Origin of the sequence: Haemophilus parainfluenzae, assembly GCF_003253005.1 — a bacterium.
Lineage (GTDB): Bacteria > Pseudomonadota > Gammaproteobacteria > Enterobacterales > Pasteurellaceae > Haemophilus_D > Haemophilus_D parainfluenzae_M.
In genome coordinates this window covers 173,014-378,611 of the sequence record NZ_QEPZ01000002.1, presented here as the reverse complement: position 1 = coordinate 378,611, position 205,598 = coordinate 173,014, and the positions used below count along the sequence as shown (strand labels likewise).

The following is a 205,598-nucleotide window of genomic DNA, read 5'->3' as shown; positions in this document are numbered from 1 at the left end:
TTATTCAAAGTATGTCGAGAAAAGGGAATTGCTTGGACAATACCGCAATGGAAAGTTTCTTTGGGCGATTAAAAACAGAATGTTTTTATGGTCGGGAATTTAACAGTAGAGAAGAGATAGTTGATGCTGTCAGGGATTATTTGGATTACTATAATCACCGACGGATTCAACTAAAATGAAAAGGACTGAGTCCGATACAATATCGAAAACAATCCTTTAAATAACAGTCTAACTTTTTGGGGTCAGATCAAAATCAACCGCACTTTTATTTTATACATGTCGTAAATCATGAGCTTGTTGTAATAACTGACGACTTTCCTGCAAGAATTGATCTGAATACTCCCCAAACCATTCCCTCACCTGATGGAAAGCATCAATAAACCCTTGGCGATCACCTTTTTCAAAAAATTGTAACGCTTCTTCATACGTTTGCTTTAAGCTTTCAATCACGTCTAAATTTTCTGGCTTATCCATAATAATATCGGCATAAAGTGCCGCATCCTGGGCAAATAGACGACCAATCATGGCTAATTCCAAACGATAAATCGGGGAAGATAATGCCAATAAATTACTTAAATTGACTGGTTGTTTGGAAAGATGCAGACCATTCGCGAAGGTGGAAAAGTGACGTAATGCTTGAATGTACGTCATATTGTGATCATGCTCCGCTGCATCAATTTGATAAATTTTTGCACCCCAGATTTGAATTTGCTCTAACAACCATTCATAACGCTCACTAAAACGCCCATCACAACGCACAACCACTTGTTTTGCCATGCTAGCAATATCGGGACCAAACATTGGATGCAACCCAACCACTGCCCCTTTATGCACGTCTAACATTTTAGCTAATGGAATACGTTTCACGGAGGTAAGATCCGCCAGTAGCATATTTTCGGTTAAGTGTGGCTTTAGACGTTCAATTGTTTCTAACGTGTGATCAATCGGCACTGAGACTATAACAACATCCGCATTCGTTAAAATGCGTTCTGCCACATCCCAATCATCTCGGTCTAAAATAGAAATAGGATAACCAGAGGCACGTAAATAGCGGGCAAATAATTGCCCCATTTTTCCGTAACCGCCAACAATAACAATTTTGTTAATGGCTGGATTCAGCGTTTTAAAACCAAATTGATTTTCATTGGAATAAGATTCACGCATGAAACGACGCAGCACATCTTCAATAAGTTGTGGAGAGATTCCTGCTTTAGCCGCTTCTTCTCTGCGTGCTTGTAGCATCGCTAATTCACGCTCTGGTGCATAAATCGGCAAACCTTTTTCGTGCTTTACTTCGCCTACTTGGCTCACCAGTTCGAGGCGTTTAGCAAAAATTTGAATCAGTTCACGATCGAGTGCATCAATTTCCTGACGTAAATGGTTAAGGGCATCCATAATTCACCTGTAATATCTTATTTACATAGATTGCAATTAAAAGGTTACAGGTGAGATTACTGGAATTAAAAAAGAAAGGCAAATAGTTAGAGAGATTGCGTAATCAAGCGTTGCGGACGAATCACATTGTTATCATCGATAAGTGCCACGCCTAAAAAGATATTCTTGTCAGAAAAAAACCGCACTTGACCACGCAATTTTGCTTCATTAGCAAATTTAACGCGCTGTCCAAAGCCAATACCTTTACTTTGTTCAGCATTTAACTGTAACGCAGGTAATTTGCTGACAGCTGTATCTATCGGTAAAAGATGTTGATCAAGTTGAGCAAGATCACCTTGCTCTGCAAGCGCCTGCAAAGCATCCCATGTCATCATCTTTTCTGTTGGATAATCCGCAACCGCAGTTCGACGTAACACTGTCACATGAGCACCACAACCTAATACTTCACCTAAATCATCCACTAATGTACGGATATAGGTTCCTTTCGAACAATGCACTTCTAAAGTTAGAAAAGGCGCTTGATACTCAATAAAGTTAAGCTCAAAAATCGTGATAGGACGGGCCTCACGTTCTACCGTAATGCCTGCGCGAGCATACTCATACAATGGTTTTCCATTGTGTTTTAATGCAGAAAACATGGTAGGCACTTGCAAAATATCACCGCGGAATTGTTCAAGTGCGGTCAAAATTTGTGATGTTTCCACGTTTACAGGGCGCGTTTCGACCACTTGTCCTTCTGCATCCGAGGTATCCGTACGTTCACCTAATTTTGCTGTGACCACATAGCGTTTATCTGCATCTAATAAAAACTGGGAAAACTTTGTCGCTTCGCCTAAGCAAATAGGCAGCATACCGGTTGCTAATGGATCGAGCGCACCGGTATGTCCAGCTTTATTCGCTTGGAATAAGCGTTTCACCTTTTGCATAATGTCATTAGATGACATACCTTGTGGCTTATCTAATAAAAATACGCCATCAATATCACGTCCACGCTTACGAGGTCTCGACATTAGTCATTTTCCTCAACGTGTTTTTTCTCGTCTTCACGAATCACGTTTGTCACTAAATTAGACATACGCATCCCTTCAACTAAGGACTGATCGTAGAAGAAACGAATTTCCGGCACAATGCGTAAGCGCATCGCTTTACCCACTAATGAACGGATATAAGGTGCTGCTTTTTCCAAACCTTTCATGCCCTGTGCAATAGCCACTTCATCATGATCAAACAAAAATGTGACAAACACTTTTGCATACGCTAAATCGCTTGATACTTCCACATCTGACACAGTTACCATGCCAATACGGGGATCTTTTACTTCACGCTGTAAAATGATGGCGATTTCTTTTTGCAATTCTTGTGCAACGCGATCGCTGCGTTTAAATTCTCTTGCCATAATATTTCTCTTACTAAGTAAGTTTTACCTACATTTATAGGTTACAAATTATTTCTCTGATTTGGTTTTATTTCGGCGAAGGATAAAACCGATCACTACGCCAATGAGACCTGCGATGACATTCACGATGACATCCATCACAACAACAACTAGACTCCAGTCTGCCCCACGTTCTTCATAGGATAACTGGGCATGATAAATGCTGGCTATCCAAAAACAAAGTTTTACAGCAATGGGGATAATTAGAAATTTCCATTTCTTCTGCCCAAACCCATAAGCAATTAAAATAGCATTGATCGCCGCCCAACCAAACATTGATTCCATTTTTAGCTCCAATGACAAAAGCGGTCAAAAATACGTTGAATTTTGACCGCTCTTTTTATCGATTAGATTGAACGTTTAACTTCAACGACTTCAAACACCTCGATTTGGTCGCCGACTTTCACGTCATTGTAGTTTTTAACGCCGATACCACATTCCATACCATTACGGACTTCAGAAACGTCATCTTTAAAGCGACGGAGAGATTCCAATTCACCTTCAAAAATTACCACGTTATCACGTAATACACGGATTGGGTTGTTGCGTTTTACTACACCTTCGGTCACCATACAACCGGCGATTGCACCAAATTTCGGATGTTTAAACACATCACGCACTTCAGCCAAGCCGATGATTTCTTGTTTGAATTCAGGTTGTAACATACCGCTCATCGCGGCTTTCACATCATTTAATAGTTCATAAATGATGGAGTAATAACGAAGGTCAATGTTTTCTGCTTCGATAATACGACGAGCAGAAGCATCCGCACGAACGTTAAAGCCGACCATAATCGCATTAGAGGCTGCCGCTAAGGTTGCATCAGTTTCAGAAATACCACCTACGCCTGAGCCCACTACTTTCACTTTCACTTCATCAGTAGAAAGATCTTGTAACGATTGAATAATCGCCTCCACAGAACCCTGTACGTCCGCTTTCACAATAACATTAAGCTCAGCCACATCACCTTCAGTCATATTGCTAAACATATTTTCAAGTTTCGCTTTTTGCTGACGAGCGAGTTTCACTTCACGGAACTTACCTTGACGGTGTAACGCCACTTCACGTGCTTTTTTCTCATCACGTACTACAGTTGCTTCATCACCCGCTGCTGGTACACCAGAAAGACCTAACACCTCAACAGGGATAGATGGGCCTGCTTCATCGATTTCTTTACCGTTTTCATCGCGCATTGCACGAACACGACCGTATTCAAAACCGCAAAGTACGATATCACCTTTACGTAAAGTACCAGATTGAACAAGAATTGTCGCAACCGGACCACGACCTTTATCAAGGTAAGATTCAATCACCACACCACTTGCCATGCCATCTTTTACAGCCGTTAATTCAAGTACTTCTGATTGAAGCAAGATGGCATCTAATAAGTCATCAACACCGGTACCTTTCTTCGCAGAAACAGGAACGAATTGTACATCACCACCGAATTTTTCAGAAATCACTTCGTGTTGAAGTAATTCTTGTTCTACGCGATCTGGATTTGCTTCTGGTTTATCAATTTTGTTCACCGCAACCACTAAAGGCGCACCTGCTGCTTTCGCGTGTTGAATCGCTTCAATGGTTTGAGGCATCACACCATCATCTGCAGCAACAACAAGAACGACGATATCCGTTGCTTTTGCACCACGTGCACGCATTGAGGTAAATGCAGCGTGTCCCGGTGTATCTAAGAAGGTGATCATTTTGCCATCATCCATTTCTACGTGGTACGCACCGATGTGCTGCGTAATACCACCCGCCTCACCGGCTGCAACTTTCGCTTTACGAATATAGTCAAGCAATGAAGTTTTACCATGGTCAACGTGACCCATGATCGTTACAACTGGTGCACGAGTCACTTTTTCTGCGTTAACATCACGATCGCCTAATACTTCTTCTTCAAGTTCATTTTCATTACGAAGAATCACTTTGTGACCTAATTCTTCAGCCACTAACTGTGCTGTTTCTTGGTCAAGCACTTGGTTAATGGTTACCATTTCGCCCATCTTCATCATCGCTTTGATGATTTCAGTCGCTTTGGTTGCCATTTTATTTGCTAATTCCGCAACGGTAATGGTTTCACCAATAACAACATCCTGTTTCACAACCTGAACAGGTTTTGTGAAGGCTTGTTGTAATGCTGCACCTTTCTTACCATTTTTACCTTTACCGAATTTACCGTCTTTTTGATTTTTACGGTTAGATTCGCGCTCATTTTTATTGCCGCCTTTCACGTCATCGCGTTCTTTTTTCGCCTTAGCGACTTTATTTTTACCGCGACCGCGATTTTCATTACGGCGTTCTTCTTCGTCTTCTGCTTCTAAAGCATAACGAGAGCTTAAATTGTAATCTGTATAATCTTCTGATGCGCTTTCATTGCTTGACGTATCCGCTTCAGCATAACGTTTAGCATCTTCAGCTGCTTTACGCGCTTGCTCTTCTGCTTTTTGGCGAGCTAGCTCTTCCGCTTTGCGACGAAGTTCTGCTTCTTCCGCTTTACGTTTTTCTTTTTCTGGATCAACAGATTTAGGTTTATTTTCAACCGCACTTTGTGCTAGTTTCGCTGCCTTTTCTGCTTCAACCTTAGCTTTTTCAGCTTTCGCTTTTTCTGCTGCAGCTTTTTCAGCAGCTAAACGTGCTTTTTCTTCTGCCACTTTTTTCTCTGCTTCTTGCTGTGCTTTTAATTTTTCTGCCTCAGCAGCTTTTCGGGCAGCATCTGTTGGCACAGTGCGTTTTTTACGAACTTCAACTTGTACCGCTTTTGCTTTACCGCCAGCTGTTGTACTGCTTACGGTTGTTTTTGTTCTGCGTTGAATACTTAGTTTTTTCGGTGCATTCGCATCCGCATTTTTTACATCTTCAGTCATTATTAAACTCCTTACTCTTCGCTAAACCAGCAAATATTACGCGCAGCCATAATAAAGTCAGCGGCTTGCTCTGCGGTTAATTCTTCGATATCAGCTAAATCATCTACACCTTGCTCAGCAAGTTCTTCAAGCGTAGTAATTTGTTTTTCAGCTAATTTAAAGGCAATGTGACGATTCATCCCTTCAAGATTTAATAAACGATCTTCAATATTCGCTTTTTTCAAGGCTTCTTCTTCAGCTGCTGCTGCTGCAGTAATGGCATCTTTTGCGCGACCTTGTAACTCTTCGATAAGATCTTCATCTTCTAAACCATCAATTGCAGTTAGCTCGCTTACTGGAACATAAGCCACTTCTTCTAATGAAGTAAAGCCTTCATCCACTAAGATTTGAGCAAACTCTTCATCAAGGCCTAATTTATCCATGAATAAATTTAATACTTTGGTATCTTCTGCTTGATGTTTTTCATTTAATTGTTCAGTAGTCATGACATTTAATGTCCAACCGGTTAATTGTGTCGCTAAACGTACATTTTGACCATTACGACCAATTGCTTGTGCTAAGTTGTCAGCATTAACCGCAATGTCCATTGAGTGATTATCTTCATCTACGATAATTGAAGTCACATCAGCTGGTGCCATTGCATTAATCACATATTGTGCCGGATTATCATCCCAAAGTACGATATCCACACGTTCACCACCTAATTCATTGGTAATCGCTTGAACGCGAGCACCGCGCATACCCACACACGCACCAACTGGGTCGATACGTTTGTCATTTGATTTCACCGCAATTTTCGCACGAGAACCTGGATCACGAGCTGCACCACGGATTTCAAGCATTTCTTCGCCGATTTCTGGTACTTCAATACGGAATAACTCGATTAACATTTCAGGTTTCGCACGAGTCACAAATAGTTGTGCAGTTTTGCTTTCTGGATTCACTTTATAAAGCACACCACGAACACGATCGCCAGGGCGGAAATTTTCACGTGGAAGCATATCTTCACGCATAATCACGGCTTCAGCTTTATTGCCTAAATCTAAAATGATGCTTTCACGATTTACTTTTTTCACCGTCCCCGTAACAATTTTGCCTTCTTCAGAACGGAATTGCTCAACTACTTTCGCACGCTCTGCTTCACGAATTTTTGTACTGATCACTTGGCGAGCAGTTTGCATCGCAATACGGTCAAATGCGATAGACTCAATTTGGTCTTCAACATAATCACCAAGTTGAACATTCGGATCTTCAAATTGTGCCGCTTCTAAAGTCATTTCTTTTGTTGGCACTTTAACTTCATCAACCACCAACCAACGACGGAATGTATCAAACTCACCCGTTTTAGGGTTGATAGATACGCGAATATCGGTTTCATAGTCATATTTTTTCTTTGTTGAAAGTGCAATCGCACTCTCTAACGCTTCAAAAATCTTTTCGCGTGGTAATAACTTCTCGTTAGATACTGCTTCAGCAGCTAACAAAATCTCTTTACTCATTTTCCTTTTTCTCCTTTAAAATTTTGCGATTACATTGGCTTTTTGAATGTTGCCAAAAATAAGAACTTGTTTCTGACCATCAACAATAAGTGTCAACATGTCATTTTCAATTTTTTCCAATTTACCTTGCCATTTACGACGATCTAAAACAGGAATACGTAAATGCACAGCGATATCCTCGCCCACATAACGTTGGAATTGTTCAAGCGTAAATAGTGGACGATCCAGACCTGGTGATGACACTTCGAGGTTATATTTATCCGCAATCGGATCTTCCACGTCTAAAATCGCGCTCACTTGACGACTTACATCAGCACAATCATCAACGCCTACGCCACCTTCTTTATCAATGAATAAACGGACGGTCATAAAACGCCCTGCACGTTGGCATTCAATCCCCCAAAGCTCGCAGCCTAAGTCTTCTACTGCACCTTGAAGCATCTCTTGCAATTTTTGTTCTAATGTTGCCAATTTTTGCTCCTAATCTTAAAATTCAGACATAAAAAAAGGGTTAGGTTCGTCAATGAACCTAAGCCCAGTTTCTAAATTTCTCGTACAAAAAAACCCCAAATTTGGGGTTCTTTTTACTGAACTTGTTATTGGTTGCGGGGGCCGGATTTGAACCGACGGCCTTCGGGTTATGAGCCCGACGAGCTACCAAGCTGCTCCACCCCGCGTCCGAAATATGCGATGTATTATAGTGATCTAAATCAAAAGATCAAGCGATTTCTGCTAATTTTCTTGAAAACTTAAGATTTTTTGACCGCCCTTTGCTTTATCTAAAGTGAGAGTTAGAATCCAAAGCCAGTGCCAAGACCTACTCCAACGCCCACACCATTACTGCCGCCGCCAGCACCTACACCAACAGAACAAGCACTCACTAAAGCACTTAATACAGCCACTAAAAATAATTTTTTCATAGATTTTCCTTTGTTAAATGTTCAAATAACCGATAAACGGCCAATAAGTCCGTTCGTGCAATCGGTTTGAACGGAAGTAAAAGATAATAAAGCCAACGAAATCTTCTCACATAAGACAACATATCAGTCCAATAAGTTGTCGGGCAATGAGATTTATAATAATCAAATAATTCATCAAGCTTTTCATCATCTAAGCTTTTCACACGACATAAACTGTCTAAAAATGCCAGCATATCACGTGTAATCAACCAGTGCTCATTATGGCTTTTTGAATGGGATTCAAAGTCCATAAAACTAATCTTGCCTTCTTTCCATGCGATATCTCGTATGGCTGGTCGACCATGAATAATGCCTTGTTGATGAAGACTAATCAATATCTCCATCGCTGAATGCAAAATATGTGATTTTTCTGCCCAAGACAATTTTTCATCATTCAGCCAGATGTTTAATGTTGGCCCCGCATCTTCCAATACTAAATAATCATCTCCGAAATCACATAATTTAGGTACTGGTGCACCAATATTATTCAGGTGCTGAAGAATCTCACATTCTTCTTTAAAATGTTGCTTTGGATGCGGTTTTAATAATAACCATATCCCTTTTAATTGCTCGGGTTGTTTTAACCAATAATGTTTCCCTAAATATTCAAATTGGAAAACACGTTCCCCACGGTGTTTTTCAAGAAGCTTCTGCACATGCTCTTTAAATGACGAAGTCATAATCTCTACTTAAATTTTTATTGTATAGTGAAAAGATAAGCGATACATTCTACAAAATTTTTATTCTTTTTCAATCAAGGAGAAAATATGCATTTTTTGAAAAAAGTACTCACCATACTGACATTAGGTTTCTTCACACTATCTGTACAAGCTTCCCCTTTTAGCATCAGCGAACAACAAATTAACCAGTATTTAAGTGAAAAAGGCACGATTAATGACAAACTCGGTATTCCAGGATTGTTTTCTGTGGATTATGCGCTGAAAGATTTAGTGACTCAAATCGGGCAAACTGAAAGTAATCGTGTTGAAATGAGTGGTTTGGCTGATACGCTTATTCGTTTATCTGGTAAAACCTACCCAGCTAAGTTGCATTTAACCTTTGATGCGATTCCTGAATATAACGCAGAAGAGGGGGCACTTTATTTAAAAAATCTGCGGATTTTACGCTGGTCTGGTGAACCTAATAGTGTGATGGATCAACTCCAAGATGTTATGCCGCTATTAAGCGATGGTGTGGCAGCACTATTAAGTCGGATGCCAGTTTATACCTTGGATGAAAGTGACATGAAACAAATGCTGATTAAGAAATTCGCCAAAGAAATTAAAGTTGAGAAAGGTCGATTAGAATTAATTGGTGGAATGTTTTAACAATAAGGGCGTATTAAACGCCCTTTTTTATAACGCAATGATAGCTCGCAAACCTTGAATTTGCCCGTTATCTTCAATATTTTCTAATCGGAAACGATAGTGATGCAATTCTGCTATTCTTGCCACAATAGACAATCCAAGCCCACTCCCTTTTTCATTTTGTCCTGCAGGACGATAAAAACGCTGCCCTAATTTTGCTAATTCTTCTGGCGCAACACCACCGCCATTATCTTCAATAAGAATTTTACGCGGCTGTAAAATCACACGAACCTGAGTGCCTTGCGGACAATATTTTATGGCATTATCCAATAAGTTTCGTAGCATTTGTGTAAGTAATAATGGCTGCCCTTGCTTAACGGCAGGATCTCCCTGATGCTCAAACTGTAATTCGATTTGGCGTTGTTGTGCACTAAAATATAAATCACCAATAAGCGAAGTGATAATTTCCGACCAATGAATATCAGCAAGGTTATCTAATTCTTTGAGATTCTCTAAGCGGGAAAGCGTAAGAAGCTGTTCTATTAATTGAGTTGCCCGATCGATACCTTGGGTTAAATGCGCTAAGGCCATTTCACGCGTTTGTGCATCATCGCCAGCTAACTGTGCGACTTCTGTTTGAATACGTAATGCCGCTAATGGACTACGTAATTCATGTGCTGCATCAGAAACAAAGCGGCGCTCCCGTTCCAACTGCTCACTAGTACGTGTGAAAAATTGATTTAAGTTTTGGACTAACGGTAGAATCTCTGTTGGCACATCATCAGTTTCTAATAACGATACATCACCTGGTCGGCGAGCTTGTACGTTTCGACTCAATCGATTAATTGGTTTTAATGCACGATAAATTACAATAAACGCGACCAATAAGAGTACTGGTAATCCGGCAAACCAAATTCCTGTTTGGCTGAAAACCATTTTATTGACTAACTCTTCACGATATTCTAACTCTTGACCTACGGCGATCACCAATTCACCATTGCCAACAGGTTGCCAATAAATCAGCCATTCATCGTCATCATCTAAAATATGCGCTTTACTAAATCCGGTTTTATTTTGGAAAATAAATTTGTCGCCATTATCACCATCGGTTAATAATCTTTCACCTTTGTTAGAAAATATGGCAAAGGCCAATGCATCATTATCATAATGACGTTTCTGTGGTTTAAATCCACCACGCGGAAAGTTAGCATTTTTATCCAATAAGACATTTTTCAAATCAGAGGTTGCCAAACGCTCGGCAAAAAGCACCTGCTGAGCATTAAACACATCTTTTACTTCTTTTTTGACGACCGTCCAGGCAACAGCCGTAGCAATACACCACACGCAAAGTGCGGTCACACTCAAACCGATTAAGAGACGAAAACTCAGTCGTTTATTTTTCATTAACTTGTCCTAAAGCATAGCCTACGCCATGTACCGTACGAATAAATTGCTTACCTAATTTTTGACGTAAATTATAAATGTGTACATCCAATGCACCGCTACTTAATTCTTCATCCCAATTTGACAGTTTTTCTTCAATGGTCGCACGTGAAAGCACTCGTTCTTTATTCAGCATAAAAAGCTCGAGTAATTTATATTCACGTCCGGTTAATGTAATTTCATCCTCATTCAACCAAGCCTTACGTTGAGCAGGATCGAGTTTTACATTGCCATGCTCAATTTGTGGTTGAACTTGTCCATAACGACGACGAATTAATGCTTGTAATCGCACCACCACTTCAGCCAAGGCAAAGGGTTTGCAAAGATAATCATCTGCACCTTGTTGAATGCCTTTAATGCGCTCATCCAACGTATCACGCGCAGTTAAGATCAACACTGGCACATCTTGATTATTTGAACGCCATTGTTTTAATACATCCAAACCATCCAGTTTAGGCAGCGTTAAATCCAATACCACCGCATCATAAGGCGCGCCGATTAAGGCATTTAATCCACTTTGCCCATCGGTAAACCAATCTACAATAAAACCAGATTTTGTTAAACCAATTTGCAGACCATTGCCGATGAGAGCATCGTCTTCTACTAATAAAACTCGCATAATATTGACCGCACTTTTATCTTTCTCAAAACGAAAAAATGGCGGGCTTTTGCCCACCACGTCAAATTATATGAATTATTGCGCTTTTTCAACGCTAATGACCTCAAGCTCTGGTTTTTCAAAAGGTTCATTATCCAATTTACCGTAAACACGGATTTTATCCTGAGGTCCCACATTTAAGCCATTCCAAACGCGTTTTTTAATTTCCAATTTGATTTGGTCTGTACCATCGGTAAAAAGATATTCATCACCATCAATTTGTTGAGTGATGTTACCGACTAAGGTAATCATAGAATTATCTTTCGCAGATAATGCTTGTTTAACAGTAAGTTGTTGACCTTGATCACCACCTTGGAAGCCACCTTGTGCAGTGTTGCCATTAAAACCAGCAAATGCCACTGAAGTAGATAAAGCTAAAAGAGTCGCTAAAGCAAATTTTTTCATCATGTTCTCCTAAATAGAATTAAGCATAAATTAATCATGTTTCAAAGCGAAGGATTATCCTCATTGCCGCCTTGTTGATGCTTATTAAATACAACAAATCTTAATGAAATCTTAAGCAACCTTAAGATTTTTAAATTTTTTTAAAATCACCAACAAAATCGTTCATTCACCAAGTTATCTTGGCGTTCTTTCTCCCATTTTGCTTTATTTTCAGGATTAGCAAAATAGCGGTCTTGCTCAACTAGGCGCGCATCAAGTTTTGCCTCTGCTTCTTTTAATGCCTGTTTTCTATCTGGATGTTTGCTTGGTAATTGAGGTAAAAATACAGTCTGATATGGGTGATTTTTCGCCCAGTCAATCGCATCTTGCGCTGCCTTGTGTTGCTTATTCAAATCACAGAACGCATAGGGATTAACATGCTGTCCCACTAATTGCCCAAATGCTGTATTATTCGATACTGTTAATTTATCTAAATCCAACACATATAACGCGGTAATTAAACGGTTTTGCCCACGATAAAACCATTTTACTGCTTCATCACGTAAACCAAAATCATAAGCACGAGCAGAAAGTACAAACATTGTCATCGGAGAAACAAAATCCACTTTTTTCTCAATAATATTGACCGCACTTTCAAAATCTTTTTGTGTATTTTTCAGTAGTAACGCATCAATATCTTTATTCACATTAATCTGTTCAAGTCGCCCATCTCTGGCATCGTAATAAGGCTTTACGTACATATCAATATGCTTAACCGGCTCTTTTGAAATGGTGCTACAAGCCGTTAATAAAAGTGCGGTTGAAATTAACGTTAATTTTAGAAAGGTTTGCATGTTCTTCCCTTATGATGAATATTAGCTCGCTATATTACAACAAAAGAGCCGTGAGTTTTACTTCTCTTTCTTCTATAATGAGCAAAATTTTGTTTTATTTTGTTTCATGAAAATCCACCTTATTCAGCGCCAAATCACCTTAGATTTCGATAACCAAACTTCTCTGCTTAACTTTTTAGAACAACATCAAATTCACCATGAATATCAATGTCGTTCAGGTTATTGTGGTTCTTGTCGCGTGAAGATAAAAAAAGGCAAGGTGTCTTACGCTGAAGCGCCCCTTGCCTTTATCCAACCCGATGAGATTTTACTGTGTTGCTGTCGGGTGGAAAGTGATTTAGAAATAGAACTATAAATTATTCAAATCCAACACGTCTGTCATATCAAACAATCCGTGAGATTGTTTTTCTAACCATTTACCTGCGCGCACTGCCCCATTGGCAAAGGTCATACGGCTTGATGCTTTGTGAGCAATTTCAACGCGCTCACCGATATCGGCAAACCAGACACTATGTTCCCCCACTACATCAGAAGCACGAATCGTAGAGAAACCAATTTCATCACGTTTACGTTCACCTGTAATACCTTCGCGACAAAATACGCCATGAGTTTTTAAATCACGACCAAGGGTTTTCGCAATGTGTTCACCCATTGAAAGTGCGGTACCAGAAGGTGCATCCACTTTGTGGCGGTGGTGTGCTTCAATGATTTCGATATCGCAATAATCGCCCATCACTTTGGCGGCTTTTTCTAATAGTTTAAACACCAAATTCACCCCCACACTGAAGTTGGATGCAAATACAATGGCAATTTTTTCCGATGCAGCTTGAATTGCGACTTTACCTGCATCATCAAACCCCGTGGTACCAATTACCATTTTTTTGTTGTGAGCAACACAAAATGCGATATGCTCAAGTGTACCTTCTGGACGGGTAAAATCAATCAGCAAATCAAAGTTATCTTTTTCTGCATTTAAATCATCTGATACTTTAATACCTAATGCACCAATACCCGCAAGCTCGCCCGCATCTGCACCAACTAAAGAGGATCCTTTACGCTCAAAAGCGGCGCCTAATTCTGCCCCTTCTGCATGATGTACGGCTTGAATTAATTGACGCCCCATTCTTCCGCCGGCACCGGCGATCGCAATTTTTAATGTCATGTTTTGTCCTTTTTTTATCAAATTAAAGCGTGTTGAATGCCACTATAAATTAAATAGATTCCGAAGAAAATAAAAATCAGCCCTGCTGCATTATCAATATAGCGACTATATTGGCTATAAAACTGTTTTGCAACAGAACGCGAGAAAAGCACTGAAATGATGTAGAAATATAAAAAGGTTTCTACGGTAATCACGGCAAGTGCGGTCAAAATTTGTGATGTTTCAGTAATATTCACTAACACTAATGACATCACACTGCTGAAATAAATCACCACTTTAGCATTAGATAAATTGACTAATAAGCCTTTCATAATGCTTTTTAAGGTTGATTGATTTGGCACATTTGCATTCTGCTTTTCATCAAAAACCGTATTGGTTTTCACTTTTGCCATTTTAATGCCGAGATAAACTAAATACGATCCGCCAAGCATCATCACAATGCCTTGAATAATTGGCATAGTGGCAAAAATAATGGCAAGTCCTAAAACGGCAGCCGTTGCCCAGATTAATACACCAATGGTAATTCCAATCACGCCACCTATAGCTTCTCGTCGAGAACTCATAGCAGAAATTCGGCTGACATAGAAAAAATCAGGGCCAGGAGAAAGTAAACCAACAAGATGAATAATCATCAAATTTAGCATGGCAAACCTACAATGCGCAATATCACGATCACGATAACAGCATAGATTGCTGCTAAAACATCATCCACCATAATCCCAAAACCACTTTCCAGTTTTTCGTCAAAATAACGAATAGGGTAAGGTTTTAAAATATCGAAGAAACGGAACAGTACAAAGGCAATGACAATCCAAGGCAAAGATAAAGTTGGAATTGCAGCTAGCACAATAAATACCCCAACAAATTCATCCCAAACAATGGAGCCGTGATCATGAACACCCATATCATCTGCGGTTTTTTGACATAGATAACAGCCAAGCGCAAAGCAAAGTACGGTCAAAATTAAGAAGATTTTTAGTCCAAGGCAAGCTAATAATGCTGAACCTAAAATTGTTCCGGCTAAACTTCCCCATGTACCCGGTGCTGGACGAATTAATCCAGAACCAAAACCTAATGCAAGTAAATGAACTGGATTTTTTAAGCTAACTCTATCAAGAGGTGAACTATTCATTATTTATCCTTAAAATGATCGAAACCAGACGGCGCTTGATAATTGATTGCACGTCCATCTTTTAAAAAAGTAATCTGATTGTTATTTTGCTGAACAATTTTTCCGATACAGGTACAAGGTACATTCAACGATTGAGATAACTTCTCAATCTCAGATTTTTTATTTGCGGGAATCGTAAAGCAAAGTTCATAATCTTCCCCGCCACTTAATGCAAACGCTTCTGCTTTTTCTAAGCTATATGTTTTTTTGAGTGATGTAGATAAAGGCAAGAAGGATAAATCAATCTCCGCAGAACATTGGCTTCTCGTTAAAATATGTCCTAAATCCGCGACAAGACCATCTGAAATATCAATGCATGAATGCGCTACATTCACTAATGCTTGGCCTAATTCAACGCGTGGTGTCGGGTGAAAATGGCGTTTGACTAAAAATTCAGTATCAAAATCGACCGCACTTTTACCCTGTAAGATCCAATTTAAACCCGCCGCGCTATCACCTAACGAGCCCGATACATAAATTAAATCTCCAACCTTTGCGTTATGTCGGAATAAAGCCTTTCCTTTTGGTACGACCCCTTGTGCCGTAATGGTTACAGAAAGTGGGCCTTTTGTTGTATCGCCACCAATTAACGTCACATCATATTGATTTAATGTATCAAACAGACTTTGACTAAATTGGCTTAGCCAGTTTTCATCAACTTTAGGTAATGTGAGTGCAAGAGAAATCCAAGCAGGTTTCGCTCCCATAGCAGCTAAATCACTTAGATTTGTCGCGATAGCTTTATACGCTAAATCTTTTGGAGAAATGGAAGATAAAAAATGCGTGCCCTCGACCATTGTATCGGTGGTAATGGCAAGCTGATATCCTTCTGGAATATGAGTGATCGCACAATCATCCCCAATACTGAAATCAACAAAGTGTTGATTGCCTTTTTGTATTGCGAAGTATCGCCCTATAAGATCAAATTCACCCGTACTCATTTTATCTGCACACCAAAAAACAAAGGGCAGACATTTGTCTACCCTACATTTGAATAATTATTTGCGACCTAATGCAGGAGCGACTTTATCCAATACACCGTTAATGTATTTATGGCTTTCATCTGCACCAAACACTTTCGCCACTTCAATTGCCTCATTAATCGCCACTTTATACGGCACATCTGGTTCAAATTGAAGTTCATAAACCGCTAAACGCAAAATCGCTTTTTCAATCGGATCTAATTCATCCAACGCGCGATCTAAATAATGGCTCATTGAAAAATCAACAGCGTCTACATTCGCAACGGTTTGACGGAAAAGGCGGCTAAAATAAGGTTTATCCACACCTTTTAAATCTTGATCCACAACGAACGTGAGTTCCACTTGTTCTGGTGCATTACCAGACAGCGCCCAAGAATATAATGCTTGAACCGCACATTCTCTCGCTCTACGACGTGGCGATACTTTTTTTACAGGTTCTTTTTTCTCTGTCATTTGAATTATGCCGCATTAATTTGTTGTAAAAGGTTCACCATTTCAAGTGCAGTTAATGCTGCTTCTGCACCTTTGTTACCTGCTTTGGTCCCTGCGCGCTCGATAGCTTGTTCAATGTTTTCAGTCGTTAAAACACCGAATGCGACTGGAATTTCAGCTTGCATTGCTACTTGACCTAAACCGCTGCTTGCTTCGCCAGCCACATATTCAAAGTGAGCTGTACCACCACGGATCACAGTACCTAATGCGACGATCGCATCAAATTTTTTGCTTTCAGCTAAACGACGTGCCACTAATGGAAGCTCATACGCACCTGGTGCACGAACGATTGTGATATTCTCATCTTTCACTTGGCCGATACGTTTTAATGCATCTACCGCACCTTCTAATAAACTTTCATTAATAAAACTGTTAAAACGAGCAATCACTACTGCGATTTTAGCATTTGGCGCCGCTACCGCACCTTCTAAAACTTTCATACTTTTTCCTAATCTGAATGAACAATAAATTTGACGGTGGATTCTAGCATAAAAAGAAACCCTGTGGAAATAATCCGACAGGGTTTTCTATGAGTGGAAAAGAACTTACTTCTCGAGTTTTAACGGTTCAATTTTCCAGATATTTTTCGCATATTCAAGAATCGTACGGTCAGATGAGAAGAAGCCCATATTCACGATATTTTGAATGGTGCTTTCAATCCATTGGTCGCGTTGTTTGTATTTTTCATCTACGGCTTTTTGAGTTTCTACATAACTACGGAAATCAGCAAAAGCTTGATAATAATCGTGGTATTGCAAGCCTTGTAATAATTGATGATAACGTTGAGGATCTTCTGGTGAGAATTTACCCTCAATAATTTGATCCACGACTGTGCGTAATTGAGCATCATTTTGATAGTATTCAAACGAGCGATACCCTTCTCGACGAAGTTGCTCAACTTGTTCCACTGTGTTGCCGAAAATAAAGGTGTTATCTTCACCCACGTTTTCCAAGATCTCCACGTTCGCACCATCAAGTGTACCGAGTGTCAATGCACCATTTAAGGCAAATTTCATATTACTGGTGCCAGAAGCCTCTGTGCCTGCGAGTGAAATTTGCTCTGAAATATCCGCTGCTGGAATAATTAGCTGAGCAAGGCTTACGCTGTAATTTGGAATAAATACAACTTTTAAACGGCCTTTCAAACGCTCATCATTATTGATGACATTAGCAACATCATTAATTAAATGGATCGTTTGTTTCGCTGCATAATAAGCCGAAGCTGCTTTACCCGCTAAAATAAATACACGCGGTTGCCAATCTTTTTCAGGATGAGCAAGCATTTCATTGTAGCGAGCAATAATATGCAATACGTTCAACATTTGACGTTTATATTCGTGAATACGTTTGACTTGAACATCAAATAACGCATGGGGATCAAGTTCAACACCTAATTCAGATTTCACGTATTCCGCCAATTTCACTTTGTTCGCAAATTTAATATCCGCAATCGCTTCTTTAAATGCTTTTTCTTGCGTAAATGGTTTAAGTTTTTCGATTTGACTTAAATCACAACGCCATTCTGAACCAATATATTTATCGAATAAGTCTGCCAATTGAGGATTCGCAACGGCTAACCAACGACGAGGGGTAATACCGTTTGTCACATTGGTAAAGCGTTCTGGGAAAATACGAGCAAAGTCTGCAAAGGTTGAAGTTACCATTAAATCAGAATGAATTTCTGCGACACCGTTGATTTTGTGTGAACCCACAACGGATAGCCATCCCATACGCACTTTGCGTTGGTAGCCTTCTTCGATAAGAGAAACACGGCGGATAAAATCGTTGTCAGTCGTTACATAAGTGCGGACATATTCTAAGAAGTAATCGTTAATTTCAAAAATCATTTGTAAATGACGTGGCAAGATTTTTGCCATCATTTCCACTGGCCAAGTTTCTAATGCTTCAGACATAAGAGTATGGCAAGTATAAGAGAAAATGTTACGCGTCATCTCCCAAGCTTTTTTCCATTCAAAACCTTCATCATCCACTAAAATTCGCATTAATTCAGGAATTGCTAATGCTGGGTGGGTATCGTTTAAGTGGATTGCCACTTTATCAACCAAGTTTTCAAGGCTATCGTGGGTGCGTTTGTGACGGCCTAAAATATCTTGAAGTGATGCAGAGACTAAGAAATACTCTTGACGTAAACGTAATTCGCGACCATTCCAAGTAGAATCATCAGGATAAAGTACGCGTGATAAGTTTTTATTTGCGGAGTGTTCTTCTAATGCTGCTAGGTGTTCACCGCGGTTAAAGTCTGCAAGATTAAATACTTCACCGGCATGAGCAGACCATAAGCGTAATGTTGCTGCAGAATTGTTTTGATAACCCGGGATCATTTGGTCGTAAGCAAGTGCGGTCACTTTTTCGGTATCTTGCCAAATACATTTTTTTCCTTCGAAATGAATGTTTCCACCAAATTCTACGGTAAAGCGTTTAGATGGACGAATGAACTCCCAAGGCGCACCTTTTTCAAGCCATGCATCTGGGCGCTCGACTTGCTGGCCATTTTCAATTTTTTGGCGGAACATACCATATTCATAACGAATACCGTAGCCCATACCTGGTAAACCAAGGGTCGCAATAGAATCCATAAAGCAAGCGGCTAAACGACCTAAACCGCCATTACCCAAGCCAGGATCAACTTCTTTTTCTAAAATTTCTTCTAAATCCACATTTAATTCAGATAAGGCTTCTTGTGCTAATCCATAAATACCTTCTGCAATCATGGCATTAGAAAGGGTACGGCCAATTAAGAATTCCATTGAAAGGTAGTAAACACGGCGAGAATCTTCCGCTCGAGTTTGGCGAGCTGTGGTAATCCAACCTTCTGTCACTAAATCTCGAACAGCATGCAAAGTCGCATTTAACCAGTCGCGTTGGCTCGCTTCACGCGGTGATCGACCAATTAAAAAAATAAGCTTATAAACAATTGATTTTTTGATTGCCTCAACAGTCATTTGTGGGCGATTGTATAGGAATGGAGAATCAAAATTATCCATTATCATAAGTAAAACCTCGGTTTGAATGTTAAAAAATTATCTATAATAAAAGAGATGTTGATTTAAAAATTCACGCACATTTCAAAAAATCAATCGAAATAGATCGCTCTTTGTATCCGAGAACCTTTATACCTCTAATAAATTCGTTCAAATTTTATGCTTATCTTGTCGAAAAACAAGCATAATCACAGAGCTTGCAACAATAATCTACAAACAGACTGTTGCTCTTAACGTTTATAAATAAAACTACAAACGTTCATAAAGTGCACGATATTGTTCTGCTGCTTTACGCCAGCTGAAATCTTGTGCCATCGCATTCGCTCGCAATGCTGACCAAACTCTCGGTTTTTGCCAAATATCAAACGCTTGTTGAATACTTCTGCGTAAATCTTCAGCGGTAGCTTGCTCAAACACAAAACCAGTTGCCGTGCGATCTTTAATATTTTTCGGTGTGCTATCCACCACCGTATCGGCTAAACCACCCGTTTTACGAACAAGAGGAAGTGTGCCATATTGCAAACCATAAAGTTGTGTTAAGCCACAAGGCTCAAAACGACTTGGCACTAAAATCACATCACCACCTGCCACTAATAAATGTGACAGTGTTTCATTGTAACCAATTTTGACTGCAACATTTTGTGGATAACGTTCAGCAAGCTCACGAATACCTTGTTCAAAGTGCGGTGCGCCAGAACCTAAAATCATCAACTGGCCACCTTGTTTTACAATTTCATCCGCACTTTCAATCAATAAATCCACGCCTTTTTGCTCGGTTAAGCGGGTTACCATCACAAATGCCAATGCATTTTCATCTTGCGGCAAATTAAAATAAGCTTGCAATTCAGCTTTATTCTGTTTTTTACCTGCCATATATTTCAATTTGTAATGATGCTGAATATATTGATCGGCATTTGGATGCCAAATATTTTCATCTACACCATTAAGAATCCCCACTAAACGCCCTTGAGATTTTAAACCAGAAAGTAAACCTTCTAAGCCATAGGCAAATTCAGGTGTTGTAATCTCTTTAGCATAAGTCGGGCTCACTGCCGTGCTGGCATCGGAGTAAAATAAGCCAGCTTTTAAATAGGAAATCTGTCCAAATAACTCTAAACCATCAACATTAAACATGCCTGCTGGTAAGCCAATTTCAAATAAATGCTGATAATGGAATTGCCCTTGATACGCTAAATTATGGATTGTAAATACCGATTTTGCTGGGCGACCTTTATTAAATAAGTAAGCGGCACATAAACCTGCATGCCAATCATGAGCATGAACGACGTCTGCACGCCACCAGCTATCTAAACCAGTAGATAATTCAGCGCCAACCCAACTAAGTAAGGCAAAACGTTTATAGTTATCACCATAATCATTATAGTAACAATCGTGATATGGATTCCCCTCACGCGCATATAAATGTGGCGCATCGATTAAATAAACGCCTACGCCATTATATTCGCCATAGCGCAACACCACATGTCCCGCAAAATTATCAAATTCAGCCACAACTTGTGTATTAGAAATACCTGCAGAAATCGCTGGATAAGCAGGCAATAAAATACGTGCATCAAGCCCTATTTGATTTTGAGCTTGCGGTAAAGCTCCTAAAACATCGGCTAAACCGCCTGTTTTGAGGAGCGGATAAAATTCTGAGCAAACGTGTAAAACTTTCATTTAATTTTTATTTTCCCTATAAAACATAAATAATGCTCGATCAACTCCCCTCTTTAGAAAAGAGGGGATTATAAAGTGCGGTCAAAATTTACCGCACTTTTTTCATCATTAATCTAAATGCTCTTCAGAGACGACTTCTTCCCCTTCTAATTTTTTCAGCATTTTCGGGGTAACTAGAATCACTTTACCAGTTGAACTGATACGGAAACGTTTTTTATCTTCTTCCATATTCACACCAATTTCCATGCCATCTGGAATAATACATTCACGGTCGAGAATACAGTTTTTCAATATACAATTCTTACCGATTTTAACTTGTGGCAATACCACGCAATGATCCACTTTTGAGAAAGCATCAATTTTAACGCGATCGAATAGCACGGAATTACTGATAGAGGCATCAGTAATCACACAACCACCGCCAATTAAAGAATTATCGACTGGATGAACGTTTGAATTTTTGTAGAAGAATTTTGACGGGTAAGCTTGAATTGGATTACCGCGGATTGGCCAACTTTGGTCATAAATATCAAGCTGTGGATTTTCAGATACTAAATCGATATTAGATTGCCAGAAGCTATCTAATGTACCCACATCACGCCAATAAATTTCACCTTCAGTATTACGTCCCATGCAAGAACGGCTGAAAGGATGCGCATAAAGGGTTTCTTCCGCTAAACATTTTGGTAATACATCTTTACCGAAATCGTGGCTAGTTTGTGGTGTATTGACCTCTCTCTCCAACATTTTGTAAAGATAATCCGCATCAAACACATAAATCCCCATTGATGCGAGTGAAACATCAGGTTTACCTACCATGGCTGGCGGATCTTTTGGTTTTTCAACAAAGGCTTTGACTTTTAAATTTTCGTTTACCGCCATTACACCAAATTCATGTGCTTCAGAGCGAGGTACTTCAATACAACCCACCGTACATTTTGCACCGCTGTTCACATGGTCCATCAACATGACGCTATAGTCTTGTTTATAAATATGGTCACCCGCCAAAATTAACACGTATTTAGGGCGATAGTGATCACGAATAATTGCCATATTTTGATAAACTGCATCTGCCGTACCACGATACCAAGTTGAATCATCAATTTGTTGACGAGCAGGAAGCATATCAACAAACTCCCCTTTTTCTTGTGGTAAGAAAGACCAACCAGTTTGCAAATGACGAAGTAAAGAGTGTGCCGCATATTGAGTCACTACCCCAATTCGGTTCAAACCAGAGTTAATACAATTAGAAAGTGCAAAGTCAATAATACGACGGTTACCACCAAAATAAAGGGCGGGTTTTGCACGTTTATCCGTAAGTTCATGCAAGCGTGAACCACGTCCACCCGCAAGAATAAGCACCAAAGTATTTTTAACTAAATCATATTTATTAAGGTCGCCAGCTTTCATAAGGATCTCCATAGTCTTATAGTTATTCGTCACTCAGCATACAAAAGCCCATTGAGCTAAGCTCTGCTTGTTGTGCATCGAGAGTTAAATTATGTGTGCCGATTTGAGGTGTCCATTTTCCGTCAGGTAAGTGAAAAACCTGTCCTTCGGCTTTGGCATTAATCAATAAAAGACAATGCTTATCTAAAACTACTTGTAATGCTTTGGTTTGTTGATTTTGCCAATCGTCAACTGTCATCTGGTTACCGTGAATGTTAAGCCATTGCACATTGTCACCTGACCACCATTGATTCCGATTTAAACTACCAATTTGCTTACGTGCTGCAATCGTTTGCTTGGTAAGTTCAAATAATTCCTTGTTAAAATTTGCCCATTTCAGCCAAGTAATTTCGTTATCTTGGCAATAGGCATTATTGTTACCATATTGAGTGTTGCCGAACTCATCGCCCGCCAAAAGCATAGGCGTGCCATTCGCCAGCAATAAACTCATTAATAATCCGCTTTGGGCAAAAGTGCGGTTCTTTTCCACCGCACTTTTTTGCTGTTCATAAAGGAATTCTGTAGAACCTTCTACCCCATGGTTATAACTGTAATTTTCATTGCGGCCATCACGATTTTCTTCGCCATTCGCTTCATTATGTTTTTGGTTATAACTCACCAAATCTTGCATGACAAAACCATCATGGGCGGTAATAAAATTAAGCGTTGTGTGTGGCAAGCGATCATTTTTCTTAAATAAATCGCTAGAACCTGCAAAGCGTTCTGCAAATGCGTCAATTTCACCACTTTTCCATAACCAAAAACGGCAAAGCTCATCACGAAAACGATCATTCCATTCCGCAAAATAATTTGGGAAATTCCCGACTTGATAGCCGTAATGTCCAATATCCCACGGCTCTGCAATCAATTTAATATTTTGTAAACTTGGCTCATTTTTTATGTCAGTAAAAAGCTGAGCTTGTGCATTAAAATCTGGTGTATCACGCCCAAGCACCGAAGCTAAATCAAATCGAAAACCATCAACATGACATTGTTCAGCCCAATAACGTAAACAATCTACGACCCATTTTCTCCCTACATCAGAGGATAAATTGAGCATATTGCCGCAGCCTGTCCAATTGATATAACGCCCTTGATCATTGCGCCAATAGTAAGTTTGATCATCAATGCCACGCTGGCAGAATGTTGGGTAGCTTTGCTCTGATTCTGCGGAATGGTTAAACACCACATCTAAAATAACTTCAATGCCCGCGTTGTGAAACGCCTTCACCATCACTTTAAATTCAGCTAATGGATTATTTGTTGCCGCATATTTAGGTTCCACCGCAAACATAGCTAAGGGATTGTATCCCCAATAATTTTGTAAACCTCGGGCTTGTAAGTGCGGCTCATTGATATGGAAATTTACAGGCAGCAATTCCACAGCAGTCACACCTAATTCTTTTAAATAAGCTAAATTAATAGGATGGCTTAAGCCCGCATAGGTGCCCCGTAATTCAGCGGGAATCTTGTCGTTAAGTTGGCTAAAACCTTTGACGTGCAATTCATACACAATGGTTTCAGCCCAAGGCGTATTGGGTGCGGTATCATTTTCCCAATCAAAATCTTCTGAAATAATCACCGCTCTTGGCGCAATATGAGCATTATCGCGATGATCATTCATTAAGAACCAAGAACGACTTTCTTCGATAGTTAAATCTGGTTTACCATTCACCACTTTTGCATAAGGATCGAGCATTAATTTATTTGGATTGGCATGTTCACCGTGAATGCGAAAACCATATTCCGTACCAGTTTTCACGCCAGTTACCGCCAAATGCCACACATTTTCAGTACGCACCATTGGCAAGCGTGTTTCTTGTTTTTTTTCGTCAAAAAGGCAAAGTTCTACGCCAGATGCCGCAGCGGAAAACAGGGCGAAATTGGTAATTTGCACATTGTTTTCGACCGCTTGTGAGTATCCCATTGGAATAGGATTGCCGTTGTTGTAGATTTTGAACATATTTTTTATCGCTTTTGTAAGGGCAAATTACATTTGCCCCAAAACATCGGTGATTTATCAGAGCGAATGTAATTCGCCCCTACAATTTATCTATTCGGATTATTTCGTCTTCAATCTCAAATAAACTGTTGCTAACGGCGGAATGGACACTGAAATCGAATTTTCTCGTCCGTGGCTTTCGATATTTTCACTTGCGACACAACCAAAATTACCCACGTTTGAGCCTTGATAGTACATTGAATCGGTATTCAAAATTTCTTCATATTCGCCCGCAATATTCACGCCGATACGGTAGTCGTGGCGAGGCACAGGGGTAAAGTTACTGACGACAATAATACGTTCTCCGTTTGAACTGCGACGTTCAAAGGCAAATACAGAATTTGCAGCATCATCAACGACAAGCCAATCAAAGCCTTCAGGTGAATAATCCAGTTCAAAGAGCGGTGAGTTTTCTCGGTAAATATGATTCAAATCTTTTACTAATTTCAAAACGCCTTTATGCCAGCCCTCACCGATATTTTCATCAAGCAAGAACCAGTCCAAACTTTCTTCGTAATTCCACTCACGACCTTGAGCAAATTCATTACCCATAAAGAGCAATTTTTTACCCGGGTGCCCCCACATATAACCGTAGTAAGCACGTAAGTTCGCAAACTTTTGCCATGCGTCTCCCGGCATTTTATCGAGGAGCGAATATTTGCCATGCACCACTTCATCATGCGAAAGCGGTAGCACAAAATTTTCACTGTATTGATACATCATCCCAAAAGTCATTTTATTATGATGATATTGGCGGTAAATTGGATCAAGCTGCATATAGGCGAGCGTATCGTTCATCCAGCCCATATTCCATTTAAAATTAAATCCCAATCCACCGTTTTCACTCGGGTGAGTCACACCAGCAAAAGAGGTCGATTCTTCCGCAATAGAAATCGCACCCGCCATTTCACTGTGAATTTTCCAGTTGGTATGTTTTAAAAATTCAATGGCTTCTAAGTTTTCACGACCGCCATATTGATTCGGAATCCATTCACCTTCTGCTCGGCTATAATCTCGATAAATCATTGATGCAACTGCATCCACACGAATACCGTCTAAACCAAAGCGTTCAAGCCAATACAGTGCATTGCTGGATAAGAAGTTTTTTACTTCATTACGACCATAGTTATAAATCAAGGTATTCCAGTCTTGGTGATAGCCCTCACGCGGGTCAGCATACTCATATAACGCCGTGCCATCGAATGCGACTAGACCATGTGTATCACTTGGGAAATGTCCCGGTACCCAGTCTAAAATCACATTTATGCCTGCTTTGTGGGCTTTTTCGACTAAACGTTTAAAGGCTTCTGGTTTACCGAAACGACTGGTCGGCGAATACAAGCCTATTGGTTGGTAGCCCCAGGAACCATCGAATGGAAATTCAGAGAGTGGTAAAAACTCAATATGGGTAAAGCCCATATGTTTGACATAAGGAATGAGTTCATCAGCAATTTGGTCATAATCAAGCCAGAAATTATTCTCTAAATTACGTCGCCATGATCCCAAATGCACTTCGTAAATCGAAATAGGTTGATTACGTTGGTTCGCTTTACGACGTTGCTCCGTCATTTCAACTACATCCGGTAACATGCTGATTTCTGATGCGGTATCAGGACGTAATTCCGATCTGAATGCATAAGGATCGGCTTTCAAACGAAGATTGCCATTGCAATCAATCAATTCAAATTTATAGCGTTGACCAAGGCTAGTTTTTGGTAAGAATAATTCCCAGACACAACTTGCGGGATGGAAACGCATTGGATGACGGCGACCGTCCCAATAGTTGAAATCACCTACCAATGAAACGCGTTTCGCATTTGGAGCCCATACACGGAAATTCACGCCTGGCACACCATCACATTCGGAGAAATGTGCACCTAATACGTCATAAGGACGTAATAATGAACCTTCTGCTAATAGCCATTGATCTAAATCATTAATCATCGGATGGAAACGATACGGATCTTCAATAATTTGGGCTTCTGCCCCCCAATACACTTTTAATTGGTAGACAAAGAAATGATGAATCTCTGGCACAATCGCAGTAAAAAATCCGCGATCATCCACTTTTTCAAGAACGACAACGATAGATTGACTTTCTTTATCAATCACTTCGACTTTATCTGCATCCGGTAATAAAGCGCGAACCTCAATACCATTATGAGTCTCATGCATGCCTAATACAGCAAAAGGATCGGCATGTTTGCCATCAAAAAATGAATTAATTACTGATTGCGCGACTAGTTTTGTCATGACATACTCCTTTATGCTTTGCGAGCTTGATTATTTACAATCGACAGTACTTTCTCGTTTGTTGGGCGATAAAAATCACCAAACGATAATAGCCAAAAGGAAGTGGAGGCAAGGAAAGTGCGGATAAATTTGAAAGTGTTTTTTCTAACAGAATGACATTAGATTCATCAATCAACTGATAACAATATTCATCGGCAGGGGGCAAATCTAGACGATTGAGTCGATAATTAATCGGTTCATTTTCAAATGCTGCCAGTACATCGTCAAACTGTCCTTTCGCTTTTGGCGGAGGCTGCAAAAGCTCAACAAAAGTTGAAACCGTCTTTTCATCTGCGAAAATAAGATGTCCATCAATATCATAATGAAAAAGTGCGATACCGCATTTTTCTGCTTTTTGTTTGAGAGAATCCGAGATTTGCATAGACACCACATGACAACTGCATAACTCTTGTTAGGTATTATAACCAAGCTGAAAGTGATGACAACCGGCTTTATTTAAAAGTGTGATCTTCGTCAATAATAAATTCAAACCAATCAATCACATCGCGTTCATGCACACCATTTTTGATTAAAACATCAGCATTTTTCAAGGAATCCGCATGGCCAGAAATGAGTGGATGCCATTCAGGGAGCGTTTTTCCTTCATAAAGCAAACGATAAGCGCAAGTGTCAGGCAACCAATGAAAATCAGGTAAATTCTTTTTGGTGAGCTTGGTGCAGTCGGTTTCAATTTTAAAACGCTCTGAATAATTACCGCACTTTCCAGTTTCCACATCTAATAGATTACAAGCAATGCGTGTGTAATAAAGTTTTTCACGCTTGCCTCGCCCTTGAATGTATTTTCGATAACAGCATTTTCCGCAGCCATCACATAAGGCTTCCCATTCGGATTCTGTCATTTCAAGCAGGGATTTTGTTTGCCAAAAATTAGGTTCAAGTTGCATAGTTGATACAAATAAAAAGTGCGGTCAAAATTTACATGATTTTTGACCGCACTTGGTTGATTAAAATTAGAAGCCTTCTTTTAAGCTTACTGTTAAATTAAATACCAAATGTTCAGGACGGCTATCTTTACTATCTGCACAGAAATAACCTTCACGTTCAAATTGATAACCTTTCTCTGCTTCTGCTTTAGCCAAGCTTTGTTCTACAAAACCGTGTTTTACCACTAAAGAGGTTGGATTTAGCACGCTTTCGATTTCTTCTGCTGCACCTGGGTTTGGTACGGTGAAAAGACGCTCGTATAAACGGAATTCAGCTGGATGGTTATGCACTGCAGAAACCCAGTGAATTACCCCTTTCACTTTACGACCATCTGCTGGATTTTTACCTAACGTTTCAGGATCGTAAGTACAGAAAATCGTGGTGATTTCACCATTTGCATCTTTTTCGACACGTTCAGCTTTAATCACATAAGCGTTACGTAAACGCACTTCTTTACCTAATACTAAACGTTTATATTGCTTGTTCGCTTCTTCACGGAAGTCTGCACGATCAATATAAAGCTCTTTCGTAAACGGTAATTGACGCTCACCTAATTCAGGGCGATTTGGGTGATTTGGTGCCGTTAAGATTTCTTCGCCTTCAAAGTTTTCAATCACTACGCGAACAGGATCAATCACCGCCATTGCGCGTGGTGCATTTTCGTTTAAATCTTCACGAATACACGCTTCAAGTGCAGAATATTCTACAACGTTATCTTGTTTAGTCACACCGATACGACGACAGAATTCACGTAACGAAGCCGGTGTATAACCACGACGACGTAAACCAGAAATCGTCGGCATACGCGGATCATTCCAACCATCCACTATGCCGTCGTTTACTAATTTCAATAATTTACGTTTAGAGGTTAACGTACCTTCTAAATTTAAACGAGAGAATTCATATTGATGCGGTAATGGACGTTCAATACTGATATTTTCCAACACCCAGTCATATAAACGACGGTTGTCTTGAAACTCTAATGTACATAGAGAATGTGTAATACGCTCAATGGCATCAGAAATACAGTGAGTGAAATCGTACATTGGGTAAATGCACCATTTATCACCGGTTTGGTGATGGCTTGCAAATTTAATACGATAAAGCACGGGATCACGCATGACCATAAATGGTGAAGCCATGTCGATTTTCGCACGAAGACTTAATGTCCCTTCGGCAAACTCTCCATTTTTCATTCTTTCAAATAGCGCTAAGTTTTCTTCGACACTACGATCACGATATGGGCTATTTTTACCTGGCTCAGTTAAGGTGCCGCGATACTCACGCATTTCATCTGGAGAAAGCTCATCTACATACGCTAAGCCTTTTTCTATTAATTCAATGGCATAGCCATAAAGTGCATCGAAATAATCGGAAGCATAACGTGGCTCACCTTCCCATTTAAAACCTAACCATTGCACATCTTCTTTGATGGAATCTACATATTCCACGTCTTCTTTCACAGGGTTGGTATCGTCAAAACGTAGGTTACATAAACCGTTATATTCTTTTGCCAAGCCGAAGTTTAAGCAAATCGATTTTGCGTGGCCGATATGTAAATAGCCGTTCGGCTCAGGTGGAAAACGAGTATGAACGCTTTTGTGTTTACCCGAAGCTAAATCTTCATCAATAATTTGAGTAATGAAATTGTGTGTGCGGGTATTTTCCGCATTTTCTAGAGTGTGTTCTGTATTGCTCATAAATTTCTCAATAAATTGAAAATAATTACTCCATTCTATACGAAAAGTCTGACGTTGTGAATTTGATCCCAAAACTAACCGCACTTTCATTAAATTAATACTGAATTTTTTAGGATTTTTAGGTCTAATTTGAAGATTTTTCGTGCAAACTGAAAAGTTTACCTTTAGAATACACTTTCACTGAACAAACGTTCATTTTTTTATTTGGAATGACAAAATCTCTATGAAAAAACGCTTTTTTATTTTACTCGGATTACTCATTGCTGCTGGTGCAGCTTATTATTTTTTCTCTAGCAATAGCAAACAAGAAACGACTTATCTTACTGAATCCGTTACCCGTGGCAATGTTGAAAAAACAGTTGTCGCTTCTGGTTCGATTGAAAGCGTGAATGAAGTCGATGTCGGCGCCCAAGCTTCGGGTAAAATCACCAAACTCTATGTCAAATTAGGGCAAGAAATCAAAAAAGGCGAAATGATCGCTGATATTGATTCCACAACCCAAATTAATACCTTAAATACCAAAAAGGCTGCATTGGTGAGCTATCAAGCACAATTGAAAGCGAAGAAAACCGCTTACGATGTTGCACTTTCAAGCTATAACCGCTTATCAAAACTTTATACGCAAAAAGCCACGTCTTTAGATAGTGTGAATACCGCAAAAAGCACCCTTGATAATGCAAAAGCCGAAATGGAAGCCATTGAAGCCAATATCAAACAAGCTGAAATTGAAGTGAATACCGCAGAAACCAATGTGGGCTACACCAAAATCACCGCACCAATGGATGGTACCGTTATTTCTGTGCCCGTTTCTGAAGGTCAAACCGTTAATGCCAACCAAACGACTCCAACGATTGTGACCATTGCTGATTTAAGCAAAATGAAAATTAAGCCTGAAATTTCAGAAGGCGACATTACCAAAGTGAAAGCAGGTCAAGAAGTGAGTTTTACTATTTTATCGGATAGCCAAACTGTATATCACTCGATCATTGATTCTGTTGATCCAGCCAATACCACGACAAGTGATAGTTCTTCAACATCATCTTCGACGATTTCAAGTAGCAGCTCAACGACCAGTGCGATCTACTATTACGCCAATGTTTTGATTGATAACCCAGATCGTACTTTACGCATCGGAATGACGACAGAAAACAACATCAAAATTGCCAACGCGAAAGATGTGTTATTGGTTTCCAATATGGCTATTCAAAAACGTGATGGCAAAAGCTTTGTAAATGTATTGAATGACAAAAATCAGCCAAAACCTCGCGAAGTTGAAACCGGTGTTCAAAATGATTTCAAAACTGAAATCAAATCGGGTTTAAATGAAGGTGAAAAAGTCATCGTGTCGCAAGTTGCGAATGGTGAACAAGTTGGCTCGATGCCTCGTGGTCCAAGAATGTTCTAAAAGTGCGGTAGAAAATTAATGAATATCATTGAAATTAAGGATCTCAACCGTTACTTCGGTGAAGGCGAAAATCGTGTTCATATTTTGAAGAATGTCTCTTTAAATATAGAAAAAGGCGATTTCGTCGCGATTATTGGGCAATCGGGTTCGGGTAAATCGACCTTGATGAACATCATCGGGGGTTTGGATACGGCAACCAGTGGTTCTTACAAAATCAATGGCAAAGAAACCATTGAATTAAGCAAAGATCAGCTTTCAGATTTACGTAGCCAAAAATTCGGCTTTATTTTCCAACGCTATAACTTATTGTCGAGCTTGACCGCTGCAGAAAACGTCGCCTTGCCTGCAATTTATGCGGGGATGTCGCAAGAAAAACGTCTTTCTCGTGCAAAACAACTTTTAGAAAAATTAGGTTTAGGCGATAAATGGCAAAATAAACCAAGCCAGCTTTCTGGTGGTCAGCAACAACGTGTGAGTATTGCGCGTGCGTTGATGAATGGCGGTGAAATTATTTTAGCCGATGAACCCACTGGTGCATTGGATTCACAAAGCGGTCAAAATGTGATGGAAATTCTGCGCCAATTACATGCAGAAGGCCACACTATTATTATGGTAACCCACGACCGAGAAATTGCCGCCAGTGCGAATCGCGTGATTGAAATTAAAGATGGCGAAATCATTGGCGATACGCAAAAAGAAGCAGTAAAAAGTGCGGTCGAAAATCCAACCAAATCTAAACCGCACTTTGGGTTCAGCAAAGATCAATTTGTTGAAGCCTTTCGTATGTCTGTGAGTGCCATTATTGCCCACAAAATGCGTTCTCTTTTAACCATGCTCGGGATTATTATCGGGATTACCTCCGTGGTTTCTGTCGTGGCATTGGGAAATGGTTCACAGCAAAAAATCTTGGAAAATATTCGAGGAATTGGGACGAGCACCATAACAATTTTTAATGGTACAGGCTTTGGTGATCGTCGTGCTGAACAAATGCAAAATCTGACGATTAATGATGCCACTGCCTTAAACCAACAAAGCTATGTACAAAGCGTCACGCCAAATAGCTCATCAAGTGGCACATTAATTTATGGTAACCAGACTTTCTCCTCGACCAGCTTAAAAGGTGTGGGCGAACAATATTTTGATGTAGATGGATTAAAACTAAAATCTGGTAATTTATTTTCAGCTCAAGATGTTGCTGATAACAATCAAGTGGCCTTAATCGATGAAAGTGCGAAAAAATCCATTTTCCCTGATGAAAATCCTATCGGCAAAATCTTAATGTTTAATAAACGTCCATTACGCATTATTGGCGTGGTATCTGATAAACAAATGGGCGGAGCAAGCAGTTCACTTAATCTCTATGCACCTTACACTACCGTGATGAATCGTATTTCGGGTAGCAAAAAAATTGCTTCAATTACCGTAAAAGTGGATGATTCCGTGAATACGACTGTCGCTGAAAAAGGAATTACTGAATTGCTCACCATACGTCATGGTAAAAAAGATTTCTTCATCATGAATAGCGATACCATTAAACAAACCATTGAAAGCACAACCGGCACGATGAAATTGCTCATTTCCTCTATCGCCTTTATTTCATTGATCGTTGGTGGTATTGGTGTAATGAATATTATGTTGGTTTCCGTAACAGAGCGAACTAAAGAGATTGGTGTGCGCATGGCTATTGGGGCAAGACAATTCAATATTCTACAACAATTTTTAATTGAAGCCGTGCTGATTTGTTTAATTGGCGGCATGACGGGTATTCTGCTTTCAGGTTTAATCGGTCTGCTATTTAACGTATTTATGACTGACTTTACGATGGCGTTCTCAACTGGCTCAATTGTTGCCGCAGTAGTCTTCTCTACCCTTATTGGTGTGATCTTCGGTTATATGCCGGCAAAACGCGCAGCACAATTAGATCCAATTACAGCACTTGCGAGAGAATAAAGAAATTTTGTAAAACTCAAAAGAGCGGTTAAAATTCTTACTAATTTTTGACCGCATTTTAATTAAAAGAAAGGAAAAAATCCATGTTAAAGATGAAAAAGTTAACCTTAGCAATCGCGATGGCAACTGCTCTGGCAGGTTGTGCTAACATCGGCTATTCTTATAAAGCGAGCCAGCAGGATTACCAAAATTATGCGGAAATCACCAAACAATTTAATGTAAAAGAAAACTGGTGGGCGCTTTACAATGATTCACAATTAAATCGAGTAGTAGAACAAGCATTAGTTAACAACAAAGATTTAGCCAAAGCGTCTGTCGCCGTAAACCGTGCTTTATACAATGCAAACCTTGCAGGCGCAAATTTAATTCCGGCATTTAGCGGTTCAACCCAATCTTCTGCAGGTAAAAATCTTAAAACTGGTGGTAACTCAACCATCAGTCATAAAGGTGCATTAAATGTGAGTTATACGTTAGATCTATGGCAACGTTTAGCAGATACTGCAGATGCCGCAGAATGGTCACATAAAGCAACAGCTGAAGATTTAGAAGCAACGAAACTTTCACTCATCAACTCTGTTGTGACAACCTATTATCAAATAGCCTACTTGAATGATGCGATCAGCACAACCGAAGAAACCATTAAATACTACAACGACATTAGCAGCATTATGCAACGCCGTTTATCACAAGGTGTGGCGGACAGTGCAAGTGTAGATCAAGCACAACAAGCGGTGTTAAACGCACGTAATAACTTGATCAACTACCAAACGCAGCGTAAAACAGCAGAACAAACTTTACGTAACTTACTGAACTTAAAACCGGAAGAAGCATTAAATATCAACTTCCCACACATTCTTAATGTAAAAAATGTGGGCGTAAATTTAAATGTGCCCGTTTCTGTGATTGCGAATCGCCCTGATGTAAAAGGCTATCAATATCGCTTAAGCAGTGCGTTCAAAAATGCCAAAGCAACTGAAAAAGGCTGGTTCCCTGAAGTCACTTTAGGCGGAAGCTTAACATCAAATGGTACTAAAGTCGGTAACGCATTGCACAATCCAGTTGGTACAGGTTTAATCGGCATTAGCCTACCATTCCTCAACTGGAATACGGTGAAATGGAACGTGAAAATCTCTGAAGCAGATTATGAAACCGCACGTTTAAACTATGAGCAAAGCATCACTAAAGCCTTGAATGATGTAGATACCAACTACTTTGCCTACACACAAGCACAAAGTGCCTTTGCCAACTTGCAAAAAACTCACAGTTATAACCAACGTATCACTAAATACTATCGAGATCGTTACAATGCAGGTGTATCTGAATTACGTGAATGGCTTGCTGCGGCAAATACAGAGAAAAGCTCTCAACTTTCTATCTTGAATGCGAAATACAACATCATTCAAGCAGAAAATGCCGTATATAGTTCAATGGCAGGTTATTACTCCCGTTAAAATCATGATTAAGGAAGTTTCGGCTTCCTTAATCTTTTTTATGGACATGAAAAATGAAAAAACAACTAACTTTTTATTTCATTCGCCACGGTAAAACCGTTTGGAATACGGATGGTTTAATGCAAGGTCATGGCGATTCCCCTTTAACCGAAGAAGGCATTAATGGTGCGAAAAAAACAGGCGTGGCACTTAATAACATTCCTTTCATTGCCGCTTATTCCAGCATATTGAAACGTACTATTGAGACCGCCTCTCACATTATCGGAGAACGTGATATTCCCCTTTTCCATCACCAAGGTTTAAACGAACAATATTTTGGTTCTTGGGAAGGCCTAGTTGTCGATACGTTAAGAGAACACCCTGAATTCAAGCAACTCATTAAAGATCCTGCTAATTACAAAGCTCAAGTAAATGGTGGCGAAACGTTTGAGCAATTAGGCGAACGTGCCATGAAAGCATTACAGGATATTATTAAGATCCACGATCAAGGTAATATTCTCATTGTATCGCATGGCCATACCTTGCGTTTATTGCTTGCCTTGTTAAACGGCGCAACGTGGCAAAATCACCGCGATGAAGATAAATCAGTATCACTCATCAACACCTCAATTAGTGTTGTTCATTATGATGATAAAAACGGTTTTTGCATTGAGAAAATGAATGATGCGGATCATTTAAAATAAGCAAATTTCGCTAAAAAATAACCGCACTTTGGATGACCTAAAGTGCGGTTAATTTTTATGATGTTTTTGTAATTATTTCACTTCGCGGAATAAAATCTCGCTTGGAATCACAGAACCTTGCCAGTAAAGCTCTGTTGACACTTTCTCTGCTAAATCTAAGAAAGATTTCGCAATTTCACTATCTGGTGCAGCAACCACAGTTGGTTTACCCGCATCCAAATCTTGACGAACTTGAATATTCAAAGGTAACTGGCCTAATACTTTCACATTGTATTTTTGTGCCATTTTTTCTGCACCACCAGTACCGAAAATCGGTTCGTGATGGCCGCAATTGCTACAAATATGCATAGACATATTTTCCACAATACCTAACACAGGTACAGACACACGTTCAAACATAGATACACCTTTCACCGCATCTAATAACGCGATGTCTTGTGGTGTTGTGACCACAACTGCCCCCGTTACAGGAATTTGCTGTGAAAGGGTCAATTGAATATCACCTGTACCAGGAGGCATATCAATCACTAAGTAATCTAAACTATCCCATAAGGTTTCATTTAAAAGCTGACTTAATGCACTACTTGCCATTGGACCACGCCAAATAGTCGCATTATCTTCATCCATTAAGAAACCGATCGAGTTTGCAGATAAACCATGTGCTTTAATCGGGGTGATATGTTGGTTATCTGGTGAGGTTGGGCGTTGATGTGGGGCGCCTAACATATGCGGAACAGATGGACCATAAATATCGGCATCTAAAATACCCACACGAGCACCTTGAGCTTGTAAAGCAAGCGCAAGATTCACCGAAACGGATGATTTCCCTACCCCTCCTTTACCTGAAGTCACCGCAATGATGTTCTTCACACCTTTTACAGCGGGTTGATTATTCGCACGTTTTAAAGTAGCAATTTGATAATTCACCACCCACTTGATTTCTTTGCTATCTGTTGCTTTTAATAATGCATCTGAAAGCTGTTGTTTCACTTGCTCCACGCCAGTGTTCCATGCAAAAGGCAATTGTAATTCAATACGTAATATGTCACCGCCTTTTTCAACTTTCTTCAAAGTCTTTAATTCGATTAAGTCTTTTTGTAACGTTGGGTGTTGAAATTGTTGGAAAAGTTGCAGAACCTGAGATTGTTGTTCTGCCGTTAAATTTTCAGAAAAAGCAGTTGCCATAGTATTCCTTTAATAGTAGTAGGTAGTAGAGTAAATTTGTCAGGGATATTCTACTCCTTTTACACCTCAAATGTTAAGCTAAAAGTATAACTAAACTAGAAAAAATCGCACTAATCGGGTAACATACTCGCAATTTTTGCAAAAAGAATAAGAGAAAAATAATGACAGCTCAACCTCGTAAAATTTTAGTCACTTGTGCATTACCTTATGCAAATGGCGCCATTCATTTAGGCCATATGTTAGAACATATTCAAGCGGATATTTGGGTACGTTTCCAACGTATGCGTGGCAATAAAATTCATTTTGTCTGTGCAGATGATGCACACGGTACACCAATTATGCTTAATGCCGATAAATTAGGCATTACACCAGAAGAACTAATCGCAAAAGCAAAAGCTGATCACATACGTGATTTTGCAGGTTTTAATATCAGTTTTGATAACTATCACTCTACTCACAGTGAAGAAAATAAACAACTCACCGCTGAGATTTACAATAAGTTAAAAGCGAAAGGCTTTATTAAAACCAAAATCATTTCTCAATTATTCGATCCTGAAAAGAATATGTTCTTACCGGATCGTTTCGTCAAAGGGACTTGCCCAAAATGTAAAGCCGAAGATCAATACGGTGATAACTGTGAAGTTTGTGCCTCTACTTATAGCCCAATGGATCTAATTAATCCACGTTCTGCAGTATCAGGTGCAACACCAATTGTTAAAGAGTCTGAACACTTTTTCTTTGATTTACCTGCTTTTGAAGGCATGTTAAAAGAATGGACTCGCTCTGGCTCACTTCAACCTGAAATTGCAAACAAAATGCAAGAATGGTTTGAAAGTGGCTTACAACAATGGGATATCTCTCGTGATGCACCTTATTTTGGTTTTGAAATTCCAGGTGCAAAAGATAAATTCTTCTATGTTTGGTTGGATGCGCCAATTGGCTACATGGCTTCTTTCAAAAATCTCTGCGATCGTGAAGGCATTGATTTTAATGAATTCTGGGGAGAAAACAGCGATGCAGAACTTTATCACTTTATCGGTAAAGATATCGTGTATTTCCACAGCCTATTCTGGCCAGCAATGTTAGAAGGGAGCGAATACCGCAAACCAACCAATGTGTTTGCTCATGGTTATGTCACCGTAGATGGCGCCAAAATGTCAAAATCACGCGGTACATTTATCCAAGCCAGCACCTATTTAAATCACATTGATCCGGAATGTTTACGTTATTACTACGCGGCAAAATTAAACGATCGTATCGAAGATCTTGATTTCAACTTGGAAGATTTCGTTCAACGTGTCAATACGGATATTGTTAATAAATTAGTCAATTTGGCTTCTCGTAATGCTGGATTTATTGCTAAACGTTTTGAAGGCAAATTAGCAGATAAATTAGAAGACGAAGCGCTTTTTGCAGAATTCACTGCACAAGCTGAACAAATCGCTGCTTATTATGAAAGCCGCGAATACAACAAAGCGATTCGTGAAATCATGACATTAACCGATAAGGCGAATAAATACATTGATGAAAAAGCCCCTTGGGTTATTGCTAAAGAAGCAGGCAAAGATGCCGAATTACAAGCGGTTTGCTCAATGGGTATCGAGCTTTTCCGTGTATTAATGTCTTACTTAAAACCGGTTCTTCCAAAACTGGCGGAACGCGCAGAAGCGTTCTTACAAACAGAACTAACATGGGATAATATTGCACAGCCACTATTAGGTCATCAACTTACTCCATTTAAAGCGCTTTTCTCGCGTTTAGAGAAAAAACAAATTGATGCTGTTGTAGAAGAAACTAAAGCACTTTTCGCTGAAGCAAATAAAGCGACAGAAAAAACAGCGGCAAAACTGGCCGCACTTTCAAGTGTTGAACCGATTGCTGACACCACTACCATTGACGATTTTACTAAAATTGATATGCGTGTGGCAAAAGTACTGAAGTGCGAAGCAGTACCAGAATCAAACAAACTCTTACGTTTTGAATTAGATTTAGGTGACCATACTCGCCAAGTGTTCTCTGGCATTAAAGCGGCTTACAACAAACCTGAAGAATTGGAAGGTCGTTTTGTTATAGTGGTTGCAAATCTTGCACCGCGTAAAATGAAATTCGGCGTATCGGAAGGGATGATTCTTTCTGCTGGTACTGGCGGAAGTGATTTATTCTTACTTTCAGCTGATAGAGGTGTCACTGCCGGTATGCAAGTAAAATAATTTAATATTTAGGCGACTTCGGTCGCCTTTTTCATTGCCAAATAGAATTAAATACCCTACCATATCAATCAGCTATTAATCATGCAATTAAAAGGAATTCATTATGACAAACGAACTTATCTGCTATAAACAAATGCCGGTTTGGACAAAAGATAAATTACCTAAAATGTTCCAAGAAAAACACAATACTAAAGTGGGAACTTGGGGCAAACTTACAGTGCTAAAAGGTAAACTTAAGTTTTATGAGCTAACTGAAAATGGCGATGTCATTGCTGAGCATATTTTCACGCCTGAAAGTGATATTCCATTTGTTGAGCCACAAGCCTGGCACCGAGTTGAAGCACTTTCTGATGACTTAGAATGTACGCTTGGTTTCTATTGCACAAAAGAAGATTACTTCAGCAAAAAATACAATATGACTGCAACGCATGGTGATGTGGTTGATGCAGCTAAAATTATCAAACCTTGTAAAGTGCTAGATTTAGGCTGCGGACAAGGTCGTAATTCACTTTATTTAAGTTTAAAAGGCTATGATGTAACCTCTTGGGATCACAACGAAAACAGCATAGCCTTCTTGAACGAAACTAAAGACAAAGAAAACTTGAATATTAAGACCGCTGTTTATGATATTAACACCGCCAATATTCAAGAAAACTACGACTTCATTTTATCTACCGTGGTATTTATGTTCTTAAACCGTGAGCGAATTCCAGCCATTATTAAGAATATGCAAGAACACACCAACCCAGGTGGTTATAATTTAATTGTAGCAGCCATGTCTACGCCTGAGGTGCCTTGCCCACTAGCCTTCTCATTTACGTTCTCGGAAGGTGAATTAAAAGAATATTACAAAGATTGGGAATTCTTAGAATACAACGAAAATATGGGCGAGTTACACAAAACCGATGAAAATGGCAATCGCATTAAATTAAAATTTGCGACAATGTTAGCAAGAAAAAAATAATTTGCTAATTTAGAAAAGAAAATGACCGCACTTTGTCAAATAAAGTGCGGTCATTTTTTATGGTATTTGAATTACTCTTCAATAGAGCGTAATAATTCGTTGATACCTACTTTACCTAAAGTTTTTGCATCAACTTTTTTCACGATCACTGCACAGTATAAGCTGTATTTACCACATTTTGATGGAAGACTACCTGAAACAACTACTGAGCCAGCTGGTACACGACCATAGAATACTTCACCTGTTTCACGATCGTAGATCTTCGTTGATTGACCGATGAATACGCCCATAGAAATCACACAACCATCTTCCACAATCACCCCTTCAACCACTTCAGAACGTGCACCGATAAAACAGTTATCGCCGATAATGGTTGGGTTTGCTTGTAATGGCTCTAATACACCACCGATGCCTACACCACCAGATAAGTGAACATTTTTACCAATTTGTGCACATGAACCTACAGTTGCCCATGTATCAACCATGGTACCTTCACCCACATATGCACCGATATTTACATAAGATGGCATTAATACACAGTTTTTAGAAATGTATGCCCCTTTACGTACTGTTGCAGAAGGTACGACACGGAAACCTTCTTGAGCAAAACGCTCTTCGGTATAGTCAGCAAACTTCAATGCCACTTTGTCATAGTATTTGGTTTCAGCGCCATCAATAATTTGGTTATCATTGATACGGAAAGATAATAATACTGCTTTTTTCAACCATTGGTGAGTAACCCATTCACCATCAATTTTTTCTGCAACACGGTATTTACCGCTATCTAATCCTTCGATCACTTCTTCGATTGCTGCACGAGTTTGTGCATCAACTGTTTTAGGGGTAATTTCTGCACGTTTTTCAAATGCAGCTTCAATAACTTGTTGTAAATTTGACATTTTGCTTCCTATTGTTGATGTGAAATAACGGTTGATAGTTTTATCATATTTTTGACTTTCAAGCAAAAAACAACCGCACTTTCTTTTGATTTAAAACATAAAAAAAGCGAACCTATCATGGCTCGCTTTTTCTATTTTAGTTCTAGTTAGTTGATAACAGAAACATTTAATGATGAACCGCCAACGATTCTTACGCGACGACCAGCTTTAAAGCTAGGATCTGCTTTTTGAACTACAACGATCTCTTCTCTATTATCTTTTCTGATAACAAGTTCTGCACCATTAACTTGACTCATTTTCTCTTCAATTTTGCTACCCGCGATGGCACCACCAATCGCACCAATAACACCTGCAATGGCTTGACCTGTACCGCCACCAATTGTACTACCAGCAATACCACCTAAAGCACCACCACCAACTGTACCAATTACACCATTATTATCAGCTTGGATTTTAACAGGACGAACTGATACGATTGTACCATAGCTAATTGAACGTGCTTCTTTTGCTTGACCAGCTGTATAAACATCACCGCTAAAAACATCAGTGTTCGCACAACCAGTCAAACCGATAGACATCATAAGTGCTAATGCAACTGTTACTTTTTTCATAAAACTAACCTTCTAAAAATAAATTAGATTGGGTTTCTTGGAGACCAAGTTGAAACGTTTTTCACGCCTTGACCGTTGTCAGATACTTTCACACAAGCACCAGTTACTAAAGTTGAATCGTATTTGTGAACGATCACTTCAGTTTCACCTTCTTGTTTGTATGAGCAGTCGTTTTTACGAACGGTTAATTTTACATTATCACCTTGTAATTCGGTGAAGATAACTTGGCCTTTATAAGCGCTTTCATCTTTCTGTGATTGAGATGAACAAGCTGATAAACCTAAACTTAATAAGACAGTTAATGCTAAGGTAATTTTTTTCATTACACTAAACCTCGAGTATTTTCTTTATTGTATAAGGATGAACCTTTATGCAAACATGATTTTCTGTTTTATCAACAAAACTCACTGCAATTGATGGATTCGGCAATTGCTCCCCTTCCACCTTAGGTTCGCTCACCTTCATGGTTAATTGAGTTAGTTCCTTCCATAAAAATGTATTGCAAATCCGATTAACCCAATCCTCAACAGATTCATGAGATAAAAACGGCATTACAATTTCAATATGTTCCCAAGTTTCTTGGGGATATTGTTTATTTTTAGGAAACGGTAATTCAATAACATCGACAGGCTGACCAATGAAATCAACTGGCTCATCTAATTCAACCAAATAGATAGAACGCCCATTAACGATATTATCGCTTAAAATTTTACCGCACTTTAATAATTCTGTCAGCCAATTTTTTGCTTTTTCTTCACTATTTGCTCTTAAAGCTAAATGATCGATTTGGTAATCACCCAAATTTACTTTCATGATGGAAGCTAATTGCTGAATTTTTTCCTGAAATAAAGGTAATTCTTGATAAAGTGCGGTCGATTTTTCCATTAAATTTGACATTTTCTCCTGCTCTTACTTTGAGAAATCTATAAACAACGGTATCATAGCCGATTATTTTCATTATTCAATTTCAAGATTAGGAAAAACCGTGAATATTCAATCTATTTTATCCGATAAAATTAAACAAGCGATGATTGCTGCTGGCGCAGATGAACAATGTGATGCGCTTATTCGTCAATCTGGTAAACCCCAATTTGGTGACTACCAAGCAAACGGCATCATGGCATCTGCTAAAAAGCTAGGTTTAAATCCACGTGAATTTGCACAAAAAGTATTAGAACATGCTGTCCTTTCTGATGTTGCGGAAAAAACTGAAATTGCCGGTCCAGGTTTTATCAATATTTTCTTAAATCCAACTTGGTTAGCGAATAATGTTTCTGCTGCATTAAAAGATCAAAATCTTGGTGTAAGCGCAAATGAAAAACAAACTATTGTGATTGATTATTCTTCACCAAACGTTGCGAAAGAAATGCACGTAGGTCACTTACGTTCTACCATTATCGGTGATGCCGTTGTTCGTACCCTTGAATTTTTAGGTCACAACGTTATTCGTGCGAACCACGTGGGGGACTGGGGAACGCAATTCGGTATGCTCATTGCTTATCTTGAAAAAATGGAAAATGAACATGCGAGCGAAATGGAACTTCAAGATCTGGAAGCGTTCTATCGCGAAGCGAAAAAACACTATGATGAAGATGAAGCCTTCGCTGAAAAAGCCCGTAACTATGTGGTGAAATTGCAAGGTGGAGATGAATATTGCCGCACGATGTGGAAAAAATTAGTCGATATCACCATGCAACAAAATCAACGCAACTATGATCGCTTAAATGTAACCTTAACCGAAAAAGATGTAATGGGTGAAAGTCTTTATAACCCAATGTTGCCTGCTATCGTTGAAGATCTGAAAAAACAAGGTTTAGCCGTTGAAGATGAAGGTGCATTAGTGGTTTATCTTGATGAATTCAAGAATAAAGAAGGCGAAGCAATGGGCGTTATCGTTCAGAAGAAAGATGGAGGTTTCCTTTATACTACTACTGATATCGCTGCAGCGAAATACCGTTATGAAACCTTAAAAGCGGATCGTGCATTAGTATTCTCTGATACACGCCAAAGTCAACACATGCAACAAGCGTGGTTAATTACGCGTAAAGCAGGTTATGTACCAGACAGCTTCTCACTTGAACATAAAAATTTTGGTATGATGTTGGGTAAAGATGGTAAACCATTCAAAACTCGTACTGGCGGCACCGTAAAATTAGCAGATTTATTAGATGAAGCGATTGAACGTGCAACTGTATTAATCAACGAAAAAAATACCAATTTATCTGATGATGAAAAAACAGCGGTTATTGAAGCGGTAGGTATTGGCTCGGTGAAATATGCAGATCTTTCTAAAAACCGCACGACTGACTATGTATTCGATTGGGACAATATGCTTAGCTTTGAAGGTAATACTGCGCCTTATATGCAATATGCTTACACGCGTATTCGTTCTATCTTCAATAAAGCAGATGTAAATCCAACCGCACTTGCAGAAGCTAAGATTCAGCTTTCTGATGAAAAAGAACGTGCATTAGCGATCAAATTGCTTCAATTTGAAGAAGCAGTTCAAACAGTGGGCAAAGAAGGCACACCTCATGTCCTCTGTGCTTATTTATATGAATTGGCTGGTGTGTTCTCCTCATTCTATGAACACTGTCCAATCTTAAATGCAGAAGATGAAAACGTAAAATTAAGCCGTTTAAAACTCGCTTCTCTTACAGAGAAAACCTTAAAACAAGGTCTAGAGTTATTAGGCATTAAGACAATAGAAAAAATGTAAAAAAGAGCGGTCAATTTGATCTGCCCCCAAAAAGTTAGACTGTTATTTAAAGGATTGTTTTCGATATTGTATCGGACTCAATCCTTTTAATTTTAGTTGAATCCGTCGGTGGTTATAGTAATCCAAATAATCCCTGACGGCATCAACTATCTCTTCTCTACTGTTAAATTCCCGGCCATAAAAACATTCTGTTTTTAATCACCCAAAGAAACTTTCCATCGCGGCATTGTCCAAGCAATTAGCGAGCTTAACAACCCTTGTTGGTGTAACGAGTGCTGCTGCTGACTATTTTTCAAAATTCTCTGTGCGTTTTTCTTACCCCTTCTGGGCCGCACTTTTTACCGCAATGACAATCACCGTTTCACAATATGGTTTAACGGATCTACTTCGCATTACGATCCCTGCTTTGTTATTAATTTATCCGGTAGCGATTGTACTTGTATTATTGCAATTCTTACGCAAAAAACTTCCATCAATAAAATTGACATACAACAGCACATTAATCGTAACTGTTTGTTTTAGTTTATGTGACAGCTTAAATAACGTTAAAATGTTACCAGAAAGCATTAATTCATTATTGGAACACTTCCCTCTTTCATCTGAAGGAATGGCCTGGTTGGTTCCGACTTTAGTGATGTTAGTTGCAAGCATTTTAATTGGAAAAGCATTGCCTAAAACAAGTCATTAATATTCAAAAAAATTAAAACTAATCTTCATCAGCCATCAAACATGGGACTATATAACCACTGTTTGATGGCTGATTTTTTATTCCAATCTAGAAACCTCACCCTAAAAAATACAAAATAAAAAGGACTGAATCCAATAAATATTGTCATCAGTCCTTAAAGCTAGTATTTATTTTGCTCTAAATTTCTACCGCACTTCTACCAAGTAAAGCCAACTTTTAATGAAGCAAATTTCTGTAGCGCAACATCAGAGCCCTTAAGCATTCCAATATTCGTGCTTATATTCCACTGTTTCATCTGAGCACTAAAACCAAGTTCATGAGTAAAATAACGTCCAAATTGTTGTTTTAATGCAACATCATTGACGCTTAATACCCCCTCAATGGCAAGTTTTCGTTGAGTGGCATCATAGTAATTGCTTGAGAAACTTGGGGTGAATTTTACACCATTGATATCAAACGTTTTATCTAACATTACACCAGCACGGTAAGTGGTTAAATGTAAGGTTTTACTGTTGATATTTGCACCGTCTAATTGGTAGTTTGTGCTAGATAGACGGTAGTAGCGCATACCAACTGAAGGTGTGACATTAATTCCCCAATCCAAAGAAGCCCCAATATTTCCACCGGCACTCAAAATATTACGGTGGAACGTTTTGTTTTCTTCGTCAAATTTTACATTGTTGCGGATACGCCCATAACCTAAGTCAAAACTTGCAAAGACTCCATTATTCCACTCGCCTTTAACAAAACCATTTATACCAGTTAGTCGGCTTGTACCTGATACATTTTCATCAAACTCATTATTCGCACGAGAATGAGAAAGCACCGCACCAATTTGCATGTTCGAATTTAATGCCTGAGCGACGCCAACTTGAGTCAATGTTAAATTTTGCTTATATGGACGGTTGTAGTCAGATCGATAAGTTCTCTGACTTGTTTCGGTATTCACCCAAACATTCGATTTATCTTGGCTTAATAAATGACGATCTAAATTCCGTCCAATTTGTAATACAGAATTAACACTTGCAGAAAGCTCTGATAAAGCCGTATTGGAATAACGGCTGATAAGCTGAGCCTGTACAGGAATTGCGACATCTTCAGGTATCACACCTAAGACATGATTGATATCACCTAAAGTTGTATAAGTATCTTTAAGCGCATTAACGAGAGATCGTATAGTTTGATCCAAATTTTCTTGCGCAAAATGAACCGCACTTTCATCACCAGATGCTTTAGCATGTTCTAATGCTTGTTGAGCAAATTCAACTTGATCAATATTTGCATCAAGCTCCGCTTCAAAAGCCGCTAGATCGCTATCATTTGCGACTTTAGCAACTTTTCGACATACATCAGATGAAATCCCTTGGGCTGTGCAAAGTTTTTGGGCTTGTGCAATTTTATTTGCATAACCCGCTTGTAAACGATTTAATTCTGCTTGCAAATTACCTTGTTGAGATGAAAGCGAATTCACTTCATTTTTTATCGAATTAACGCTACCGAGTACCGAAGACACTTGTTCCGCATAATAATTTGCTTGAGAATTAATATTACGATATTCATTACGTTGATTTTCTAACTTAGATTTATATTGCATGAATTGCTCATACAATTTACGGCGTTTAATAAAACGGATACGAGGCGTACGATTGTATTCATTAAAAGCATTATCAATTTGATTATTAGTTTGATTTATATCTGAAAGCAATCGTGCAACATGTGATTTATAAGTATTTTCTTTTGCTTTCACATCCTCATATTGAGAATTTAATCGATTTAGCTCTTGTTGCTTTTGATTAAGTGATTGATGCACTTTCTCAAATTCACGTTGACTATTTGCAATAAGTTGCTCACTACCTTGAAAAGACTGTTCGGCCTCACGCAACGGGTTATATAAGCGATAATCATTGTTGCGATTAGCTAAAATATAACGATATGCCCCTAAATCAACATAACCATTTTCAAGCACAAAACGAGCTTGCCCCATTCGCTGATTTGGATGATTTAATTTAACAAGGCTTAATGGATTTACTTCATTAGGTTCTTTACCCGTATTTTTTACAGAAAGGATGTAAGAACCTGAAGCAAGCCCATTTACTGTAATATGATCGCCTCTACGTTCCGCCACATTCGTTAAGAAACGGAAGTGACCATTCCCTGTCAATTTTCCATTAATTGTTAACTCATTAAATTGAACCCAGCCTCGATAATCTTTATTTAAGTCATCATAACCAGTATTTAATGTGATCTGGCTATTAGGTAAAAGATCTAAATTTCCTACCGCACTATTTCCATTTAATGTCCATTGACTATTAGGCTGTAAACGAATTTGTGTCATTGGCATCGCATTAATACGCCCAACTAAATGCGCTTTACCTAAATTAAGCTGGCTATTATCTTTTAAATCCACATTGCCACGCACAACAGTCACAGGCATACGATCAAAAGCCAAACGCCCTAAAGTCTTATTATCAGAACATGTGGTGTAACCTGTATAAGATGCACGAATACATTCACTGGATTTACCTTGAGTAAAACCTAGTTGAATTTGGGCTTGATGTCGAGCATTGAAATTCCCTTCTAACAAGCTTACATTACTACTACTTTCTAGTTTTGCATTGCCTGAAACATTAAATTCGCGCGCTTTGAATTGGCGATTAATCCAACTATTTTCATCTATAACTTCTTTTTTGTTTAAATGATCATAAGCATGAGGCGTAGGAATGCCAGAAAGCACTAGATGCCCCGCTGACACATTTAAATTACCATTTAAATTCGTACCGCCATTCAATACAAGTACGCTATTGTGATGGTTAGGATTGTAATTAAATGTTAATGCACCGTTATAACGTTGAGAATCATACTCGCCAAGGAAACCACTAAAGGTATCTAAACGTTTTTTCGCATTTTCTTTTGCGACTGCGTTTCCTACAACTTTTTGTTTGTCATTACCTAAAAATTCCCAATCATTGGTAGTTTCCATATCCAAAGGGAAATAAGCCCGTGGATTTTTTCCATCTTTTAAACGGAAATAATCGAATCGGTTATTTCTATGATTATTTTTATATTCATACAACGCAAACGAAGTGGTAGGCTCCTGCCCCCATTTTACCCATTCTATATTTTGAGCCGTTACATCATTACGACCAATTACATTAATTTCAGCGGCATAAGTGCGGTGATTATTAACAATTTTTGCACCGTCATCAGCATTTTGAATACGATGGAAAGTGAGCGAACTTCCATTAACATCTAATCGCCCACCTCTGAAACCAAAGTAAATGTTGTCTGGATTGACCTGCTTATTATTGGCAAGAATAACTGTTCCTCGGCCACTTGTTATCCCAACTTGATTAAAGGCTCGCTGCTGTCCATTAAACGACTTTTGATCAAGTACTACAGTTCCATCACCTACACTAATATCACCTAGGTTTTTGCCTTGGCCATCAACATAAAGTGTGCCCGTTCCTAATTTTGAAAGGCGATCATTAATAGGATTTTTTACGCGCCAATGAACCGTTTTATCACCGTTAACGACAATTCCCGCTCCTAGCCAAGTAGTATCATTATTTTCTGCGCGAACAATGGCATTTTGATTGAAGTATAAAGCCCCCGCACCTTGGTTAATACTATCTTTAAGAATGAGAGTTGATCCATCACCACCTTGGAAATGAATAGTCTTACCGTTATCTAAAGAAGGACGTTGCGTATTTTGATCTAATGATTTCTTAGATGAACTTTCTAATGCTACATGAATATTTTCAGCACCATTTTTTAATACACTATCGCCATTACCTAAATTCCGCCATTGGATCTCTTTAACACGAAGTGGAATCTGAATCTCATCGTTTTTAAAAGCTTGTGCTATGACATCAGGTTGAATAATCGTATAAATGTTCTCAGTCCGATCATAACCCGCAAAAGTAGATAGCACTGCGACTAATACCCAGCGTTTTTCCTTCGCATCATAAGCAAATAGCGGTGAGCCACTATCACCAGGCAAACCGTAAGTTACTAGCCCATCATAAATATCACCATTAAATGATATCCAATTGTCCATTGATCCTCGTGGTGTAAGCGGTATTCCACCAGTGAGATAATGATAGGCAGATGTTAAAGATGTTTTGTCTTTACCATCTTTACTTCTTAAATATTGACGTCCAGAGCCTACTCGTACAAAGTACGGATAACGATTTTTATCTAAAAAAGCGCCATTGCGTGGCCCTGTTTTTTTAGCATTATCAAATGCAATATTATTTAGTGGTATCGGAGCGACTTCGGTCACTAATTTATGTAACCGAGGGGCATGAAAATCCAACCGGCTATGATTATTTCGATCTGTAATAAGATAATTAAAAGAATGACTATCTGAATTATTATCACTATCGCCAAATTGTACAGAACCATAACCTAAGTTATGTTTTACACTGGCGATATACTGAGGATGAAACAAAGTTGCAATACCGCTTACCCTATTTGCCACATGTAAATCAGGCATCAGTAAATTGGGTAATACTGTTGCAATCTTCTGACCTTGTTTATTAAAAACGGGAATATTGCTAGATCCGACTGTAAATTGTCCTTTATTTTCAGCAAAATCACGGAAAAATTGGTAGTCCACATCATTACGGACCATTGAGGCTTGCGCGTAAGAATTCGCAAAAGCAAGACTTAATGTCAAAAGTGTTGGACGAAACAAATTGATTTGATGCATTATGGTTGCCTTATAACTTATAAATAGAAAAATATAAATTCGAGTAAAGTGCGGTAAAAATTACGCTAATCTTTAAAAATTAGAACCGTTAATAATACTCTATTTTAGTAAGTAATGCACGGCAACCTGATCATTTTTTCGTCCAAATAACACCTTATCCTTCAACCCTCTCAAAGGCTGCATATCGCTATTTTCTACAATGACACGACTTGAATCAGAACGTAGGCAAGTGCACCATAATGCCCTCCAACAATAAAAGTACAGATTTGCAAATATTGATCTTCCACTTGTGGTAAGCACCAAAGCTGTTGATAAATACTATCTTGCTGACCAAACTACCCATCGGTTGTGTCCAGCATGGAATTATTTTCACCAATCAATTTAACGTTATCACCTCGGCGACCTGCAATTGGTTTTTGTGCATAGCCATTCTGAATTAAGTTTGGTGTGAGATGAAAACTTGCCTCTAACAAATAACGATGATTAGGGAATAAAGACCAAAGCACAGGCAAAATCGCCTTATTGCTTGAAATTGCCATCCAAAATGGTTCATAAACCAACACTTCTGGGCGAAGTAGTATGTCAATTAACCGCACTTTATCTTCAGGATAACCTGTGCGAATAGGCGGAGCGACTTCCATTCCTGTTGCATCTTCACGAAGTTGTTCCAGCATGGTTTCCCATGCCCAAGTTTTCCAAACAGTTTGAACTTGATTATTTTCATCATCAATCAGGTGATCACGATTATCGGTGGCATTTTTGCATATTGGGGTTTCATCGGTGGTCGTCCTGATGGTTTACGGGGAATAAGTCCTTTTATGCCACTTTTTTCAAACCATTTCAACCATGTCCCGACTAAGGCGTTGGAAGGAATATTGTAAAAACGCGCAGCTTCTCTAATACTCATTTTTCCATCCAAAATAGGTTGAAGAACCTGTAATTTAAATTCAATTGTGTAGTGTTTACCCATAAAAAAATCTGCACCTCAATTGTTGGTTTGTTGAGTCCAACTTTTGGAATGCAGATCAATTTCGACCGCTCTTTTTCTTTATACATCCACTAAAATAAGTATCGCCGCTTCTCCGCCCCATTCTTTGGGAGCTTGGTGTAATGCACGTACTTTAGGGTGTTGAACTAACCAACGTGGAATTTGTTTTTTCAACGTAAAGGTGCCGTAGCCAGTCATAATGCTCGCACAATAAACATGCTCATCTTCACAAGCTAACAACAGTGCTGCCAATTCCATTTTGGCTTGCTCACGAGTTAAACCATGTAAATCCAAAAATAATTCGGGTGAAAAATCGCCACGACGAAGTTGTTTCAATAAATGGCTATCCTCCCCTTCGCGTAAATATTTGATGACACCATCATGTTCATTTAGCAATGGTTCATATTCATCGGAAAAATAGAAAAGCGTATCTTCTTTTTCTCGAATATCACGTAAATGGGATTTTTTTTGACCGCTCTTTTGACGCGGCGCCACAAAGGTATCTTGCTTGATGGGCTTGATCCCTTTTGTTTCCGCTCGAAAAAGATCAAAATCATCTGGTTCTGTCATTATTTTTCTCAATTTGTTATTTTGCTTAATGATAGCACATCTATTCTATGGTATAACTAGCCAAATTTTTTATTGAGGCACAAAATGGAAACCTTACACAATCAAGAACTTGTTGCGACAATTTTAGAAGATAATGTGGCAAGTGAATTAACAACCATTCAAGATTTTTTACGCTGGACATACAGCACATTCAATCGTTCTGATATTTACTACGGGCAAGGCCATGACAATGCGTGGGATGAAAGTCTTCAATTAGTGCTTGCAGGGCTTCAATTGCCACTCGACTTACCGCAAGATTTATTTAACAGTAAACTTACTCATTCAGAAAAAGAAACTTTAGTACAATTAGTTTTAAGTCGTATCAAACAACGTGTGCCAGTCGCTTATTTAACGAATAGTGCGTGGTTCTGCGGATTAGAGTTTTATGTAGATGAGCGTACGATTATTCCTCGCTCGCCAATTAGTGCATTAATCCAAGATAAATTTGCTCCGCTTTTAAAATCTGAACCAAAACGTATTTTAGATCTTTGTACTGGCAGTGGTTGTATCGCAATCGCGACGGCTGAAGCCTTTCCTGAAGCTGAAGTAGATGCGGTCGATCTTTCTGTGGATGCGTTAAATGTGGCAGAAATCAATATTGCTCGCCACCAATTAGAACATCGTGTTTTCCCGATTCAATCAGATTTATTCCAAAATCTCTTCGGTCAGCAATATGATTTAATCGTCACCAATCCGCCTTATGTGGATGAAGAAGATTTGGCTGATATGCCAGAAGAATTCCACTATGAACCTGAACTAGCTTTAGGTTCCGGTGTTGATGGTTTAGAGATTACAAAGCAAATTTTAAAACAAGCACCAGATTATTTAACACCAAATGGCATGCTCGTTTGTGAAGTGGGCAACAGCATGGTGAGCCTTATCGAGCAATATCCAGATGTACCATTTGAATGGGTTGAACTAAAAAATGGCGGTCTAGGCGTATTTGCCATTAGCCGCGAAGATTTAGTGAAATATCACGATTCTTTTTAATCACAAGTGCGGTTAAAAATCGTCGTGAATTTTGACCGCACTTACAAATTACTGGCGCGCGTTCTTAACGCGTGCTTTTCTTTTTTTAATAAAACAATGAATTTACAAAAACTTTTACTGACTCGTCGTTTCTTTTCTACCCTTGCATTCTTTTCCATGCAAACGGTATTTTTCATCTATTTACAAGGAAAAGGATTAAGCAACAGCGAAATTGCCTTTTCGCTCTCGTTGCTTTTTTTCTGCAACCAAGCATTGGCTATTTTAGCCGGTATCTGGGGTGACCGCTTTGGACTGGCAAAAATGATGTTGCTCGGATGCTTTTTAGATGTCATCGCCTATATTTTCTTTCTCTCTGCCGACAATTACATTCTACTTTTAATTGCTACTACCTGTTTTGGCTTAGGCAGCTGTTTGTTTGGTACCAATGCGAAAGCCTGTCTATTGGTGCTCGCGGGTGAAGAATACAAAGAAAAAAACCGATTACAGGGAAAATATTTGAAAGTCACTTCCATGTCGTCTATGTTTGCGCCTTTATTGGTGATTCCATTTATCAAATACAATCATATTGAATGGTTGATTTGGGTCTGCTTTGCAATGGAAGCGATTCTCTTTGCCTTAATGGTTAAACCGTTTTATCAAATCCAAACTTTGCAAACCTTAGTAAAATTTCGCTTTGCCCAAATTAAAGAAATCATCACCAAAGAATTTTTATTGGTGCATTTGATGTTGTTTATTCCACTTTCCATTGCAACCTCATTCTTTGTGATCTTCCCTTTCCTGTTTGACAACAAATTAGGCATGCCGGAACACTCACCCATTGCACTTTTTGTAAATGGTTTACTGACTGTTTCGCTGCAAAGTTATTTTTCTCGAAAAATCAATTTAACGATTAAACAAACCTTATGGGTGGCACCAATCTTGGCTATTGGCATTATCCTCCCTTGGTTTATTACGTTGAAATATATTTCTTTGGTTTCTGCTTATATTTACTTGGTCATTTTCACGGTGATTGAAGTCTATGCTTTAACCGCGATGGCAAATTTATTAGTAAAATTTGATAATGGTACCAATCGAGGTTTTATCTTTGGCTCATCACGATTATTGCTTTCTATCGCAACAGTTATCGTCATGAACTTAGTGCCACATTTGTTTTTATTGTAAAAAAGAAACGGTCAGAATTCACATTAAATTCTGACCGCGCTTTTATATTTTTCTATACTTATTTCACTTCTAATTCAACATTATCAAACAATTTCTTCACCGCGCTGTTATCACGCAATTTCTCAGCCTTTTCAACCATTGGTCGGGTTAAGTGTGGAGAGAAAAATTCAATAAAGTCATACATATAGTTGCGTAAGAAAGTGCTGTGTTTAAACGCAATTTGCGTCATACTCGCACGGAACAAATGCCCAGCATCAATCGCCACTAAATCCTTATCTGCTGGTGTATGAGCCATAGAGGCCATAATGCCCACACCTAATCCTAAACGCACATAAGTTTTAATCACGTCAGCATCCGTTGCGGTAAACACAATATTCGGCAGAATCCCCGCGCGGTTAAACGCATAATCCAAATCGGACACACCAGTAAAACCGAAGGTATAAGTGACTAACGGATATTTACCTAACTCCTCAACAGTAAGATTTTTCACTTTTGCTAAAGGATGGTCAGGTTTAACAATCACCGAACGATTCCACAAATAGCAAGGCAGTTGAATCAAATCATCAAAAAGATACGGCGCTTCTGTTGTGATCGCTAAATCTACTTCACCTGAAATCAATGCATCATGGATTTGCGTCGGTGAACCTTGATGAATATGTAAACTCACATCCGGATATTGTTTAGAGAAACGCTCCACCACAGCCGGCAACATATAACGCGCTTGTGTATTAGTTGTCGCAATACGTAACACACCATGATTCGGGCAAGTATATTCATTGGCCACTGATTTAATGCTTTGGGCTTTCACTAAAAGCTCACGAGCAATAGCGACGATCTTTTTACCCGCTGGCGTAATAGATTTAATGTGTTTACCATTACGCTCAAAAATCTCTAAACCTAATTCATCTTCTAACAAGCGAACCTGTTTACTGATACCAGGTTGAGAGGTATAAAGCGCATTCGCGGCTTCAGTCACATTTAAATTTTGGTTTACAATCTCAACAATGTAGCGGAGTTGCTGCATTTTCATCGCGAATACCACCTATTTTTTATAGCGTTTACTTAACTCAGTATAACGTTTTACTGCTTTACGAATTTGACCTGATTTTGGTCGACGACGAGGTTTCGTCACATCTAATTTAGTTTCTGTTTCAGGTGGCAAGCCCACTAATTCACGTAAATAGTTGACGTTTTCCAAATCCATTTCTTCCCAGCCACCTCGCGGTAAACCTTTCATCAGCTTAATGTTACCGTAACGAATACGAATCAAGCGGCTCACTTGAATGCCTTGTGATTCCCACAGACGGCGCACTTCACGGTTACGACCTTCCATTAAAGTCACATCGTACCATTGGTTAATCCCTACACCACCTGCAAATTTGATTTCTTTGAAATTGGCTGGGCCATCTTCCAACTGCACACCTTTACGTAAACGCGCTAACATGGCGTCGTCCACTTGACCAAATACACGCACAGAATACTCACGTTCAACTTCTCGGCTTGGGTGCATTAAACGATTCGCTAATTCGCCATCTGTCGTGAAAAGTAATAAGCCTGAAGTATTAATATCCAAACGGCCGACAGCAATCCATCTTGCACCATTTAAGCGTGGTAAACGATCGAATACAGTCGGGCGACCTTCAGGATCACTACGGGTACAAAGTTCGCCTTCTGGTTTGTAATACATTAATACACGGCATACTTCTTTTTGTGCTTGTTGAAGATTAATAATGCGACCATCAATACGCACTTTTACACCGGAATGTACATCGATACGATCGCCAAGGGTCGCCATTTTGCCATCGACACTCACACGATTTTCAGCAATCATTGCTTCAATTTCACGACGAGAGCCTTGTCCTGCACGCGCAAGCACTTTCTGTAATTTTTCACCTTCTACAGTAGATTGATGAGATGGCTTAGCTACCTTAGCTTTAGGAGTTGATTTGATGTCAGAATTGACCGCACTTTTACGATCTTTACGCTCAAAGTGCGGTTGTTTTCCCGCTTGTTTTTCACGTTCTTGTCTGACTGTTTTTTGAATAGGTTTCATTTGTTTTCCTTTGTCGCTTTCCCAAGCGTCTAAAATAAGTTAAATGAAAGGATCGGTACTACCACTTCCTTCACGTAAAATGACTGGCGATTCTTCCGTTAAATCTACCACCGTTGTTGGCTCTTGACCTAAATAGCCACCATGAATAATTAAATCCACTTGACGCTCTAAACATTCACGAATCTCTTCTGGATCGGAATAAGTCATATGCTCATTATCAGGCAACATCAGTGAGCAAGATAGAATCGGCTCACCTAATGCGTTCAATAAATCCAAAGCAATTTGGTTATCCGGCACACGCAATCCAATGGTCTTGCGTTTTGAGGTCATTAATCGACGTGGAAGTTCTTTCGTTGCCGTCAAAATAAAAGTATAACGCCCCGGTGTATTGTTTTTAATTAAACGATAAGCTGAATTGCTCACCGTTGCGTAGGTTGAAAGCTCAGATAAATCGCTACATACCAACGTAAAATTATGCCCTTCTGGCAATTTACGAATTGCAACAATACGATCCATCGCATGTTTATCGCCTATCATACAGCCTAAGGCATAGCCAGAATCTGTCGGGTACACAATGACACCACCTTGACGCAAGATTTCTACCGCGTGATTAATCAAACGCGCTTGCGGATTTTCAGGGTGGATATAGAAAAATTGGCTCATAATTTTGTCCTTAAAAAACTGACGAGATTATACACCGATTTAGATGTAGGTTATAAGAATTTGTTATAAAAAACGACCGCACTTTGAAAACTAATCCAAAGTGCGGTCCATTTTTTAAGTATTTTATTTCAATAATTCACGGAGGGCTGAACCGATTTCAGCAAGACTTCTCACCGTTTTCACGCCAGCTGCTTCAAGTGCAGCAATTTTATCTTCTGCCGTTCCTTTTCCACCACTGATAATCGCTCCAGCGTGTCCCATACGCTTACCTTTCGGTGCTGTCACACCTGCGATATAAGCCACCACAGGTTTTGTCACATAAGATTTAATGAATGCTGCCGCTTCTTCTTCCGCAGAGCCACCGATTTCACCAATCATCACGATAGCTTCAGTTTCAGGATCTTCTTGGAAACGTTTGAGAATATCAATGAAGTTAGATCCTGGAATAGGATCGCCGCCGATCCCTACGCAAGTAGATTGACCAAAACCTTCATCTGTTGTCTGTTGTACCGCCTCATAGGTTAAAGTACCTGAACGAGAAACAATCCCTACTCTGCCTTTTTTATGGATATTGCCTGGCATAATACCTATCTTACATTCATCCGGTGTAATCACGCCCGGGCAATTCGGCCCAATCATCACCACACCCTTTTCATTTAATTTTTGTTTTACCAACAGCATATCCAATGTTGGAATGCCTTCTGTAATACAGACTACCAACTGAATACCAGCATCAATAGCTTCTAAAATGGCATCTTTGCAAAATGGTGCGGGCACATAAATCATAGTTGCCGTAGCCCCTGTAGTTTGTACCGCTTCACGCACTGTATTAAATACCGGCAAACCTAAGTGAGTTGTTCCGCCTTTATTCGGTGAAACGCCACCCACTAACTTTGTGCCATAAGCCAATGCCTGTTCGCTGTGAAATGTCCCTTGCGCACCAGTGAAACCTTGGCAAATTACTTTTGTCTCTTTATTAATTAAAATCGCCATGATTATTCTCCTTTTGCCGCTTTCACTACTGCTTGTGCAGCTTCTTGTAAACTATGTGCTGCAATTAAACTCACACCACTTTCAGCTAAAATTGCTCTGCCTTGTGGGGCATTGGTTCCTTCTAATCGAACCACAACTGGCACTTTCACACCGACTTCTTGAATCGCCGCTACGACACCTTCAGCAATAAGATCACAACGTACGATTCCACCAAAAATATTCACTAAAACAGATTTCACATTTTTATCCGTGAGAATAATTTTGAAGGCTTCAGCTACACGCTCTTTCGTTGCACCGCCACCAACATCAAGGAAGTTTGCTGGATTACCGCCATATAATTTCACGATATCCATTGTACCCATAGCTAGTCCGGCGCCATTAACCATACAGCCGATATCCCCCTCTAAGGCGACATAATTAAGCTGATATTTTTCTGCTTCTGCTTCGCGTGAATCACTTTGACTTAAATCGCGTAAGGCTAACAAATCAGGATGACGATAAAGTGAATTATCATCAATGCCTACTTTCGCATCGAGACAAATTAAGTGACCTTCTTTCGTCACCACGAGTGGATTCACTTCAACTAAAGAGAAATCTTTTTCGACAAAAAGCTGCGACAATTTCACAAAAATAGCAGCAAATTGCTTATTTTGCTCGCCACTTAAACCTAGTTTAAAGGCTAATTCTCGACCTTGATATGGCATTCCACCAACCAAAGGATCAATAGCGACTTTATGGATTAGCTCAGGTGTTTCTCTTGCCACATCTTCAATATTCATGCCTCCAGCTGAAGACGCCATAAAAACAACTTTCTGTGAAGCACGATCAATCACCGCACCTAAATAAAGCTCCTTATCAATCTGACTGGTTTCTTCAATATAAATGCTATTAACGGGTTGGCCTTTTTTATCGGTTTGGAAGGTGACTAAATGTTGGCCAAGCCATTTATGTGCAAAAGCACGTGCTTCTTCTGCATTATGTACGAGCTTCACACCACCGGCTTTTCCGCGTCCCCCTGCGTGAACTTGACATTTCGCTATCCAAACATCGCCATTCAACTGAAAGAGTGCCATTTCAGCTTCATCTACCGTTTGGCACACGACACCTTCGCTCACAGGCAGATCATATTGCTTAAAAAGCTGCTTGGCTTGGTACTCATGTAAATTCATATTTCCTTCCTATTTTGATGTTGTTTAGCGAAATAAACAAAAATTTGACCGCACTTTGTTTTATTTTAAATTCTGGGCTTGCTCTTTACATATTGAGTTATATACTGAGCTAGAATAACCACAGTCCATGTTAAGGATAACAACATGCAAACAAAAAAATCAAGCAATCTTGCGATTGCACTCATTTGGTTTACTGCTGCTATTTCAATGGCAGAAATTCTCACTGGTACTTGGTTTGCTCCTCTAGGGTGGCAACAAGGTTTAATTGCTATCGTCGTTGGGCACTTTATTGGTGGTTCGATGTTTTTCTGTGCAGGTTACATCGGTGCGAAAACCCAAAAAAGTGCCATGCAAACGGTACAAATATCATTTGGTGAAAAAGGTTCTGCCCTTTTCTCTTTACTCAATGCCATGCAACTGATGGGATGGACTGCTGTCATGATTTATATGGGGGCTGAAGTCATTTCTATCTTAAATCAAACAGTTGATGATTCCATCTTTCCATTCCTTACACTTGGCTTAGGCATACTCATCATACTTTGGCTACTACTCGGCTTCACTAAATTAGGTATCTTCAAAAGCCTCTCACTTGTCACCATGTTTTTACTGATGCTGTGGCTAAGTATTCAAGTAGCTAATAAACCATTTATTGCCATGGACGTTGCACAAAATATTAAATTTGGTACTGCTGTAGAAATTGCTGCCGTCATGCCACTTTCTTGGTTACCAGTAGTATCTGACCACACGAAGAACAGCGAAACACCATTTAAAACGACCGCACTTTCAACGCTGACTTATACCGCGACCAGCTGCTGGATGTATGCTCTCGGCTTAGGTGCAGCATTAGTGACCGGTAAATCTGAAATCTCACAAATTCTTTCTCTTGCTGGTGTAAGTGTTATTGGTGTATTAATTGTCATCGCCTCTACCATGATTAACACTGCACTTCCCGCCTATTCCACCGGCATGAGTTTAAACAACATTTTCCCTCAATTAAAAGTCACGCCAATCTCCGTACTTACCGTGATTGTAGGCATTATATTAGCCTCAACCTTACCAGTGACAGAATACGAACATTTCTTGTTCTTTATTGGTTCAGTATTCGCGCCAATGATCGCTGTGCTTATCGCTGATTTCTTTGTGCTTAAACAGCATGATGTTAAAAAATCTGTTGATAGTATCGGACTCGGCGTTTGGTTTGTCGGCTTCGTACTCTATCGTTTCCTTATGACAAAAGGTTGGGAAACCGATTTAGGCCTGACTTTCCCTGTTATCATCATTACCTTTATCTTAGCAATCTTAGTACGCAAAATAGCTAAATAAAGATCGGATTTTAACTATAGAAAGGCGGGCATTGTTCCCGCCCTTTTATTCACATCAATGTAAAAAAGGCTTTTCCCCTTAAAAGAGAAAAGCCTATGTGATTAGATTTCTAATAATAAACGAGTTGGATCTTCTAATAAGTCTTTAATCGCCACTAAGAAACCGACTGATTCACGACCATCAATTAAGCGGTGGTCATAAGATAATGCCAAATACATCATCGGACGAATCACAACTTGGCCATCTACCGCAACCGGGCGCTCTTTGATGGCATGCATACCTAAAATTGCACTTTGTGGTGGATTGATAATTGGTGTGGACATTAAAGAACCAAATACGCCACCATTAGTAATGGTGAAGTTACCGCCTGTTAAATCTTCAACAGTTAATTTACCATCACGGCCTTTTTCTGCTAGTGATTTAATTTGTTTCTCAATATCCGCCATGCTGAGTTTGTCGCAGTTGCGTAATACAGGTGTTACCAAACCACGCGGCGTTGAAACGGCAATGCTAATATCAAAATAGTTGTGATACACAATGTCATCACCGTCAATTGAAGCATTCACCTCAGGATAACGTTTTAACGCTTCAACTACGGCTTTAATGTAGAAAGACATAAAGCCTAAACGCACACCATGTTGTTTCTCAAATTTCTCACCGTATGTTTTACGTAATTTCATAATCGGCTGCATATCCACTTCATTGAATGTAGTGAGCATTGCGGTGGTATTTTTTGCTTCTAATAAACGTTCTGCAATACGTTTACGTAAACGGGTCATCGGTACACGTTTTTCTGAACGAGAGCTATATGCCACAGTGCTAATAGTATTTTGCTCTGTCGCCACATCTTGTTTCGCTTTCTGTGCATCACGTTTTGCCACTTCACGCGCAATATCTTCACGGGTAATACGACCACCCACACCAGAGCCTTGAATTTTCTCTGCATCTAAATCGTGTTCAGCTAATAAACGACGAATAGCTGGACCTTGATCCGCTGAATTATTGTGACTATTTTCAATCGCGGATTTTTGACGATCGGCTGGTGTTGGCTCATTGCCTTTCACTGTTTCAGATGAAATATCCCCAGCCTGTTGGGTAGAAAGTTTACCTAAAAGCTGTTTACTTACTACGGTTGCACCTTCTTCTTGAAGAATTTCAGCTACTACGCCATCGCTTAAAGCTGGTACTTCAAGCACCACTTTATCTGTTTCGATTTCCACTAAAACTTCGTCACGTTTTACCGTCTCACCAACTTTTTTATGCCATGTTGCAACAGTTGCATCCGCAACGGATTCTGGTAAATCTGGAACAAGAATTTCGATTGTCATTTTATTTTCCTTTAAATTATTCTTTCTTTAAAAATTACTAAAATTTTGACCGCACTTTTACAGTGTCAGTGCATCTTCTACCAATTGTTTTTGCTGTTTGGTGTGTAAAGACATATAACCTACCGCTGGTGAAGCTGAGGCTGGACGTCCTGCGTATTTTAACTTCACATGCTCAGGAATTGAGCTGTCAAAGTTATGTTTACTGCAATACCAAGCCCCTTGGTTTAATGGCTCTTCTTGACACCATACATAATCCGTTACATGAGCATAAGGCTCTAACGCCTTCTTCACATCTTCGTGTGGATACGGATAAAGCTGCTCAATACGAATAATCGCCACATCTATTTGGTTATTTGCTCGACGTTGTTCCAAGAGATCGTAATACACTTTACCTGAGCATAGGACTACGCGTTTAACTTGTTTTGGATCGATATTATCAATTTCACCAATGACTGTTTGGAATGTACCATTTACTAATTCATCTAAACTTGACACGGCAAGTGGATGACGTAATAAAGATTTTGGTGAAATACCAATTAATGGACGACGCATTTTACGGATCGCTTGACGACGTAACATGTGGTAAACCTGTGCTGGTGTAGATGGGATACACACTTGCATATTCTGTTCTGCACAAAGTTGTAAATAACGTTCTAAACGAGCGGATGAGTGTTCTGGACCTTGGCCTTCATAACCATGTGGTAATAACATCACCAAGCCACACATTCTGCCCCATTTTTGTTCACCAGAACTGATAAATTGGTCAATCACGATTTGTGCGCCGTTTGCGAAGTCACCAAACTGAGCTTCCCAAATGGTTAATGTTTTTGGATCTGTTGTCGCATAACCATATTCAAAAGCCAATACGGCTTCTTCGGATAATACTGAATCCCACACCTCAAAACGACCTTGATTGGCGTGTAAATGTGTTAATGGCACATAACCTGTACCGTCATTTTGGTTATGCACAACTGCATGGCGATGGAAGAACGTACCACGTCCCGCATCTTCACCCGATAAACGAACATTAGTGCCTTCATCTAATAAGGTTGCGTATGCCATGGTTTCTGCCATACCCCAATCGAGCAATTTCTCGCCTTTTGCCATTTCACGGCGATCTGCATAGATTTTTTCTACACGAGGATGTGCACGCAAGGTTTCTGGATATTCACTGACACGCTCCGCTAAAGTTTGGAAACGTTCTTGTGGGAATTTACTTTCGTAAGGGGATGTCCAGTCATAGTTGAGATATTGCAACCAATCCATTTGGGCGGTATCCATTTCTCGCCATTCTTTCACTACGCGATCACCATTATCTAAGGCATCACGATAGAGATTCATCATTTCAATGGCTTCTTCTTCGGTAATCATCCCTTCAGCAATTAAACGATCTGCATAGACTTTACGTGGCGTTGGATGTTTTTTAATGATGCTATACATCATTGGTTGAGTGGCTAATGGTTCATCAGCCTCATTATGACCATGACGACGATAAGAAATCAGATCAATGAAGATATCGCGTTTGAATAAATTACGATATTCCACCGCCATTCTCGCGGCAAAAGCAACCGCCTCAGGATCATCACCATTCACATGAATAATCGGTGCCTGAATCATTTTTGCGATATCAGTACAATATTCTGTTGAACGGGTGTCATTTGGGTTAGAGGTGGTAAAGCCAATTTGGTTATTAATCACAATTCGGATTGTGCCACCAACGGTATAACCACGTGCATTAGACATATTCAAGGTTTCTTGTACGACACCTTGCCCCGCTACCGCGGAATCACCATGAACAGTAACCGCTAATACTTGATTACGTTCTGTATCATTCTTTTTGGTTTGACGAGAACGTACCGCACCAATAACTACTGGGCTAACAATTTCTAAATGGGATGGGTTAAATGCAAGGGTTAAATGCACGCGACGATCGCCGACCGCAAAGTCAGAAGAGAAACCTTGGTGGTATTTCACATCACCTGTACGCTCGCCTGAATGTTTACCCGCAAACTCATCGAAAAGATCTTCTGGTTTCTTACCAAGCACGTTTACTAACATGTTTAAACGACCACGGTGTGCCATACCAAACATCACATCTTTTACGCCTTGTTTGCTCGCATGGCGAATAATTTCTTTCATCAATGGAATAAAGGCATCACTTCCCTCTAAAGAGAAACGTTTTGCCCCTGGGAATTTTGCACCGAGATAACGTTCTAAGCCATCTGCAGCGGTCAATTCGCTTAATAAGTTAATTTTTTCTTCTTTGGTAAAGAGCGGTTTATTTAATTGGCTTTCTAATTTGCTTTGTAGCCAACTTTTTTGCTCCATATCCTGAACATGCATAAACTCAAGGCCAATTGAGCCACAATAGGTCTCTTTCAGCATTTCAGCTAAATCACCTAACTTGATGTTATCGCGATGATAGACGTAGTGATTAATATTGAAGGTTTCATTGAGATCCTGCTCGGTAAAACCGTGATAACGGTAATCCAATTCAGGTACGGTGGAGACTTTCCAACGATAATAATTGATTGGGTCTAGTTTTGCTTCTAAATGACCGCGGAAGCGATAAGCGTTGATAAATTGGAGGACTTTGACTAATTTTGCACTGGCTTCTGGATCGATAACCGTGACGGCTTCTGTTGTATTTTCTCGCGCTAAACGACGGAAATAATCACGGACTGGTGAATGTGGTTGCTCTACTGCGGTTGTTTTCGGCAATGCATCAAATGTGGCACGCCAGCTTTCATCGACTGAAGATGGATCTTCTAAATAACGTTCGTATAATTCCTCAATATACGATTGATTAGCCCCCCCCAAAGCGGTTGAAGCCAACCATTCATCAAAGGCATTGTAATGCTGCATATCTACCCCTTGTATTACATGATGTTGTCTGCCCATTATACATAGGATAAAAAAAGAAATAATCCTCAAATCACACTTTGTTACAATTTTGTGATCTACTTCAATAAAAAAACCGCACATAAAGTGCGGTCTGTTTTATCTGAGTTTTCTTAGAAACTTAAGAATGGCGTGATTTTTTCAATTGTAGCTTCACCGATACCATCAATATTAGAAAGCTCGGCAGCACTTTTGATTTTGCCCACTTTGTTACGGTAATCAATAATCGCTTGTGCTTTTTTCTCACCGATGCCAGAAAGTTTTTGTAATGTTTCTGCATCTGCTTTATTGATATTTACTTTAGCAGAAGAAGCCACTTTCTCTTTAGCTGGCTCTTTTGTTGAAGTCGCTTTTTCTTTCACTTCTTTTACTTTATCTGCCGCTTTTGTTTTTGCGTCAGACGCTTTTTCTTTCGCACTCTCTTTCACTGAATTTAATTTTTCAGTGGCTTTGTCTTTCATGGACGGTTGATTATTCTCTGTCGCTTTTTCTTTTAAAGCAGATGCTTTCTCTTTTACCGCATCTTTTGCAGAAGTTGCTTTATCTTTCACTGCATCTTTCGTGGAAGTCGCTTTTTCTTTAGCGGCATTAACTTTATCTAATGCGCTTGATTTCGTTGAGCTCGCACTATCACTCATTGATTTAAGCTTATCATTTGCCGCATTTTTCACGTCAGCTTTTGTACTTTCAACCATTGATTTTGAATTAGTTACGACTGATTCTTTTGTTGGTAATACAGATGTATTCGTTGCCAATGCAGAACCAGATACGGCTAATGCAAGTGATGTTAATGTTAAAAGTGATTTTAAAGATTTCATAAAAACTCCTGTTTTGTTATTAATGGGCTCGACAAGCGAACCTGTATGCTAAGACTTATCTTAAGAAAATTAGTTCAAAACAAAAAAACGCCCCTAATAAGGAGCGTCTTTAAATTTAATGCTGACTAATCATCGCTTGAGAAGATAGAAAGTAATCTTAATAAGCTAATGAATAAGTTGTAAATTGACACATAAATACTCACTGTTGCACGAATGTAGTTTGTTTCGCCACCGTGAATAATATTGCTGGTTTCATAGAGGATTGTCATTGTTGAGAATACCACAAACAATGCACTGATCCCTACCGCTAGTGCTGGAATTTGGAAGAAGAAGCTTGCCACAATCCCTAACAATAACACGATAAATAATGAGAAAATTGCGGTAGAAAGGAAAGACATATCTTTCTTCGTTGTTAGCACATAAGCTGAACACGCAAAGAAGACGATTGCTGTACCTGCGAATGCAAGCATAATTAAATCTTCCATTCCTCTCGCCACATACATGTTTAAAATTGGCCCGATGGTATAACCCATAAACCCAGTGAACGCGAATGCAGCCAAGATTCCCCATGCACTATTTGCTAAACGGTTTGTGACAAAAAGTAAACCGTAAAAACCTACAAGTAACACGATAAGATTTGGATAAGGCAAGTTTAAGCTCATAGAAATATAAGCAACAACTGCCGAAAATGCCATCGTTAATCCCAATAAGAAATAGGTATTACGTAGCACTTTATGTGTGCTAAGTAGTGATTCTTCCTGTGAATTAACCACAATGCGAGATTGCATAAAAGCTCCTTATTTTACAAAGAATAAAGTTGATGAAACATCAATACGTAAAGTAAGGACTATAGGTCAAAAAGTCAATGGTAAATCAAGAATTTGTTTTAATTTTTAAATTTAAGAAGGTAAAAGTGATCTCCCCCCAAAACCTGGACATCTAATTTGAGATGCAGATTATGTCCTACTCTTATCAATTTCGTTTGAAAATTATCAAACTCGTCACCGAACAGGATTATGGTATCCGTGAGGTGGCTAAACTTCATCAAATTTCCCATGCGCTCGTCATTTATTGGCTAAAAGCATTTCGGGAAAGAGGGCTTGATGGCGTAAAATCGCCTTATACAAACCTTCAAACACCGAAAGTAGTGAAGCCAAAGATGAAAAAGAAAGGCATTGAAATTCCAGAAACCACAGACTTTTCACCTAAAGCGGCTTAAAAATAAGCCGCTTGTCATCGTTATTTTTCAGCAAACACTCGGATTTGTTCAGCTCCTAAATGCCCTGGCACAGTTTTCTTCACATTTAAATCAGCATCCAAAAATAGATTAAACGGATAACCTCGAACATGAACACGATCAATAATTTCACCATTTTCATCTAGCAAGACTTTAATATTTTTATATTCTAGCCCTTTGTACCACTCAATAAAATCAGCAGTGCCTTTTTCGCCTTTGTGACCCGGCGAAACAATGGTTATTACTTCAAAATTGAGATCTTTTTCCGCACTTAAATCATCAATTTCAGCTAATCCAGCCAAGCAAATCGGACACCAAGATGCCCACATTTTTACATACACAGGTTTGCCTTTATATTGGCTTAAAGTAACTGGCTGATTGTTTAAATCTTTGAGTTGCACATCTGCTAAATTAGTTTGTGCAAAAGTGTTTAGGCTGAATGCCATTAGAAATATTGATAGTAGTTTTTTCATTGTTTTTTCCTTTTATAGATTTCTTTTGTTGAGATTATGCTTTACGAAAAATTATTCGTAATCAATAAAATGCCCATCACGATAATTAAAACACCGCCAGCGATTTTAAATTTGTCTAAGTGTTTATTTAACCCTTTAGCACGTTTAAGCAAGCTATCAGAGAAGAACGAAAACAGTACAAACGGAGTTGCAAGTCCCAAGACATAAATGAACATCATTGATGCACCGTAAAGTGCAGAGCCTTCATCGCCTGATAACGCTAATACGGAAGCCAGAATCGGACCAATACAAGGCGTCCAACCAAGACTAAACGTTAAACCAAGCACAAATGCCTCAAGTGCGGTTGATTTTCCTGATGTTTTTATTTCCACCAATTTCGTGCGTTCCAACAAACCAATTTTGAAAATGCCAAGTTGATGAATGCCCAAAATAATCACGATAACGCCAGCGATAATGCGGGTGGTGTTACTAAATAAAATATTCCCTAAAAAGCCAAAACTAAAGCCTAAACTTACAAATGTAAGGGAAAGCCCTAAAATAAATAAAAAAGTATTTAGGACTTTTTTACCCCCTTTACTCAAAATACCAAAATAAATTGGAATAATCGGGAAAATACAAGGCGACAGAAAAGAAGCAAGCCCCGCTAAAAATACAGTTCCAATAAGGAGTTGTTGATCTAACATCCTACATCTCCTTATTTTTTAATCGATTGAATCAAATATCCGTAGCCTGCCTTTTCTATTTCAGCTAATGGAATAAATTTAATTGATGCACTGTTAATGCAATAACGCAAACCACCTTTATCTTTCGGACCGTCATCAAAAACGTGACCCAAATGGGCATTGCCCGCACGACTTAACACTTCGGTGCGTTGCATATTAAAACTATTATCCGTTTGATAATGCACCACCTCTTTCGCTATTGGTTTCGTAAAACTCGGCCAGCCACAACCCGATTCAAATTTATCATTAGAAGAAAATACCGGTTCGCCTGTTGTAATATCTACATAAATACCTGGTTGGAAATTATCCCAATATTCATTACTAAAAGAGCGTTCAGTATGTTTATTTTGAGTGACGGAATATTGCAACGGTGTCAATTTCGCTTTGAGTTCTGTATCAGTCGGTTTCGGATAATCTTTCTCGTCAATCACAGGTTCATCTGCTTTGGTAATATCAATATGGCAATAACCATTTGGATTTTTCTTCAAATAATCCTGATGATATTCTTCCGCTACGATGTAATTTTTCAGCGGTTGCACCTCAATTTGCACTGGTTTTTTATATTTGATTTGAAGCTGGGCGAGTGCTTGTTCGATCACCGCTTTATCTGCCTCATCTTGATAATAAATCCCTGTGCGATATTGTCTGCCACGATCATTACCTTGTTTGTTTAAACTCGTTGGATCAATTACTTTAAAATAATATTTAAGCAATTTATCTAACGAAATTTGGTTTGCATCGTAAGTGACTTTTACCGTTTCTGCATGATCGGTTACCCCAATCATCTGATAACTAGTTTTATCCGTATTACCATTGGCATAGCCAGAAATCGCATCTTTCACACCGTGAATGCGCTCCATATATGCTTCCATACCCCAGAAACAGCCACCAGCAAGATAAATTTCACGAATATTTTGCGTATTTTCCATTGCCATTTTTTGTTCTCCAGATGATGATGTTGAATTTTGTATTGCTAAAGTTGGTGTAGCACAACAAAGTGCGGTAATAAATAGAAATTTTTTTGATAGTTTCATTGTTTTTCCTTATGATGTGAAAATTAACGTTACATAAGGTTAGACGGCGGATAATTCGATTTCTTACAGATTTTTGTAAAATTTTTAAAGAAATTGACTGAAATCCATTGTTATAACCAATAATAAAGAGCTAAAACACACTATTTCTCCCTCTTTTCTAAGGTAAAAAATCTATATGCAATCATATTCCACTCCTTCGCTTTATCACAAAGCGGTGCAAAGTATGAGCCGCCGAGGAAATTGCTATGATAATGCGGTGATTGAAAGTTTTTTGCGATACTAAAATCAGAGTGTTTTTACTCTCGGACTTATCATTCAATTGCTGGATTACAGGCTGAAATTGAAGAATATTTAGTGTATTACAACCAAAAACGCATTAAACTTGCTTTCAAAGGATTGAGCCCAGTGCAATACCGATCTCGATATTTAAGTTAACTAACCTGTCCAACTTTTGGGGGGCAGATCAAAGAGCGGTTAATTTCATCATTAAATTTGACCTCACTTTTCTTTTAACAAGGACAATCAAGGAACAATCATGCAACTCCCTACCCTACAATCCGCAAAATTAATTCGTCGCTATAAGCGTTTTTTGACTGATATTGAATTACCAAATGGTGAAGTGATCACGATTCATTGTGCAAATACTGGTGCAATGACTGGCTGTGGTGAAAAAGGCGATACCGTTTGGTACTCTCATTCTGATAGCCAAACTCGCAAATATCCACACAGTTGGGAATTAACGCAATTAGCAAATGGCCAACTTGTTTGCATTAATACTCACAGATCCAATCAGTTAGTCTTTGAAGCCTTGCAAAATAAACAAATCAAAGAACTCGCTATGTATGATGAAATTTATCCTGAAGTGAAATATGGTGAAGAAAATAGCCGTATCGACTTCTTACTTAAAGGTGAGGGCTTGCCAGATTGTTATGTTGAAGTGAAATCAATCACTTTTGTAAAAGGCACATTAGGGATGTTTCCCGATGCGGTGACTACTCGTGGACAAAAACATGTTCGTGAGCTTTTAGCCATGAAAAAACAAGGACATCGCGCCGTTGTTCTCTTTGCCGGATTACATGATGGCTTCGATCGTTTTAAAATCGCTGAGTTTGTAGATCCTGAATATGATCGCCTTTTAAAAGATGCCAAATCTCAGGGCGTTGAAGCTTATGCTTATACGGGAAAATTTGACATTTCAGATGGCATTCCGACCGCACTTTCTCTCACAGAAAGTGTACCTTGCATCGATTAAAAAATAATTGAGAATTATTTGCATTTTGTTGTTGACAAGGTATTTGATAATAGTTATCATCTAGCCATTCCAAAAACAAACAGATAATCACTCCAACTTCACGCCTATTTCCCCACAAATAGGCGTTTTTTTTCATCTCAATCTTTTCATTTCAGCCATATTCTCTATAATGTAGCCTTTAATATTAAAATAACATTAGGAAATAGAATGACTGATATTAATACCGTTCTCGCAGAACTAAAACGCGGTACTGATGAGATTCTTTCTGAAGCAGATTTAATCGAAAAACTAAAAGAAAATCGCCCACTTAAAATTAAACTTGGTGCAGACCCTACTGCTCCGGATATTCACTTAGGGCATACCGTGGTATTAAACAAACTTCGTCAATTCCAACAATTAGGCCACGAAGTCTATTTCTTAATCGGTGATTTCACGGGTATGGTCGGTGACCCATCTGGTAAAAATACCACTCGCCCACCGCTTAGCCGCGAAGATGTGCTTCGCAATGCGGAAACCTATAAAGAACAGATTTACAAAATTCTAGACCCACAAAAAACGAAAATCGTATTCAACTCTGAATGGTTGGGTAAATTGGGTACTGAAGGGATGATCCGTTTAGCAAGTAACTACACCGTAGCGCGTATGCTAGAACGTGATGACTTCAAAAAACGTTTTGGCAACAATCAACCTATCGCAATTCACGAATTTATTTATCCTTTATTACAAGGCCATGACTCTGTTGCTTTAGAAGCAGACGTGGAACTTGGTGGTACAGACCAAAAATTTAACTTACTTGTTGGTCGCGAGTTACAAAAATCAGCCGGTCAGAAACCACAGGTAGCGATTACGCTTCCATTACTTGTTGGTTTAGACGGTGAGAAGAAAATGTCTAAATCATTAGGCAACTACATCGGCGTGACAGATGCACCAAGCGATATGTTCGGTAAAATCATGTCGATCTCAGATGAATTAATGTGGGATTGGTATAACTTACTTTCTTTCCGTCCACTTGCTGAAATTGCTGAATTAAAAGCAGAAGTAGCAAATGGTAAAAACCCACGTGATGTGAAGATTTTATTAGCGAAAGAGATCATCGCACGTTTCCACGATGAAGCAGCGGCAGAGGCGGCTGAACAAGAATTTATTAACCGTTTCCAAAAAGGTGCAATGCCGGATGAAATGCCTGAATTCACCTTTGAAGGCGAAATTGGTTTAGCCACCTTATTAAAAGAAGCAGGACTGGTTCCTTCTACTTCTGAAGCGATTCGCTCAGCGAAGCAAGGTGGTGTGAAAATCAATGGCGAAAAAGTCGAAGACATGAAAGCCAATGCACCAAAAGGCACGAATGTTTACCAAGTCGGTAAACGTAAGTTTGCACGCGTAACCATCGCATAAAACACCTATGAAAATGACCGCTCTTTTTAAGTGCGGTTATTTTTTAACTGATATCCACAATAGAAGGAAAATAATATGAGCCAAAAAATCTGGGTAACCGGCGATGCGGTTGTCGATCTTATTCCTGACGGTGAAAATCATTATTTACGCTGTGCAGGTGGCGCCCCTGCAAATGTGGCTGTTGGCGTGGCACGATTAGGCAGCCCGAGTTCCTTTATTGGTCGCGTAGGTAACGATCCCCTTGGCCAATTTATGCAAGATACCTTAAATGCGGAAAATGTTAATACACAACATATGATTTTAGATCCGCAACATCGTACCTCTACAGTTGTAGTCGGCTTAGATAATGGCGAACGCAGCTTTACCTTTATGGTAAACCCAAGTGCGGATCAGTTCTTACAAGCAAGCGATTTACCGCCTTTCCAACAAGGTGAATGGCTACATTGCTGCTCTATCGCGCTGATTAATAATCCATCTCGCGAAGCAACTTTTGAAGCTATTCGTCGCATTAAAGCTGCTGGTGGTTTCTTCTCTTTCGATCCTAATTTACGTGAATCACTTTGGTCTAGCTTAGAAGAAATGAAAACCGTGGTAATGGAAGCGGTTGCGTTGGCTGACGTATTAAAATTCTCTGAAGAAGAATTAACGCTTTTAACCAATACTGACAGCCTTGAAAAAGCCTTTGAAAAAGTGACCGCACTTTATCCTGAAAAATTGATTATCGTGACTCTAGGCAAAGATGGCGCGCTCTATCACTTAGAAGGTAAAAAAGATGTAATTGCCGGAAAAGCCTTACAACCGGTTGATACAACAGGCGCAGGTGATGCCTTCGTTGGTGGTCTGCTTGCGGGGCTTTCACAGCATCCAAACTGGAAAGAAAATGATGTACTTGTGCAAATTATCCGTCAAGCCAATGCTTGTGGTGCCCTTGCTACGACAGCAAAAGGGGCAATGTCTGCGCTACCAAATAAAGCACAATTAGCAGCGTTCCTAGCCGACTAAGGATCAAAGGTGCAAATTATTGCACCTTTTACTTACCCGATCACATTAACGAGGCACGATCACGATGATTATTTTCAATAATGGCAAATACAAAAGCATCCTAGCTGCAGAAAAAGGCGAACTCGCAGAAATTGCTGAAACCGTGCAAAAAGACAAGGATTTTCGACCGCACTTTCATATTGCTCCACTAACGGGCTTAATGAATGATCCGAATGGTTTGATCTTTGATGGTGAAAAGTATCATCTGTTCTACCAATGGTTTCCATTCGATGCAATTCACGGGATGAAACATTGGAAGCATTTAATCACGAAAGATTTCCAACGTTATCAATCAGCAGATGATCTGATTCCTTGCGAGCTTTTTGAGTCTCACGGCTGTTATTCTGGTGGCGCTTTAAAAGTTGGTGACAAATTGGCCATGTTCTATACCGGCAATACTCGTCGACCAAGTGATAATCAACGCGTGCCTTATCAAAATTTAGCAATTTTCAATCTTAATGGGAAATTGCTTAGCAAACGTCCGTTAATTGAAAATGCACCAGAAGGTTATACAGAGCATGTTCGTGATCCTAAACCGTATTTTACTGAAGACGGAAAAATCCGTTTTATCTGTGGTGCACAGCGAGAAAACCTCACAGGAACAGCCATTATTTTTGAAATGGACAATCTTGAAGATACGCCTCGTTTATTAGGCGAGCTTTCCTTGCCTGCTTTTGACAACAAAAACGTGTTTATGTGGGAATGCCCTGACCTATTGAAACTCAGTGATAAAGATGTGTTTATTTGGTCGCCACAAGGTAAAGATAGAGAAGCACATCAATTCCAAAATAATTATCATGCGACTTATGCTGTGGGTAAATTAACGGATTTAACCTTTGAAGCAGAATATATCGGCGAATTAGATCAGGGTTTTGATTTCTACGCACCACAAACGTTTGGCGGCTTAGATAATCAAACTTGTACTGTGCTTTTCGGTTGGATTGGTTTGCCAGATTTAACTTACCCAACAGATAAATTTAAATGGCATTCTGCTTTAACCTTGCCAAGAGAATTGCGCTTAGAAGGGACAAAAATTTATCAACGTCCGATTGCTAAAATAGACGAAAATCTAACCGCACTTTCAGCGCTTCATCTTGATGAAAAAGCGGATATTGCTAATTTAGATCGTGCTTATGTAAAATTTGAGGCAAATAACCAAGCCTTTGACTTAACCTTCTTCCAAAATGAAAAAGGACAATCACTGCGCCTATCTTATGAAAATGGCTTGATCTGCTTAGATCGCAGTCAAAGCGAACAAACGGAATTAATGGAGAAATTCGATACAAAACGTTTCTGCGAAATTGAAAATCTGCAGACGGTTGAAATCTTCTTTGATCGCTCGATTATTGAAATTTTCTTGAATCATGGTGAAAAAGCCATGACATCAAGATTTTTCATTGAGAACAGAGAGAATACAATAGCCAGCAATCGTCCGTTAGATTTAATGATCGGTTATTTACCGGCTATTCAATATATTTAAAAGGTTTTTATGAAACAAACTCATTTCAATTTATACAAGATGAGCAAAAATGTCCTTTTTGCTTTAACAGCTTTTTCATTAGTCGCCTGTACGACAACACCAAGTGAACCGCCAAAAAATACAGAACATTGGGCAACGCTAATCAGCGAACAGGAAAATTTATATCAGATTGATAGTAAATTTTACCGTAGTGAGCAATTAGAGCCGCAATCTGAAACATTATTAAATAAGTTGAATATTCACACAATTGTGAATTTACGCTTTTTTGACCGTAATGATGATAAACAAGCATTTGGTCATACTAAGATCAACTTGATTAATACCCCATTACTTACTTGGTCAATCAGTCCAGATGAAGTGGCTGATATTCTGTGGCAAATCAAACAACACCAAAAAAATGGTGCGGTTTTAGTGCATTGTTATCATGGTGCTGACAGAACTGGCTTAATTGTTGCAAGCTACCGTGTGATTTATCAAAATTGGGATCTCAATGAAGCCAAACGTGAAATGCAACAAGGCCCTTACGGCTATCATTCTGTTTGGAAAAATATTGATAATTTCTTCACCCAAGAAAATATGGCTAAGATCAAAGCTGAATTAGATAAACGTTCTAACGCAACAAAATAAAACATGAAAGTGCGGTTAAAATTAACCGCACTTTTATTTCCAACTATGTTCTTTTATTAAAATTAATGACTATGTTTGTTCAACAACAAAACGCAACGCCATCCAATATTGTGGCGTTCAATTTTCTATTGATTGCCTTTTTAACGGGGATTGCATCTGCGTTTCAAACGCCGACCTTGAGTTTATATCTCTCTCAAGAGATTCAAGTTTCACCTTTTTTTGTGGGCTTGTTCTATTCAGTCAATGCCATTATTGGCATTATCTTGAGCCAAATTCTCGCAAAATATTCTGATAAGCAAGATGACCGTCGCAAAGTGATGATTGTTTGCTGTTTAATTGCTGTGCTTGGCTGTCTGATTTTTGCTTATAGCCGAAATTATTATGTGTTAATTATTATCGGTACCACGCTATTAGGGTTAGGTTCATCCGCTAATCCGCAATCTTTTGCTTTAGCGCGAGAATATGCTGAAAGCAGCCATCGTGAAGCGGTGATGTTCACCACAATTATGCGAACTCAAATCTCATTGGCTTGGATTGTTGGGCCACCGCTTTCTTTTTTCATTGCGTTAAACTGGGGCTTTAATTACATGTATTTGGTGGCAGGTTCTGCCTTTTTACTATGTGCAGGCGTCAGCAAATTATTACCGAAAATTCCTCGTCAAAGTGCGGCTAAAAATCAAGAGGTTTTAGACAATACGCCACCAAGAAAAAGTGTGATTTACTTGTTCATCGCTAATCTATTGCTTTGGACCTGTAACAGCATGTATCTCATTAATATGCCATTATTTGTAATTAATGAATTACATTTAGACAAAGAACTGGCAGGAACATTAATGGGGACGGCTGCAGGCTTGGAAATTCCTGTGATGATTTTGGCGGGCTATCTCACCAAATATTTCAGTAAAAAGCGCTTGATGATGATTGCTTTAGTTTCAGGTCTCGCCTTCTATTCAAGTTTATTATTCGCTGAGCAAACTTGGCAGCTTATCGGATTGCAAATGCTTAATGCGATTTTTATCGGTATTACCGCTACGATTGGCATGGTGTATTTCCAAGACTTAATGCCGACTAAAATGGGCACTGCCACCACCTTATTTAGTAATGCAGCAAAAAGCAGTTGGATTATCGGAGGACCTATTGCGGGCATTATTGCGGAAATTTGGCATTACAATTCTGTTTTTTATGTTGCTGTGGCATTAATTTTTATCAGCGTAGGCTGTATGTGGAAAGTCAAATCAGTTTAATGAAAATAAAAAAGTGCGGTCAATTTTGAACGCACTTTTTTACATTATTTTAGCGCCATGCTTTGAATTGGTTAATCAATCCATTGGTTGAGCTATCATGGCTTGTCACTTTCTCTTTGTCTGCCAATTCAGGAAGAATTCGATTCGCTAATTGTTTACCTAATTCCACGCCCCATTGGTCGAAACTAAAGATATTGAAAATCACACCTTGTGCAAAAATTTTGTGTTCATACATCGCAATTAATGCGCCAAGAACAAATGGTGTCATTTTTTGCACTAAAATAGAGTTGGTCGGTTTGTTACCTGTAAAGACTTTAAATGGCACAATGTCTTTTACCTCATCCAACGATTTACCGGCTTTCACAAACTCTGCTTCAACTTCTTCTTTGGTTTTACCGAAAGCAAGTGCTTCAGTTTGTGCAAAGAAGTTTGATAACAATTTGCTGTGATGGTCACCTAATGGGTTATGACTTTGTGCCGGTGCGATAAAGTCACAAGGGATTAATATCGTACCTTGGTGAATCAATTGGTAGAACGCATGTTGACCATTTGTACCCGGTTCCCCCCAAATAATTGGGCCAGTTTGATAATCACGGATAACATCGCCATTACGATCGACATATTTACCGTTTGATTCCATATTGCCTTGTTGGAAATAAGCCGCAAAACGGTGTAAATATTGGTCATAAGGTAAAATTGCCTCAGTTTGTGCACCGAGGAAATTGGTATTCCATAAACCGACTAACGCTAATGTTGCAGGAATATTTTTTTCTAATGGCGCAGTACGGAAATGTCTATCCATTTCATGCGCACCACTTAATAGTGCTTCAAAATTATCAAAGCCAATTGAAAGTGCGATTGAAAGACCGATTGCAGACCATAAAGAATAACGGCCACCAACCCAATCCCAGAATTCAAACATATTGTTTGTATCAATACCAAATTCTGCTACTGCTTTACCATTGGTCGAAAGTGCGGCAAAGTGTTTTGCCACCGCGCTGTTATCTTTCGCTGCCGCCAATAACCAATCACGTGCAGAATTCGCATTGGTCATGGTTTCTTGTGTGGTAAAGGTTTTAGATGCGACTAAGAAAAGTGTGGTTTCAGGATTTACTTTTTTCAACGTTTCAGCGATATGTGTACCATCTACGTTTGAAACGAAGTGCATATTCAAGTGATTTTTATAAGGACGAAGCGCTTCAGTCACCATATAAGGCCCCAAGTCTGAACCACCGATACCAATATTCACCACATCAGTAATCGCTTTTCCTGTATAACCTTTCCACTCACCTGAAATCACACGATCACAGAACGCGCTCATTTTCGCTAATACTGCATTCACTTCTGGCATCACATCTTTGCCATCTACATAGACAGGTGTATTTGAACGGTTACGAAGTGCGGTATGTAATACGGCTCGATTTTCTGTACGATTAATTTTCTCACCTGTAAACATAGCATTTATTGCTTCACCTAATGCAGACTCTTTGGCTAATTGACGAAGCAATTTGAGGGTTTCTTGGTTAATTTTATTTTTTGAAAAATCCAATAAGATTTGATTTTCAAAACTTAAAGAATAATCGTTAAAACGATTTTGTTCTTGTTTGAACAAATCAGCAATCGTGGTATTAGCCAGCTGAGATTGATGAGCTTCAAGTGCTTTCCAAGCTTGTGTATTGGTTGGGTTGATGTTTTTCATGAATATTTCCTTTAAAAAATTGAATTCTTTACATTTTTGCTTTCTTGCAAAAACAATTAATCAACATATTCTGTTATAACACGCGGCGTTAATTTTGTAATCAATTCATAGCTTAAAATACCACTGTATTTAGCTACCGTTTCAATTGGTAATTCCTTACCCCATAAAATCACTTCATCACCGACTTTATCTTGGCTATCTGGACCTAAATCCACCGTCAGCATATCCATTGAGACGCGACCGACAATAGGAACAATTCGACCATTTAGATAAACTGGCGTACCTTCTGGCACATCTCGCGGATATCCATCACCATAACCAATGGCAACCACGCCAATTTTAGTATCTTTCGGACTGGTCCAAATACCGCCATAGCCAACAGGCTCCCCTTTTTTATGCTCACGTACAGAAAGCAAAGATGACGTTAAATTCATCACGGGAGTTAAACCAAATTCAGCACTGACAGTATCCGTTGGTGAAATACCATACATAATAATCCCTGGGCGAATACAATCTAAATGGGCTTCTGGCCAGAATAAAATCCCGCCTGATGCGGCAATGGTTCGATCTCCTGCTTTATCTTTTGTCGCTTGAAGGAAACGGTCGAGCTGAACTTGAGTGTAATCTGAATCTAACTCATCAGCACGGCTAAAATGACTCACAAAACCTAAGTGCGGTTGAATTTGAGGCAGTTTTTTCAGCTCTTGATAAAAGTAATCCACTTCATCAAGCGACACACCTAAACGGTGCATACCGGTATCAATTTTTAACCAGACTTTAATTGGACTTGGTACTATAGCTCGTTTTAATGCTTCAAGCTGTTCACGGTTATGAACCACCGTCTCAATATTATTTACTGCAATAATAGGCAGATCTTTTTCATCAAAAAAGCCTTCTAGCAATAAGATCGGTTTAATAATACCGTTGGAGCGTAAAGATAACGCCTCTTCCAAACGTGCTACAGCAAAACAATCCACCATGCTTTCTAAAGCGGATGAGACAAACACCACACCATGACCATATGCGTTTGCTTTTACCACGGCAATAATTTTGCTGTGTGGTGCTTTTTCTTTAATAACTTGTAAATTATGTTTTAAGGCAAGCGAACTGATTTTCGCTGTTGCCGGTTTTACGTTCATTTTTCTAATCCGTTATCTCTTGCCTAATAATCATCTCTGTATTCACGCTGTTCGGCAAGGTTATCAAAGCGTGAGAATTGACCGTTAAATGCTAAACGTACACGACCAATCGGACCGTTACGTTGTTTACCGATAATGATTTCAGCAACACCTTTATCTTCAGAATTATCGTTATACACTTCGTCACGATAAATAAACATGATCAAGTCAGCATCCTGCTCAATAGAGCCTGATTCACGCAAGTCCGAGTTTACTGGGCGTTTATCTGCACGTTGTTCCAACGTACGGTTAAGCTGGGAAAGAGCTACAACGGGGACTTCTAATTCTTTCGCTAAGGCTTTTAAAGAACGTGAAATCTCAGCAATCTCTAAGGTTCGGTTATCTGAGAATGCCGGTGCACGCATTAACTGAAGGTAATCCACCATAATCATGCTCAAACCATTGTTTTCACGGTACACACGACGTGCTCGAGAGCGTAATTCTGTTGGGGTTAAACCTGAAGAATCATCGATATAAAGGTTATTTTTTTGCTTAAACATCCCAAATACGCTGGCAATTTTGCTCCATTCCGTTTCATCCAAATTTTGACCAGTACGAATTTTGGTTTGGTCCACGCGAGCAAGAGAGGCTATCATACGCATCATGATTTGTTCCGCAGGCATCTCTAAACTAAATACCAACACAGGCTTATCACTTGCCATGGCGGCATTTTCACAAAGGTTCATCGCAAACGTGGTTTTACCCATAGAAGGACGTGCAGCGACAATGATGAGGTCTGAAGGCTGTAAACCTGCTGTTTTCTTATCTAAGTCAACAAAGCCCGTTGTGACCCCTGTCACACCGCTATGATTTTCAAGCTTACTTAAGGTATCAATTCGAGCAATAGTACTTTCCAACACGCTGATCACATTTTGTGGCCCTTCAGTTGAAGAACTGCGTTTTTCAGCGATAGCAAACACTTCTCTCTCGGCTTCATCCAATACCATTTTGATGTCTTTGCCTTTTGGAGAATAGCTGTTTTCTGCGATACGATTTCCCACAGCAATAAGCTCACGCAAAATCGCTTTTTCACGTACGATTTCAGCATAAGCCAAAATATTAATGGCATTTGGCGTGTTATTAGAAAGATCCGCTAAATAAGCAAAACCGCCTACAGAATCGCTAATACCTTTCGCTTTAAGGGCTTGATCAAGGGTGATTAAATCAATCGGGCTTTGATTACGCATTAATTCTTCCATGGTTTGGAAGATTGCTTTATGCGCAAAAGTATAAAAATCCTCAGCGATCACTCTTTCTGCAATACCATCCCAATGTTGATTACTCAACATAATGCCGCCAAGTACGGCTTGTTCAGCTTCAGTGGAATGAGGCGGGATGCTAACTTGTTCAGTTTTCTGATCAGGTGATTGGATTTGTCTTTGTGAGGCCATAAGGATTTCAATTTAAACTAAAAACTGTGCTTATGATACCGCAAATACGAGGTGGTTTTAAGAAAAAAGTGCGGTCAATATTTTCAATATTTTAGATATAAAAAAACGGTGGAAAAATCCACCGCTCTTTTTTATTCATGAATGTTGATTATTCCACAGTTAAAGTACGACAAACGTTAGTTGTACCTTCTGACTCATCACCCTGTGTTAATAAAACAACATCACCAGAAACTAAATAACCTTTTTCTTTTAATAGGTTAATCGCTGCTTTTGCACCTGCAGCGCTACGAGATTCACCATCAAAATGAACTGGTGTCACACCGCGGTATAATGCACAACGGTTTAATGTTTCTTGAACACGAGAAAGTGCAAAGATTGGTAAACCTGAGCTGATACGTGACATTAATAATGGTGTACGACCAGAGTGGCTTAATGTAATGATTGCAGCGATACCGTTTAAGTGGTTTGCAGCATACATTGCTGACATCGCTACAGATTCTTCAATATCTCTGAACTCACGATCTAAACGGTGTTTAGAAACATTGATGCTTGGCATTTTTTCTGCACCTAAACATACGCGAGCCATTGTCGCCACAGTCTCAGCTGGATATTGCCCTGCTGCAGTTTCTGCTGAAAGCATTACCGCGTCAGTACCATCCAATACCGCATTTGCCACGTCCATCACTTCTGCACGAGTAGGCATTGGGTTGCTGATCATTGACTCCATCATTTGAGTTGCAGTAATAACCGCACGGTTTAATTGACGTGAACGACGAATTAATTTTTTCTGTACGCCAACTAATTCTGGGTCACCAATCTCAACACCTAAGTCACCACGCGCAACCATGATGACATCAGAAGCAAGGATGATATCATCCATTGCTGCTTCATCAACAACCGTTTCAGCACGTTCAACTTTAGCAACGATTTTCGCGTCTAAACCTGCTTGTTTTGCTAATTCACGCGCATAGTTTAAATCTGCACTTGAACGAGGGAACGATACAGCTAAGTAATCTACACCGATACGTGCAGCTGTGATGATATCTGCTTTATCTTTTTCAGTTAATGCATCTGCAGATAAACCACCGCCTAATTTGTTGATCCCTTTATTGTTTGATAATGGACCACCAACTGTCACTTCAGTAAATACTTTTGCACCATCAGTAGAAAGGACTTTTAATTGAACACGGCCATCATCTAATAAAAGAATATCGCCAGGAACAACATCTTGTGGAAGAGTTTTATAGTCTAGACCAACAGCTTCTTGATTACCCTCACCTTTTGGTAATTCCGCATCAAGAATAAATTTATCGCCAACATTTAAGAAAATTTTGCCATCTTTAAAAGTAGAAACACGAATTTTAGGGCCTTGTAAATCACCTAAAATTGCCACGGTTTTACCTAATTTTTTGGCGATCGAACGAACACGCTCAGCACGCTCAATATGATCATCTGGTGTACCGTGAGAAAAGTTCATACGTACAACATTAGCGCCTGCTGCGATAATTTTTTCAAGATTGTTATCGCGGTCTGTAGCTGGACCCATTGTACATACAATCTTCGTTCTTCTTAATTTTCTAGACATTATCTAAACTCCACAAATAGTTACAATTTAAAAAAGCTTTTTTAATTTCGGCTCATCCGAGATAAAAACCGTCGCGCATTATACGCTTAAACCACTGCAAAATCAAAACAAGCACTGAGAGTTTTTACAACAAATTTTGGTTATTTTTTTAGCAGCTAAATTTAACTTAAAACAAATCCCCTTGTTTTCATCATTAAAACTGTTTATCATCTGCCACATCTTTTACGCGACTATAGCTCAGTTGGTTAGAGCACCACCTTGACATGGTGGGGGTCACTGGTTCGAGTCCAGCTAGTCGCACCATTTACCCTAAACACAGCCCCGTGAAACTACTCGCGGGGTTTTGTTTTTCCTAGTATTTTCAAGGCTTCTCAGCCCTTTCACTTATCGCTACCAATCAGATTTAATTGTCTTTAACCGCATTTTTTAGTAACAAGTTTAGTAACAAGGTGATAAACTTCGAAAAATCTTGTTACTAAAACTAAGGAAAAACGATGCCTCGTGTTACTAAACCGCTTACAAATACCGAAGTAGATAAAGCGAAAACAAAGGATAAAGAATACAATCTAAGTGATGGTAACGGTCTTTTTTTACGCATTAAGCCTACTGGTGCTAAGGCTTGGATTTTTAATTATTATCACCCAGTAACAAATAAACGCACATCTTTTACTATTGGAACTTATCCAGCTATAACACTTGCGCAAGCTCGCCAAAAACGCGAAGAATATCGCGCCCTACTCGCTCAAAGCATCGATCCGCAAGAATACATAAGAGAACAAGAACTGATTAAAAACGGCCAGAACGACAATACTTTCTATAAAGTCGCTTTACTTTGGAAAGAAAAAAGAAACAAAGAAGTAAAACAAAGCACAATGAAAAAAAATTGGGCAAGATTAGAAAATCATCTATTCCCGATTATTGGGAATTACCCTATCGATCAGATTACTTCCCCTTTGCTGATTAAAGCCGTCAGAGCAGCAAATGAAAAAGATGTCAATGATACGCTGCACCGCTTATTAAATCTCTCTAATCAGATTTTAAATTATGCGGTAACAATCGGCTTAATTCCTTTTAACTCATGCTTAAAAGCCTCTGATGCTTACCATAAAAAACCTCAAAAACATCATCCAGCAATCAAACCGGAAGAATTGCCGAAACTATTGCGAGATTTTAAAAATTCAAGTAGAGATTATCTAACAAAGGTTTTGTTTCGCTGGCAATTACTTTCTATGGTTCGTCCGTCTGAGGCGGTTTCTGTTGAATGGTCTGAAATTGATTTTGATAAAAAGTTATGGACTATCCCAGCCGAAAAAATGAAAAAAACAAGACAAGGAGCATTTCCGCACATTGTTCCTCTTTCGTCTTTAATGATGGATATTCTGAAAGAATTGAAACCTATAACAGGTGATGACAAATTCGTATTTTCTCACTACCACAAACCTAACCAATCAGCTAGCAACGAACTAATATCTAACGCATTGAGAAAAATAGGTTACAAAGGAATTCAAAATGCGCACGGATTGAGATCGATAGCTAGAACGTTTTTAGAAGATAGACAAGTTGATTTCCGTATTGCTGAAAGTTGTCTTGCTCATAGCATTGGGAATAAAACAAGTCAGGCGTATAACCGTTACGATTATGTAGAACTCCGCCGCCCTGTGATGCAATTATGGAGTGATTTTGTGGAGCAATGCGAAAAAGAAAATGCGTAGAGAGAAAGATTAAAAGTTTTCTAAAGGGTGTTCACTCTGTTCACTTCTTCATTTTTATTTTAAAATCAATCATTTAGCCAGTGAACAGAATTTCCAAACCGTTCACTTTTTTAGTGAACATATAAAAAGGGGCTTTCGCCCCTTAACTCGTTTTATTACATTATTTATCACAGCCGAATTCTCTCTTGAATTCTTCCGCATTTTTGAAAATAACGTTTGTAATATATCCGCTATTAGTCTTTTTTCTGCGGTATTCGTTGATATTGTTATGCTGCGCTAATCCTTGCTTAACAGAATCCCGAAAAGAACTTAAGGATAATGGGTATTTTATTTTGCTAGCCTCTACAAAATCTAAATAAGCTTTATATAAATGCGTTCTCCAACTTCCAGTCATTGCATTACCAACATATAAGCCGCGGCATTCTGCTATTGTTTCGAAGTATCCGCAAAATTCAGTAATAGGATCTGACTTAGATTTAATCGCGATAGATTCTTCACTTTTCATTTGTCGAATCAGTGCTTTTTTTGCTAAATCAGGATTTTCAAACTTATGAATTAGCTTATATATAATCCCGCTAACTTCTGCTTTTAGCTTACTAAAGAATAATGGGTCTCGCTCATTTTGCGGCACAACTCTATTGAAAGCAAAACTAACGCGACGTCTTTCTATGCCTCCAGCTCGATCTGTGAAACTTGTCGGGTCATTATTAACTATCAAGACAATAGCTTTAATTACTGCCGTGTAAGCATTGCTATATAAAGTTCTAACGCTTACTTTATCACCGCCGCTAATACTCTTTAATCCGCTACCATCGCCACCGTAACGAGATTGCTCAGGGCATATAATCAACGTTTTAAATACAAAACGACCGCGCCCCAGCTCATCATCTAACTTAGCTAGCTCCCCTGTTTCGGTGTTACCTTCACCCGCTAAAAGTTCAGCAAGTTTAGCAAATACCGATTTTCCACTTCCTCCTTCGCCGGTGATTTCAAAAAACATTTGCCAGTCATGACGATTGGTTAAAATCGCATAAAGAGCGGCTAAAATGCTATCGGCTTTATCCTTATCCCCATTACAGACAAAATCCAGCCAGTTATCAAAGCAAGGTGTGCTTTCCTGTTGATTTCTATAATCATGCGGAATAAGCGTAGTTAGCCAGTTTTCCTTAACGTGTGGCGTAAATTCCAAAGTAGTGCGATTTAATACGCCATTTTGAAAAGCCAGTAACTCATTTTTTTGCTCACCGAATCTTTGCGTTTGAGCCTTCATAGTTTCAATTAAAGAATTAAGAGAATTAGCACTATAAGAAATGTTGAACTCGTCAAACAACTTAGTCGCACTCTCAAATAAATCATCATCTAACGGCTCCCATACTGCGCCATTATAATGACGGAATTTTTTGTCTTGTCGTCCAACCGTAAGATCTAAATTCAGCCATTTAGCGAAGGCACGTGCTTTCTTATTCGTAGCATCGCCATTTGACAATAGCGGTTCTGTTTTATCAATAAGTTTCCCGTGATAGCTTTCTCCCTGTCTAATTCGCTTAATATAGCGACTTACATCACTTATTAATCGACCGCTTTCATCACAATAAATAACGCTCTCTGCTACGGTATTTTGAGCAATATTCACATAAACTTTTTCTAATAATTCCTCTTTGATATTTTGCGCGTTATTCGCTCTTATCAATCGGATATATCGGCTATTCTTTGGCGCGATAAGTAAATTATCCACTTTGCTTAAGTCATCTACTACAACGCAAGGATATTTCCCATCCGCTTGAATAATTGAGTTTAAGATTTGCTCATCTCTGCTTAGCGTGCTTTCTTCGATATGTTTTGCTATATCCCACGCTTGAACACCTAAGCAGATGATTACTTCACTTTCCCCAGATTGATCTTGTTTTTTAAAATTTGGGGCTTTAATTAAGTTTGTCATCTTTTCCCCCTACATCTACATACTTATAACCATTCGGCATTGATTCAGCTAATCGGGCGTCTGCCGCATTTTGTAAAGTTGAGAGAATTTCAAACAGTCCATCCATAGCCGCCAAAGATAATCCTTTAATTACAGCATCTTCATCACTCATAGCACTTACTGGCGGCTGACATACTGATGCTTTAGATATCATTTCATCAAGATAAATACGAAGGAAGAAGAGTTCATTTCTTACCCGCATCAATGCCGCACACTGTTCTGGGGTGAAAGTTCTGAAAACATCAGCTAATTCAACAACGCAAGCCATAGTGTAAGGAATAGTGCTTACTTCTTCCCCTTGTCGTTGTCTTACTCTCGAGGTGATTGCGGTGAATTCTGTTTCGTTTAAGCGATTAATATCGATTTTCATGTTATTTACTCCCTTTTTGTAATTCAATTCTTTCAATCTGTAACTGTTCAATCTGCTCTACTACTTCAACAAACTTATGGATTAAGTAGTTATTTGCTTGATTAAACCCCTTTAACGCTCCGTACTTATCTTTAATTTCCGCACCTTGCGACTTAGCCATTTCATTAAGTAACTTTGAGCCAGCTTTTAATCTAATTACTAAATCGGCTAGTTCATTACGGAATTTCACTTTGTGATGAAACTCGTCCGGATAAACTTCAAGGCATCGTTTGTTACTATCTAGGATTAGTTGAAATTGGCGCGAAAGTTGAGAATATTTCGTCATTAACGGATTGAATGGCTCTTTACCTTTAACTTTTCTTTTTAATGTTTGTTTACGCATTTACTTTCCCCCTTCTGATTGTCGCTGCTTTCTTAATTTGCTCGATTGAAGCCTCTAGTCCTTTGTAGTGTCCTGTGTGTAGATAATCCTCTGCGAAGGCTAAGAATTGTCTAATACGTTTACAGGCTTTTTCTAATTGCTCCGGTGTCGGTACATATGGCTCTTTAAATGATTTGATTTGCTTAGATTTCATTGCCGTTACCCCATAAAATTGTGATAGTTTTTAAAATACGCCCATTACTATGGCGGGTTCCTATCTCGCTTTCATATTTTTTCTTATCTTGTTCAGCACATTCTAAAGAGCCATAAACTCCTTGATTAACCTTGCTGCCATCGTCATAGACAAAATACAACTTATAAGGCAAATTTAACGGTAAAGCTTTTTTCTCAATAAACTCAATGCGTTCTTCCATATCAACCTTGATATAACTCAATAGTTTTTTGATGCCTTTGATAGTGTTTGCGATATCAAAAGAATCCATCTCATTGAATAAATCAGGGTTAATTGATAATGCTAAGAGCGTGCTTTCTACTTGTCCTAGTCCATCAATATGGAGCTTTAACATTTCAAGCTGACATTGTTCTACTTGGATAATGCAGTTAGTCATGAGCCACCTCCCAAAGTACATTCACTGCGTCTTTAGTCCGCACAATCAGATCTCGCACCGCCCAAAGTGAATCGCTTAATGCTTTCTCCCTTGTGTTGTTATCCACCATAAGCAAAATGGCTTCCGCTTGGGCAAGATTTTTTGTGATTTCGTCCATTGCGTCTAATTGCTTCATCATTCGCCCCCTTTCGTGAAATAAAAATCTACTGTTGAGGATTGCTCCGCTTGCTCTAAATAATCATCAATCGCAGATAAGGCGGCTCGGATAATTTCTTCGCTTGTATAAAAGCCTTCTAAATCCATATCCGCCCCATCGTTCCGAATTAATGCCAAAATTGCTTTCGCTCTGCGGATAGAACTATGAAGTTTGCCCACTTTGGCCATCGGAATGGCGCAATGTGTAGGAGTTTTGTTAGTCATGAGCCACCTCCGCGAAAGAGATTGAAGGGAAAGTATTTGCTGATAAAGTGCGGTCTGATTGAAGATTGATTCTTCCAGCAAGAACTAAGACGAACTCGCGGGCAAGCTTAGCGCGTGCGTTGCGTTCGCTATCAGCGGTGATACGGATTTTTTGAAGGTGATTTGATAAATCAGTACGGCGAATGGCCGCGAAGATGAATTGATACATTTGCGTAAGTTCCAATGTTATATTTTCAGGAACTACCGCTAGACTTTCCACGGTCGGGCGGTAGAACGTAACAAGGTGGAAAACTGCCAACATTGGAAGACAGCCCGTCATAGACGGCTTATTACGCTCTACCATTGAGAGAATGATTGGATTTATATGTAAAACAAAATCCGCATATTCTTTTGGTGTGCGAATGTCACGAACAAAAAAAGCACGGTTCTGTGGCGTGCTGTCGTTCGCCAATGTTGAATAGTTCAGCTTTCCACGGCTGGCAATCACTTTTTCTGATTGCGTGTTCATGATGCCAAAATTAACTGTGGTTTGTAAAGCAATTTCAATCAAAAACAACTTGAAAAATATTTCATATTGATTAAAATATACATGATTTAAATTCATGGTGATTTTCTTCATGTTTTTAAGTCCTCGTATTGATTTTGAGATTTACCTTTTGAGAGATTCTTAAGGTTGAATACGCCGCTTGGGAGAGCCTTGCGGCGTTTGTCTTTTCTATTGCTTAAAATGCGCATCAATAACTTGATTTATTTGCGCGGGTGAAATGGGATATTCATCAAGAAGTTTCCCTTTAGCTTGTTTTGCTGCTAGTTTTTGGTTGTATAAACTGGCAACTCTTTCCACCTGTTCCGCATTAGCAAGCATATAGCGGGTAAACAGTTTTCCAGTCTGACTAACCTCACGTTCTCGGTTCAATTCAATCCCTAAAATTCTTTCAATCTCATTGACCTCATTGCGAGCATTGAGGAAATGAACGTTGAAATAACTTTCTTTCTCACTAATACCTGTTTTCGGTTTTAAAATAAGTTCTTTAGCGATTGTCATTAGTCTTGTAGTCATTATTTCCTCCATTAATTAAGCACGTGCTGCCTTTTGTTCTTCAATCCATTGATTCACTTCATCTAAATCCCAGCGGACAAAGTTTTGTGAAAAGCGGATTGGTTGAGGAAATTTTTTAGCTTTTACAAGCTCATTGAGTTTGGTGCGACCAAAGCCAACAATATGGCAAGCGATTTCACCAGAGATTAGTTTTTGTTGAGGATTTAAGTTTTCTGTTTTGTTCATAAGATAATTCCTATCGTTTGTTTAACACTGTGGAGTATCGTCATATTCCGTGGTTGTTCGAACGATAGGAATTTTAGAATGGGAGGTTTGATTAACCGGAAAATTCCAGATTTTTCCAGTATTTTCCGGTTTTGTGGTTTATTAGTTATCTAATTCAACTGAACTTACCCAGTTTTTTAATGTTTTACCACTAGGAAGATGTTTTGTTAGCCCACTTAGTTCAAAATCTTTTTGTATTACGCCATCTTTGCCTTTGTCGCTATCATTTGGATCGTAAACGTGCGGGCGAGGGTTTTCGGCAACTGCTGCCCCGTATTTGATTTGAAGTAGAGCCTTAATAAATTCATTTTTCTTGTTTTCTGATGCGGTTGATACTTTTATATTGCGAGAACTTTCTATTTGCTCTTTTAATTCATCAATTTGTTTATCTTTGAAATCAAGCTGGTTCTTAAGATTTTGTACTTCTTCAATTTGAGCATAGCCAGTATCTATTACAGAAAATAATTTTAAAAAATCAATCAAATGTTCATGTAATATACATATATCATCTAAATATAAAGGAGTTTTATTTTTATCTATATATAAAAAACAAATTATGTCTTTATAAATTGCCATCATATATTTTGGAAAACTTTCTAAAAAGCCTTTATCTATTAGATAATCAACATTGAATGAGTTTAATTCTGCCCCACTAATTTGAAAGTATCCTTCAAAGTCTATAGCTTCAACTTTTCCAACGTTTCCATCATATATGCTTAAACGCTCTGTTTTTCTTAAGGATTCAATACTATAGCTTTTTTTAGGCAAACAAATGTAGAAATCCAAAAAACTATCTTTTTTATGTAGCCATGAACAATCTTCATGTTCTTGGATTTCAAATTTTTGTGGATTTAATCGAAAGTATAATGAACACTCTGAATAATATGGTCTCAGCTCTCTATATTTATCCGAGTTCTTTATAAAATTAACTTCCTTTCTATTGACGTAATCTATATTTACTTTATTTCCACTCAAATAAACTGATGCATTTAATTCACCATTTTGAATATATTCCAATAAATCACGTACAGATATGTTTATTTGATGATTTAAAGAAATATATTTAGCAGCATCTTCTAATGAATAAGATTTTTTAGGTAAGAACTTTTGATTCGACATAAACGCCCCTTTCGCATTTAGTCCTTATTTGAGAGAGCGCACCAGCAAAGTAAGGTTCTTTGTTTTCGGGGATCAGCCTAGATGCGCTATATTTGGTTGGTTTTTAGGAAATGTTAGCCGTTAGCTATATTCTTTGGTTCAAGGGCTTGAAGTTTGTTTAGTAAAGGCGGATAATTGAATTGCCTTTAGAAACTCCCCTTTGAGTGATAAAGGTTATTACATACGACTTTAATTTAAGCCATCGTTCGTGCGGTGGCTTTTCTGTTCCTAAAACTCTAATTATTAATCAATAAAGCCGATTAATTTTTGTTCATTATAACAAATTTAATTATAAAGTTTAACTACGTTTAGTTACGACTCTTTCATATCTAATCTATTGATATTATAATAATTATGTTACATTTTAATTTGAAGTGTAACAGGGATTCCCAGTGAATCGGGAATATTAATTAAAATGGGTAATCGATTGTCAAATAGTCAAATTTTAAAGCTCTAATCCCCACGTTGTGAAACGCGGGATTTTTTTTACCTAACGTTTGCTATTTCCGTTTAACTTTCTTCATTTCTTTGAGTTGCTTAGCGGCTATAAAGTAAATCGTATTCTGAAATATTGATATTGTAATTTAACGATATGTATTTGACTGCATCGATAATTGAATATGCCTTTTTAGGTAAGAATTTTTGACTAACCATAAACGCCCCTTTCGCATTCGTCCTTATTGGTAGGAGCGCACCAACAAGATAAGGTTTCTTGCTTTCGGGGATCAGCCTAGGTGCGTTGAATTATTTCTGAAAAAAAACACGCCAATATCAAACAATATAGGCGTGTTTTGATTGATTAAGCACGTTTAGAATCTATAGTAGATAAATCCGGCTTATTTATATTAAATAAAGGTTTAAATATTTTAGGGACTTTTCCTAATAATCCAAGAGCCAATAAAATTGGAATAGTAAAAATAAGAAAGAACACCATTATAATAATATCTAGTAGACTATTAAATATAAAAGCTGCGTGAACAATATTTGCTGACGAATCAAAAATATTATGAAACTCATTTAAGGTTGCATTTTCAAGAATATTCTGGTTTTCATCAATATTTTTTCTATAAGCAAATCTAGCTTCTTCATTGGAATTGATATATCGTATAAATTTCCAACGAATTTTTATATTATCAAGAGCTATTCTACTAAAATGAGATCTTAGTAGTTTTTCCAATACCTCTTTAGCTTTAACATCAACATCTTTTTCAACTAAAATAGCTGATAACTGTTTCTGTATAGCTGAATGTTTTTTCTGATACTTATAGATTATGAGAGGTAAGATAATTTTTTTATATACCCATTCAATAAGGAAAACAACGCATAGTATAGATAAAAATGTTAGTAGTAGATTATCCATCTTTGTCCTCCGTTATCTTTAGTTTGATGTATAAACGAACATTACAAGCTACGCTGGCAAGCAATAACCCAACTAATATAATATATGCCATGTAACTTTTTGTGGGTTCTTGTATATACTCCAATATCACCTGTAGAATCTGATCTTTTTGCTCTTGGCTAGATTGAGCAAAAATTAAAAGTAAAATTAAAGAAAACATTGACTGTAACGGTTTTTCAGCTAACTTAGTAAAAACGCTACTAATACAATTATAAAAGTGTTCCATAATGTTTATGGTTAGAATTTGTATATATGAATAGAATTGTGCTGATTCTAGCATTAGATTTGGGAATAGGCAAGCAATCGTTAAGCCCCGTTAAGCTACGGCTGCTTTAGGGTTATTTATTCTGCGTTATAATTAATGCGCTACATATTGGAAACGGTTTGTAGTAGGTGCTTCCGCAGTTCGGGGGCTTATATTTAAATACTGTCAATGATGGCTTGGGCTGTATTTTTCTTATTAAATAAAAATCCCCACGTTGTGAAGCGTAGGGATTTTTTTACATCTCATAAATCAATACCATTAAATTGCTCTAATGCCTGTTTATGCTCTTCCGATAGCTCAAAAATCAGATCGCCATATTCAAGCTGATAGGTGCCGAATGACATCAAGAAAGCTACTGCCGGATCGATTTTGTTTGCGGCTTTCTTCTTGTTTGGTTTAATGTTGGCGTTCGCATCAGTTTCCATAACTACATTTGATAAAGCCCACGCAAGCACCGGATCGCCATTGTGTTCTATCATCTGTCTGTTTATTAAAACTTCCGCACTTTTCGCCACTGGGCTAAATCGTTGGTATGTTTGCGGGAATGGTTCTACTTCAAGCCCCGCCGCTTGTAACTGTGTTCGTAAATGGGTTGCGTTCCATACATCAAAGCCTGTCATCTTGATATTGAAACGTTCAGCATCTTTCAGAATATCGTCTCTGATTTTGTCGTAGTCGATACAGTCGCCCTCTGTGGCAATTAGCCAACCACTGCGCACCCAGTTTCGATACATTGCGCGGTTTTTATTTGCCACGTTGTTAAGTTGAAATTCGGGAATGTAGTGCCGTGTAAGCAAGCGCACTTTGTTTCCGTGTGGGAATGTATAACAAAGGCTTGTTAAGTCGTTGGTACTTGATAAATCCAGCCCTAAATAGCAATCTTGATGAAGTAAATCGCTTTCAGTGTACTTCCGTTCACATTGCGCCCAGTTTCCATCACCTAGCCACGGCATAGAGCCTTGACACCATACATTAAAGCGTTTAGTTAGCATTTCTACCCATTCGGACGGAATCCCTCTGGCCTTCTTGATAGTGTTCTCAAAATCAAGGTAAGGAATGGATTTACCTATATTCGGATTTGCTTTTATCCAGTTCTCTTGATTGTCGATTTCGTTTTCTTCATCTAACTCAAAAATCAACACAAATAAGCTGTCGTTCTGCTCATTCCCTTCAAGGATTTGAGCGCAATAATCATAATGCTGTTTACAGGCTGAAATAACGTTACTTCCGGCTGTGGTAATAGCAAAGAGTAAACCTTCAGGGCGTGCGCCTTGCCCTAGCTCTAACGCGCTATATACGCTGTTGTCCGTGTGTAGGTGATATTCATCAACAATCGCTAAACTAGGGTTAGTTCCTTCAATGGTTGAAGATTTAGCGGCAAGCGGCCGCATAATGCTATTGTTCTTCGGATTGATTAGCTTGTGTTGTTGAATGTTAAGGCGTTTTTTTAATGGAGATGAAAGTAAGCACATTTGACGAGCATCATCAAAAACAATCCTTGCTTGATCTCGGCTAACGGCTGCGGTGTATATATCCTGTTGTCCGCCTTCCATCACTAGAAACCAATTAGCTAAAACGGCCGCTATCGTTGATTTAGCATTCTTTCTTGCTACTTGAACGTAAGCGGAACGATATTTTCTTAATCCTGTGTCTTTACGCTTAAAGCCTAGAATGTTGGCAAAAAGAAAGACTTGCCAATCTGAAAGAATAATAGGCTGTCCGCGTAAGTGTCCTTTAACATGCGGGCATAGTTTCGAGAAAGCTAAAAACTTTTCAACTACGCTTTTATCAAAGAAATAATCGGGATTGTTTAAATCGTTAAAATAACGCTCTACGGCTTGTTTTATCTTCTTACAAGCCACTAACTCACCCGATTTGATATTCTCTGCGTATGCGTGCCAGATTTCCATATTTCGCCTACATAGTTAGGATTTCATCTATCGCATCTTCTTCATCTACTTCAATAGGATTTTTTCTGCGGCTCACAGGGTCAAAACCTAGTAAAGCTGACATCTTGATCATGACTTTTTCGGCATCTGCTTTCGCGGACAATGCTGGGTTTCTTGATTGCGTACCTTGACTATTTACGATAATGAAGCCATTTTTGGCTAAATCTGCTACGGAATGACGCCAAATTGCGTAGTTTTCGCAATAAATTTCAAGGTTCGTTAAATCTTCTGCTTTAATATCGCCACGCTCTGAAAGTTGTTTAATTCGGCTTTTCCATTGGGTTTTAGCGATACCATCTAAAAAATCAGGGGTTTTATAGTTTCTTCTCTTACTCATACATTTCCTTATTTTCAAAAAAATTGCCTTGCGTAAAAATTGAGTTGGGAGGGCGGTTCTGACGGCTTGAGCCTTTCTTTTTTAAACTGCCCCCACCCATCTAATCACTTTTCTTTGCTCCATATCCGCGTTGGTCTATTACTCGTGTTTTGTAACTGTGACAATTTCGGCATAAAGCTTGATGATTAGATTCAATCCAGAATAGCGGGTCTGCCTGTCCATTCTCTACGGGCTTAATATGGTCTATCACCGTTGCGGGTGTGTAGATTCCTTTCTCTAAACACATTACACAAAGCGGGTGAAAGCGTAAGTATTGCGCGCGGTACTTGCTCCACTTATGGTCATATCCTCGCGCGCTACTGCTTGCTCTTGTGTCTTTTGGCTTATGTTCTTCGCATCTACCGGACTTTACTTTGTTTTTACAGTTAGGATAGCTGCATCGTCTTAGTGGTTGATAAGGCATATCGATTACTAAATTCTTAGTAAGCGCACGGCTCACGGTAAACATCCCATAGAGATTTAACAGTCATAGGGATTAGCGTTTGAGGGGCATCCGTTGTTATTTCTCGGTTACTGTATAAATGCCCGATATACATTAAGCAGCCCACTTTTATAGCTGGGGTAAAAGGAACGGTGTTTTCTGTTTCTTCATTACCAAAGGTTTTGCCTATATGCTTTTGGCATACTTCAAAGGCTGCTACCTTATAGCTTTCAATTAAGTCATCATCTAAATCATGATCTACGTTTAAATGCTGCTTAATTTCTTCAAGCGTTAAATCAGTTTTTTCCATTGCTTACCTCTTTACAAATAAGTTGTAATTCCCTGTGTGATTCCTTGCTATCAATGATGCTGGTTATTTCTAAGTTACGATTACCGTATTTCACGCGCATTGTGTTATCCACATTCGTTCCGTATCTAATACGGATTCGCACAATGTTTTCATTCGTTACGCTTGCGCTAGCAAAGAACTCTCTACCCTGTAACGGTTCAACCGCTGCGCGTATATTCGCAACGGTTTTCCACTTACTTACAAATCCGCCATAATCATTAGTTTCGTTTACTTGTTTTTGTAAACTTATCGCCTTGTTATATTTGCCGGCTCTAATCATTCTAGGCATCGTTCACCTCGTTTTCGTTTACGCTGTCATTGCGTTTAACTTCTACGGTTTGTTTCCATGCTTGGCTGAATTCATCACCGCCAGCATAAGGCGGCAAGCCTTCACGTCTGCGAACTTCGTTAGGTGACATTACGCCCGCTTTAATCGCCACATCATAACTATTGAAACGTTCGTTTTGACTGGTGCGGAGTAAGTCGCTTGTGTCAAATTCGATTAAGTGACGTTTCTTGCTACTGCTTGTTAAGTCAATCATTAAGGCATCTTTAAGCTGTTGTTCAAAGTTAGTTAGCCATGGGCGCAAGGTTTGTGATAAGAACGCTCTACTAGCCTCACTGAAATTCGCATAGCTACTATTGGAATAATCTTGTAGGAAAATCGGGCTTATGTTGTAGATTCGGGCTATATCGGAAATTGTGAAGGTTCGACTTTGTAACCATTCGGCATCTTGGTTTGTCATGCCTAATTGTTTGTATTCCATTGAGCCTTCAAGGATTGGTGTTTTCCCCGCGTTCTTCGCGCCTTTGTAACGCTCTAAGGCTTTCACTGCTTTCTGTGCTTTCGCATCGTCTAACCATTCAGCCGTTGAAATTAGTCCGCTTGCCATCAATCCGTTTTTCATGATTGCTGCACCGTGTCGTTGTTGCGCTAAACCTAGTCCAATCGTTTCACGGCAAACAGTCACAGGTGAACGCCCCATAAATCCATCAAGGGAACTATGGCGTAAGTGTAAGATTTCATCTTGAAGATAGTTTCTAGTAACTCCGTTTAAGTCCGTTACTTGGTAAATATGTTCGCCTGTTACTTTACGGAAGATATTTACTGCACTCGGCTGGTAAGGTGTAAGGCTTACAGGTTCGCCCTTGTTATTCCACTCAATCACTGCGTAAGCATTACCAGTTAGCAAACAATGGCGCATCATCGTATATTTGAACTGGTAAGGCGTTTGATTTCGGTTAGGCATTTCATTTAAAAGATATTCAACGGGGTGACGGTAGATTCTTTCTCGCCCATCTTCTTTCAGTGCGTACAGATAACAAGGCATAGATGCTACCGACTCGGCAATCACTGTTACTGCGTTCATAACCGCTGGTAGAGCCTCTGCCGTTTGTGGGCTGACATATTCGCCCGCGCCTGTATTATTTACGCCCATGTAAGATAGGAATTCATCAATAGTGATTGGCTCGCTGCGTTGTTCTTTTCGTCTAAAAGGATTCCACATATTAAGCCCCCATTACATCAACCCACTTGCTTAAAAGTGCGGTAGATTTATCTTCCATTTTTTCTTTAGCGGCCACCATTGAACGCTTAGCGATTTCTACGCTGCTTTCCGGATAGGCTGGAATACTTGTTACAGTAACTTCAAAGAGATCTGCTTTAGTCACTGTTCTTTGGCAAGGCTCTACATCAAATTTCCATTCTTCTTCAATAGCTCTGAATCCGAAAGACATCCCTGTAATATCACCGCGAGAAACGCTAACTAATAAATCTTTTCCGATTGTTGTATCGGGCGGAGTTATTTCAAAGCGTAAGCCGATTGAATCTTCTTCTAGCTTTAATGTTCCCGCACTTGTTCGGCCTAGTAACTTGGTGTAGTCATGTTCAAAGAGTGCGCGCACATCTTCGCCACTTGCTAGGCTGTCACTGAAAGCTTTAGGCGCAAAGGATTCCACAAAATCACAGTAAAGTACTTGTGAAGGGCTATTCCATTTCACCGCATAACCGACTAGCTTTTGATTTTCTTCATCGGCTGAAAGTGTTGCGGAGCGGATTTCAAATTCTTTATTCATATTTCACCTATTAAGCAAAAAAAGGGGCTTTCGCCCCTCTATGATTTATGCTGTTGTTTCAATCACTTTGATTGCGTTTGAATCTACTACGCCACCGCCTAAATATTTATCGGTGTGTACTTTATAGAATCCAGGTTCGGTTAAGTTGTCCGGACGGGTTCGCACGCCTGTTTCGTGGTCGATAATGAAATATCCGCGTTTGAAGTCACCGAAGGCAATTACTGCTTTGTTTGCTCCGCCTGTCGGCATTGTTTCTAAGAAGTGGACTGGGCGACCTAATAATGTTGCTGGTGCATCGGCTGTTAAACCATCGCGCCAGATATAATCGCCGTTTTTGTTTTTAAGTTTTTGTAATGCTGCTGCAATCGTTGATGACATCACCCAAACCGCATTTTTACGGTATTTGCTATGAAGTGTATAGAACGCATCGATTAAAGTATCTGCATCAATCTTCGCTACACCTGCTACTTCAATTTTTTGAAGTTTGCCAAATTGGCGTACTTTGTCATCTTCGGTTGTGCGTTGGTAGGTTAAGAAGCCTTTTGATTTTTTGTTACCATCACCGGAAGTTAAATCAGTTTCTTCTGTTTCTGTGAAGGTTTCAGAAATTTCATCAGTTAGCCAACCTAAAACATCAATGCTTGAGAAGTCTAAGATTTCTTGTGTAGTCTTAGGATAAGCATAGATTGAATTCAAAGCGATTGTTACTTCATGAAGTTTCGGGCTTGCTGTGCCGTTGCGTGCTGTGCCTTCTGTTCCGTGTTCTACTGCTGCGCCGCCAGCCGATACTAATTTTTTGTATTCTTTCGCTCCAACCGGTAAGCGTACTACGTTACAAAGTTGGCGCATTACGCTATCGTCTGTTAAGCGTTTCATTACATCTTTGTCTAACTGTGGGATAACTGAATATCCGCCATCTTCACCGTTAGCCGTAGTTAAATTGCGAAGTTCACCAGTTTTCACATAATGGCGTAACTCATCATTTGAAAGTTGTTTCATGTTGCGTTGTTCTACCTGTTGAGATTGTTCGTTAAGGCTACGTTCTTCATCTGTTACAGTTTCATATTTACTGATTTCTGCACTAATCTGCTTGCTTAAATCTTTTAGCTTTTCAAATTCCACTGATTCAGATTCATTCAATGAACGGTTTTCTTTTTCTGCTTTTTCAAGCATTGAACGCATTTCTGCGACTTTTTCCGCCTTTTGTTGGCGTAACTCAATTAGTTTTTTAAACATATTCATCTATTCCTTATGAGATTTCTCAGTCTAAATTTAGATGACTTTTATTAAGTCAAAATATAATATATAGTGTTTTGATTATTAAATAAACACCTTATTTTTCAATAGTTTAGTTGCGTTTAGATACGATAAGTTAAGATTGTTTGATTGCTTAAATTTTGAACAGATAGAGAGTAAATATTCTGTATTTAGATATCTTTTTTTGATTGGTGAACAAAGGTGAACAATGGTGAACAATGGTGAACAGTTGGTGAACAATAGAAAAGAATATAACTATATAATAAATAAAGAGTTTTAAGGATTGGTGAACAAGGTGAACAGTTTTTCTATAAAATTTTTAACACGCGGCTTATTAGTGGTATTATGGCATCAGAAACTATCATTGATTTGTAGTGAATTTGAATTTTAGTAACAAGCTTAGTAACAAGATTTTAGCCTTTTAAAAATAAACATTTAAAATCAATACTCTACAAATGAATTCGGGTTCAGCTAGTCTATCAAAGCCAGTAAATTTCTACTGGCTTTTTTCTTTTTCTAAAATAAACTTTAAACTCAATAAGTTAAATACTTAAATCAAGTAAATTAATCAATTCTTTGAAACTGAAATATTGCCAACTTCTAGCGATTTTTGTATATTTTTAGTCATAAGTTACGCCCAAATTACGCCAAATTTTAAGCAATTACACCAAGAAAAATACCCAAACGAAATATTAGAACTACAGGACATTTCAGTACTTGGTAAAGCTGTTGGGCATTCTGTCTTGTTATAGAAGCTAACATTGGCTATTGTTAACCTTTAATGCTTCAATAAAGCAAATGAGATTCTTAAATAAATGGATAACATAGTTTTTATCAAAGAAAGAATGGAGATGGGGATTACTCACCCTTTTATCTGCCAAACAGAAAATAATGAGTGGTATATTGTTAAAACTCTTAACATGATGCCTATTTCACAATTATTAGCCGAGGTTATAGGTTCTAAGCTCGTAGCTGAAATAGGTTTACCTTGCCCACCAGTGAAATTTATTTACATCCCACTACAAGCAACTTTGTACGTTAAACCTGATTGGAAGGATGATTTATTGATAGGACCGGCCTTTGGATCTAATTATATTTCATATGCTAAAGTTGCCAAAACTGCACAAGCAAAAAATACTGTCTATTTATCCGAACAGGAGCAAAAATGGCTTTACATGTTTGATCGATGGATTTTGAATTCTGATAGGACAGCATCACTGATTGGAACTGGAAATATTAATTTGCTTTTTGATGAAGAGCAAAAAAAAATTTTAGTGATAGATCATAATCTTGCGTTTGATGAAAATGCTGATTTTTCAGAACACATTTTTGCGCCACCGAACAGAACATGGCGACTTGACTGGGTTGACAAGCAAACCTTTACAGAAAAAGCTATTGACATACTCAGAAATTTTGACGATATTTATAAATCCATCCCTGACGATTGGTTCGCTAGAGATGAACAATTTCAAGAAATTGAAACACAAATAAATCGAATTAGATCAATTTTAAATCGAATCACTGAAGATTGCTACTGGGACAACATAGAATGAAACAACCTATTTTATACAGTTTTGTACGGTTCCGCCCGTATGTTGAAACAGGCGAATTCGTCAATGTTGGCTTATTAATGTGTGAGCCTGAAAAGAAAAAATTGACTTATCGCCTTGTTCCTAAAAACAACAAACGCGTGAATGATTTTTTCTATAAAAGCAAGATGTTTGAGACTGTTCGCGAAACAATTAATGATGAACTACAATATATCGTTAATCGGCTATTCACTGGTAGCGCACAAGAAATGGCGACTTTCTTTCATCATTATATTGATATAAAAGAAGGGATTGTGCAGTATAGTAATGCTGCAGTTGGTATTGTAGATAATCCACAAGATTATTTTGAGCGTCTATACGCTCAATTTATCCAAAAGGCCGGTGTGAAAGAGGAAAGCCAAGAGCAAACAATTTTAAGACACTATAAGGCATTATTTAAACAAGAAAATGATCGTGTTCTTAGCCAGTATAAACAGTATATGGTAAATGGCGATTATGCTAAATTCTCACTACCATTAGCATTAAAAAATCAACAAGATAAACAAATTTTAAAAGCGGTAAAACCACTAGTATTTGATCAAATTGAAAGTCCAAGCATGATTGAGCATTGCGATAACTGGGTGGCTAAAATTAATCGAGCAGAAGAAGAAGGGTTAATTAAGAGAGATAATATACTATTTGCACTAGATACTCCTAGCACAGCACACAAAGCAAATATTTTAGATACCATCAAGAGAACATTCGATAGGTTCAATTTGCCGCATATTAGCTGGAATGAGGATAGGCAAATCCTAGATTTTGCTAAAAGTATCTAATGAAACCGCCCTTGTGGCGGTTTATTTATTAGGTTTTCATCCACTAATTTAAAGAAATCATTTTCTGATAGTCGTCTTATGCCATGACCTTTAGAAATTAACTCTCGCTCCTTTATTTCCTTATTGCTTAATTCTTTTCCATCTAATCGGCCCTTATCTTAAATATCTTTGAGCTACATAACAAATAACTGAAGCTACTTTTATTGTTTACTATTTACTGTTTACAATGACTACGCCAAGATTACACCAAAATCATGTTATCCAACTGATTTATAACAAATTTCAACTGCAAGCTAGTCACACTATATTGCAATCCCAAGCTTTTTAGCTTGGGATTTTTTCTTTGTATACCAGCCTCGCACAAGTACCTAGAACTTGCACAATGCTTGCTACACACCCCAATCCCCCCTATAATTCCCCCAATTTTTCTAATTTCATTTTCACAATGTCAAATAAAACCATTGCTAAAAATACGCTATTTCTTTACATCCGAATGCTTTTCAACATGGGAGCGATGCTGTATATCTCTCGTGTGGTATTACAGGTTTTGGGGGTGGAAGATTTTGGTATCTACAACATTGTGATGGGTGTCGTTGTCTTATTTTCCTTTTTTAATGGCACAATGACCGCCACCACTCAGCGTTTTATTAATGTAGAAAAAGCCTCGAATAACATCCAATGTGTCAATAAAGTCTTTAATATTAGTATCTTAAATCACCTACTCATTATTTTTATCGTATTAGTGTTAGCTGAAACCGTCGGTTTATGGTTTTTAAATCACAAATTAGTTATCCCCGCTGAACGCTTGCAAGCTGCAAATATCGTTTACCAATTGGCATTAATTATTGCCCTTGTTGAAATCATCAAGGTTCCATTCAATGCCATGATTGTTGCCCATGAAAAAATGGGATTCTATGCGTGGTTAGGATTAGGTGAAACCATTTTAAAACTAACTTCTGTTTTTATCTTAAGTCATATCACACATTACGATAAGTTGATTACTTATGGCGGCTTATTGCTTTCAGTCAGCTTAATTGTGCTCTCTCTTTATGTGTTATTCACTAAATATTATTTCAAAGAAGCCGCACGTTTCCGCTTATATAAAGATTTAAGCAAAACTAAAGAAATGGTGAGTTTTTCCGGTTGGATGCTCATGGGGCAAATTGCCTATGTGGGTTCGACCCAAGGCTTAAATATGGTATCTAACTTATTCTTTGGTGTCGCAGTCAACGCCGCTGTCGCCATTGCGACACAAGTAGAAGGTGCCGTTTATAGCTTTGTGAATAATTTCCAAATGGCAGCTAATCCGCAGTTGGTTCAGTCTTATGCAGCAAAAGATTACGATCGCAATCGTCAATTAATTCTTGGTATTTCAAAATATTCACTTTATTTAATGGCGATTCTCTCTGCGCCTGTATTGTATTTCACCCATACCTTACTGACATTTTGGCTAGGCGATCATCTTCCGCAATATACTGAACAACTTGTACAAGCTATTATCGCTTGCTTATTGATCAGTGCAATGGCTGGCGCCTTTTGGATGAGTGCATTAGCCATTGGTACATCTACCGTAAAACAATACAATATCATCGTAGCGTTAATTGATCTTTGTACGGTACCATTGGCTTATTATTTGTTCACACTAGGTTATAATCCAGTATTTGCCTTTGTGGGTAAATTTAGTACGATGGTCATCTCACAAATCTATCGATTATATTTTATTAATAAAAAAATTAAATTTAACCAAAAAGAATTTGTCTCATATTTAGTGAATGTCAGCGTGGTGTTTGGCCTGCTATTAGGTATCATCTATATATCAGATATCAGCCGCAGTTATTCTTTATTGGAATTTATTGGACAATCCATCATCTTAGAAATGGTATTAATCTGTGTCATTTTAATCTTCGGATTAAACACAGCAGAAAAAAATTTCTTGTTTAGCTATTTAAAGAAAAGAGTAAAAAATGAATCAACTCCTTATTGATTTAAAAAACAAACTGAATCCTATTGTTGAACTAATCAAAGATAAAAACGACGTATTTTATTTCGACTACCCTCTTCATTTGAACGTAGGCGATTTACTGATTTATCACGGAACTGAGCAATTTTTTAAAGATCACCACATTAACGTGACTTTAAAACGCTGTGAATACGATTTAGATCTTGAAGAAGTCAAAGCAAAAATCACACCAAACACCACCATCCTTTTACATGGTGGCGGTAACTTTGGCGATCTTTATCCGCAGCATCAAAAGATCCGTGAAGAAATGGTGACGCATTTCCCGAATAATCGCATTATTGTGTTGCCACAAACTGCTTATTTTAAGCACGAAGAAAATCTACAAAAATCAGCCGCACTTTTCCGTAACCACAGTGATTGTCATTTACTGGCTCGCGATGAAAGAACAGCAAATCTATTTGCAAAATTTTCTGATCATGTTTATTTATCACCCGATATGGCACATCAACTTTATGGCACAATGGAAACTAAGCAAGGAAAAACAGGAAAAAAACTTTACTTCTTACGTAAAGATATTGAAGCGAGTGATGTAGAAAAGAATATTTTAACACAAATTCCAATCAACAGTACTGTAAAAGATTGGGATGATATTCTCTCCAAGACTGACGACATTGTTTTAGCATTTAGTTGGAGAATGAATAAAATTGCAAATAAATTTAATTTAGATTGTTTGAAAAATCTTTCTCATCAATTTTGGTACACATATACTCATAAAATTGTAAAACGTGTTGCCAGAGTATTCTTAGATAATGATAAAGTGATTACTACTCGTTTACACGGTCATATTTTTTCCTGCTTGTTAGAAATACCAAATGTTGTTTGTGATAACTCTTATGGAAAAAATAGTAGCTATGCAAAACTATGGACTCAAAACTTAAACTTCGTTGAATTGGATAAATCATGTTTGAATTAAAAAAGCTCATCACGGCCATGATTCTTCCCCCATTTAATATTTTAATTTTATGGGGGCTTTCACTTATTCTAGCTAAATTCAATTTCAAAAAATTAAGCCGAATTTCGACCGCACTTGGCTTCTCACTACTCTATCTTTTAAGTATCCCTTACACTGCACAAGTACTTAAAGATAGTCTAATCACTGAAGATCATTTAACACTGCAAGATTACCAACAAGCTCAAGCGATCGTTTTACTTGGCGGTGGCTTGCGTGATAGCAAAGAACTTTACGCACCATTAGCTTCAACCGCAATTCAACTTGAACGTTTACGCTATGCAGCATTCTTGCAAAAAGAAACACACTTGCCATTATTAATTACAGGGGCAAGTCCAACAGGCGCCATTGAAGCAAAAATCGCTGCCGAAGAACTCCAAAACTTCTTTAATGTGCCAACCAAATGGATTGAACCTAAAGCCCTTACTACTAAAGAAAATGCACTTTTCACCAAACAAATATTAGAAAAAGAAGGTATTCATAAAATTATTTTAGTCACTAATGAATGGCATATGCAACGTGCAAAATTATTGTTCCAACAACAAGGCTTTGATGTGTTACCTGGGAGCGTAGGTGAAGGTATTACACCAGACAGTTATGGACTTAATATGATGCATTTTATTCCACAAGGTGGCGCGATTACCAAAAATATGCAATTACTCAAAGAGTGGATTGGATATTGGAAAGAACGCTAAAGTGCGGTTAAAAGATCACAAATTAGATAATGTTAAGAGGAAGAAAACATGAGTCAAATCACACGCGAACAAATGCTTCAAGTATTCGAAAATCGCTGTTCCACACGTTATTACGATCCGAATAAAAAAATTAGCCAAGAAGATTTCGCAGCAATTTTAGAATTTGCTCATTTATCACCAAGCTCAGTCGGTTCTGAACCATGGAAGTTCTTAGTTATTCAAAATAAAGCATTACGCGATAAACTCAAACCTTTTAGCTGGGGCATGCAATATCAATTAGATGATTGTAGTCATTTAGTGATCATTCTTGCGAAGAAAAATGCTCGATATGATACGCCTTTCTTCCGTGATGTTGCGGTGCGTAGAGGTTTACAAGGCGAGCAATTAGAAAAAGCCTTGGAAAAATATAAAGGCTTACAAGAAGTTGAAATGAAAACCGCAGAAAGCGAGCGTGCATTATTTGACTGGACAAGCAAACAAACCTACATTGCATTAGCGAATATGCTAACGGGTGCTGCAGCTATCGGTGTAAATTCTTGCCCTATTGAAGGCTTTAACTATGATAAAATGAATGAAGTTTTAGCCGCTGAAGGTCTCTTTGATCCAAGTGAATGGGGCGTATCCGTGGCAGCAACATTTGGTTATCGTGCGAGAGACATTACCAAAAAATCTCGTAGACCAATTGAAGAAATCGTCACTTGGGTTGAATAATCTATTTTCAAAGAAAGGGGTAGCAAACGCTGCCCTTTTCTTTATCCACCAAATAAGACTGCCCCACCTGTTACAGCCCCCATCGTGCCATATAACAAGCTTAGTGCAAAAAAGAGCATAATTGCACCCGCAATACATTTGATCATGGCTTCGCCTTTTTGATTAGAACCAGCTAAACCATACCAATGGCCTAAGCGAGTCGCGACATTTCTCGCATAGCGTACTAACGCTGCAAAAAGCGAAAGCATTAAACCCGACCCCAAAGACATGGCAAAAGTAGCTAAAATTCCCCACCAATAAAGATCCAGCATATAAGCGAGAAAAAGCACAAAAATGGCACCACTACACGGTCGCATACCAATGGTTAAAATCACTAAGAGTTGAGATTTTAAATCACCCGATTGCTTAAGCTGTTGATGATTGGGTAGATGTTGATGTCCACAACTACATTGCGCTTGGCTTGCTTTTCCTTGCTCATATCGAAATGGCGAAGCTGTTCCAATCTGTTTCGGTAATGATTGGATTGATGTGATACGAAAAGATTGTTTTTTCTTTAAACCTTTCAAACCTTGAGCCATCCAATAAAGCCCTAACAACAATAATAAAATGAGTGCGCTACGCTCCAGCCATAACTGACTAAGTTTAAAATATTTTGAGGAAAGATTAAGTATCACCACCACAATGGAGGTTGCTGCAACTGCGACAAAACCTTGCATGAGAGAGGAAAGTAAACTTAAGCGTACGCTGGTTTTAAGCTGACTTTCGTGAGTGGAAAGATAACCAGCAATAATAAATTTCCCATGCCCAGGCCCTAATGCATGTAATACACCATAAGAAAAGGCGGCAAAAATCAACCATAATCCTGCCGTTGATGAATGTGCTTGAATCTGATGTAGATTTTCAGAAATCAGCTGATTAAAGGCTTTTTGCCAATCGGCCACTTGCACAAAAAGCCAAGGTAGCAAGGCGAAAATAATCGCTAATAAACCGATAAAGAGTGCGGTCAGTTTTAACTTCATTTTTTATTCACATTTAATTTTTACTTTCTGTGCAAACAATACACCAAGAGAATCATCTTCATTTTTTTGAGATTTATCCAATGATGAAGCGTAGGATTTAATTTTTTCATCCACATTAGGTTCGAGCACTTCCCCTTTGCAATTCTTAGGAAGCTCCGAAAAATCAACCGCTCTTTTTCCAGTTTCTACATAACGCATTGCCACATAATAAGTGCTGTCATAAGTCATCAGCGTAAATTCATTATTTTGCAAAGCCTGTGGTTGTGCCAAAAGAAAATCAAAATAATATTCCACCTCATTCCCTTTAACACGCATACCATAATTTTCAGGCTGTTTTTTATATTTAATTTTGTGATTTTCTTTATCAAAGGCATAACTAAAGTAATGTTCATTCACAACGTTTGTCATTACCTCATCAACTAATTTCTGTTTAGCAGCTTTATCCCCTTTCGTCTGCATCATGTCATACAATACGGCTGAAGAGCTAGCTTCATCCAGTAACCATTGGGTCGAAAAACCAATTAATTGATTATCTTTCACTAACGGTTTGGTTTGCATATCAATAAAGGCGTGAGGATGTGCAAGAACCGAAAAAGGAGAAATTAGCGATAATCCTAGGAGTAATTTTTTAAACATAAATAAGAATAAAGTGGGCTAAATAATTGAATAGACAGATTTTATCACAAGCAGTTCCTAATCAAAATCGAATAAAAATCGATCTAAACGAAAAAAATCCTGTGATTTTCTTGATTTGTATCAACAAATTATTCATTCACATTTCCATTATAACTGAAATTTATGTACTATTTGCCTCGTCAAGTGATTGCTTGATATTCATAAAGTTCCTAAATAAAATAATCATAAATATAGCTAAACTACTTTCCTACCACCCTATATGGGTGGTTTTTTTTGCCTTTCAAATAGCTTATTCCCTAAACATCAAGTAAAATAACCGCACTTTTATTCATAACATCGAGAAAATTATGTCAACGCAATTTGTATATACGATGCACCGTGTCGGCAAAGTGGTGCCACCGAAGCGTCATATTTTGAAAGATATTTCTTTAAGCTTCTTCCCTGGTGCAAAAATCGGGGTTCTAGGCTTAAATGGTGCGGGTAAATCAACCCTCTTACGCATTATGGCGGGCGTGGATAAAGAGTTCGAAGGTGAAGCTCGTCCACAACCGGGTATCAAAATTGGTTACCTTCCACAAGAACCAAAACTTGATCCTCAACAAACTGTACGCGAAGCGATAGAAGAAGCTGTTTCTGAAGTAAAAAATGCACTGACTCGTTTAGATGAAGTTTATGCGCTTTATGCGGATCCTGATGCGGATTTTGATAAATTAGCGGCAGAACAAGCCAATCTTGAAGCAATCATTCAAGCGAATGATGGGCATAATTTAGATAATCAATTAGAGCGCGCAGCAGATGCATTACGTTTACCTGATTGGGATGCCAAAATTGAGCATTTATCCGGGGGCGAACGTCGTCGTGTCGCACTTTGTCGCTTATTACTCGAAAAACCAGACATGCTCCTATTAGACGAGCCGACCAACCACTTAGATGCGGAATCTGTAGCATGGTTAGAGCGTTTCTTACATGACTACGAAGGTACCGTTGTGGCGATTACCCACGACCGTTATTTCTTAGATAACGTGGCTGGTTGGATCTTAGAGCTTGACCGTGGTGAGGGTATTCCTTGGGAAGGTAACTATTCTTCTTGGTTAGAGCAAAAAGAGAAACGTTTAGAGCAAGAACAAGCGGCTGAAAATGCGCGTCAAAAATCTATTGCGAAAGAGTTGGAATGGGTGCGTCAAAATCCTAAAGGTCGCCAAGCGAAAAGCAAAGCACGTATGGCGCGCTTTGATGAATTAAACTCTGGCGAATATCAAAAACGTAACGAGACTAACGAACTCTTTATTCCACCTGGTCCACGTTTAGGTGATAAAGTGATTGAGGTAGAACATCTCACTAAATCTTACGGCGATCGCACTTTAATTGATGATTTATCATTCAACATTCCAAAAGGTGCTATCGTGGGTATTATCGGCGCGAATGGTGCGGGTAAATCTACCCTATTCCGTATGCTTTCAGGTCAAGAACAACCGGATAGCGGCTCAATTACGATGGGTGAAACTGTGGTACTTGCTTCTGTCGATCAGTTCCGTGACTCAATGGATGATAAAAAAACCGTATGGGAAGAAGTGTCTAACGGACAAGATATTCTCACTATTGGTAACTTTGAAATTCCAAGCCGCGCGTATGTTGGACGCTTCAACTTCAAAGGCGTAGATCAACAAAAACGTGTGGGCGAATTATCGGGTGGTGAGCGCGGTCGTTTACACTTGGCTAAACTTCTACAACGTGGTGGTAACGTACTGTTATTGGACGAACCGACCAATGACTTAGACGTTGAAACCTTACGTGCGTTAGAAAATGCGATCTTAGAATTCCCTGGTTGTGCAATGGTGATTTCCCATGACCGTTGGTTCTTAGACCGTATTGCAACGCATATTTTAGATTACGGTGATGAAGGTAAAGTGACGTTCTACGAAGGTAACTTCTCAGACTACGAAGAGTGGAAAAAGAAAACCTTAGGTGAAGCCGCAACACAACCACATCGTATTAAATATAAGCGTATTGCAAAATAAGAAATTAAAGTGCGGTCACTTTTGACCGCACTTTCCTTTTACATCAGGAGTGATTATGTTAGTTTATTTGCATATTGTTTGTGCATTTTTAAGTTTAGGATTATTAATAATCCGTGGGGGAATGCAATTAAGTGGGAAAGATTGGCGAGCAATTAAACTGCTAAAAATTTTACCGCACTTAGTTGATACACTTTTAATTGCAAGCGGTTTATCGATGTTTTTCTTGTTCGGCTATCAGTTACAAAGCTGGTTGGTCATGAAAATCATCATGCTTGTGCTTTATATCTTCTTCTCGGCTAAATATTTTAATCGTAAAGCAGTCAATCCAAACAGTGCATTTTTAGCATTTGCCTTGTTAAGTTTCTTAGGTGCAATGTTCTTTGCTTACCAACCAAACTTTATGGAAGGCTAATTATGAAAAAATCCATCTTCAATTGAAGATGGATTTTTTGTCTTATCTTAACCACCGGCTAATTTTACTTTAAACCCTTTTTGTTCTAAAAGTTGTTTAAGTAAATCGCGTTTTTCGCCTTGAATCTCAATATTGCCGTCTTTAACTGAACCACCACAACCACAACGTTTTTTAAGTTCAGTGGCTAATTTTTTTAATTCATCATCGGATAAATCTAGCCCAGTAATCACTGAGACGCCCGCACCTTTTCGACCACTGGTCTGTTTTTGGATGCGAACCACACCATCACCCTTAGGGCGTTGTACCGGCTCTTTTTGCGCTTTAATTCGACCAATTTCGGTAGAATAAACTAATGTACTCTCAGTCATATTACTCAATTGATGCATTAATTGAACGAAGCACTTCAGCTGGGTTTTCAGCTTGAGTAATTGGACGACCGATTACTAAATAATCAGAACCAGAACGAATAGCTGCTGCTGGTGTCATGACGCGACGCTGATCACCAAAATCACTACCAATTGGACGAATCCCTGGGGTGACTAATTTAAAATCAGGACCACAAGTATTACGTAAAATCTCCACTTCTTGTGGCGAACAAACAACTCCATCTAATCCCGCACGCTGTGTTAAATTTGCAAGACGCAAAACGTGTTCAAGTGGCGAGGAATTAATACCAATTTGCAACAAATCTAAATCTTCCATACTTGTTAATACGGTTACCGCGATTAATAACGGCGCATCTTTTCCATAAGGCTCGAGAATTTTCTTCGCCTCTTCCATCATTTTCAGACCACCGCTAGCATGGACATCAACCATCCATACCCCTAAATCAGCCGCAGAACGCACTGCTCTTGCCACAGTATTCGGAATATCATGAAATTTAAGATCGAGGAAAACATCAAATTGACGCTCGTGCAATTGCTTAACGAAACTGGTTCCTAGTGTAGTAAACATTTCTTTACCCACTTTTAAACGGCATAAGCTTGGATCAATTTGATCCACGAGGGATAGCGCTTGTGCTTCCGTTTCGTAATCCAATGCAACGATTACTTTGCTATTCATAATTTTACCTCACTGTGTCAATTAATTATGTTCTGGTTTGATGGATTCCCACTGTTTGCAAGAAGGACAATTCCACATTAATTTATGGGTCTGATAACCGCAATTTGAGCAACGGTAGCCAAAGCCTTGCTTAATTCTCTCACCGACCATTTTATGTAGCAAAATTAAGCTTTCTTTACCTCGTCCTTCCTCTGCATCATCAATTTGGAATTGAATAAAACGATGGAAAATAGATGTACTTGGATGTTTTGTGAGTTGTTGATAAAGCTTTGATTGCGCTGCACTCTTACCATCTTTCTCTTCAATCACACTCGCTAACATTAAATCGACTTTTGTATTGTTAATCTGCTGACTGGCTCGAATCAAGAATAACTCAAAGTTATCTCTTTCTCCTAATTCATCATAACAATATTTGAGTGTTTTCAACACTTCTCCAATGTAAATTGGATTTTGATTAAGAATATTCTCCAAAAAATGAATGGCTTGACGGTAGTTTTTATCTGCCATTTCTAAGTCAGCAAGAAGCATTGATGCTCTCACACTCGTTGGAGATACATTCAACGCTTTTTGTAAAATGCTGCGTTTTTCGACTGCACTTTCAAGTTCACCACTTAAGGCATATTCACAATAACATTGTGCTAATTCCACATTATTTTCTTTAGGGGAAATTTTAGCTAGTTTCTCTGCAATATTAACGGCTTTTTTCCATTCTTTTGTCTTTTGGTAAATCACTAAAAGCTGTTGGAGTGCATTTTCAGCAAACTCTGGTTCATCCACCATAATGATGTAAAGGGCTTCCGCACGGTCGTAAAAACCCACCGCCATGAAATCCTTAGCGAGTTGCTGTTTAGCTAATAACTTTTGTTCGAAAGAATAATTGGGACTACGATCAAGGGCTTGATGGATTCTTAAAGCACGATCCACTTCGCCTCGAGAACGGAAAAGGTTACCGAGCGTTAGCTCAGCTTCAAATTGAGAGTTGCTTTCAATTTCATTTTCTGTTTCTTGTTTTTGCAACATATCAAGAAACAAATCAACGGCTTTATCCGTTTGATTAGAAAGCAAAAAATTGACCCCCGTGACATAATCACGGGAGAGTTTATTACTCATATCTTCCTGATCTTTCTTGGCACTCCGATGCCCCATATACCAACCATAAGCGGCGGCTATTGGCAGAAGCAGAAAGAGTAATTCGAGCATTATACTGCCTTATCGCGAGTAGTCGTTAATTCGTTAATCTGTAATGTTTGACGTTTAACTTGACGCGCTAACGACATATTTTTGAATTTTAATTTTAAGTAAAAGAATCCGGTAATTAACCAACCTAAAATTAATCCAAAGCCAAATAAAATGGCAACTAATGTTGAAAGTTGGAATTGGCTTTCAGCAACAATGTAGTTAAAGGTGATTACTTGATCATTATTTGCTCCTATAGTTACCGCAACAAGTACGATAGCCAATACAATAATGAGCCCAAGAATATATTTAATCATCACAATCTCCTTTGTTAAGAATAGGTTCATTATGCCAAAATTTGTAATAAAAAACGACACCTAAGTGTCGTTTTATTGATATCGATTGAATGTTTAAGCAAAAACATTTACGCGATCTTTTAATTCTTTACCCGCTTTAAAGTGCGGTACAGATTTAGCATCTAATTTTACAGAATCACCGGTTTTAGGATTACGACCTACTCGAGGTTGACGATGGTGTAAAGAGAAGCTACCAAAACCACGAACTTCAATACGATTACCCTCTTCTAAAGATTGTGCAATGAGTTCAAGAATATCCTTTACAATACCTTCTACTTCTTTTGCGGATAAAGTTGGGTGCTTTGTTGATAGATTTTCAATTAGTTCAGATTTCGTCATCGTCAACTCTCCTTTAAATTTATACTTAAACTTGTTATTAAGACTTACAGGTAATGCATTAGTTCATAATAAATTACCGCTAAATCCTTGTTAATTATAGCTGGTAGTAATAAGGCTGAGTCAATGACCCAGCCTTATTGATGTGAATTAATTATTCACCTTTAGCCGCTTTGAAAGCTTCAGCCATTGCGTTTGGAATAGCAACATCTTCTTGTTTGTTATTCACATTTGCAACTGCAGCTGCTTCTTCAGCTTGATCTTTCGCTTTTACAGATAAGTGAACGATACGTGCTTTACGATCAACACCGGTATATTTCGCTTCAACTACATCACCTGCTGCAACTTCATTTGTTAAGTCTGCTGCACGGATATAACCTTCAACGCCACCTGCTAATTCAACTTTAGCACCTTTAGCATCAGCTTCAACAACAGTTGCAGAAACTACTGCGCCCTTCTTGTTAACAGCTACGAAGTTGTTGAATGGATCATCTTCAAGTTGTTTGATACCTAAAGAAATACGTTCTTTCACTGCATCTACTGCTAATACTACTGCAGAAACTTCGTCACCTTTTTTGTAGTTACGAACTGCTTCTTCACCTGCTACATTCCAAGAAATGTCAGATAAGTGAACTAAACCGTCGATACCACCTTCAAGACCGATGAAGATACCGAAATCAGTGATTGATTTGATTTTACCAGTAACTTTGTCGCCTTTGTTGTGAGTTTCAGCGAATTGAGTCCATGGGTTAGGTTTGCATTGTTTTAAACCTAAAGAAATACGACGACGTTCTTCGTCAACTTCTAATACCATTACTTCAACAGTATCGCCAAGGCTTACAACTTTAGATGGGTGGATGTTTTTGTTAGTCCAATCCATTTCAGAAACGTGAACTAAACCTTCAACACCATCTAAGATTTCAACGAAACAGCCGTAGTCTGTTAAGTTAGTTACTTTACCTGTTAATTTGCTGTTTACTGGGTGGTTTTCAGCAATAGCAACCCAAGGATCTTGACCTAATTGTTTTAAGCCTAAAGATACGCGAGTACGATCTTTGTCAAATTTTAATACTTTAACAGTTACTTCGTCGCCTACATTCACGATTTCGCTTGGGTGTTTAACACGTTTCCAAGCCATATCAGTGATGTGTAATAAACCGTCAACGCCACCTAAATCTACGAATGCACCGTAGTCAGTTAAGTTTTTAACGATACCTTTAACTTCTGAACCTTCAGCTAGGTTCTCAAGGATTTGTTCACGTTCTTGGCTGTTTTCAGATTCGATCACTGCACGACGAGAAACAACAACGTTGTTACGTTTTTGATCTAATTTGATTACTTTGAATTCTAATTCTTTACCAAGTAAGTGATCTGCTTCACGTGCTGGACGAGTGTCAACTAATGAACCTGGTAAGAATGCACGAACACCGTTTAACTCAACTGTGAAACCGCCTTTCACTTTACCGTTGATTAAACCGATAACGGTCGCTTTATCTTCGTAAGCTTTTTCTAATTCAATCCAAGATTCGTGACGAACAGCTTTCTCACGAGAAAGTTTAGTTTCGCCGTAACCATCTTCAACTGCATCTAAAGCTACGTTTACTGTGTCGCCAACTTTAACTTCAAGTTCACCTTGAGCGTTTTGGAATTCAGCAACAGGAATTGCAGATTCAGATTTTAAGCCTGCATCAACAAGTACAAAGCCTTTTTGAATAGCAACAACAGTACCGCTAACGATTGAACCTTGACGGGTTTCAAGGCCTTTTAATGATTCTTCAAAGAGTTGAGCAAAAGATTCTGACATATAAATAATCTTCTTAATTTAAGTTAATAACATCCACATTAAGATCCATAAAATGCGGGGTTGAGGATAAATGTCTATTCTTCCTTGAATAAACAGTTAAATCGAAATTGACGTTTTTTGTTGAATATAAACTAACGCTTGAGCAATAACCTCATCAATACTCAATGTTGTACTATCTAACAATAAAGCATCATCAGCCGGCTTCAATGGCGCAACCTCACGATTTCTATCACGAAAATCACGTTCTTGTATCTCGGCTAAAATCTGTGCAAAGTTACCATTAATTCCCTTATTTTGCAACTGTTTATAACGTCTTTTTGCACGTTCTTCCGCACTTGCATCTAAAAACAGTTTAACTTGTGCATTTGGGAAAACCACGGTTCCCATATCTCGCCCATCCGCAATCAGTCCATCATTTTTGCCAAAATCCTGCTGAAGTTGCAGTAAAGCTGACCGCACTTTTGGAAAAACCGCTATTTTTGATGCAGCTTCCGCTACTTCTTGCGTACGGATTAAATGGCTCACATCCATCCCTCCAAGAAGTACATTGAGCTCACCATTTTTCGGGATGAACTGGATATCTAAATGACGTGCTAACTCCGCTAATCCTTCTTCATCGGTTAAATCTGCATGACGTTTCAGCGCAGCCAATGCCGTCACGCGATAAATGGCACCACTATCCAACAAGGTAAAACCCAACTTTTCAGCCAAGGCGTAACAAAGTGTTCCTTTCCCTGCTCCGCTTGGACCATCAACGGTGATAATTATCCCCATCATCTCTATCCTTTTACTTTTCAAAAACCGATATATTATAGACACAAATAATTTATTTCACTAAAGATTCTTTTGCCAAATGTTAAAAATAATCACCTATCACAATTCTAAATAAACATTGATAATTCATATAAAATTTAAAGAAAAAATATCAGCTCTTAATCCTCTCCTATAATGTCAAGGCAAACGCCACCGATAAAAAGAAAAACCTCAATAATCGTTATTATGTTTTCAACAAAAAAAGAAGAATTAAAAATTTCATCATATATAACATGAAAATTATTCTTTAATTCTTATATAAATTTCATGATCTCATCCCTTGAATTCTCTCACACCAAAGAGGATAATAAGAATCTTTCTCAAAAAAGAAGGGGATAACAAATGAAGAAAGAAATAAAATTAAACTTAGTTACATTTTGCCTAATAAATGCAATGAATATTAATATTGCTGAAGCTCAAACAGAAGAAATACTCGATCAAATAAATGTGGTCGAAAAAAATGTGGCTAATGATAAAAAACCTTTTACGGAAGCGAAAGCAAAAAGCACCCGAGAGCATATTTTTAAAGAAACCCAAACTATCGATCAAGTTATTCGAAGTATCCCAGGTGCTTTTACTCAACAAGATAAAGGCTCTGGCGTAGTTTCTGTGAATATTCGTGGCGAAAATGGGTTAGGTCGAGTCAATACTATGGTTGATGGCGTAACGCAAACTTTTTATTCTACCTCAATGGATTCAGGTCAATCAGGCGGTAACTCTCAATTTGGTGCCGCGATAGATCCTAATTTCATTGCTGGTGTCGATATCAATAAAAGCAATTTCTCAGGTTCCAGCGGTATAAACACATTGTCTGGTAGTGCTAATTTTAGAACATTGGGGGTTAACGATATTATCACGGATGATAGACCTTTTGGTTTAGTTGTTAAAGGTATGGCTGGTAGCAATGAAACTAAGTCGAATTTTATGACCACAGCTGCAGGCAGAAAATGGCTTGATAATGGAGGGTATGTCGGTGTGGCATATGGCTATAGTCAACGTGAAGTCTCACAAGATTATCGTATCGGTGGAGGAGAACGATTAGCTACACTTGGGCAAGATATTCTTGCCAAAGAAAAAGAAGCTTATTTCCATAATGCCGGTTATACTTTAAATTCTACAGGACAATGGACTCCCGATTTAAACAAAAATCATTGGTCTTGCAATGCGCCAACCCCAACATTTAACGGAAATACAGATCCAATTACAACTACAGATGAATTGACTGGAGTGACTGAAACAAGAACACCAGGATGTATTACTCGAGTAGAAAGAAAAGAAGAAAATTATGATTATATTAGTGAAGAAGATACGCCTAACGAACCTCGTTACAATACATCTAGCTATCAACTTAATACTTATAAAAATGAAACTAGAAAAAAAATTCTGAGAGAATTAGAAAATGGTGTGCCTCCCAAAGATATCCCCGAATTACAAAATGATGTGGATTCAACAAATAACTCATTTGAACGTAATAAGGATCAATACAGTGTTGCCCCTATTGAGCCTGGCAGTTTGCAATCTCGTTCTCGTAGCCATTTATTAAAATTTGAATATGGTGATGATCGCCATAATTTAGGTGCACAAATTCGTACCCTCGATAATAAAATTGGTTCTCGAAAAATTGAAAATCGTAATTATCAATTAAATTATAATTTTAATAATAATCGCTATCTTGATCTCAATTTGATGGTAGCACACAACTTGGGTAAAACCATTTATCCTAAAGGTGCATTCTTTTCTGGTTGGCAAGTAGAAGATAAATTAATTACGAAGAATGTGGCAAATATTATTGATATTAACAATAGCTATACTTTTTTATTGCCAAAAGAAATCGATTTAAAAACCACATTGGGCTTTAACTACTTTATTAATGAGTATAGTAAAAACCGTTTTCCAGAAGAATTAAGTTTGTTTTATAACAATGAATCACACTCCCAAGGAAACTATAGTTATTTAGGTCGCTTCCAAGGAAGCAAAAGCGGATTACCACAACGTTCAGTGATCTTACAACCTTCTGGTAAACAACAATTTAAAACTGTTTATTTTGATACCGCACTTTCTAAAGGAATTTACCATTTAGACTATAGTGTCAATTTTACGCATTATGCATTTAACGGTGAGTATGTAGGTTATGAAAATACACCAACACAAATTAATGAACCGATTTTGCATAAATCAGGACATAAAACAGCGATAAACCACTCAGCAACGCTTAGCGCGGATATCAATGATTATTTTATGCCGTTTTTCACCTATTCGCGCACACATAGAATGCCAAATATTCAAGAAATGTTCTTCTCTCAAGTATCTGATGTTGGCGTAAATACGGCATTAAAACCTGAGCGAGCAGAAACTTATCAACTAGGGTTTAACACCTATAAAAAAGCTGTTTTTACAGAAGAAGATGTTCTAGGTTTAAAACTAGTGGGATATCGTAGTTTCATCAAAAATTATATTCATAATGTATATGGTGTATGGTGGAGAGATGGCGTTGTTCCTGACTGGGCTGCTGATAATGGATTTAGATTTACCATTGCTCATCAAAATTATAAGCCTATTGTGAAAAAGAGCGGCGTCGAGTTAGAAATTAACTATGACATGGGACGTTTCTTTGCAAATCTGTCTTATGCATACCAACGAACAAATCAACCAACCAATTATGCAGATGCAAGTCCACGTCCTAACAACGCATCAAAAGATGACATTCTAAAACAAGGTTATGGTCTATCTCGTATCTCAATGTTACCTAAAGATTATGGAAGATTAGAACTTGGCTCTCGCTGGTTTGATCAAAAATTAACTGTTGGTATCGCAGCTCGTTACTATGGGAAAAGCAAACGAGCAACCATTCAAGAAGAATATATTAACGGCTCTGAATTTGAATTAAATACTAGTCATGAAAGAACTTATTATGCAATTAAGAAAACAGAAGAAATTAATAAACAACCAATTATTTTAGATTTGCATATAAGTTACGAACCTATCAAAGATTTGATTATCAAAGCTGAAGTACAAAACCTACTAGATAAACGTTATGTTGATCCTTTAGATTCTGGCAACGATGCGGCATCTCAACGCTATTATTCAAGCTTAAATGATTCCATTTGTAGCAAAAATGATACTTGCGATAACGGAATAAAAGATAAATCTGTGCTTTACAATTTTGCACGAGGAAGAACTTATATTTTTAGTTTAAACTATAAATTCTAATGGGTTTATATAAAAAGGCATAGTCAATTAACTATGCCTTTTTAAATAATGTTTATGATTCAATTTTAGAATTTATTATCTTATTAAAAGATTATTACTACAGTCTGTCTATCATCCCTAATACTAATGCCGAAGACTGTTTTGCAGCTAACGGTAAGAACTCTTCAAAAGACATACTCGCTTCGCCATCGCCTGCATCCGAAATTGCCCGAACGACCACAAAAGGTACGTTAAAGGCATGACAAACTTGCGCAATCGCCGTGGCTTCCATTTCTACTGCAGTCACATTTGGGAAATCAACTTTAATTTGAGCAATTTTTTCTTCGCTATTAATAAAACTATCACCAGAGCAAATTAAACCGCGTTTTACATTTTGTCCTTGTGATTGGGCAATTTCATCGGCTAAATCTGCTAATTGTTTATCTGAAAGAAAAGCAGCTGGATTTGCAGGTAATTGACCTTTTTCATAGCCAAAAGCTGTCACATCGGCATCGTGATATCGGGTTTCATCTGAAATAACGATATCCCCCACTTTTAAGCCTTTCGCAACACCACCCGCTGAGCCCGTATTTAAAACCACATCCGGTTTAGCCAATTGTAATAAAGCTGTGGTACCAATAGCTGCCGCGACTTTACCAATCCCAGATTGCAATAACGCGATCTCTTTGCCATTAATTTTGCCTTCAAAAATGACCGCACTTGCAACTTTTGTCTCTTTTTTATCTGTCATTAATTGGGATAAAATCTCCACTTCTTGTGCCATTGCACCAACAATCCCGATTTTCATTAATTTTTCCTTTCTTGTTCGAGTTTATTCACTAAGAAATCTAATACTGCCACTCCATAATCATCGTTATACAGCGTACTTGCGGTGAGAACATATTTCCCACCTATAACTACATAAGGAAAAGTAAAAACACCATATTCTTCCGTCAAATTAATAGCGTTACTTACATCCTTTTTCACTTCTGAAGAATGCACAACTTTGTTAAATTCAACTTTACTAATTCCTTGCGAGATTACCCATTCACGCATCTTATCTAATGTAGATAATTCGGTATAACGCGCCTTTTCAGAAGTTTCAAATAACAGCGTATCCGATAACTCGCCCACTTTTAAACGCTGTAATGTATAGAATATTGTCGCTGAAAATCTAGCCTCATTCGTGGCGACAGGATATTCTTCTAATTCCACCTTATTAGGGCGAATTTGGCTATAAAGTTGCAAGATATCTTGAGCTGAAGAACAAACCCGACAGTCGTAATCAAAGAAAAATTGGATAGGAATTCTACTATCACTTCTTCTAATCTGCTCAATAGGTTCTTGATATGAAAAATAATCTCTACCGTCTTCAAACTGTACGACATTCTCTGGCGGCAAGTGTGGTGGATTTTTAGCAGAAAAATCCTTTGCACTGATATTGCCGAATGCGACATTCGTCACACTCAGCAATATCATTGCAAAGGATCCTTTTAATAATTTATTCTGCCAAACTTTTTTCATAAATTAACCAATTGGTTCAATATAATCGACTAATAATTGGACGTTTCGATTTCCACGAAACTCATTAATTTCTAACTTATAAGCAAATTTTGCCTGCTTAATCGACAAATCGGGATAATACCGAGTATCGATATTAAACGCAATGGCATCTAATAATGGACCACCATTTTTAGGCTCTACAAGCATTTTTAAGTGATTTTGATTTTGCCCGATCGCGCGTTGCTCAAAAATTTTAAATTCACCATCAAAAACAGGCTCAGGAAAAGCTTGTCCCCAAGGCCCGCCAGATTTTATCACTTTTGCTGTTTCAATACTAAATTCATTTGATTGAAGTTCGCCATCCGTCCAAATCACACCTTGTAATTGATCTTCATTTAACCAATCTTGCACCGTTTGATTAAAAATCTTTTGAAAATCAGGGAAAAAGCTTTCTTTAATGCTTAATCCTGCAGCCATGGCATGACCGCCAAATTTTAAAATCATATCAGGATGTTGGGAATGAATACGCTCTAATACATCGCGCATATGCAAGCCTTCAATTGAACGCGCCGAACCTTTTAAAATGCCTTCTTGATCTTGTGCAAAAGCAATAACGGGTCGATGATATTGATCTTTGATTCGAGAAGCTACAATGCCTAATACGCCTTGATGCCAATCTGGCTGAAATAAGGCTATCCCCATCGGTAATTCATCAGAAAGTGCAGTTAGATTTCGGCAAATTTCTAAGGCCTCTAACTTCATGCCTTGCTCAATTTCTTTTCGAGCCTGATTTAAACTGTCTAAATCCAAGGCTTGAGCTCTTGCTTCTTGCATACTTTCTGCAAGTAATAACTCCACACCGACAGACATATTATCTAATCGACCCGCTGCATTTAAACGGGGTGCAATCGCAAAGCCCAAATCAGCCGAGCAAAGTTTTTCGACTTCTCGATTAGCCACTTCAGCGAGAGCAATAATTCCTGGTCGACAACGTTTCGCACGAATTCTCATCAACCCTTGATGGGCTAAAATGCGGTTATTTTGATCAAGGGGAACGACATCTGCAATTGTACCGAGCGCGACTAAATCCAGTAGCTCAGTAAAATTAGGTTGTGTTTCTGCCGTAAAAATGCCCAACTCGCGAAATTTGGCACGTAAAGCGAGCATTAAATAGAATGCTACGCCTACGCCGGCTAAACATTTTGAGGGGAAATCACATTGTTGCAAATTTGGATTAACAATGGCATCTGCATTCGGCAATATTTCTGGTGGCAAGTGATGATCGGTAATTAACACCTTCACCCCCTGCTCTTTTAAATACGCCACGCCCTCAAAAGACGATACCCCGTTATCCACCGTCATCAATAACTGCACACCTTTTTCCATTGCCATCTCAGCAACAGGTACACTCAAACCATAGCCTTGCTCAAAACGATTTGGCACTAGGTATTCCACATCAGTAAAGCCAAGCATACATAAAGCTAACACTGAAAGCGCCGTACTGGTTGCCCCATCAGCATCAAAATCGCCGACGATAACAATCTTTTGTTGCTGTTGATAAGTATCAACCAATAAATTCACGGCTTGTTGAATACCGTATAATTGATTGGGATTTAGCATTGATTGCAAAGTGCGGTCTAATTCTTGACTATTTTTTATATGACGAGAACGATAGAGACGATCGAGTAATGTATTATCTGAAACAGGATTTCCGCCAGGAATTTCACGACGTTTAATGAGTTTTTTCACGGTGTTTCGTTATTTAAAATTACATTAAAGGAACATTCGATATGTACTTTGATGACATGAATATTTTAAGGGCGCATACAATACGCCCTCACTACTAATAATTATTGTGCTGATTCTTGTAACACAGCTAATAAATCTTGAGGCTTTAAATACCCGCCAAGCATTTCACCTGTTGAAGTCACAATACTTGGCGTACCTTTCACTCCAAGTTGTACACCTAAATCATAGTGTTTTTTTACAATATTAGGGGTTTTCAATTCTTTCGGTAAGTTACCTTTTTCTGCTTCATTCAATGCAAATACAGGATCTTTTGCCGTCCAAATTGCTTCCATTTGACGAGCGGTTTCATTCATTCCACCACGTGGGAATGCAAGATAACGAACAGTAATACCTAAATCATTATATTCTTTCAGTTGTTGATGAAGAATATGGCAATAATGACAAGTGATATCCATGAATACAGTCACAACATATTTTTCATTTTTTGCAGGATAAATGATCATTTCGTTTTTTAACGCATTCACTTTATCCGCTAAAAACTTACCCGCTACATCAACCGGGCCTTTATTTGTTAATTCATACATTTTGCCTTGCAAAACATATTGACCATTTTCGCTCACATATAAAATGCCTTGATCAGTCACGGCTGTTTTAAGGCCTTTTACCGGTGAATCTTTCACTTCAATATTTTTTGCACCTAACGCCTGTAACTTCGATTTAATCTCAGCATCACTCGCCATAGCTGTGGCTGAAACAGTGATTAAAAGTGCGGTTAATAATTTCTTCATTTTTATTCCTAAATATATCTAAACAACGAAGAGTAGAATTATAAATGGATCGATAATTTGTGCAAGCTAAACTACCCAAAAAACTGAAAATGACTTATACTTCTACCGTTTATAGAGGTTTATTTATTATGTTTGAAATCAATCCAATCAAAAACAAAATCACCGAACTTTCCGAGCGCACTTCTGTGCTTCGGGGGTATCTTTGACTTTGACGCAAAAGTTGAGCGTTTAGAAGAAGTGAATGCCGAATTAGAACAACCCGATATATGGAACGAACCTGAAAAAGCTCAAGCGCTTGGGAAAGAGCGCGTTTCACTTGAACAAGTAGTTGATACCATCAAGAATTTAGAACAAGGTTTAGAAGATGTTGAAGGACTACTTGAATTAGCAGTTGAAGCGGAAGATGAAGAGACCTTCAATGAAGCCGTTGCTGAATTAAATGAGCTTGAACAACAACTCGCAAAATTAGAATTCAGACGCATGTTTAGCGGTGAACACGATGCGTGTGATTGTTATGTCGATTTACAAGCTGGATCTGGTGGTACAGAAGCACAAGACTGGACGGAAATGTTACTTCGCATGTACCTTCGTTGGGCTGAAAGTAAAGGCTTTAAAACAGAATTAATGGAAGTCTCGGATGGCGATGTCGCAGGTTTAAAATCAGCGACGATTCGTGTCAGTGGCGAATATGCTTTCGGTTGGTTACGTACGGAAACCGGTATTCATCGTTTAGTACGCAAAAGTCCATTCGACTCTAATAACCGTCGCCATACATCATTTTCAGCGGCTTTCGTTTACCCTGAAATTGATGATGATATTGATATTGAAATCAATCCGGCTGATTTACGTATTGACGTTTATCGTGCATCTGGTGCGGGAGGTCAGCACGTCAATAAAACTGAAAGTGCGGTGCGTATTACTCACATGCCAAGTGGGATTGTCGTGCAATGTCAAAACGATCGTTCTCAACACAAAAATAAAGATCAAGCCATGAAGCAGTTAAAAGCGAAATTGTATGAGCTTGAGTTACAAAAGAAAAATGCAGACAAACAAGCGATGGAAGATAATAAATCTGATATCGGTTGGGGTAGCCAAATTCGTTCTTATGTGTTAGATGATGCACGTATTAAGGATCTCCGCACAGGCGTTGAAAATCGTAATACACAAGCCGTACTGGATGGCGATCTCGATCGCTTTATTGAAGCAAGCTTGAAAGCGGGACTTTAATCATATCCTTTATACAACAAGTGCGGTCAATTTTAACCGCACTTTTTTATTACACTTCTTCTTTTTCTTTCACTTTATTCTTGCCTAGCACCGTATCTTTCATCACCGTGAGCAATTCTTTTTGCACATGAGAAAGCTTTGGTTTTTCCGACTTTTCAAATGCCAGTGGGCGACAAAACTCCATAGCCTTAATGCCCAATCGAGCCGTCAATAATCCCACGCCGATCCCCTGTGCTGCTCGTGCAGAAAGCTTCGCGGTAATATCTTGTGAAAGCCAATCCATGCCTAAATCCTGCACAATCTCCGTTGCACCAGCAAAAGCAAGATTCACGAACACCATTCTGAGCAAACGAAGACGAGTAAAATATCCTAGCTCAATCCCATAAATCGCTGCAATTTTATTGATTAAACGAATATTGCGCCACGCAATAAAAAACATATCAATAAGGGCTAAAGGACTGATTGCCACAATCACTGCGGATTCTGCTGCCATTTTAGTAATCAGTTTTTTCGCTTTTTTATCAAAAGACTGTAACACTGTCTTACTAAATAAATAGGTAACTTCACGAGCTGAATAACTTTCATTCAACTGTTTTTCCCATTGGACTATTGCGGGATGTTGCGAATCCAATTTTAAGGTATAGGCAATCGATAAACACAAGGCTCTTCCTTTCTCGCTATCCTGTTCAGAAAAAACTTGATGATTTTTAACCGCACTTTCACCTATTAATCGCTGACTTTGTTCTTGTAAATTCAAACGCTTTTTGAGTTTCACCAAACGTCGCCATTCTGCGATGATTTCAGATAAACCAAACACAACCACCACAAAACTCACCAAGGCAAAAGCAAGGTAAATCCATTGCTGATTTTGATAACTATCCCAAATCCATTGAACAGATTGCGCAACCGTTGCCCCTAAAAATAAAAGTACGGTCAATTTCAAAGCCGTTTTCCAACCACTCCATTTAGGCTTCACAATTTGCTCAAATTGCTCGTTCAACAACTCCCCTTCTAAAGGTTCATTATCGATAGTTGTTTCAACATTATAAAATTCCTGCTTAGGCAGAATTTCTTCCTCTTCGACTTGTTGGGATTGTGTGAAAATTTGTTTTGTCATTATTCTGTCCAATAAAAATAGAAACGGTATTTTACTTCGAATTTCTTTAGCAAATCTTAAATGGCTGAAATAAAAAAGCAATATTGACTAGAAAATAAAATGAGCTACTATAACCATTGTCCACAATTAGTTTATCTAATGTGTTAAGTTTTAACTGTTAACTAACTAGAAGGATCTTTTCATGAAGAAACTTATCGCCACTGCGGTGCTCTCCGCATGTTCCATGGCTTACGCCAATACCGACATTCCAAACTACAATACCGATTCTCATCTGTATGAATTTACTCAAACTTATGACTTAGTTGCACCCAAAGGTTCGCAAGGACAAGCGAATCTGTGGGTGCCTTTACCGTTTAATGGCGAGTATCAGCAGGTAAAATCTATCCATTTTGAAGGTAACTATTTGGATGCCTATGTGACAGAAAACAACAAATATGGTGCGAAAACGCTCTTTGCAACTTGGGATAAAGATGCACAAAAACGCGATTTAAAAATCACAATGGTGATTGAAACCAAAGATCGTGAACCTATGGTTAAAGGTGCATTAGAAAATTACAAGCCACCAAAAGATGTTCACTATTCTGTTGATGTACAAGAATATTTAAAACCAACTCAACATATTAAAACTGATGGTATTGTGAAACAGTTCGCCGATAAAATTGTAGGCACTGAAACTAATCCATTGAAAAAAGCAGAGTTGATTCACCAATGGATCGTCAACAATATGGAACGTGATAATTCTGTTTTGGGCTGTGGCGATGGTGATGTAGAAAAAATTCTGACCACTGGTGTGTTAAAAGGCAAATGTACTGATATTAACTCTGTTTTCGTTGCACTTGCTCGAGCCAGCGGTATTCCTGCCCGTGAAATTTTTGGTATTCGTTTAGGTGCGGCGGATAAAATGGGCAAATATTCCAAAGGTGCATTCGGTAGTGCGGACGAACATGGCGTAGCAAACGTAAGTGGTGGTCAGCACTGTCGTGCTGAATTCTATCTTGCAGGATTCGGCTGGGTACCTGTTGATTCTGCAGACGTAGCAAAAATGCGTTTAGCAGAGAAAAAATCTGTTGACGATAAGGATACACAAGCCGTTGCCAAATACTTATTCGGTAACTGGGAAGCAAACTGGGTTGGCTTTAACCATGCTCGTGACTTCGATTTATATCCGCAACCAGAACTTGCCCCACTCAATAACTTTGGCTATCCGTATGCCGAAATCGGTGGTGACCCGTTAAATTCATTTGATCCAAAAGAATTTAAATATGACTACGTCTCTAAAAAGCTCTAATAAATCTTTTTGGGTTGCGATTGCCACCGCGCTAAGTGCTGCGGTGGCATCAACCTTGTGCTGTATTGCGCCTTTAATCTATTTAGTATTTGGCGTGTCATCCACATGGTTAATTGGCTTAGGTGAATATGATTATTTACGCATTCCTATGCTTATCGTTTCATTATGCGCCTTTGCCTACGGCTTTTGGTTGCTAATGTTTTCCAAAAAAATCATTTGCAGCAAATACATTTCCCGTAAAAAGCTCATTGTTTTATATTGGATTGTCTTTATCGTGATGATTTTTTTCTTAACTTATCCAACAATTTTGCCTTGGATTTTAGAGTTAGCTAATTAGGAATAAAAATGAAGAAATTATGTACCGCACTTTTACTTTCGCTGTTTGCCATTTCTTTCGCTCATGCGAATGAAACCAAACAAATTGTGCTAAAAGTAAAAGAAATGAATTGCCAGCTTTGCGCTTACTTAGTGAATAAAGAGTTACGAAATATTGATGGCGTGATTTCCACTAAAGCCTCCATTAAAGATAGAACTGTGACTGTTGTAGAAGATCCAAAAGTTCCTGATGAGCAATTGATTAATGCAATTCATAAATTGGAATATACAGCGGAAGTGGTTAAATAAATTATACACTTATCTAAAAAGTATGAAAAATTATCTCATTTTATTTTTAAGCTTTCTTATCATTGGCTGTGCTGAAATTGTAACTAGACCACCTATAACTCAATACAACCCACAAAAACATGCAAGAATTAGAGTCATTCTCGAACGAGAAAAAGGGGAGCAACGACAATCATATACGAATTTCAAAGTAGTAGAGAATGGAAAATATAAAGAATATGGCTTTAAAGTATTTCTACTTGATGGATATGTAGCAGATAAGGAGATTATTTCTCTTGGCATGCCAAATAAACCTAAGCTTTACAAAAAATATGCAGAAAAAAGTTATCGGGAATTTATTATACCAGCTGAGAGTGAAGTAATCTTACCAAATACAAAAAGTATATATTGTGATGAGGCATGGTTTTTTAAAACTTGTTACGAACATGTAAGTTCAAGTAAGTTTGTAGCTCATGCAGGAAAAGATTATGAGATTATTAATTCATATCACGTTTATGAAATTTTAAATGAACAAGAAAGTAAAGAAATTGAAAGAAACAGTGAGAGCCTTGGCAGTCGGAGAATACCATAAAAAAATGCGGTGAAAATTCACCGCACTTTTCGTTTAGAACAATCGAATTATTTAATCACGCCACAAGCCATACGTGGACCGCCACCACCAAGTGGAGCTGGATGATCTGAGTGGTTGTCACCACCCGCGTGAATCATAATAGAGTGACCACGAACTTCATCTAATTTTTTAAGACGTGGAGCTAAAACAGGGTTAGTTGCAGTGCCATCATGTAATACAGTTAATGCAGGTAAATCACCTAAGTGTGCATCATCTTGCCATGGGTAACCGTGTTGTTTTGCACCTTTAGGATCCCAGTGACCGCCAGCCGCTAAACCTGCTGTTAATTTACCGTCTTTTTCTTTTGGATCACAGCTTGGATTTTCATGAATGTGGAAACCATGTAAACCTTCAGCTAAACCTTGTAGATTTGGTGTAAACACTAAACCATAATTTGATTCAGTAATGGTTACAGTCCCTACATCTTTGTTACCATTTGCAGGATCTAATTGTTGTACTTTTACTTCGATTGAAGGACCTGCTGGTTTTGCCATATGGTCATGTGCATTTGCCACGCCAGCAGCACAAATTCCGCTGATAGCTAATGCTAAGAGAGTTTTCATTTTCATCATAAGCTCCTTTACTTTAGAAAGACTCAAATTAATTCTACCTAAATACCAATAAAAAAATAGTATTTATATTAAATATTTGACAATTAAATTGATTTAATTTTTCTATCAATCAAATCTGTCCGCCAATAAAAACTGCAATACTGCATCCATTCTTAAATGCGGGATGCTTTCACCCTGTTGTAAAACTTGAGGTTCAAAGGAATCAAAATCAAAAGATTGTTTTGACCAGTACTCTGCATTAGGTAGTTTACTTGGTACTGTTCCCGGATAAAGCGTAATCAGTTGTTTATCTACAGAACGTACCCCTTGAATAGCTTTGATTTGTTTACCGTTTTGATTAACTAAAACTTGTTTTGTCGCTCGAATCGCAGCAATTGCCGTGTATTCTGTATCAATCCCTTCAAACTCAACATGACGACCGCCCTCTTGTACCAATTGGCGCATCAGACTAATTAAGTTTTGAATTTGATCTGTCGTGATATGATCGGCTTTTGTTGCCACAAACATGAGCTTATCAATATTCGGGGAAAACAAACGATTGAGTAAATTGCGTTTGCCATAATGGAAATTTTTGAAAAGCTGATTAAGCCCTGTTTGCATATCGATAAAGGCTTGTTGACTATGATTTAGTGGCGTTAAGCAATCCGCTAAAATTACTTGGCGATCAAAAGTAGAAAAATAATTTTCATAAAAGCCTTTCACCACCTTATTACGATAATAATCATATCTCTTATTCAACACGGCAAAATAGCTATTAGATTTCGCTTCTCTTTTCAGTTTTTGCCATTGTTCTTCCGACAAATGCAATAACGGAAAAAATTGCAAAACAGGTGCACCTTCTAATTCTCCAGGCAAGACAAATCGTCCTGGTTGAATAAATTGCATTCCTTCTGCTTTGCAAACAAGTAAATAATCGGTGTAAGATTTTGCAATCTGCGCTAAAACATCTTCATTGACGACCGCACTTAGGTCTAGCTTTTTCAATTCATCCAACCAATCTTGAGCAAACTGTTGACGAATACCTGATGTAATTTTGGCTTGTTCAAGTGACCATTGTTGAAAATCTAAATTCAGCAAAGGTAAATCCAATAGCCATTCACCAGGATAATCAAAAATATCCAAGTATAATGTGCCACGTTCTTTAAAATGGCGAAGTAAGCCAGATTGGCGTTCAAAACGAATAGCAAGACGTGTTTCACTCACGCCTCGAGTAGATTGGCACCATTGTGGAGGATTATTCATTAAATCATTGAGATTCGCTTCATAATCAAAACGTGGAATACTTAAATCCTGCTGAGGCACACGTTTTACCGCTAAAATAGATTGATTTCGGGCAGCCTCAAATAAAGGAAGATGTGTATTTTTCTCTTGATTAATATGTAACAATTGATTGATTAAGCTCGTAATAAACGCTGTTTTACCGCTTCGACTTAGCCCTGTCACAGCCAAACGTAAAGTGCGGTCAAATCCACGATTGATTATTTGATTAATTTCCCGATTAATTGATTTAAACATATCCTAAAAATCCAATAACTAGCCATTTTTGCCAAGATATTTTACAATTCACTCAATTTATCACAAAACGGTCTTTAATAATAAAGCTATGTTACGTCGAAATGTCACTTTTTGTTTTTTATTGTGTGGGTTGAGCCAAATTAATCTGGCACAAGCCGCGCCAAGCATACCCAAAATGCTGACAGAAAACGGCTTAACATACTGCACGAATGCATCGGGTTTTTCCTTTAACCCGCAAACTGCCGATGCTGGTACCAGTATGAATGTAGTAACGGAGCAAATTTATAACAAATTGTTTGATATTAAAGACCATAGTGCTGCACTTGTTCCAGTATTAGCACAATCCTATTCAATTTCATCTGATGGCAAAGAAATTCTTATTAATCTTCGTAAAGGAGTGAAATTTCATCGTACTCCGTGGTTTACACCAACTCGTGACTTTAATGCAGAAGATGTGGTCTTTTCGATTAATCGTGTTTTAGGACATGATACTTATCTGCCAACACTCTCAGATGATGTGGTAACTTATAAAAATCCACAATATAGAATCTTCCACGAGCAAGCCAAAAAGGTACACTTTCCGTATTTTGAAAGTATTAAGCTGAATCAAAAAATTAAAAGCATCACGGCAACAAACCCTTATCAGGTCAAGATTGAGCTATTTGAACCCGATGCCTCAATTCTGTCGCATCTTGCCAGTCAATATTCCATTATTTTCTCGCAAGAATATGCGTATCAATTAAGTGCCGATGATAACCTTACCCAATTGGACACTCACCCCGTTGGCACGGGCCCTTATCAAGTGAAAGATTACGTTTATAACCAATATGTTCGCTTGATACGCAATGAAGCTTATTGGGAAAAGAAAGCCAAAATTGAAAATATTATTGTGGATCTTTCTGCGGATCGCACAGGACGTTTAATTAAATTCTTTAATAATGAATGTCAAATCGCGTCTTATCCCGAAGTCAGCCAACTCGGCTTGTTAAGTGAAAAAGATGATCGCTACTATCTGCAATCTACGGATGGAATGAACTTGGCCTATTTGGCTTTCAATTTCCAAAAGCCATTAATGCAGAATAAAACTATTCGTCAAGCCATTTCGCAAAGCTTAAACCGTTTTAGAATTGTGAGAAATATTTACCACAATACAGCAACCGTAGCGAATAATATTATTCCTGATATTTCTTGGGCTTCTGCGATTAATACGCCTGATTTTTCTTATGATTATCAGCCCTCTGAAGCGGAAAAAACGTTACGTGATAAAAAACTTGTGTTAAAAATGTGGGTAATAAACGAAGAGCAAGTATATAACCCTGCACCAATTAAAATGGCAGAGCTCATCAAATGGGATTTAGCCAAAGCGGGAGTGGATGTTAAAGTGCGGTCAGTAACACGCACGTTTTTAATCGAACAATTACGCAAAGGGACTGAAGATTACGATTTAATCTTAACGGGTTGGCTTGCTGGAAATCTTGATCCTGACGGTTTTATGCGCCCGATTTTAAGTTGTGATACACAAAAGGAAATCACTAATCTATCCAATTGGTGTAACCCTGAATTCGATAATATGATGGATCGCGCACTATCCACCAATCATTTATATGAACGGTCTAAAGCGTATAACAATGCGCAAGAGCTCATTTTAAACGAATTACCTATTGTGCCAATTGCAAACGTAAAACGACTTTTAGTCGCACGTGGTAATGTAAAAGGAATTGAGATGACCCCATTTGGTAGCATCAATTTTTCTACCTTGTATTTCATGAAAAATAAGGAGAAAAAATAATGCTCTTTTCAGCAATTCGTTATGTTATTTGGGTAAGCATTTTATTATTGATTTTATCCATATTAAGTTTTGTGATTTTAATGCGAGATCCACTCAATGCTGATCTTATCACAAACAACATTTATAGTGCTTATTATCATTACCTTACATCATTGTTACAGGGCGATTTAGGGATTACCTATAACGGCGGAGAATCGTTAAAAGATTTAATTTTTACTGTATTACCACCCACATTAGAACTCTGTTTTACCGCACTTTTATTGGCTTGCATCTTAGGTATTCCTCTCGGCGTATTAAATGCGGTCTATAATCATCGTCCTTGTGCACGCGCATTGCAAAGTATCTCTAATGTTGGTTTGTCTATTCCTATTTTCTGGTTTGCCCCGATTTTACTCTATGTGGCCGCAATTCAAAGCTGGGAGATTGCAGCCATCGGGCAGTATAATTTACTCTATGAAATCAAACCTATCACAGGCTTCCCTAGCATTGACATGTGGTTTGTTGATGTCCCTTACCGAACCAAAATCATACAAAACGTTTTACAGCATTTAGCCTTACCGACATTAGTGCTTTGTATTCTGCCGACAATGGAATTTATCCGAATCATTCAGCAACGAGCTGATTATTTACTTCAACAAGAATATGCAAAAGCAGCAGTAACACGTGGATGGTCTAAATGGACGATTTTAAAACGTTACGTTTTTCGTAATACATTTCCATTATTGATTCCACAGCTTACTCGCGTATTTACCTTAGTATTAACACAATGTATGTTGGTAGAAAACGTTTTAGGTTGGCCAGGAATCGGGCGTTGGCTGATTGATGCCGTAACCCAACAAGATTACAACAGTATTTCGGCTGGTGTCGTAGTGATCGGTGTTTGCATCATCATTATTGATACCTTAGCCAAGTCGCTGATGTTTATGTTAGATCCATTTAATAAGAAGGGCTGGTATGCAAGATAGAGAACCTGATGAATTTCGTGAAAGCACCTCCCTCTTGCAAATTTGGTTGCTTTTCCGCCAAAATCGTGTGGCATTATTTAGTTTCTACTTATTTTTTATCCTGATTTTGGTCGCTCTTTTCCCGAAGCTAATCATGCCTTATAGCGAAAGCATGGAGTTTGTAGGAGAAGAATTAATGCCACCATCTTGGGTAGAAAAAGGTCGTATAGCCTTTTTCTTTGGTACGGATGATCTTGGTCGAGATGTACTCAGTCGATTAATCATGGGGACACAATACACTCTTGGTTCATCCCTTTTGGTGGTTATCGCTGTGGCAATTATTGGGGGCGCACTAGGTATTCTTGCGGGTATGTCTGACGGGATTAAAGCGCGTTTTTTAGGCCATTTTTTTGATGCTTTTTTATCTATCCCTATTTTGCTGATTGCCATTATCATTTCCACGTTAATGGAACCAAGCTTAATGAATGCGATGTTTGCTACTCTACTAGCCATTTTGCCGTATTTTGTGCATGCCATTTATCAAGCCATCCAACAAGAGCTGAAGAAAGACTATGTTCTCTTACTAAGATTAGATGGGATTTCAAACTGGGAGCTATTAAAAACCACAATTTTGCCGAATATTAGTGCCATCTATACGCAAGAAATCGCTCGCGCATTTGTGGTCGCAATTTTAGATATCACAGCACTAAGTTTTATTTCTCTTGGTGCGCAACGCCCTATGCCAGAATGGGGGGCAATGATAAAAGACTCACTGGAGTTAATTTATCTTGCGCCTTGGACTGTTTTATTACCTGGTTTTGCTATTATTTTTACCATTTTATTAAGCATTATTTTTACTAACGGATTGTGTCAAGCAATCAATAAATATTACGAGTAACCCATGGCGCTGTTAGATATTCGCAATCTTAATATTGAAATTCAAACAACAAACGGCCGCATAAAAATTGTGGACGGCGTCAATCTTTCGCTTAATGAAGGGGAAATTCTAGGGCTTGTCGGTGAATCAGGCTCCGGTAAAAGTTTAATCGCTAAAGTGATCAGTAATTCCATCAAAGAAAACTGGATTGTCACCGCTGACCGTTTTCGTTTTAATGATGTTGAATTACTAAAACTGACGCCTAATCAACGCCGAAAAATCGTTGGAAAAGAAATTTCAATGATCTTCCAAAATCCATTAAGCAGCCTCGATCCAAGTCGAAAAATTGGTAAACAGCTGATCCAAAGTATTCCAAACTGGACCTTTAAAGGTCGTTGGTGGCAATGGTTTGGTTGGAAAAAACGTCGCGCAATTGAATTACTACACCGTGTAGGGATTAAAGACCACAAAGATATTATGGCAAGTTATCCAGATGATCTCACTGAAGGTGAAGGGCAAAAAGTGATGATCGCCGTGGCAGTGGCGAATCAACCACGCCTATTAATTGCGGATGAGCCCACTAATTCTTTGGAATCTATCACAGCCTTGCAAATTTTCCGCTTGCTTTCAAGTATGAATCAAAACCAAGGTATGACAATTTTATTAGCCAGTAATGATCTTAAAAGTGTCAGCGAATGGTGTGATAGCATTTCCGTCCTTTATTGTGGGCAAAATACCGAGTCTGGTCCGACTGACCAAATATTAGAAATGCCCCATCATCCTTATACGCAAGCATTGCTTTATTCTGTTCCAGATTTTAGTCGTCCCCTAGGTTTTAAAAGCAAATTAGGGACTCTAGAAGGCACTGTGCCAATTTTAGAACAAATGCCTATTGGTTGTCGTTTAGGGCCACGTTGTCCTTTTGCTCAGCGTGAATGTATTCAAAAACCAAGCCGATATCGCATTAAACAGCATGAGTTTTCCTGCCATCATCCGATTAATCTCCGAGAACGGCAGTTTAAAGATAAAATTGCAACTTCACCGCTTACGCTTAATACTGAATCAAAAGGAAACGAATAATGCCATTATTAAAAGTGGAAAATCTCAATAAAACCTTTGATGAACCAGCCAAGCTTTTTGGCTCCGAGCAGTTTTATTCGGTAAAAGACGTCAGCTTTACGCTTAACCATAAAGAAACGCTTGCAATTATCGGGAAAAATGGCTCAGGTAAATCGACCTTAGTTAAAATGATTGCAGGGATTACTCTCCCAACTTCGGGAAAAATCTTATTTAATGATTTACCGTTACAATTTGAAGATTTTCACTATCGTGCGCAGCACATCAGAATGGTTTTCCAAGATGCTAATTCAGCGTTTAATCCGCGTCTAAATATTGGACAAGCCTTAGATGCACCACTGCGATTAATTACCGATTGGGATGAGGAGACTCGTAATGAAAAGATCTTTGAAACACTTTCGCTGGTAGGGCTTTATCCTGATTACACGAATCTGAAAATCAAACATCTTTCGGTCAGTCAAAAACAACGGATCGCCTTAGCTCGTGCACTGATTCTTCAACCTGAGATCATTATTATTGATGATGCATTGAGTGCCTTAGATGCCTCAGTGCGTATTCAATTGCTTAATCTAATTTTAGATTTGCAAGAACATTTAGGTATTTCCTATATTTATGTTGGACAAAATTTAGGGATTATCAAACATATTGCGGATCAGGTGCTAGTTATGGATGAAGGTGAAATTATCGAATCAGGTACACCAAGAGAGATTTTCACCAATCCTCAAAACAATATTACTCGCCTTCTTGTAGAAAGCCATTTTGGTCAATTGCTTGATGAAAATGCTTGGCAAACCACCACTTCCTAATTCTCTATCAAACAAGTTTGGCATAGACATCTCAAAAAAACGTCTTTAAAATTGACCGCTCTTTCATTCTTTTTAACAAAATAGGAAAGCAACTATGCAAGCATTATTAAAACTCACTAACTTTGTGAGCAAAACTTTCGCACTATGGGCGATTGTTTTTGCTCTTCTCGCCTTTCTATTCCCGGCGCAATTTAAAATTTTTGCCCCCTACATTCCTTACCTTTTAGGTTTGGTAATGTTTGGCATGGGGATTACCTTAACTTTTGCTGATTTCAGTGAAGTGGCTAAACATCCTAAATCTGTATTTATTGGTGTAGCGGGTCAATTTATCATTATGCCTGCTATTGCATTTGGATTAGCCAAAGCCTTTGATTTGCCTGCTGATTTAGCAGTTGGTGTGATTCTTGTGGGTTCTTGCCCAGGCGGGACCTCATCAAACGTAATGACTTATTTAGCGAAAGGTAACACCGCGCTTTCTGTTGCTTGTACCACTATCTCAACCTTACTTTCACCAGTATTAACCCCTGCCATTTTCTATGTATTAGCAAGCCAATGGTTAGATATTGATGCAGGTGCAATGTTTATGTCTGTATTAAAAATGGTATTGTTCCCAATTTTCTTAGGTTTAGTTGTTCGTGCACTCTTCAAAAAACAAGTGGAGCAAGCAAGCCAAACTATGCCATTAGTCTCTGTTATCTCTATCGTCTTAATCCTGGCAGCGGTAGTAGCAGTAAGTAAAGATAAAATCGTAGAATCAGGCCTATTAATTTTCAGCGTAGTGGTTTTACATAACTGCTTAGGCTATTTAATTGGTTACTTTGCAGCGAAATTATTTAAACTTAATACTGCAGATAGCAAAGCGGTGGCAATTGAAGTGGGTATGCAAAACTCAGGTTTAGGAGCCGCACTGGCTGCCGCACATTTCAACCCAATTGCAGCGGTACCAAGTGCTTTATTTAGTTTCTGGCACAATGTATCAGGTCCAATTTTGGCAAATATTTTCTCCAATATCAAAAATGAAAAATAAGCGATTTGGGCAAAAAATAAGGGCGGAAATTATATTCTGCCCTTTTTACATTTTATTGTTTTACTTAACCGAACCACAATTTAAACAATATAAATACTGCCCTTTTGGATCATTAAATTTGGTTAACACATTCAGTTGTTTTTTCACTTGATGCACTTCCTGTGGTAATCCTAACCAATTTGTCAGTAACGCTTGGCCTTTTTGTTTAAGCTTGCGATCTAATTTAGCTAAGAAGCTATTATCTTCATCAACCAACCATTGCACACTAAAATTATCCATGTATTTATCAGGATGTTGATTGACTAGCGCGACCACTTTATCAATGGCTATATCAATATCACCTAATTCGTCGACTAAGCCATTTTTCTGTGCATCTTGTCCTAACCAAACTTGGCCTTGAGCAATTTTATCCACTTTATCTTTTGATAATTGACGCCCACGGCTTACTACATCTAAGAAACGATCATAACCATTTTCAATACTAAGTTGGTAAATATCCTGAGTATTTTTACCCAATGGACTCAACGCTGACGTTTCTGCGAGATCTGTTGTCGCTACGCCATCGGTACTCATTCCCATTTTTTTGATTGTATTTTCAAAGGTTGGGAATAGTGCAAAAATCCCGATTGAGCCTGTAATCGTATTTTTATCAGCCACGATATAGTCGGCAGTTGAAGAAATCCAATAACCACCAGAAGCTGCCATGCCCCCCATTGATACTACAACAGGTTTGCCTGCTTTTTGAAGATTTTCAGTTTCCTGGCGAATAATTTCAGAGGCAAATGCACTGCCACCCGGTGAGTTAACACGGAGAACAACAGCCTTCACTTTCTCGTTATCGTAGGCCTGTCTTAATAACTTCGCAATAGTATCGCCACCTGCAGATTCTTCATCACTTTCACCATCAATAATTGTCCCTTCGACATTCACTACCGCAACAATATTTTTTTCATTTGGATCAACAGAGAAACGATCGCCTAAATCAGATAAATAATCTTCAAAATCCACTAATTTGGCTTTGCCTTCTTCACCTTGCCCAAAAAGCGCGGTCAATTTTTTATCTAAATCCAATCTTGTCGCAAACTGTGTCACTAACTGACGTTTCTTCACATAAGCCGTTTCATCACCTTTTAATGCTTTTAAATCACTAATGTATTTTTGAGCATTCGGTAATACATCATTGGCAGTAATATGACGATTAACCATTAATGTTTGCATATAGTTTTGCCACATGCCACCAAGCCATTTTTGCATATTCGCTTTTGCTTCTGGCGACATATCATCACGCAAGAATGGTTCTACCGCGGACTTATAAGTCCCTACACGGAAAATATGAGGTGTAATTTCAAGTTTTTCGAGCATAGATTTAAAGTAAAGATTTTCCTGACGCAAACCTTGAATACCAACTTGCCCAATTGGATTGAGATAAATGTCATCCGCAAAACTCGCAAGGAAATATTGTGCCTGCGTGTAATTGTCGGCATAAGCAATAACCGGCTTTTCTGACTCTTTGAAACTTTGAATCGCTTTTCCTACATACTCTAATGATGGAAGATCGCCCCCTTCAAAGTCATTTAAATTCAACACTAAACCACGAATTCGTTCATCGTCTTTCGCAGATAAAATACTTTGCACCACATCAAAAGTGGAATATTTATAAGAGACTTTTTCATTATTTAAACGTTGAAATTCCTCTTGCCAACTCAGCATATCTTCCGTGTTATCTGCAAGATAGCCTGTTAAATTTAAATATAATGCGCCTTGATCGCCCGATAAAACTTGGTTTTTCTTACCATCACTAAAAAGGCTGACAAGCACAATCAACGATAAAACAAATAGTAAGAACACAAAATTCATCACAAGATTTCGGATAAAATTGAGTGCTTTACAACAAAATTTCAATACGCTTAAAATGACATTCATGCGAAATTAAACCTTTAAAACAGAAATAAAAATTGTGCGTAGCCTATCATAAAGTCCTATGAAAAACTATGTTATAATCAACCGCACTTAACTAGAAGAAGGAAAATACTATGGATGCATTAACCCTTTTAACACAACGTAAATCGAATAAAAAATTAACCGCTCCTGCACCTAGCCAAGTGCAATTAGAACAAATGTTTCAAGCAGCTTTACATGCCCCTGATCATGGTAAACTTGAACCTTATCATTTCGTGGTAATCCAAGGCACAGGTTTAAGTAAATTGGAAAGCTTGCTCAAAGCAGCGGTGACTGAATTTGATTTAGGTGAAGAACGATTAAAAAAAGCAGAAAATTTTGCACGCCGTGCGCCGATGGTCATTGCGGTGATTGCTAAAATTAATCATGAAGTGAAAAAAGTACCGGGTTGGGAACAAATGCTTACTGCGGGTGCGGCTACTTATGCAATTCAACTTGCGGGTAATGCACTTGGTTTTGAAAGTTTTTGGGCAACTGGTCCTCTCGTTGAGGGACGTGAATTACGTGAAGCATTTGGCTGTGGTAAAAATGATAAGATTGTTGCCTTATTACAAATTGGTACAGCTGCTGAAAAATTAGAAAGAGACTGTAAACCAAAAGATTTATCACGTTTCGTGAGCCATCTATAAAGAAAAAATCAAAAAAGGCGGAAATTTCCGCCTTTTCTATTGTTATTATTCAGACTCGCCTTCTATCCCACTTCGGATTTTATGTTCAAACGCCGTATAATCAACTAAAAAGGCATCATGACCATAATCCGACGGAAACTCGTAAAATTTTAAATCGACTCCCGCTTGTTCTAAAAGCTGTTTACTTTTATGTAAATCAATGGATTTAAATAGTTGATCTGTCGTGACGGATACTAACGTATAACGTGCTTTAATTCGAGATAAAGCTTCTTTTACATCCGCATAACCAACACTTGGGTCATATAAATCCAGTGCACGTAATAAATGCAAATAAGTGTTGGCATCAAAACGATCTAAGAATTTTTTGCCTTGATAACTCAAATAGGATTCTACTTGAAAGTGGTCGCCCCAAAATTGCCCTTCAGATTTAGTTGCACGACCAAATGCCTTAGCCAACTGCACATCGGTACGATACGTTAACATTCCTAACATTCGCGCAATGGAAAGGCCTTGATTAGGTGGCGTGCCATCATAATAGTCACCATTATTGAAATTCGGATCATTAATCACCGCTTGACGCATGACATGGTTAAAACCTATGGCTTCCGCACTAAAGAAGATAGAAGAACAAAGATTCACAATGTTATCCATAAAATCTGGATAATCAATTGCCCATTGTGTGGCTTGCATACCGCCAAAAGAGCCCCCCACTATTGCTTTTAAATGCGCTATGCCAAGATAGTCAAGTAAAGCTTTTTGTACTTTGATAATATCTTGAACAATAATATTCGGGAACTGGCTACCATAAGGCTTTCCAGTAGTGGGATTCATTGAGCTTGGTCCTGTTGTTCCTTTGCACCCGCCTAATACATTTGAACAAATAAAAAAGTATTTAGATGTATCAAATGCGAGGCCCTCCCCCATAAAATTTTGCCACCAACCATCTTTATTCGGTTCATCAAAATAAGGTTCGGCATCTCCTGTTAAGGCATGACAAATTAATACAGCATTACTTTTATCTGCATTTAAAGTCCCGTAAGTTTGATACGCGACATTAATAGGAGAAAGCTGTCCACCCAATGTTAATTGGAGGAGATTGTCTTGAAAAAGCACGACATTTTGCACAGCCATTAAAATGATAACCTTTTACGTTGATGATTTACCAATTATCAACAGCTCATATTTTTTGTCAAGAAATTTTAGACGTTTAGACGTCTAAATATTCCCTTATTAATTTAATAACCAAATTACACTTGAAATTATTTTGATTTTTCAGTATGTTAGCTATATGCAACTATCTAAAATGCTGTCAAAAAAGACCTTACTTTCATGGCCCTCACGCCCTCCTCTGAAAAAACTCCTTGGCTACGCCTTGGGGTTAGGGTTATTTGTGTTGATTGGTTGCTTCACCATTGATCGCGCTGTGAGTTTCTATGTACAGGATCGCGTTTATGAAGACATTAAAACGCTCCCACATCGTCACTATGCATTAGTATTGGGCACATCAAAATATATAGCCAAAGGTAAAACCAACAAATATTACGACTACCGTTTAGAAGCATCAAAAAGCTTAATCGATCAAAATAAAGTTGATTATTTATTGCTAAGTGGCGATAACCGAACGATTCAATATAACGAGCCACGTACCATGTTTCTGGATCTCCGCAAAATGGGCGTGTCTGAAAGTGTCATGTTTAAAGATTTTGCAGGATTCCGCACCTTAGATTCTGTTGTGCGAGCCAATAAAGTTTTCCAAGTTCCATCCTTTACGATCATCAGTCAAAAATTCCATTGTGAACGTGCTCTGCTTATTGCGAAACATTACGATATTGATGCTATTTGTTTCACTGCGAAACAGCCTGAAGTTTATTTTGGAACGCGTGTCCGCGAAATGTTTGCTCGCGTAAAAGCCGTATTAGACTTAATTATTGGTGTAAAACCTTATTTTCTTGGCGCCCCAGAACCCTTGCCTATGCCGGCTGAATAGTTAATGATTCTTTAATTTTTACCCTGTTTAATCAAAAAAGATCTAAATTAAAAGATTTTTATACCATTTTTTATTATATTTATTTGACAATTTTTACTTAAATCGCTATTTCTAATAGCCATCATAAAACACAACATCTTACTTTTTTCATTTTAGAGGATTATCTTATGTCTCATTTATCGGTAGCAAAATTTGGCGGTACATCTGTTGCAAACTATTCGGCCATGCAGGCCTGTGCCAAAATCATCATTGCAGATCCTAATACTCGCGTTGTGGTACTTTCTGCATCCGCTGGTGTCACAAACTTATTAGTAGCCTTAGCCAATGGCGTAGAAGCTGAAGAACGCGCAAAATTAATTGGTGAAGTCCGCCAAATTCAAGAAAATATTTTAAATGAATTAAAAGACGACAGCCGTGTGCGTCCTGTCATTGAAAAATACTTAGAAAATATTACCGCACTTTCTGAAGCGGCTAGCCTTGCAACATCACTTGCTTTAACTGATGAACTCATTAGTCATGGTGAAATGATGTCAACGCAAATTTTCATTGAGGTATTAAGAGAATTACAAACCACCGCAACTTGGGTCGATGTGCGTACTTTAGTCGCAACCAATGATAACTTTGGTAAAGCGGCACCAGACGATGCTCAAACTCAAGCAAATTGCGATAATTTATTAAAACCATTAATCGACCGAGGTGAATTAGTCATCACCCAAGGTTTTATCGGTCGTGAACCAGGCGGTAAAACGACCACTTTAGGTCGTGGTGGTAGTGACTACTCTGCTGCACTTTTAGCAGAAGTATTAAACGCAAAAGATGTCTTAATTTGGACTGATGTAGCGGGAATTTATACGACCGATCCACGTATCGTACCAAATGCACAACGTATTGATACCATGAGCTTTGCTGAAGCAGCTGAAATGGCAACCTTTGGAGCGAAAGTATTACACCCTGCGACATTGCTTCCTGCTGTGCGCAGTAATATCCCGGTTTATGTAGGTTCAAGTAAAGCACCTGAAGCTGGCGGTACTTGGGTTACTCGTGATCCGCAACCTCGCCCAACATTCCGTGCAATTGCATTACGTCGCGATCAAACCCTACTAACGCTTTCAAGTCTCAGTATGCTACATGCACAGGGCTTCCTGGCGAATGTATTCACTATCTTAGCGAAATATAAAATTTCAGTGGATACGATCACAACCTCTGAAGTAAGCATTGCATTAACCTTAGATAAAACTGGTTCTGCATCATCAGGTGTCGAATTACTTTCTCCGGAATTATTAGAAGAATTAAGTCAATACTGCACCGTGAAAGTCGATACAGGCTTATCGCTTGTCGCATTAATTGGCAATGACTTACATCTCGCTTCTGGCGTAGCAAAACGTATTTTTGACACCCTTGAAGGCTATAACATCCGCATGATTAGCTATGGAGCAAGCACCAATAATATTTGTATGCTCGCGCAAAGTGACAAAGCAGATGATGTTGTTCGTTCATTACACAAATCTTTATTTGAATAAAAAATTTACAGAAAGTGCGGTTAAAAATAACCGCACTTTTTACGTTTAAGATTTGAGATTACAGCCAAAAAAGAGTAAAGTAATCGTTTGTCTGATTTATAAACTTACGCAAACTTAAGGCGGAAATTATGGGAAAAAGTGTTGTTGTTCTTGGTGCTCAGTGGGGCGATGAAGGAAAAGGCAAGATCGTTGATTTATTAACAGATCGTGTTAAATATGTGGTGCGTTACCAAGGTGGCCACAACGCAGGTCACACGTTAATTATTAATGGTGAAAAAACTGTATTACGTTTAATTCCATCAGGTATTTTACGTGATAACGTGACCTGTTTAATCGGTAACGGTGTGGTACTTTCTCCTGCTGCATTAATGCAAGAAATGGGCGAATTAGAAAGCCGTGGCGTAAAAGTACGTGAACGTTTATTAATTTCAGAAGCTTGTCCATTAATCCTACCTTATCACGTTGCAATGGATCACGCTCGTGAAGCCGCGTTAGGCAAAAAAGCTATTGGTACAACCGGTCGTGGTATCGGCCCAGCTTATGAAGATAAAGTGGCTCGTCGTGGTTTACGCGTGGGTGATTTATTCAATCGCGAAGCCTTTGCTGAAAAATTAAAAAATATCCTTGAATACTATAATTTCCAATTGGTGAACTACTACAAAGTAGAACCTGTTGATTATCAAAAAACATTAGACGATGTATTCGCGGTAGCTGATATTATTACTAGCATGGTGGCAGATATCACAACCATCTTAGATACTGCTCGCAAAAATGGCGACAACATCCTATTCGAAGGTGCACAAGGTACGATGCTTGATATCGACCACGGCACCTATCCGTATGTAACCAGTTCTAACACCACGGCAGGCGGCGTAGCAACAGGTTCTGGTTTCGGTCCTCGTAACCTTGATTATGTGTTAGGTATCATCAAAGCATACTGTACACGTGTTGGTGGCGGGCCATTCACCACAGAATTATTCGATGAAACTGGTGCTGAAATTGCACGTAAAGGTAACGAATTTGGTGCTGTAACTGGTCGTCCTCGTCGTTGTGGTTGGTTTGATGCAGTAGCCATTCGCCGTGCAATTCAACTTAACTCGATTTCTGGTTTCTGTATGACTAAATTAGACGTATTAGATGGCTTTGATGAAGTGAAAATCTGTACGGCTTACAAAATGCCAAATGGCGAAATCGTTGAATATGCACCATTAGCAGCGAAAGATTGGGAAGGCGTAGAGCCAATTTACGAGACTTTACCTGGCTGGAAAGAAAATACCTTTGGTGTGACTGATATAAATAAATTACCACAAACTTGCCGTAATTACATCAAACGTATCGAAGAAGTAACTGGCGTGCCAGTGGCTATCCTTTCAACGGGTCCAGATCGTATTCAAACAATGATTTTACGCGATCCATTTGCGGCCTAAAACAGCATAAAAATAAACCGCACTTTGGCACAACCAAGTGCGGTTATTTTTTAAGGAGTTTTTGATGACTGAGCAAGATATTGTTGACTATCTAAAAAATCACCCTGATTTTTTTACCCATCGCCCTGAATTACTCCAACAGCTTACTATACCTCACAGGCATGAAGAAGGGACGATTTCGTTAGTCGAAGCACAGCTTGCGCAGCAACGAGAACAAATCAAAACGCTTACTCAACTCCTCGAAAAATTTCATCAGCTTGCTCATCAAGAAGCCGATATCTTCTTTGCTCTTTTGCCTTTGCAGAAAAAACTATTTCAAACAGAAGACTTTATCACCATCAATGAAAAGTTAGATGACTGGGCAAAAGGCTATGAGCTAGAAGGTGCCAAAATCTTACTTTTCACAGATAGCTGGCAAAAAAATACGACTATTCCTGAACAATATTGGTTAGACCGAAAAGCCTTTGAACTCATTCGCTTAGAGCGCATGGGATTACGCCAATTCTATTTAGGTGATCTCTCCAATAAAGAAAAAGCCCTCATGTTCCTTCCTGAAGAACTCCCTATCGGCTCTGTGGCGATTTGCCGTTTGGGTGGAGCACCGCAAAAACCAACCGCACTTTTACTCTTCAAATCTCGAGACACAGACCGTTTTCACAATGACCAAGACACCACATTTCTTCGACATTTAGTCGATATTGTGGAATTGCATTTGGGAAGATGGCTTTAAACGTTATTAATATCAAATTATTGATCCTGCTCACAATTTCAAAAAAAATAAACTTTCTTTATTTTTCAACTCTTTCTACAATACCTTTGTTTTTATTATTAAAAACACACAATTCAATTTAACTTCAGATATCACAAGGGTCTAATTATGAAAATTTTAACTTGGCCTGTGGTTACAGGTGCTGCACTTGGTATCGTTGCGCCACTTCTCACTTACAATGGCAATCCTGGTAATATGGGATTTTGTGCGGCTTGTTTCTTACGCGATACAGCCGGATCGCTTGGATTACATCACGCAGCCCCATTACAATACCTTCGCCCAGAACTCATAGGATTAGTTTTAGGTACACTCGCCAGTGCATTCTTATCTAAGGAATTTAAACCTCGTGGTGGCTCTGCCCCACTCGCTCGTATTAGCTTAGGCTTCTTTGCGATGCTTGGTGCACTCATTTTCTTAGGTTGTCCATGGCGTGCTTATTTACGATTAGGTGGCGGTGATCTCACTGCAATTGCCGGTATCGTAGGATTATTTGCTGGCGTATTGGGTGGCATTTTCTTCGCTAATCGAGGATTCTCATTAGGTAAATCTAAGGAACAAAGCCAATCTTCGGGTTTAATTGGTCCTATTTTTGCCGTAATTTTGCTTGTTTTAGCCTTAACCCAATTTAAATTTGGTGAAAATCTAGCGATTTACACCTCTGAAAAAGGGCCAGGAGCACAACATGCGGCTATTTGGATGTCACTTGCTGGCGGATTACTTCTCGGTGTGCTGATGCAAAAATCACGTTTTTGCACAATTGGAGCATTCCGAAACTTTGTCCTCTTCCGTGATGCACACTTATTAAACGGTGTGATTGCATTGATTGTCTTTGCGGCAATAACTAATGCCTTATTAGGTCAATTCCATTTAGGCTTTGAAAAACAACCTATCGCGCATAATGACTATCTCTACAATTTCCTTTCTATGGCGCCTTGTGGTCTTTGCTTTGCATTAGGCGGCGGTTGCCCTGGTAAGCAATTAGTCAATATTGGTGAAGGGAACAATGACTCAGCATTATTTGTACTCGGTATGCTACTAGGTGCAGCTGCAGCACATAACTTTGGCTTAGCTGCTGCCCCTTCAGGTGTTGCAGCCTTTACGCCTCATCTTTTAGTTGCCGGCTTTGCGGTTTGCTTATATATCGCATTAACTAATAAATCTGAAGCCTAATATCCATTCAGAATAAACAAAAAGGAAGTCCATTATAACTTCCTTTCTTTTTTAGTTTTAAAAAGTGCGGTCATTTTTAACCGAACTTTCTTTAATCACTAAAGAATATTCTTCTCACCACGAGAAAGACTGATTAAGCCTGAACGAACAATTTCAAGTAATGTGCTTTCTTCTTTCACAGCCTCAACAAAAGCATCTAATTTGTCTTTTGTACCCGTTAACTGAATGGTATAAGATTTTGTTGTTACATCGACAATCTGACCACGGAAGATATCGGCTAAACGTTTTAACTCATCACGTGATGAACCCGTTGCACGTACTTTCACTAGCAACACTTCACGCTCAACGTGCTCATGTTCACTCAAGTTAATAACTTTAAACACATCCACTAATTTGTGAAGCTGCTTTTCGATTTGTTCGAGCACTTGCTCATCACCCACTGCTTCAATCGTCATACGAGAAAGGGTTGGGTCGTCCGTAGGTGCTACGGTTAAGCTTTCAATGTTAAATGCACGTTGGGAAAATAAGCCGACCACTCGAGATAATGCACCGGATTCATTTTCTAATAAAACAGATAAAATTCTACGCATTATTCGTTCTCCTCTTGTGGTTTGCTTAAAATCATCTCATTCATCGCCCCGCCGCGAACTTGCATTGGGTAAACGTGTTCGGTTTCATCAACGTTAATATCAACAAAGACCAATTTATTTTTAATGCTGAAGGCTTCTTGTAATTTGCTTTCTAATTCATCTGGTGTCGAAATTTGAATCCCCACATGGCCATAAGATTCGGCTAACTTCACGAAATCTGGTAAAGAATTCATATAAGTTTGAGAATGGCGGCCTGAGTAAATCAAATCCTGCCATTGTTTCACCATGCCTAAGAAGTGGTTGTTCAAACAAATCACTACAACTGGAATACCATATTGTGTTGCCGTTGAAAGCTCTTGGATATTCATTTGAATACTGCCATCACCCGTTACACAAACTACAGTTGCGTCAGGATGTGCAAGTTTCACCCCTAATGCAGCAGGTAAACCGAAGCCCATCGTACCCGCACCACCTGAATTGATCCAACGACGCGGTAAATCAAACGGATAATGTAATGCAGCAAACATTTGGTGTTGCCCTACATCCGATGCCACATAAGCTTGGCCTTTTGTAATACGATATACCGCTTCCATCACTTGCTGTGGTTTGATGACGCCTGAAGTGCGGTCGAAATCCAAGCATTTTTTTGCTTTCCATTCATCGATTTGTTTCCACCAATCTTCTAAATGATTTTGTGGACGTGAACCGATTTCTTCACCTAATAAGCTTAAGAATTCATCCAATACATTTTTCGCGTTACCTACAATTGGAATGGCCGCAGGTACGTTTTTAGAAATAGAGGTTGGGTCAATATCAATCTGAATCACTTTTGCATTCGGACAATATTTATCTAAGTTGTTAGTGGTACGGTCATCAAAACGCACTCCAACACCAAGAATTAAATCACTTTCATGCATCGCTGTATTGGCTTCATAAGTCCCGTGCATCCCAAGCATGCCTAAAAATTGTTTGTCCGTACTTGGGTACACGCCTAAACCCATTAACGATGAGGTGACCGGTAAATTTAAACGTTGTGCGAATTGTGTTAATTCTTTATGACAGCCTGCCGCAATTGCACCACCACCCACGAATAAAACCGGTTTTTTAGCCACTAATAATGCTTTTAATGCTTTCTTAATTTGACCTTTATGACCATTTACGGTTGGATTATAAGAACGAAGCTCAACAGATTTTGGATATTCGTAAGGATATTTTAAAGTCGGGTTTACGGTATCTTTTGGAATATCTACAACAACAGGACCAGGACGGCCTGTTGAAGCAATATAAAAGGCTTTTTTCAAGATGCCTGGAATGTCTTCTGTTTTTTTAACGATAAAGCTATGTTTAACCACTGGGCGAGAAATTCCCACCATATCACATTCTTGGAACGCATCACGACCGATTAAGCTACTCATTACCTGACCTGAAATGATCACCATTGGTACCGAATCAGTATAAGCGGTCAAAATACCCGTAATCGCATTAGTTGCACCTGGTCCTGATGTTACTAACACACAACCCACTTTACCTGTTGCACGTGCGTAACCATCAGCCATATGCACCGCTGCTTGCTCATGACGGACTAAAATATGCTCAATCCCACCAAGGGTATGGATTGCATCATAAATATCCAATACGGCACCGCCTGGATAACCAAATAAATACTCAACGCCTTCATCACGCAAAGACTGAACCACCATTTCCGCACCGGATAATTTCTTCATATTTTACTCCTAAAACTGACCGCACTTTTATTTGTTACGATTCGTGTCAAAACAATGGAAACATCATACCGAAAGAAAACGGCTTGTCCAGCATTGCAAAAGTCTAAAAAAACAAATTTAAAAGAATTAAAGTCTGGAAAAATATAAAAATAAAGTTTTAAATAAAGATTAGAGTCAAAAAATAAAAAGAATTGTATTTTTATATAGAGTTTTATAAAAAATAAAAAAATTTTATTCTTTTGTTAAGAAATTTGAACTAGATCACATTTTAAATGTTGTGTTCTCTTATGAGTGGAAGGAAAAGAATCAATGACAAGAAAAAACCGCACTTGGAAGCCCAAAAGTGCGGTTAGATTTTAAGACGTTTTAATTAGCCGTTATAGCGTTTGAACACTAAAGTTGCGTTTGTACCACCGAAACCAAAGCTGTTTGACATGACAGTTTGTAAGCCTGCATTTTCTTTTGTTTCAGTCACGATATTGCAGCCTTCTGCCGCTTCGTCTAATGTTTCGATATTAATGCTTGGTGCAATAAAGTCATTATGTAACATTAATAAGGTATAGATTGCTTCGTGTGCACCTGCTGCACCTAAAGAGTGACCGGTCATTGATTTGGTTGAAGAGATCGCTGGAATTTTGTCACCAAATACATTTTTGATTGCACCTAATTCTTTTACGTCACCAACTGGTGTTGATGTACCGTGTACGTTGATGTAATCAATTGGAGTATCCACAGTTGCCATCGCTTGTTTCATACAACGCTCAGCACCTTCACCGCTTGGCGCTACCATGTCGTAACCATCAGAGGTTGCACCATAACCTACAATTTCTGCGTAGATTTTTGCGCCACGTGCTAATGCGTGTTCTAATTCTTCAACCACTACAACAGCACCACCACCTGCGATAACAAAACCATCACGGTTTGCATCGTAAGCACGAGACGCTTTTTCTGGAGTATCATTGTATTTAGTTGAAACCGCACCCATTGCATCGAATTCAGTCGCACATTCCCAAGATAATTCTTCCGCACCACCAGCGAAAACCACATCTTGTTTACCTAATTGAATTAATTCAACTGCGTGACCGATACAGTGTGCAGACGTTGCACAAGCAGAACTCATTGAGTAGTTCACGCCACGGATTTTGTAAGGGGTTGCTAAACAAGCTGACACACTTGATGCCATGGTTTTAGTTACCGCATAAGGACCAATCGCTTTCACACCACGTGGACCACGTACTGCATCACAAGCCACTAATTGGTTGTGCGCAGAACCAGTACCTGCACCGATTACAAGACCTGTACGGTCATTTGAAACTTGATCTTCTGTTAAACCTGAATCTTCAATCGCCTCACGCATAGAAAGGTATGCATAAGCTGCCGCATCACCCATAAAACGATATACTTTACGATCGATATGCTCGCTTGGATCAAGTTTGATTGTACCCGCAACATGGCTACGCATTTTCATTTCAACAAACTCAGGTACGACTTCAATACCAGATTTACCTGCTTTTAATGAAGCCAAAACTTCTTCTTTGTTGTTACCGATACTTGAAATAATACCAAAACCAGTAATTACAGCTCTTTTCATTCTTTATTCCTTATGAGTTAGGGGAAATTTAATTCAACTTACAGTTGTTAGCTGAACGCAATTTACTATGAAATGAAAATATTGCAAGCAATAATTCATTTGTTCGACCAGTTAAGTTTTAACCGACTCAAAATTTCCATGTTATTATAAAAGAATTTGATAAGGCAAAAAAGGGCTAACACATGTTCACCATTCAGCACGCAAAAATTCATTTTAACGAAGAGAATACCCCCGTTTCAGATAAGTTTGATGACGTGTATTTTTCCAATCCAGATGGTTTAGCAGAAACCCATTATGTGTTTTTAGAAGGTAATCAGTTGTGGGAACGTTGGGTTCATTACCAAGAGGCCCATTTTGTTATTGCTGAAACAGGATTTGGCACAGGATTAAATTTCTTTGCGGTGACCTCGCTATTCCGTGAATTTCGTCAGAAATATCCAGATTCACCTCTAAAACGCCTTTATTTTATCTCTTTTGAAAAATACCCTTTGCCACTTGATGCATTACAACAAGGCCATTTAGCCTATCCGCAATTTTCTCGTCTTGCTCAGCATTTACAACAGCATTGGCTTAATCCTATTCAAGGTTGCTATCGTTTTCATTTTGATGAAACCACGTTAGATCTTTGGTTTGGCGATGTCGCTGAAAATCTGCCGCAACTGGGCGATTATATGAATGGTAAAATTGATGCGTGGTTTTTAGATGGTTTTGCACCGAGTAAAAACCCCGACATGTGGAATGAACAGCTTTATCAGCAAATGTTTCGTTTTACCAAGCCTCAAGGCACTTTGGCTACCTTTACCGCGGCAAGTGCAGTTAGAAAAGGCTTAGAAAATGCAGGCTTTAATATTAAGAAACGCAAAGGCTTTGGTAAAAAACGGGAATGTCTTTCTGGTCAAAAAACGCAGGAAAAACTGACCGCACTTTCTGCTCCCTGGTTTCATAGTCAGCCAGCCAATCTAAACAAGCAAGATATTGCCATTATTGGTGATGGAATTGCCTCTCTTTGCACGGCTATCTCCTTGCTTAAACGCGGCGCGAAAATTACGATTTATTGCGAAGATGAACAAACTGCCCTGAATGCATCCGGCAATAAACAAGGCGCTTTTTATCCGCAACTGAGCGATGATAACGAACGCAATATTTGTTTTTATATTCATGCTTTTGCCTATGGCCATCAATTTCTACAATGGGCAATTCAACAACAAATCGAATTTGAACATGAGTTCTGTGGTGTCGCACTTTGTGCTTACAATGAGAAAGCTGAAAGTAAATTAAATAAAATCGCTGAGCTGAATTTGCCTTCTGATTTATATCAGTCACTAAACCAAACTGAATTAAGCGAAAAAGTAGGTTTACCGCTACCTTTTGGTGGCGGTTTTATTCCTCAAGGCGCTTGGCTTGCACCACGTCAGTTAGTTCAGCATGCTTTTGCCTTTTTAGAAAAACAAGGTGTCCAGATTAAAACATCACAAAAAGTAACCGCTCTTTCTCAAACAGAAAATAGTTGGCAAATCACTACAGCTGAAAATAAAACTTTCTGCCATGAAGTGGTTGTTTTAGCAAACGGGCATAAACTCACTGAGTTTGAACAAACGCAAAAACTGCCACTCTACCCAGTTCGCGGACAAGTGAGCCAAACTCCGACATCGGAAAACTTACTTAAACTCAAAACCGTGTTGTGCTATGACGGCTATTTGACTCCTGTAGATCAAGCGAAAACCAGTCATTGTATTGGTGCCAGTCATGTTCGTGATAATGCGACTCGTGAATTTAGCCTAACAGAACAACAAGAAAATCAACAAAAAATTCAGCAAAATATACCTGAAGAGTGGACAAAAGAAGTAGATACATCGGGTAATCTTGCTCGAATCGGTGTACGTTGTTCGGTACGTGATCTTACGCCAATGATGGGCGCTGTTCCTCATTTTCCAGCACAGCAAGTGCAATATCAAAATTTGTTTAATTTACGCCGCCGTAAACAGCCAATAGAACAAGCTGAAAACTACCCTAATCTCTATTTAATCGGTGCATTAGGCTCACGAGGATTAACCTCTGCGCCGTTTTTAGGAGAAACACTTGCTTCTTTAATTTATGGCGAACCCTTACCGATGAGTGAAGATCTGATTCACAACTTAATGCCAAACCGCAGTTGGGTCAGACGCTGGTTGAAAGGGGCGGACGTGAAATAAAAAAAGTGCGGTTAAAATTCAACCGCACTTTTTTAATACAAGCTTAAACGTTGTAATCGCTGTCTGGCGATTTCTTTAGTTTCTTCTTTTTTTGCTGTATTCATAATTTCTAAATAGAGCAACTTGGCTAAACCAATATTGACTTGTGTTCCAATCCCTTCTTCATACAAACGAGCTAAACGGAATTTTCCTTCATTACTACCCGCATTTGCTGCCTTTTGAAACCATTCAAAGGCTTTGGTAAATTCTTTCTGATTGGTATAGATTTCCCCTAATGTAAGCATGGCATCAGGATCTTTTGTCGCACTGGTTTCAAATAATTTAATCGCTTGAGCGGTATCTTGTTTCACATAGTTGTTGCCGTTGAAATACATGACAGCCAAATTATTGATGGCTTTAATACTGCCTCGCTCAGCGGCTTCGCTAAACCACCAATAAGCCAACTCTTTATTTTCATCTACTCCGCGACCTAAATTATAAAGCATCCCTAAATTGCTTTGCGCTTGTAAATTACCTTCCAAAGCTAAAGGATACATAATTTCAAAAACGGCTTTCCAATCTTGTTTCTCAGCCAGTTTTTGCGCCAGATCCATTTTTTGCTGCTCCGTCATTTGCGCTTTATCCACCAAATCAATAGTTTTCATCGCAAATGCTGAACTGCTTAAGGTGAGCGTGGTGAGGAGTAAAAGTTTGGCTAATGTCTTCATCTTATAATGTCGCTATCAATAAAATAATCAAAAAAATGGCGGATGTTCCGAATTCTATTAGACCGACTTGCTTAACCGAAAGTTTCTTGGTGGGCAAATAAATGGCACGAATTAACGCTGGTACAAAAGCAAGTGATAAGACATATTGTTGGGTAAACAAGCAACCGAGCACACAAAGTATATGAAAAATAATAGAGGCTTTGAGATAAAGCGGATTTTTGCGTTCACGCATCATTGATTTGACGTAAAGCGTTGTGCCAATAAAGAATAAGCTTGGATACAGTGCTACCCACCAGATTTTTTCGTCAAAAGTGCGGTCGGAAAAATAATAGGATCCCATACCTGCAAGGGCAAAAATTGCAATACCTGCTAAATCATTGAGAAGATTGCGTTCATCTTTTTTCTTGGTGTAATAGATACTCACCAACACAAAAGGAAACATGGCGGCAATAAAGAAAAGAATTTGCCAGTTATAAAAAATGGCAGGAAGCGCAAATAAAAAAGCTGCGACACCATAGATGATTGTCCACTTTTTATATTCCGCCATATTTTTGCCTTTAAAGAGACTCAGCATTGGGTAACTCAGCAAATACATCGTGAACCAAGCTAAAAGCAAAAAGAAATGCGCCCAAACAGGTGAAGCTAATAACATACCGTAAACAAAAGGCAATAATGCCATCACAATGGCGCCATATTGATTCGAAATCAGGAGTTTCATAGTTTCCTTTAGTTGATAAAAATTCTCAATTATTTTATCTCACAATTTCTTGATTTACAAAGTCTAAAACCACCTTTAGAATGGAATTATCTTCATCAAAAAGGAGCCATTATGTCTATTCAACGCATTCAACCAAGCAAACGCTTTTCTGAAGTGGTCATTCATAATAATACTGCCTATTTTGCAGGCCAAGTACCGGAAAAAACCGTTAAGCAAAATGCTTACGAGCAAACCAAAGAAGTCCTTTCACTGACCGATAAATTATTGGCTGAAATTGGTTCTGAAAAAAGCAAAATTCTTACCACGCAAATCTTCCTTGCTGATATGGCAGATTATGCTCAACTCAACCAAGCATGGGATGAATGGGTTGATAGCCAAAATCCACCAAGCCGAGCAACGGTAGAAGCGAAACTTGCCGATCCTGATTGGAAGGTTGAGATCGTGATTATTGCAGCCGTGTAAGCACAGTTTTTTCAAAATGTGATCAACCGCAAAGAAACTTTTTTGTTTTTCCTTTACACTAAACACTGAATTCAAAATAAGGAGTAATGTATGCAATCATGGATACCAGAAATATGGCAAGCTGCGGTGATCGGGCTTGTAGTTGGCGTAATCTTAGGATATTTGCTATTACGTTTAACAAAAGGTTCTGTTAAAAAACAAGTTCAGACCGAAGCTGAACTGAAAGAAGTGAAAACACAATTAAGCGATAAACAAGCACAACTTGAAAAACATTTTGCTGAAAGTGCCGAATTATTTAAAACCTTAATTGGTGATTATCAAAAACTCTATCGTCACTATGCAGTTTCATCTGAAACCTTGCTTGGCAGTAAACCAGCCGACAAAGGTTTATTTACCCAGCAATTAGTGACCGCCTCATCAGAAAGTAAATCAGAAGAACCACCTCGCGATTATTCCGAAGGTTCATCTGGCTTATTAAAAACAGATAAAGAAAACCAATAATAATTAACGGTTGAATAATAAAAAATCGGGGATTAAATACTTAATCCCTGATTTTTTATTAGTGATTACTCAATACTTGAGCCGGTTGTAACTTCGCGGCTCGACTGGCTGGATAAAGACTGGCGAGTAAACTCAATACCAATGCCGCCACGAGAACTAATACAACATCGAACCAATGTAATTCACTTGGCAAGAAATCAACGAAATAGATGCCATCTGATAACAATTTTTTACCGAGTAGTGCCTCGATGCCTTGAATAATCGGCGTGAGATTCAGTGCGAGTACGACACCTAATACGATACCAATCAAACACCCTTTCATCCCTGCAAGTAAACCATACCAAATAAAGATTTGTTTAATAAAACCATTATTTGCCCCTAGGGTTCGCATAATCGCAATATCACCTTGCTTATCTTTTACCGCCATAATTAAGGTTGAAACGATATTAAAACACGCCACCCCAATGACAAGCACCATCGCGATATACATCACGGTACGGATAAGCTGAATATCTCGATACATATAGCCAAATTTTGCCACCCAGTTTTGAATATAAAGCAGTTGCGGATAATCATTTAGCATCGAATAATCCATTTCTTGTACTTTGAATGGATCATCAACTTTTAATTCAACACCAGTAATTTGATCTTCACGATATCCCATTAATTCTTGCGCTTGAGGTAATGCCAGTAAGGCATAACTGTGGTCTAACTGACCATCTAAACGTAAAATAGCGGTCACTTGAACACGCTCACGATTAGGCTGAGCCATTTGATCTTCACCATTAGGTTGAGAAATCAATAACGACACCCAATCACCTGCTTTAACATCTAACTCTTTGGCAATACCAGAGCCCAGCACCAATCCACCTTCTTCTGCGAATTTCTGCCAGCCATCACCTTCCACAAACTTACCAAGAGAACTCACTTGATCTTCAGCTTGTTTATCGACCCCTTTCACTTGTACAACTTTAAGTTTATTGCCATTTTCGACTAAGGCTGTAAAACTCACAAAAGGTGAAAGTGCGGTAATTTTTTTGTTTGTTTTTAGACGTTCCGCAAGGTTCTGCCAATGGTTTAATGTGGCTTCATTAGCATGTGGATTAACGGTGATTTCCGTGTGTGGCACGACAGCCAAAATACGTGAATTCAATTCACGCTCAAAACCATTCATCGCACTTAATCCCACAATCAACACTGCCACACCCAGCGCGATACCGATAGCAGAGAATTTTGAAATTAACGCCACCAACGGATTCTTTTGCTTACCCTGTTGATAACGCCAACTAATGAAAAAAGGCGTATTCATTATGCACCTTCCTTCAAAATGCCGTCTTGCATGGTTAAGCAACGAGCCAGTTTTTGCGCTAACAACATATCATGTGTAACCAATAAAAATGCAATGTTTTGTTCCGCATTCAAGGTTTGAATCAACTCAAAAATACTTTCTGTGGTTTTATGATCCAAGTTACCAGTTGGTTCATCAGCCAAGACAAGAGCAGGGTTATTCACCAATGCACGAGCAATCGCAACACGTTGACGTTCACCTCCCGAAAGTGCAGATGGACGATGAGTAATGCGGTGACTTAAGCCAACTGCGCCTAATATTTTTTCAGCACGATCTTTTGCTTCTGTTTTATTCTGACGACCAATTAACATCGGCATCATCACATTTTCTAACGCTGTAAAATCCGCCATTAAATGATGAAATTGATATACAAAACCGAGATTTTGGTTACGTAATTTAGCCAATTCACTTTCAGACGCTTTTTGCAAAGATTGCCCTTTAATAAAGACTTCCCCACTACTTGGCTGATCTAAACCACCCAAAGTGTGCAATAAAGTACTTTTTCCTGAACCAGAACTCCCCACAATCGCAACCAACTCTGCAGGTTCCATAGAAAAAGAAACGCCTTTTAACACTTGCGTTTGATTTTCACCTTCTTGATAAAATTTATTGATATTTTCGCATTTTAATAAATAGTTATTCATTTTTTACTCTTTTTAACCGCACTTTAGCAGCAAATCATCTCATTAAAAACTTGCGCGAGTCTATCACACTTTTCCCTGAGCTTAAATTTCAATGCGCCCAAAGTATTCAAATCCCGTTTCAGGAAAATATTTTTTAAGATAACCCTTTAAATAATCTTGCGTCTCTTGACTAATGATAGGATCGTATTCAGGATAACCGTTATACATTACGCTTAGCACTGACACACCATGAGAACGACAAGCCTCTAAACTTAATAATGTATGGTTTATGCTACCTAATTTTCCCGATGTCACTAAAATCAAAGGGTAATTATTTGACTGGATATAATCTAACGTCGTCGCATCGTCACAATAAGGCACCATTAACCCACCGGCCCCCTCCAACAATACATAATCATATTTTTCTGCCAAAAGTGCGGTGGATTTTTCAATCATTTTTTCATTAATTTCTTGCCCTTCGAGCTTTGCCGCTAAATGAGGAGAACAAGGATATTCAAAAAGATAAGGGCAGGTATCACCTTGTAAATCTTCTTTCGTCAAATCAATTCCTTGAATCTTTCGATGTACAAGCAAATCATCAGCAATATTTTTACAGCCTGTTTGAATCATTTTTTGTGTAATAACGGAAAAGCCTTGTTCCATCAACTTTTTAGCATAAATGCCCGTTGCAACTGTTTTACCTACATCGGTATCAATGCCCGATACAAAAATAACCTTGCCCATAAATACGCCTTACTAATTTCCAACACGAGAATAACGTGCGATAAAAAACAATGGATGATAAGTTAACCGCACTTTACCCGATGGCAACCTAAAAGCCTGTAAGTAGTCATCAATAAATTTGTTGAGATTTTTTCTTGTCCAATTTTTCTGGTTAGTCGCTGTTACACCGGTATATTTCAGATGTTTGAGTACATCCAATGGTGTATCAAACTCTAGTATTACATTAAAATCCTCACACCATAAAAGCTCAAAATCATTGGCTAACCAATTTTGCCATTGAGATAAATTCGGATAACTTAACCCCACATTCGTCATTTGGCGAATCTCTTTTAAATTATCTTCACCAAAGCTCGTAATCGCCAATAAACCATTAGGTTTCAATCCTGTTTTACAATGGGAAATAAAATTGTCAGGATGATGGAACCACTGTAAAGCTGATGCACTTGCAATCAAGTCAAATTGTCGTTGAAAAGGAAAGTTCTCTGCATCACCACAATAAAAATCAAAGGGTTGAATCAGCTTTTCAGCGAGTAGAGAGCACACATCGCACAAATCATTAAATAACCAATAATTGGCTGAAATCTGTTTCTGCAACAACGTACTCAACATACCAGACCCGCAACCAAGCTCCAAAACACTATCTAGTGACCCATTTGGTAAATAGTCTTGCAAATGCATCATTAACTTAATATTCATTTTTTGTTGAATTAACGCATGTTCATCATAGCTATTTAAGGCTTTTTGGAAGGCGTGTTGAATGCGCGATTTATTTACGGAAGTTAATGATTCCATAATGCCGACCAGTGGCTAAATCTTGAAAACACATAATGTTCACCTTCTATTTCCTGAACCGAACAACGCAATGCCCAATATTGGTGCTGATTAGCTGGCATAAAAATTTTATCGCGAGAACTAATCAATGCATTTGTCCAGTGAATAAGATCTGTGCGTTTATCCTGCTGAATCATCGCAAAAAGTGCGGTGAGTTCTTGATGAATTTCGTTAAATGGTCGTGCAGAAAATTGCTGATAACGTTCAAAAGATACTTTATCACCACAGATTCTACGTTCAAACTTTGAACGAGTATTTTCTGTGAGATTCTCTAGCGTACCTTTAAAAATAGCGTAAGGAATACCGAAGCTATCATCACAAGGTAAACCTGTGCCATTCACTGTGGTTGCTGATTGTAAGGTGATTCCTTGTAATACTCGCTCAGCCGCCCAAACACCCATTGACCATGCCACTACACGAATTTGCTGATAGGCAGAAAAATCAAAATCTAACGTCAAATCTTGATAATCGTAGCAAATTAATAAATTGTGATTTGTTGGCAAAATCAAATGAGCTACAGCATCAAGAGGTGTCCCCCAACCAGCAAAATAAACTATTAAATGCTCACCTTGATGATCATAAAATTTCGTTTTCACATTATTTCCTTATAAGCATGCCACAAACTGTTTTACTTCATCCATTGTCATATCTGCCGTCAAAGATAATCGTATTCTGGATGTACCTTTTGGTACTGTCGGTGGTCTAATCGGCAAGCAATAATAACCTTGCTCTTGCAGAGCTTTCGCCTTAGCAAGGGTTGCTTCATTCTCGCCTAAAATATAAGGAACGATGCAAGTTTGGCTTGGCATTATTTGCGTTCTATGCTCCACTTCTTGGCGTAAAAATGTACTTAACTGCTCAAGATGCGTTCTTTCTTTTGAAAATTGTGGCAATCGTTCAAAAATAAAATGAGTCCACGCCACATTAAACGGCGGAAGTGCGGTTGAAAAAATCAATGGACGCATTTGATTAATCAAACACTCTTTTAATATTTGATCACAGACGACATAAGCCCCCATTGAAGCTAAGGCTTTGCCAAAAGTGCCAACCAATAAATCTATATCAGCTATCACATTAGCTCGCTCAGCAATACCTAATCCGTTTTTACCATAAACGCCTATTGCATGGGCTTCATCCACATAAAGATAAGTATTTGGAAACTGTTTTTTTAATTGAACAAGATAGTTCAAATCAGCTACATCGCCATCCATACTAAAAACCGACTCTGTCACAATAAAAGTGCGGTCAAATTTTCCGGCATTTTTCTCGAGCAGATTCTTTAGATGTTGATAATCATTATGACGATAACGAAAGAACTCACATTGGCTTAAACGAATGCCATCAATCATGCTGGCATGCACTAATTTATCTGCCAAAATTAAACTTTTTGTTGTCGTCAACGCCGGTAAAATACCAAGATTGGCGTGATAGCCACTGTTAAATAATAAAGCGCTTTCTCGTTGGAAACGTTGAGCAATGAGCTGCTCGAGATCGGTATAAATAGGAAAATTTCCCGTTAATAAACGAGACGAAGAACTGGTAAAAGAAGGGAAATTATCACCATATTGCTGTAAAAAAGACTGGCGCAAGTTTTCATTCGATGCCAAACCTAAATAATCATTAGATGATATATTCAGCATTTTGCGATTTTCTCGCGTAATATATCGTCCTTGATGAACTAAGTCTGGAATTGAACGATATTGATTTTGCGCGCTAAGCTTTTCCAGTTGCTGTTTAAAAGCATCCATTTTTTATCCTAATGTTCATATTCCTGCGTTAAAGCCAGAATCATGCCTTCCGTTAATTTATGAAGTTCATCATCTTTAATCACAAATGGTGGCATCACATAAACCAGTTTACCGAAAGGTCGAATCCAAACACCTTGTTCCACAAAACGCGGAACTAAAGTTTTCATATTTACCGCACTTTTCATTTCAACCACTCCAATCGCCCCTAATACGCGAACTTCTTTGACGTAATCTTTTTCAGCTAAAGGCAAAAGCTGTTGTTTTAAGGAAGACTCAATTCGCTGAATATTTTGCTGCCAAGGACTTTCCAACAATAAACGGATAGATTCTGCCGCAACCGCACAAGCCAACGGATTTGCCATAAAAGTGGGCCCGTGCATAAAGCATTTAGCCTCACCGCTACAAATAATTTGCGCAATTTCAGTGGTCGTAATGGTTGCCGATAAAGTTAAATAACCACCTGTTAAGGCTTTACCGATACACATAATATCTGGCGAAATCCCAGCATGCTCGGCAGCAAATAATTTCCCTGTGCGGCCAAAACCTGTAGCAATTTCATCAAAAATTAGCAATACACCATATTGTTTACAAAGCGCTTGCGCTTTCACTAAATAAGTTGGCGAATAAAAATACATACCACCCGCACCTTGCACGACAGGCTCTAAAATAAGTGCGGCGATTTCGCGACCTTTTTTCTTAAGTAAATCAGCTAAAGGCTCCATCACACAATCATTCCAAGATTCATTAAATGGAATATTGGGTTGAGGAAGGAAATATTGTACGGGCAGGCTATGATGAAATAAATAATGCATCCCTGTGGTTGGATCACACACCGACATCGCATTCCAAGTATCACCATGATAACCAGAACGAATAGTGGCGAATTTTTGCCTTTGTACTTCCCCTTTAGAGTGCTGATATTGAATAGCCATTTTCATCGCTACTTCCACAGCAACAGAACCACTATCAGCAAAAAAGATCTTATCTAATCCATTTGGTAAAATTTGTACCAATAATTGGGCTAATTCCACCGCGGGTTCATGGGTAAAACCGCCAAACATAATATGACTCATTTTTGCTAACTGATTCTGCGCAGCTGCATTTAAACGAGGGTGATTATAACCATGCAACGCTGCCCACCAAGAAGACATGCCATCAATCAAACGACGGCCATCTTTTAAGGTTATCATCACGCCATCAGCACGTTCTACCGCATAAAGCGGCATATCAGAAGAAACTGAAGAATAAGGATGCCAAATATGTTGTGTATCAAAAGCTAAAAGTGATTGTTCATCCATCATTCATTTACCATTAAAAACTTATTCGTATCGCAAGGCAGCGGCAGGTTCTACTTTCGCCACTCGATAAGCGGGATAAAGTGTAGAAAGTAAAGAAAGCAACAAGGAAAATCCAACGACAAAAATCATTTGAACAAAGGATAATTCTGTCGGTAAAAAAACACCTTGTGGATTTACCGCACTTACAATCTCTGTTAAGTTCAAGGTGACTAAAATACCTAAAATAGCACCGAGCAATGTGCCAACAAATCCCACCAGTAATCCTTGATAAATAAACACTGAACAAACTTGGGATTTTGTTAAGCCCTGAGTTTGTAAGATCGCAATTTCCCCTTGTTTATCCACCACCATTAAACTTAATGAGGTGACAATATTGGAAATCGCCACGACAATGATCAAACTAATCAGCAATCCCATCATATTTTTTTCCATTCTCACCGCTTGGAAAAATTCACCTTTTTGTACGCGCCAATCCGTGATTTTTTGTGTTGGGAAATATTGTGGGAGCTCTGTAATTTGGAACGGATCATCTAGGAATAAACGATAGCCTTGTGCCTCACCTGGCTGAATACGCATTAGGCGACCAATATCGGCTAAATTAGCAAAAACTTCATAGCCTGATGCTTCGCCATAATCATAGTAAAGCTCGCTCACCGTAAATAAACGCTGCATCGGCACGCGACCAAATGGTGTGTATTGGCTGTTTTCCGTAATCATTAAACGAACCTTATCGCCCACTATTAAGCCTAATTTTTGTGCCAACTTATCACCCATAATTAACTTAAACTCACCTTGCGGTAAAAGTTGGTTAAACTGACTAGGATCGATGCCTACTAATAAAGGATCATCTGAAAAAGACTGAATACCAATCACTTGTCCTGCACTTACGCCTTTTGCTGTTTGAAACACGACATTAGTCGTATTAATCGGCACGGCTTTTTGTACAAAGTGCGGTGTATTTTCAAGCGGTTTTTCAGCCGAAATAGGTGCTTCTTGGCTAATAATAGCGTGTGGAATGCTCGAAAGCACCTGTTGTTTTTGGTAACCTTCTAATCCATTCATCACCGAAAGCACGATGATCAATGCCATCACACCTAGCACAATCCCCAGGCTTGCAAGATTAGTCACTAATCGCCCAAAACGATCCGCACTTTTCGCACGCCAATAACGTAGCGCGATATATAGAGAAATAGGAAAATTCATTATTTTTGATTTAATTGTTGTACAAATTCTTCGATGTTTTGCATCACTTTGCCAACTAATGTTGTCACTGCACTATCACTCGCCCAAGCAATATGCGGGGTGATAATTAAATTAGGCATAGTTTTTGCAGCTAAAATTAACGGATTATCTTTTTCTGGTGGCTCTTTTACCATTACATCCAAAGCCGCTCCGCCTAAATGCCCCGTTTTTAACGCATCAACTAATGCAAGTTCATCAATCAAAGGCCCACGCCCTGTATTAATCAAAAATGCACCTTTTTTCATTTTGGATAAGGTGTCTGTATTAATTAAATTCTTGGTTGTTTCGGTTAAGGGACAATGCAACGTCACAATATCCGCTTGTCTTAATACTTCCTCAAAGGGCGTATAACCTTCACGGCAAACAGTGGCGTCTTTATGTTCAGCATAAAGAACTTTCATTCCCACGGCATTAGCCAAACGCCCCACTTCTGTCCCTAAGCAACCTTTACCAAATACGCCTAATGTGGAACCGCACACATCTGTAATGGGATAATCAAAATAACAGAACTGTTTACTCTCAGTCCATTTGCCAGTGATTTGATCGCGCTGCCAACCTGCTAGACTATGTTTTAACGCAAAAATCATCCCCAACACATGCTCAGGTACCGTTGTGACAGAATAACCCGTCACATTTTTAACTGTCACACCTAATTCTTTTGCTGCATCTAAATCCACGTTATTGGTGCCTGTTGCGGTGAGAGCAATGAGTTTTAATTTCGGTAATTGTTGCAACACCTCACGGCTTAAAATCACTTTACTGGTGATAATAATATCCGCGTCTTTTGCTCGCTCAATAGTTTGCTTCTCAGAAGTATATTCATACTCTACCCAGTTATGAGGAAAGCTTGGGCGAGGAATAGGAATATGTTTTGGAATTGCAGTGCTGTCTAAAAATACGATATTCATTGTTATCTCCTTTTACAGAACAAAAGTGCGGTCAAAAACAACACTATTTTCAACCGCACTTATCTATTAAATAGACGTATCTAATTCAGGGAAAGACTTCACTAAATCATCAATGGCTTTCATCTGTGAGACAAAACCTTCTAATGCTGAAAGTGGCAATGCAGATGGGCCATCACATTTCGCTTGATTTGGACTTGGATGCGCTTCTAAGAATAAACCTGCAATGCCTACAGCTAAACCTGAACGTGCTAATTCGGTTACTTGTGCGCGACGGCCACCTGATGCAGCACCAAATGGATCACGGCATTGAAGTGAATGGGTTACATCAAAAATAACCGGGCTGCCCTTAGAGGCTTTTTTCATGATGCTAAAGCCAAGCATATCTACGATTAAGTTATCATAGCCAAAGTTTGTTCCACGATCACAAAGAATGATTTTATCGTTACCACATTCTTCAAATTTATCGACGATATTACCCATTTGACCTGGGCTTAAGAATTGTGGTTTTTTCACATTAATCACTGCGTCTGTTTTTGCCATGGCTTCAACTAAATCAGTTTGACGAGCTAAGAATGCCGGTAACTGAATCACATCCACCACATCAGCAACAGGCTGGCATTGATAGATTTCGTGCACATCGGTAATCACTTTCACGCCAAAGGTTTCTTTTATCTCTTGGAAAATTTTTAAGCCTTCTTCCATGCCTGGGCCACGGTAAGAATGAATAGACGAACGATTCGCTTTGTCAAAAGAAGCTTTAAACACATAAGGCACACCCAACTTTTCAGTCACTTTCACGTAAGCTTCACAAACTTGCATCGCCATATCGCGACTTTCAAGCACGTTCATTCCGCCGAAAAGCACAAAGGGTTTGTCATTTGCGACATCAATATTGCCAATTTTTACAATTTTATTTTGCATAATATTTCCTTTTTAATGGATGGCATTGGCATCTTTCAATGCTTCGCCTTTCAGTTCTAAAAGTTGAGTTTTTAACAGAGATGAAGTGGGATCATTCGGACATTGATCCACAAAATATTCTAAATCCTCAATGGCGGAAGAATAAGCGCCCATTTGCGCCAACACTAAGCCACGATCGCGAATATCGTAAGGATCTTTTCTTACCGCTAACAAGAATTGGATATAATTAAAAGCAAAATCGTTTTGTTCTTCACGAATTAAGGCATTTTTGGCGAGCTGACGAAAACGTGTGGTCAGCATCGGAATATCTGCTCGGGCTAAATCCTCAGGTTGAATTTGAGCGCCAAAACCAAAGGCACCTTCATAGAGCTTTTTCAATTCATCCACTGAAATATATTTTCCGCTCCAAGGATCAATAAATGCTACTTCACCGTCTACTTCTGCACGTAAAATCAGCTGGGTCGGGAAATTCACCGGATAAATCGGCAATTTTAAACTTGCAGCTAAATAAAGTATTAAGGCACCAAGACTCACCGGCATGCCTTCACGCTCTTCTAAAATATACGGAAGATATAAATTGCGGGCATAGAAATAATTGTCCGCATCACAATGAAAGCCCCAATCACCGTAAAATAGCTGTAGTAATTGATGAATTTTAGCTTTATCATCCCATTCTTCTGGAATAGCTTGGCGAGCTCTACGCACTAAGCCACCCACAAGCCCTCTTATACGAGGCTCATCAACTTGCTCTTTCTCATAAACACTCAGATAAAAATGAGTCATTTCAGCATATAAAGCTTTTTGATCGTATTTCATTACCGCTTCCAATATCCCAACGTTACGCGCTCATTGTCGCCATAATCCCGTATGGTTGCAACCCCTTGCCAATGATTTTGCCAGAAAATTGACCGCACTTCTTCACCCTGTTTCCAGCCGTGTTCTAACAATAAATAGCCGTTATCTTTTAAATATACTGGCGCATACTCAATAAGATGACGTAAATCAGCTAAACCGTTTTCACCTGCTACCAACGCCGAACGAGGCTCAAAACGCACATCACCTTGCGAAAGGTGCTCATCGGTTTCATCAATATAAGGCGGATTACTAACGATAATATCAAACTGCCCTTCAACATGTTCAAACCAACGACTCTGAAAAAATTGTACCTTGAGCTGATTTTTTTCTGCATTGGATTGCGCTAATTTGACGACTTCAGGCATTAAATCCACACCGATGACATCTAATTGAATAGCTTTTTTTTGACAAATAGGAGAGAGCTCAGAAGCCAACGCCAACGCAATAGCACCCGTGCCAGTGCCAAGATCAAGAATACGAAAGTGCGGTGAATTTTCTTCCAGTTTTTCTAAGGCAATTTGTAATGCTTTTTCTACGAGAATTTCGGTATCGGGGCGAGGAATTAATGTTCCTTCAGACACATTTAAAGGCAAGGACCAGAATTCTTTTTCACCGAGGATATAAGCGATAGGTTCGCCTTTTAGACGACGATCTAAAAGTGCGGTCAATTTTAACCGCACTTTTTCATCAATCTCAGTATCATCAAAAGCAAGGATTTGCGTACGCGATTTGCCAGCAGCATGTTGAAGAAGCACAAGCGCATCAATTTTACTATTTTCAGTGGGATTTTTTGGTGCTAAATCCGTAATCGCTTGTGCCAGCCATTCTTTATAATTCATTATTTTTCGTCTTTTAACACAATTGTGCCAGCCACTAAATCAGTTAAAGAACGACGATCATCGCGCACAAGTGCAACAATACCGCTAATAATCAATAAGAAACTCGTCCACGCCAATAAAATATCAATAATCTCACGACCGATGTATTTACCAAATTCAACGGGTTGATTGGTATGATAATTAAATACTCGCAAGCCTAACCAGCGTTTTGCCATGGTTTGGCCATAAGTTTTCATGAAATATAACTGAAAACCAGCATATACAATCGTCCCCACTACACCGGCAAAATCACCCAATGCAAAACCGAGACCAACCATCACCCAAAGTACAAGCCCATTAATCATACTCGCAAGCCAACGTTTAAAACGGCTGGCTTGAGCAGGTTGAGAAGGTTTGAAAGCAGACGAAAATTCAGCATCTTTTTGATTTTCAATGATCATTTTATTTCCCTGTAAAGTTAAAAAGGACATCTGAAATCAGATGTCCCTATCATTAATTCTGTTCAGACAATGCCGCCAACTGATCCGCTTGATATTCGGTAATAATCGGCTGAATCAGTTCATCAATTTTACCATTCATTACTTCATCCAAACGGTAAATAGTGAGATTGATACGGTGATCTGTAACTCGACCTTGCGGATAATTATATGTACGAATTTTATCAGAACGATCGCCCGAACCTAATAAGTTACGGCGCATATCTGTTTGTTCTGCAGCTTGGCGTTCTTGCTCTGCTTGAACAATACGTGACGCTAATACTGACATTGCTTTCGCTTTATTTTTGTGCTGTGAACGCTCATCCTGACATTCTACCACAATACCCGTTGGAATGTGGGTAATACGTACTGCTGAGTCTGTTGTATTAACGTGCTGACCACCAGCTCCTGATGAGCGATAAGTATCAATACGCAAATCTGCTGGATTAATTTCTGGCATTTCAGATTCAGGCAATTCCGGCATTACCGCAACGGTACAAGCAGACGTGTGGATACGTCCTTGCGATTCAGTTTTTGGTACACGTTGCACACGATGACCACCTGATTCAAATTTTAACTGACCGTACACGCCATCACCACTTACTTTAACGATCACTTCTTTATAACCGCCCTGCTCGCTTTCATTTGCACTGAGCATTTCAACACGCCAGCGTTTACTTTCAGCATAGCGACTATACATACGGAATAAATCTCCGGCAAAAATACCCGCTTCATCCCCACCTGTACCCGCACGAATCTCTAAATAGCAGTTATATTCATCATTTGGATCTTTTGGTAATAAAAGAATTTGAAGTTGTTGCTCCACTTCTTCAATTTCGGCTTTGGATTCTTCGATTTCCATTTGCGCCATTTCTTTCATTTCAGGATCGTCGAACAATATTTCAGCTTCTTCAATATTTTGATTTAATTGCGTCCAACGATTAAAACATTTCACTACTTCTTCAAGTTGCGAATATTCTTTAGAATACGCACGGAATTTATCCTGATCCGAAATCACTGACACATCGCCTAGCAATGCCTCTAATTCTTCATAACGTTCTTTTAAACTTTCAAGTTTTGCAATAATAGAATCTTTCATATTTTTATAAAGTTAAAGCCAAAAATAAAATCGGCCTATTCTAGCCGATTTTAAGGAAAATTGACAGACGCAAAATCTGCCTAAAAATGACTGCACTTTAGATGCGAGTAACATCAAATTTCGCTAAATCAATTCGATCTTCTGTGCCATAAAATTGAGCCAAGGCATGACGCAAGGTTTCGGCACGTTTTGGTAAGCCTTTTTCTGCATAGGTTTTTACTTGTTCATATACCGCTTGCTTAAATGGTTGCGTATCTCCTGGATTGCCATTCAAATTATCCGCACTAGCGAAATATCGGAAACCGGCAGCAGTGGCTAAAATCCATTCCAATGCTTGAGGCTTCACTTCAACCTTTTCAAAATCACGCTGACGATCTTCTGAACGGCCATCCGGCTCATACCAATAGCCAAAATCTTCTAATTTACGGCGTTCTTTCCCCGCCACTAACCAATGGGCAATTTCATGTAATGCACTGCTGTAAAAGCCTCTCGCAAAGTAAATGGCGTTATAAGGCACCTCATCATTTGCAGGAATGTAAATCGGCTCATCCCCACCTTTAACCAATCGCGTATTATATTCTTCTTCAAAACATTGATTAAAAATCGCAATGATATCCTCAAGTTTGTGTTCCATGCTTTCTCCAAATATTTTTATAAATAAAGCCTCTTAAAAGGTTTGAGAATTATCTCATTTTTAATGTTTTTCACAAAATCTTGGTTAAATAAAAAACGTCTGAAATTAACGTTTCAGATTTTTTTCATCATAAAGTGCGGTCAAATTTTTAGGTGTTTTTAAACCTATCTTTAAGCCCCATCTATTTAATATCCCCCTTGGGCGCATGCCCGAAATACCGTTTGTATTCACGGCTGAATTGGCTAGGTGACTCGTAGCCGACTTGGTAAGCGCTTTCGGTTATAGCTCTTCCTTCTTGAGCAATTAGGCGTCTGGCTTCCATCAAACGTAAGGATTTTTGATATTGCAGCGGTGAAAGGCTGGTTATCTTCTTGAAATGGCTATGAAAGCCAGATAATGACATACCACTTAAATTTGCCAAGGTTTCCACGGTGATGGTTTCACTAAAATGTTGTTGCAGATAGTAAGTGGCTTGGGCGATTTTTTTGGTGTGAGATCCATTGCTTACCATGGCTTTAAATTTGCCACCTTGTTCGCCTGTAAGGAGTCGATAATATATTTCTTGTTGGATAAGCGGTGCAAGAAACCCAATATCTTTTGGATTTTCGTGCAAGAATAATAAGCGTTCAACAGCATTTTTGAGAGATTCATCCAAATGCCATTGTGCAAAACCTTCGTCGCCCTTTTGGACATCATCTGCAAGGTTTGGATTTGCTAATAAAATCTTGCTAACGCTCTCAATATCAATTTTCATCGAAATCACTAAAAACGGCTTTTGCGGCTCTGCATATTTAATCTCACCACGCATCGGTACATTGACTGGGCAGAACATAAAGTGTTGATTGTCAAATCGATAGCATTGTTCGCCTAGCTGCACTTCACGTTCTCCGCTTAACACGATGCAAATGCTCGGCTCTTGAATAATACCTTCGTAACAAAATGGTTGATCTGAATGGCGAAGAAATAAGCCTTTAATCGGTGATGAATAGAGTTCGTTATGTGGAATAACTTTTAATAAGCGTTCTATCGTTTCAGTTGAGAACATAATTTTGTAGGAATAGGCAAATAATTTGGGTGAATCATATAACACTTCATATTGCCGTTCAATATAATGAACTCACTTTCAACGGCAGTACGCCAAAACATTTAACCAATATTGAATTGAGGACAATATCATGAAAATTTTCTACAAAACATCAGCAACAGCAACCGGCGAACGTGATGGTCGTACCCAAGTGGACGGTGATTCAATCGGCTTTGATTTGGTTTCATTTCAAAATGACGGCACCGGAGCTGATGAAAAACACCAACGCGCCGAGTATGGCAAGCACCGCCGCACCGACGAAAAACGGCCGCATGGGGTGGGTGAAAAACTTATTCATGGTTTGGCTTAATTCTGCATGAAGATGCTTTCGGATATGGATTTATTGGGCGGACAGGGTTGTATCTTGTATTGAAGAAGCAAGCCGAAGGTTTGTCAGATACTCAAATGCCCGTATCATTCATATTATTGATATTATTGTTTGAATTGTATTATTTTCAATAATAATAAATAACCCTAAACCAATATAAATAACAGCCATTATCCAACGACTAAACTTCTCTACAATTTCACCAACACCTGAAATATTAGCCAATCTTTGTGCTGTATATACTAAAACAAAAATCAATATTAAAAATACAAGAAGAGTAACTAATAAGTCGACAAGATCTAAAGTCACAAAGTAAGGAACAAAAAGTCCAATATTATCTGCACCACAACTAGCAACTGTAACCAAAGCAACAATACCGACTAATTTTGACAACCCTTTTTCATCCAATTCTTTTTTAGCTCTTTTTTCGCCCTCACAATCGTCGTAAATAGCAACTTTAATACCTAAGTAAATCGGTATTAAACCTAATAAACCCAACACCCATTTTTCCGGAACATAATTCAAAACAAAAGCTAGAAATAAACTAACTAATATTAAAATTACAGAACCTAAATATTGTCCGATATAAATATCTCGATATTCTTTTCTAGTATTTGCTCTAGCAAAAAATATTAATAGTATTACCAACAAATCTACTGCTGTAGCAATATATAAAACAGCAGCAGTAATCACAGTCGAAAACATAAAGCACCTCATAATGAATCCCCTGCCCCCTTGGCACCACGGCTTTTTCAAAAACCGAATCGCGTTCGGATAACAGATTCGTATCTTTCGCTGAAGAGGCAAGCCTGCGGCTTGCTTACCCTCTCCCTAGCCCTCTCCCACGGGGAGAGGGAATTGGGCTGTCGAGCCTGAACATTTTCAGGTTTACCTGACATCTGATTCCCAATTCTACGGCTCTCTGATTTTGAGAAACCTGATCCCCTTTCCCCGTGGGAGAGGGTTAGGGAGAGGGCAACGAACCGCAAGGTTTGTCAGAAATTTAAATTCCTATCACTCATAATAATGAATCCCCTGAAACTCTCTTGCCACCACGGCTTCTTCAAAAGCCGAATCGCGTTTGGACAGCAGCGTAGGCAGGGTAATCACGTTTTGCACGTTCATGCCCTTAGTGGAAAGCAGCATGATTTCATGGCTCAGGCGTGCGGCTTTGAAGCGGTCGTGCGTTACCAGCATACACGTCATGCCCTGCCGCTCGATTTTTTCCACCAGCATGGCGACCAAAATATCGCGCAAATCGCGGTCCAAACCGACGAACGGCTCGTCCAGCAAGGCAAGGTCGCAGCCGCACAGCAGCAGGCGCAAAAATGCTACCCGTTTCGCCATGCCGCCGGACAATTCGGTCGGATATTTGTTCAAATCGCCCGCAGTCAGCCCGACTTTCGCCGCCAGCGCGATGATTTCGCCTTCATCGGGTTTGTCCATAAAAATAGCGATATTCTGCATCGCGGTCAAGTTTTCCGGCAGGCGGTTTTCCTGAAACAGAAAACCCGTTTTGCGGAAAGTATTGCGTATCGTGCCCGATTTCGGCGTTTCCAAGCCCGCAATCAAACGCAAAACCGTCGTCTTGCCACAGCCGCTCGGCCCGAACAAAGCTTTCACTTCGCCATGTTGCTGGTTCAAACTGAAATCGTGCACGATGGGGTCACGGAGAATTTCAAAACGCACGTTTTCAAGACAGAGCATCACCTTCTCCACGGCATAAACAAAATTTCCAAAGGCTTGGTAATCAGGTATTCAAACAGTGACACAAACACGATAACCAACACCACATAAGCCATCACCGTCGAAGTCCCCCTGATAGCGCAAGCGTCCTCGCTTGTGCCATTACAATCTATTGTGGTTTCGGAGTTAGCAAAATCCCGAGGCAAGCTCACGAATAAAGTTTACCGGAAAAGTGATATTTGGCGATAAAGTGATTACCTGTTTAAGTTCTTCATTTTCTTCTAATGACAAAAAAGTGCGGTCATAAAATCAAAAGGATTCTGAACGTTGGCTTTGCCAACGGCTCCCCAGATAGCCCCCCCTTCTGACGCGTAGTTTTATCTATCTAAAAAATAAGCAAATTGAAGTTATTCATGAAAATAGTAAAAATCTGAATCAAACGAAATTGATTTTCAGGCACGCGTTAGGAAACGCGCGCTATCGTGGGACAGCATTGTTTACACGGATAGTCTGAGCAGCTATAACAAGTTAGACGTGAGCGGTTTCACCATTACCGCATCAACCATTCCAAGGAATTTGCCGACCGTCAGAACCACATTAACGGCATTGAGAACTTTTGGAATCAGGCAAAACGCGTCTTACGCAAATACAATGGAATCGATCGCAAATCGTTCCCGCTGTTCTTGAAAGAATGCGAATTTCGATTTAACTTCGGCACATCGTCTCAACAGCTTAAAATCCTGCAAAAATGGTGTGGAATTTAGGGCTAATCTACTAGTACAGCCCCTTAAAAAATTTTGATGGCGGTTGCTGCTGAAAAAGTAGGAATTGGATTTGAGAGAAGGTTTTTGCATATGCTGGTTTCGTGAAGGCCTACGCAGGATCAGCGTTGTCAGCGTTTTCGGGTATATGTTAATATTCTGCAAGGTATCTGTTTAATTATATTCGAACTTAGTTATCAAGCATAATTATCAGTATCCGAAATTCCAGTTAATTAAATATTCAGAGACAATCGTTAAGATTGATTTAAGGATGAAAATGCAAGACCAAGAAAACATTAAAAACCAAGAAGAACAAGAAAACCAGCTAAAAGAAGACAATAGTGCCATGACCAAGTTGCAAAATGTGTTCAATCTTGAGCATGACCAGGCCCATCCCGATAAAATTGATGCCGTCATCCGCGCCAATACTCGGGTGACCGGAACCAATATGTGGGTATTGATGTTTGCCATTGCCGTGTCGAGTATCGGTCTGAATGTAAACAGCACGGCGGTAGTGATCGGCGCGATGTTGATTTCGCCGTTGATGGGGCCGATTGTAGGTATGGGTTACGGTTTGGCGGTAGGGGATACTGCGCTGATCCGTCAAGCCATGCGCAATATTATTATATTCGTCGTCATCAGCGTGATTACCGCTACGTTGTATTTCCTGTTAACCCCGCTTGAAGATGCGCAAAGCGAGCTTTTGGCGCGTACTCAGCCGACCCTTTGGGATGTGTTGATTGCCTTCTTCGGCGGTAGTGCGGGTATTGTGGCGCTGACCCGAAAAGAGGGAGGCAATGCCATACCGGGTGTGGCGATTGCTACCGCATTGATGCCGCCCCTGTGTACTGCGGGCTACGGACTGGCACATGGCAACTGGCACTACTTTCTCGGTGCTTCATATCTTTTTGCCATCAACTGCGTGTTCATCGCTTTTTCGACCTTGTTGTTTTCCAAGCTGCTCAAGCTGCCGCGCAGGGGGTTGGTAAAGGAATCCAAACGCCGGTTGCACAGCATCATTATTACTGCCGTCGTGTTGGCTGTGATGATTCCGAGCGGCTATATGGCATCAGGACTGGTGCGTCAGGAAATCTTCAAAACCAGAGCCAATGCCGCCATCGCCACTGTGCAGCAACAGGAAGGTTTTTTCGTGCTGCGTAAGATGTTGAACCATAGAGAAAATAAAGTCAGTCTGGTTGTCAATGGAACGGGCAATGCCGAGAAAATTTCCGCCTTGCTGGTGAAAAGCCTTGAAGCGTCGGGGGTGAAAGAGCCGAAGGTCAACGTGATCTATGCGGGAGGGAACAATGCCAAAATCAAAGAATTGCTGGCAAGCCAAAACAACCCGGTTCAGCAGCAAAATGAGCTGAAAGAGCAACAGGCCTATATCGATACCGTACTGGCAGGCAAAGCCTCCGATATCGACGATGCAGCGGTACTTAAGGAATTAAAAGCCCAATATCCGGAAGCGGAAAAAATCGTTGTCGGACGCGGCTTGGCTTGGGATAAAGCGCAAACAACGCCTGTTTCCGAACAGTCTGAAAGCCAAAAAAACGCAGAACCGAAGACAGATACATATGACGATATCGTCGTTGTCTCTCTCGAATTGGAGCAGCCACTACCTGCCAAAGATTACGAGCGGATACAGGCGTGGTTACGCCAGCGTTATGAGGGTAAGGTAGTGCGCATATTGCAAACGCACAAGTCTCAGACAGATAAACCGTCTAACGAATAATCGCCTTCAGGCTTTATACATTTCCGAGAAATCATTGATTGTTCCTAGTACACCAAATCCGCCTCAAACACGCCTCTCAAGGCGTTGGAGAGGCGGATTTTTTCTGCGCGTTCGAGCATGTCGCGGGTGATGTGTGTTTCGATGATGGTGTCCGCGCCCAAGTAGGTTTGCAGCTGCTGCAACACGGCTTGGCGCATGATGCCGTTGAGGATATCCAAATCCAGAGACGGGGTGAGACGGGTGTTTTTGTGCATGTTCATGTTTCAGTATTCTCCTGGAAATACTGTAAACAACGCTACTAGTTTCTACAGCATCGAGTTGATAACGTTCGCCCACACCGGCAAGGTTTTCTGCGCCAAGGACGAGTTTGAGTTTCTCAAAGTCGATTTGGTCTTCGCAAAAGACTTCAGGAAAGATTTGTTTGAGTTTTAATATATTGTTTTGTTTGAAATTATTTTCTAAATCGTGTATAATTTTTCGGTTCAGTTGCCATAATTGCGTCTTCCATCAATGATCACTTACAAAGTGTCCATTTTATCGGGATATGTTGAAAGTTAAAAGAAAAGAAGGCCGTCTGAAAAACTTTAATATTCGTTTTTCAGACGGCCTTCTTTTCACTTGCCGAAACAAGAGTATTTTGAGACCTTTGCAAAATTCCCCAAAATCCCCTAAATTCCCACCAAGACATTTAGGGGATTTCCCCCCTGATAGCGCAAGCGTCCTCGCTTGTGCCATTACAATCCATTGTGGTTTCGAAATTAGCAAAATCCCGAGGCAAGCTCACGAATAAAGTTTACCGGAAAAGTGATATTTGGCGATAAAGTGATTACCTGTTTAAGTTCTTCATTTTCTTCTAATGACAAAAAAGTGCGGTTATAAAATCAAAAGGATTCTGAACGTTGGCTTTGCCAACGGCTCCCCAGATAGCCCCTCCTTCTGACGCGTAGTTTTATCTATCTAAAAAATAAGCAAATTGAAGTTATTCATGAAAATAGTAAAAATCTGAATCAAACGAAATTGATTTTCAGGCACGCGTTAGGAAACGCGCGCTATCGTGGGGTCCAGGTTTTGGGGTGCAGATCAAAGTGCGGTCAATCTTAAGTGAATTTTATATTAATTTTGATATTCCATAATTCACTAAAAATCCACCAACCACTAGCCATAAATAAATTAGTATTCCTAAAATCAGAGGTTTTAATCCTGCTTTCTTGATTGCGCTTGCTTGTGTAGTTAAGCCGAGCGCAGCCATCGCTGAAATTAATAAGAAAGAATCGATTTCAACTAATAAGTTTACAAGTTCTTTTGGTAATAAATCAAAAGAATTAAAAATCGCAACGCCAATAAAAAGTACAGCAAACCAAGGAATTGTAATTTTGTGTGAGGTATTTTCTGATACCCCATCACTACGTGTTAATAACCAAGAAAGCATTAATAAAAATGGTGCGAGCATCATCACTCGGATCATTTTGGAAATGACGGCAGTATTCGCCACGATAGGATCAATATTTTCCCCAATCGCATACACTTGAGCCACTTCGTGTACACTAGAACCAACATAAATACCGAATTGATGGGCGTTAATTAAATCTTGTGACCACGTGTAGAACAAGGGGTAAGTAAAAATAGCAAGCGTCCCGAAAATGACCACTACGGCAATCGCCACTGAAACTTTATGAGATTCTGCTTTGGTAACAGGCTCTGCCGCCATAACCGCTGCCGCACCACAAATACTACATCCTGCTCCAGTGAGATAAACCAATTGTTTATCCATTTTTAGATAACGAATGCCTAAAAGTGCGGTAAAAAAGAAGGTTGAAATTAGCATAATCGCATCAGTGACAACAGCATTTAATCCTACATCGGCAATATCGCCAAAAGTGAGGCAGAAACCATACAGCACAATGCCAGTGCGAAGAAGCGTGCCTTTGGCAAACAAAACGCCTTTTTCCACTCGTGTTGAAAATTGCGGATAAATGGTATTGCCGATTGCCATTCCCAGCAAGATGGCAATAATTAAAGCACTGATATGATAATGATGGGAAAAATCAGTGTTTCCTAAATAGTTAGCAAGTATAGCGATAATCGCAATAAATATAAGTCCGAAATAAAAGGGACGAGTGTTCATTTTTCCTTTCCTTAGTGAGTGTTTTTGTCTTTTACCCAAGCGGTTTTATCTAAAATTTTGCCAAAATAGCTTTCGACTAAGCGACGAGTAACATCAGTTTGTGGATTAAATGAAAAACCTGAAGCGTGGGTGCAATAAGTTAAGCCATTTTCAGTTAAAAATGTTGGAATACTTGGCGCAGCCTGTAATTCAGCAATTGAATGATAAGTCCGAGAGTAAAAGCACTCTGATTTTAGTATCGCAAAAAAACTTTCAATCACCGCATTATCGTAGCAATTTCCTCGGCGACTCATACTTTGCACCCTTTACCCTCCAACATCTTTACCCATTCCGCCGTGCCATACAATACACCTTGGTCGCTGTGAATAATCGGGCATTCTGTCGGTTTAAGAATTGTAGCGTGCAACTTGTTGCACGAAATCGTGAATGCCCGAAAGGGTTAAATAACGTTCCGTGCGTGATTCGGTCGTGCATCAAGATGCACGCTACGAGGGGTAAATAATCCTCCTATATGTTGAAGTTTGGTTGTCAGCCTTGTTCATTATATAGCGAGGATTTTTTTCTGTTCATCGCTTAAGCTATTTGTCTCCATACGCATAGCGTATGGTTTTTATAGCCTGACTTTGCCTGGCTATAATCAAAGGCCGTCTGAAAATTCAGACGGCTTTTTTATAACAAAGTGCGGTCAAATTTTTAGGTGTTTTGCAAATCTCCATCAAAACTTGACCGCTTGTTTTTAAAACTTCACTGTTTCACCATCTTCTGGAATTGCTATATTTTCAAGCTTGTTTGCTTGGACAAATTGGCGTAAATCCTTACGGTACACAGACATATGGTTTACCGCATCCATGTGCACCGTGATAAGTTTTGTATTCGGTAGCATTTGACGAGCATGAGCAACATCTTGTAACCCCATAATAATGCCATCATTTGGAAAAGCTAAGGTACGCGCATCACCAGTGTTCATAATCATTACATCAGGTTTATAACGATTAATGGTTTTGTTTACTTCAGCAGTCCAAATTGTGTCACCAACTAAGTAAACAGTTGGATGACCTTTCGCTTGGAATATTACGCCCATTGCCTCATCTAGAATCTCAGCCAATTGTGGCACAGCGTACATTTCCGTTGTACCGTGAGAACCACCGGTTTTATTTAAAATAATACCTTCAAACTCCACCGGTTTTTCCAACGATAAACTGGTTATGTTTGTAAAACCTTGCGCTTTGAGTAGATCGCCATCCCGTTCATGCTGCACAAAAATTTTGATGGATTTAGGTAAAATTTTTTGTGCAACCTCATCCCAATGATCTTCATGTGTATGAGTCAAAATAATGGCATCAATATCTTTGAAAGTATCTTCTACTTTCATCGGCAATTCCACAAGTGGATTACGCAAATGGCTATTTAATGTCCCCTTAAAGCCTGCATAACGTCCTTTTTCAGCAAGCATCGGATCAATTAAAAAAGTTTTCCCTGCGTAGTTCAGGCGACCAGTGGCATTGCGGATATGTTGATAGCTATCAGTGTTTTTAGAGGCAAGATCTACAGCGAAAGTATTTGCGCTAATTAAGGTTTTTAAGTTCATTGTTTTTCCTTTTCTATATACGTTATTGAATGAATAAACATATTATAGTGAGAACAAAACTGCTCAAAAATAGATAAAAAATCAATAAACGTAATAATCGGGTCATTTCTGTGTTATGCTCATATCAAAGTAGGAGAAATAAAATGAATAAACCCAGAGTTGCTTTGATTGTGTATGAACAAATGATGCCCATTCACTTTGCGATGGCATATTCCGTTTTTTCTATGTCGGATTTAAACGGCAAGCCGTTATTTGAGTGTAAAATCGTTAGCGATTCGGACAACCTGACAAACTCGCTATTTCACATACATTTAGATGGTGGTTTAGAATGGTTAGAGAATGCCGATATTGTTGTGATGACTGGATGGCATGATACTCAAGTGATGCCGAGTGAGGCTTTATTAACAGCGTTACGGCAAGCGTATCAACGTGGTGCGACAATAGTGGGTTTATGTTATGGCGCCTATGTGTTAGCGTGCAGTGGTCTACTTAACGGCAAAAAAGCAACTACACATTGGTTGGGAGATAGTGATTTTACTAGTCGCTTTCCGCAGGTGAAATGGGATTTAAATCCCATTTATTTAGAACAAGATAGACTGATTACCTCAGCAGGAACGGCAGCTTCCATGGATTGTTGCCTTTCTATTGTCCGTAAATTATATGGTGTGAAAATTGCCAATCATATTGCCCGAATACTGGTTATCCCCCCTCATCGTGAAGGCGGACAAGCACAATTTATCGAACGCCCTATTTCTCGTTCCACACCTAATCATAATATCAATGCGTTGCTTGCTTATTTAAATGAAAATCTGACCGCACTTCATTCGACTGATAGCCTTGCCGAACGTTTGTCAATGAGCCGTAGCACTTTCACCCGACATTTTCGCAAAGCAACCGGAATGTCATTAAATCAATGGTTAATTGAAGCAAGGCTACAACGAGCAAGAGAGCTTTTGGAAAGCACAGATTTATCTATTACTGATATTGCAGAACAAAGTGGATTTCATAGCGATACCGCCTTGCGTCAGCACTTCTTGAAAAAACATAAGATTTCACCGAATCGCTGGCGTAAGCAGTTTCAAATTGAGGATGTTTAGATCTTTTTATTTTAAAGTGCGGTCAGATTTTTAGATGTTTTTGCAAATTCAATTCAAAATTAGACCGCTTGTGTGATCTAAACTCAGTCTATTCCTCTTCCCTCTCCCCGTTAGGAAATTTGATTAGATAAAAATAAAAAAGGTGGGCTAAAATGCTCACCTTCTAAACTCATATTTTGTAATTATCCGAACACTTTTTCCAAATGTGCTTGGTAGTCTGCTAAGTATTGTTCTACTTGTGGATTTTTAATCACATCGTTACATAAGAATGTCGGCAGACGGGTCAAGCCGATGAACTCGTTGAGTTTGTGAAAGTGCATGTATAACGCATCCACGCCTTTTCCTTCGAAGAAGTCACCTTCGCGGGTGAACGCTTCAATAGGCGCATTCCACGTAAGCGAAAGCATGTGTTTTTTGCCTTGCAACAAGCCACCTGTGCCGTAGCCTTCAGTCGGATTGACACGATGGCGTCCATCACTGTGGTAAAGCTTGCCGTGTCCCGCGGTTAATACTTCGTCTATGTATTTTTTCACTGTCCAAGGTTCGTGCATCCACCAACCTGGCATCTGCCAAATCACGGCATCCATCCACAAGAATTTTTCGATTTCTGCTTCAACATCATAGCCGGCATCAATCACGGTTTCTTGTACATTGTGTCCAAGTACGGTCAAAACTTCTTTCGCTTTTTTGTGAAGTGTGTGGTTCAACTCGCCATGTGAATGACCAAACTCTTTTCCACCGTCTAATAATAAAATATTCATTTTTTCTCCTTTAGCTGATAATTTACCAATTACGAAGCACTTTACTAATGCAACAATTTAACCAATCAATAAGCGCCAACTATTAAACTTACTACTCAAGTTCGAGAGTTTGATAGAAGTTAAAAGCGCAATAAAAAAGCCTTGAAGTCATTATTTTCAAGGCTTTAAAGTCTTTAATAGGACTTGATAGGTTTATTTTATGGTGGAGCTGGCGGGAGTTGAACCCGCGTCCGAAATTACTCTACCTTCAGTACTACACGTTTAGTCTCGTCTTTAATTTCACTTAAGCATGCGGACAGACACGCTAAACTTAAGCTAGTTTGATTCAATTTAGTGCTTCGATCCTCAAACAGCGGCTTCCACACGATCTCGTTTTGGTTTGACTCCGCTTTATCCCCGTCTTACGAGCGGAAGCTGGGGAGCGAAGGCTATGAGCAGGTTATTAAGCTGCTAAAGCGTATTGTTCGTCGTTTGCGACTATTTTTTTGCGGTTTATTTACGAGGCCTACCGCACCTCGACGTGCACCTTGGGCTTCGCTAATCCCGTCGAATCCAGAATCAGCCCCAAAATTATGTGCTAGTCTAACAAAAAACAAGCAGAAGAAAAAGAGCGGTATTTATTAAATGCGTGAGTTAGGGTAAAATTTCGGCGTTTTTTTATAGGAGAAAATAATGTCATTTTTTAAATATTTAGTACTGGCTTTGTTTGTAGCTAGTTGTTCAATTTCTTCTGCAATTGCAAAAGAAAATGTTTCAAAGGAAAAACCTAAAAGTGTAGAAAAAACTGCAACTGTAGAAAAAACTGCAACTGTAGAAAAAAGCTACCCTAAGTATGTTAACTATACGATTTCTATTGATGTTGGCGATAGAGATATTGTGGTAGGTGAGGATGGTCAGGCGCTTTCTCGCTTTAAATATACCATTACGAATAAAAGTGAATTCCCGATTCAAAATATTCAATGGATGAGTGTGTATGTGCATAATCGTCAAGTTGTGCATAGCCAAGATATGCAAATAGAATTAGAAAATACCTTGTTGCCAGGGAAGACACTGACAATTAATTTGCAAATTCCATTTACTCAAATTGATGAAAAATACCGTTCAATTTTTATGAATACGCAAGAACCTATTCATGTTTATAAAGTTGAACGTTCAGTCATGTTTAAAGATAAGAAAGTCGTTTCTGATAATTAAATATGTATGCTTGAACAGTAATTAAAGTGCGGTTATACTAAATAAAATTTAACCGCACTTTTTTTATGTCACAAGATAAAAAAATTATTCACATTGATATGGATTGTTTTTACGCATCGATTGAGATTCGTGAAAATCCTAATTTGCAGGGAAAGCCTGTTGCTGTAGGTGGTTCTTCTCGTCAACGTGGTGTATTAACAACTTGTAATTATGAGGCGAGAAAATTTGGTTTGCATAGTGCAATGCCAACGGCTCAAGCCATAAAAAAGTGTCCTAATCTCATTCTTGTGCCTGTGAATATGACGTTGTATAAACAAGTTTCGGCACAAATTCATCAAATCTTCCAGCGCTATACTTCTATCATCGAGCCACTTTCCTTAGATGAAGCTTATTTAGATGTTACGGATTGTACACAATGTTCAGGATCCGCCACGTGGATCGCACAAGAAATTCGCCAAGCCATTTTTGATGAATTAAAGCTGACCGCTTCTGCCGGTGTGGCGCCCCTTAAATTTCTCTCCAAAATTGCCTCCGATATGAATAAACCAAATGGGCAATTTGTAATTCAACCTCATGAAGTTGAACAGTTTGTAAAAACACTGCCATTGAAGAAAATCCCTGGTGTGGGAAAAGTCACTTCTGAACGTTTATTGAAAATGGGCTTAGAAACTTGTGAAGATGTGCAAAAACTCGATCAATCTATTCTGTTAAATATCTTCGGGAAAATGGGTAAGCGAATTTGGGATTTTAGCCATGGCATCGATGATCGTGAAGTCCAAGCTCATCGAGAACGAAAATCTATCGGTGTAGAACGCACTTTATCCGAAAATATTAGCCATCTCGAACAAGGCATAGCATTGTTAGATAATCTCTATGCCGAGCTTATTCGTCGCATTGAACGAAGTACGCCGAATATCCCTTTAACCGCTTTTCGCAAAATTGGGGTGAAATTAAAATTTGAAGATTTTCAGGTGACGACCTTAGAAAAAACAGGCTTGCCTTTATCACTAAAAAGCTTTCAACAATTACTAGAACAAATTTGGCAACGTAGCCATGGGAAGTCCATTCGTCTCGTTGGATTACACGTGAATTTACCGGAAGAAAGCCATTTAGAACAAATGAGCTTGTGGTAAAACACAAAAGAAAATGACCACACTTTTATTCATTCCATCCCGAGTAGGATAATGAAAAAACAAAAGTGCGGTCATTTTTTGATGAATTTATTGAGTTGGTCGATAAGCCGAGTTCTGTCGTGGACAATCATTCCTCTAGGCGACAAATTACTCTGTCGCTCAAGCAACCTACCCGAACTCTGGACGGGCCACCCATTGAGTTCCTATTTGGTCTTGCTACGAGTGGAGTTTACCTTGCTGCACGTTGTTACCAACGGCACGGTGTGCTCTTACCACACCCTTTCACCCTTACCGTTTTCACGGCGGTCTGCTCTCTGTTGCACTGGTCGTCGGCTCACGCCGCCCGGACGTTATCCGGCACTCTGCCCTTTGTAGCTCGGACTTTCCTCTCGTTTACTTGTCCCACTAGGTCGTGCGAACACGGTTAAGGGCTTCAATAAACCAGCGATTGTCTAACCAACTCGCGGCGTAGTATAGGGGGAATTCAAAGAGCGGTCAAATTTTCATTCTTATTTTTAATAACTTCCGTTAGAATAGCCCTACAAAACACGGTTATTTTCAACCGCACTTTTATCATAAGGATTTCCTATGAATTATTTACAAATCGCACGAGAAACGCTTTCTGTTGAAAGCCAAGCACTCGCACAACTAAGCCAACGCTTGGATGATGAGTTTTCTCAAGTTGTGGATCTTATCCTTGCTTGCGAAGGTCGTTTAGTCATCGGTGGTATTGGTAAATCGGGGCTAATTGGCAAAAAAATGGTGGCGACTTTTGCCTCTACAGGGACACCAAGTTTCTTCCTGCACCCGACTGAAGCCTTTCATGGCGATTTAGGTATGCTAAAACCCATCGACATTGTGATGCTGATTTCTTATAGCGGTGAAACTGATGACGTAAATAAACTCATTCCAAGTTTGAAAAACTTTGGTAATAAAATTATTGCCCTAACCAGCAATAAAAACTCAACGCTTGCTCGCCATGCGGATTATGTTTTAGATATCACTGTCGAACGCGAAGTCTGTCCAAACAATCTCGCACCAACCACTTCTGCGTTAGTCACTTTAGCCTTAGGTGATGCTCTTGCGGTTTCATTGATTACGGCACGTCATTTCCAACCTGCTGACTTTGCGAAATTCCATCCAGGTGGCAGCCTTGGTCGTCGTTTGTTATGCAAAGTAAAAGATCAAATGCAAACTCGATTACCGATTACCACACCAGACACCAGCTTCACTGATTGCTTAACTATTATGAATGAAGGTCGTATGGGTGTGGCATTAGTCATGGAAAACCAACAACTTAAAGGCATTATTACCGATGGTGATGTGCGCCGAGCATTAACGGCTAACGGTGCCGATACACTTAACAAGACCGCGAAAGAGCTTATGACCTCTTCACCGAAAACTATTCATGAAAATGAATTTTTAGCGAAAGCAGAAGACTTGATGAAAGAGAAGAAAATTCACTCTCTTGTTGTGGTCAATGATGAAAATAATGTTGTGGGCTTAGTGGAGTTCTCAAGCTAATGATTAACGAAAAATTAAAGAAAATTAAATTGGTCATCACCGATGTCGATGGCGTATTAACTGACGGACTACTCCATTATGATGCAAATGGCGAAGCAATTAAAAGTTTCCATGTGCGCGATGGACTTGGTGTCAAAATGTTGATGGATGCAGGTATTCAAGTAGCCGTATTATCGGGCAGAGATTCGGCGATCCTGCGTAAGCGAATTAGCGATCTAGGTATTAAGTTGTTCTTCCTTGGTAAACTTGAAAAAGAAAGTGCTTGTTTGGATCTCATGAAACAAGCAGGTGTTACTGCAGAACAAACGGCCTATATTGGTGATGACAGCGTAGATCTCCCCGCTTTTGCAACCTGTGGCCTTTCTTTTGCCGTGGCAGATTCTGCACCTTATGTGCAAAATGCCGTGGATTATGTGCTTGCCCTTGGTGGTGGAAAAGGGGCTTTTCGTGAAATGTCCGATATGATTTTACATGCTCAGGGCAAAGATGAAGTCTATACTTCAGCTAAGGGCTTTTTAAAATCAGTCAAAAATATGGGCCAATAGCACTCCTCAAAATACCTAAAAAATAACCGCACTTTGATGATTCAAAAGTGCGGTTATTTCTTTTTATGTTTTATTGATTTGCTGGTAATGCACCTGAATTCCAAGTCGGTGCTTCAGCTGGTTTCTTCACTTGTAACATAAAGCGCTGATTTGCCGTTGCTTGTGGTTGAACGATCGTACCCGATGGAGTCGAGAATGAAATACCGCCTTTCAACAATTGTTGTACACTACCGGTATTAAACTCTGCGCCTTTCCAACCAAGATTGAAATCATAACCCGATGAAACCCAGAACTCTGAATTTTTACGTACCAAATGTTGATACTTTGGTGTAATCGCAATATGTACCAACACTCGATCGCCTAAAGAATTTAATTCAAATTTACGAATGGTTCCCACTTCAACACCGCGATAAAGTACAGGTGATCCTTCCGTTAAATTCATCGCATCACTGGTTTCCAAAATAAATGGCACACCATTGCTGTATTTATTTCGAGGTTGTGCGGTTTGCGCTAAATTAAACTGTGTTTTGGGTTGACCTTTGCCTAACTCAATATCAATGTAAGGCTGTAAAAGGCTATCTAAGTTTTCAATTCCACCCGCTGAGATTTGTGGGGAAATCACTTTAAATACAGTACCCTCTTTTGCAATCATCCCCATATAACTTGGGTTAATTAATGCTTTCGCTGTAATACGGTTTGTCTTTTGATCAAGAGAAATCTGCTCAACTTCACCTACATTCATACCAAGATAACGCAAGCTCATTCCTTTACTTAAAGCCGTTGCATCATCTGTTATTAACGTAATCACTTGTCCTGCTGATTTAGCTCGCAGTTCACTTGGATAAAGCGTTTTATTTTTGCCTGATCCTGTATTATCAAAACTAATCGCCCCTTTTAATGAACGAGCAACCGGGGAAGCCTGAATACTAATGCCTTTCGGCGTAATATCAATCTGCGCTGCACTTTCTACCCAAAATACACTTTTATCTGTCAGAAGATCTTGATAAGCCGGATAAATATAGACATCAATATCAAAATTATTGGCTTTCGGTCTTACATTAATAATTTTACCTACTTCAAACTGACGATAAAGCACAACAGAACCTTTACTAATACTTGGTAAATTAGTGGAATGTAACACAATCGTTGGATTCACTAAGTTGCCTGTAACACCTGTTTCGGCACTGCTAATATCCTTATAAAGTGGATAGGTAGAATGTGGTTCGCCACTTCCTTTTTTGGGTAATACTCTCACCCCACCTTGTAGCCATTTTGATGGCGTTGCTGATTCAAAACGCAATCCGTCGATACCAAAACTTACATCAAAATTAGAGGCAGCCACAAATTGAGTGTTCTCATGAATAAGATTGCGATATTCCGCTGCAATTGCCGCTTCAAATTTCACACCATCAACATTTAAGTGCTGCTTCACAATTTGACCAATAGCAATATTGTTATAAAACACCGATTGCCCTTCTGCAATCCCATAAGTCTCTGGCGCTGTTAAGGTTAAAACCAACGTATTTGGTGCCTTGAGCAATAACTCATTTTCTCGAATGACTTCGAATTGCGTTTTGCTTTCTCCACTTCCTGGAATAATTTCGAAATAATCACCACGGAAGAATTTCTGAGGATTAGCAATATCGCCTAAGTCTAACTTACGATTTTTCAATACAATATGTGTATTAGTTTTTAAGAGATTAGCCTGACTTGGCTCAATTAATAATGTCCCTTGTAAAATATCTTCATTGTTTTCAACTGTTCTTAAAGAGGAAAGCAAACCAACTTGCTCATCACCATAATAAACTGAAGTTTGTCCTGCTTGTAAACCGGCTGAAACAGGCAGTGTTACCTCAACTTCTATCCCACGTTTAGCCGCTTGTAGATTAGAATAAAGGATATAGTTGCTGTTCATCACTGCTTGAGGACTATCTGATGGCGAGTCAAATGATACGGCACCTTGCACCACAGCATTTAAACTCTCCACCGCTACATTCATACCCGATGAATTAATATTGGCGTTAATACCGCTAATATTCCAGAAACGTGAATCTTTCTTCACAAAATGCGCAAAAGCTTTATCAATTACCACATCAATTTCAACTTTATTGTCTTTATTGAATCGATAATCATAAATTTTCCCGACTGGCATTTTTTTGAAATACACAGAAGCACCAATCGAAATTGAACCTAAATCATCAGAAATTAAATGAATTAATAAATCCCCCGGATTGACTTGTGCAATAGGACCTTGCTCTTCCGCAATAAATTCATCTTCTGAATCACCATCACCTGGTTGGAGCGTAATGTAATTTCCTGAAACCAAAGAGTCTAAACCTGAAATCCCTGCAAGAGACACACTTGGTTGAACAAGCCAGAACTTGGTATTTTCTTTTAACACATCTGTCGCTTCAGAATAAATATTTGCCTCAACTTTCACTTTTTGCATATTGTCGGTAAAGTTCACCTTCTTCACGACACCAATTTGCAAACCTTGATAGCGAATAGGGGTTTTATCTGCAACGAGCCCAGCCCCATTAGAGAACGTGATCGTAATAGTCTTTCCTCGTTCTTGTACAATTTGGAAAAATAAAATAGCACCAACACATAATGCAATAAAAGGTAACAACCAAAACGGTGAGATGCGTTTATTCTTACGTAATAACGCTTCTACATTGTTATATTGCTCATCAATAGATTGAGATTCTGTTTTATTGTTTTCTGTCATAAATTTTCCAAATTAATCGACTATCAAACTGAGAAGTTGAAATCATAGTTAAAAACACTGCTGCACCAAAATAAAATGCGGCAGGGCCTACAGTAAAATTAATAATCTGTCCGCGTGTTACTAGAGACATCATCAAAGCTAACACAAAAAGATCTAGCATTGACCAACGTCCTACAAAGTGAACAATATGCAATAATCGCATTTGCCATTTAATTGAATGTCGCCATTTAAAATGCACGCTTGCCAGTAAATACAACATAATCAGGATTTTACTTACTGGCACAAAAATACTGGCGAAGAATACCACGAAAGCAACAAAATAGCTGCCCATGCTTATAAACGACATCACACCCGACATCAAGGTATCTTGTGACAAATTTCCTGTTAAATAAACACCAGATATTGGGAGTAAGTTTGCGGGAAAAAGCATGATAATCCCCGCCACTAATGTCGCCCAAACGCGTTGCAATTTTATACTATCTGGTGTTTCAATAAGCGATGAACAACGTGGACAAATGGCTCGATGACAGCGATCGTATTTTTGATCTTCTTTTAAAAAAGTGTAATCACAGGCAGTACAAAGTTCTAACGGTCGATCGCTTTTGGTAACCGGTTTCTGATCGGGATAAAAATCATGCCACAAGTCATCTAAATTAATTTTAATGAACAATAAAGTGGTTAAAAGTGCAGTAAAAACAAAAGCAATTAAATACACATCTACTTCTAATGTGGCATATTCGCGTACTTTAAACATGGTGACACCCAGTGCAACTAAATATACGTCAAACATGACCCAAGGCTTAATATATCCCACAAATAATAAGACATTACGAGGCTTAATTTTGAGCAATTTAGAAAGCTGCAACATAATGACTAAAATCGCAAAAGAGACAGGCATTAAAATTGCACAGATAAAAATCATAAATGCAGTATAGGAATATCCCTCTACTGCCATTTTCCAAATACCTTTCCAAACAGAAGCATCAATTTTAGTACCTAGTAAATCTAAACTCAATAAAGGATAGCCCAAAGCAAATGGCATTAAAATTAGGATAGAAAGGGCGATTAATGAGCAACGCTTAAGTGACCAACGACTACCTGATTGTAATTTGTGATGGCAACGCGGACATTGTGCATACTCCCCCGCCTGCGGGCGACAAACAGACACCGTTGCATCGCATTCTATGCAACGCACTAGTCTATAAGTGGCATGAGTAAAATCAGGTGTTTTTGTCATTATGTTTTCAGAAATTATAAAAGTGGACTATTTTAGCCTGAATTAAGGGAATTTGTGAAGTTATTCATTAGAATTAGAAACGGAATTATTCTGTCCAACCATTGTCAATCCTTATAAAAGTGCGGTAAACTGTGCAGGTTTTTATTTTTTTATCCTAGGAAAACTCAGAAATGACAGATTCTCAAGTTGAAGCCCAAGTTGAAAATAATGCTGAAGGCGTTCAAAAATTAACTGATACAAAAGCGATCATTGCATATCTTGTGGAAAAATTCCCACTTTGCTTTATTGCAGAAGGTGAAGCTAAACCATTAAAAATTGGTCTTTTCCAAGATCTTGCTGAAGCATTAAAAGATGATGAACGTGTCAGCAAAACTCAATTACGTCAGGCTTTACGTCAATACACCTCCAACTGGCGCTATTTACACGGCTGTCGCGAAGGTGCTGAGCGTGTGGATTTATACGGCAACCCTGCTGGTGTATTAGACGCAGAACATGTTTCTCATGCGACTCAACAATTAGCAGATGCAAAAGCTAAATTTGCAGAAAAACGCAAAGCAGAATTAGCAGCCAAAAAAGCACAACAAAAACGACCTGCTCGTAAACCAAATTCAAATCAAGCAACTCGCAAACCAAAAGCCCCGCAAATAAAACTAAGTGCGGTTGATTTCACAACACTTTCTGCAGGTAGCAAAGTGAAAGTGAAAGTAGCAGAACAAGCGAAAAATGCGACCGTATTAAATGTGGAAAAAGATGGCGCACGCGTAGAACTTGAAAATGGTTTAGTGATGACAGTCACCGCAGATCGTTTATTTGCCTAATAATTTATTTCTTATCGGGATAAGGTTAAATGAAATTACATACAACCAAAAGTCTTATTGCAACAGCAATTTTAGGTGCGTTATTTCTTCATTCGTCTGACACATTTGCCGTGCAGCCGAAATTAAAGCAAAGTGATATTACGATTCCTTCGGCAACAGACGCAAACCAGTTAGCAACGAAGCGTGCAACAACGCGTTTAACACAATCACATTATCGTAAATTCCAGCTTGATGACGCCTTTTCCGAAAAGATTTTTGATCGTTATATTAAAAGCTTAGATTACAGCCATAATACCTTTTTAAAATCAGATATTGATGATTTACGTGCTAAATATGGTTCTAAATTAGATGATCAACTTAATGAGGGCGATCTTTCAGCTGCATTTGCGATTTACGATCTGATGATGAAACGTCGCTATGAACGTTATGCTTATGCATTATCTTTATTAGATCAAGAACCTGATTTAAAAGGTAATGATCAAATTGAGATCGATCGTGAAAAAGCACCTTTCCCTGCAAGCGAAGAAGAAGTAAACAAGCTCTGGGAACAACGTGTCAAAAATGATGTAATCAGTCTGAAGTTAAAAGATAAAAAATGGCCTGAAATTAAGGAAAAACTGACTAAACGTTACAATTTAGCCATTCGTCGATTAACTCAAACCAAAGCTGATGACATTGTTCAGATTTATATTAATGCCTTTGCTCGAGAAATCGATCCGCATACAAGCTATCTTGCGCCGCGTACGGCAAAAAGCTTTAATGAAAGTATGAATCTTTCCTTAGAAGGAATTGGTGCGACATTACAATCTGAAGATGACGAAACCAGCATCAAGTCTTTAGTGCCAGGTGCGCCGGCTGAACGCAGTAAAAAATTACAAGCAGGCGATAAAATCATTGGTGTTGGCCAAGAAAAAGGCGAAATCGAAGATATTATCGGTTGGCGTTTAGAAGATATCGTTGACAAAATCAAAGGTAAAAAAGGAACAAAAGTTCGTCTTGAAATTGAACCTGCAAAAGGTGGAAAAAGTCGTATTGTCACTTTAGTTCGCGATAAAGTACGTATTGAAGATCAAGCAGCAAAACTCACTGTTTCTAAAGTTGAGGGTGAAACGGTTGGTGTCATTAAAATCCCAAGTTTCTATATTGGTTTAACTGATGATGTGAAAAAATTATTAGTAGATGCTGAGAAGAAGAAAATTGGCGCTTTAATTGTGGATCTTCGTGAAAATGGCGGTGGTGCATTAACAGAAGCCGTAGCATTAAGTGGTTTATTTATTACAGATGGTCCGGTGGTACAGGTACGTGATGCATATCAGCGTATTCGTGTACACGAAGATGACGACAATGCCCAGCAATATAAAGGTCCATTATTGGTGATGATTAATCGTTTCAGTGCGTCTGCTTCTGAAATTTTTGCTGCAACAATGCAAGATTACAATCGCGGTATCATTATTGGGCAAAATACCTTTGGTAAAGGTACGGTACAACAAAGTCGTTCATTAAACTTTGTTTATGATTTAGACCAAACACCACTTGGTGTATTGCAATATACTATCCAAAAATTCTACCGAATTAATGGTGGTTCAACCCAATTAAAAGGTGTAGCAGCAGATATTAATTTCCCTGAAATTATTGATGCTAAAGAAATTGGTGAAGAAAAAGAAGATAACGCCTTAGCTTGGGATAAAATTCCGCCGGCGACTTATTCTGAAAACAATAAAGCGCGTAAAGATGTTGAAGCATTAAATGAAAAACATCTAGAGCGTATTGCAAAAGATCCTGAATTTATTGCTTTAAATGAAGATCTTAAGATCCGTGATGAACGCCGTGAGCGTAAATTCTTATCATTGAATTTCCAAGAGCGTAAAGCGGAAAATGATAAAGATGATGCGAGACGTTTAAAAGCTCTCAATGACCGTTTTAAACGTGAAGGTAAAAAAGCATTAAAAGACATTGATGATTTGCCAAAAGACTATGAAGCACCTGATTTCTTCTTAAAAGAAGCGGAAAAAATGGCAGCTGATTTAGTTAAACTTAACACGAATCAACAAAAAGTGGATGCTGAAATAAAACAAGAAGCGGCAAAAGCAACAAAATAACGATTATTTTGACCGCACTTTAGCAGATGAAAAAAACTGAAGTGCGGTTATTTTTTATGAATATTTTTAAAGGTACAGCAATGTTAAAAGGAACAATGAAATTAAGCGCATTAGTCTTATCATTATCAATGATGACGTCAGGTTGTGCGTTAGCTGAATGGGCTAAAACAGTTGGGCAACCTCAACAAGCCGAAAATAAAGGCGTTGATATGTCTAAATTAAGCCCTGAAGAGCGTGCAACACTTGAAGCGGAAATCAAAGAAGACCAAGCTCGCCTAGCAGCTGAAAAGCAAACCATACTAGAGATGTCATTAACGCATGAAATTGGCGAACAGAATCTACAGTTCAAACCAATTTTGGCAAAATTATATGCTGATAATAAATATGAGTTGATGTGGAAAGACAAGGCTGCAGAAAAACAATTCCTACGCGAATATGCAGCAATGGTAGCGTCTGGTATTTCTAAACGTTCGGCGCAATCATTAATCAATTTACATAACGCTGAAAAAACTGGAGGCCTCACCTACGATGTGTTGTTAAGTGATGCTTTCCTTGATTACTTGTATTACAGCAAGAACGTTAATCAACAAGCACAACGTTGGTTATATGCAACGAATGCTTACAAACCGGAATTACCAAATCAAGAAATTATTGACCAATGGCAAAGTGCGGTTAAAAACGATGCTGTTTCTGGTTTTGTAAACGGATTATCTAACCATAATCGTTTATACCGTGAAACCGTACAAGCACTCCCATCAATGATTTCAGCTTCAGGTATTTCTGCAATGGGTAAAAAACTTGCCCTTAATGCACAACGTTTACGTGTTATTCCAGATTTTGAAAATGGAATCTTTGTTAATATTCCAAGCTATCAATTGAAATATTATCGTGATGGTAAAGCAATTTTAGAATCACGCGTTATTGTAGGGAAAAATGAACGTCGTACACCAGTAATGTACAGCCGTTTGAGCAATGTGGTTGTTAATCCGCCTTGGAATGCCCCTACACGCTTAATTAATGAAGATATTTTACCGAAATTAAAACGTGACCCTGGCTATGCAGCAGCACACAACTACTCTATTTTAGATAGCAAAGGTAACACTATTGATCCTTACTCAATTAATTGGAGTAGTATTGGTGATAAATTCCCGTATCGTATCCGTCAAGCAGCTGGTGACAGTGCATTAGGTAACTATAAATTTAATATGCCAAGCTCTGATGCAATTTATCTTCACGATACACCAAATCATAACTTATTCAGCAAAAAAGATCGTGCATTAAGCTCAGGTTGTGTGCGTGTAGAAAAATCTGATCAACTTGCCTCTATTCTGTTACAAGAAGCCGGCTGGACAGAAGATAAAAAACGCGGTGTTTTAGAAAGTAAGAAAACAACGTCTGCGAACATTCGCACAAATGACCCCGTATTCTTATATTATGTAACTGCATGGGTGGAAAACGGTCAAACACAAGTTTTACCAGATATTTATAAATACGATGATGCAGCGATTTTTAATGATATTGACTGGGCGGTTGTAAAAAAATACCTTTAAAAATGGTTTACACTAGAACTTTTTAATACAAAAATTGTCTAGGATGAAAGATAGGTAATAAAAGAAACTATAAAATGGGTAATATTGATAAAAATCGTCGTAAATGGCTTTCATTAGGCGGCATCGTTTTAGGCGCAAGTATGATACCGAGTACAGTGTTAGCGATGGTCTCTACCCCTAAACCTCGCATTCTCAGTTTCTATAATGTCAACACCAATGAACGATTAAGCGGTGAGTTCTCTGCTACAACTGGATTTAATCGTTCACTACTTGGTAAACTTGATTACTTCATGAGAGATCGCCGTACAGACCAAGTACGCCGAATGGATCCGAATCTCTTTATGAAGTTTTATCATTTACAAAGTAATTTAGGTTTACGCACTGCACAGATTGATGTAATTTGTGGCTATCGTAGTGCTGAGACAAATGCCATGCGCCGTAGACAAAGTCGGGACGTAGCAAGCAACAGCTATCATATTAAAGGCCAAGCGATTGATTTTAAAATCCCTGGTGTACCTTTAGCAAGGTTACGCCAAGCGGCTGAAAATCTTAATAGCGGTGGTGTAGGATATTATCCGTATAGTAATTTTATTCACGTGGATACTGGCCCTGTAAGAACATGGCGTGGTGCATGAAAAACAGTTTAATTTTAGACCGCACTTTAGTGCGGTTTTTTGTTATCAACAATAAGGAAAAAAGATGAATATTGAAATTATTCCTGTTACAGCCTTTCAGCAAAATTGCTCTCTTATTTGGGATGATGAAAAAAATGCAGCGATTATCGATCCTGGTGGCAATGCGGAAAAACTTATTCAACGTATTGAGGAATTAGAATTAAACCTAAAAGCAGTCTTATTAACTCATGGACATCTTGATCATGTAGGGGCTGCTGAAGCGATTCGTGATCATTTTAATATTGAAATATGGGGCTCACAGGAAAAAGATCGCTTTCTGTTTGAAAGTCTACCACAACAAGCTCAGCAGTTTGGTTTACCTTATATTTCTGCGTTTACACCTGATCGCTGGTTTAATCAAGAAGGTGAAAAAATTCAAATTGGTACATTTACCTTTGAAATTCTTCATCTTCCTGGTCATACACCTGGCCACATTGGTTTGATTGAACATGAAAAAAATATTGCTTTTACTGGCGATGTCCTTTTCCAAAACAGTATTGGTCGTACAAACTTCCCTCATGGAGATTTTGATACACTGATCTCATCAATCAAGAATAAATTATTTACATTAAATGATGATATGGTAGTTATTGCAGGACATGGCCCTTACACAACTATTGGACAAGAAAAACGAAGCAATCCGTTTTTGAAGTAAAGATCTGAATTTGGGGTAAAAAAAAGCTCCTAATTTCTTAGGAGCACCAAAAAGGAATTTATGAATAAAATCTCTAAAGTTTAGCTTTATCAAAGGAATCTCGATAAAACGCTAACGATTATATTGACATATTCTGACAAATGCAAGCTTCTTCTTTACAATAATTTACAAATCTTTACAGTTTGCTATTTTTATAACCACTTCGACAGCTTTTTCCATCCCTTCAAGTGTCACTAATTCATGTTTACTATGGAAATTATAGCCACCGGTAAAGATATTTGGACAAGCTAATCCTTTTTCTGCTAAAAATGCCCCATCCGTTCCACCACGTATTGGTTTATGATTTGGTGTAATACCACAAGCTTTCATTGCAGCATCAGCTAACTTAATCGCCTGTGGGACATTTTTGACTGTGGCATACATATTTTTGTAACTGTCTTCAATAACACATTCCACCGGCTCTTTCAGGCTTTTCTCTCTATTAAATTTTTCTACAAGCTGATAAATAAATGCCTTACGTTGCTCAAAACTAGCTTGGTCAAAATCTCGAATGAGATAATGTAATTCAACTTTCTCAATATCCCCCTTAAAATCATCTAAATGGAAAAAACCTTCTTTTCCTGATGTTTTTTCGGGAACATCATCTTTTGGAAAACCTTGTTGAAACTCACAAGCTAACGTCAGCGCATTCACTAATTTGTTTTTAGCATAACCAGGATGAATGCTCCGACCTTTAAAGGTAATTTTTGCCGTCGCGGCATTAAAATTCTCATACTCCAATTCACCCACTTCTCCACCATCAATGGTATATGCCCAATCACAAGGAAAATCGTCTAATGGGAAATAATGCATTCCTAAACCAATTTCTTCGTCAGGCGTAAATGCCACTCGAATATTACAATGCGGGATATTTTTCTGTTGTAATACAGAAAGTGCGGTCATAATTTCTGCGATTCCGGCTTTATTATCCGCACCAAGTAAAGTAGTTCCATCTGTCACAATCAAGGTTTTGCCAATAAGCTGATGTAAAAATGGATAATACACAGGACTAATAAACTCCTCTCCTAAACCTAACGCAATATCTCCTCCCCGATAATTTTCAATCACTTCAGGTTGAACATTTTTACCGCTGCATTGTGGTGATGTATCAAGGTGGGAAATAAAACCAATAGTGTGTGTTAAATCAGGATGATTTGAGGGTAAATAAGCCGTGACAACGGCATGCTTAGTCACATTGACATCTTGTAAACCAAGTTCAATTAATTCTTGCTGCAAATGCAAAGCCAGCTTCATTTGCCCTGCTGAACTTGGCGAATGTTTTGCAGACAATTTAGATTGCGTATCAAATGCGACATAAGTTAAAAATCGCTGTAATAATTCATTATAATGTTCTTCCATTTTAAAATTCTCCTTTATATCAGCGTTAGTCTAATCCCAAAATTCGTTACAGTTCTTGATATATAACAAGAAAGTGAAGAGTTATAAAATTTTCTGAAAAAAGTGCGGTCAAGTTTTAGATAAATTTTTCCTAAAAACTCGATTAAATCCTTTTCATCATTAACAATTCGCTATATCATATCGGTTCAATTTTATGTCGCCCCTGCATCATTTTTGCAGGTTCATTTCTACTCAGTACCGATTAAATTGGTGAAATTAGGGAGAAAACCAAAGCTAGTGGAAAATCTGGTTCAAAAGCCTATTATTGAGCTTCGTTCAATCAAAAAATCCTATGGTTCTAATACAATTATTAATGATTTTAATCTAACCATTAATAACGGTGAATTCGTCACAATTCTTGGCCCATCCGGCTGTGGTAAAACTACAGTATTGCGTTTATTAGCGGGTTTAGAAGAGTTAGATGAAGGTAATATTATTTTGGACGGTGAAGATATTACTAATGTTCCGGCAGAAAAACGCCACATTAACACCGTATTCCAAAGTTATGCGTTATTCCCGCATATGACTATTTTTGATAACGTGGCTTTTGGTTTGCGTATGCAAAAAGTGGCAGAAAGCGAAATTAAACCTCGCGTTCTGGATGCATTGCGTATGGTGCAATTAGAAGAAATGGCCGATCGTAAACCAGCTCAACTTTCTGGTGGTCAGCAACAACGTATCGCGATTGCTCGTGCTGTTGTGAATAAGCCAAAAGTGTTGCTACTTGATGAATCTTTATCGGCGTTGGATTATAAGTTACGTAAACAAATGCAAAATGAACTTAAACAATTACAGCGTCAACTTGGTATCACCTTTATTTTCGTTACTCATGATCAAGAAGAAGCAATCACCATGTCTGATCGCATCGTTTTATTACGTAAAGGTAAAATTGCACAAGATGGTTCACCACGTGAAATCTATGAAGATCCAGCCAACTTATTCGTTGCTCGCTTCATCGGTGAAATTAACGTATTTGATGCCACTGTGATTGAACGTAAATCTGACGATGAATTACTTGCTAACGTAGAAGGTCGTGTATGTGATATTCACACCAGTATCTCTGCTGAAAAAGGTCAAAAATTGCAAGTATTATTACGTCCTGAAGATATTGTGATTGAAGAGCTTGACGAAAATGAGCACTCAAATGCCATTATTGGTCGCATTGTGGATCGTACCTATAAAGGGATGACACTTGAGTCTACAGTAGAATTTGATCACAACGGTAAACGCGTATTAGTGAGTGAATTCTTTAACGAAGATGACCCACATATGGATCACAGCGTTGGTCAACGTGTAGGTATTACATGGCACGAAGGTTGGGAGGTTGTACTCAACGATGAAGATAATCAATAATAAATTCCAGAAAATTACTGTTGCAATTATCTTCAGTTGGTTAATCTTCTTTGTGCTAATTCCAAACTTATTGGTTTTAACCGTAAGTTTTTTAACCCGAGATGGTAGTGACTTTTATGCTTTGCCATTTACTTTAGATAACTACACGAACCTGTTTAATCCACTTTATGCCCAGGTAGTGTGGAACTCATTGTATATGTCTGGCATCGCGACGATTATTTGCTTACTCATTGGCTATCCATTTGCCTTTATGGTCAGCAAAATTAATCCGAAATATCGTCCATTTTTGTTGTTCCTCGTGGTATTACCATTCTGGACAAACTCACTTATTCGTATCTATGGGATGAAAGTATTCCTTGGTGTGAAAGGTGTGTTAAATACCATGTTAATGGATATGGGCATTTTGAGTGAGCCTATTCGTATTTTAAATACCGAAGTAGCTGTAATCATTGGTTTAGTGTATCTCCTTTTACCATTTATGATTCTACCGCTCTACTCTGCTATCGAAAAATTAGACGGACGTTTATTAGAAGCGGCAAGAGACTTAGGTGCTAATGCTGTTCAACGTTTCTTCCGCGTTATTTTGCCATTAACCATGCCGGGTATTGTTGCAGGTTGTTTATTAGTATTACTACCAGCAATGGGGATGTTCTATGTAGCAGACTTACTTGGTGGTGCGAAAGTGTTATTAGTTGGTAACGTAATTAAGAGTGAATTCTTAATTTCCCGTAACTGGCCATTCGGTTCGGCAATCAGCATCGGTTTAACCATTTTAATGGCATTGTTGATTTTCGTTTACTATCGTGCAAATAAATTGTTGAATAAGAAAGTGGAGTTAGAATAATGAGTCGTTTACTGCGTAATATTTTTATGTTTGTGGTATACGCTTATTTGTATATCCCAATTATTATTTTGGTGACTAACTCCTTCAACGAGGACCGTTATGGTTTAAGTTGGAAAGGTTTTAGTTGGAACTGGTATGAGCGTTTATTTAATAACGATACCTTAATCCAAGCTGCATTCCACTCTGTCACTATTGCTTTCTTTGCCGCAACCTTAGCAACTATTGTGGGTGGTTTAACTGCTATCGCGCTTTACCGCTATCGTTTCCGCGGTAAACAAGCCGTAAGCGGTATGTTATTTATCGTCATGATGTCACCAGATATCGTTATGGCGGTTTCTTTACTAGCCTTATTCATGGTTGTAGGGATTTCGTTAGGTTTCTGGTCATTATTATTGGCACACGTAACATTCTGTTTACCTTATGTTACCGTAACGATTTTCTCGCGTTTAAATGGCTTTGATGCAAGAATGCTTGAAGCTGCGAAAGATTTAGGTGCGAGCGAAGTCACTATTTTGCGTAGAATTATCCTACCACTTGCTTTACCAGCAGTGGTATCTGGTTGGTTATTAAGCTTTACTATTTCATTAGATGATGTTGTCGTATCTTCTTTCGTAAGTGGTGTAAGCTATGAAATCCTACCATTGCGTATCTTCTCACTTGTAAAAACAGGGGTAACACCGGAAGTAAATGCGTTAGCAACGATTATGATCGTGCTTTCATTAGGATTAGTAATTTTAAGTCAATTAGTTACACGCAAAAATAATCATTAAACATTGATATAAAAAGGTTTCACAAATCTTTTAAGATCAAATAAAATACGCCTTGACGCACAATCAAGGCGTATTTTTATACCTGCATTAATGCAGGTGGTTTTTTAGCCCCCTCTTTTACGGAGAACAAAGAAAAATGAAAAAATTTGCAGGTTTGCTTACTGCCGGTTTAGTTGCCGCTACATTAACTGCTTGTAACGATAAAGAAGCCAAGTCTGATGCAACAAAAGCACAGGCTCCAGCAAATGATACTGTGTACTTATATACTTGGACTGAATACGTACCAGATGGTCTTTTAGATGACTTCACAAAAGAAACTGGTATCAAAGTTATTGTAGCAAGTCTTGAATCTAATGAGACGATGTATGCCAAAATGAAAACCCAAGGTGATGCAGGCGGTTATGATGTTATTGCACCATCTAACTACTTCGTATCTAAAATGGCACGCGAAGGCATGCTACAAGAATTAGATCACAGTAAATTACCTGTTATCAAAGAATTAGACCCTGATTGGCTCAACAAACCTTATGATAAAGGCAATAAATACTCACTTCCTCAGTTGTTAGGTGCGCCAGGTATTGCATTTAATACCAATACCTATAAAGGTTCTGACTTCACTTCTTGGGGCGATTTCTGGAAACCAGAATATGCAAACAAAATCCAATTATTGGATGATGCGCGTGAAGTATTCAATATTGCATTATTAAAAATTGGTCAAGATCCAAACACCAAAGATCCTGCAATTATCAAGCAAGCTTATGAAGAGTTATTGAAATTACGTCCAAACGTACTTTCTTTCAATTCTGATAACCCTGCAAACTCATTCATCTCTGGTGAAGTAGAATTAGGTCAGTTATGGAATGGTTCTGTGCGTATCGCGAAAAAAGAACAAGCTCCATTAAATATGGTATTCCCAAAAGAAGGGCCTGTTCTTTGGGTTGATACTTTAGCTATTCCTAAAACCTCTAAAAACCCAGATGGTGCACACAAGTTAATTAACTACTTGCTAGGTACAAAAGCGGCGGAAAAATTGACTTTAGCGATTGGTTACCCAACAGCTAACCTTGAAGCGAAAAAAGCGCTTCCAAAAGAAATTACAGAAGATCCTTCAATTTATCCACCAGCAGAAATCCTTCAAAAAAGCTACTGGCAAGATGATGTAGGTGATGCTATTCAATACTATGAACAGTATTACCAGGAGTTAAAAGCAGCAAAATAATGCGTTTTTAAGTGATAACAAAAAGTGTGGCCAAATTTAGCCGCACTTTTTTATATTTACCATACTAGAAAAATTATTTATAGCGTTTTTTTAATGCGTTTTTATCTTGCTCTTGTAAGCGCTCAATCTTTTCTTTAATTTGAATTTCCATACCACGATTAGTTGGGAAATAATATTGAGTATCTTTCAGTTCTGGTGGGAAGTAATTTTCTCCAGCGGCATAAGCATTAGGTTCATCATGTGCATAACGATATTCAGCGCCATAGCCCAATTCTTTCATTAAAGCCGTTGGCGCATTACGTAAATGAGGCGGTACATCAAAATCAGAAAACTCTTTTGCATGTTGTTTTGCCGCATTAAATGCGTTGTAAACCGCATTACTCTTCGGTGCTACAGCCAAATAAATAATGGCTTGCGCAATAGCTCGCTCTCCTTCATAAGCGCCCACTCTCGTGAAACAATCCCAAGCCGCTAGAGCAACTTGCATTGCTCTTGGGTCAGCATTACCTACATCTTCTGAGGCAATCGCTAATAAACGTCGTGCTACATAAAGGGGATCTCCACCGGCTGTGATAATTCGTGCATACCAATAAAGTGCTGCATCTGCTGCTGAACCTCGAATTGATTTATGTAAAGCAGAAATCAAATCATAAAAACGATCGCCTTGTTTATCAAAACGCGCTTGTCGTTCACCTAATACTTCTTTCAACAAAGTGCGGTCTAATTTCTTACCGTTTTCTGTGTCAGAAGCCATATCAACCATCAGTTCAAGACAATTTAAAGCCAGGCGAGCATCACCATTCACATATTCAGCTAAACCCTGTAGCAAATCCTCTTCTAAAACTAAACGCTCTTTACCTAATCCTCGCTCAGGATCAGAAATGGCTTGTTGCAGAACTTGTTCGATTTCAGCCACTGTCAATGACTTAAGTAGGTAGACTCTCGCACGAGAAAGCAATGCATTATTTAATTCAAAGGAAGGATTTTCCGTTGTGGCGCCAATAAAAATAATCGTCCCATCTTCAATATGGGGTAAAAACGCATCTTGTTGGCTTTTGTTAAAGCGATGCACTTCATCCACAAATAAAATCGTTTGGCGATCTGCAAGTCGATTTTGTTTCGCTCGGTCAATTGATTCTCGAATTTCTTTCACGCCGCTTGTCACCGCTGAAATTCGTTCAACTTCTGCATTAATACGGTGAGCAATAATTTCCGCCAGTGTTGTTTTACCTGTACCCGGCGGTCCCCACAGAATCATCGAATGAATATGCCCCGCTTGAATAGCTTTACGAAGTGGCTTTCCCTCTCCAATTAAATGCGTCTGCCCATAATATTGTTCCAAATTAGTTGGGCGCATACGAGCAGCTAAAGGGCGAAAGTCATTTTCAGCAAAATCAAAATTAAGATTAGACATATTCTTTCCTTAATAAGCAAAAGGTGTGAAGATTATCATTCACACCTTATGGATTATTTTTTACCTTTACGTTGGTCATCCAATTCCACGCCTTTTGGTACGCTAAATTGGAATAAGCTATCAGCTAGTGTTTGATTTGTAATGTTACGCAACACATAAAGATTGGTTTGACCATCTTTTTCTGTAGTGCTGAAATTTTTTAACACACCATTTGTATCTACACGGATATCAAATTGTTTAATATTGCTATTTTTCGCCTTCGGTTTTAACACAAACGTATCCGCATTTTGCGTTACTGAATACTGATTCCAGTGGCTTTTATCGTTACTGGTTAAAAGGACGAAAGGGGTATTATTTACCGCGTCCTTCACCCATTGAGCTGTCACTTGTTGTACGAATGGATCGTAATACCAAAGGGTTTTACCATCTGCAATAATTTGTGTTTCTTGCGGTGATTTGGTATCCATACGGAAAAGATTTGGACGTTTAATTTGAAGTTTTCCACTTCCTTGTTGAACGTTTTTACCGCCGGCAGAAGTCACGGTTTGAGAGAAATCAGCGCTCAATACTGTCACTTGATTTAAGCGATTTTGCAGCTCATCAGCAGCATCGGCAAAAGCAAAATTACTCGCACTTAATAGCGCAGTAAGTGCGGTTATTTTTAATAATGTTTTTTTCATTCTACTTTCCTTTTTGTAAAGTGAAACTTAGGAGAATTAATATTCGGAACGTCGAGCTAAAATTTCTCGTTTTCCATTTTTCATTGGGCCTAAAATACCTTGTTCTTCGAGCTGATCCATAATTCGAGCCGCTCGGTTAAACCCAACACTAAATTTACGTTGAATATAAGAAGTCGAGGTATTGCCTGTGCTTAATACAAACTCAACGACTTCATCAAATAATGCATCAAGATCGCCACTGCTTGCCGTTGATTTTTCACCAGAATCTTCATCATCCGCGCCGTTTAAAATGCCATCAATATAATTTGGTTTACCGCGTGCACGCCAATCATCTGCTACACGCGCCACCTCATCATCACTCATAAAGGCACCATGTACACGAACAAGATCCGAAGAGCCTTGTCCTGAATATAACATATCACCACGGCCCAATAAGGCTTCTGCACCACCTTGATCCAGAATCGTTCTAGAGTCAATTTTACTTGCCACTGTAAAGGCGATACGACTTGGAATGTTAGCTTTAATTAACCCCGTAATCACATCTACTGAAGGGCGTTGTGTTGCTAAAATCAAGTGGATACCAATTGCACGAGCTTTTTGTGCTAAGCGAGCAATTAACTCTTCTATTTGTTTGCCTGCAACCATCATTAAGTCAGCAAACTCATCAACGATCACAACAATATAACTCAATTTTTCTAATGGAGGCGGCATCTTATCCATTGTATCACCAGGTTTCCAAATTGGATTTGGAATTGGCATATTGAGTTTTTCATATTCTTCAATTTTTTCGTTATACCCTTCAATGTTACGCACACGTAAGGCTGACAATAATTGATAACGACGTTCCATTTCATCTACGCACCAACGCAATGCATTCGCCGCTTTTTTCATATCCGTCACCACAGGGGTAAGCAAGTGCGGGATATCGTTATAAATAGAAAGTTCAACCACTTTCGGGTCAATCATAATAAATTTCACTTCATCTGGTGTCACACGGAAAAGCAAGCTTAAAATCATGGTATTCACACCAACAGATTTACCCGAGCCTGTTGAACCCGCAACAAGCAAGTGAGGCATTTTAGCCAAATCAACCACAACGGGTTTTCCGCTAATATCTTTACCCAAAGCCATTGAAAGCAATGATGTTGATGAACGGAATTCATTGCTATCGAGCACATCACGCAATGGCACCATTTGACGGTGCGCATTTGGCGTTTCAATGCCAATATAAGGTTTGCCTGGAATCACTTCTGCCACACGGATCGCACGGAACATCAATGCACGTGCTAAATCGGTATCTATACTTGTTACTTTGGATGCTTTTACACCCGGTTGTAATTCAAGCTCATAACGAGTCACCACTGGCCCTACTAACACATCTTGTACCGTAGCTTTGACATTAAAATTCTTTAATTGTTGTTCTATGCGTGCGGATGTGTCTAAAATTTCTTCACGCGTAATGTCTTGAGCCTGCGTTGGACGATGCTCAAGTAAATCTAAACTTGGTAATGGTGTTGTTGGTTTTTCACGTTTATTCGTTGGTTGTTGGAATGCTGGGTGAATAAGCGTATCGGAATACGGCTTATAGGTTGTTTCAGTTCCATTCTCAATATGAATTTCACGCGCTTTAACTGGCGAAGCTGTCGGCTCATTCAAGATCACTTTTAATGCATCTTCAGCATTTGAGGCTTTTGCTCGCACTTCCATTTCTTGCATACGAGCTTGCTCTTGCGCAGCAAACTGACGCGCTAGTTCATCTTCTAAAGCATCACTTTCTGATTCTAAAGGTTCATCATAAGTTGGATAAAGTGCGGTCGTATTTTCAGGTGTTTTTAGTGACACTTTTGGTATGACATTTTCCTCAAAAATATCATCTGAATCATCCGTACTTTGAGAATTCACTGGTGAGTTTTTCCATGTTGCTGAAAAATCTTCTTTTGTTGGTAATTCAACGGAAGAAGAGGCAGAAATAGACACATTCGGCAAATTCTCAGATTCAACCGTGAAGCCTTTAAACTTATCTTCTAATTTTTCAACATCTGCTGGCTCTGAAGCACTCGGTGAGGATAACCCACTGATATTAATGAGTTGCTCAGGCTTAACAAAGGTATTTTCAGAACCCTCCTCTTTTTCATCTTCTGTAGATTCAGTTTCCAATTGAGAATCAGAGAAGGCAAGTTGTTGAGGTGCCTCAATCACAATTTGTTCAAGATCATCTACAGAAGTATGTTCTGCATGCTCCTCTTCTGCCGGCTGATTTTTCATTGTCAGCCAATGATAGAATTTTACAATTAAACGAATTAATGATGCACCGGAACAGAAAATAAAGCCTACAACTGCACAGATAAAGCCCACTAAAATACAGCCAAACTTACCGAGTGTAGGATATAAATTCACCACGAGGCTACCACCAAATACGCCTCCAGCTAAATAGTAGTTCGTATTTGAAAGCAACAATGTTGCCATCATGGTTAAACCAATGATGAGAGCAATAAAGCCAAAGGAACGTAATGCAATACGGGTTGCTGATAGAGAATGAACCGCTTTGGTTTTTAGTAAATAAATCGGTACGATGAAAATGACAAATGGAATGAGATGACCTACATAGCCGAGAAAAACAAAAAACGCATCAATTAACCAAGCGCCAAAAGCACCGGCTTTATTGATGGTTTCAGTTTGAAAACTTGCTGTAGACCAAGAGTTATCTAATGGCGTATAGCTTGACCATGCCACGATTAAATATAAACCTAAAAGCGCGGTCAATCCGAGTAATAATTCTGCTAAATATTGTTTCGGTGTAAATCGTTTTGTAATTCGTTTAATCATTTTTATTTTAGTACGAGATAATTAGTTTGTTTCACTTCTTCCATTACAACATAAGTTCGGGTGTCATTCACACCTGGTAAGCGCAATAATGTGGTACCCAATAATTTTCGATATGCCGCCATATCTGCTACACGTGTTTTGAGTAAATAATCGAAATCACCTGATACCAAATGACATTCGAGAATTTCATCAAGCGCTTGAATCGCTGCATTAAACTCTTCGAAAACATCAGGTTTACCACGCACGAGCGTAATTTCAACGATCACCAATAAAGGCGCATCCAGTAATTCAGGATTTAATAGCGCCCGATAGCCCATAATCACACCTTGTTTTTCTAAGCGTTTTACCCTTTCTAAACAAGGCGTTGGCGATAACCCCACTTTCTTTGATAAATCGATATTAGAGATTTTACCGTTGCGTTGTAATTCATTTAAGATTTTGATATCAATGCTATCCAACGCTTTATTTAATTTCTTTTCCATAACCTTTCCTTATGTGTGGCGCATATTCTATCTAATTTATCAAAAACTTTCAGTAATCAGACAACAATAGGACAACGTTTTTTTAGAAATTATCCAATATGGCAAGTGCATCAGCGAGTTTTTTCACCGTAAAAACTTCCATATTCTCAACCGCACTTTTCGGCTTATTGGCGAAAGGGACAATCGCACGTTTAAAACCATGTTTTGCGGCTTCACTAATGCGTTCTTGACCGCTGGTTACAGGTCTAATTTCACCAGCTAACCCGACTTCACCAAAGACAACTAAATCTTGTGGCAATGGACGATTACGGAAACTGGAAATTAATGCAAGCAATAACGCAAGATCTGCTCCAGTTTCCCCGACTTTTACACCGCCAACGACATTCACGAAAACATCTTGATCCGACATTTGTAGTCCACCATGACGATGTAATACCGCAAGCAATAAAGCTAAACGATTTTGCTCTAACCCCACCGCCACACGGCGCGGATTTGCAAGCATGGAATGATCCACCAACGCTTGAATTTCCACCAAAAGCGGACGAGTCCCTTCCCAAAGTACCATGACCGAGCTACCTGGTGTTTGTTCATCTCCTCGACTTAAGAAAATTGCCGATGGATTTTTCACTTCGCGCAATCCTTGCTCTGTCATACCGAATACCCCTAGCTCATTCACTGCGCCAAAACGGTTTTTATGACTACGTAACGTACGGAAACGGGAATCCGCCTCCCCTTCCAGCAATAACGAACAGTCAATGGCATGTTCCAATACTTTTGGCCCCGCAAGGGTGCCGTCTTTGGTGACATGCCCAACCATAATGATGGCAACCTGTCGGGTTTTCGCATAACGAGTAAGAAAAGAGGCACATTCACGCACTTGTGCCACACTTCCTGGGGAGGATTGAATATCTGAAAGATGCATAACCTGAATCGAGTCTACTACGATAATTTGCGGTTTTAATTGATCCGCCAAATTACAAATTTGCTCAACTGAGGTTTCAGATAACATATTTAATTTATCTGTCGGCAGATTTAAGCGATTAGCTCGCATAGCCACTTGTTGAAGTGACTCTTCCCCTGTTACATAAAGTGCGGTCATATTTTTCGCTAATCCGCACATGACTTGAAGTAACAAGGTACTTTTCCCCGCACCAGGATGCCCACCAATTAAAATAGCACTCCCTGGTACGATCCCACCACCTAATACGCGATCTAACTCTTTAAATCCACTGGTGAAACGCGGTGTTTCTTGTAAGCTAATTTCAGAAAGCGTTTGGATTTTTGCTCGAGTTTCTCCTGCATAACCACTAAAACGATCATTTTTTGTGGAATTTGAGGCTGAAAGTAACCGCACTTCACTAATCGTATTCCAGGCTTTACAGGCTGAACATTGCCCTTGCCAGCGCGAAAATTCAGCGCCACAATCATTACATACATAAGCTGTTTTCGGGGCTTTAGCCATTTTTTATCCTTCTCATCTTTTAACCGAGTATTCATATACCTACGGCGAAATATCGTTATATTGTTCAGGGCAAACTTACATAATGCCTAGAAGTATAGCTTCCCCCCTTTGCACGGTTGATTCGCATTATGCCGAAAATCTCATTAATTTGATCATTCGCTCAAAATAAACTCGACTTTTCAAAAGTGCGGTCAATTTTTCAATAGTTTTTTCATTGTCTTTCGTTTCACTATGAAAACGAATCAAATCCCGGATTTCAACAAAGATTTTCTGATTGCTTTCTAACAAAGCTGGTAAGAGCGTTTCTTTTTGTTTTTCTGTTGCCACCGCTTCTAGGATTTTTCCATTTTCATCATAATAATGATAAAGATTAAAAAATGCCCCAACTCGCTCCACTGTTTTCATAAAATCTTGGCTAAAAAGTGCGGGAGAAAAGGATAAGGTTTCTTCCAAAAGTTTCTGTTCCATTTTCAACAAGGAATTAAATTTTGCACCAAAATCTACCGCACTTTCTTCTCGTTCTTCTTTTAAAAAATCACGCCATTTATTTAACCAATCTGTTAAAAATTGTTTTGAGCCCAGCAAATAACCACGCTTCGCTTTACTTGCGCTACTAAAATAAATATCTCTTTCGAAAGGAAAAGTTTCCACAAAATCAAAAAGATCCTGCACATTGCCAGATTTCAATTCAAACTCAATTTCACAAATCGGTTGCTCAGATTCGTCTGCAATAATTTTGCCTTGATCGAAAGCCACTTCAATTTTGGATTGTTGAAATTCAACTAACCAAAAAGTGCGGTTAAAATCTGTGGAGAAAATAGGTTGTAGTGTAGAGCTAGGTAATTGTTCAAAAGGATAAAGTTCTCTTAATTGGGCATTGGTTGGCGTTTCTTTTTCGGTTAGTGGTAAATTATATTCTGGACGACTATGCAATCCACCAACAACTTCGCCGTTAGTTTTAAGCGTTAATGTAAGTTCCAGATCTTCTTGACGAATACGTAATCCCATCTTTTGTTTATCAAGGAAATTATCAGGATAATCATAATAAGTATTACTCAAAAATAAATCTTGATGATCTAAAATCGTAAATTTTGCAAGATATTGTGGCAATTCAATACTGATTTGTGGCGAGATCGCCAATTTTAATTCAATTTCTTGTAGCATAATATTCCTTACTCAAATTAACTATTTGAATATACAATACAATAAAAATAAATCAAGATTTTTGTGTTTTTTTACTTTACATATTAAACAGCTATAAATAAATTTTTATTTATTGTGCAGTATTTTCCTATAATTGAAATATAGGAAATTATAAATGAGAGGTCATTCAAAAATTATGTGACAAATTTTCATTATATGAAATTTAATAAATTGGAAATCAAATGTTTAGATTTATAACTGAAAGATTTCATTTAAGCGGAGAATATGATTAGAACTGTTCTCAAATCTATATTAAAAAGATTTGGATAATATATGGAAAATACTAACCAAGAAAAAATTAGGTGAAAAAGTCATCTTTTTCACCTATCTAACGTTTTGTGAGTTTTTCTATACAAAATTTATCCCTCTTTAGGATAAAGCACTTCAGCATTAATCCAATTCACCCAAGTGTTTTCCAATAATGGAATTAAGGGGGGGCTATCTTCAACTACAGTATTTAAGGCAGATAATACCTCTTCTAAAGACGAAGGTTGTTCTTGTATATAACTTAATAGCCAAAAGTCAAGTTCAGATAAGCGTTGTTGTAGAATATTAAAATCGCTATCCCGCCATATAACAGCTTGCATAGGGTTTTCATCAAATTGTTTAAAATTGCTTGATAAAAAATCGACTTCATAGCGTTTTAAATAAGCTGCATCAGATAACTGCATTACGCTATGCTTATCCCACTCAAATTTTTCAGGTACTTTTGCTAAAGAAACTTCTGCAAGTAATTGTGTATTTTCAAAATCCATCAATGCCAGTATATTGGCATCGAAACTCTCTTTTTCTTGACAAAATAAGAGAAATTCTCCAGCAATATCTTGAAAATAAGGCGAATGTGATTTTCCTGTTAATACAAACGCTTCTTTTGTCTGAGACCAACTCTCAGCAGAAACGTGTTTAGGTGCTTCAACAAAACAGCGGTCAATAAAACCAAAGATGTTATTTCGAACTAAGCGAGCATAAACAGCGATGCGATTAGGAGCATAACCATTTAAAGGTTGAGCATGAGCCAATCGAACTGCTGTGGCAAGTGCTTTTTGTGTTTCAATAAGCGAAGGTTTAGGCTGCATAGGATATTACCTCTTTCTGAGCATATTTTTGCTGTAGTTGTGCAATATGTTCAACTTCAGCATAAAGTTCTGCAAATGGAGGGAAATTGAAATCACGCTCTAATAATGTTGGCGGAATGACGGGTAGTCGTTGATAGGCATATTCTAATAAATCCCACACAGTACCTTTTACTGCCTCACCGTGCGTATCAATTAATAATTCTGGTAAATGGCGATATGCCCCTTTTATTTTATTAAATGATTCTCCTTCTAAATCCTCCACAACTTGTGCCACAGAATGTTCTTCGTCGTGTCCTGCAATATGAATGTAATTGACACGTTTCACATCTACTTGATCTAAAAAAACATAAGGA

At 38.7% G+C, this 205,598-nt stretch carries 192 protein-coding genes, 2 tRNA genes, 2 other RNA genes and 9 pseudogenes (1 of these 205 running past the window's edge); 70 read left to right on the top strand and 135 right to left on the bottom strand.

Annotated features, from left to right (window positions below; all coding sequences use genetic code 11):
• Nucleotides 1-179: IS3 family transposase (locus tag DPV97_RS04350; protein WP_243585060.1), on the top strand; the 179-nt coding region annotated here is incomplete at its 5' end.
• Nucleotides 180-270: 91 nt separating this feature from the next.
• Here DPV97_RS04350 and tyrA read toward each other — a convergent pair.
• From tyrA to DPV97_RS04305, 10 genes are all read right to left on the bottom strand, one after another.
• On the bottom strand, nt 271-1,395 hold the full coding sequence (gene tyrA, locus DPV97_RS04345) for a bifunctional chorismate mutase/prephenate dehydrogenase (RefSeq protein ID WP_070714399.1): 1,125 nt from the start codon (nt 1,393-1,395) through the stop codon (nt 271-273).
• Between the two features lie 86 nt (nt 1,396-1,481).
• Nucleotides 1,482-2,405 carry a tRNA pseudouridine(55) synthase TruB gene (gene truB, locus DPV97_RS04340; RefSeq protein WP_070714401.1) on the bottom strand — a complete coding sequence of 308 codons (924 nt, stop codon included), beginning with the start codon at nt 2,403-2,405 and terminating at the stop codon, nt 1,482-1,484.
• On the bottom strand, nt 2,405-2,791 hold the full coding sequence (rbfA, locus tag DPV97_RS04335) for a 30S ribosome-binding factor RbfA (protein WP_005699364.1): 387 nt from the start codon (nt 2,789-2,791) through the stop codon (nt 2,405-2,407). Before rbfA ends, truB begins: the two co-directional genes overlap by 1 nt.
• A gap of 48 nt (nt 2,792-2,839) precedes the next feature.
• A complete protein-coding gene (locus DPV97_RS04330; RefSeq protein WP_070714404.1) occupies nt 2,840-3,115 on the bottom strand; it encodes a hypothetical protein in 276 nt (91 codons plus the stop codon).
• 62 nt (nt 3,116-3,177) lie between these two features.
• Nucleotides 3,178-5,697, bottom strand: a complete 2,520-nt coding sequence (infB, locus tag DPV97_RS04325) for a translation initiation factor IF-2 (protein WP_049373487.1) — start codon at nt 5,695-5,697, stop codon at nt 3,178-3,180.
• 11 nt (nt 5,698-5,708) lie between these two features.
• Nucleotides 5,709-7,196, bottom strand: coding sequence for a transcription termination factor NusA (nusA, locus tag DPV97_RS04320; RefSeq protein ID WP_049373488.1), 1,488 nt, complete (start codon nt 7,194-7,196; stop codon nt 5,709-5,711).
• Between the two features lie 15 nt (nt 7,197-7,211).
• Nucleotides 7,212-7,667 carry a ribosome maturation factor RimP gene (rimP, locus tag DPV97_RS04315; protein WP_049373489.1) on the bottom strand — a complete coding sequence of 152 codons (456 nt, stop codon included), beginning with the start codon at nt 7,665-7,667 and terminating at the stop codon, nt 7,212-7,214.
• Nucleotides 7,668-7,796: 129 nt separating this feature from the next.
• Nucleotides 7,797-7,873: transfer RNA gene (locus DPV97_RS04310), tRNA-Met, on the bottom strand.
• A gap of 114 nt (nt 7,874-7,987) precedes the next feature.
• Complete coding sequence (locus DPV97_RS09690) at nt 7,988-8,116, bottom strand: hypothetical protein (RefSeq protein ID WP_005696016.1); 129 nt, start codon at nt 8,114-8,116, stop codon at nt 7,988-7,990.
• The gene (locus tag DPV97_RS04305) at nt 8,113-8,835 is read right to left on the bottom strand and encodes an RIO1 family regulatory kinase/ATPase domain-containing protein (RefSeq protein ID WP_070714405.1); all 723 of its coding nucleotides are present in this window, start codon (nt 8,833-8,835) and stop codon (nt 8,113-8,115) included. Before DPV97_RS04305 ends, DPV97_RS09690 begins: the two co-directional genes overlap by 4 nt.
• Nucleotides 8,836-8,922: 87 nt before the next feature.
• Between DPV97_RS04305 and DPV97_RS04300 the strand changes: the two genes are divergently transcribed.
• A complete protein-coding gene (locus tag DPV97_RS04300) occupies nt 8,923-9,483 on the top strand; it encodes a YceB family lipoprotein (RefSeq protein ID WP_049372569.1) in 561 nt (186 codons plus the stop codon).
• 27 nt (nt 9,484-9,510) lie between these two features.
• Here the strand turns inward: DPV97_RS04300 and qseC are convergent, their stop codons facing one another.
• The 4 genes from qseC to DPV97_RS04280 all read right to left on the bottom strand — a co-directional run bounded on the left by qseC (nt 9,511) and on the right by DPV97_RS04280 (nt 12,801).
• A complete protein-coding gene (gene qseC / locus DPV97_RS04295; protein ID WP_049372568.1) occupies nt 9,511-10,866 on the bottom strand; it encodes a quorum sensing histidine kinase QseC in 1,356 nt (451 codons plus the stop codon).
• Nucleotides 10,856-11,524 (bottom strand): response regulator, encoded by a 669-nt coding sequence (locus tag DPV97_RS04290; RefSeq protein ID WP_070714684.1) that lies wholly within the window; start codon nt 11,522-11,524, stop codon nt 10,856-10,858. The genes qseC and DPV97_RS04290 overlap by 11 nt, the downstream gene beginning before the upstream one ends.
• Before the next feature lie 75 nt (nt 11,525-11,599).
• Nucleotides 11,600-11,968, bottom strand: coding sequence for a YgiW/YdeI family stress tolerance OB fold protein (locus tag DPV97_RS04285; protein WP_070714407.1), 369 nt, complete (start codon nt 11,966-11,968; stop codon nt 11,600-11,602).
• A 146-nt stretch (nt 11,969-12,114) separates the two neighbouring features.
• Nucleotides 12,115-12,801 carry a hypothetical protein gene (locus tag DPV97_RS04280; RefSeq protein WP_070714408.1) on the bottom strand — a complete coding sequence of 229 codons (687 nt, stop codon included), beginning with the start codon at nt 12,799-12,801 and terminating at the stop codon, nt 12,115-12,117.
• Between the two features lie 106 nt (nt 12,802-12,907).
• Here DPV97_RS04280 and yfaE point away from each other — a divergent pair, with 106 nt between their 5' ends.
• Nucleotides 12,908-13,156, top strand: coding sequence for a class I ribonucleotide reductase maintenance protein YfaE (gene yfaE / locus DPV97_RS04275; RefSeq protein ID WP_049365833.1), 249 nt, complete (start codon nt 12,908-12,910; stop codon nt 13,154-13,156).
• Here the strand turns inward: yfaE and dapB are convergent.
• From dapB to glnS, 14 genes and pseudogenes are all read right to left on the bottom strand, one after another.
• Nucleotides 13,151-13,963: a 4-hydroxy-tetrahydrodipicolinate reductase gene (dapB, locus tag DPV97_RS04270; RefSeq protein WP_070714410.1), complete on the bottom strand. Its 813-nt coding sequence runs from the start codon at nt 13,961-13,963 to the stop codon at nt 13,151-13,153. The genes yfaE and dapB overlap by 6 nt on opposite strands.
• Nucleotides 13,964-13,980: 17 nt before the next feature.
• Nucleotides 13,981-14,607, bottom strand: coding sequence for a LysE family transporter (locus DPV97_RS04265; RefSeq protein ID WP_070714412.1), 627 nt, complete (start codon nt 14,605-14,607; stop codon nt 13,981-13,983).
• Entirely contained in the window at nt 14,601-15,095 is a 495-nt protein-coding gene (locus DPV97_RS04260) for a phosphatidylglycerophosphatase A family protein (protein WP_070714414.1), read from the bottom strand. The genes DPV97_RS04265 and DPV97_RS04260 overlap by 7 nt, the downstream gene beginning before the upstream one ends.
• Nucleotides 15,095-16,075, bottom strand: coding sequence for a thiamine-phosphate kinase (gene thiL, locus DPV97_RS04255; protein ID WP_070714417.1), 981 nt, complete (start codon nt 16,073-16,075; stop codon nt 15,095-15,097). Before thiL ends, DPV97_RS04260 begins: the two co-directional genes overlap by 1 nt.
• 57 nt (nt 16,076-16,132) lie before the next feature.
• Nucleotides 16,133-16,570, bottom strand: a complete 438-nt coding sequence (gene nusB, locus DPV97_RS04250; protein ID WP_070714419.1) for a transcription antitermination factor NusB — start codon at nt 16,568-16,570, stop codon at nt 16,133-16,135.
• 5 nt (nt 16,571-16,575) lie between these two features.
• On the bottom strand, nt 16,576-17,049 hold the full coding sequence (ribH, locus tag DPV97_RS04245) for a 6,7-dimethyl-8-ribityllumazine synthase (RefSeq protein WP_070714421.1): 474 nt from the start codon (nt 17,047-17,049) through the stop codon (nt 16,576-16,578).
• 105 nt (nt 17,050-17,154) lie between these two features.
• The gene (locus DPV97_RS04240) at nt 17,155-19,620 is read right to left on the bottom strand and encodes a glycogen/starch/alpha-glucan phosphorylase (protein ID WP_070714424.1); all 2,466 of its coding nucleotides are present in this window, start codon (nt 19,618-19,620) and stop codon (nt 17,155-17,157) included.
• Between the two features lie 240 nt (nt 19,621-19,860).
• Nucleotides 19,861-21,291 (bottom strand): glycogen synthase GlgA, encoded by a 1,431-nt coding sequence (glgA, locus tag DPV97_RS04235; RefSeq protein ID WP_070714425.1) that lies wholly within the window; start codon nt 21,289-21,291, stop codon nt 19,861-19,863.
• A 108-nt stretch (nt 21,292-21,399) separates the two neighbouring features.
• Entirely contained in the window at nt 21,400-22,701 is a 1,302-nt protein-coding gene (glgC, locus tag DPV97_RS04230) for a glucose-1-phosphate adenylyltransferase (RefSeq protein WP_005627058.1), read from the bottom strand.
• 22 nt (nt 22,702-22,723) lie between these two features.
• Nucleotides 22,724-24,703: a glycogen debranching protein GlgX gene (glgX, locus tag DPV97_RS04225; protein WP_070714427.1), complete on the bottom strand. Its 1,980-nt coding sequence runs from the start codon at nt 24,701-24,703 to the stop codon at nt 22,724-22,726.
• 99 nt (nt 24,704-24,802) lie between these two features.
• Nucleotides 24,803-26,995 carry a 1,4-alpha-glucan branching protein GlgB gene (gene glgB / locus DPV97_RS04220; protein ID WP_070714429.1) on the bottom strand — a complete coding sequence of 731 codons (2,193 nt, stop codon included), beginning with the start codon at nt 26,993-26,995 and terminating at the stop codon, nt 24,803-24,805.
• A gap of 70 nt (nt 26,996-27,065) precedes the next feature.
• Nucleotides 27,066-27,416, bottom strand: a pseudogene (locus DPV97_RS04215) (4-alpha-glucanotransferase); the annotation flags it as partial.
• 70 nt (nt 27,417-27,486) lie between these two features.
• Entirely contained in the window at nt 27,487-27,939 is a 453-nt protein-coding gene (locus DPV97_RS04210) for a YcgN family cysteine cluster protein (RefSeq protein ID WP_070714431.1), read from the bottom strand.
• Nucleotides 27,940-28,005: 66 nt separating this feature from the next.
• Nucleotides 28,006-29,679 (bottom strand): glutamine--tRNA ligase, encoded by a 1,674-nt coding sequence (gene glnS, locus DPV97_RS04205; RefSeq protein WP_070714432.1) that lies wholly within the window; start codon nt 29,677-29,679, stop codon nt 28,006-28,008.
• A gap of 223 nt (nt 29,680-29,902) precedes the next feature.
• Between glnS and DPV97_RS04200 the strand changes: the two genes are divergently transcribed.
• From DPV97_RS04200 to DPV97_RS04185, 4 genes are all read left to right on the top strand, one after another.
• Entirely contained in the window at nt 29,903-31,084 is a 1,182-nt protein-coding gene (locus DPV97_RS04200) for an efflux RND transporter periplasmic adaptor subunit (protein ID WP_070714434.1), read from the top strand.
• A gap of 18 nt (nt 31,085-31,102) precedes the next feature.
• Nucleotides 31,103-33,034, top strand: a complete 1,932-nt coding sequence (locus DPV97_RS04195; RefSeq protein ID WP_070714436.1) for a MacB family efflux pump subunit — start codon at nt 31,103-31,105, stop codon at nt 33,032-33,034.
• A gap of 83 nt (nt 33,035-33,117) precedes the next feature.
• The gene (gene tdeA, locus DPV97_RS04190; RefSeq protein ID WP_070714437.1) at nt 33,118-34,485 is read left to right on the top strand and encodes a toxin/drug exporter TdeA; all 1,368 of its coding nucleotides are present in this window, start codon (nt 33,118-33,120) and stop codon (nt 34,483-34,485) included.
• Between the two features lie 53 nt (nt 34,486-34,538).
• A complete protein-coding gene (locus DPV97_RS04185) occupies nt 34,539-35,168 on the top strand; it encodes a histidine phosphatase family protein (RefSeq protein WP_070714440.1) in 630 nt (209 codons plus the stop codon).
• Between the two features lie 72 nt (nt 35,169-35,240).
• On the opposite strand, the gene apbC is transcribed toward DPV97_RS04185, so the two are convergent.
• A complete protein-coding gene (gene apbC / locus DPV97_RS04180) occupies nt 35,241-36,353 on the bottom strand; it encodes an iron-sulfur cluster carrier protein ApbC (RefSeq protein ID WP_070714444.1) in 1,113 nt (370 codons plus the stop codon).
• A gap of 161 nt (nt 36,354-36,514) precedes the next feature.
• Between apbC and metG the strand changes: the two genes are divergently transcribed.
• Together metG and tehB are read left to right on the top strand one after the other, a co-directional pair.
• Nucleotides 36,515-38,563 (top strand): methionine--tRNA ligase, encoded by a 2,049-nt coding sequence (gene metG, locus DPV97_RS04175; RefSeq protein ID WP_070714445.1) that lies wholly within the window; start codon nt 36,515-36,517, stop codon nt 38,561-38,563.
• 103 nt (nt 38,564-38,666) lie between these two features.
• Nucleotides 38,667-39,527 (top strand): SAM-dependent methyltransferase TehB, encoded by an 861-nt coding sequence (tehB, locus tag DPV97_RS04170; protein WP_070714447.1) that lies wholly within the window; start codon nt 38,667-38,669, stop codon nt 39,525-39,527.
• A gap of 71 nt (nt 39,528-39,598) precedes the next feature.
• Here the strand turns inward: tehB and dapD are convergent, their stop codons facing one another.
• From dapD to DPV97_RS04150, 4 genes are all read right to left on the bottom strand, one after another.
• Entirely contained in the window at nt 39,599-40,426 is an 828-nt protein-coding gene (gene dapD / locus DPV97_RS04165; RefSeq protein ID WP_005695977.1) for a 2,3,4,5-tetrahydropyridine-2,6-dicarboxylate N-succinyltransferase, read from the bottom strand.
• 146 nt (nt 40,427-40,572) lie between these two features.
• Nucleotides 40,573-41,037 carry an outer membrane lipoprotein gene (locus DPV97_RS04160; protein ID WP_049364118.1) on the bottom strand — a complete coding sequence of 155 codons (465 nt, stop codon included), beginning with the start codon at nt 41,035-41,037 and terminating at the stop codon, nt 40,573-40,575.
• Between the two features lie 23 nt (nt 41,038-41,060).
• A complete protein-coding gene (locus DPV97_RS04155) occupies nt 41,061-41,360 on the bottom strand; it encodes a hypothetical protein (RefSeq protein ID WP_049364117.1) in 300 nt (99 codons plus the stop codon).
• Between the two features lie 4 nt (nt 41,361-41,364).
• Entirely contained in the window at nt 41,365-41,934 is a 570-nt protein-coding gene (locus tag DPV97_RS04150) for a VOC family protein (RefSeq protein ID WP_049364116.1), read from the bottom strand.
• Between the two features lie 88 nt (nt 41,935-42,022).
• Here DPV97_RS04150 and argS point away from each other — a divergent pair, with 88 nt between their 5' ends.
• Nucleotides 42,023-43,756, top strand: coding sequence for an arginine--tRNA ligase (gene argS / locus DPV97_RS04145; RefSeq protein WP_049364115.1), 1,734 nt, complete (start codon nt 42,023-42,025; stop codon nt 43,754-43,756).
• 42 nt (nt 43,757-43,798) lie between these two features.
• Here the strand turns inward: argS and DPV97_RS09655 are convergent.
• A pseudogene (locus tag DPV97_RS09655) lies at nt 43,799-43,996 on the bottom strand (IS3 family transposase); the annotation flags it as partial.
• On the opposite strand from DPV97_RS09655, the pseudogene DPV97_RS04135 reads away from it, so the two are divergent.
• Nucleotides 43,995-44,444: pseudogene (locus DPV97_RS04135) on the top strand (branched-chain amino acid transport system II carrier protein); the annotation flags it as partial. The pseudogenes DPV97_RS09655 and DPV97_RS04135 overlap by 2 nt on opposite strands.
• 196 nt (nt 44,445-44,640) lie before the next feature.
• Here the strand turns inward: DPV97_RS04135 and DPV97_RS04130 are convergent.
• The 4 genes and pseudogenes from DPV97_RS04130 to smrB all read right to left on the bottom strand — a co-directional run bounded on the left by DPV97_RS04130 (nt 44,641) and on the right by smrB (nt 50,713).
• The gene (locus tag DPV97_RS04130) at nt 44,641-49,155 is read right to left on the bottom strand and encodes a S6 family peptidase (protein WP_111382895.1); all 4,515 of its coding nucleotides are present in this window, start codon (nt 49,153-49,155) and stop codon (nt 44,641-44,643) included.
• 99 nt (nt 49,156-49,254) lie between these two features.
• Nucleotides 49,255-49,904 (bottom strand): annotated as a pseudogene (locus DPV97_RS04125) (glutathionylspermidine synthase family protein); the annotation flags it as partial.
• Nucleotides 49,886-50,062, bottom strand: coding sequence for a helix-turn-helix domain-containing protein (locus tag DPV97_RS04120; protein ID WP_186821760.1), 177 nt, complete (start codon nt 50,060-50,062; stop codon nt 49,886-49,888). The gene DPV97_RS04120 and the pseudogene DPV97_RS04125, both read right to left, overlap by 19 nt.
• 141 nt (nt 50,063-50,203) lie before the next feature.
• Complete coding sequence (gene smrB / locus DPV97_RS04115) at nt 50,204-50,713, bottom strand: endonuclease SmrB (protein ID WP_005695969.1); 510 nt, start codon at nt 50,711-50,713, stop codon at nt 50,204-50,206.
• Between the two features lie 84 nt (nt 50,714-50,797).
• Between smrB and prmB the strand changes: the two genes are divergently transcribed.
• Both prmB and DPV97_RS04105 read left to right on the top strand, forming a co-directional pair.
• Complete coding sequence (gene prmB, locus DPV97_RS04110) at nt 50,798-51,742, top strand: 50S ribosomal protein L3 N(5)-glutamine methyltransferase (protein WP_070714449.1); 945 nt, start codon at nt 50,798-50,800, stop codon at nt 51,740-51,742.
• Between the two features lie 96 nt (nt 51,743-51,838).
• Nucleotides 51,839-52,903 (top strand): MFS transporter, encoded by a 1,065-nt coding sequence (locus tag DPV97_RS04105; protein ID WP_070714451.1) that lies wholly within the window; start codon nt 51,839-51,841, stop codon nt 52,901-52,903.
• A 58-nt stretch (nt 52,904-52,961) separates the two neighbouring features.
• Here DPV97_RS04105 and cysB read toward each other — a convergent pair whose 3' ends face one another.
• From cysB to sucC, 5 genes are all read right to left on the bottom strand, one after another.
• A complete protein-coding gene (cysB, locus tag DPV97_RS04100) occupies nt 52,962-53,933 on the bottom strand; it encodes an HTH-type transcriptional regulator CysB (RefSeq protein ID WP_049366941.1) in 972 nt (323 codons plus the stop codon).
• Between the two features lie 12 nt (nt 53,934-53,945).
• Nucleotides 53,946-54,956 carry a 23S rRNA pseudouridine(2605) synthase RluB gene (gene rluB, locus DPV97_RS04095; protein WP_083313307.1) on the bottom strand — a complete coding sequence of 337 codons (1,011 nt, stop codon included), beginning with the start codon at nt 54,954-54,956 and terminating at the stop codon, nt 53,946-53,948.
• Between the two features lie 39 nt (nt 54,957-54,995).
• Nucleotides 54,996-55,619: an L-threonylcarbamoyladenylate synthase gene (locus DPV97_RS04090; protein ID WP_070714454.1), complete on the bottom strand. Its 624-nt coding sequence runs from the start codon at nt 55,617-55,619 to the stop codon at nt 54,996-54,998.
• Between the two features lie 123 nt (nt 55,620-55,742).
• Nucleotides 55,743-56,612 (bottom strand): succinate--CoA ligase subunit alpha, encoded by an 870-nt coding sequence (gene sucD, locus DPV97_RS04085; RefSeq protein WP_070714540.1) that lies wholly within the window; start codon nt 56,610-56,612, stop codon nt 55,743-55,745.
• Between the two features lie 2 nt (nt 56,613-56,614).
• Nucleotides 56,615-57,781: an ADP-forming succinate--CoA ligase subunit beta gene (gene sucC / locus DPV97_RS04080; protein WP_070714542.1), complete on the bottom strand. Its 1,167-nt coding sequence runs from the start codon at nt 57,779-57,781 to the stop codon at nt 56,615-56,617.
• 144 nt (nt 57,782-57,925) lie between these two features.
• Here sucC and cytX point away from each other — a divergent pair, with 144 nt between their 5' ends.
• Nucleotides 57,926-59,104, top strand: a complete 1,179-nt coding sequence (gene cytX / locus DPV97_RS04075) for a putative hydroxymethylpyrimidine transporter CytX (RefSeq protein ID WP_070714544.1) — start codon at nt 57,926-57,928, stop codon at nt 59,102-59,104.
• Between the two features lie 101 nt (nt 59,105-59,205).
• Here cytX and odhB read toward each other — a convergent pair whose 3' ends face one another.
• The 4 genes from odhB to DPV97_RS04055 form a co-directional block, all read right to left on the bottom strand.
• Complete coding sequence (gene odhB / locus DPV97_RS04070; protein ID WP_070714546.1) at nt 59,206-60,432, bottom strand: 2-oxoglutarate dehydrogenase complex dihydrolipoyllysine-residue succinyltransferase; 1,227 nt, start codon at nt 60,430-60,432, stop codon at nt 59,206-59,208.
• Between the two features lie 57 nt (nt 60,433-60,489).
• Nucleotides 60,490-63,297 (bottom strand): 2-oxoglutarate dehydrogenase E1 component, encoded by a 2,808-nt coding sequence (sucA, locus tag DPV97_RS04065; protein WP_070714548.1) that lies wholly within the window; start codon nt 63,295-63,297, stop codon nt 60,490-60,492.
• Nucleotides 63,298-63,446: 149 nt separating this feature from the next.
• Nucleotides 63,447-64,151, bottom strand: coding sequence for a helix-hairpin-helix domain-containing protein (locus DPV97_RS04060; RefSeq protein WP_070714550.1), 705 nt, complete (start codon nt 64,149-64,151; stop codon nt 63,447-63,449).
• Between the two features lie 125 nt (nt 64,152-64,276).
• A complete protein-coding gene (locus DPV97_RS04055; protein WP_005699490.1) occupies nt 64,277-64,939 on the bottom strand; it encodes a Bax inhibitor-1/YccA family protein in 663 nt (220 codons plus the stop codon).
• 170 nt (nt 64,940-65,109) lie between these two features.
• On the opposite strand from DPV97_RS04055, the pseudogene DPV97_RS04050 reads away from it, so the two are divergent.
• Nucleotides 65,110-65,364 (top strand): annotated as a pseudogene (locus tag DPV97_RS04050) (transposase); the annotation flags it as partial.
• Between the two features lie 26 nt (nt 65,365-65,390).
• On the opposite strand, the gene DPV97_RS04045 reads toward DPV97_RS04050, so the two are convergent.
• Genes DPV97_RS04045 through msrAB form a run of 3 tightly spaced genes read right to left on the bottom strand, consistent with a single transcriptional unit; the run spans nt 65,391 to nt 67,617 of the window.
• Nucleotides 65,391-65,861: a redoxin family protein gene (locus DPV97_RS04045; protein ID WP_070714552.1), complete on the bottom strand. Its 471-nt coding sequence runs from the start codon at nt 65,859-65,861 to the stop codon at nt 65,391-65,393.
• A gap of 41 nt (nt 65,862-65,902) precedes the next feature.
• Complete coding sequence (locus DPV97_RS04040; RefSeq protein WP_049369049.1) at nt 65,903-66,544, bottom strand: cytochrome c biogenesis protein CcdA; 642 nt, start codon at nt 66,542-66,544, stop codon at nt 65,903-65,905.
• A gap of 11 nt (nt 66,545-66,555) precedes the next feature.
• Nucleotides 66,556-67,617 (bottom strand): bifunctional peptide-methionine (S)-S-oxide reductase MsrA/peptide-methionine (R)-S-oxide reductase MsrB, encoded by a 1,062-nt coding sequence (gene msrAB / locus DPV97_RS04035; RefSeq protein WP_070714553.1) that lies wholly within the window; start codon nt 67,615-67,617, stop codon nt 66,556-66,558.
• A gap of 276 nt (nt 67,618-67,893) precedes the next feature.
• Here msrAB and DPV97_RS04030 point away from each other — a divergent pair, with 276 nt between their 5' ends.
• The 7 genes from DPV97_RS04030 to DPV97_RS04000 all read left to right on the top strand — a co-directional run bounded on the left by DPV97_RS04030 (nt 67,894) and on the right by DPV97_RS04000 (nt 74,656).
• Complete coding sequence (locus tag DPV97_RS04030) at nt 67,894-68,052, top strand: IS3 family transposase (protein WP_080972322.1); 159 nt, start codon at nt 67,894-67,896, stop codon at nt 68,050-68,052.
• 100 nt (nt 68,053-68,152) lie between these two features.
• Nucleotides 68,153-68,869 (top strand): DNA/RNA nuclease SfsA, encoded by a 717-nt coding sequence (gene sfsA / locus DPV97_RS04025; RefSeq protein WP_070714555.1) that lies wholly within the window; start codon nt 68,153-68,155, stop codon nt 68,867-68,869.
• A gap of 207 nt (nt 68,870-69,076) precedes the next feature.
• The gene (gene tyrS / locus DPV97_RS04020) at nt 69,077-70,264 is read left to right on the top strand and encodes a tyrosine--tRNA ligase (protein ID WP_111382892.1); all 1,188 of its coding nucleotides are present in this window, start codon (nt 69,077-69,079) and stop codon (nt 70,262-70,264) included.
• Between the two features lie 75 nt (nt 70,265-70,339).
• The gene (gene cscK, locus DPV97_RS04015; RefSeq protein ID WP_070714558.1) at nt 70,340-71,266 is read left to right on the top strand and encodes a fructokinase; all 927 of its coding nucleotides are present in this window, start codon (nt 70,340-70,342) and stop codon (nt 71,264-71,266) included.
• Nucleotides 71,267-71,330: 64 nt separating this feature from the next.
• The gene (locus DPV97_RS04010; RefSeq protein WP_070714559.1) at nt 71,331-72,785 is read left to right on the top strand and encodes a glycoside hydrolase family 32 protein; all 1,455 of its coding nucleotides are present in this window, start codon (nt 71,331-71,333) and stop codon (nt 72,783-72,785) included.
• Nucleotides 72,786-72,794: 9 nt separating this feature from the next.
• Nucleotides 72,795-73,412 carry a dual specificity protein phosphatase family protein gene (locus tag DPV97_RS04005; protein ID WP_070714560.1) on the top strand — a complete coding sequence of 206 codons (618 nt, stop codon included), beginning with the start codon at nt 72,795-72,797 and terminating at the stop codon, nt 73,410-73,412.
• Between the two features lie 71 nt (nt 73,413-73,483).
• Entirely contained in the window at nt 73,484-74,656 is a 1,173-nt protein-coding gene (locus DPV97_RS04000; protein WP_148130220.1) for an MFS transporter, read from the top strand.
• A 49-nt stretch (nt 74,657-74,705) separates the two neighbouring features.
• Here the strand turns inward: DPV97_RS04000 and pgi are convergent, their stop codons facing one another.
• From pgi to pyk, 4 genes are all read right to left on the bottom strand, one after another.
• Nucleotides 74,706-76,355, bottom strand: a complete 1,650-nt coding sequence (gene pgi, locus DPV97_RS03995; protein WP_070714564.1) for a glucose-6-phosphate isomerase — start codon at nt 76,353-76,355, stop codon at nt 74,706-74,708.
• A 56-nt stretch (nt 76,356-76,411) separates the two neighbouring features.
• Complete coding sequence (gene alr, locus DPV97_RS03990) at nt 76,412-77,494, bottom strand: alanine racemase (protein ID WP_070714565.1); 1,083 nt, start codon at nt 77,492-77,494, stop codon at nt 76,412-76,414.
• A 23-nt stretch (nt 77,495-77,517) separates the two neighbouring features.
• Nucleotides 77,518-78,924, bottom strand: coding sequence for a replicative DNA helicase (locus DPV97_RS03985; RefSeq protein WP_070714567.1), 1,407 nt, complete (start codon nt 78,922-78,924; stop codon nt 77,518-77,520).
• Nucleotides 78,925-79,072: 148 nt separating this feature from the next.
• Entirely contained in the window at nt 79,073-80,509 is a 1,437-nt protein-coding gene (pyk, locus tag DPV97_RS03980; RefSeq protein ID WP_070714570.1) for a pyruvate kinase, read from the bottom strand.
• A gap of 226 nt (nt 80,510-80,735) precedes the next feature.
• Between pyk and DPV97_RS03975 the strand changes: the two genes are divergently transcribed.
• Both DPV97_RS03975 and DPV97_RS03970 read left to right on the top strand, forming a co-directional pair.
• Nucleotides 80,736-80,812: transfer RNA gene (locus tag DPV97_RS03975), tRNA-Val, on the top strand.
• 191 nt (nt 80,813-81,003) lie between these two features.
• Nucleotides 81,004-82,221: a tyrosine-type recombinase/integrase gene (locus DPV97_RS03970; RefSeq protein ID WP_070714572.1), complete on the top strand. Its 1,218-nt coding sequence runs from the start codon at nt 81,004-81,006 to the stop codon at nt 82,219-82,221.
• A 160-nt stretch (nt 82,222-82,381) separates the two neighbouring features.
• Here DPV97_RS03970 and DPV97_RS03965 read toward each other — a convergent pair whose 3' ends face one another.
• The 20 genes from DPV97_RS03965 to DPV97_RS03860 form a co-directional block, all read right to left on the bottom strand.
• Nucleotides 82,382-84,160, bottom strand: a complete 1,779-nt coding sequence (locus DPV97_RS03965; protein ID WP_070714575.1) for a DNA primase family protein — start codon at nt 84,158-84,160, stop codon at nt 82,382-82,384.
• Nucleotides 84,144-84,569, bottom strand: a complete 426-nt coding sequence (locus tag DPV97_RS03960) for a hypothetical protein (RefSeq protein WP_070714577.1) — start codon at nt 84,567-84,569, stop codon at nt 84,144-84,146. The genes DPV97_RS03965 and DPV97_RS03960 overlap by 17 nt, the downstream gene beginning before the upstream one ends.
• A 1-nt stretch (nt 84,570) precedes the next feature.
• Entirely contained in the window at nt 84,571-84,951 is a 381-nt protein-coding gene (locus tag DPV97_RS03955) for a hypothetical protein (protein ID WP_070714579.1), read from the bottom strand.
• A complete protein-coding gene (locus DPV97_RS03950; RefSeq protein WP_065285334.1) occupies nt 84,944-85,144 on the bottom strand; it encodes a hypothetical protein in 201 nt (66 codons plus the stop codon). The genes DPV97_RS03955 and DPV97_RS03950 overlap by 8 nt, the downstream gene beginning before the upstream one ends.
• Nucleotides 85,134-85,559 carry a hypothetical protein gene (locus DPV97_RS09650; protein WP_243585055.1) on the bottom strand — a complete coding sequence of 142 codons (426 nt, stop codon included), beginning with the start codon at nt 85,557-85,559 and terminating at the stop codon, nt 85,134-85,136. The genes DPV97_RS03950 and DPV97_RS09650 overlap by 11 nt, the downstream gene beginning before the upstream one ends.
• On the bottom strand, nt 85,552-85,737 hold the full coding sequence (locus DPV97_RS03940) for an iduronate-2-sulfatase (RefSeq protein WP_243585053.1): 186 nt from the start codon (nt 85,735-85,737) through the stop codon (nt 85,552-85,554). Before DPV97_RS03940 ends, DPV97_RS09650 begins: the two co-directional genes overlap by 8 nt.
• Nucleotides 85,734-85,979, bottom strand: a complete 246-nt coding sequence (locus DPV97_RS03935) for a hypothetical protein (RefSeq protein WP_070714583.1) — start codon at nt 85,977-85,979, stop codon at nt 85,734-85,736. Before DPV97_RS03935 ends, DPV97_RS03940 begins: the two co-directional genes overlap by 4 nt.
• Entirely contained in the window at nt 85,972-86,583 is a 612-nt protein-coding gene (locus DPV97_RS03930) for a host cell division inhibitor Icd-like protein (RefSeq protein ID WP_070714697.1), read from the bottom strand. Before DPV97_RS03930 ends, DPV97_RS03935 begins: the two co-directional genes overlap by 8 nt.
• Nucleotides 86,584-86,694: 111 nt before the next feature.
• Nucleotides 86,695-87,039, bottom strand: coding sequence for a PM1773 family protein (locus tag DPV97_RS03925; protein ID WP_232609970.1), 345 nt, complete (start codon nt 87,037-87,039; stop codon nt 86,695-86,697).
• A gap of 15 nt (nt 87,040-87,054) precedes the next feature.
• On the bottom strand, nt 87,055-87,264 hold the full coding sequence (locus tag DPV97_RS03920; RefSeq protein WP_070714584.1) for a helix-turn-helix transcriptional regulator: 210 nt from the start codon (nt 87,262-87,264) through the stop codon (nt 87,055-87,057).
• A 141-nt stretch (nt 87,265-87,405) separates the two neighbouring features.
• On the bottom strand, nt 87,406-88,422 hold the full coding sequence (locus tag DPV97_RS03915) for a hypothetical protein (RefSeq protein ID WP_070714586.1): 1,017 nt from the start codon (nt 88,420-88,422) through the stop codon (nt 87,406-87,408).
• Between the two features lie 838 nt (nt 88,423-89,260).
• A complete protein-coding gene (locus DPV97_RS03905) occupies nt 89,261-89,821 on the bottom strand; it encodes a hypothetical protein (RefSeq protein WP_006719247.1) in 561 nt (186 codons plus the stop codon).
• Nucleotides 89,822-90,367: 546 nt separating this feature from the next.
• Complete coding sequence (locus DPV97_RS03895; protein WP_070714590.1) at nt 90,368-92,035, bottom strand: terminase large subunit; 1,668 nt, start codon at nt 92,033-92,035, stop codon at nt 90,368-90,370.
• Nucleotides 92,036-92,042: 7 nt separating this feature from the next.
• Nucleotides 92,043-92,411 (bottom strand): phage terminase small subunit P27 family, encoded by a 369-nt coding sequence (locus tag DPV97_RS03890; protein ID WP_070714592.1) that lies wholly within the window; start codon nt 92,409-92,411, stop codon nt 92,043-92,045.
• 100 nt (nt 92,412-92,511) lie between these two features.
• Nucleotides 92,512-92,874 (bottom strand): HNH endonuclease signature motif containing protein, encoded by a 363-nt coding sequence (locus DPV97_RS03885; RefSeq protein ID WP_083313310.1) that lies wholly within the window; start codon nt 92,872-92,874, stop codon nt 92,512-92,514.
• Nucleotides 92,875-92,890: 16 nt separating this feature from the next.
• The gene (locus DPV97_RS03880) at nt 92,891-93,202 is read right to left on the bottom strand and encodes a head-tail connector protein (protein WP_065285338.1); all 312 of its coding nucleotides are present in this window, start codon (nt 93,200-93,202) and stop codon (nt 92,891-92,893) included.
• On the bottom strand, nt 93,189-93,530 hold the full coding sequence (locus tag DPV97_RS03875) for a phage head closure protein (RefSeq protein WP_065285339.1): 342 nt from the start codon (nt 93,528-93,530) through the stop codon (nt 93,189-93,191). The genes DPV97_RS03880 and DPV97_RS03875 overlap by 14 nt, the downstream gene beginning before the upstream one ends.
• Nucleotides 93,523-94,749: a phage portal protein gene (locus DPV97_RS03870; protein ID WP_070592222.1), complete on the bottom strand. Its 1,227-nt coding sequence runs from the start codon at nt 94,747-94,749 to the stop codon at nt 93,523-93,525. Before DPV97_RS03870 ends, DPV97_RS03875 begins: the two co-directional genes overlap by 8 nt.
• A 1-nt stretch (nt 94,750) precedes the next feature.
• On the bottom strand, nt 94,751-95,317 hold the full coding sequence (locus DPV97_RS03865) for an HK97 family phage prohead protease (protein WP_070714595.1): 567 nt from the start codon (nt 95,315-95,317) through the stop codon (nt 94,751-94,753).
• 45 nt (nt 95,318-95,362) lie between these two features.
• Nucleotides 95,363-96,553 carry a phage major capsid protein gene (locus tag DPV97_RS03860; protein ID WP_070714597.1) on the bottom strand — a complete coding sequence of 397 codons (1,191 nt, stop codon included), beginning with the start codon at nt 96,551-96,553 and terminating at the stop codon, nt 95,363-95,365.
• 836 nt (nt 96,554-97,389) lie between these two features.
• Here DPV97_RS03860 and DPV97_RS03855 point away from each other — a divergent pair.
• The 6 genes from DPV97_RS03855 to DPV97_RS03830 all read left to right on the top strand — a co-directional run bounded on the left by DPV97_RS03855 (nt 97,390) and on the right by DPV97_RS03830 (nt 103,314).
• Nucleotides 97,390-98,127, top strand: a complete 738-nt coding sequence (locus tag DPV97_RS03855; RefSeq protein WP_049362927.1) for a HipA family kinase — start codon at nt 97,390-97,392, stop codon at nt 98,125-98,127.
• Complete coding sequence (locus DPV97_RS03850) at nt 98,124-98,939, top strand: DUF3037 domain-containing protein (protein WP_070714598.1); 816 nt, start codon at nt 98,124-98,126, stop codon at nt 98,937-98,939. The genes DPV97_RS03855 and DPV97_RS03850 overlap by 4 nt, the downstream gene beginning before the upstream one ends.
• Nucleotides 98,940-99,384: 445 nt before the next feature.
• On the top strand, nt 99,385-100,923 hold the full coding sequence (locus tag DPV97_RS03845) for a lipopolysaccharide biosynthesis protein (RefSeq protein ID WP_070714600.1): 1,539 nt from the start codon (nt 99,385-99,387) through the stop codon (nt 100,921-100,923).
• Complete coding sequence (locus tag DPV97_RS03840; RefSeq protein WP_070714601.1) at nt 100,904-101,872, top strand: polysaccharide pyruvyl transferase family protein; 969 nt, start codon at nt 100,904-100,906, stop codon at nt 101,870-101,872. The genes DPV97_RS03845 and DPV97_RS03840 overlap by 20 nt, the downstream gene beginning before the upstream one ends.
• The gene (locus DPV97_RS03835; protein ID WP_070714603.1) at nt 101,860-102,603 is read left to right on the top strand and encodes a YdcF family protein; all 744 of its coding nucleotides are present in this window, start codon (nt 101,860-101,862) and stop codon (nt 102,601-102,603) included. Before DPV97_RS03840 ends, DPV97_RS03835 begins: the two co-directional genes overlap by 13 nt.
• 48 nt (nt 102,604-102,651) lie before the next feature.
• Nucleotides 102,652-103,314 (top strand): NAD(P)H-dependent oxidoreductase, encoded by a 663-nt coding sequence (locus DPV97_RS03830; protein WP_070714604.1) that lies wholly within the window; start codon nt 102,652-102,654, stop codon nt 103,312-103,314.
• 41 nt (nt 103,315-103,355) lie between these two features.
• Here DPV97_RS03830 and zevB read toward each other — a convergent pair whose 3' ends face one another.
• Together zevB and zevA are read right to left on the bottom strand one after the other, a co-directional pair.
• Nucleotides 103,356-104,333, bottom strand: a complete 978-nt coding sequence (gene zevB, locus DPV97_RS03825) for a zinc transporter permease subunit ZevB (protein ID WP_070714606.1) — start codon at nt 104,331-104,333, stop codon at nt 103,356-103,358.
• 3 nt (nt 104,334-104,336) lie between these two features.
• A complete protein-coding gene (gene zevA, locus DPV97_RS03820) occupies nt 104,337-104,969 on the bottom strand; it encodes a zinc transporter binding subunit ZevA (protein ID WP_070714608.1) in 633 nt (210 codons plus the stop codon).
• Between the two features lie 347 nt (nt 104,970-105,316).
• Here zevA and ettA point away from each other — a divergent pair, with 347 nt between their 5' ends.
• Together ettA and DPV97_RS03810 are read left to right on the top strand one after the other, a co-directional pair.
• The gene (gene ettA, locus DPV97_RS03815) at nt 105,317-106,987 is read left to right on the top strand and encodes an energy-dependent translational throttle protein EttA (RefSeq protein WP_070714610.1); all 1,671 of its coding nucleotides are present in this window, start codon (nt 105,317-105,319) and stop codon (nt 106,985-106,987) included.
• Between the two features lie 55 nt (nt 106,988-107,042).
• Nucleotides 107,043-107,399, top strand: a complete 357-nt coding sequence (locus DPV97_RS03810; protein ID WP_070714612.1) for a SirB2 family protein — start codon at nt 107,043-107,045, stop codon at nt 107,397-107,399.
• 47 nt (nt 107,400-107,446) lie between these two features.
• On the opposite strand, the gene yciH is transcribed toward DPV97_RS03810, so the two are convergent.
• The 7 genes from yciH to cmk form a co-directional block, all read right to left on the bottom strand.
• Nucleotides 107,447-107,767: a stress response translation initiation inhibitor YciH gene (gene yciH / locus DPV97_RS03805; protein WP_049371157.1), complete on the bottom strand. Its 321-nt coding sequence runs from the start codon at nt 107,765-107,767 to the stop codon at nt 107,447-107,449.
• A gap of 1 nt (nt 107,768) precedes the next feature.
• A complete protein-coding gene (gene pyrF / locus DPV97_RS03800) occupies nt 107,769-108,461 on the bottom strand; it encodes an orotidine-5'-phosphate decarboxylase (RefSeq protein WP_049371159.1) in 693 nt (230 codons plus the stop codon).
• 21 nt (nt 108,462-108,482) lie between these two features.
• Nucleotides 108,483-109,661 carry a lipopolysaccharide assembly protein LapB gene (gene lapB, locus DPV97_RS03795; protein WP_070714614.1) on the bottom strand — a complete coding sequence of 393 codons (1,179 nt, stop codon included), beginning with the start codon at nt 109,659-109,661 and terminating at the stop codon, nt 108,483-108,485.
• Entirely contained in the window at nt 109,661-109,954 is a 294-nt protein-coding gene (locus DPV97_RS03790; protein ID WP_005699471.1) for a LapA family protein, read from the bottom strand. Before DPV97_RS03790 ends, lapB begins: the two co-directional genes overlap by 1 nt.
• A gap of 93 nt (nt 109,955-110,047) precedes the next feature.
• Complete coding sequence (locus DPV97_RS03785) at nt 110,048-110,338, bottom strand: integration host factor subunit beta (protein ID WP_279386107.1); 291 nt, start codon at nt 110,336-110,338, stop codon at nt 110,048-110,050.
• Nucleotides 110,339-110,483: 145 nt separating this feature from the next.
• The gene (gene rpsA / locus DPV97_RS03780; RefSeq protein WP_005699413.1) at nt 110,484-112,133 is read right to left on the bottom strand and encodes a 30S ribosomal protein S1; all 1,650 of its coding nucleotides are present in this window, start codon (nt 112,131-112,133) and stop codon (nt 110,484-110,486) included.
• A gap of 96 nt (nt 112,134-112,229) precedes the next feature.
• The gene (gene cmk / locus DPV97_RS03775; RefSeq protein ID WP_032804107.1) at nt 112,230-112,907 is read right to left on the bottom strand and encodes a (d)CMP kinase; all 678 of its coding nucleotides are present in this window, start codon (nt 112,905-112,907) and stop codon (nt 112,230-112,232) included.
• A gap of 381 nt (nt 112,908-113,288) precedes the next feature.
• Between cmk and DPV97_RS03770 the strand changes: the two genes are divergently transcribed.
• Entirely contained in the window at nt 113,289-116,156 is a 2,868-nt protein-coding gene (locus tag DPV97_RS03770; protein WP_049376258.1) for a TonB-dependent receptor domain-containing protein, read from the top strand.
• Nucleotides 116,157-116,253: 97 nt separating this feature from the next.
• On the opposite strand, the gene DPV97_RS03765 is transcribed toward DPV97_RS03770, so the two are convergent.
• The 4 genes from DPV97_RS03765 to dsbC all read right to left on the bottom strand — a co-directional run bounded on the left by DPV97_RS03765 (nt 116,254) and on the right by dsbC (nt 120,175).
• Complete coding sequence (locus DPV97_RS03765; protein ID WP_005695911.1) at nt 116,254-116,943, bottom strand: 5'-methylthioadenosine/adenosylhomocysteine nucleosidase; 690 nt, start codon at nt 116,941-116,943, stop codon at nt 116,254-116,256.
• Complete coding sequence (locus tag DPV97_RS03760) at nt 116,943-117,614, bottom strand: thiol:disulfide interchange protein DsbA/DsbL (protein WP_243585058.1); 672 nt, start codon at nt 117,612-117,614, stop codon at nt 116,943-116,945. The genes DPV97_RS03765 and DPV97_RS03760 overlap by 1 nt, the downstream gene beginning before the upstream one ends.
• 48 nt (nt 117,615-117,662) lie before the next feature.
• Nucleotides 117,663-119,387 (bottom strand): single-stranded-DNA-specific exonuclease RecJ, encoded by a 1,725-nt coding sequence (gene recJ, locus DPV97_RS03755; RefSeq protein ID WP_070714620.1) that lies wholly within the window; start codon nt 119,385-119,387, stop codon nt 117,663-117,665.
• 101 nt (nt 119,388-119,488) lie between these two features.
• Nucleotides 119,489-120,175: a bifunctional protein-disulfide isomerase/oxidoreductase DsbC gene (gene dsbC, locus DPV97_RS03750; protein ID WP_070714622.1), complete on the bottom strand. Its 687-nt coding sequence runs from the start codon at nt 120,173-120,175 to the stop codon at nt 119,489-119,491.
• Between the two features lie 128 nt (nt 120,176-120,303).
• Between dsbC and prfB the strand changes: the two genes are divergently transcribed.
• Nucleotides 120,304-121,402, top strand: a protein-coding gene (gene prfB, locus DPV97_RS03745; RefSeq protein ID WP_111382890.1) for a peptide chain release factor 2 whose coding sequence is annotated in 2 segments (ribosomal slippage) — nt 120,304-120,378 and nt 120,380-121,402 — 1,098 coding nt in all. Because the reading frame shifts where the segments join, the coding sequence is not laid out codon by codon here.
• 49 nt (nt 121,403-121,451) lie between these two features.
• Here the strand turns inward: prfB and DPV97_RS03740 are convergent.
• Entirely contained in the window at nt 121,452-122,519 is a 1,068-nt protein-coding gene (locus DPV97_RS03740; protein WP_070714625.1) for a TIGR01620 family protein, read from the bottom strand.
• Between the two features lie 181 nt (nt 122,520-122,700).
• Here DPV97_RS03740 and DPV97_RS03735 point away from each other — a divergent pair, with 181 nt between their 5' ends.
• The 4 genes from DPV97_RS03735 to DPV97_RS03720 are packed head-to-tail and all read left to right on the top strand — an operon-like array spanning nt 122,701 to nt 124,999.
• The gene (locus DPV97_RS03735) at nt 122,701-123,807 is read left to right on the top strand and encodes a transglutaminase-like domain-containing protein (protein ID WP_070714628.1); all 1,107 of its coding nucleotides are present in this window, start codon (nt 122,701-122,703) and stop codon (nt 123,805-123,807) included.
• Nucleotides 123,782-124,144, top strand: a complete 363-nt coding sequence (locus DPV97_RS03730) for a mercuric transporter MerT family protein (protein ID WP_021034842.1) — start codon at nt 123,782-123,784, stop codon at nt 124,142-124,144. The genes DPV97_RS03735 and DPV97_RS03730 overlap by 26 nt, the downstream gene beginning before the upstream one ends.
• 8 nt (nt 124,145-124,152) lie before the next feature.
• On the top strand, nt 124,153-124,431 hold the full coding sequence (locus tag DPV97_RS03725; RefSeq protein ID WP_005628994.1) for a heavy-metal-associated domain-containing protein: 279 nt from the start codon (nt 124,153-124,155) through the stop codon (nt 124,429-124,431).
• A gap of 22 nt (nt 124,432-124,453) precedes the next feature.
• Nucleotides 124,454-124,999, top strand: a complete 546-nt coding sequence (locus DPV97_RS03720; RefSeq protein ID WP_049362886.1) for a hypothetical protein — start codon at nt 124,454-124,456, stop codon at nt 124,997-124,999.
• Nucleotides 125,000-125,046: 47 nt separating this feature from the next.
• Here DPV97_RS03720 and sodC read toward each other — a convergent pair whose 3' ends face one another.
• Both sodC and DPV97_RS03710 read right to left on the bottom strand, forming a co-directional pair.
• The gene (sodC, locus tag DPV97_RS03715) at nt 125,047-125,607 is read right to left on the bottom strand and encodes a superoxide dismutase family protein (protein ID WP_005695896.1); all 561 of its coding nucleotides are present in this window, start codon (nt 125,605-125,607) and stop codon (nt 125,047-125,049) included.
• 108 nt (nt 125,608-125,715) lie between these two features.
• The gene (locus tag DPV97_RS03710) at nt 125,716-127,125 is read right to left on the bottom strand and encodes a YcjX family GTP-binding protein (protein ID WP_070714630.1); all 1,410 of its coding nucleotides are present in this window, start codon (nt 127,123-127,125) and stop codon (nt 125,716-125,718) included.
• Between the two features lie 88 nt (nt 127,126-127,213).
• Here DPV97_RS03710 and DPV97_RS03705 point away from each other — a divergent pair, with 88 nt between their 5' ends.
• The 6 genes from DPV97_RS03705 to DPV97_RS03680 all read left to right on the top strand — a co-directional run bounded on the left by DPV97_RS03705 (nt 127,214) and on the right by DPV97_RS03680 (nt 133,645).
• On the top strand, nt 127,214-128,914 hold the full coding sequence (locus tag DPV97_RS03705; RefSeq protein ID WP_070714632.1) for an ABC transporter substrate-binding protein: 1,701 nt from the start codon (nt 127,214-127,216) through the stop codon (nt 128,912-128,914).
• Nucleotides 128,914-129,879 carry an ABC transporter permease gene (locus tag DPV97_RS03700; protein ID WP_070714633.1) on the top strand — a complete coding sequence of 322 codons (966 nt, stop codon included), beginning with the start codon at nt 128,914-128,916 and terminating at the stop codon, nt 129,877-129,879. The genes DPV97_RS03705 and DPV97_RS03700 overlap by 1 nt, the downstream gene beginning before the upstream one ends.
• Nucleotides 129,869-130,756: an ABC transporter permease subunit gene (locus DPV97_RS03695; protein WP_049374292.1), complete on the top strand. Its 888-nt coding sequence runs from the start codon at nt 129,869-129,871 to the stop codon at nt 130,754-130,756. The genes DPV97_RS03700 and DPV97_RS03695 overlap by 11 nt, the downstream gene beginning before the upstream one ends.
• Before the next feature lie 3 nt (nt 130,757-130,759).
• Complete coding sequence (locus tag DPV97_RS03690; protein ID WP_111382889.1) at nt 130,760-131,815, top strand: peptide ABC transporter ATP-binding protein; 1,056 nt, start codon at nt 130,760-130,762, stop codon at nt 131,813-131,815.
• Nucleotides 131,815-132,618 (top strand): peptide ABC transporter ATP-binding protein, encoded by an 804-nt coding sequence (locus DPV97_RS03685; RefSeq protein WP_070714636.1) that lies wholly within the window; start codon nt 131,815-131,817, stop codon nt 132,616-132,618. The genes DPV97_RS03690 and DPV97_RS03685 overlap by 1 nt, the downstream gene beginning before the upstream one ends.
• Nucleotides 132,619-132,712: 94 nt before the next feature.
• Complete coding sequence (locus DPV97_RS03680) at nt 132,713-133,645, top strand: bile acid:sodium symporter family protein (RefSeq protein WP_070714638.1); 933 nt, start codon at nt 132,713-132,715, stop codon at nt 133,643-133,645.
• A 60-nt stretch (nt 133,646-133,705) separates the two neighbouring features.
• On the opposite strand, the gene sppA is transcribed toward DPV97_RS03680, so the two are convergent.
• Complete coding sequence (sppA, locus tag DPV97_RS03675) at nt 133,706-135,568, bottom strand: signal peptide peptidase SppA (RefSeq protein WP_070714640.1); 1,863 nt, start codon at nt 135,566-135,568, stop codon at nt 133,706-133,708.
• Between the two features lie 110 nt (nt 135,569-135,678).
• On the opposite strand from sppA, the gene DPV97_RS03670 reads away from it, so the two are divergent.
• Nucleotides 135,679-136,233 carry a nitroreductase family protein gene (locus tag DPV97_RS03670; protein WP_049384943.1) on the top strand — a complete coding sequence of 185 codons (555 nt, stop codon included), beginning with the start codon at nt 135,679-135,681 and terminating at the stop codon, nt 136,231-136,233.
• 45 nt (nt 136,234-136,278) lie between these two features.
• Here the strand turns inward: DPV97_RS03670 and metX are convergent, their stop codons facing one another.
• Nucleotides 136,279-137,364, bottom strand: coding sequence for a homoserine O-acetyltransferase MetX (metX, locus tag DPV97_RS03665; RefSeq protein ID WP_070714642.1), 1,086 nt, complete (start codon nt 137,362-137,364; stop codon nt 136,279-136,281).
• Nucleotides 137,365-137,536: 172 nt separating this feature from the next.
• Here metX and DPV97_RS03660 point away from each other — a divergent pair, with 172 nt between their 5' ends.
• The 5 genes from DPV97_RS03660 (at nt 137,537) to yedE (ending at nt 143,106) form a co-directional block, all read left to right on the top strand.
• On the top strand, nt 137,537-138,220 hold the full coding sequence (locus DPV97_RS03660) for a SanA/YdcF family protein (RefSeq protein ID WP_410002438.1): 684 nt from the start codon (nt 137,537-137,539) through the stop codon (nt 138,218-138,220).
• A gap of 167 nt (nt 138,221-138,387) precedes the next feature.
• Nucleotides 138,388-139,740: a lysine-sensitive aspartokinase 3 gene (gene lysC / locus DPV97_RS03655; protein ID WP_070714647.1), complete on the top strand. Its 1,353-nt coding sequence runs from the start codon at nt 138,388-138,390 to the stop codon at nt 139,738-139,740.
• 128 nt (nt 139,741-139,868) lie between these two features.
• Nucleotides 139,869-141,167: an adenylosuccinate synthase gene (purA, locus tag DPV97_RS03650; protein ID WP_070714648.1), complete on the top strand. Its 1,299-nt coding sequence runs from the start codon at nt 139,869-139,871 to the stop codon at nt 141,165-141,167.
• A 64-nt stretch (nt 141,168-141,231) separates the two neighbouring features.
• A complete protein-coding gene (locus tag DPV97_RS03645; protein ID WP_070714650.1) occupies nt 141,232-141,897 on the top strand; it encodes a DUF484 family protein in 666 nt (221 codons plus the stop codon).
• A 147-nt stretch (nt 141,898-142,044) separates the two neighbouring features.
• Nucleotides 142,045-143,106: a YedE family putative selenium transporter gene (gene yedE / locus DPV97_RS03640; protein ID WP_070714651.1), complete on the top strand. Its 1,062-nt coding sequence runs from the start codon at nt 142,045-142,047 to the stop codon at nt 143,104-143,106.
• A gap of 98 nt (nt 143,107-143,204) precedes the next feature.
• Here yedE and ilvN read toward each other — a convergent pair whose 3' ends face one another.
• The 3 genes from ilvN to fabB form a co-directional block, all read right to left on the bottom strand.
• Nucleotides 143,205-143,696 (bottom strand): acetolactate synthase small subunit, encoded by a 492-nt coding sequence (gene ilvN, locus DPV97_RS03635; RefSeq protein ID WP_005695880.1) that lies wholly within the window; start codon nt 143,694-143,696, stop codon nt 143,205-143,207.
• Complete coding sequence (locus tag DPV97_RS03630) at nt 143,696-145,420, bottom strand: acetolactate synthase 3 large subunit (RefSeq protein WP_070714654.1); 1,725 nt, start codon at nt 145,418-145,420, stop codon at nt 143,696-143,698. Before DPV97_RS03630 ends, ilvN begins: the two co-directional genes overlap by 1 nt.
• Before the next feature lie 370 nt (nt 145,421-145,790).
• Entirely contained in the window at nt 145,791-147,011 is a 1,221-nt protein-coding gene (gene fabB, locus DPV97_RS03625) for a beta-ketoacyl-ACP synthase I (RefSeq protein WP_070714655.1), read from the bottom strand.
• A 182-nt stretch (nt 147,012-147,193) separates the two neighbouring features.
• Here fabB and mnmC point away from each other — a divergent pair, with 182 nt between their 5' ends.
• Nucleotides 147,194-149,203 (top strand): bifunctional tRNA (5-methylaminomethyl-2-thiouridine)(34)-methyltransferase MnmC2/FAD-dependent 5-carboxymethylaminomethyl-2-thiouridine(34) oxidoreductase MnmC1, encoded by a 2,010-nt coding sequence (gene mnmC / locus DPV97_RS03620; protein WP_070714657.1) that lies wholly within the window; start codon nt 147,194-147,196, stop codon nt 149,201-149,203.
• Nucleotides 149,204-149,235: 32 nt separating this feature from the next.
• Here mnmC and DPV97_RS03615 read toward each other — a convergent pair whose 3' ends face one another.
• Complete coding sequence (locus DPV97_RS03615) at nt 149,236-149,910, bottom strand: tetratricopeptide repeat protein (protein ID WP_070714658.1); 675 nt, start codon at nt 149,908-149,910, stop codon at nt 149,236-149,238.
• Between the two features lies 1 nt (nt 149,911).
• On the bottom strand, nt 149,912-150,628 hold the full coding sequence (locus tag DPV97_RS03610) for a YwiC-like family protein (RefSeq protein WP_070714661.1): 717 nt from the start codon (nt 150,626-150,628) through the stop codon (nt 149,912-149,914).
• Nucleotides 150,629-150,739: 111 nt separating this feature from the next.
• Here DPV97_RS03610 and DPV97_RS03605 point away from each other — a divergent pair, with 111 nt between their 5' ends.
• Both DPV97_RS03605 and DPV97_RS03600 read left to right on the top strand, forming a co-directional pair.
• Nucleotides 150,740-151,090, top strand: coding sequence for a RidA family protein (locus tag DPV97_RS03605; RefSeq protein WP_070714663.1), 351 nt, complete (start codon nt 150,740-150,742; stop codon nt 151,088-151,090).
• Between the two features lie 90 nt (nt 151,091-151,180).
• Nucleotides 151,181-151,591, top strand: a complete 411-nt coding sequence (locus DPV97_RS03600; protein WP_049384956.1) for a Z-ring associated ZapG family protein — start codon at nt 151,181-151,183, stop codon at nt 151,589-151,591.
• A gap of 58 nt (nt 151,592-151,649) precedes the next feature.
• Here DPV97_RS03600 and lolE read toward each other — a convergent pair whose 3' ends face one another.
• From lolE to DPV97_RS03520, 16 genes are all read right to left on the bottom strand, one after another.
• Nucleotides 151,650-152,900 (bottom strand): lipoprotein-releasing ABC transporter permease subunit LolE, encoded by a 1,251-nt coding sequence (lolE, locus tag DPV97_RS03595; RefSeq protein WP_070714664.1) that lies wholly within the window; start codon nt 152,898-152,900, stop codon nt 151,650-151,652.
• The gene (lolD, locus tag DPV97_RS03590) at nt 152,900-153,583 is read right to left on the bottom strand and encodes a lipoprotein-releasing ABC transporter ATP-binding protein LolD (protein ID WP_070714665.1); all 684 of its coding nucleotides are present in this window, start codon (nt 153,581-153,583) and stop codon (nt 152,900-152,902) included. Before lolD ends, lolE begins: the two co-directional genes overlap by 1 nt.
• Nucleotides 153,584-153,664: 81 nt before the next feature.
• Entirely contained in the window at nt 153,665-154,306 is a 642-nt protein-coding gene (bioD, locus tag DPV97_RS03585; RefSeq protein WP_070714666.1) for a dethiobiotin synthase, read from the bottom strand.
• A gap of 12 nt (nt 154,307-154,318) precedes the next feature.
• Nucleotides 154,319-155,098: a malonyl-ACP O-methyltransferase BioC gene (bioC, locus tag DPV97_RS03580; RefSeq protein WP_070714668.1), complete on the bottom strand. Its 780-nt coding sequence runs from the start codon at nt 155,096-155,098 to the stop codon at nt 154,319-154,321.
• A complete protein-coding gene (locus tag DPV97_RS03575) occupies nt 155,086-155,733 on the bottom strand; it encodes a DUF452 family protein (protein ID WP_070714670.1) in 648 nt (215 codons plus the stop codon). The genes bioC and DPV97_RS03575 overlap by 13 nt, the downstream gene beginning before the upstream one ends.
• A 9-nt stretch (nt 155,734-155,742) precedes the next feature.
• Nucleotides 155,743-156,885 carry an 8-amino-7-oxononanoate synthase gene (gene bioF / locus DPV97_RS03570; RefSeq protein WP_070714672.1) on the bottom strand — a complete coding sequence of 381 codons (1,143 nt, stop codon included), beginning with the start codon at nt 156,883-156,885 and terminating at the stop codon, nt 155,743-155,745.
• Between the two features lie 8 nt (nt 156,886-156,893).
• Nucleotides 156,894-158,183 carry an adenosylmethionine--8-amino-7-oxononanoate transaminase gene (bioA, locus tag DPV97_RS03565; RefSeq protein WP_070714698.1) on the bottom strand — a complete coding sequence of 430 codons (1,290 nt, stop codon included), beginning with the start codon at nt 158,181-158,183 and terminating at the stop codon, nt 156,894-156,896.
• A gap of 21 nt (nt 158,184-158,204) precedes the next feature.
• A complete protein-coding gene (locus DPV97_RS03560; RefSeq protein WP_111382887.1) occupies nt 158,205-159,386 on the bottom strand; it encodes a lipoprotein-releasing ABC transporter permease subunit in 1,182 nt (393 codons plus the stop codon).
• Nucleotides 159,386-160,333: a 2-hydroxyacid dehydrogenase gene (locus DPV97_RS03555; RefSeq protein ID WP_070714676.1), complete on the bottom strand. Its 948-nt coding sequence runs from the start codon at nt 160,331-160,333 to the stop codon at nt 159,386-159,388. The genes DPV97_RS03560 and DPV97_RS03555 overlap by 1 nt, the downstream gene beginning before the upstream one ends.
• A gap of 66 nt (nt 160,334-160,399) precedes the next feature.
• Complete coding sequence (gene kdsA, locus DPV97_RS03550) at nt 160,400-161,254, bottom strand: 3-deoxy-8-phosphooctulonate synthase (RefSeq protein WP_070714678.1); 855 nt, start codon at nt 161,252-161,254, stop codon at nt 160,400-160,402.
• A gap of 12 nt (nt 161,255-161,266) precedes the next feature.
• Nucleotides 161,267-162,070 carry a SirB1 family protein gene (locus tag DPV97_RS03545; protein ID WP_049362831.1) on the bottom strand — a complete coding sequence of 268 codons (804 nt, stop codon included), beginning with the start codon at nt 162,068-162,070 and terminating at the stop codon, nt 161,267-161,269.
• Nucleotides 162,070-162,948, bottom strand: a complete 879-nt coding sequence (gene prmC / locus DPV97_RS03540) for a peptide chain release factor N(5)-glutamine methyltransferase (protein WP_070714680.1) — start codon at nt 162,946-162,948, stop codon at nt 162,070-162,072. The genes DPV97_RS03545 and prmC overlap by 1 nt, the downstream gene beginning before the upstream one ends.
• Nucleotides 162,948-163,388 (bottom strand): RDD family protein, encoded by a 441-nt coding sequence (locus DPV97_RS03535; protein WP_005644900.1) that lies wholly within the window; start codon nt 163,386-163,388, stop codon nt 162,948-162,950. The genes prmC and DPV97_RS03535 overlap by 1 nt, the downstream gene beginning before the upstream one ends.
• 52 nt (nt 163,389-163,440) lie before the next feature.
• Nucleotides 163,441-164,523 (bottom strand): peptide chain release factor 1, encoded by a 1,083-nt coding sequence (gene prfA, locus DPV97_RS03530; RefSeq protein WP_070714681.1) that lies wholly within the window; start codon nt 164,521-164,523, stop codon nt 163,441-163,443.
• Between the two features lie 97 nt (nt 164,524-164,620).
• Nucleotides 164,621-165,157 carry an elongation factor P hydroxylase gene (locus DPV97_RS03525; protein WP_005698563.1) on the bottom strand — a complete coding sequence of 179 codons (537 nt, stop codon included), beginning with the start codon at nt 165,155-165,157 and terminating at the stop codon, nt 164,621-164,623.
• Nucleotides 165,158-165,338: 181 nt separating this feature from the next.
• Nucleotides 165,339-166,247, bottom strand: a complete 909-nt coding sequence (locus DPV97_RS03520) for an AraC family transcriptional regulator (protein WP_243585049.1) — start codon at nt 166,245-166,247, stop codon at nt 165,339-165,341.
• Nucleotides 166,248-166,332: 85 nt separating this feature from the next.
• Between DPV97_RS03520 and DPV97_RS03515 the strand changes: the two genes are divergently transcribed.
• On the top strand, nt 166,333-166,551 hold the full coding sequence (locus DPV97_RS03515) for a hypothetical protein (protein ID WP_070714682.1): 219 nt from the start codon (nt 166,333-166,335) through the stop codon (nt 166,549-166,551).
• A gap of 108 nt (nt 166,552-166,659) precedes the next feature.
• Here the strand turns inward: DPV97_RS03515 and DPV97_RS03510 are convergent, their stop codons facing one another.
• From DPV97_RS03510 to DPV97_RS03500, 3 genes and pseudogenes are all read right to left on the bottom strand, one after another.
• Nucleotides 166,660-167,274, bottom strand: a complete 615-nt coding sequence (locus tag DPV97_RS03510) for a CadD family cadmium resistance transporter (RefSeq protein WP_003766668.1) — start codon at nt 167,272-167,274, stop codon at nt 166,660-166,662.
• Nucleotides 167,275-167,583: 309 nt separating this feature from the next.
• Nucleotides 167,584-168,276, bottom strand: a complete 693-nt coding sequence (locus tag DPV97_RS03505; RefSeq protein ID WP_207798648.1) for an ATP-binding cassette domain-containing protein — start codon at nt 168,274-168,276, stop codon at nt 167,584-167,586.
• Nucleotides 168,276-168,404 (bottom strand): annotated as a pseudogene (locus tag DPV97_RS03500) (ABC transporter permease); the annotation flags it as partial. The pseudogene DPV97_RS03500 and the gene DPV97_RS03505, both read right to left, overlap by 1 nt.
• 337 nt (nt 168,405-168,741) lie before the next feature.
• On the opposite strand from DPV97_RS03500, the pseudogene DPV97_RS03495 reads away from it, so the two are divergent.
• Nucleotides 168,742-169,019: pseudogene (locus tag DPV97_RS03495) on the top strand (IS1595 family transposase); the annotation flags it as partial.
• Between the two features lie 274 nt (nt 169,020-169,293).
• Entirely contained in the window at nt 169,294-170,751 is a 1,458-nt protein-coding gene (locus DPV97_RS03485; RefSeq protein WP_070714912.1) for a DUF389 domain-containing protein, read from the top strand.
• A gap of 44 nt (nt 170,752-170,795) precedes the next feature.
• On the opposite strand, the gene DPV97_RS03480 is transcribed toward DPV97_RS03485, so the two are convergent.
• The 5 genes and pseudogenes from DPV97_RS03480 to DPV97_RS03455 all read right to left on the bottom strand — a co-directional run bounded on the left by DPV97_RS03480 (nt 170,796) and on the right by DPV97_RS03455 (nt 174,464).
• Nucleotides 170,796-171,011, bottom strand: coding sequence for an aminotransferase class IV (locus DPV97_RS03480; RefSeq protein ID WP_207798647.1), 216 nt, complete (start codon nt 171,009-171,011; stop codon nt 170,796-170,798).
• Between the two features lie 848 nt (nt 171,012-171,859).
• Nucleotides 171,860-172,876 (bottom strand): YeiH family protein, encoded by a 1,017-nt coding sequence (locus DPV97_RS03465; protein WP_070713890.1) that lies wholly within the window; start codon nt 172,874-172,876, stop codon nt 171,860-171,862.
• Nucleotides 172,877-172,887: 11 nt separating this feature from the next.
• A pseudogene (locus DPV97_RS09645) lies at nt 172,888-172,983 on the bottom strand (peptide ABC transporter ATP-binding protein); the annotation flags it as partial.
• A gap of 105 nt (nt 172,984-173,088) precedes the next feature.
• Nucleotides 173,089-173,169, bottom strand: a pseudogene (locus DPV97_RS09730) (hypothetical protein); the annotation flags it as partial.
• Between the two features lie 443 nt (nt 173,170-173,612).
• Nucleotides 173,613-174,464, bottom strand: a complete 852-nt coding sequence (locus tag DPV97_RS03455; RefSeq protein ID WP_070713884.1) for an MBL fold metallo-hydrolase — start codon at nt 174,462-174,464, stop codon at nt 173,613-173,615.
• Between the two features lie 143 nt (nt 174,465-174,607).
• On the opposite strand from DPV97_RS03455, the gene DPV97_RS03450 reads away from it, so the two are divergent.
• A complete protein-coding gene (locus DPV97_RS03450; protein WP_070713881.1) occupies nt 174,608-175,561 on the top strand; it encodes a GlxA family transcriptional regulator in 954 nt (317 codons plus the stop codon).
• Between the two features lie 182 nt (nt 175,562-175,743).
• Here the strand turns inward: DPV97_RS03450 and DPV97_RS03445 are convergent, their stop codons facing one another.
• Both DPV97_RS03445 and ssrA read right to left on the bottom strand, forming a co-directional pair.
• A complete protein-coding gene (locus DPV97_RS03445; RefSeq protein ID WP_070713879.1) occupies nt 175,744-176,322 on the bottom strand; it encodes an NAD(P)H-dependent oxidoreductase in 579 nt (192 codons plus the stop codon).
• Between the two features lie 200 nt (nt 176,323-176,522).
• Nucleotides 176,523-176,888, bottom strand: a transfer-messenger RNA (tmRNA) gene (ssrA, locus tag DPV97_RS03440).
• Between the two features lie 106 nt (nt 176,889-176,994).
• On the opposite strand from ssrA, the gene DPV97_RS03435 reads away from it, so the two are divergent.
• Both DPV97_RS03435 and dinB read left to right on the top strand, forming a co-directional pair.
• Nucleotides 176,995-177,516, top strand: coding sequence for a hypothetical protein (locus DPV97_RS03435; RefSeq protein WP_070713875.1), 522 nt, complete (start codon nt 176,995-176,997; stop codon nt 177,514-177,516).
• A gap of 65 nt (nt 177,517-177,581) precedes the next feature.
• Nucleotides 177,582-178,649, top strand: a complete 1,068-nt coding sequence (dinB, locus tag DPV97_RS03430) for a DNA polymerase IV (RefSeq protein WP_111382883.1) — start codon at nt 177,582-177,584, stop codon at nt 178,647-178,649.
• 87 nt (nt 178,650-178,736) lie between these two features.
• On the opposite strand, the gene rnpB is transcribed toward dinB, so the two are convergent.
• Nucleotides 178,737-179,113: RNase P RNA component class A (rnpB, locus tag DPV97_RS03425), an RNA gene on the bottom strand.
• 124 nt (nt 179,114-179,237) lie between these two features.
• Here rnpB and DPV97_RS03420 point away from each other — a divergent pair.
• Nucleotides 179,238-180,173 (top strand): KpsF/GutQ family sugar isomerase, encoded by a 936-nt coding sequence (locus DPV97_RS03420; protein ID WP_005698585.1) that lies wholly within the window; start codon nt 179,238-179,240, stop codon nt 180,171-180,173.
• On the top strand, nt 180,173-180,718 hold the full coding sequence (locus tag DPV97_RS03415) for a KdsC family phosphatase (RefSeq protein ID WP_049367444.1): 546 nt from the start codon (nt 180,173-180,175) through the stop codon (nt 180,716-180,718). The genes DPV97_RS03420 and DPV97_RS03415 overlap by 1 nt, the downstream gene beginning before the upstream one ends.
• A 70-nt stretch (nt 180,719-180,788) precedes the next feature.
• Here DPV97_RS03415 and DPV97_RS03410 read toward each other — a convergent pair whose 3' ends face one another.
• Nucleotides 180,789-183,446, bottom strand: coding sequence for a PqiB family protein (locus tag DPV97_RS03410; protein WP_070713870.1), 2,658 nt, complete (start codon nt 183,444-183,446; stop codon nt 180,789-180,791).
• Nucleotides 183,430-184,683: a PqiA/YebS family transporter subunit gene (locus DPV97_RS03405; RefSeq protein WP_070713867.1), complete on the bottom strand. Its 1,254-nt coding sequence runs from the start codon at nt 184,681-184,683 to the stop codon at nt 183,430-183,432. The genes DPV97_RS03410 and DPV97_RS03405 overlap by 17 nt, the downstream gene beginning before the upstream one ends.
• 170 nt (nt 184,684-184,853) lie before the next feature.
• Between DPV97_RS03405 and proQ the strand changes: the two genes are divergently transcribed.
• The 5 genes from proQ to DPV97_RS03380 all read left to right on the top strand — a co-directional run bounded on the left by proQ (nt 184,854) and on the right by DPV97_RS03380 (nt 190,479).
• A complete protein-coding gene (proQ, locus tag DPV97_RS03400; protein WP_070713862.1) occupies nt 184,854-185,501 on the top strand; it encodes an RNA chaperone ProQ in 648 nt (215 codons plus the stop codon).
• Nucleotides 185,502-185,530: 29 nt separating this feature from the next.
• On the top strand, nt 185,531-187,600 hold the full coding sequence (gene prc / locus DPV97_RS03395; RefSeq protein ID WP_070713859.1) for a carboxy terminal-processing peptidase: 2,070 nt from the start codon (nt 185,531-185,533) through the stop codon (nt 187,598-187,600).
• Nucleotides 187,601-187,680: 80 nt separating this feature from the next.
• A complete protein-coding gene (locus DPV97_RS03390) occupies nt 187,681-189,150 on the top strand; it encodes a L,D-transpeptidase family protein (protein ID WP_070713908.1) in 1,470 nt (489 codons plus the stop codon).
• Nucleotides 189,151-189,224: 74 nt separating this feature from the next.
• Nucleotides 189,225-189,785, top strand: coding sequence for a peptidoglycan L,D-endopeptidase MepK (gene mepK, locus DPV97_RS03385; protein ID WP_070713856.1), 561 nt, complete (start codon nt 189,225-189,227; stop codon nt 189,783-189,785).
• Nucleotides 189,786-189,849: 64 nt separating this feature from the next.
• Nucleotides 189,850-190,479 (top strand): MBL fold metallo-hydrolase, encoded by a 630-nt coding sequence (locus DPV97_RS03380; RefSeq protein ID WP_070713851.1) that lies wholly within the window; start codon nt 189,850-189,852, stop codon nt 190,477-190,479.
• A 165-nt stretch (nt 190,480-190,644) separates the two neighbouring features.
• On the opposite strand, the gene pepT is transcribed toward DPV97_RS03380, so the two are convergent.
• Nucleotides 190,645-191,877, bottom strand: a complete 1,233-nt coding sequence (gene pepT, locus DPV97_RS03375; RefSeq protein ID WP_070713848.1) for a peptidase T — start codon at nt 191,875-191,877, stop codon at nt 190,645-190,647.
• A gap of 276 nt (nt 191,878-192,153) precedes the next feature.
• Here pepT and potA point away from each other — a divergent pair, with 276 nt between their 5' ends.
• The 4 genes from potA (at nt 192,154) to DPV97_RS03355 (ending at nt 196,102) form a co-directional block, all read left to right on the top strand.
• Nucleotides 192,154-193,269: a spermidine/putrescine ABC transporter ATP-binding protein PotA gene (gene potA, locus DPV97_RS03370; RefSeq protein ID WP_070713846.1), complete on the top strand. Its 1,116-nt coding sequence runs from the start codon at nt 192,154-192,156 to the stop codon at nt 193,267-193,269.
• The gene (gene potB / locus DPV97_RS03365) at nt 193,253-194,113 is read left to right on the top strand and encodes a spermidine/putrescine ABC transporter permease PotB (protein WP_005695833.1); all 861 of its coding nucleotides are present in this window, start codon (nt 193,253-193,255) and stop codon (nt 194,111-194,113) included. The genes potA and potB overlap by 17 nt, the downstream gene beginning before the upstream one ends.
• A complete protein-coding gene (gene potC, locus DPV97_RS03360; protein ID WP_070713843.1) occupies nt 194,113-194,883 on the top strand; it encodes a spermidine/putrescine ABC transporter permease PotC in 771 nt (256 codons plus the stop codon). Before potB ends, potC begins: the two co-directional genes overlap by 1 nt.
• Before the next feature lie 136 nt (nt 194,884-195,019).
• Nucleotides 195,020-196,102, top strand: coding sequence for an extracellular solute-binding protein (locus DPV97_RS03355; protein WP_070713840.1), 1,083 nt, complete (start codon nt 195,020-195,022; stop codon nt 196,100-196,102).
• Nucleotides 196,103-196,175: 73 nt separating this feature from the next.
• Here the strand turns inward: DPV97_RS03355 and DPV97_RS03350 are convergent, their stop codons facing one another.
• From DPV97_RS03350 to DPV97_RS03315, 8 genes are all read right to left on the bottom strand, one after another.
• The gene (locus DPV97_RS03350) at nt 196,176-197,516 is read right to left on the bottom strand and encodes a replication-associated recombination protein A (protein WP_070713837.1); all 1,341 of its coding nucleotides are present in this window, start codon (nt 197,514-197,516) and stop codon (nt 196,176-196,178) included.
• A 53-nt stretch (nt 197,517-197,569) separates the two neighbouring features.
• Nucleotides 197,570-198,196: an outer membrane lipoprotein periplasmic chaperone LolA gene (lolA, locus tag DPV97_RS03345; RefSeq protein ID WP_070713834.1), complete on the bottom strand. Its 627-nt coding sequence runs from the start codon at nt 198,194-198,196 to the stop codon at nt 197,570-197,572.
• 36 nt (nt 198,197-198,232) lie between these two features.
• Nucleotides 198,233-201,022, bottom strand: coding sequence for a DNA translocase FtsK (locus tag DPV97_RS03340; RefSeq protein ID WP_070713833.1), 2,790 nt, complete (start codon nt 201,020-201,022; stop codon nt 198,233-198,235).
• Between the two features lie 2 nt (nt 201,023-201,024).
• Nucleotides 201,025-201,504, bottom strand: coding sequence for a leucine-responsive transcriptional regulator Lrp (gene lrp / locus DPV97_RS03335; RefSeq protein WP_005695827.1), 480 nt, complete (start codon nt 201,502-201,504; stop codon nt 201,025-201,027).
• Between the two features lie 82 nt (nt 201,505-201,586).
• Nucleotides 201,587-202,966, bottom strand: a complete 1,380-nt coding sequence (gene radA / locus DPV97_RS03330; protein WP_070713830.1) for a DNA repair protein RadA — start codon at nt 202,964-202,966, stop codon at nt 201,587-201,589.
• Nucleotides 202,967-203,092: 126 nt separating this feature from the next.
• On the bottom strand, nt 203,093-204,130 hold the full coding sequence (locus DPV97_RS03325; RefSeq protein WP_070713827.1) for a CYTH domain-containing protein: 1,038 nt from the start codon (nt 204,128-204,130) through the stop codon (nt 203,093-203,095).
• A gap of 398 nt (nt 204,131-204,528) precedes the next feature.
• The gene (locus tag DPV97_RS03320) at nt 204,529-205,245 is read right to left on the bottom strand and encodes an HvfC family RiPP maturation protein (protein WP_070713825.1); all 717 of its coding nucleotides are present in this window, start codon (nt 205,243-205,245) and stop codon (nt 204,529-204,531) included.
• Nucleotides 205,235-205,598 carry the 3' portion of an HvfB family MNIO-type RiPP peptide maturase gene (locus DPV97_RS03315; protein ID WP_111382881.1) on the bottom strand. Its footprint extends 557 nt past the window's final position, so only the last 364 of its 921 coding nucleotides appear in the window; its start codon lies off the right edge, out of view; its stop codon occupies nt 205,235-205,237. Before DPV97_RS03315 ends, DPV97_RS03320 begins: the two co-directional genes overlap by 11 nt.

Coding starts and splice junctions, on each gene's coding strand:
- DPV97_RS03895 (WP_070714590.1), bottom strand. CDS start 92,035: ATGGAAATCTGGCACGCATACGCAGAGAATATCAAATCGGGTGAGTTA.
- DPV97_RS03325 (WP_070713827.1), bottom strand. CDS start 204,130: ATGCTACAAGAAATTGAATTAAAATTGGCGATCTCGCCACAAATCAGT.
- zevA (WP_070714608.1), bottom strand. CDS start 104,969: ATGTTTAAAAAATTACTCCTAGGATTATCGCTAATTTCTCCTTTTTCG.
- lrp (WP_005695827.1), bottom strand. CDS start 201,504: ATGGAAAAGAAATTAAATAAAGCGTTGGATAGCATTGATATCAAAATC.
- DPV97_RS03740 (WP_070714625.1), bottom strand. CDS start 122,519: ATGACAAAACAAATTTTCACACAATCCCAACAAGTCGAAGAGGAAGAA.
- DPV97_RS03515 (WP_070714682.1), top strand. CDS start 166,333: ATGAAAATTTTCTACAAAACATCAGCAACAGCAACCGGCGAACGTGAT.
- dinB (WP_111382883.1), top strand. CDS start 177,582: ATGTCACAAGATAAAAAAATTATTCACATTGATATGGATTGTTTTTAC.
- DPV97_RS03560 (WP_111382887.1), bottom strand. CDS start 159,386: ATGAATTTTCCTATTTCTCTATATATCGCGCTACGTTATTGGCGTGCG.
- DPV97_RS03510 (WP_003766668.1), bottom strand. CDS start 167,274: ATGTTTTCGACTGTGATTACTGCTGCTGTTTTATATATTGCTACAGCA.
- DPV97_RS03465 (WP_070713890.1), bottom strand. CDS start 172,876: ATGAACACTCGTCCCTTTTATTTCGGACTTATATTTATTGCGATTATC.
- DPV97_RS04005 (WP_070714560.1), top strand. CDS start 72,795: ATGAAACAAACTCATTTCAATTTATACAAGATGAGCAAAAATGTCCTT.
- DPV97_RS03480 (WP_207798647.1), bottom strand. CDS start 171,011: ATGAACATGCACAAAAACACCCGTCTCACCCCGTCTCTGGATTTGGAT.
- DPV97_RS03845 (WP_070714600.1), top strand. CDS start 99,385: ATGTCAAATAAAACCATTGCTAAAAATACGCTATTTCTTTACATCCGA.
- DPV97_RS03955 (WP_070714579.1), bottom strand. CDS start 84,951: ATGCGTAAACAAACATTAAAAAGAAAAGTTAAAGGTAAAGAGCCATTC.
- DPV97_RS03925 (WP_232609970.1), bottom strand. CDS start 87,039: ATGACTACAAGACTAATGACAATCGCTAAAGAACTTATTTTAAAACCG.
- DPV97_RS03420 (WP_005698585.1), top strand. CDS start 179,238: ATGAATTATTTACAAATCGCACGAGAAACGCTTTCTGTTGAAAGCCAA.
- lysC (WP_070714647.1), top strand. CDS start 138,388: ATGTCTCATTTATCGGTAGCAAAATTTGGCGGTACATCTGTTGCAAAC.
- DPV97_RS03965 (WP_070714575.1), bottom strand. CDS start 84,160: ATGACAAACTTAATTAAAGCCCCAAATTTTAAAAAACAAGATCAATCT.
- yedE (WP_070714651.1), top strand. CDS start 142,045: ATGAAAATTTTAACTTGGCCTGTGGTTACAGGTGCTGCACTTGGTATC.
- ilvN (WP_005695880.1), bottom strand. CDS start 143,696: ATGCGTAGAATTTTATCTGTTTTATTAGAAAATGAATCCGGTGCATTA.
- DPV97_RS04265 (WP_070714412.1), bottom strand. CDS start 14,607: ATGCTAAATTTGATGATTATTCATCTTGTTGGTTTACTTTCTCCTGGC.
- DPV97_RS04010 (WP_070714559.1), top strand. CDS start 71,331: ATGATTATTTTCAATAATGGCAAATACAAAAGCATCCTAGCTGCAGAA.
- dapD (WP_005695977.1), bottom strand. CDS start 40,426: ATGTCAAATTTACAACAAGTTATTGAAGCTGCATTTGAAAAACGTGCA.
- rbfA (WP_005699364.1), bottom strand. CDS start 2,791: ATGGCAAGAGAATTTAAACGCAGCGATCGCGTTGCACAAGAATTGCAA.
- DPV97_RS09690 (WP_005696016.1), bottom strand. CDS start 8,116: ATGAAAAAATTATTTTTAGTGGCTGTATTAAGTGCTTTAGTGAGTGCT.
- infB (WP_049373487.1), bottom strand. CDS start 5,697: ATGACTGAAGATGTAAAAAATGCGGATGCGAATGCACCGAAAAAACTA.
- tyrA (WP_070714399.1), bottom strand. CDS start 1,395: ATGGATGCCCTTAACCATTTACGTCAGGAAATTGATGCACTCGATCGT.
- tdeA (WP_070714437.1), top strand. CDS start 33,118: ATGTTAAAGATGAAAAAGTTAACCTTAGCAATCGCGATGGCAACTGCT.
- mnmC (WP_070714657.1), top strand. CDS start 147,194: ATGTTCACCATTCAGCACGCAAAAATTCATTTTAACGAAGAGAATACC.
- DPV97_RS04280 (WP_070714408.1), bottom strand. CDS start 12,801: ATGCAAACCTTTCTAAAATTAACGTTAATTTCAACCGCACTTTTATTA.
- msrAB (WP_070714553.1), bottom strand. CDS start 67,617: ATGAAACTATCAAAAAAATTTCTATTTATTACCGCACTTTGTTGTGCT.
- ribH (WP_070714421.1), bottom strand. CDS start 17,049: ATGAAAGTTTTAGAAGGTGCGGTAGCGGCGCCAAATGCTAAAATCGCA.
- DPV97_RS03700 (WP_070714633.1), top strand. CDS start 128,914: ATGCTCTTTTCAGCAATTCGTTATGTTATTTGGGTAAGCATTTTATTA.
- proQ (WP_070713862.1), top strand. CDS start 184,854: ATGACAGATTCTCAAGTTGAAGCCCAAGTTGAAAATAATGCTGAAGGC.
- DPV97_RS03885 (WP_083313310.1), bottom strand. CDS start 92,874: ATGCCTTATCAACCACTAAGACGATGCAGCTATCCTAACTGTAAAAAC.
- glgC (WP_005627058.1), bottom strand. CDS start 22,701: ATGAAAGCTGGCGACCTTAATAAATATGATTTAGTTAAAAATACTTTG.
- DPV97_RS04210 (WP_070714431.1), bottom strand. CDS start 27,939: ATGCAACTTGAACCTAATTTTTGGCAAACAAAATCCCTGCTTGAAATG.
- lolE (WP_070714664.1), bottom strand. CDS start 152,900: ATGAATACGCCTTTTTTCATTAGTTGGCGTTATCAACAGGGTAAGCAA.
- bioD (WP_070714666.1), bottom strand. CDS start 154,306: ATGGGCAAGGTTATTTTTGTATCGGGCATTGATACCGATGTAGGTAAA.
- DPV97_RS03720 (WP_049362886.1), top strand. CDS start 124,454: ATGAAAAATTATCTCATTTTATTTTTAAGCTTTCTTATCATTGGCTGT.
- zevB (WP_070714606.1), bottom strand. CDS start 104,333: ATGAAGTTAAAACTGACCGCACTCTTTATCGGTTTATTAGCGATTATT.
- DPV97_RS03455 (WP_070713884.1), bottom strand. CDS start 174,464: ATGAACTTAAAAACCTTAATTAGCGCAAATACTTTCGCTGTAGATCTT.
- qseC (WP_049372568.1), bottom strand. CDS start 10,866: ATGAAAAATAAACGACTGAGTTTTCGTCTCTTAATCGGTTTGAGTGTG.
- DPV97_RS03770 (WP_049376258.1), top strand. CDS start 113,289: ATGAAGAAAGAAATAAAATTAAACTTAGTTACATTTTGCCTAATAAAT.
- metX (WP_070714642.1), bottom strand. CDS start 137,364: ATGGCTGTGCAAAATGTCGTGCTTTTTCAAGACAATCTCCTCCAATTA.
- DPV97_RS03810 (WP_070714612.1), top strand. CDS start 107,043: ATGTTAGTTTATTTGCATATTGTTTGTGCATTTTTAAGTTTAGGATTA.
- DPV97_RS03730 (WP_021034842.1), top strand. CDS start 123,782: ATGACTACGTCTCTAAAAAGCTCTAATAAATCTTTTTGGGTTGCGATT.
- fabB (WP_070714655.1), bottom strand. CDS start 147,011: ATGAAAAGAGCTGTAATTACTGGTTTTGGTATTATTTCAAGTATCGGT.
- DPV97_RS03615 (WP_070714658.1), bottom strand. CDS start 149,910: ATGAAGACATTAGCCAAACTTTTACTCCTCACCACGCTCACCTTAAGC.
- mepK (WP_070713856.1), top strand. CDS start 189,225: ATGGGTAATATTGATAAAAATCGTCGTAAATGGCTTTCATTAGGCGGC.
- DPV97_RS03690 (WP_111382889.1), top strand. CDS start 130,760: ATGGCGCTGTTAGATATTCGCAATCTTAATATTGAAATTCAAACAACA.
- DPV97_RS03935 (WP_070714583.1), bottom strand. CDS start 85,979: ATGACTAACAAAACTCCTACACATTGCGCCATTCCGATGGCCAAAGTG.
- glgA (WP_070714425.1), bottom strand. CDS start 21,291: ATGAAAGTTTTACACGTTTGCTCAGAATTTTATCCGCTCCTCAAAACA.
- nusA (WP_049373488.1), bottom strand. CDS start 7,196: ATGAGTAAAGAGATTTTGTTAGCTGCTGAAGCAGTATCTAACGAGAAG.
- sodC (WP_005695896.1), bottom strand. CDS start 125,607: ATGAAAATGAAAACTCTCTTAGCATTAGCTATCAGCGGAATTTGTGCT.
- DPV97_RS03340 (WP_070713833.1), bottom strand. CDS start 201,022: ATGATTAAACGAATTACAAAACGATTTACACCGAAACAATATTTAGCA.
- sfsA (WP_070714555.1), top strand. CDS start 68,153: ATGCAACTCCCTACCCTACAATCCGCAAAATTAATTCGTCGCTATAAG.
- odhB (WP_070714546.1), bottom strand. CDS start 60,432: ATGACAATCGAAATTCTTGTTCCAGATTTACCAGAATCCGTTGCGGAT.
- yciH (WP_049371157.1), bottom strand. CDS start 107,767: ATGACTGAGAGTACATTAGTTTATTCTACCGAAATTGGTCGAATTAAA.
- bioF (WP_070714672.1), bottom strand. CDS start 156,885: ATGGATGCTTTTAAACAGCAACTGGAAAAGCTTAGCGCGCAAAATCAA.
- DPV97_RS03405 (WP_070713867.1), bottom strand. CDS start 184,683: ATGACAAAAACACCTGATTTTACTCATGCCACTTATAGACTAGTGCGT.
- tyrS (WP_111382892.1), top strand. CDS start 69,077: ATGACTGATATTAATACCGTTCTCGCAGAACTAAAACGCGGTACTGAT.
- DPV97_RS04240 (WP_070714424.1), bottom strand. CDS start 19,620: ATGATAATGGATAATTTTGATTCTCCATTCCTATACAATCGCCCACAA.
- glnS (WP_070714432.1), bottom strand. CDS start 29,679: ATGAGCAATACAGAACACACTCTAGAAAATGCGGAAAATACCCGCACA.
- DPV97_RS03355 (WP_070713840.1), top strand. CDS start 195,020: ATGAAAAAATTTGCAGGTTTGCTTACTGCCGGTTTAGTTGCCGCTACA.
- DPV97_RS03905 (WP_006719247.1), bottom strand. CDS start 89,821: ATGGATAATCTACTACTAACATTTTTATCTATACTATGCGTTGTTTTC.
- DPV97_RS03610 (WP_070714661.1), bottom strand. CDS start 150,628: ATGAAACTCCTGATTTCGAATCAATATGGCGCCATTGTGATGGCATTA.
- sucD (WP_070714540.1), bottom strand. CDS start 56,612: ATGGCGATTTTAATTAATAAAGAGACAAAAGTAATTTGCCAAGGTTTC.
- DPV97_RS03415 (WP_049367444.1), top strand. CDS start 180,173: ATGATTAACGAAAAATTAAAGAAAATTAAATTGGTCATCACCGATGTC.
- pyk (WP_070714570.1), bottom strand. CDS start 80,509: ATGTCTAGAAAATTAAGAAGAACGAAGATTGTATGTACAATGGGTCCA.
- DPV97_RS04060 (WP_070714550.1), bottom strand. CDS start 64,151: ATGAAATCTTTAAAATCACTTTTAACATTAACATCACTTGCATTAGCC.
- prmB (WP_070714449.1), top strand. CDS start 50,798: ATGGAAACCTTACACAATCAAGAACTTGTTGCGACAATTTTAGAAGAT.
- DPV97_RS04300 (WP_049372569.1), top strand. CDS start 8,923: ATGCATTTTTTGAAAAAAGTACTCACCATACTGACATTAGGTTTCTTC.
- DPV97_RS04120 (WP_186821760.1), bottom strand. CDS start 50,062: ATGAGTATTAGAGAAGCTGCGCGTTTTTACAATATTCCTTCCAACGCC.
- DPV97_RS03380 (WP_070713851.1), top strand. CDS start 189,850: ATGAATATTGAAATTATTCCTGTTACAGCCTTTCAGCAAAATTGCTCT.
- lolD (WP_070714665.1), bottom strand. CDS start 153,583: ATGAATAACTATTTATTAAAATGCGAAAATATCAATAAATTTTATCAA.
- DPV97_RS03920 (WP_070714584.1), bottom strand. CDS start 87,264: ATGAACAAAACAGAAAACTTAAATCCTCAACAAAAACTAATCTCTGGT.
- lapB (WP_070714614.1), bottom strand. CDS start 109,661: ATGCTCGAATTACTCTTTCTGCTTCTGCCAATAGCCGCCGCTTATGGT.
- DPV97_RS04290 (WP_070714684.1), bottom strand. CDS start 11,524: ATGCGAGTTTTATTAGTAGAAGACGATGCTCTCATCGGCAATGGTCTG.
- DPV97_RS03485 (WP_070714912.1), top strand. CDS start 169,294: ATGCAAGACCAAGAAAACATTAAAAACCAAGAAGAACAAGAAAACCAG.
- rluB (WP_083313307.1), bottom strand. CDS start 54,956: ATGAAACCTATTCAAAAAACAGTCAGACAAGAACGTGAAAAACAAGCG.
- DPV97_RS04150 (WP_049364116.1), bottom strand. CDS start 41,934: ATGTCAAATTTAATGGAAAAATCGACCGCACTTTATCAAGAATTACCT.
- DPV97_RS04000 (WP_148130220.1), top strand. CDS start 73,484: ATGTTTGTTCAACAACAAAACGCAACGCCATCCAATATTGTGGCGTTC.
- DPV97_RS09650 (WP_243585055.1), bottom strand. CDS start 85,559: ATGACTAACTGCATTATCCAAGTAGAACAATGTCAGCTTGAAATGTTA.
- DPV97_RS04130 (WP_111382895.1), bottom strand. CDS start 49,155: ATGCATCAAATCAATTTGTTTCGTCCAACACTTTTGACATTAAGTCTT.
- potB (WP_005695833.1), top strand. CDS start 193,253: ATGAAGATAATCAATAATAAATTCCAGAAAATTACTGTTGCAATTATC.
- smrB (WP_005695969.1), bottom strand. CDS start 50,713: ATGACAGAACCAGATGATTTTGATCTTTTTCGAGCGGAAACAAAAGGG.
- DPV97_RS03735 (WP_070714628.1), top strand. CDS start 122,701: ATGAAGAAACTTATCGCCACTGCGGTGCTCTCCGCATGTTCCATGGCT.
- tehB (WP_070714447.1), top strand. CDS start 38,667: ATGACAAACGAACTTATCTGCTATAAACAAATGCCGGTTTGGACAAAA.
- nusB (WP_070714419.1), bottom strand. CDS start 16,570: ATGACAGAGAAAAAAGAACCTGTAAAAAAAGTATCGCCACGTCGTAGA.
- DPV97_RS03725 (WP_005628994.1), top strand. CDS start 124,153: ATGAAGAAATTATGTACCGCACTTTTACTTTCGCTGTTTGCCATTTCT.
- DPV97_RS03760 (WP_243585058.1), bottom strand. CDS start 117,614: ATGATATTGCTGAGTGTGACGAATGTCGCATTCGGCAATATCAGTGCA.
- DPV97_RS03445 (WP_070713879.1), bottom strand. CDS start 176,322: ATGAATATTTTATTATTAGACGGTGGAAAAGAGTTTGGTCATTCACAT.
- pepT (WP_070713848.1), bottom strand. CDS start 191,877: ATGGAAGAACATTATAATGAATTATTACAGCGATTTTTAACTTATGTC.
- thiL (WP_070714417.1), bottom strand. CDS start 16,075: ATGAGTACGGGTGAATTTGATCTTATAGGGCGATACTTCGCAATACAA.
- DPV97_RS03525 (WP_005698563.1), bottom strand. CDS start 165,157: ATGGAACACAAACTTGAGGATATCATTGCGATTTTTAATCAATGTTTT.
- DPV97_RS03915 (WP_070714586.1), bottom strand. CDS start 88,422: ATGTCGAATCAAAAGTTCTTACCTAAAAAATCTTATTCATTAGAAGAT.
- DPV97_RS04330 (WP_070714404.1), bottom strand. CDS start 3,115: ATGGAATCAATGTTTGGTTGGGCGGCGATCAATGCTATTTTAATTGCT.
- DPV97_RS03930 (WP_070714697.1), bottom strand. CDS start 86,583: ATGAATTTAAATCATGTATATTTTAATCAATATGAAATATTTTTCAAG.
- DPV97_RS04200 (WP_070714434.1), top strand. CDS start 29,903: ATGAAAAAACGCTTTTTTATTTTACTCGGATTACTCATTGCTGCTGGT.
- DPV97_RS03790 (WP_005699471.1), bottom strand. CDS start 109,954: ATGATTAAATATATTCTTGGGCTCATTATTGTATTGGCTATCGTACTT.
- DPV97_RS03390 (WP_070713908.1), top strand. CDS start 187,681: ATGTTAAAAGGAACAATGAAATTAAGCGCATTAGTCTTATCATTATCA.
- DPV97_RS03850 (WP_070714598.1), top strand. CDS start 98,124: ATGAAACAACCTATTTTATACAGTTTTGTACGGTTCCGCCCGTATGTT.
- DPV97_RS04160 (WP_049364118.1), bottom strand. CDS start 41,037: ATGAAAAAAGTAACAGTTGCATTAGCACTTATGATGTCTATCGGTTTG.
- apbC (WP_070714444.1), bottom strand. CDS start 36,353: ATGGCAACTGCTTTTTCTGAAAATTTAACGGCAGAACAACAATCTCAG.
- DPV97_RS03940 (WP_243585053.1), bottom strand. CDS start 85,737: ATGATGAAGCAATTAGACGCAATGGACGAAATCACAAAAAATCTTGCC.
- DPV97_RS03880 (WP_065285338.1), bottom strand. CDS start 93,202: ATGGAAAAAACTGATTTAACGCTTGAAGAAATTAAGCAGCATTTAAAC.
- DPV97_RS04155 (WP_049364117.1), bottom strand. CDS start 41,360: ATGAAAAAAATTACCTTAGCATTAACTGTCTTATTAAGTTTAGGTTTA.
- potC (WP_070713843.1), top strand. CDS start 194,113: ATGAGTCGTTTACTGCGTAATATTTTTATGTTTGTGGTATACGCTTAT.
- DPV97_RS03695 (WP_049374292.1), top strand. CDS start 129,869: ATGCAAGATAGAGAACCTGATGAATTTCGTGAAAGCACCTCCCTCTTG.
- DPV97_RS03450 (WP_070713881.1), top strand. CDS start 174,608: ATGAATAAACCCAGAGTTGCTTTGATTGTGTATGAACAAATGATGCCC.
- alr (WP_070714565.1), bottom strand. CDS start 77,494: ATGAACGTAAAACCGGCAACAGCGAAAATCAGTTCGCTTGCCTTAAAA.
- purA (WP_070714648.1), top strand. CDS start 139,869: ATGGGAAAAAGTGTTGTTGTTCTTGGTGCTCAGTGGGGCGATGAAGGA.
- DPV97_RS03835 (WP_070714603.1), top strand. CDS start 101,860: ATGTTTGAATTAAAAAAGCTCATCACGGCCATGATTCTTCCCCCATTT.
- DPV97_RS03535 (WP_005644900.1), bottom strand. CDS start 163,388: ATGATCATTGAAAATCAAAAAGATGCTGAATTTTCGTCTGCTTTCAAA.
- glgB (WP_070714429.1), bottom strand. CDS start 26,995: ATGACAAAACTAGTCGCGCAATCAGTAATTAATTCATTTTTTGATGGC.
- DPV97_RS03630 (WP_070714654.1), bottom strand. CDS start 145,420: ATGAAGAAATTATCCGGTGCGGAAATGGTGGTTCAGTCTTTGCGTGAT.
- prc (WP_070713859.1), top strand. CDS start 185,531: ATGAAATTACATACAACCAAAAGTCTTATTGCAACAGCAATTTTAGGT.
- DPV97_RS03645 (WP_070714650.1), top strand. CDS start 141,232: ATGACTGAGCAAGATATTGTTGACTATCTAAAAAATCACCCTGATTTT.
- DPV97_RS03960 (WP_070714577.1), bottom strand. CDS start 84,569: ATGAAAATCGATATTAATCGCTTAAACGAAACAGAATTCACCGCAATC.
- DPV97_RS03705 (WP_070714632.1), top strand. CDS start 127,214: ATGTTACGTCGAAATGTCACTTTTTGTTTTTTATTGTGTGGGTTGAGC.
- DPV97_RS04260 (WP_070714414.1), bottom strand. CDS start 15,095: ATGAATAGTTCACCTCTTGATAGAGTTAGCTTAAAAAATCCAGTTCAT.
- DPV97_RS03865 (WP_070714595.1), bottom strand. CDS start 95,317: ATGAATAAAGAATTTGAAATCCGCTCCGCAACACTTTCAGCCGATGAA.
- DPV97_RS03545 (WP_049362831.1), bottom strand. CDS start 162,070: ATGAAATACGATCAAAAAGCTTTATATGCTGAAATGACTCATTTTTAT.
- DPV97_RS03350 (WP_070713837.1), bottom strand. CDS start 197,516: ATGTCTAATCTTAATTTTGATTTTGCTGAAAATGACTTTCGCCCTTTA.
- DPV97_RS03765 (WP_005695911.1), bottom strand. CDS start 116,943: ATGAAAATCGGGATTGTTGGTGCAATGGCACAAGAAGTGGAGATTTTA.
- DPV97_RS03840 (WP_070714601.1), top strand. CDS start 100,904: ATGAATCAACTCCTTATTGATTTAAAAAACAAACTGAATCCTATTGTT.
- DPV97_RS04305 (WP_070714405.1), bottom strand. CDS start 8,835: ATGACTTCGTCATTTAAAGAGCATGTGCAGAAGCTTCTTGAAAAACAC.
- pyrF (WP_049371159.1), bottom strand. CDS start 108,461: ATGAATAGCAAAGTAATCGTTGCATTGGATTACGAAACGGAAGCACAA.
- DPV97_RS04195 (WP_070714436.1), top strand. CDS start 31,103: ATGAATATCATTGAAATTAAGGATCTCAACCGTTACTTCGGTGAAGGC.
- cytX (WP_070714544.1), top strand. CDS start 57,926: ATGCAAACAAAAAAATCAAGCAATCTTGCGATTGCACTCATTTGGTTT.
- DPV97_RS04285 (WP_070714407.1), bottom strand. CDS start 11,968: ATGAAAAAATTTGCTTTAGCGACTCTTTTAGCTTTATCTACTTCAGTG.
- sppA (WP_070714640.1), bottom strand. CDS start 135,568: ATGAATGTCATTTTAAGCGTATTGAAATTTTGTTGTAAAGCACTCAAT.
- kdsA (WP_070714678.1), bottom strand. CDS start 161,254: ATGCAAAATAAAATTGTAAAAATTGGCAATATTGATGTCGCAAATGAC.
- DPV97_RS03410 (WP_070713870.1), bottom strand. CDS start 183,446: ATGACAGAAAACAATAAAACAGAATCTCAATCTATTGATGAGCAATAT.
- DPV97_RS03950 (WP_065285334.1), bottom strand. CDS start 85,144: ATGAAATCTAAGCAAATCAAATCATTTAAAGAGCCATATGTACCGACA.
- DPV97_RS03670 (WP_049384943.1), top strand. CDS start 135,679: ATGGATGCATTAACCCTTTTAACACAACGTAAATCGAATAAAAAATTA.
- DPV97_RS03860 (WP_070714597.1), bottom strand. CDS start 96,553: ATGTTTAAAAAACTAATTGAGTTACGCCAACAAAAGGCGGAAAAAGTC.
- DPV97_RS03660 (WP_410002438.1), top strand. CDS start 137,537: ATGCTGTCAAAAAAGACCTTACTTTCATGGCCCTCACGCCCTCCTCTG.
- DPV97_RS03685 (WP_070714636.1), top strand. CDS start 131,815: ATGCCATTATTAAAAGTGGAAAATCTCAATAAAACCTTTGATGAACCA.
- DPV97_RS04105 (WP_070714451.1), top strand. CDS start 51,839: ATGAATTTACAAAAACTTTTACTGACTCGTCGTTTCTTTTCTACCCTT.
- ettA (WP_070714610.1), top strand. CDS start 105,317: ATGTCAACGCAATTTGTATATACGATGCACCGTGTCGGCAAAGTGGTG.
- cmk (WP_032804107.1), bottom strand. CDS start 112,907: ATGGGGATAATTATCACCGTTGATGGTCCAAGCGGAGCAGGGAAAGGA.
- DPV97_RS03830 (WP_070714604.1), top strand. CDS start 102,652: ATGAGTCAAATCACACGCGAACAAATGCTTCAAGTATTCGAAAATCGC.
- yfaE (WP_049365833.1), top strand. CDS start 12,908: ATGAAAATCCACCTTATTCAGCGCCAAATCACCTTAGATTTCGATAAC.
- bioC (WP_070714668.1), bottom strand. CDS start 155,098: ATGGAATCATTAACTTCCGTAAATAAATCGCGCATTCAACACGCCTTC.
- DPV97_RS03435 (WP_070713875.1), top strand. CDS start 176,995: ATGTCATTTTTTAAATATTTAGTACTGGCTTTGTTTGTAGCTAGTTGT.
- DPV97_RS03970 (WP_070714572.1), top strand. CDS start 81,004: ATGCCTCGTGTTACTAAACCGCTTACAAATACCGAAGTAGATAAAGCG.
- metG (WP_070714445.1), top strand. CDS start 36,515: ATGACAGCTCAACCTCGTAAAATTTTAGTCACTTGTGCATTACCTTAT.
- DPV97_RS03680 (WP_070714638.1), top strand. CDS start 132,713: ATGCAAGCATTATTAAAACTCACTAACTTTGTGAGCAAAACTTTCGCA.
- DPV97_RS03320 (WP_070713825.1), bottom strand. CDS start 205,245: ATGCAGCCTAAACCTTCGCTTATTGAAACACAAAAAGCACTTGCCACA.
- lolA (WP_070713834.1), bottom strand. CDS start 198,196: ATGAAAAAAACATTATTAAAAATAACCGCACTTACTGCGCTATTAAGT.
- DPV97_RS03505 (WP_207798648.1), bottom strand. CDS start 168,276: ATGCTCTGTCTTGAAAACGTGCGTTTTGAAATTCTCCGTGACCCCATC.
- DPV97_RS03870 (WP_070592222.1), bottom strand. CDS start 94,749: ATGTGGAATCCTTTTAGACGAAAAGAACAACGCAGCGAGCCAATCACT.
- DPV97_RS03605 (WP_070714663.1), top strand. CDS start 150,740: ATGTCTATTCAACGCATTCAACCAAGCAAACGCTTTTCTGAAGTGGTC.
- DPV97_RS04055 (WP_005699490.1), bottom strand. CDS start 64,939: ATGCAATCTCGCATTGTGGTTAATTCACAGGAAGAATCACTACTTAGC.
- DPV97_RS03555 (WP_070714676.1), bottom strand. CDS start 160,333: ATGAATATCGTATTTTTAGACAGCACTGCAATTCCAAAACATATTCCT.
- DPV97_RS03890 (WP_070714592.1), bottom strand. CDS start 92,411: ATGAGTAAGAGAAGAAACTATAAAACCCCTGATTTTTTAGATGGTATC.
- DPV97_RS03710 (WP_070714630.1), bottom strand. CDS start 127,125: ATGTTTAAATCAATTAATCGGGAAATTAATCAAATAATCAATCGTGGA.
- bioA (WP_070714698.1), bottom strand. CDS start 158,183: ATGGATGAACAATCACTTTTAGCTTTTGATACACAACATATTTGGCAT.
- sucA (WP_070714548.1), bottom strand. CDS start 63,297: ATGCAGCATTACAATGCCTTTGATGAATGGTTGGCTTCAACCGCTTTG.
- DPV97_RS04040 (WP_049369049.1), bottom strand. CDS start 66,544: ATGTTAGATCAACAACTCCTTATTGGAACTGTATTTTTAGCGGGGCTT.
- glgX (WP_070714427.1), bottom strand. CDS start 24,703: ATGTTCAAAATCTACAACAACGGCAATCCTATTCCAATGGGATACTCA.
- DPV97_RS04045 (WP_070714552.1), bottom strand. CDS start 65,861: ATGAAAAAACTACTATCAATATTTCTAATGGCATTCAGCCTAAACACT.
- prmC (WP_070714680.1), bottom strand. CDS start 162,948: ATGAATTATAAAGAATGGCTGGCACAAGCGATTACGGATTTAGCACCA.
- DPV97_RS03600 (WP_049384956.1), top strand. CDS start 151,181: ATGCAATCATGGATACCAGAAATATGGCAAGCTGCGGTGATCGGGCTT.
- DPV97_RS03875 (WP_065285339.1), bottom strand. CDS start 93,530: ATGCCTAGAATGATTAGAGCCGGCAAATATAACAAGGCGATAAGTTTA.
- dapB (WP_070714410.1), bottom strand. CDS start 13,963: ATGACATTAAAAATTGCGATCGCCGGTGCCGGCGGAAGAATGGGGCGT.
- DPV97_RS04090 (WP_070714454.1), bottom strand. CDS start 55,619: ATGAGCCAATTTTTCTATATCCACCCTGAAAATCCGCAAGCGCGTTTG.
- cysB (WP_049366941.1), bottom strand. CDS start 53,933: ATGAAAATGCAGCAACTCCGCTACATTGTTGAGATTGTAAACCAAAAT.
- cscK (WP_070714558.1), top strand. CDS start 70,340: ATGAGCCAAAAAATCTGGGTAACCGGCGATGCGGTTGTCGATCTTATT.
- DPV97_RS03855 (WP_049362927.1), top strand. CDS start 97,390: ATGGATAACATAGTTTTTATCAAAGAAAGAATGGAGATGGGGATTACT.
- radA (WP_070713830.1), bottom strand. CDS start 202,966: ATGGCTAAAGCCCCGAAAACAGCTTATGTATGTAATGATTGTGGCGCT.
- sucC (WP_070714542.1), bottom strand. CDS start 57,781: ATGAATTTACATGAGTACCAAGCCAAGCAGCTTTTTAAGCAATATGAT.
- dsbC (WP_070714622.1), bottom strand. CDS start 120,175: ATGAAGAAATTATTAACCGCACTTTTAATCACTGTTTCAGCCACAGCT.
- rpsA (WP_005699413.1), bottom strand. CDS start 112,133: ATGTCAGAATCTTTTGCTCAACTCTTTGAAGAATCATTAAAAGGCCTT.
- DPV97_RS03985 (WP_070714567.1), bottom strand. CDS start 78,924: ATGGCCTCACAAAGACAAATCCAATCACCTGATCAGAAAACTGAACAA.
- truB (WP_070714401.1), bottom strand. CDS start 2,405: ATGTCGAGACCTCGTAAGCGTGGACGTGATATTGATGGCGTATTTTTA.
- pgi (WP_070714564.1), bottom strand. CDS start 76,355: ATGAAAAACATCAACCCAACCAATACACAAGCTTGGAAAGCACTTGAA.
- DPV97_RS04185 (WP_070714440.1), top strand. CDS start 34,539: ATGAAAAAACAACTAACTTTTTATTTCATTCGCCACGGTAAAACCGTT.
- prfA (WP_070714681.1), bottom strand. CDS start 164,523: ATGAAAGATTCTATTATTGCAAAACTTGAAAGTTTAAAAGAACGTTAT.